A 230,686-nucleotide genomic window follows, 5' to 3' on the forward strand; every position below is an offset into this window, starting at 1 on the left:
CTCGCTCCACCGGAAGATGCCAAACCGGCAGCTTACGTCCTCGATCCGACACCGGAACAGCTCGCGGCCCTGCTTACCTCCGCGAAGAAAGGCTTTGCTTTGGCAGTCTTCGAGAATGCTGCCGCCATTGCTTCGGAAGTCAGTGTTCCCGAGGAGGACGAAGCTGAACCGCCGCCGCCGGAGACTGGCAGCCTCTTCGCTGTACCACCTCCAATAGTCCCGGCTGCACCGGTTCCTCCTCCCTCACAATCATTACGCCTTGGGCTGGCAGTGGAAGGTCACGACGTGACCCTTGTCGACATGGCGCGACCGGAAGCACAACCGCTCAAGGCCTTACTGGAAGACGAGAGCATCCCTAAGTCTGTGCATGATCTCAAGTCATCCATACGGGCAATCGAGTCTTGCGGCTTCACATTGCGTGGCGTCGTGGACGATGTGATGCTCTACAGCTATCTCATCAATCCAACTCACGGCTCGCATACGCTGGCCGACATTGCCGCGCGCTTCTCCAGCCGCGCCCTCGGTAAAGATCCAAATACGTTATTGGTCGAGTCTGCCGATGCCGTTCTCCGGCTCGCAAAACCGATGAAGGATGATGTTGCGCGAGCCGAAACGATGAAGGTTTATGACGAGATCGATAAGCCGCTCGTCCCCGTCCTCCTCAAGATGGAGCGCGCAGGCGTACGCATCGATCGCGAGGTTCTAGGCGATATGTCTTCCCGTCTTGCAGTCGAGATCGACTCGCTGAGCGAGCGCATCTACGAGACCAGCGGCCACCGTTTCAATATCAATTCACCTAAGCAGCTCGGCGATGTGCTCTTCAACAAGATGGCGCTGCCCAAACCATTGAAGTATGGCAAGGGAAAGGTCATCTCCACGGCGCAAGACGTTCTGGAAGAGCTTGCAGGGCGCCATGAAGTCCCCCGCCTCGTCCTCGAGTATCGCCAGCTCGCGAAGCTTAAGTCCACTTACCTTGATCAGTTACCGCAGCTCGCCGACAACGAAGGCCGTATCCATACGACCTTCAATCAGGTAGGCACGGCGACTGGTCGCCTCTCCTCCATCAACCCGAACCTGCAGAACATTCCTATTCGTACCGCGCTCGGGCGGGAGATCCGTGCCGCATTCATCGCGGCGCCCGGCAATGTACTGCTCTCAGCCGACTATTCGCAGATCGAGCTCCGGTTGATGGCGCACTTCTCGGACGATCCTCTGCTGGTCGACGCTTACCGCACAGGCAAAGACATCCACACGCTGACCGCCAGCGAGGTCTTTGGAGTCGATCCTGAGACGATGGACAAGGAGACGCGTAACCGCGCCAAGGCCGTCAACTTCGGCATCGTCTACGGCATCTCTCCCTTCGGCCTGGCGGCACAGCTCGGGATTGAACAGAAGGAAGCGAAGCTCTACATCGAGCGTTACTTTGAGCGCTATAAGGGAGTCCGCGCCTTTATCGACGGCGTGCTGGCGAGCGTGCGCGAAGAGCAGAAGGTCAAAACGCTCTTTGGCCGCGTGCGTCCTATCCCGGATATCCAGTCACGCAACGCCAATATGCGCGGCTTCGCCGAACGCACCGCAGTCAACACGCCGCTGCAGGGTACAGCCGCTGATCTGATCAAGGTCGCGATGCTGCGCATCGATGCGGAGCTATCCCGTCGTCAACTGAAGACGAAGATGACCCTGCAGGTACACGATGAACTCCTCTTCGATGTCTCTCCAGACGAAGCCGAAGAGGTGGAAGCCATGGTTAAGCACGAAATGGAATGCGTCATCGAACTCAAGGTCCCACTCGTCGCCGACACCGGCGTGGGCAGCAACTGGAGAGATATCAAATAATTGAATAAGGGAATAATTGAATAACAACAGCAAAGGCCCCGCTCCAGGAGGCCTTTGCTTATTCAATCATTCAATTTTTCAATCATTCAATTACTAGCTGTACTTCAACCACTTCAGAATCTCGGGCAGCGTCGGCCGTTTACCGTACATCAGAATGCCCACGCGATAGATGCGGGCGGTGAGCCACAGCACGCCGTAGATGGTTGCCAGCAGAATCACCACCGAGGCTGCAATGTCATACCACGGCGGGTTGGAGATCGCGATGCGCAGATACATGATCAGCGGCGTACACGTAGGAACCAGCGAGATGATGCGCGAAAAGGGCGAGTTCGGGTCCGAGATCACCGGCACCAGCACAAACATGCAGGCCGCCATTGGAAGCGCAATCACCATGTTGAACTGTTGCAGCTCCTGCTCGGAGTTCACCATCGCCCCGATCGCGGCAGCCATGCCGGAATACAGCAGAAAGCCCATCACGAAGTAGCCGATGAACGCGATAATCTGCCCTGCCGAGAAGCTGATGTGGATTGCGCCTGCGCCTGCCGCCGAGGCCATTGGCGCCGCTGACAGACCGAGCGCCGCCAACACCCAGATCCCGATCTGCGTCAGGCCGACCGCCCCTACACCGAGCAGCTTGCCGGTCATCATCTCCTGAGGCCGCACGGTCGCCAACATGACTTCAAAGACACGCGAAGTCTTCTCTTCAATGATTGAGCGAGCCACGTTCATGCCGTGTAACATCACCGCCATATACATCAGGAAGAAGAGGACATACGCTCCGAAGAAAGCGGTCATCGTATCTGACTTCGAGATCTCGCCATTCTTGATGGTTTCGGTCTCGAGCTCAACGGGCGCCATCATCAGCTTGATCTCTCCGGCATCGACACCTTTGCGCTTCATGCCTTCGCGCACAATGGCGCGGCGCAAGGACGATTCAATCGCCTGCGTTGTCGAGATGTCGGCGCTGCTGATGGAGGTATAGGTCGCCTTCGGCTTGCCCTTATCCATATCGATCCACAGGAAGCCATCAATCTGCTTCTCCGCTGTCTCGTCCACGACCGCCTGACGGGTATTGCCTGTCGGCGGCGAGATGACATCCACCTGCATGGCGGAATCTTTGCCGTGCTCCAACTCGTCCTGCAGCGCCAAGGCGAGATCGGTATCGGCCGCAACCACCGCGATGTGCGAAGCAGCTTTTGAATGCCTGGACTTGACTACGGAGAACAGAATCCCGCCACCCATCAGCAGCGGAATCAGCATCGTCGTGACCAGAAAGGACTTGGTGCGCACGCGTTCCAGATACTCGCGCTTGGCGATCAACAGTGTATTGCTAGGCATCGACATTGCCTCCTGCTCCAACTTCCTGGATGAAGATCTCTTCCAGCGTCGGTTCCATCACTTCAAAACGGGTAATGCGGGTTCCGCCATTCACCGCCTGTGCAAGAACCTGCTGCGCTGCCGCCTCATCCTTCAGCCTGATCTCAGCGGAGCCGTTATAGAGCCTCGCCTCTTCAACTGCCGGATCACGCAGGAAACCTGCATCTCCCTCAAAGGTCATCTGCACCCGGTTGCGGGGATAGCGCGATTTCACCTCACGCATGGTTCCGCTCAGCACTGGTCTGCCTCGTGAGATGAGACAGATGGCATCGCACATCTTTTCGACCTGATCCATGCGATGTGTCGAGAACAGGATGGCGCGGCCCTCATTGCGGAGCTCCAGCATCGTATCGATCAGCAGCGTTGCATTCACAGGGTCCAGGCCGCTGAACGGTTCGTCCATGATGATCAGCTCCGGCTCGTGCAGCAGCGTTGAGATGAACTGGATCTTCTGCTGCATACCTTTGGAAAGCTCTTCCGTCTTCTTAGGAATCGCCTCGGTAATCTGCAGTCGTTCGCACCACTCATGGCTGCGCTTCAGCGCCGTGGCTTCGTCCAACCCGCGCAACTGTCCAAGAAAGACAAGCTGGTCAATGACCTTCATCTTCTTGTACAGTCCGCGCTCCTCGGGCAGATAGGCGACACGCTTCAAAGCATCGCGCTTGAACGGCTCGCCGAAAAGCCGGACAACGCCAGAGTCCGGCATCGTAATCCCCACCATCATACGGATCGAGCTGGTCTTTCCCGAGCCGTTTGGTCCTAACAGGCCAAACATGGTTCCGGGTTCGATGGAGAAGGAGAGGTCTTCGACTGCAACTTTTTTGTCATAAACCTTACGAACGTGTTCGAGTTGAACAATAGACATTGATGTTCCTGAGGGAAGTTTACTAGTTGGCCGATTTCGGGGCCGGATGCCGGATCATTTGCACTTTCCTCAGGACCAGCGGCGCGCACGCAGGATAAACGGCGGCCGGCACCCTACAATGCGATAAGACCCGATGTACCCGGTGATGAAGACCCAGCCTCCCAGCCCACGAACCAGTCAACTCCCGCGTGAAGCTCAGACATTCGCCACGGACGTCAAGTTCGTTAAAGGCGTCGGTGAGCGCATCGCGACAGCTCTGAAAGAGCGTGGGGTGGAGACGGTCGAGGACCTGCTCTACCATCTCCCCTTCCGCTATGAAGACCGCCTGCATCCGCGTCATCTTCGTGAGCTCAAACCGGGTGAGATGGCCTCGGTCATCGGTGAAGTTCGCGGTTCTGCGCTCCTTCGCACCAAAAAGATGCCCATCTTCGAAGTCACGGTCGGCCAGGGCCTCGATACCGTCAAATGCCTGTGGTTTCGCGGCACGTACCTGCAGGGGAAGTTCAAGGCCGGCCAGATGGTCGCACTCTACGGCAAGGTCGAGGCCTCCAGCAGCCGCCCGGGCGCCTTCAAGATGATTCAGCCGCAGTTCGAGTTCCTGCCGGATGCCTCTGCCACCGGCGAAGATGCCGAGTTCGCCGGTCTCGAGGTCGGCCGCATTGTCCCCGTCTATGAATCGCTCGGCGGCACCACGGCGTGGGGCGCCAAACTGGGCAGCAAATGGCTTCGCCGGGTGCTGTGGGATCTGCTCGCCGAGGTCAAAGATGCGCCGGAAACTCTTCCGCTCGCGCTGCGCAAACGGCTTAATCTTCCGGGACGTATGGCAGCTCTGCGAGAGGTTCACTTCCCAAGCGAAGGCACTCGACTGGAGGACCTCACCTACGCCCGCACCCCTGCGCTGCGCCGTCTTGTCTTTGAAGAGCTCTTTTATCTGGAACTCGGCCTCGAGCTCAAACGCCGCCGCATGCGCGAGCGTGAAGGAATCGCCTTCCAGACCGGCACCGACGTTCGCGAAGCGTTGAAGCAGATTCTTCCCTTCCACCCAACGGCGGCACAGAAAAGGGTGCTGGGAGAAATTGTCGCCGATATGCAGCACCCGCAACCGATGCGCCGTCTGCTGCAGGGTGACGTCGGCAGCGGCAAAACCATCGTCGCCCTGGAGGCGGCTATTGTCGCCATGGAAAATGGCTATCAGGCCGCCCTGATGGCTCCAACAGAGATTCTGGCCACACAACATTACCTCTCCGCGCGCAAGGTCCTCCAGAAGGCCACCAAAGAAGACGGAAATCGCCGCTACCGTATCACGCTGCTCACCGGTTCGCTTGAGCCGGCGGAGAAGAAAGCAGCACGCGGCAAAATCTATCGCGGTGAAACCGACCTGGTGATCGGCACCCACGCGCTGCTCGAAGAGAAGGTGGACTTCGATCGGCTTGGCCTCATCATTGTCGACGAGCAGCATCGCTTCGGCGTCCAGCAGCGCTTCCGCCTGATGAAGAAGCCTGGCGCGGCTGAACCCGATGTCCTGGTGATGACCGCGACTCCGATTCCACGCACGCTCGCTCTCACCATGTATGGTGACCTCGATGTCTCCATCCTCGATGAGCTGCCTCCGGGCCGGACGCCCATCGTCACCCGCCGCGTGGAAGAACAGCGTTCCGCCGAGGTGTGGGATTTCGTCCGGAAACAGGTCCAGGCCGGACGCCAGGCGTATGTCGTTTATCCATTGATTGAAGGAACAAACGATGATCAGCCGGAGTTGGATTTCGCGCACGATCAGCCTCCGGCAGAAGAGACTGCTCCGAAGAAAGGCTCGCGAAAAAAAACCGGCGAACTCTTCAAGGCCAAGCTCAAGTCAGCCACGCAAATGTATGAGGAGCTCAGTGCCGGCCCACTTCGCGGTCTGCGGCTTGGACTACTGCATGGCCGGCTCGATGCTGCTGAGAAGGAGGTCGTCATGGCTCGCTTCCAGCGCGGCGAGATCGACGTTCTTCTCTCCACTACGGTGATCGAAGTTGGCGTCGATGTGCCCAATGCCAGCGTCATGGTGATCGAACATGCAGAGCGTTTCGGACTCGCCCAGATGCATCAACTGCGAGGCCGTGTCGGCCGTGGCTCCGCGAAGAGCTATTGCATCCTGCTGACCGGACCGACTGTCTCACCCGAAGCCGATCAGCGGCTCGATGCCATGGTGCGTTCGCAAAACGGATTTGAGCTCGCCGAGATCGACCTGGAGCAACGCGGCCCTGGCGAGTTCTTCGGCACCCGCCAGTCCGGCCTGCCCGAGTTCCGCGTCGCGAGTCTGCTACGCGATCGCGAGACCCTGGAGCTAGCCAAGCGCGAAGCGGCAAACTTCGCGATCAATGCTGAAGCAACGGAAGAAGAGAAAGAAACCGTTCGCACTCAGTTGAAACAACACTGGCAACGGCACTATGGATTGGTGGAAGCGTGAAAGCAGTTGCTGGTTGCTGGTTCCTGGTTGCTAGTTGGGCCCGTGCCGTATGGCTTGGTGACACACTCAGATCGTTTTTCCTAGGGCGTATCGACAACTTCAGTTGATCTGACAGAGGATGACCTGAAACTGGTGGGAGCAGCGGGGTCCCCATCCAGCCTTGCTGGATGGGGTGTTCAGCGGGCTTCAGCCCGCTGATACAGGCGTAAAAAATAGAGGGGCTTTCAGCCCTGGGCCGCCTCTGTACGCGAGGAAAAAGCCCAGGGCTAAAGCCCATTTGATGTTGAGCCGATACACCGTGGGCTGAAAGCCCACGGCTCCCACCGAATCGAGCTTCGCTCGAACATCCCGACCAACGCGATGCGATGGATGGGCACCAGAGTATCGGTTATCGGTTATCTGGAATTTGTCGATACACCCTAGCAACTAGGAACCAGCAACCAGCAACTGGTCTTTAGGCTGTCGCCGGATACGCCTCAGTCCGCTGCTGTGCGAGCGGCGTCATCTGTACGACATGTTTCTTCGGTCCGCGCTTGCGGGCGACCAAAATGCGCACCCGGTCCAGCAGCTCCGATGCCGAGTTCGCGCCCTTGGGAAGAAACGCATCGGCGGCTTCGTTGCGATCGGCGCTGGTGATTGTTCCTGACACCATCAGCGAAGGTAGCGCGGGATGAATCTCCTTGGCGCGACGGATGAGTGCGTTCCCATCCATCTGCGGCATGGTTAGATCTGTCAGCAGCAGATCGACCGAACCCGGGAGTGCCTGATTCAGCATCTCCAGTGCCTGATGGGGAGATTGTGTATCGATCACGCGATATCCGCGCGTTTCCAGAAGGAACTTCCGCACGGATAGAGACTGTTCATTGTCGTCGACGCAAAGGATGGTCTTTTTGGGGCGCATGTGTTGCCTGTTCCTTGGTGTTGCTCTGCGAACGAGCTGCTCTGGCGCAAGGGCAGCGCCTGTTGGTGCGGTGATTCCGCGGCGGGTATGCACTTCGACTCAGGGAAAGACAAGGCTCTCCCGCTGCTTTCGCACAGGCGAAAAGCAGTGACGTACCGTGGGCATACCGGGCCGCGGAGAGAGGGGGATGCAGGCGAAATGCAGGTTGCCCTTCACCGTCGTCCTTCAGGGAGAAAACGCTTGTGCCGCCGTCGCAGCCGCGTACCACGCGGCTGCATGTGCTGGTGTGCGTTCGGGCCCCAGGGATCGGCGCTGCGGCCTGCGCAGTGCCCCTCTCAGCTTCAGTTGTGTGTCAGATCAGAAACCCTGCGTCGTGGTGTTCCGTACCTCGAACGCTTGGCAAGAGTACGAAGCTCTGAGGTGCGGCGCAATAGCGAAAGTAGAGCGAACATTCGCGGGCTTTCCACTTGCGGTTCCACCGCAATCGGTGGAACCGTCGTAGTTATTGGTGATTTATACGATGTTGCATGTTGAAATGTGGCTTAAATTGACAGGAAAAACTGTCCTTTTGCAACAGGAATGGTGCGGCCTGCAACATGAATTTCACACACCTTTCCGTCACGGAGCTCTCCACGAAGAAGCAGTCGGCTCGGCCGCTGCATCTCCAGCCCCTGTTCCATGACAATCCTTCTGCCGGAATCGACCGCTCCGTGGCGCAACAGGTAACTGATAGCGCACCCGGCCGCGGAGCCGGTAGCCGGATCTTCGCCGTTATAAAACTGCATGCGGGCATGCCAGTGTGCATCTCCGTTTTCGACCGGAGCAATGCAATAGAAGAACTTCGCGTCTGACGACGCCAGATATTGCTGCGCCACCCGCTGATTCACGGCGAGCCTTCCTGCTGCCTCTACTGACCGTAGAGGGACGATGCAGAAGGCCATCCCGGTGCTTGATGTCTGGGGGGCCAGCTCCGGGTGCAGATCGTCCACAGTGAGCCCCAGGGCGGACGCAATGGCCTCCCGTGCGTGCATCTGACCGAACTCAGGGTCGCGCTGCCGCATCTCCCCAAAAACACCCTGCTCGCCCTCCACAGGCGCCGTGAAACGTACCGGAATCGGTCCGACGGGCAGATCCAACGTAATGACCTCCTGCCCACGCAGGGCGGGATGGTTCAGATAGATCCAACTCGCCGTGCCGAGCGTCGGATGTCCTGCAAAACGCAGCTCTTCCTCGGTCGTAAAGATGCGTACTAGTACACCCCGCTCGCGCTCGGTCGCTTCATCCCGTGGCACGATGAATGTCGTCTCGGAGAGATTGGTCTCCCGCGCCAGCCGCTGCATCTGCTCCGTCGTCAGACTGCGGGCATCGGTGAAGATCGCCAGTTGATTCCCCTCCAACGCCGCCTCCGCAAAGACGTCAACCTGCTCCCACTCGAGTGCACGCATACCGTCACCCCTCTCGCTCATAAGCTCATTGTTGCAAAACCCGTATCTTCTTCTCAGACAGGCGCATCTCCCTAAAAGAGATGTCGACCGTTGGCGAAGTAGATTCGTTTCAGGGTCAAAACGAACCTGGGCAGATACAGGAGCCTAATTTTTCACCTGTTTACGGCTTTTACCCCTTGCTATCAAAGTCACTGGTCGTTACTTTGTGGTCAATGGCTGACATGCAAACAATCCTTCCATCTCTACCCTCCGACCCGGAGCCTGCTTCTATGAACATTGGAGCTACGATCCGCGGGTTCCGCCTGCAGAAGGGCATGTCCCAGGGCGATATCGAGAAGCGTACCGGGTTGCTCCGCTGCTATCTTTCGCGCGTGGAGAACGGGCACACGGTTCCGTCCCTGGAAACACTGCAAAAGATTGCTCAGGCGCTCGACCTGCCCCTCAGCCAGTTCTTCGCCGAAGACAGCGTCGGCCGCGAGATGAGCACACTGAATCTCTCCGAAGACGAGATTCGCTTCCTCACTCAGATCCAACGCTACTCAGCCAATCTGTCCGACTCAGACCGCAAGCTGCTGCTTGCCATGGTCCGCAAGTTCGCCCAGACCGCACTCAGTTAGTCCGCAGTATCCGTCAGCCAAAGGTTTTCCACAATCACCCCCGGCACCCTCGGGGGTGTTTTTTTGGCCGCTCCTTTCAGGACCCTGTGATTTGCGGCGATTCATTCGGAATCGCGGTTGCGCCTCCTATCATAGGAAGATGAAGACGCGATCCCCTCTCTATGTCACCTCGCTCATCGCGGGAGCTTTCTTCATGGAGAATCTCGATGGAACCATCATCGCCACAGCGCTTCCTCAGATGGCGAAGAGCTTCCACACCAGCGCTGTCAGCCTGAACATCGGTATGACGGTCTACATGCTGACACTGGCCGTACTGATCCCGATCAGTGGATGGGTAGCCGACCACTTTGGCGCCCGCACCGTCTTTGCGACCGCAGTATCGCTCTTCACCCTGGCCTCCGTGCTCTGTGCCGGAGCCCATTCCCTGACGCAGTTCACGCTGATGCGTATCCTGCAGGGAATCGGCGGAGCCATGATGGTGCCGGTCGGCCGTCTGATCGTTCTCCGCGAAACACCCAAAGATCGCCTGGCGCAGGCCATCGCCTACATCAGTTGGCCGGGACTGACCGCCCTTGTCCTCGGCCCTCCGCTGGGTGGCTTCATCACGACTTACTTCAGCTGGCACTGGATCTTTCTGATCAACGTACCCTTCGGGATCGCGGCTCTGATTCTGGCAATGCTGTGGATTGAAAACACCCATGTTCACGAGCGGCATCCGTTCGACTGGGGTACCTTCATCCTCGCCGGTATCGCCTCTGCCGGTTCTGTCTATGCCATGGAGAAATTCGGCGAAGGCGAATCCGGCTGGGTCACGCCGGCGATGACCTTGACATTCAGCCTGATCTGCGGTGTCTTTGCGATTCTCTATGCCCGCCGGCGGCCAAAGACCTCGCTCATCGACTTCGACTCCATGCGGAACAAGACCTACTCGCTCTCCATCTACGGAGCGAGTGCCTTTCGCGTGGGAGTCATGGCCCTGCCATTTCTGCTTCCGCTCATGTTTCAGATTGCGTTCCGGCTGAGCGCCTTCCGCAGCGGCCTGTATCTGCTTGCACTCTTTGGCGGTGACCTCAGCATGAAATCGATCGTGCTGCCGTTACTCCGAGCCTTCGGCTTTCGCCGTCTGCTGATCGTCAACGGCCTCATCACCGTGAGCACCATCTGCCTCTGCGCGCTGCTGACACCGGGTACGCCTACCGCCCTACTGCTCTTCATCCTATTTATCCACGGGGCCTGCCGGTCGCTCGAGTTCACCTGCCTTACAACTCTGGCCTACGCGGAGATTCCAGCGGAACGAATGAGCCGGGCAAATGGATTCCTCAGCGCCATCATGCAGTTGAGCGCAGGCATGGGCGTTGCAGTGGGCGCCATTACGCTCCGCATCGTCGCGATGGCCAAGGGTCACTCGGCAGCCCACCCGGATCTCAGCGACTTCCGCTGGGCCATCGTCCTCATGGCCATCTTTGCCTTGGGTCCGGTCATCGACAGCCTGGCGTTGCACCCACACGCCGGGGCCAGCACCAGCGGGCATAAGTACATCCCGGAATCGGAGTCGGCGCTGGTTTAGCGTGGTGTCTCAGAAGTTCTTGCATAAATGTTGTCATCCTGAACGTAGTGAAGGACCTGCTTTCAACGCGCCGGTGGCAAAAACTCTTCATGATTTAGGTCATGAACTTTAGATTCAGGAGCTAAACCCCTGTCGACAAAAGTCGTTGTGTTTTTGTCGGGAATTTAGGGCATCCCGAACCCACCCTAGCGTTGCGAGGGTGGGGCACCCGGTCGTATAAGCATCAAAGGCCGACGTGCCTTACCGCCTCTACAACTTGCTATGCTGGCCGGTATTGAGGTGATTGGATGGCCTTCGCTGAGAACAAGGAAAAGTTTCTCTTTCTACTGACGTTCATCATGAACGTCGTGAACGACCTGGTAGAGAACCACATCAGACAGGATGTAGAGCTTTTTCAATCCGTCTGGGCTTCAGAGGTGAGACCGCAACTGGAAGAGCTCTTTCGCACCTTTGAAGCCATCGAGAGCGAGGATTCCCCGCTGTGGCGAGAGATTCAGAACCGCGGCTTCACTCCAACCCAGATCAAACTGATCCAGACACGGCTCACCGAGGCTACACTCGCCGGCCCCGACACAGCCAGGGTTCATATGCTCACCAGCGCGGTTCTGAGTGAAATTCCGGGAGCCGGCTTTCTCACCTGGTTCAAGATATTCGTTCAGGATGCCGTCACCGATCGGATGGCGCCTATCATTCCCAACTAAGAACCATCTCACGCGGGGCGCTGCAAATCCCAAAAGGTGGACCTCCCGCATATTGCATAATGCGCAACATATATTGCGTAATGTACTATTCTCTCCTGCAATTCCACGCGCTCTCAGACGGAGGGAAAAGTGTACGGCCCGCAAACATCACGGAGGGCAAGCTCCGGACAAAATTACGCTTCGCATTTAGTCTCAGGTCACGTACTCAGCACCACAGCGTTCCTGCTCGCGTGTGCCTGTAGCGCCGCACCCGCGCAACAGGCTCCCATTGGCTGGAAGGACTACCTCGGTGGACCGGAGAGCGCGCACTACTCACCTCTGAAGCAGATCCATACCGGCAACGTGAATAAGCTCGATGTCGCCTGGAGCTATCTCACCGGCGACGACATCACTTACACCTTCAGCCCGCTGGTCATCGACAACATTGCCTATGTAGCCGCGAAGCAGGGATCGCTGGTAGCGCTTGATGCGACCACCGGCAAGGAACTGTGGAGCCACGCCTTCACCCTTCCCGGCAGTGCACCCTCGCGTTTCGCCGGTATCGCAGGCATGCGCGGCGCCAACTACTGGGAAAGCAAAGATCGCAAAGACCGTCGCGTGCTCGTCTCTGCCAATGGCTATCTGCAGGCCCTTGATGCACGCACCGGACAGCTTGTCGACTCCTTCGCCGATCATGGAAAGCTCGACCTCAAGATCGGCCTCGAACGCGCGACCCGCCCTCTCTCTTCCCGTACTCCTGGCCGCATCTTTGAGAACATCATCATCCTCGGCAGCGCCACCGGCGAAGGATACCTCGCTCCTCCGGGCGACATCCGAGCCTTCGACGTAGTGACCGGCAAGCTTCTCTGGGTCTTCCATACCATTCCGCGTCCGGGAGAGTTCGGATACGACACCTGGCCCAAGGACGCCTACAAGTACATGGGCGGCGTGGATGTCTGGGGTGAGATTACGGTGGATCCCAAGCGCGGCATCGCCTACTTCCCCGTAGCCTCAGCCAAGTACGAGCTCTATGGCGGCGACCGGAAGGGTAACAATCTCTACGCCGATTGCCTGCTGGCCCTCGATGCACGCACCGGAAAGTATCTCTGGCACTACCAGACGGTGCACCATGATGTCTGGGACTACGACCCTGATTCCGCACCGCAGCTCGTCACGGTGAAGCACAATGGCAAGACAGTCGATGCCGTCGCGCTGGCGTCAAAGAACGGCTTTCTGTATGTCTTCGACAGACTCACCGGCAAACCATTATGGCCAATCGAAGAACGTCCCGTCCCTGCCAGCGATGTTCCGGGCGAGGTCACTTCAAAAACGCAGCCCTTTCCGACCGTTGTACCTCCGTTCGCCCGGCAAGGCATGACTGTGAAAGATATGTACGAAGGCTTTATGAAACCGGAAGAGGTGCCTTGGTGGCGCGAGCGTCTTTCTAAGGCGAGAACCGGTTTCTATACGCCTCCGTCGACAACGGCGGACACAATTAACCTTCCCAGCGTGAACGGCGGAGCTCTGTTCTTCAGCACCGGAGCGAACGCGGTGGATGGCACCGTCTATGTCCTTTCCAAGGACATGCCCTCGATTATCAAGCTGGTGCCTGCAGGAGAGTCGACGACGGCCAATGCAGGTGGCCTGATCCCGAGCCGTCCGCACAACGTGCGTCCTAGAACGGGCATTCCTACGCAGGAACAGCTGGGCCGCGCCGTCTATGAGCAGAATTGTCAGTTCTGTCATGGCCCGGAGTTGAAGGGCGATCGCGGACCTGCACTCGATACCGTCGTCAGCCGGCTTGGTGTGGAGGCAACACGCAACACCATCACCAACGGCAGAGCGACCATGCCGTCCTTTTCTACATTGCCGGCAACAGCCCTGAATGACCTGATGGCCTTTCTCAAGCAGCCCGATCTCGCTCCCCTGGGTTCGGCTCCTTCGGCCGCGACCCAGGCCTTTATGCGTACACTGACAAGCGAGCCGCCCTATCCGAATGATGTCGAAGGTCCTCCGTCCCGTTACAAGACTGGGTATGGCAACGAACCCTACATCATTACCCCGCCCTGGAGCACCATCACCGCCTACGACCTGAATACCGGCAAGATCAAATGGCAGACGCCGTACGGCGATGTCCCCCAGGCAGGTCCAAGCGACAAGCTGCGGGGAAACATCTATCCCAAGAGCGGCTTCGTAACCACCGCAGGAGGCCTGGTCCTGTTTGCCGGCAATGACCCAAAGCTTTACGTTCTGGACAGCGCAACCGGCAAGGTAATCTTCACCAAAGATCTGCCCAATGGATCGCAGGGCGTCCCTGCTGTCTATGAAGCTGACGGACGCGAGTATGTTCTGTTCACTGTGAGTGGTGGAGGCACACCTTATCCAGACAGCGCCTACATCCCGCCTGGAGGCGTCTCCAATCCGACGACATCGAAGGGATATATCGCATTCGCACTTCCGGCCGGCGGAAACAAGCACTGAGTCGAGTGCGAATCGGTCCTATGCAGGCCATTCATTCAGAACGAATCGCCTGCATGGGATCGATCCACGATGCGCGCAGTGCAGGAAGAATCGATGCCGCACTCGCGACGCCTACTAACGTCAAGGTTGCTGCCATCAGGATCCACGGATCTCGTGTCGAAGTTTCATAAAGAAAGCTCGTCAACATGGTGGAGAGAGCGACTGCGACAGCCAATCCCGACCCGGTGCCAATCGCAACGACGACAGCATTTTCTCTGAAGACCATCATCGTCACACGGAGACGCTGCGCGCCGAGAGCGATGCGAATTCCAATCTCGTTCGCCCTTCGGGCCGTGGTGTAGGAGAGCGTACCGTAGAGCCCAATCGCTGTCACCAACAGCGAACATCCTGCAAAGAACAACCCAAGCAGAGCCATCATCCGTTCCGTGCTGATCGAGGTATCGACGACATCGTCCATAGGGCGGATCACAGGTGCTGGAATGGACGGCGCCAGCCGCGCTGCCAGTTCCCGCGAAAACGGAACCAGTGGAGCCCAAGGCCCATCGACACGCACCACCGCATTGAATGAAGGCTTCTTTTGCGGATCCTGCTGGATTGGGACATAGCCTGCTGGAGTTGCAGGCCCACGTACATCACGATACTTGACGTCTCCTACCACGGCTACGACCTCATAGACTGTCTTGTCGCGGTCGAGAATCTGCCGGCCGACAACATCGCCCGTCGGGAAGAACCGTTTGGCGGCGGATCGGTTCAGAATGATCTTCATGCCCGATGTTTTCGTGTCGTTCCACGTAAACGTGCGTCCTTGCTCCACCGGGATTCGCATCGTGTGGAAGTACTCCGGCCCGACACTATTCAGCCAGATGAGCTGACGTGTTCCTCCTGGTGTGGTGTAGGTGCCATTCCAATTGCGATGGGAGAGAGGAACGATGGATTGAAAGCTCACCTCTTTGACCCCGGGCGCAGTCTTCAGCCCTTCCTCGATCTGTCGATAAATTTCGATTAACGGATCGCCATCCAGTTGCTGCTTGTCCATGCTGAAGGCAATATTGACCACGCCGTGCGGATCAAAGCCAAGCCCCGTGCGATACAGCCGCACCAGGCTGGTCGCCAGCAGCGCCGCACCGGAGACCAGAATCAGCGCCAGGGCTACCTGGGAGATCATAAGCAGGCGAGGTATCAGTTTTGCCCGAGCATGTTTCTGCTGCGCATGTTGCCCATTCTTAATCTGTTCATTCAGATCTCCATCGGTTGCTCGTAGAGCAGGCACGAGTCCGATCAGTACAGAGGCGATCAAGGCAACGGATGCGGCAAAACTATAGAGGCGCCAGTCCGCCGACGCATCCAGAACCATGCTGTCGGGACCGTTTCCTCCTGAGAGCAGGGCGGAAAGTGCATGACTCACCATTGGAGCGAATGCCACGCCAAGCCCTGTACCGAGCCCCGCCAGCAAGAGACTCTCGATCATAAGCTGCCGGACCAAACGCGCCCGTGTCGCGCCTAAGGCTCGCCGCGTTGCCAGTTCCCGCTCTCGCACAGCTCCACGCGCCAGCAGCAGACTTGCCAGATTCAGGCATGCGAGCAGCAACAATCCGCCACACATCGCAAACATCGTCAGCAAAGGTTTGCGGAATACTGAACGAACATATGCAAATCCATTTGATCCCGATTCTGCCCCGAACCGGAAGTGATGCATCTCTTCATCCTTAATCCACTCGGGTTCCCCTCCCGATTCGTGCAACACGGAAGCCGAAACCGATTGCAAGGCAGCATTCGCTTTATCGAGTTCTATACCGGGTTTCAGGCGGGCCATCGCGGTAAGCCACCAGGCGTGTGTTCCGCCATGGAGGTGATCCCGGGGAGCATCGATGATTGGGTCCGCCGATATTGGCGCATAGATCTGCGGTTGCTGCGTCGGATCCGCTCCCATAAAGCTCTTAGGTATTACGCCGACCACGGTGAAGGGGACATTCGCGATCGTCAACTTGCGGCCAACAACATCCGGCGCTCCATCAAACCAGTTCTTCCAGAACTGCTCACTGATCACGATGGCAAACCCGGAAGGACTTCCACCCTCCTTGTCGTCGGCAGGTGTGAGGTAACGTCCTAACAGCGGCTTCACTTGCATCGCCGCAAAGTACTGTCCACTCACCATCACTCCATGGACGTTGACATTGCCTGAGTCTGCCCGCACCTGGAGCGTGTCATTGACGAATGCAAACACGTTCTGAAAGACGTCACTCTGACCTTCCAGACTGCGGAAGAATGGCGTGCAAAACGAAGTAGGGGACCGTGAACCGTCCTCCAGCATAGTAAGCACCACCATCTCGTGGGCCGCCGGTATCGGCAAAGGACGCAACAAGAGGCTGTCGATCAGTGCAAACACCGCCGTGTTTGCACTCACCCCAAGCGCCAACGTTGCCATCGCCACCGCGGTGAATCCGGGGGATTTCCAGAGCAGACGCAAGGAGAACCTGACGTCACGCATAAGCTCTTCCAGGAGGCGGAAGCTCCATATTTCACGCAGCCGCTCCCGCCAACGCTGCGCATCGCCGAACCGTACGCGGGCAGCACGTTCTGCTTCGGACGCCGACATGCCTTCCTGAAGATACTTCTCGCGCAACCGGTCCCGATGGAACGCGAGTTCCTCGGACATCTCACTCTCCATGCGGCGTTTGCGGAATAGCGAACTGAAACGCCCCAGAAATGCACTGATTGCAGGAAGCATCGTAATTCCTCCTCAGGAAGACTGCATAACGAACGCGACTGCCGCCGAGAGCCGGGCCCAGCGCTGCGACTCCGAATCGAGCCGCTTCGTGCCCTCAGCCGTCAGCCGGTAGAACTTGGCGCGGCGATTGTTTTCCGAGACTCCCCACTCCGCCTTGAGAAAACCGCGAAGCTCCAGTCGATGGAGCGCGGGATAGAGAGCTCCTTCCTCGACCTTCAGCAATTGGTGCGAGACCTGATGGATCCACTCCGCAACCGCATAGCCATGCTGCGGTCCCCGCGCGAGGGCCTTCAGAACGAGCATCTCCAGAGTTCCCTGGAGCAGCGAGCCGGAATCCGTATTTTCTTCCCTAATCATCTTAGGGGAAGAGAATAGGCCACCCGGCATTCTTCCGTCAACTCCTCACCGATGCGGGCCGGAGGCCTCCGGGGCAAGTGCATAGAGATACGCTTCAAGAACTCCTTCATCCGTGTTCACGGGCGCCACGACACGCACATAACCTGGACCTTCAAACTCATCAAGGCGCTCCCAATGCGCGGGCAGATCAGAAGACTCGAAGAGATGCACCGCAACCTCAGGTCCGTTCTCATCGAGAATGAGTCCGGGATAGCCCAGCGCCGCACCCCAACCACTCTCATAGAGATGTCCACGAACAACACCCTTCAACCAGCGTCCCTGGAGCGGAGACAGTTGATGGTGATTGGGTTTACCCGGCGCCAGGGTTCCGTAGCTCGCCAGCCGCATCTCTGCTTCCATTGAGGCCATCGCATTCACTCCCGGGATTGGGTATATCAGGAATCCTCTCGCTATAAATTCTGTAAAGACAAAGGCCCGCCGGATGGCGAGCCTTGTTTGCCTTTACAGAATTGCTAGACGTGCATCTTCAGCCACACCAGCAATGCAGCCCCCACGATGATGCGGTAGATGGCGAACGGAGTAAATCCACGGTTCCGCACCCAGGCGAGGAACCATGCCACCACGCCGTATGCAACGATAAACGAGACCACGAAGCCAATTGCCAGCACTACCCAGTCGTGTCCGGTCATCACCAGCGGAGTCAGGTTCTCCCCGGCCTCAGGCTTGGGATGCAGCGCCTTCAGCAGCGAATCGCCGGTCGCGGCGATCATCGTCGGGATCGAGATCAGGAAGCTGAACTCCAAAGCTGTCTCACGATTCATTCCCGCAAGCTGCCCGCCTGCAATGGTCGACATCGAACGCGAGGTTCCCGGGACAGCGGCACTGAGGATCTGGCATAGACCGACCCAGATGGCCTGTCCCAGGGACATGTTGTCCACGTGATGGGTAGGCGAAGTCTGCTTCGCGGCCCATGTATCGATGACCCACATCACGACGCCGCCAATCACCAGCGCCCAGGCGATTACCGCCAGATTCTCAAGATTCTTTCCGATCACTTTTTCCAGAATCTTCATCTTCACCGGAATCGCTGTGCAGACGAAGGCGATCAGCGTGAGCGAGACCGGATGAGTCAGCACCGTCTTATCGCCGCGCTTACCTTTGGGGAAGGTACGCAGGTAACCGATAATGCGATGCCGGAAAAGCAGCAGAAGCGCCAGAATGGCGCCGAGCTGAATCACGATGGTGTACATCTTCCAGTAGGCGTCGTCGAGCGAAAGATGCAGCAACGCCTCTGTAATACGCAAGTGAGCGGTGGAGCTCACCGGCAAAAACTCAGTCAATCCTTCGACGATGCCAAGGATGACACTCAACAGATAATCGTTCAAATAGCCCCTCCGGGTGCCAGAGTACGTGAAGCTTCCTTACTCCAGCCTACCTGAAGAGGCATTAACCGCTGCTTAAAGCATTTTTTCCTGTTGCTGGTATCCCGGTAGACGAGTGGATCGGCGTTTTCATTGCGGAAAACGCCCATAGATGCGCAAACCCTACGCGAGACCTACAGAAAAAATGCTTAATCTCGGTCGTTTCCGTAGACAGGAATCCCCTGCTGCAACCGGTAGACCAGCGCCGAGCCGCGCGCAGCCCAATCCGTCGAACCAAAACGAGACTGTAACTGGTCGTTCAATGAGTTGGCATGAGAGGCCGCGTTATCGGCCTTCTTCTTGTTCTCCTCAGCCAGATACATGCTGCTCACAACCCCCTGACGGTAGACCGCCTGCCAGAGAGCCTCAGCCGTTTTCGGACCGTCCGGATACTCCTTGGCATATTTCTCGTAGTACTCGGTCTCTTTGTCCGGACACTTCGGCAGTCCCTGCCAATCGCCACATAGTTTCTGATCGATCAACTCATATGCTGCCATCGCGGCATACTTTGTTCCCGGGAAATACTTGATGACCTTCTTCAGCTCATCCTCATACAGGCGCGGACGCAGATTCGGATCCTGTTCCTTAGCCGACGGCAGCGTGGCGAAATCCGCCTTCTGCAACTGCCAGCGGATATCCGCCGATCTCCACGCTGCTTCTCCCGCGAGAGGAGACTGCGGGAAGTACTCGAACATGCGCTTGTACAGAAAATGGGCCATTGCAGCCGCGTCCTTCGGGGCATGCGGTGCATACGCCTGCGATTCGGCAATGACTGCCGCGCCGAAGATCAGCCTGTCTCCACGCGGAGTGTCAGGACCGACGACTCCCTTGTCCTTGATCCATCCACTCACCGGCGACGATTGGCTCTCGTCCTGAATCTCTGGAGCGTCGTAGTCATTCTGCTCCGGCTCATCGGTATTGGCGAAGACACGCACCCATCCCGGGGAACGGTCCATGATGGTGACTTCGTGCCCGGGGGTCACAACGCTTACCCGCTGCGACCCATCTTCCGCCGCCACATACACATTCGCCGTATGCAGCACTGTGGCCCGCGCCGCGCCCTGATACTGCGGCGGCAGTTTCGACTTCTTCTGCGCGCCGCATACAGCGGCGGCACAGATCATCATCCCAATCACAAGCCGCTTCATCTTCATATCCCTATAGACGGTCCACACGTCTTCCCGACGCAAAAGAGGAGTAGCTGCTTTAGCGTCCCAGCAACTGCGCCTTCAAGGCCGGATCGATATTACCGCCGCTCAGCACCACGACGAGCTTCTTTGTCCCGGCAGGCAGCTTTTCGGGATGGAAGAGCGCGCCTGCCAGCGTCACCGCGCCACTCGGCTCCGGCACCAGGTTGGTTTCGTTCAGATAGACCTTCAGCGCCGCCAGGATCTCTTCTTCACTCACGGTAAAGATGTTGTCGGTGTACTCCAGCACATGCGCGAAGTTCAGCACACCCAGGCTCTGGGTCCGCAGGCCGTCCGCAATGGTGCGAACCGTCTTTTCCGCCGGCCACTCCACCAGTTCCTTCTTTGCAAAGCTTTCGGTAGCATCTCCGGCCACCTCCGGCTCGACGCCGAAGACCTTCGCCGACGGCTTCTTCAACTTTACCGCTGTGGAGATACCGCTCAGCAGACCGCCACCACTCACCGGGCTGAGCACCACATCGACGTCCGGAGCCTGCTCCACAATCTCCGCACCGCAAGTCGCCTGGCCGGCGACGATATACGGATCGTCGTAGGGAGGCACCATCGTGTATCCGTGCTCGGCCTCAAGCTGCTCGGCCTTCTCCTTGCGTTCCTTGCTGGCGGGACCTACCAGCACCACCTCTGCTCCCAGGGCGAGCGTTGCCTCGCGCTTTACGATGGGAGCGTTCTCCGGCATAACGATGACCGCCTTCGATCCCAGTTCTCGCCCGGCATAGGCCACGCCCTGGGCGTGATTGCCGCTGGAGTAGGTGATGACACCGCGGCTCAGAGCATCCTTATCCAGCGATGCCACCTTGTTGAAGGCGCCGCGCAGTTTAAAGCTGCCGATCGGCTGTTCACTTTCGGCCTTGATCCAGACCTCGTAGGGTAGCTTCGATGCGGCTTCGCCCTCGAGCCTGTACAACCCGGTCCGTACCGCCACCCCGGCGATGCGCTTCTGCGCCGCCTTAATCTCCGTAAGCCCGATCAACTCCGTCGCAATCATCGTTCTCGTTCCCTCTCTTCAGAGTCTACTGCTCCGCCTGGCGCATCATCCTGGCGATGAAGTCCACCAGCCGCCACTCATCTCCTGCGCCTGGCGATTTCCCCATCTCGACATGCGAGATCAACGGACTCACCAGAGCGCCCTCCAACACCTGAGGACGCAGTCCCTGCGCCAGCCACAGCGTCTCCGCCGACGGAATCACATTGTCAGCCTCGCCATGCAACAGAAAGACGGGCACGCGTACGGCCTGCAGATTGCGATCCGGCGAGACCGCGTCCATCTCCCGAGCATGTTTCGTCTCGTTTGCCGCAAGCAGGGTGACTGTCCGCGCATCAGCCGTCTTCAGCAGTTGTGTTGCGATCCTGCGTTGCGCGGGTGTCAGCGTCTGCAGCGCCTTCTGCTCCCCTGCACTGTCTTCATACAGGTGTTCTTTCAGAACCGAACTCAACGCAAGCCGGTCTGCCGTTGGGACGAAGTCCTCCATATGCTCGTACTCCATCACCAGCGGCCCATATTCGTGCGCGGCCAGGATCTGGACCGATCCGTCAGGGCGAAGATCCTGCCCTGTACGGTAGTACCGCGCCACCCGCTGCATATTGGCCTGCGATCCCACGGCGAAGACCATCTTCATCTCTGCCGCATACGCAGGCTGCTCCGCCGCCAGCAACGCAAGTCCACCCGAGAAGCTCAGTCCCAGCACACTGACCTTGTCCCCGGTCTGTTGCGCAAACCACCGCGCACTCTCACCGATCGCGGAAACACTCTCCGGCCCGATGCGATAGTCCGCAATCGCCGGAAGCTCCGGAGTCAGCACCTGCAGCCCACAGCTCGCCATCGCCGAAGCGAAGAGCTCCAGCCGGGGCTCATTCATGCCAAGATGGTGGACGCCGTGCACAATCACCATGCCGGGCGCGTGGCTTACCCCTGCAGGCGAATACAGCCGCCCACGCAACGCGCCACTCGCCGTAGGAATAGCGACATCCTGCGTGAGAACGTTCGAAGCAGTCACCGCGCGTACCGGAAGTGGAATCGGCTCATGGCTGAGCGTCTTCAACACCGCCACCGCCTGCAAATGAGCTCTCACCCAGTGCCAGCTCGCAAGCAGCACCACAACCACAAGAGCCAGCGCTCCAAGGGAGTACCGCGACGATTTCGTCATGCAACCATTCAACTATTCAACGATTCAACCATTCAACTACGAAGTGACTTCCTTCACATAGAGCTGGTGCTCTACGTGCGGCGGAGCTTCGCCTTTGTGCAGCTCCCACAGGCGATCGCGGACCATTGCATCCGCTGCGGTCATCCTCTCTCGCGCCCGCAGGTGATCGAGCCAGCTCTCCATGACAAAGGTCTCTTCCATGCGCTCAGGATTCGCAGCATCGCGGAAGACGCCCCAGCGGATCGCGCCGGTTCGCAGCCGGACATTTTCCATCTTGTGGATCAACCGGGTGAACTCGGCATAGTCTTCCGGAGCGACAAAGTACTCGATCACGATGCGCACCGGCCCATCCTCGAGCTCCGGCTGGATGACAAGTTCCCGGGCTGGCCGGCGCCAGACGTACGGCCCCAGATCGGGCAGCTTGCCCTGCAGAATATGGAACCGCAGCGCAAACGGCAGCGTCACAGCCAGGCCAATCGCACTGGCTGTCATTGCGACGGGGACCGAGCTGTGCTCCGCCACATATCCCCACACGGCGCTTCCCAGCGCCAGTCCGCCCTGAAAAACCGTCAGATACGCGCCCAGCGCACGCGCCTGCACCCAGGCAGGAGAGACCAGTTGCACGCTGGTATTCAGGGTGCTCATCGTCGAGGTCCAGCAGAAACCTGCGATCAGCAACACCGCAATCGCCACCACCGGAATCGGCACCCAGGCCAGCACCAGCAGAATGGCGATGTAGACCACGGAAGTCACGCGCAGGATGGAATCCGCATCGAAACGCGCGCGGATGCGTGGCAGGAGCAACGCCCCGACCACCGCCCCTGCACCCATGGCCCCATTCAGCAGGCCATATCCCATCGCTCCCTGCTTCAGCTCACGGGCGGCAATTGCTGCCAGCAGCGCCCAGACAGCACTGACAAAGAAGGTAAAAAGGAAGGCGCGGATCAGGCTTGCCTGCAGCTCCGGAGCGAAGCGCAGATAGCGCAACCCGCTACGGATGGAGCCGGCCATGCGCTCAGCCGGCAGAGCGCTCTTGAACAGCGGCTTTCGCTTCCACCGCCAAAGCACCCAGATCACCGCGGCAAACGATGCTGAATTCAGGGCAAAGACCCATCCCGCGCCGGTCGAGGCCTTCACAAAAGCCGCCACCATCAGACCACCCAGCGCAGGTCCCAGGGCACGCGCCAGGTTATTGCTGGCCGAGTTCAGGCTTACGGCATCGGGAATCTGTTCGCGCGGCACCAGTTCCGGCACAATCGCCTGCCATGCCGGATTATTCATCGCCGCACCGATATTCATCAGAAAGGTGAGCGCCAGCAGTTGATAAGGCCCCACCACGCCGGCAAAGGTCAGCACCGTCACCAGTCCGACCGTCACCAGCATCCAGCTCTGCCAGAAGATCAGCAGTCTGCGCCGCTCAAAGATGTCGGCCGTGGCTCCCGCCAGCAGACCCAGCAGCAAAACCGGCAGGCTGGCAGCGGTCTGCATCAGGGCGATAAGCAGCGGCGAACCGGCTGAGAGCACCGTCATCAGCCAGGTGCCCGCCGTGTCCTGCATCCATGTCCCCAGATTGCTGACCGTGGAGGCGATCCAGCGGTCGCGAAACAACGGAATCTGTAACGGCCCGAAGCCGTGCAGCGGCCTCTTCGGGCTCTCCGCAATAATCTCCTGTGTCTCCAAATGAATCCCCTCTCTCTTTGATGCTCCTCACTGCCGAAAGCACGCAAGTGCCTTCCAGTGCAACAGTTGCCTCTCAGAAAGCTGGCGTGACCGATGGTTACGGGCGTACCCTGTTCGCAATGGCTTTTCTGCGTTATCTCATTGCTTTGCTGGCAGTAGGTGGCATGGTGGTCTCTGGATTGGCGCTTCGCGTCCATCTGCAGGACCCCAACGCCGCTCCACCCTGTGCCGTAACAGAAAAGTGGGACTGCGGAGCCGTCAATCACTCCCGCTTTGCCGTTTTTCCTGCCGCATCCTTCGGAGAGGACCCGCGTCACGGGAAACACATTCCAGTCGCGGTTTTCGGCCTCGGCGGCTACCTCCTCATCGCCATTCTCACGCTCACCAAGCTCGATTTCTTTGCCTTTGAAGCCGCACAGGTCGGCCTCTTCTTCGCGGGTATCCTTAGCTATCTCGAAGCCTTTGTGCTCGAAAAATGGTGCATCTACTGCGTCTGGTCCCAGACCATCATCGCCGTTATTACCGTGGTAGCCGCCATCAACTATCTGGTCGTCCGCAACCGCCGCAAACTGATCTACTAGTACGTACCTGCTGCAAATAGAAAAGCCCGGATCGCTCCGGGCTTTTCCCATATCTCAGAAATTACTCCTTCGCGAGCGCACCGATCCCGTCCAGCTCCTGCAACTCTTTCTCCGGCAGCACGAGTTCCGCCGCCGCCAGATTTTCCCGCAGATGCTCTACCGACGAGGTTCCCGGAATGAGCAGAATGTTCGGCGAGCGGTGCAGCAGCCATGCCAGGGCCACCTGCATCGGTGTCGCGTTCAACCTTGCCGCGACCTCAGACAACGTCGAGGATTGCAGCGGCGTAAACCCACCCAGCGGGAAGAACGGCACATAGGCGATCCCCTTCGCGGCCAGAGTGTCGATCAACGCATCGTCCTCACGCGAGGCGAGGTTGTACTGGTTCTGCACCCCAACCACCGGAGCAATCGTCAAGGCTTCCTCGACCTGCTTCGCGGTCACATTGCTCAATCCAAGATGCCGGATCAGGCCTCGCTGTTGCAGCTTCGCCAGAGCCTCAAACCGCTCCGCAATGGAGCCTTCGGTCGGCGAACTTACTCCACCCCACACACGCAGGTTTACGACATCCAGCACATCGACACCGAGATTGCGCAGGTTGTCATGCACGCCCTTTTCCAGTTCCGTCGGCTCCTGTGCCGGCAGCCACTCGCCCGCCGGTCCACGCACACCGCCAACCTTCGTCACAATCGTCAGGCCGTTATAGGGATGCAGGGCTTCGCGCAGGATCTGATTGGTGACATGGGGACCGTAGAAATCCGCCGTATCGATGTGGTTTACACCCCACTCCACTGCATCGCGCAGCACGGTCACTGCCATGGCACGGTCCTTCGGCGGACCGAAGACGTGAGGCCCGGCAAGCTGCATCGCACCATAACCCATGCGGTTCAGGGTGACGCTGGTCCCAGGAAGTGTGAATGTTGTCTGCTGTCTCCCGCTCATGCTTTCCCTCCAAATTACTGCGACTGTGTTTAGATGAAGGAACCTTCAGCTTTGGAGTTCGCATTTGGCCACGACCTCTCTACGTACGCTGCAGCCGCGAAAAACGCCAGTTCAGGAGCGTTCCGCGGCCACAGTCGACGCTATTTTGCAGGCAGCCATTCAGGTTTTGGTCTCTGTCGGCAAGGAACGGCTGACCACGACGCTGGTCGCCATGCGCGCGGGTGTTTCCGTGGGAACGCTTTACCAGTACTTCCCAAACAAAAGTGCGCTGCTGCAAGCCAGCCTGAAACGGCATATGCACGGTGTCGCTACATCGGTCGACCATATCTGCAAGGAATACCGTTCCACCAGTCTGCTCACGATGGGTTCGGTGCTTATCGACGCTTATCTCAGCGCGAAGATGCGCAACGTCAAGGAGAGCGCGGCCCTCTACGCTGTCAGCTCCGACCTGGACGGTCTCGCGATCGCAAAGGCTGCCCACGCACGCGGATGCCGCGTTGTCGCCGAACTCTTCGCAACCGCAAGCGAAGGTCTCACCAAAGATCCCGAGATTGTCGCCACCATGGTGATGGCCGCGCTCAACGGAGTCTCACGGAGGCTGCTGGAAGCGAAGTCACCGGAACGCGAACACGCGCCCTTGCGTGAAGAGCTTCTTGTGCTGGTGCGTGGATATCTGCTGACGTGTATTCAGACGAAACCGGCTATATAGAACTTACCGATATATTGGGTGCTCCATCCATCGCATCACGACGGGTGGGATTTTTGGCTCTAACAAATGCATGGGCAGAGAAGCAGATTTCTTTGCTCCCTCCGGTCGCTACGAAATGACAAACAAAAAGGCGGTCGTGCACAGCGCGATACCCCACTCTTCGCGATAAACCGCGAAGAGTGGGGTATCGGGAGTGTTCACCCACTGGATTTGTCGATCTGCCCTATTTCTTTTTCGCGGCTTTTGTTGGAGCTTTCGCTACAGCCTTCTTCGCGCTCTTCGATGCAGCTTTTGCAGGCGCCGGCTTAGTTACTGCTTTCTTCACAGGAGCTTTCGCAACGACCTTCGCGGGCGTTTTCGCAGCAGGCTTTGTCGGCACTGTCTTCACCGCACTCTTCTTGACCGCCATCGGAGCCTTCTTCTCAGGAGCCTTTTCTTTGACCGGCGCAGCTGTCGCCACGGGTTTCTTGATGACGGGAGCCGTCACCGAAGCTTTGACCGGCGGCGCCTTCGCCGGTTCCGGCTTATGTTCCGGCTTATGCTCCGCTTTCACCACTGCAGGCTTCGGCGCTTCCACATGTTTCGCCTCGTCCTTCGTAACAGCCGACGCCTGAGCCTCTGCTTGCAGCTGCTTCAGGGCATGCACCACAACACGCAACATCTCTTCCTCCGGAGCCGGCTTGCCTGTCCAGATCTCGAACTGCCGTGCGCCCTGGTGAACGAACATCTCCACACCCGTGATGACCGGAATACCTTTCTCCCGCGCCATACGCAGGAAAGGTGTCTCGACCGGGTTGTAGACCAGGTCAAAGACCAGATCCGCATGCATCTCGTTGGGCTCGAGGATATGGGTCAGCTTGTTGCCCTTCATCCCCGCGGGAGTGGAATTGATGATCAGATCGAAGTGCGTCTTACCGATCAGCTCGCGTTTGATGGTCTTCGCTCCGGCCTGCTTGGCCAGCTTCTGGGCTGTCTCCACCGTGCGGTTGTAGATGGTGACATCCGCACCCTTCTCCTTCAGGCCGAAGACTGCGGCACGTGAAGCCCCACCGGCGCCCAGCACCAGCACTTTGAGCCCGCGGATGGACCGGCGACGCTCAATAGGGCCGACGATACCGCCGACATCCGTATTGAAGCCATAGAGCTTTCCATCCTGGGCACGCACGATGGTATTCACCGCACCAATCTTGGCCGAGAGCGGATCGGTCCGCTCCAGGTGTTCCAGGATCTCCTGCTTCAACGGCATCGTTACTGAGAGCCCGTGAATCGGGACCGCCTGCACGACCTTCAACAGATCGGTGAGCTTGGACGTCTGCAGCGCCAGGTAGACCGCGTTGACCGTTTCTCGGCGGAAGGCGGTATTCAGCATCAGCGGCGAGAGTGATGACCGCACCGGATTTCCGGCGACACCGTAGATCTTGGTTCCTGCGGCAATGTGGTCGATCCGGTAATTCTCCACCAGGGCGCGCGCAGGAATCTGACCGGGAGCAGTCGCGTCTTCTACACTCGAGGCGGCGAAGGTAAACGCTGATCCGGCACGTACACCGAGCACGCGGGAGATGACACCGTACTCTCCCATCGAGATGCCGATGACATTTCCTGCCTCACCGTACTTCTCGAGAAAGGCAAAGAGCGTCAGGTTATCCGCGAGCGAACGTGCCGTCGGCACAACCTTGATAAAATCCGGCTGGAACTTCTGGATCCGTTCATAGACAGCATCCAGGTCACGGGTCGCTTCAAAGTCGTGATAGCTGATGATGATCGCCGCACCCGCGGCCCGCAGCTTGTCCAGGTCGGCATGCTTCATCGCCTCAGCCGACTCGATCTCAAGATCGATTAACTGGCTTCCGGCGGCCGCTGCCTTCGCCAGGATCTCCGCCTCGTCCGAGAGACTTCCTGTAAATCCGCCGCCATTCGGTTTCCGGCGGCAGGTGGTAATCGCCGTCACCAGCGGATTTGCTTCCAGAAATTCCTTCAGGCGCGGCAGTGCAGCCGCCGGATTCGGCAGTGAATCCAGCCGGAACTCCAGAAACATATGCTCCGGAGCCGCAGCTTCAGCCTTTTGAAAAAGCTCGGCCGGGCTTGCACCCTGCAGGGCAACGCAGACACGGCCAAGACGCGAACGCAGCGACTGCAGGGCGAGGTTCGGTGAGGAAGAAGTCATTTTTCTAATCGCGCGTATAGTATCGTCGCTGGGCTTTGGATGCAAGCCACTGATGCACAGACTCTTATTCCGCCCTTCCACAAACTCCAACCGCTCCGGATTTCCGCATAAAATGCGCTTAGAGCATTTTCCCTGTTGCTTGGTATTCCGGAAGGGCTTTGAAGCGGCGTTTTCGTTGCGGAAAACGCCCATAGATGCGAAAGCCCTACTCTCCACCTACAGGGAAATACTCCAGCACTCCGTTCGTCATGAGCCAGACATTGCCAATTCGCGTGGCCGCCATCCTGGCGTCTCAGGCCGCGTCAGCCGCGATACAGCACGCTCTGCTGCCTCCTGAGTTCACACTTGCGCTTATCGACTCCGAACATTGGCGCGGCATACAGACAAATGCTGTTCTGGTCGAGGTTGAAGACGATCTCTCCCTGCTCCGCAACATCTGCGACGAGGTAACAGGAACACCCATCATCGTCCTGCTGCGTTCCGCACGCGCCGACCTCGCCTTTGCCGCATCCAAGGCAGGCGCGCGGGAACTCATCACCCTTCCCGCCGGCCCGGACGAGATACGCCAAAGTCTCCGCAATCTTCTGACCACCCAACCCAGGACCCCGGAACCTCAAGGCCTGCCAGTACTCTTCGGCAATCACCCCCGCATGTCGGAGATTCGCGACACCATCTCGAAGGTAGCCACGACCAGCGCCACTGTACTTATTCGGGGCGAGAGCGGTGTAGGAAAAGATGTCGTCGCACGCATGATCTACGAACAGTCGCGCCGCTCTGGCAAACCCTTCGTCAAGGTTAACTGCGCCGCGATTCCTGACGACCTGCTCGAGAGCGAGCTCTTCGGCTATGAGGCAGGCGCCTTCACCGGAGCCACACGCAGCAAACCAGGCCGCTTCGAGATGGCGCACACCGGCACGCTGTTCCTGGACGAGATCGGTGAGATGCAGCCGGCTCTGCAGGCCAAGCTGCTACATGTCCTGCAGGATGGAGCCTTCTCACGCCTCGGAGCCAAGCAGGACGTCGCGGTAGATGTCCGGGTCCTCTGCGCCACCAATAAGCTGCTGGAGCAGAGGGTTACGGAAGGACTCTTCCGCGAAGACCTCTTCTATCGCATCAACGTCGTCACCGTACACATTCCGCCACTGCGCGAACGCCGCGACGAAATCGGGCCGCTCATCCGCCACTTTCTCGATAAATACGCCGCCATTTATGGCCGCGAGCAGGCCTTCTTCTCCCAGGAAGCCATGACCGCCCTGCTGACCTACTCCTGGCCCGGCAATATTCGCGAGCTCGAAAACCTGTGCAAACGATTCGTGATCGTCGGCGGCGAAACCCAGATCCTGCGCGAACTCACCTCCCGTAACCAACACGCGACCACTGCGGCGCCGGCAACAACTCCTGCGCCACCTGTACACACTCCGGAACAGGCCAATGTCCGCCAGCCGGCCAGTACCAACTTGCTTGAGGTCGGAAAACGAGCAGCTTGGCAGGCAGAGCGCCGGTTGATTCTGGAGACCCTTGAAGCTGTCCGCTGGAACCGAAAGCTGGCCGCACAACAGTTGGGGATCAGTTACCGGTCATTGCGAAGCAAGATTGAACAGATCGATCGTGACGAGACAACAAAGCGGCATCTCATAGCCTAAATGTGGCAAATCTTTGCCATCAAATAATGCCCACCTTGGGCTAAGATTGAAATAACAGCACTTATCCTGTGGAAAATAGTGGCATGCTTATTGCTGCTACAAAGGTTAAGTTCAGAGGCAAATTCAAAGTAGTCCCACCTGATGCAGTGAAATCCTAGCTTTTTGTCCCTTGCGGACACACATCTTCTACTCACTTCCTATACCCCTCCCTCACTGCCTCTCAAGACCCTCCGGAAGGAGGGTCTTCCACTTTAAGATCAATTCCATGGGTATCCTGCGGGCGTGGGACTTCGATTGGTTATGGCATGGATTCAGCACCCGGCTGGGAGGCGTCTCCAACGTTTACGGGCGCTCTGGAGATCTGAATCTCGGTTGGACGAAGGAAGATGCTGATGTCTCCGTCTCCGAAAACCGGCGTCGCTTTGCCTTTACAGTCACGCAGGAGCCCGGGGTAGCTCCGATCCTGACGCGCCAGACGCATGGCGTCGTCATCAATCGGGTGCACTCCGGCTTGCTGCCTCTGGAGACAGCGGAAGGCAGAGCCGTTCTGGAAGGCGATGGCTTAATTACCAACGAGCCAGGCATGCTGATCGGCGTACAGACAGCGGATTGCATTCCAGTCATCCTGGCGGATCCGGTCAACCGGGCCGTAGGTGTCTTTCATGCCGGATGGCGAGGCACGGTTGCCGGCATCGTCGAGGCCGGGGTTCAGCGCATGCACACTGAGTTCGGCTCGCAACCGGCGGAGATGCTGGCCGCTATCGGACCTGGAATCGGCCCCTGCTGCTTCGAAGTCGGTAACGAGGTCCGCGATACCTTCCGCGATAGCTGGCCATACGCCGAGGTGCTCTTCCATGGCCGCAATGTCGATCTTTGGCAGGCAAATCAACGCCAGCTCATTGACTCCGGCCTCCACGCTGAGAACATCACCGTCCTCAGAGAATGCACTGCTCACCAGACAGACCGCTTCTTCTCATACCGTGCCGAAAAGGGTGTGACCGGACGCATGATCTCGGCTGCAGGTATCAGGCCCCGCTAAGAGACGCTTCCCTACAGGTCAGCTTTCACTGAAGCCGAAGCGTGCTCGATCTCCCTGGTAGCTTCGCGGACTCGGGTAAGGGCTTTTGTAGCCGCATATATTTTCCGGTTGACATGGGAAACGCGTAACCGTAGAGTTACGCATCAATGGGAAACCGATCGGTTACATATTCTCCTGCAGCCTCATTTCAGGCCATTGCTGATCCGACCCGGCGAGCCGTGCTCGATCTCTTGCGAGAGGGCAGAAAGCCGGCCGGAGCCATCGCCGATGCCTTCCCCGTCTCCCGCCCCGCCATCTCCAAGCATCTTCGTCTGCTTCGGCATGCGCACCTGGTGCGGGAGACGCGGGAAGGCCGTAATCGGATCTATGAACTCAACCCTGAACCTCTACGCGCGGTCGAAAGCTGGCTTGAGAAATATCGCGTCTTCTGGACGCAGAGTCTCGGCAACCTGAAGACGATGATCGAGACGGAGTTCGCGGTACCTAATACCGCCGAAACGGGGCATCGCAGTACACGTCCCAGAACAGAAAGTCCCAGAACCAGAAATAAGAAGGGAGAGTAAGCAGATGACAGAAACAGCAATCAGCGATTCCATCGAACTCGAGATCTTTATCGCAGCTCCGGCCGACAGAATCTTTCAAGCCCTAACCGATCCGGCCAAAGTGCCTCTGTGGTGGGGGGCTCCGGCTCAATACCGCGTCACATCGTGGACCGGAGAGATTCGTCCCGGCGGCCAATGGCGCAGCGAAGGAGCAGGAGCCGACGGTACGGCATTCCATGTCGGTGGAGAATACCTGGAGGTCGCCCCTCCCCATCTCCTGATACACACCTGGAAGCCGAGTTGGGACGGGGAACGGCCGACACTCGTACGCTTCGACCTGCTCTCACAGAACGGCGGAACGCTGGTTAAAGTCTGTCACTCTGCATTCGCTGACGCCAATGCAGCCCGTGAGTCGCATGCCCAGGGATGGTTGCGGGTACTCGGCTGGATGCAGGCCTTCGTAGAAAGAAACGAGACCATCGATAACCGAGAGAAGGCCCAATGAAAGCGATATGGTGGTACCGCATCTCTTCCCTGTTGCTCATCCTCTTCGCCACCGGCCATACCCTGGGTTTCCGGAGGACAGACGCGTGGCCGGACGCAGTGAAACCGGTCGTGGCCGGGATGCGGACCGTGTACTTCCCGGCGAACGGCTTTCTTCGAAGCTATTGGGACTTCTACGTTGGCTTTGGCCTGTTCGTCACCGTAATGATGCTGTTCGCTGCCCTGGTGGCATGGCAGATGGCAGGTCTGCCCCAGGAGATGCTCTCCCGATTCGGACTGGTTCGCTGGGGCTTGGCAATCGCGTTTGCCATCATTACCGCAATGACCTGGCGCTACTTCTTTCTGACGCCGCTGATCTTTTCCATTGCGACGACGGCGACCCTTACCGTGGCTGCGATGCTGCGAAGGTAACCATCAGGTGGGCGGGCTTTCTTGTCGAACTCCAGAACAGAGGCAGGACCAGATGCCATTCCGCCCTCTGTACGACAGGACGCGGAGCGGCTCAGGTCGGGAAGCGAGGACTTCCGGGGGTTAAAGAAAAGGTTAACGGCGAAGGGCGGCCCCATCCCCTGTTAAGGCCTTCAGGCCCTAGGTCCATGATTTTTATGAGGAAACGGGGGGCGGGGCAGACTAATTTCTGTTAGCAAAGGTGTTGCGCTTGACATTGATTCTTGTGGTACGCTACAGGCAATCGTTTGAAACAGATTGGTCTGAAGCAAAGGTATCCCTCTGCCGAACCCCATTTGGATTCAGCGTCAAAACTCTATCCGCACAAGGAATTTGCAACATGGAACAGGGAACAGTGAAGTGGTTTAACGACGCCAAGGGGTTTGGCTTCATCAGCCGCGAGAATGGTGAGGATGTGTTCGTACACTACTCCGCCATCAATACGACCGGCTTCAAGAGCCTGCAGGAAGGCCAGGCGGTTCAGTTCAACGTCGTCAAGGGACCGAAGGGCTGGCAGGCGAGCGACGTGCAGCCCCTGTAAGCACGATCTGCAACACCTTTCGAGGACAGGATGTAAAGCAAAACGGCAGCCTATGGCTGCCGTTTTGCTTTAATCACGTGCGCCGGCAATATGCGCACTGAGATCGTCCTCGTCTTTCAGACCGCGGTACCCTTTGTAGCTCGCTGTTGCGCTTCCGTTAAAGTTTAGAAACAACAGCGCTCGCAGACTTCCGGTAGCGTCCATATGCGCCGGAAGCCACAGCAAAGGCTGCACCCGTTCCTGCTCGACGGTAAACCGCGTCCCTTTGCGGATGTCGACCAGCAGCCCTCCTGCAATTTTGAAGTCGCGGATAAAGCTGGCGTCGACCCGCATTACCGAACGGTCTGCCTCGTCCACAACGATTGTCGCGGTCAGGCAACGGGTTACCTCTTCGAAACGGTTGCGGGTGGGAATACTGGAGTCGCCCTGGTAGTCGAGCAACAGGACAGAACGTCCATCGACAACTTCATGGCGTGGGTTGGAGAGGCGGCCGAGCTCCAGCAGACGTGAGACCGCGATCTCAGAGTTGGGCGGATGTGCCTTCCGCTCCCGTGCCTTGGCAAGCTGCTTGTGGATGTTTTCGTCGTCTTTGCGCTGCTCGTCGTCAGTCAGCGCGTGGCCGTTATGACGCAGCGTACGGATGACCTGGAAGCCGTCTTCCGTCACCGCCTCAATATCTCGCTCTTCCTGCTTTTTGAGTTTTCCGTTGTGGTCGAACTCCAGGCGCGACTCATGGCCCAGATAAAAGGTCTGCTTCCGGAATGTTTCGGCTGCGTGCTGATGGGCAATGACTTCAGGAACAAGGGTTGTCAGGTCAACCTGCTGTGCGGAGGCGCAGCTCGGAAGCACCGAGAGGAAAACAGCAATTCGAAGAAGCGTCTTGGCGGTGGATCGTTCGAAACCAGAGCTTCTCCTAACGGCGGAGCACTGAGTTGGGAAGATCATGCACCAAGAATGGAGCACCCGGTTTACGCTCTGATGACGGCGATGCGACGGTTTCGCGAAAGTTCGCGGGTATCTCGCTCGCTACTCCGGCTTCGCCTCCTCCTCGGAGACTTTGGTCACGTCAGGAAGAATCGTTACCGTCGCATCCAGCTTGCGGTAGTCGTAGAAGCGCTGCTTGCCGGCGCCCTGGAATCCTTTGAAGAGCAGCACCCGGCCATCGACGTTGACATCCAGCGTCTCCGGCAGCCAGATCTCTCCACGTACCGGCGCCTGTGTCCAGGTAAAGCGAGACCCTTTATGAACGTTCGCCAACATGCCTCCGCCGATCTTGAAGTCGGAGCCGAGGTGGGCCTCCAGACGCGATACCACCTGGTCCTGCTCATCGATCGCCACTGTGCCGTCGAGCCGGCGCATGATCTCATCGGAGAGTCCGTTGGTGTCTGCCTTAGGATTGCCGGTGAAGTCGTAGAAGATCTGGTCACGGCCGTTCACGCGGATCCTGCGGCCGTTGGAGAATGTTGCCAGCTTCAGCAGGCGCGAGACGGAGAGGTTCACATCTCCGCCATGCTTCGGTCTCTTGCCTGCTTTCAGATCGGCTACCTCTTTGTCGACGTGCTCCTGTTCCTTCTTTGCCTCGGACGGGGAAAGCTCCTTGCCGTTGTGGCGGAGATGGCGCCGCACCTCGATTCCGTTCAGGAAGAAGACCTCATACTCCTCGGTTGTCTGCTTCTTGCTTCCGCCGTCCTTATCCAGCTCATCCGCTGTCTGCTGCATGGTGCAGATGTACTTGCGGCGTAGCGACTCCAGTTCATCCTGGTGCGCCCGCACCCCGGCAAAAAGAGTCGCGAAATCTGGTAATGGAGCGGCTGCGTCCGAGACAGCAGGCTTCTGTGCCATAACTGACACGGTCAGCAGGAGAGCGAGCAACAAAGGTCGCAGATGCATGACAGTGATACGCAGCGGGAGAGGATTCGTTCCTACAGGAGATTCATTTCCGGGGTATGCTGGCAACCATGATACGACTGCTCATCGAGTGGCTGCTGAATGCTCTGGCGTTGGTTATCACCGCTTACGTGGTCCCGGACTTTGAAGTGGATGGCTTCGGACCTGCTGTTATTGGGGCCCTGGTCGTAGGTCTGTTAAATGTCACGCTAGGATGGCTGCTCAGCATCTTCACCTTCCCGCTTGTCTGGCTGCTGCCGCGCCTGATGATGGTGTTGATCGATGCGGTTGTACTTTATGTCGCCGCCAAACTGGTTCCCGGCTTCAGAATCAAAAGTTTCCTGGCGGCATTTATCGGCGCGATTGTTCTGGTGCTGATCCACATCGTCTTCTCGTATGCCTGAGAATGAAATCTCCATACGTGCCTGGGCTGATTGTTTGTGAAACGCCTGCCCACCCTAGCGTTGCGAGCGTTCACCCCAACGAACAAAGTTCGTTGGGGACCCCGAGGGTGGGGCACCCGGGCGGGAAGGAAAGCCAAGCGCGGTTTCGATGCGGTGCTTCCACTCGGGTCCGTTATCGCGATCATGCTGTCCCAGTTCGATGACGCGCTGGTTCGCAGCGCGATCGAGAGCCGTGCGGGCATAGGTCACCTCCACCGCCGTCTGGCGTTCCTGCAATGCCGAGACATGCACATCCACGGTCGTAGCGAACTGGTTGCCCACCACGGCGACATATTGCATGCGACCACCGGCGACATCGAAAAGCGTATTCACCCAGACACTGTCCACGTTTCCATGCTTGATCGTCCACACCGCACCCTGCACGTCCCTTCCCGGCTGTGGGTATGCAAAGACCGGATTCCAGTCTTCGCCGGCCCATCTGCGCTCAGCCTCCGGCGCGAACAGAGGACCGACCTGCGCCATGGGAGCGGCAATCTCAAAGCGGAAGGTATTCACCACATGGGCGTTCTTTTCCTGAACTGCGTCCGTCGATGTTTGAGCTTTCGCATGCTGCATCATCGTTACTCCCGCTAACGTGAAACACATTCCCGCAATCCGCAGATTTCTGAAGATCATCGCCGCTCCTTGAGCTGATGGCTGTCTTTGGCCCGCAGCGTTAAGCCGTACAGCTCACGAAGCTGATCGATCTGCCCAAGAGTGGCCTGCGAGAATGGCGCTTTGCCTTCGAAGGAATGCAAGACAATTCCCTCCAGAAGGTCGCCGAGACTCATGTCCTTAAGCTCTGCAAGACCTTTCAGCACCTTGAGCAGTCTCTTTTCAATCCTGACGCCCGTCTGCACGCGCTCAACTTCGATCTGGTGGGAGGTATCACTCATACATACCAATGTACCATGGTACATAAATTGTTTTCCCCGGAACCGCCCCTCCCATCTCTGCGTACGTGAGAGAATAAGCACCCTGAAAGAACGAGGACCTTCCTTGTGAACCTGATACGGAGCACTGCCCTGCTTATGAGTCTCGCTGTTCCCGCCGTTGCCCAAACGCCCGCGCCGAAGCCTCCCGCCGACGCTCTTCACGCCTGGGTCGGCATGACCTCGCCTGCCGATCTCGAGAACTGGGTGAACTATCACATCGCCGAAGAGAAGAAGGCTGTCGCGGAAATTCTTGCCGTCAAGGGAACCCGCACCGTCGAGAACACGCTGAAGCCTTTTGACCGCGCCCAGTTCCACCTGAACATCGCCGGCAACCAGGACTACCTGATGTTCGGCCTGCACGACAACAAAGATGTGCGCGACAAGGCGCAGGCGCTGCTGCAGAACATCTCGGCCGAAGGCACCGCTCTGCAATTGAACCAGGATGTCTACCATGCACTGGCAGCCATCGATAAGACAAAGGCGGATGCCGCGACCAAGTATTATCTGGATCGCACGCTGCTCGAATATCGTCTGGCCGGTGTGGATAAGGACGCCGAGACTCGCGAGAAGGTCCGCAAGCTTTCCGACCAGATCACCGAGCAGTCGCTGCACTTCTCTCGTACCGTGCAGGACGATGTCCGCAAGGTCGTCGTGAAAGACCCCGTCGAGCTTTATGGGCTCCCCGCGGACTACATCGAAAAGCACAAGCCCGCCGCCGACGGGACCATCACACTCACCACTGACCAGCCTGATATGCTGCCGGTCGTTACCTACGCAAAGAGCCCACGCCTGCGGCGCGATATGTACCTGGCGTACAACAACCGCGCCTTTCCGGGAAACAAGACTGTCCTGCTCGACCTTCTCAAGACCCGACAGGAGATGGCAACGACTCTCGGCTATAAGACCTGGGCCGATCTCGCTACTGCTGACATGATGATCGGCTCCGCCGACAAACTGCGTTCTTTCCTGAAGGAAGTCGACGAGGCCTCCCGCCCCTCCGCGGCCAAGGAGTTTGCCCTGCTGGAGGCCTTCGTCAAGGAAAAGGACCCTTCTGCCCTACCGCTCACTGCAAGCGACTCCAGCTACTGGAGCGAACAGTACCGCCGCGCGAAGTATGACTTTGACTCACAGTCGGTACGCCCCTACTTCCCTTACCCCGAGGTGGAAAAAGGCGTGCTGGCCACCGCAGGCAAACTATTCCATATCGAGTTCCGCCCCAGCAAAGCTCCCATCTGGAACCCGACCGTCACCGCATATGACATCTACGACCAGGGCAAGCTGGCCGGCCGTATCTACCTGGACATGCATCCGCGCGCGGGCAAGGACAAGTGGTTCTCGGAGTCCGGCGTAATTCCGGGCTCCGGCTCGCAGATTCCTGAAGCAGCCCTGCTATGCAACTTCCCTGGGCCGGAGAACGGTGATCCTGGCCTGTTGCAGTACTCGGACGTCGTCACCTTCTTCCACGAGTTCGGGCACATGATGCACGAGGTGCTTGGTGGCCACGGCCAGTGGGCCGGCACCGCCGGCGTCAGCACCGAGCGTGACTTCGTCGAAGCACCCTCGCAGATGCTGGAAGAGTTTTTCGAAGACACCGGGATCCTGCAGTCGTTCGCAAAACACTACAAGACCGGCGAGGTGCTTCCCTCTACGACCATCGATAAGATGGTGCGCGCAGGACGCTTTGCTCGCGGCTCGTGGGTGCAGGGACAGCTCCGCTACTCTGAGCTCTCCCTGTCGATTCATGATCGCGCTCCTGAGCAGGTCGATCTCGATGCCATCAACAAGAAGACCTTTGTCGATCACATGCCATATGTCTTCCTCGATGACAGCCACATGTATGCCAGCTTCACGCACCTGACCGGCTACTCGTCGAACTACTACACGTATGTCCTCGATAAAGTGATCGCCGTCGATCTCTTCTCGGCCTTCGATCCCAAGAACCTGCTGGGCGGCCCCGCGGCGATGAAGTACCGCAAGACGGTGCTGGAGCCGGGCGGAAACAAATCGGCCAACGACCTGATCAAAGACTTCCTGGGACGTCCCCAGTCCATGGACGCCCTGAAGCACTGGATCGCTCTGGGTCTGCCGGCAGAGTAAGAAAACTACAAAACCCACGCCGGACGAAAGGCGTGGGTTTTCTGTTTCACCTCCATGTCGTAGCATTTCCTCTAGAGCATTTCTCCTGTTGCTGGGTATCCCGGGAGAAGCGTGCAGCGGCGTTTTCATTGCGGAAACGCCCATAGATGCACAAGCCCCGCACTACACCTACAGGAGAAATGCTTTACCGGCATGAACCAACGCACACAGGCTCTGCAACAACTCCAGTCCGACACATTTGATGTACTCATCCTTGGAGGCGGAGCAACCGGCCTCGGTATCGCCGTCGACGCGGTCACCCGCGGCTATCGCACCGCGCTGGTCGATGCCGGCGACTTTGCGCAGGCTACCAGTTCGCGCGCGACCAAGCTGGTGCATGGCGGCGTACGCTATCTTGCCTCGGGTCAAATCTCTCTGGTCTATGAAGCTCTGCACGAACGGGCAGCCATGCTGCGCAATGCCCCACATCTGGTGCAGCCTCTTCCCTTCGTCACGCCCGCATATCGCTGGTTCGATCTGCCGTACTACGGCACGGGGCTGAAGCTCTACGACGTTCTCAGCGGCAAGGCGACCATGGGACCGACCTCCATCTTCGGTCATGACAAAACCCTGGCGCTGCTTCCGAATATTGCACGGAAGAACCTGAAGGGATCGATCGTCTACTACGACGGCCAGTTCGACGACGCGCGTTTCTCCCTGGCCCTGGCGCGCACTGCTGTTGACCACGGCGCAACGGTCGCGAATTACGTTCGCTGCGTCTCCTTCGAAAAGGCGTCCGGCAAGATCACCGGAGCAGTGTTGCGTGATGAAGAGACTGGCAACACCTTCCGAGTAAACGCCAAGGTCATCGTGAACGCCACCGGCATTTTCACCGATGAAGTACGCCATCTCGACAATCCTTCTGACGCTCCGTTGCTGAACGTCTCGCGCGGTACACACATTGTCGTGCCGCCCACAGTACTTGGCCGCGACTACGCCATCATGGTGCCGAAGACGGAAGATGGCCGTGTGATCTTCGCGATCCCGTGGCTGGGCAAGGTGGTGATCGGAACCACGGATCTCGCTGCCCCCAAGCCTGAGATCGAACCCGGCCATCAGGATGACGAGATCGACTACATCCTGCACCACATCAATCCCTATCTGCAGCACACCATCACCCGTGCCGATATCCTGTCGGTCTTCTCCGGCCTGCGTCCGCTCATTACCGGACCTGGAGCGTCGACTGCAAGGCTTTCACGGGAACACCATATTGAGCGTTCCCCGTCAGGCTTGCTGACCATCGCCGGCGGCAAGTGGACCACCTATCGCCGCATGGCGCAGGACCTGGTGGACTTTGCCATCAAACATGAGATGCTGCCCGCCGCAGCGTGCAGGACGGAAAAGCTGCCCTTGCGCGGAGCTCCGCTGAAAGCAGGCGATCCCCATGATCCGCTTTCGCGGTATGGGACGGATCGTGCCGCCGTCGAAGCACTCGTCACTGCGGATGCATCGCTAGGCGCAAAGCTGGATGAGGCGCTTCCCTTCATTCAGGCTGAGGCCGTCTATGCTGCTCGCGAAGAGATGGCGAGAACCGTCGAAGACGTTCTCTCACGGCGAATGCGTGCACTGCTGCTGGATGCGAAGGCTGCGGTGCGGTCGGCGCCGAAGGTCGCGGAGTTACTCGCGCGTGAGCTTGGACACGATGCCGAGTGGCAGATGGAACAGGTTTCTGCGTTTAGGGAATTGGCGGCTCGGTACTATTTGCCTTCGTAGCATTTGTCTTTGTAAGCGCTGAAGGCGCGTTCTATACCAGCCTGGGGCAACGCCCCAGGATCTTCGCTTAAAGGGCTGAAGGCCCGCTCTCTAAGCGGATCGGTTATCGATTCTCCAAACCTATGGAGCGGGCCTTCAGCCCTTATCTTTCTCTTTGGCTCCGTAACCTGGGGCGTTGCCCCAGGCTGGTATAGAACGCACCTTTGGTGCTCTTTTGCCGTTTGCTATGTGGAGTGCCTCACCGTGGATAAGAAGCAGAACCAAGTTCGCCGGGGGCTCGACTATCCCACTCACGCTTCGCGTGAATGGGGCACCCAGTGTATGAGTTGCCGTACATTTCGGACCTCTAGCAACTAGCAACTAGAAACCAGCAACTGTTTACTAGATCCCCAGCCAGCGGAAAGCGAACCCCATGACAACTGCGCCGAGAATCGGTCCGGCGATCGGCACCCACGCATAAGACCAGTCAGAACCGCCCTTGCCTGCGACGGGCAAAAGCTGATGCATCAGCCGCGGACCGAAGTCGCGAGCAGGGTTGATGGCATACCCTGTTACTCCGCCGAGCGAGAGTCCAATCGCCCAAACCAGAATCGCTACCAGATATGGCGCCAGGCCGGGAGCGGGACCGGAGACAGCCAGGAGCTTCGATCCAATGCACTCGATCACCAACAGCAGCATGCTGGTCGCGATCATCTCCTGCATCATGTTCAGCCATGGCTTGCGTACCGAAGGAGAGGTGCAGAAGACCGCCCGCTTCAATCCCTGGTCCTCCGTCATTGCCCAGTGCGGCAGCCAGAAGAACCAGTTCAGCGCGGCACCTGTCATGGCGCCCAGCATCTGCGCCAGCACAAACGCCGGCACCGTGCTCCATTGACCGGTGTGCACAGCGACGGCGACGGTCACTGCTGGGTTCAGATGCGCTCCGGGAGAGCCGCACGCAATTGCTGTAATCACACCACAGAAGACCGCGAAACCCCATGCCGCGGTAATGGAGATCCAGCCCGCGTTCTCGCTCTTTGTACCCTTCAGCACGACTCCGGCGACAACGCCTTCGCCCATCAAGATCAAAACTGCTGTACCGATAAACTCACCAAAAAACGGAGAAAGCATCAACCCTCCACCCATGCGAAGGTCCGTGTCACAGCCTTCTTCCAGGTCTTATAGAGATGCTCGCGTTCGGCTGCATCCATCTGCGGTTTCCAGGTACGGTCTGCCTCCCAGTTCTGGATCAACTCGTCCGTGCCGCTGAAGTAGCCGGATGCGAGTCCGCCGGCGTAGGCTGCGCCCAGTGCCGTCGTCTCGCGCATTGCCGGACGAATCACGGCCTTATCGAGAATGTCGGCCTGGAACTGCATCAGCAGTTCGTTGGCCACCATACCGCCGTCGGTACGAAGCTGCGTGAGCTGAATCCCCGAGTCCTGCTCCATTGCTTCAACAACCTCGCGCGTCTGAAAGGCCGTAGCCTCCAGCACAGCGCGGGCGAGATGTCCTTTATTCGCAAAGCGAGTAAGGCCGGCGATCACGCCGCGGGCATCGTCCTTCCAGTAAGGCGCATACAGGCCGCTAAAGGCCGGCACAAAGTAGACGCCGCCGTTATCATTCACCGTCTGCGCCAGTGGTTCGATCTGGTCACTGCTGGAGATGATACCGAGATTGTCGCGCAGCCACTGCACCAGCGCTCCGGCAATCGCAATGGAACCTTCCAACGCATACACCGGCGGCTTGTCACCGAACTTATATGCCAGTGTCGTCAGCAGACCGTGGGTCGAGGGTTTACGCTCTTCGCCGGTATTCATCAGCAGAAAGCAGCCGGTGCCATAGGTGTTCTTCACTTCACCCGGAGAGAAGCAGGTCTGGCCCACCAGGGCCGCGTGCTGATCACCGAGAATGCCACAGATGCCCACGCCTTCCAAATTGGTGCGATGCAGATTGCCGAAGTGTTCACTCGACGACTTGATCTTCGGAAGCATCTGCTTCGGAATATCGAGGGCCGCAAGAATACCCTCGTCCCAATTCAGCGTGGCAAGATTCATCAACTGCGTCCGGCTGGCATTGGTGACATCGGTCGCGTGAACCCCGCCATGAATGCCGCCCGTCAGGTTCCAGAGCATATAGCTGTCGATGGTACCGAAGAGCAGATTGCCTGCTTCGGCCTCCTCACGCGCGCCCTTTACATTGTCGAGAATCCACTTCAGCTTGAGGCCGGAGAAGTAGGTCGTCAACGGCAGACCAGTCTGCTCGCGGAAGCGGTCCTTACCCCCGTCGTCCGAAAGACGCGTGACCATGTCGGCAACGCGGGTGTCCTGCCAGACGATGGCGTTGTAGACCGGCAGACCAGTATTGCGGTTCCAGACGACGGTCGTCTCACGCTGGTTGGTGATGCCGATGCAGGAGAAGTCCTTCGGTCGCAGGCCACGGGCATCAACTGCCTCATCGACAACTTCAAGAGTGCGGCGCCAGATCTCGAGCGGATCGTGTTCGACCCATCCTGGCCGCGGATAGATCTGTTCGTGTTCCTTCTGCGCCACGGAGACGATGCGTCCCCGGCGGTCAAAGACCATGAATCGTGTGCTGGTGGTGCCCTGATCCAGGGCACCGATATATCCGGCAGGCTGCAAAACTGTTCTCCCCAAGAGCCGTCTCTTTGTATCGTGTTCTGCCGTGAGGAAGCAACATGTGATTACTGTGGGAGACGTTGGGCGAAGTTTTGTTTGTCATTTCGTAGCAAAGCGGAGAAATCTGCTTGTTAAGCAAGATTCGGAGCCATGGGTAGAGAAGCAGATTTCTCCGCTCCCTCCGGTCGCTACGAAATGACAAAGGGAAAAGATTTTGCTTGAACTACAAACCCTAGTGCGCCACCAGCCGGCTGTGCGCAATTGCATCCAGGAAGGGACGCGCCTGCTTGATCGCGGCCTCTACGGTGATGCCATACTTCTCGCGCAAGGCTTCCACCTTGCCATGCTCGATGAACTCATCGGGCCAACCGATACGGACGACCGGAACCTGCAGCTCCAGTGAGTTCAGAGCCTCCAACACCGCCGATCCAAAGCCGCCTGCGAGGACGTGATCTTCGAAGGTGACGATCAGGCCGCACTGGCGGGCAAATGACGCGATGCACTCACGATCGACCGGCTTGGCAAAGCGCGGATTGATCACTGCAGCGGAGAGTCCCTCGGCGGCCAGGTGATCGCTCATCGTCACGGCCAGAGGTAGCAATGCACCCAGGCCAAAGATGGCCACGTCATGACCATCGCGAATCACCTCTGCCTTGCCGATCTCAAGCGCGACCGGCTTTTCCTTTACCGCAACGCCCGGTCCGACGCCACGCGGATATCGAATGGCAGACGGTGCATCATAAAGCATTGCCGTGTACATCATGTCCGCCAGCTCATCTTCATCCTTCGGCACCATGTGCACAATATTTGGAACACCGCGCAGATAGCTGATGTCGAACAGACCATGATGTGTCGGGCCGTCATCGCCTGAGAGTCCACCACGATCCATGCAGAAGACCACCGGCAGGTTCTGCAGGCAGACATCGTGCACGATGGGATCGAAGGCACGCTGCAGGAAGGTGGAGTAGATGGCGCAGAAGGGCTTATAGCCTTTGGTGGCCATGCCGGCGGCGAAGATTACCGCATGTTCTTCCGCGATACCGACATCGAAGTAACGCTTCGGATGATGCGGCCGGAAGAGATCCAGCGCCGTTCCATTGGGCATCGCCGCGGTAATGGCAACGACCTTGTCGTTGCTGTTGGCGAGCTTCGTCAGCGACTCGGCAAAGATCTCTGAATATGTCTTTTGTCCCGTTGGCTTGGTCTCGCCGGTCTCAGGATCATACGGCCCCAGGCCGTGGAACTTCTTTTGCTTCTCAAGTGCCGGCTGGAACCCCCGTCCCTTCTGCGTAATGGCATGCAGCAGCACCGGCTTGTTCTGCTGTTTGAGGAACTTGAAGGTCTCGATCAATAGTGGAAGGTCGTGGCCATCGATCGGTCCAAAGTAATTGAGGCCGAACTCTTCAAAGAGCATGCCTGGGCCGATAAGACCTTTCGCTGCACCTTCAGCCTTCTGCGCCACATGCTTGGCTGCCTTACCACCGATACGTTCAATCAGATCGACGGCGCGGTCGTGCCAGGTAACGAAAGTCGGATTGGTGACAATCTTATGGAAATAGGAGGCGATCGCGCCCACATTGCGATCAATCGACCAGGCGTTATCGTTCAGAACCACGATCAGGCGTTTGGTCGATGAGGCGATATTGTTCAGCGCCTCCATGGTGATGCCATTGGTGAACGCGGCATCCCCGGCCAGAGCGACGATGTGCTCGTCGCCGCCATTCATATCGCGGGCCACAGCCATGCCCAGCGCAGCCGAGAGCGCCGTGCCCGCATGCCCTGCGCCGAAGCTGTCATGCTCACTCTCCGTCCGCAGCATGAAGCCGTTCAGACCATCTGGCTGACGGATGGTCTCGAAGCGATCGGCGCGGCCGGTCAACAACTTATGGACATAGGCCTGGTGCGATACATCGAAGACAAAGCTATCGCGCGGCGTATCGAAGACATAGTGCATGGCGATGGTGAGCTCCACCACGCCGAGGTTCGGACCGATATGACCACCGGTTCTGGAGACACCAACAATAAGCCTTTCGCGGATCTCTTCTGCCAGTTGAGAGAGTTCGGGGATGGAGAGTTTTTTGACGTCCGCAGGCGAATGTATCTGTTGAAGCAGGTTCATTATTATGGTTCGACGGCAATAGGCCGCCGGGGTTACTCTTCAGTATACGCCGGTAGCTCCCCTTCCCAGCGTGCAATTACGGCACACGCCAGGCAGTTCCCTACAACGTTCAGGGCAGTACGGCCCATATCCATTACCGCATCCACACCAAGCAGCACCAGCATCGGCTCCAGGGGTAGATTGAACGTCGTCGCGGTCGCCATCAAAACCACCAGCACAGCGCGCGGCACACCAGCTATACCTTTGCTGGTGAGAACCAGCATGGCCAGCATCATCGCCTGCTCCCCCCAACCCATGTGAATATTCGCCGACTGCGCTACAAACAGCGAAGCCATCGCCAGGTAGAGAGCAGAACCATCCAGGTTGAAGCTGTATCCTGCTGGAATCACAAAGGCAACGACGCGGCGAGGGATACCGAACCGCTCCATGTTTTCCATGGCCGTCGGCAATGCCGCCTCCGATGTTGCGGTCGCAAAAGCAATGGTTGCAGGTTCGGCAACAAACTCCACAAACCGGCGCAACGGAATCTTTGCCCACAAGGCAATCGGCACCAGGATGAGCAGAATAAACGCTACTAATGAGATGTAGAGCGTGAGCAACAGCTTGCCCAAAGGCAACAAAACGCTGGCGCCCATGTGCCCAACGGTATATGCCATCGCCGCGCCAACAGCCACGGGGGCCAGATACATCACGATGTCGGTAAAACGAAACATCACCTCCGCGAACGACTCCATAATGCGGACCAGCGGCGTACGTTTTTCCTCAGGTAACAGTGCCAGCGCAATCCCGAAGATGGTGGCAAAGACTGCAACCTGCAGTATCTGCCCCTCGGCAATCGACTTGGCGATATTTTCCGGAAAGATGTGGAGCACGAAGTCTTGCCAGTGCATCGGAGCTGCCGGCGGCAACGTTCCGCTGGCGGCAGGCAGCGTCAATCCAACGCCCGCCTTACTGATATTGATCGCGGCCATGCCGATGGCGAGTGCAAAGGTCGTCACCACCTCAAAGTAGATCAACGCTTTCACGCCCATGCGGCCGACCTGTTTCAACTCACCATGACCGGCGATGCCGTTGATGAGCGAGGCAAGAATCAGGGGCGCAACGATCGTCTTGATGAGACGTAAAAAAATATCTGAAAGAAACTTCAGGTTCGACGAAAAGACAGGCGCGTCATGGCCCAGCTCGCCACCAGCGAGCATTGCGAAAAAAATCCACGGCGTTATTGAACGGCTTTTCCAGGCGAAGACGGCGAGAAGTCCAAGTCCGAGCAGACGACACGCCTCTTCCAGCGTTAAAAGAGAAGGAGAGACCGTTGCAAGGCTGGCCGCCGCCGCGGCAGTAAAAAGAGTTACACCGCCCACGGCGAGTGCTCGCTGCATTTTTTGTAGAGCCATCGTGCGGAGCATATCATCTGTCTCGAAGAGAGGTTTCCGGAGATGCGTCGATCATTCCTTCTGCTTTGGGTGGCCGTGAGCGCCGTGGCTACCCACACTGCCGCCGCGCAGCTAGGCTTCGGGCAGAGCAATCAGCCGAACCAGCAGGCGCAAAGCCCCTTGACGGTGCCGACCCTGTCGCCAGGAGTGGTCTTCCTGATGGAGCTGGAAGGCCGCTTCAATCAGGCCGTCGAGAAGGGCGGCGGCAAAGCCTTTGCGAGCTGGTTCGCCGATGACGCTGTGGTGTTGAACAACGGACGTGCCGCGACCTTTGGCAAGCTTGCCATCGGCGAGCAAGCAAAATGGGACCCCAAGGACTATCAACTAACCTGGCAGCCGCAGGGCGCACAAATGGGTCCGAGCGGGGATATGGGTTTTACCTGGGGACATTATGAAGGGCACTCCAAAGATAAGAACGGTCAGCCCATCGTTGTAGAAGGCCGCTACATCACCATCTGGAAGAAGATCAACGGCGAATGGAAGGTTGCGATGGATGCGAGCGCAAACGATGCGCCTATCGCCGGCGAGTGCTGCACATTGCCCAAGCCTGGTAATGCAAAGTAAGCATTTGGGAACCCCGGACGTCCCACCCATTGCGTTGCAATGGATAGGGCACCCAGTGCAGGGGCGTAGATCGCTCCGTTAGCGCGGCGAAATTTATATGTCGGTAAGCGTGCTAGCGCAGATTGCTGCTGGGGCGGCTGGGCAGTGTGAAATAGAACGTCGATCCCCGGCCAAGCTCGCTCTCCACCCAGATCTCACCGCCATGCTGTTGCACGATAGACTTGCAGATGGCCAACCCCAGACCGGTTCCTCCTTTGGCGCGGGAGTCTGAAGCATCCACCTGCTGAAACCGCTCGAAGATCAGGTCCAGCTTATCCGCGGGAATGCCGCGCCCTTGATCATGGACTGCAACACAGACCTCGCCATCCGCTTCATACCTTGCCGCGAGAAAGATCTCACTTCCCGCAGGCGAGAACTTGATGGCGTTGGAGATCAGGTTCGTCAGCATCTGCAGAATGCGGTCCGAATCAGCCCACGCAAAGACGTTCTCTGCCTGAAAGCGGAATCCAATCCCTGCCTTTGCAGCCGATGTCTGCTGCAGCTCTGCAGCACGGTGACATAACTGGTCGACCGATACGTTGGACTGATGCAGCTCCGCCTTGCCGCTGCCAATACGTTCAAGTTCCAGAATGTCGTTGACGAGATTGATCAGCCGATCTGTGTTGCCGACGGCAATATCCAGCATCTGCTGCGCTTTTTCCGGTCGGGACTGCAGCACTCCACTGGCAACCATTCCCAGTGCCGCGCGCAGTGACGTGAGCGGCGTACGCAACTCGTGCGAGACCGTCGAGACAAACTCATCCTTCATCTGGTCAAGCTCGCGCCGCGCCGTAGTATCAGTGAAGGCGACCACGACACCGACGGCCTCGCCTTCATCCAGCAGCGGCGTTGCAACATAGTCCACCGGGACGTGGGTGCCATCTTTCTGCCAGAAGATCTCATCACTGACACGGACGGGCTCAGAGAGATGGACCGCCTCCTGGATCTTCGATCCCTCGGCCGGCTCCGGCGACCCATCTGCACGCGTATGGTGGATGGTCTCGTGCAGGTTTCGTCCAAGCAGCTCCTGCGGCTTGTAGCCGAGAATCTGAGCTCCGGCCGGATTCACCACCGTGATTGTGCCTGCCAGATCGATACCGAGAATGCCATCACCGACGCTGGCCAGGATCGAATCACTCTGACGCCGCAGTGCACGGAGACGCTCTTCTGCTCGTACCTTCTCGGTAATATCCACGCCGAATCCGAGCACATAGAACGGCCGACCTTCGGTCTCAATGAGACGGTTCCTGTAGGTGAGAACCCGCACTTCCTCATTGCGGTGACACAAGCGCAGCTCTCCCTGGGCCTCTCCGCTGGTGCAGACCGCCTGCAGGTAGGCCTCCACAGCGTCCACCTCATCAGCCGGAACAAAGTCCGCCAGCGGCTTGCCGACCATCTCATCAATGCTGTACCCGAGGCTCTCCGCGCCGTAACGGTTCAGGCTGATCAGCGTTCCATCCTCGGCATGGGTAAACACCATACCGAGCGAGCCCTCAATCAACTGACGATATCTTGCTTCGCTCTCACGCAGAGTGGCCTCGGCTTCGCGCTGCAAGGTGACATCGATACCGGTAGCGATGACAAAGGCCACTTCGTTCTGCTCATCGAGCAGGGCTGTCGCGCTCCATGCGATACGCCGCAAGCTTCCATCCCGTGTCTGCCAGAAGTTTTCGAAGGTCGCGGGAAAGTTGCCGCGAGCAATGCTTTCGAAGGTCGCAATCGAGTCCTCGATATCTTCTTCCGGAATCAGCTTCTCCCAGAGATGTTGGCCGATCAGGTCCGATACCTGGTATCCGGAGATAACCTCGCAGGCCCGATTGAAGCGGACGACGCGGCCGGCCGTATCCAGCACCGCAACCAGGGCTCCCACGGTATCCAGCACGGCAGAGACGAAGTTGCGCTCCACGGTAAGAGCCGTCTCCACACGCTGCCGCGTACGCGCTGCACGATCCATCGATCGCATCCGGGTGCTCAGTTCCAACCGGGTAACGATCTGGCGCGCAAGGACCTCCAATGCCTCAACCTGCTGGTCGTTCAGCGTGCGCGGCGCCGTATCCAACACACACAGCAGACCGATACGCGCACCATCCGGAGCCGTTAGAGGAGCGCCCGCATAGAAGCGGTAGGTCACATCTCCCAGGGCAATGCCGTTCGCTCCAAAGCGCTTGTTCCGCGACAGATCGGGTATCTCGTAGACGTTCGCATCCTGCAGCGTTTCATCGCCGGGAAAGGCACTGCGGGCAAGTTCCGGAGTTTCCCAGTTGGGATGAGACTTGAACCAGATCCGATTCGTGTCCAGAACACCGATCGCGGCAGCCGGAGTGTTGCAGATCTGCGCTGCCAGACGCGAAATATCGTCCAACGCAGAGTCTGCGGGAGTATCGAGGATCTCGTATTGTTCGAGCGCACGAAGCCTTGACTGCTCGTCCCGGATCAGGCTGGTCTTCATTGTCTTCTAACGTAAAGCATCCTAGAGCATTTCCCTGTTGCTGGGTATCCCGGAATTGGCGTGCAGCGGCGTTTTCATTGCGGAAAACGCCCATCGAGCAATTCTCCTGATGGTGTAGAGCGAAGTTTCGGTAGTTTGCCCCGTTTTCCCTCGAAGAAAACGGCATTCACAGATTTATCCAACACCACAGTTTTAGGAGAATTGCTCTCGATGCGGAAAGCCCTACACGCACCTACAGGGAAATGCTCTACGCAAACCAAAGAGCAATGAAGACTATTAGGTTTGGTGCACTTAGAACGTTTTCTGGGGCTGCTGCTTTTTCCCTTATTCCACCAGCGTAAAAACTATGGGGTAGAGAAGCAGATTTCTCCGCTCCCTTCGGTCGCTGCGAAATGACAAAAAGGGCGCCTTAGGGATTACACCTATAGGGAAAATACTCTAGCGCGCCAGATCGAATCGGAAGACCGTAACCGGCTTCATGGAGAAGGTTGACCCAAAGCTTTTGCTCTCTCCGCGTTCCACGGAGATGCGCCCAAATCGCGTGCTCAGGCCTATCGCCGCAACCACACCGTTGGCGCGGTCCAGAACGCTCATCCCTATAGAAAGAAGTGTTCGCGTGCTGAAACCCACATTGAAATCGCGAATCCGCATGGAAGAATTCTCCGGGGCCTGCGGAAAACGCCGTAGCATTCCGTCAGCATAAAGCGGCAACGCTCCTATCTGCGCAAAACCCGGATGGGCTGCGGAGAGTGAGGTCGGAGGCGAAAGGGGAAAATAAGCCCGGCTTCCGAATCGGCGCGCCAAGGCAGACCAACGGCTTTCTGCTGCTGCGTTCGCTTTGCCGTTATACGAGAAATCTTCCCGCACGTACGGCAAAACCAAAGAATGGGTGATGTGAAGCGAGGGTTGCATCTGCTGCAGGGCAGGCTCGATGGAAAGATCGAACCCATTTCCAGTTTCGGTACCCGCCGCTGCGGCATGCGCCATAGGAGCGGCGCAGAGCAGGGCAAAACACACAGAGCGGATTGCGGCCAGTTTGATCACCAGGGGAGGTCTCTCCTTGACTATCGGCGCTCTCAAGAAAAACTTGAGCGCCGATATCTGGCGTACGTCCCCTGTGATGCCGGCGGGCAGAAGAAGTCTGCCCGCCGGCCTGGAAGATTACTCGTCCTGTTCGCGCAATTTTGCGATGACAGTAAAATCCTCGAGCGTCGTGGTGTCGCCCTTCACTTCTCCGGTCGTCGCCAGTTCACGCAGCAAGCGGCGCATGATCTTACCCGAGCGGGTCTTCGGCAGAGTCTGCGTAAAACGCAGATCGTCCGGACGGGCCAGAGCGCCGATCTCTTTGGCAACCCATTTACGCAGCTCCTGCTTCAGGTCTTCCGTCGCCGTAACGTGTTCTTCCAGCGTGACGAACGCGGCGATCGCCTGGCCTTTGAGGTCGTCCGGACGGCCGACGACAGCGGCCTCCGCAACAGCAGGATGTGCAACCAGCGCCGACTCGATCTCCGCCGTTCCCAGGCGATGTCCGCTGACATTGATGACGTCGTCCACACGGCCCATGAGCCAGAAATAGCCATCCGCGTCCCGCCGTGCGCCGTCGCCGGTGAAGTACGCTCCCGGAATCTCCGACCAGTAGGCGGCAACATAGCGCTCCGGGTTGCCGTAGATGGTACGCGCCATCGAGGGCCATGGCTTGCGAATGATCAACAGACCACCGTGGCCGTCCGGCACCGGCTCGCCTTCTTTGGTAACAACGGCGGCATCAACGCCAAAGAATGGCACTGTGGCCGATCCGGGTTTCGCGGCAATAGCGCCTGGAATCGGCGTAATCATATGCACGCCGGTCTCGGTCTGCCACCAGGTGTCGGCGATGGGGCAGCGCTCATGTCCGATCTCGCGATGGAACCACATCCATGCCTCGGGATTGATGGGCTCACCTACTGTACCCAGCAGGCGCAACGAAGCCAGTGAATGCTTGCGGACCCACTCGTCGCCCCACTTAATAAACGCGCGGATCGCCGTAGGAGCGGTATAGAAGATCGTCGCCTTGTGACTGTCGATAATCTTCCAGAAACGATCCGGCTCAGGCCAATTCGGCGCACCTTCATACATCAAAACGGTGACGCCATTCTGAAGCGGTCCGTAGACCACATAGCTGTGTCCCGTAATCCAGCCGATATCGGCGGTGCAGAAGTACACATCGTCCTCCTGCAGATCGAAGACATATTTGCTGGTCAGATACGTGCCTACCGCATAGCCGCCAGTGGTATGCACCAGGCCCTTCGGCTTACCGGTTGTTCCGGAGGTATAGAGGATGAACAGAGGATCCTCGGCATCCATGGGCTCGGCGGGGCAGTTCGGCGAAGCTTTCGCGGTCAGCTCGTGCCACCAGAAGTCGCGGCCAGGAGTCATGGCTACATCGGATCCCGTACGACGATGGACGATCACCGTCTGGATCGTCGGACAGCTCTTCAGTGCCTCATCGACGATCGGCTTCAGCTTCACTTCCCCGCCGCGACGGTATCCGCCATCCTGGGTCAACACGGCGATACAGCCGGAATCATTGATCCGGTCGACTAGAGCGTGTGCCGCAAATCCACCGAAGATCACATTGTGCACTGCACCGATGCGGGCACAGGCCAGCAGAGCAATCGCCAATTCGGGACACATGCCCATGTAGATCGCGACGCGATCTCCCTTTTTGACGCCGGCTTCTTTCAACATGCTGGCCGCAAGCTGCACCTCGGTGAGCAGCTCGGCATAGGTCAAGGTGCGGACCTCGCCCGGCTCGCCCTCCCAGATGATCGCCGGCTTCTGCGCACGGTTGCCCAGCGCATGGCGATCGACGCAGTTATGACTGAGGTTCAGCTTGCCGCCGACAAACCACTTCGCCCAGGGCTGCTCCCACTCCAGAACCTTTGTCCATGGCTCGAACCAGTCAAGCTCGCGCGCCGCTTCGGCCCAGAACTCCTCCGGCTGCTCGATAGAGCGGCAATACATGGCGTCATACTGCTCTCGCGTTTTTATATGGGCTCGCGCAGCGAACTCAGCACGGGGCGGAAAGACCCGGTTTTCTCGTAAAAGCGAATCAAAACTTGTTTCAGACACAGTCGACATGCAGCTCCTAATGAGACCACGATTGTACTTTGTCAAAATAGCGACCGGCCACCGTTACACTCAGCACATGGAATTCCACTGGGGCGCCATCTTTGGCTTCATGTTCGGCTTTATGTTCGGTGTGGGCTGTGCACTGGCGGTCATGTATTCCATCTATATGGGCGGCTATCGCGCTGCGCTTCGTGACGCCCGGCTTCCCCTACCGCCCGAACGCTACCGCAAAGCCGTTGCCAAACTTGACAGTACTCAGGGCTAAGCTCTTTGCTCTACGACGATTGTCCTAACTGCGCTCGTAGCACTGCGATCTCCTGCCGTAAGGCTTCCAGCCCCTCCTTCATTTCTCGGGCGCTTTCTTCCATCGGCGAAGGCTTCTTCCCCTCTACGTAAAATGCCCCGTTTGGCTGCAGGCTGCATATCTCTACTGCCTCGAAGGACCGAAAGCCCTCTTTATGCAGGACCGTTAGCAGGTCATGCTCAGTCAGGTGCTCGCGCTCCATTGCCGCCTTATCCACTCGCCCGTGGCGTACAAGTATCGTCTCGTTCCCCTGTAACGCGGAATCCAGCTTCGGCGCCCGGAAGAGCGCAACGCTGGTGAGCCAGTTGATGGCGAGCAGGGAAAATGCCCCGATGACACCTCCGGATACGGAGTTATCGTCACCGATGATAGCGTTCTGCACCGTATTCGATAGCGAAAGCAGAACTACCAGGTCGAACGGATTCAATTGCGCCAGCTCCCGCTTGCCGAAAAGCCGCAGAAAACCGATCAGGCAGAGGTAGACAACGACGGGACGCAGGATCTTTTCCAACAGCGTGACCGTCGAGGGCAGGTGGAACATATGTTCGAGCATGAGGCGGTTCTCCGAGGGTGTGCCATCCAAATTGGGTTGGAATTTCTGCCGCAGAATACCTCACGGCAGGGGATGAACAATCGTCCAACCGGGGACGGCATCCGGACAGGTACAATGTTTGCAGTGGAGTGCTCCTGTCTTTTGCCGGCCAGATTCTGGCGGAGGAGTTCCGCGCGATTTTGAAGGGATTGACCGAAGCATGATGAAACGGATGTTGTTGGGTGCGCTGCTGCTGAGTGCCGGCAGCGCGATGATGGCGCAGGAGAGCCGGCAAGACATTAGCGTGAGCGCTATCGGAGTATGGCAGCCGCAGGTCAATGGAAATGGCTCTCAATTAAATGCCAGCATGACCATGGGCGGTCTGGTCAGTTACCGCTACCTGGTAACTCCGCGCAGCGGCCTTGAGCTGAACTACTCCTTCTCGCAGTACACGGACTACTTCCGCACCAGCTTTACGCGGCCCGCGGTTCACGTCCGCCAGCAGGAGATCACCGGCGCGTACGTTTACTCCCGCAACTACGGCAACTACAACCCGTTTGTTGAGGTGGGTGTCGGCGGCTACATTTTGAGCCCGATCCGCGACTTCGGCACCAGCAGCCTGGATACGAAGCAGAACACGAATATCGGTGCCCTCTTCGGCGGCGGTCTTGCTTATGAGCTCAGCCCAAGCTGGGATCTGCGGCTTGAGTACCGCGCTTTTGTTTTGAAGGCGCCGAACTTCGGTCTGGACGCCGTAGCGACCCGCCGCTATACCGTCATCTCGACCCCGGCGGTCGGCTTCGCCTACCACTTCTAAACTGCTAGAACAGAGTAAAAGCCCCGGTCTGGACAGTCCAGACCGGGGCTTTTCATTTCTTCCGTCAGCATCGAGCACTAGGCGAGATCGAGATGTAGCTAGAAGGGAGAGGCGAGGCAAATCTATTCAGGCCTACTTTTTTTGTCATTTCGGAACGTAGCGGAGAAATCTGCTTCTCTACCGACACTCTTCCGGTTAGTGAAAAAGATGGGTCGCGCGTAGCGCGACACTCCATTCTTCGCGATAAAACTGCAAAGAATGGCAAAAAGGAGATTTCTTCGCTATCGCTGCGAAATGACAAAAACCTATATGTCGATACACTCTAGCGTTTCGTCGGATAGCGGCTGTCGGAGCCAAAGTGGTAAGCGACACCAAACGAGACGACCTGTGGCGTAATGCCGTGAGGCGGATATCCAAACCAGTTCTGATATTCGTAATCGAACACGCGAACATTGATCCGGCGATTCGCGCGGATATCCAGACCACCGCCGGCAGCCATGATGTTGTAGGCCAGATTCGCAATAGCAACATTCGTTCCCGGGTCCTGAAAATTGTAGACCCCGCGGCCATACATGCCTTTGATATAAGGACGGAACAGACCGTCTTTGTATGTCCGGTAGTATCGAGGCCCTATCTCATACGTCTTCTCGTATTCCTTGCCTGGGTCATCCTGATTGACCTTGCGAAACTCACCTTCAATTCCCAGGTGATGCTTGAAATCGAGATCGAAATAGAGATAGAACCCTTTGAATTTATTCGGCATCGTGTCGGGTTTGGCGATCGAGTAACCGCCGCCGGCCTGAAGATCGGCCTTTCGGCTCGCCGTGTAAACCGATTGAGCATGTACCGCAGGCAATGCCACAGCAAGCGAGAGCAGCGCGAGCGACTTTCTGATGATCTTTATCTGCAAGAATCCAACCTTCCCTGACCCGAACTGCAACTATGAGGGCCAATTGACACAACCTTGGTCTCTATCAACATAAGACGGGGGCACAAAGGCCCCCGTCTTACGAGGAAATTACTGGTTCTGGGGAGGAGTGGAGGTACCAGTAGCCGGTGCTCCATTTGCCGGTGCTGGAGCGGTTTGCGGAGCGTTTCCGGCATTGCCATCCACCGGAGCCGGTGTTGCCTGCTGCTGAACCGGTGCCGCCGTACCTGCGGCTGGCGCTGCAGCACCCGCTGCAGGAGCAGCAGCACCTGCGGCCGGAGCAGCAGCGGGAGCTGCCGGAGGCGTGTAGTAGCTGAGCCGCAGATAAATCGGCGTCACTTCGAACGGCATCTTGTCACGCGGATTCAGAATCGGCTCCTGAGCTGCATGCAGCGTGATGACCTGGTCGGTCCAGGGGTCAAACTTCAGGAAACTGCTCAGAGGCATGGCTGCCATCTGCTTCAGATCCTTCATGTCCAGCTTTTGCCCCTTTGCCTGAAGAGCAGACAGCCAGAAGGTCGGAACCTTGTCCTTGTCGTTCTTGATCAGCGAGTCGCCGATCATCGCCTTATTCAGGTCAGGAAGAGCCGTCACACGCGCAGACAGCTGCTGCAGATACAGCCCGAAGTAGGTCGGGGCATCCTGCAGTTCCTTGGCATTCAACAGCTCGACAGTCTTCTTGGCGGCCTCTTCGTTGTCCTTATCCGTGTGGTGCATCGGGATATGGGTAAACGCCGAAGTATCCGGGAAGAGCAGGCGATCGCTGAAGGCGTACTTCGTGTCCAGGCGATGTCCGAGGATCACATGCGCGACCTCGAAGGCCAGGATGGCGTTCAGATTGCCGGCCTGCTGCGCACCGTCAGCCGTAATGACAGCGGTGGTATCGATCAGGCTCTTGCTCAGCAGTACGGTGTTTCCAACAGCCAGAGACTCCAGCGGCTCCGTCAGCAGCGTGCGCACGCGGATGGGGCGAGACAGCGGAATCTGGTTATAGGCCAGAATGTTGTTGGCCAGGGCTGCGAGCGTCTTATCAAACTCGCTGGGCGCGGCCAGCAGACCTGCCTTGGTCAGACGGTCGATGACATTGTCTTCTGCCTGCTGTACCCACTCACGCTGCGCGCCGAGCGGGCTGACGTCCTGAGCCTCGTTGGAAACATCGGTAGCACCCTGCACCTCAACCGAGGTGTTCTCGACTTCCTTCTCAGGAACCTTGAGCGCATAGCCCCAGATATGCCCAACGGCCTTGAACTTGACGATGTTGCCGGGAACCTTTGGATTGCTCTCCTCTACATAGAACGAGTTCGGCAACCAGATATCCGGCTGCACATTGGTGCGCCAGCTATCGAAGTGATAGTACTCGCTATGAGTCGCCTGGCTACCGTTGAAGCTGCCGTTGAAGCGAACGATGTTACCGCCGCGGCGCTCAATCCAGATACGGCCGAAGAAACGGCCATAGCTCCCTTTCGCAGGCTGCACGTCAAACACCGTGGTCGCGACCGAACCCAGGAAGTCATTGCGGACGAAGTAGAAGTTATAGTGCTGACGATCGAAGTCTTTGGAGTCAATCAGCAGCATCTGCATGAAACCTGCTTCGTTGAACTCCAGGTTCAGCGCCTTGCCCAAGCCGGTGATGAAGCTCAACGAGTTCTTGAAAAATCCGAGTTTGCCGCCCGAGCTGGTTTTCGAGGTCTCGTAGGTTCTGTCGCCGATGACCTTACTGAACTCGACACGGCCCAGGAAGTGCTGGTCGGATTCGGGAACCTGCAGCAGTTCCGGATCGGGCTTCATGGTCTGGATATAGACCTCTGTCAGCGGAGCCCGCTCTTTAAGAACCTTAATCACCTCGGCCTCGCGTGCAATGGCGCGGTCAATCAACTGGTTCTGTGCCGGCGTTGGCTTGGTGTACCCGGTATCGTCTGGCTGCTTTTTCTTGCCCGGAAGGATCTTAATAGCGTGTGCAGGTGCCGCCAGCACCACGATCGAGGCCAGGGCGAGGCCCATGCAAGCTTTACGAAAAATCATATCTTTCTGACTCCTAGGCGGGGGAAAAGCCGCTTTCTTTCAATAATGACTTCAACACAACCATTCAAAAAATGAACAACAAAAACTGAAAGTCCTACAACATCTGAAAGCCTACGTTCACAACGCCTGACCAGTCCACCGGCTGTCCGTTCTGCATTGCCGGCGAGAACTTCATCGCCTGAACGACACGGAGCGCTGCCTCATCCAAACCATGTCCCAGGCCACTGCTGATCCCCAGCACCTGCACCGCTCCAGAGGCAGTCACACGGACTTTTACGTAGACGGTTCCTTCCAGATGCAGCTTACGCGCCTCGTCCGTATACTCCGGCTTCGGCTTGTACAGCACCTTCGGCGGCGTGGTACCGGATACGGACGTCGGCGCTACCGGTTTCGGCATCGGCGGAGGCGCCGCCTGACCCAGATTTACAGGTCCGGCGACCCGTCCGGTGGAGTTCAACGGACCCGTTCCACCGGGAACTCCCAGCTTTACCCCCTGCACCGGCTGCGCCGCATTGTCTCTACCTCCGAGCGTTCCGTTGGGAGAACCGGAACCAAGATTCACCTTGGTCGACGGTGGTCCCATGCCGCTTCCCGGAGGCATACCGGCCATACCGCGCTGGCCAAGATTCACCGGGCTGGTCGCGGGTCCTGTCATGGGAGCGATCGGATTATTTGTCTGTCCCAGAGCGACGGCTGACGGATGGGTCGAATTATTCACAACACTGGCAGCCTGGGCCTGACCGAGGTTCACTTTCACCGGCGCCGGAGGCGGCTGCACCAGCTTGGGAGGAGCCGGCTGCAGCACCACGGGCTTCGGCGTCTCCATCTTGATCTCAGGCGGCTTGGGTACATCGGGCAGCTTGGTCTCAGGAATCCTGATCTTCGGTGGCGTCGGGGGGATGACGGGCGGCTTCGGAAGAGGTTTGGGCCTGGGAAGTTCTGGCTTTGGCTCGGGCTTGGGCGGCGGCGTCGAAGGAGCCGTCAACATCGTGAGCTTATGAGCCTCTGAAACCTTCTTTGCGGCTGCAGTGAGAATGAGGGCGATCACCAACAAGGTCACATTCGTAACAACTGCGACAAACAGGGAGCCGCGGCCCTGCTTCCCTGTATTCATGACTCCGAAGTGCGAAAAGGCAATGTCGTTTTGTTGCGCGGAGATCACGCGCTGGCCGGTGTATCCGGTTTGGGTCTGTCTCGCCATTGTTATTCCATCCTCAAAAATGCGCCTTCCTCGTCCTCACACTGACGCATTCTTGCGGCACGGTCGCAGGAGCAGCAGGAACCGATTTACCAAGGGCAGGCTCAAAGCAAGAATGCAGCAGCAAAGGCTCTAACATACAGATCGGCTCGGCATGCAACAGCGAAGAACAAACTCGGGGTTATCGCCTCGAGCCGGGGGGTTAACTCTATCTTCCTGAATCGCATCGGCGAAAGCAATGAAAAAGTCGTGAATCAATTCACCCCGTGATGCAACCCCCAGCCAAGATGTTGCCCCGCAACGGGGCTTCTCCATCCGGCCTGTCCTAATTCTGAGTGGGAGTCACTGATACATTGGTTGCAGGAAGTGGGAATTTGGTTTCGATGAATTTTCTGGTCACCGGCGGAGCCGGGTATATCGGTGGGACTGTCTCCCGTATCTTGTTGCAACGAGGAGCAAAAGTCGCAATTTACGACAATCTCTGTCATGCAAAAGCAAGTGCTCTTCCTGCCCAAGCCACCTTTATTCAGGGGGATCTGCTTGATCGCCAACTGCTCGAGACTACGCTGCAGGAAGGCAAGTTTGATGCCATTCTTCACTTCGCCGCTCTCATCGAAGCCGGCGAGAGCATGCAGAAGCCGGAACTTTATTTCCGCAACAATACCGGCGGCACCCTCAGCCTGCTGGAGTCTATGTTAGCCACCGGACATAATAAGCTCGTCTTCAGCTCCACCGCTGCCTGTTATGGAGAACCGGTCTCGACACCTATCTTCGAGACAGCCAGGCTGCAACCGACCAATGCTTACGGCGAGTCCAAGTTACTCTCAGAGACCATGATGCGGTGGATGAGTGAGATCCATGGTCTGCGCTATGCCGCGTTGCGCTACTTCAACGTTGCTGGGGCAATCGAAGGTTATGGCGAAGCCCACGAGCCGGAGTCGCATCTGATCCCCTTGATCCTTGACGTTGCCCTTGGCCGCCGCCAGTCGATCAAGATCTATGGACAGGACTATGCCACCGTGGACGGCACCTGTGTCCGCGACTATATCCATGTCCAGGATCTTGCCGAAGCGCACATCCTGGCGCTCAAGGCACTCGAACACCCCGGCCACCACATCTTCAACCTCGGAAGCGGGCAGGGATTTACCGTACGCCAAGTGATTGAATCGGCACGCCGTATCACAGGTCATCCGATTCCGGTGGTCGAAGAACCTCGCCGTCCAGGAGATCCTGCCGTTCTTGTCGCCAGTTCGGACAAGATTAAGCGCGAGCTCGGTTGGAAGCCAAATTTCCCCGAGCTGGACCAGATCATCGCTTCCGCCTGGGAATGGCACCAGAAGCGATACGCATAGATCTCAACGGTCAAAAGACCTCAAGGGCCAGGAAGCGTTTGCTGCCCGGCCCTCTTAATATGAGGAAGGTTTTATTGCTGAGGCGGTGGGCCGGGACGTCCGCCGCCACGCATCTGCGACTGCATCTCTTCGTAGGTCTTCTTCTGGTCGTCGGTCAGAATGCCTTTGACCTTGTCGGAGTAATCCTTCTGGATCTCCATCATCTTCGGGCGCATGGTCTCCATGTCGCCGCCGCTCGAACGCAGATCCGCCATCTTCTTGTCGCGTTCGGCCATAAAGTCCTTGACCTTAGCTGTTTGGTCTTCGGACAGGTTCAACCGGGTTTTCATCATATCGAGCTGCCGGGCGCTACGCTGCTCGGGAGTCATCTGGCCCATACCGCCCCCCATTCCCTGCGCGTGTGCGCTGAGCGTGGCTGGACCCACAGTACAGGCAGCCAGAATCGCCGCCCGCATCACAATTTGTTTCAGGTTCATGGACGTTACCCCTTTGACCTGCATCGGCGCGTCCCCGTCAGAGAACGCGCCCACAGTGGAAACGTTTGAGCCCTGCGAATTGTCTCCGCCTTGAACGATTAATTTCCAGCCCGGGAGACACGCTCGGCCTGGAAGTAATACGGATCACCCTGCTGTACCGCATACTCTTCCGCGATCTTCAAAAACGCACGTGCGGTATGGGACAGAGCGGTTTGTTTGCGATACACCACGCGGAGCTTGCGCTCGAAGTTCAGCTCGCGAGCCTTTACCTCTATCAGGGCCCCCGTTCTCAACTCGGAAGCGACGGTTAGCTTGGGAGATAACGCCACCCCATTGCCCATCGCCACAAATCGCTTGATCGCATCCAATGATGGAAGCTCGACCCAAATGGGAAGCTTCGTCCGGTGCTGGGCAAACGCCTGAAAGACACGCTGCCGCTGTGGCGAAGCAATATTGTGCGCAACAAAACGCTCGCGGCCGAGCTCCTTCACGCTCGCCGTTCCGGTTCGCGCGAGCGGATGATTCGGGCTGACCACGCAGACCAGCTCATCCCGGAAGATCACTACGGACCGGAGTTGGGGGTCGGAGGGCTGAAAACTCAGAACCCCAAGTTCGACCGAGTTGGCCAGCACATCGTCTCCGATACGGCTGGCCAGCGAGCGTTGAACCTCAACCTTTACATTTGGATGGCGCCGGGTGTACTCGTGGATGAGCGGAAGCAGGCAGAGACAGGTGTACTCATTCGCCGCCAGCAGCAAACGGCCGCGATGCAGCGAACGAAGCTCCTTCAATGCCGAACCCGCCTCGTCGCGGAGATTGACGAGCTTGACGGCGTATTCGCGCAGCACCTCGCCGGCGTCGGTCAGTGAACCGGTCTGGCGCTCAAAGAGCGACTCGCCCAACTCCGCCTCCAGCTTGCCGATCACCTGGCTTACCGCCGGCTGGGTGCGGTGAAGGCGAAGTGCGGCACGAGAGAAGCTTTTCTCCTCGGCAACGGCGAGGAAGGTTTCCATCTGAAAGAGGTCCACGGCGGCTCGCTTATTGGGGTATTAGAAGTACTAATCGACCAAACTCGCTCGATAAGTGGGGTTTATCATAACCGGAAGCAGAGGTGTAAGGCCAAGTATGTCGACCAACGATCGTGTTCTCTTTTTCGATACCACGCTGCGTGACGGCGAACAGTCGCCGGGATGCACGATGCACCATGATGAGAAGCTTCGGTTCGCACATCAGCTAGCTCTGCTGGGCGTGGACATCATTGAAGCCGGTTTCCCCATCGCCTCCGACGGTGACTTCGAGTCCGTGCACTCGATTGCGCGCGAGGTTGGCCGCGACGGTAAAAGCCCTCGTATCGCTGGTCTGGCCCGCTGCAAACGCGAAGATATTGAGGCGGTTGCCCGTGCCGTTGCCCCCGCGGCGCGGAACAGAATTCATACGTTTCTTGCTTCTTCCGATCTTCATCTGGAAGTGAAGCTCCGCATCAGCCGCCAGCAGGCTCTGGACCAGACAGGTGAGATGGTGGCTCTGGCCAAGTCGCACTGCGAGGACGTTGAGTTCTCCGCCGAAGATGCGACGCGTTCCGACATAGACTTCCTGTGCGAGATGGTGGAGATTGCCATCCAGGCGGGCGCCACGACCATTAATCTTCCGGACACGGTAGGCTACTCGACACCGTCCGAGTATCAGACGATGTTTGAGACGGTTCGCGCCCGCGTGCCCAATAGCGGGCAGGTGATCTTCTCCACGCATTGCCACGACGATCTGGGTCTGGCGACCATCAACACCCTGAGCGGCATCCTGGGCGGTGCACGCCAGGTAGAGGTCTCGATGCATGGCATTGGCGAACGTGCCGGCAACGCCTCTCTGGAAGAGGTGGCCGCTATTCTCTCCGTGCGTAAGGACCAGTACCCGTTCACCTCCGGTATCGACCTGAAGCAGATCGGCGCCACCAGCAAGGCGCTGGACCAGATCATCAGCTTCGCGCCCTCGCCCAACAAGGCGATCGTGGGCAAGAATGCCTTCGCCCATGCCAGCGGCATTCACCAGCATGGCGTCCTGGCTAATCCGCTGACGTACGAGATCATGACACCGGCTTCCTTCGGAGTTGTGGCGAACACCATTGTGCTGGGCAAGCACAGCGGCCGCCGCGGCCTGGAGCAGAAGCTGAAAGAGCTGGGCTATAACTTCAACCGCGAGCAGATCGACGAGATCTATCACCGGTTCACGGCGCTGGCGGACCGCAAGAAATCGATCTACGACCAGGACATCGTGGCGCTGCTCGAAGCGGAGTCCGCGCCGGCGGTATAACCCTGTCATTCCGTAACGGAGCGGCAAGAGCCGCTTCATGAATCTTGAACCGCCGGGCGCCTCACCCTCGCAACGTAAGGGTGGGTCCGGAGACTACGAAAGTGTCAAAGGAACGAATGAACCTCAAGATTGCAGTCCTGGCCGGCGACGGCATCGGCCCTGAAGTTACGAACGAAGCCCTAAACGTACTGAACGCTGTGGCGAAACATGGCGGCCACACCTTCACCTATCAGGATTTGCGTATCGGCGGCGTGGCCATCGATGCCGACGGTTTGCCTCTGCCGGAAGCGACGCTCGCGGCAACACTTAAGTGCGATGCAGCTCTGCTGGGCGCCGTAGGGCACAACAAATTCAATAGCTATCCGCCGAGCCAGCGCCCTGAAGCTGGTCTGCTGAAGATTCGCGCGGAGCTGGGCGGCTACGCCAACCTTCGTCCCTCTGTTGCTTACAAGCCGCTGGCAGACAACTCTCCGTTGCGTGCCGAGGTGACGGAAGGCACGGACATCCTCTTCGTTCGCGAACTACTGGGCGGTCTCTACTTCGGTGAGCCGCGTTGGTGGGATAAGGAAAAGAAGCTGGCGCACAACACCATGGTCTACAGCGAGGCCGAAGTAATCCGCGTCGCGAAGATCGCATTTGAGTTGGCGCAGAAGCGCCGCAAGAAGGTCACCTCCGTCGATAAGGCCAACGTTCTTGAAGTCTCACAGCTTTGGCGTGCCGTTGTTACCGAGGTTGCAAAGGACTATCCGGATGTCACCCTGGAGCATCAGCTTGTCGATTCGATGGCGATGCATCTGATGAACACACCGCGCAGCTTCGACGTCGTGCTCACCGAGAATCTCTTCGGCGACATTCTCTCCGATGAGTGCGGTGTCATCACCGGTTCGCTGGGTATGCTGCCCTCTGCGACGCTTGGCGGCAAGGTCAATCTGTACGAACCGGTCCATGGATCGGCTCCGGATATCGCGGGTAAGGGTATCGCCAATCCGCTGGGCGCGATTCTGACCGCAGCGATGGTGCTGCGTCATTCGGCCAAGCTGGAACAGGAAGCTGCTGCGGTGGAAGCTGCGGTGCAGGAAGTTCTTACAGCCGGTTACCGCACTGCCGATATCGCGCGTGGCGATCATGCCGGACAGAAGAAGGTATCGACCGGAGAGATGGGTAAGGCCGTACTCGACGCCATCAAACTTTAGTTTCATCCCACAGGGGATCTGTTTTTACGAGGAACTCGCAATGCCGCAAACGATGTTTGAGAAAGTCTGGAACAACCACCTCGTCGCCTCACCGGAAGGTGAGCCACCGCTGATCTATATCGATCTGCAGCTCGTGCACGAGGTTACCTCACCGCAGGCGTTTGACGGTTTGCGTATGACCGGCCGCAAGCTGCGCCGTCCTGACCGTCACATCGCCACGGTTGATCACAATGTACCGACCACCTCAGCGGAGGATCGGTTGCACATCATCGACCAGACCTCGGCCGCGCAGGTGAATGCGCTGCGCAAGAACTGCAAGGAGTTCGGCATCGAGTTCTTCGACGTGCAGGACGCCTCGCAAGGGATTGTGCACATGATCGGGCCGGAGCTGGGCGCGACCAAGCCGGGCATGACCATCGTCTGCGGCGACTCGCACACCTCGACCCACGGCGCCTTTGGCGCGCTGGCATTCGGTATCGGAACCTCCGAGGTAGAACACGTGATGGCCACCCAGACGCTGCCACAGTCGAAGCCGAAGACCTTCCGCATTACCGTCGATGGCACGCTTCCCTACGGCGTGACGGCAAAGGACATCATTCTTCACATCATCGGCATCATCGGCACAGACGGTGCAACCGGTTATGCGGTCGAATATGCGGGCTCTGCCATTCGGGCACTCTCGATGGAAGGCCGCATGACCGTCTGCAACATGAGCATCGAGGCCGGTGCACGCGCCGGCATGATCGCTCCTGACGAGACCACCTTTGCTTATCTGATGGGCCGCCGTTTCTCGCCGAAAGGCAAGGCGTGGGATGAAGCTGTGGCTCACTGGAAGTCGTTGCCGTCGGACGAAGGCGCTGTTTTCGATCGCGAGCTGCACATCAACGCCGCTGAGATTACACCGACGGTAAGCTGGGGCACCTCGCCGGGCATGGTGACCAGCATTGAGGGCAAGGTTCCTTCTCCGGACGATGCAACCAACGAGATCGACCGCAAGGGCTACGAACGGGCGCTGGAGTACATGGGCCTGAAGGCCGGCACACCGATCGAGCAGATCGCCATTGACCGCGTCTTCCTGGGATCCTGCACCAACGGCCGTATTGAAGACCTGCGTGCCGCCGCCGAGATCGTAAAGGGCCGTCATGTTGCCGCGACTGTCTCCGCGATGGTGGTTCCCGGCTCGCAGGCCGTAAAGAAGCAGGCTGAGGGAGAGGGTCTGGACAAGATCTTCAAGGATGCAGGCTTTGAGTGGCGCGAACCAGGCTGCTCCATGTGCCTGGGCATGAACCCTGACATTCTGTCGCCGGGCGAGCGCTGCGCTTCGACCTCGAACCGCAACTTCGAAGGCCGCCAGGGCCGTGGCGGACGCACGCACCTGGTCTCGCCACAGATGGCGGCAGCAGCGGCGATTGCCGGTCACTTCACGGATGTGCGCAACTGGCCGAACAACGGAGGCAAGAACTAATGCAGCCCTTTACCAAGCTCACTTCCATCGCCGTACCTTTGGACCGCGCGAACGTCGATACCGACCAGATCATTCCCAAGCAGTTCCTGAAGCGCATTGAGCGTACGGGATACGGCGAGTTCCTGTTCTTCGACTGGCGCTACAAGCTCGACGTCCCCGACTCGGTCACTCCGAATCCTGAGTTCGTAATGAATGCACCACAGTACAAGGGCGCGGAGATTCTGCTCGCCGACAAGAACTTTGGCTGTGGCAGCTCACGCGAGCACGCCGCCTGGGCACTAAGCGACTATGGCTTCCGCGCCGTGATTGCGCCGACCTTCGCTGACATCTTCTTCTCGAATGCAGGCAAGAACGGCATTGTGCTGGCGCGCCTTACGGACGATGAGGTCAGCACGCTGATGCAGCGCGCACAGACGCCCGGCTATGAGATCACGGTCGATCTCGAAGCGCAGACGGTCACCGATGCGCAGGGATTCAAGGCGAGCTTCGAGATCGATCCCTTCCGCAAAGAATGTCTCTTGAACGGACTGGACGACATCGGCCTGACGCTGCGTCACTCTGCCGCGCTGGACAAGTTCGAAGCGAAACACGACAACGAATTCTGGTCTGCACCCAAGACCGCAACCGCGTAAAGAAGGAAGATTGTGAGCGAGAAACTCAGCCCCGCAAAGAAGAATTCCGTCGTTCTGACCGAAGGTCCCAGCCGTGCCGCAGCTCGTTCGTATCTGCGCGGCGTGGGCTTCAGCAAAGAGGACCTGCATAAGCCCATCATCGGTATCGCCAATACCTGGACTGAGATCGGGCCCTGCAACTTCCACCTCCGCCAGGTAGCCGAGGCCGTGAAGCAGGGCATCCGCGAGGCCGGCGGCACGCCGATGGAGTTCAACACCGTCACCATCTCCGACGGAATCACCATGGGCACAGAAGGCATGAAGGCCTCGCTCATCTCGCGCGAGGTCATTGCCGACTCCATCGAGCTGGTAGCGCGTGGTAACAGCTTTGACGGCCTGGTCTGTATCGCAGGCTGCGACAAGAACATGCCTGCCGCCATCATGGCGCTGGCGCGTCTCGATATCCCCGGCATGATGCTCTACGGCGGATCAATCATGCCAGGCAAGCTGCCACAGGCCGACGGTTCCACGAAAGAGATCACCATCCTCAGCGTCTTTGAGGCGATCGGCTCGCACGCTGCCGGCAAGATCAATGACGACCAGCTCGAAGCAGTAGAAGCCGCAGCCTGTCCCGGCCCCGGCGCCTGCGGTGGACAGTTCACGGCTAACACCATGGCGATGGCCGGTGAGTTCCTCGGCATCTCGCCGATTCAGTTGACCGGAGTGCCAGCTATGTCGGCGGAGAAGGCTCACGCCTCCCGCGAGGCAGGCAAGCTGATGATGAAGCTGGCCGAAGCTGGTATCAAGCCCTCGCAGATCCTTACTAAGCAGTCCATCGAGGACGCCATAGCCGCAGTCGCCGCTTCCGGTGGATCGACGAATGCGGTACTTCACCTGATCGCTATCGCGCACGAGCTGAAGATTCCCATCTCGATGGAGGACTTCGACCGCATCAGCGAGCGCACACCGCATATCTGCGATATGTCGCCGGGCGGTAAGTACGCTGCAAAGGACTACCAGGATGCGGGCGGATCTCGTGTGCTGGCCAAGCGTCTGCTCGACGCCGGCCTGATCAAGGGCGACACCATCACGGTCACCGGCAAGACCCTCGCGGAAGAATCAAAGGATGCTGTTGAGACTCCGGGCCAGCCTGTGATCTATCCGGTTGACAAGCCGCTGAAGAAGACTGGTGGTCTCGTGATCCTGAAGGGCAACCTTGCACCCGAAGGCTGCGTCATCAAGGTCGCCGGCCATGAACGTATCTATCACCAGGGTCCGGCGCGCGTCTTCAACTCGGAAGACCTGTGCTTCGCCGCGGTTGAGGCCGGAGAGATCAAGCCAAACGATGTCTGCGTCATTCGCTACGAAGGACCGAAGGGTGGTCCGGGCATGCGGGAGATGCTGGCCGTCACCGCCGCCATCAAAGGCATTCCGGAGCTTTCGGAGACAGTTGCCCTGCTCACCGATGGACGTTTCTCCGGCGCAACTCGCGGTCTGATGGCCGGCCACGTTGCCCCTGAGGCGCAACTCGGTGGACCGATCGCGGCAGTTCGTGAGGGCGATCTGATCACCTTCGATATCCCGAACCGCAAGCTCACGCTTGAGATCAGTGACGAAGAGCTGGCGGCTCGGTTGAAGGAGTTCAAGGCGCCTGAGCCGCGGTACAAGCGCGGCGTCTTTGCGAAGTACGCCAATTCAGTCTCCAGCGCGAGCGTTGGAGCGGTAACCAGCTAAGCGTTTCTTCTCGGCTGTCTCTGTCTGGGGCAGCCGAGCCTACCCGTAACTGTTGTTTCAACCGTTGAATGCACTATCGCTGTAAGGAGGAATATATGACCGACACCATCGATGCCATCCGTAACACCACGCTCACCGGCTCCGAAATTCTATGGGCCACCCTGGTAGGCGAGGGTGTATCCACGGTATTCGGCTATCCTGGCGGCGCTATCCTCCCCATCTACGACGCTCTGCGCAAGTTCCCTATTCATCACGTTCTGGTCCGCCACGAACAGGGCGCCTCGCATATGGCTGATGGCTATGCCCGTGCCTCCGGCAAGGTTGGTGTCTGTATGGCTACGTCTGGCCCCGGCGCCACCAACCTTGTTACTGGTCTCGCGACCGCGATGCTCGACTCCATTCCGATGGTCGCCATCACTGGCCAGGTCTCCTCGAAGGTATTGGGATCAGATGCCTTCCAGGAAGTCGACATCACCGGCATCACGCTGCCGATCACCAAGCACAACTTCCTGGTGACGCGCGCTGAAGATATCGCCCCCACGGTTCGCCTTGCCTTCCAGATCGCACAGGATGGACGCCCCGGACCGGTTCTGGTTGATATCACCAAAGATGCACAGCAGGCCTCCTGCATCTTCAACTTCGAAGACGCGGCGCCTCCACCGGCACGTCCGCACCCGATGCTTCGCGCCGAGTCCGGCGCCATTCTGCAGGCAATTGAACTTATCAAGAATGCGAAGAAGCCCATTATCCTCGCCGGCCATGGCATCAATCAGTCCGGAGCGGAAGCAGAAGTGATCGCCTTCGCGGAGCGCATGCACATCCCTGTAGCCAGCACGCTGCTGGGCTTGGGCAGTTTCCCTGCTTCGCATCCGCTATCGCTGGGCATGATGGGCATGCACGGTGAGTCCTGGGTGAACAACGCTATTCAGGAAGCCGACCTTCTTCTCGCCTTCGGTATGCGTTTCGATGACCGCGTTACCGGCAACCTGGCCAGCTACGCGCAGAACGCGAAGAAGATCCATATCGAGATCGATCCGTCGGAGATCAACAAGAACGTCAAGGTCGACGTTGCCCTGATCGGCGATCTGCGCGAGGTATTGCAGACGCTGCTGCCCATGCTGCCTGCCTCCAACGATGCGGCATGGCTGAAGCAGATCAATGCCAGCAAGGGCCAGGCCGCAGTACGCGATATCGTCAACCTGCCCGACAACGGCCACCTCTACGCCGCGCACGTTATCCACGACATCTGGCGCGAAGCCGTAGCCGCGGGCCGCGAGACCGAGACCATCATCGTTACGGATGTAGGTCAGCATCAGATGTGGGAGGCGCAGTACTTCCGCCACAACGCTCCTCGCACCCTGGTCACCAGCGGCGGCCTTGGCACAATGGGCTTCGCGTTGCCTGCAGCCATCGGCGCCAAAATGGCTGCCCCTGAGAAGGATGTATGGGTGATCGCCGGTGATGGTGGCTTCCAGATGACGGCGGCTGAGCTTTCGACCATCGTGCAGGAGAAGCTGCACATCAACATTGCCGTTATCAACAACGGATTCCTTGGCATGGTGCGCCAGTGGCAGGAGGCCTTCTACGACAAGAACTACTCCTGCTCGCCAATCCTGTCACCGGACTTCGTCAAGCTGGCCGATGCGCACGGCATTCCCGCCGCGCATATTACGCAGCGCAAGGAAGTCACGCCGATCGTCACCAAGGCCCGCACCGGCTCTACTCCGTTCCTGATCAACTTCGCGGTTGAGAAGGAAGATGGCGTGTACCCGATGATTGCCCCCGGAAGCGCTCTGCACGAGATGGTGCGCCGCCCGAACCCGCTGATCGAAACGGCGGAGGACTAATGGCGAGGATCCGGAAACGTCTAACAACATTTCTCACGCAGGCGTGGAATGCTCAGGTGAGTTTTGACAACTTGACGCGGCAAGAACAAGCGCCAAAGGCGCGCCCCATACCAGCCTGGGGCGCAGCCCCAGGTTATGTGCCGAAGAACTCCCAAGGGCTGAAGGCCCGATCCATAAAGCCTTCAATCCCACATATACCGCTCATCGAAAGCAATTCCATACTTCGACAGGAAAGTACGGAATTCCTCCTGAAACGAAACCTTCTTATGATGTTCCGGCTGAGCATCGATGTATTCCAGCAGAGCATCACGATCCGACAAACCCACGGAAAACGCTCCGTAGCCGCATTGCCAGGAAAACTTTGTAATCGACTGGGCTTTCAGCCATTTCGAGGAAGAGCTCTTCAGCGTTTCCACCAAGCCGGCGACATCGCTCGTTCGCGAGAGAGAAATTGCCAAGTGGACATGATCGGCGACGCCTCCAACCCGGTAGCACTCGCAACCGGCGTTGCGGACAACCGTTGCAAGGTAAGCATGAAGCCGGCCCCGAATCGTTTCATTCAGAAATGGGTATCGATCTTTCGTGCTAAACACCACATGAACCAACAGAAACGAGAGGGATTGGGGCATGGCGGCGATTATAGATCGGGCCTTCAGCCCTCAAACGCAATGGGCCTTATACCTGGGGCTACGCCCCAGGCTGGTATGGAACGCGCCTTTGGCGCTATATCGTTTGCAGGAATGGCATCATCACTGATCATGGGAGGCATCGCATGAACAGAAGTCTCGTTCATTTTCTGCCTTCGATTGTTCTGTTCGCCGTTGGATTGGCGGGATGTAATTCGGCACCAAAAACCGCGCCGGCTCCGAAGGAGCCGGCCAAACCTGCCGTCACTTACCCGGCCCGGCCCTCGGTTCCTGCACCGTCGTTCACTCTGTTTCACTTCGATAACGACACAGCCACGCTCGTCGTGAAGGAAGATGCCACAGATGACGAGATCGAATCTCTGGTCTGGCAAATCCGTGACGCCGCGCGTTCAAATACGCTGCCATCGCTGAAGATCAAGGCTCCGAAGGGCAATGACTTCCGTGCGCATATCTATCGTGGCAAGAAGTGTGCCGCCGAAAAATATGCTCCAGGAGAACCTCCTTGTGGTGGCAGTTATCACGCAGCTGGTGACTACACGCTCTCCGAGCTACCATCCAAGCTCTGGGACCGTGGAGTTCTGCATGCCTCCGGCGACAAAGAGATCGAACTCTGGGACACCGACGCGCCCTACACCGCAACGAAATAGCCAGGAAAGAAGATCAGATGCTGCATACCTTTATTGCACTTGTTGACGACAAGCCCGGCGTGCTGACACGCGTGGCCTCCCTCTTTCGCCGCCTTTCGGTGAATATCGTCTCGCTCACCGTAGGTGAGAGCGAGCGCGACGGTGTCTCGCGCATGACCATTGTGTGCGAAGGCGCCGAGAACGCAGCTCACCGCATCAGGGCTTCCCTCTATAAGCTCGAGGTCACGCGCGAGGTCGATGAGGTCTCACGCGCCGAAGCCGTGATTCGCGAGCTCTGCCTTATCAAGGTAGGCGCAGGACCTAACTCGCCGCATGGCGTTCACTCGCGTACCCAGATCTTCGAGCTGGCGCAAGTCTTTCGCGCCCGCGTCGTCGATCTGGCGCCCGAGTCCATCATGCTGGAGATGACCGGCTCTGCTTCGAAGATCGAGGGCCTGCTGCAGGTATTGCGTGAGTCAAGCTATGAGGTGCTGGAAGTCTCACGCACCGGGCGCATGGCCATGCGCCGCGGACACCACACCAGCAAGGTACTGAAGGCGCTGGGTACCAAAACGGCTGCGGAGACACCGGTCGCTTATCCGGTCCGACCCGAAGAAGACGACCTCCCCAACCAGTTTGAGGAAGAAGAAGCTTAACCGCCCAAAAGACTACCCGGGGCCGGTTCCACTAGAATTTCTACGTAACCACGAAAAGGAAGAAGAATGGCAAAGGCATACCACGACCACGACGCAGACCTCTCTCTTATCCAGGCGAAGAAAGTCGCCATCATCGGCTACGGCTCGCAGGGCCACGCCCATGCGCTGAACCTGAAGGACTCCGGTGTGGACGTGAAGGTTGGCCTTCGTCCCGGTTCCCCGAACGAGGCCAAGGCGAAGAACGCCGGCCTGGAAGTGCTCCCGGTAGCCGAAGCTGCCAAGTGGGCTGATGTGATCATGCTGCTGGTTCCGGACCAGACGGCTGCCAAGGTCTACAAGGAGGTTGAGCCGGGCCTCACCGCCGGCAAGACCCTGATGTTCGCACACGGCTTCAACATCCGCTTCCGCACCATCAATCCTCCCGCCGACGTGGACGTCTCGCTGGTTGCCCCTAAAGGCCCCGGCCACCGCGTCCGCGAGGTCTTCACCGAGGGCGGTGGTGTTCCCGGCTTGGTGGCCGTGGAGCAGGATGCCACCGGCAACGCCCTGAAGCTGGCCCTGAGCTATGCCAAGGGCATCGGCTGCACCCGTGGCGGCGTGCTTGAGACCACCTTCACCGAAGAGACCGAAACCGACCTCTTCGGCGAGCAGGCCGTTCTCTGCGGCGGTACTGCTGCCCTGGTCAAGGCGGGCTTTGAGGTTCTGACCGAGGCTGGCTACCAGCCCGAGCTGGCCTACTTCGAGGTGCTGCACGAGCTCAAGCTGATCGTCGACCTGATGTACCGTGGCGGCCTTGAGTACATGCGCTACTCCATCTCTGATACCGCTGAGTGGGGCGACTACGTTGCCGGACCGCGCATCGTGACCCCGGCCGTGAAGGATGCCATGAAGGGACTGCTGAAAGACATCCAGGATGGAACCTTCGCCAAGAAGTTCATCGAAGAGAACGAGACCGGTCGCAAGGGCTTCGAGCGTATCCGCAAGGAAGAGGCAGCTCATCCGGTCGAGAAGGTTGGCAAGGAACTGCGCAAGTCCATGCCGTTCCTCGACCCAGTCGAGCTCAAGGACGGAAACGTCGTCAAGGCGTAATCAGCCACAAGGCCCCGGTCCAAGACCGGGGCCTTCGTGTTTGTATAGGATGTCTCTCGAGGAGAGATTTCCATTCATGAAGAGGCGGCAGTTCATCCGCTCTATGGCAGCAGGCGCGGCCACAGCGATCACCCTAAAATCCAGCGAGGCAGAGATGCAGGAGAAGCCGTCCGCACAGCCGCAGGAGTTCTATGAACTCCGTAAGTACACGCTCCGCAACGGCGGAGGACCGAAGCTGACGGAAAACTTCTTCGCACAGGCGATGATTCCCGCACTCAATCGCCTGGGAGTTTCGCCCGTCGGCGCCTTCAAGGTCGATATCGGACCGGAAACACCCACGTACTACCTGCTGTTGCCTTCTACCTCAGCCGAGACACTGCTCACCGTCGACCAGCGGCTCGCGAAGGATGCCGAGTTCCTCAAGGCTGCCGCAGGGTTCTGGGATGCACCTGCCGCAACGCCCGCCTTTATCCGTGTAGAAAGCTCCATCTTCTCCGCCTTTACCGGCTGGCCGAAGCTGACGGCACCGAAGCCAGGCAAACGCATCTTCCAGCTCCGTACTTATGAGAGCCCCGGTTATGCGGCCCATCTGAAGAAGATTGAGATGTTCAACAACGGAGAGATCGAGATCTTCGTCCGGTCCGGCCTGGCTCCGGTCTTCTTCGGCAGTGCTCTCACCGGGCCGTTGTTGCCCAACCTCACTTACATGCTTACCTTCCCCGATCTACCGACGCTTTCCGCCAACTGGTCGAAGTTCGGTTCTGATCCGGCATGGAAAGAGCTGTCACACCGTCCCGGGAATACGGATCCGGAAATCGTGAGCAACATTACCAACCTTTATCTAAGTCCGTTGGCTTGCTCGCAGATTTAGAGAATGTTCTTGCGCGCCCGGGCGCCCCATCCTCGCGGGCTAGGATGGGTGAGGATAATCCGAACTATCGTGGCTCCCTTGCCCACCCTAGCGTTGCGAGGGTGGGGCACCCGGCGAGGGAAACGAAGAAAAAGCAGGGCAGATTTCTCCGCTGCACTGCGAAATGACAAAAAGCAAAACCCCGGCTTGGATGCCGGGGGTTTCTTGTGTCTCTTCTGACTTTCACTAGGGCCGCTTCACTGTAGTCTTGCTTGTCGTCTTGATCTCGAAGGCCTTGGTATCGACTTTTCCGTTGATCTTGATATTCGTGTAGAAGTTGATGCGCTGGTCGCCCGAAGGCGTAAAGAACTGCTGCTTGAGGGAAACGCCGCGAGCCGGATCAACCCAGATGACGGCGTGCGTAAAGGTGTTCTTTACGCTCTCCTGCTTCGGGACCAGATCCAGCTTTGCTGTCTGGACACCTTCGATCGTCTCCGTGCCCTGTGACGTAATGGTCCACTGCTTCTCCAGCGCTGTTCCTGAGCCACCGAAGCCCAGCGTCAAGAAGCTTTCCACCTGCGACTGGTTCTTACTGGTATCGATCAACGTGAGTTGATCGATGTTGGGCTCATACAGTTTGAGTTGTCCGCCGGTATACGCAACCACCTTCTTCGCAGGCTTCTGGATCACTGCGCCCATCTCGGTCGCGTTGCCCTTTTTCTGAAAGTAGATGATGCCGGTCTGCGTCGTCGTCTCACGCACCACGCGCTCGTAGTTATCCCAGCGGAGATCGGCTGTCGCGGACTGGAACTTCGCAGCGGCGGCGTCCATCTGCTGCACGATCTTTTGTACGTCGGTGTTCTGGGCTGATGCCGGTCTTGCAGAGAACGCGGCCAATGTCAGCGCGGCCGTGGCAGTGAACTTAACGAATGCAAAGCGCATAGGCTTTCAACAAATCCTCAGAGTGATTGGATGCAAACAGCGGGGAAAGGTCATCGACGCTAGGGCCGATGGACCCAGACCTTGTACCGGCTTACCTTGCCATGAGCGTCTTTCACGACCTCATACCTGTCCATGGTTACAGGACCGGCGTATTGGACGACTGCGTACAGCAGATCGCCGTCCAGATCGCCCGTGTCATGATGGATATCCTGAGGGCGAAGCGTATAAACATACCCCGCGCCGTCCTGCTGCACCAGTGTCTGCGTCGGCTCCAGCGGGCTATCCTGCGGACGGTCTTTGAAGTCGATGTAGTGCGGCGAAATAAATAGGAACGCCAGAATGAGCGTGACCATGATGTCGTAGTGCAGGCTTCCCCGCTCATAAGTCCAGAAGATGTAGTTACGAAGGAGCCGCATCAGCGTACCTGCTTTCCGATGACGGTTTCGCCATTCATGTAAGGCACCAGAGCCGGAGGCACACGCACGGTGCCGTCGGCCTGCTGGTAGTTTTCGAGGATCGCCAGGTACGTCCGGCCCACAGCCAGGCCGCTGCCGTTCAACGTGTGCAGCAGCTCGCCCTTCTTAGCACCCGCGGGACGATATCGTATCCCCGCACGGCGTGCCTGGAAGTCTCCGCAGTTGGAGCAGGAGCTGATCTCGCGGTAGGTCTGCTGTCCCGGCAGCCAGACCTCAAGATCGTAAGTCTTCGAGGAGCTGAAGCCCATATCGCCGGTACACAGCAGCATCCGCCGATACGGCAGGCCAAGCCTCTCCAGCACGGTCTCGGCGTTGCGGGTCAGCTTCTCATGCTCTTCGGGCGAGGTCTCCGGTGTGGTGAACTTGATCAACTCCACCTTCTGAAACTGGTGCTGGCGGATCATGCCGCGCACGTCGCGGCCGTGCGATCCGGCCTCGGCGCGGAAGCATGGTGTATAGGCCGTATAGCTGATCGGCAACTGCCCGGCATCCAGTGTTTCACCGGCATATAGATTCGTAATCGGAACCTCCGAGGTCGGGATCAACCAGTGATCGCCATCCTTCAGGTCGCCTTCATAAGGACCGCTGTCGTCGCAGTGGAAGAGATCTTCGGCAAACTTCGGCAACTGTCCGGTGCCGAAGAGGGTGCGCGAGTTCACCATGAACGGAGGCAGCACCTCCATATAGCCATGCTCGCGGGTGTGCAGGTCCAGCATGAAAGCGGCAAGTGCACGCTCCAGGCGAGCTCCCTGGCCGAAGTGCACGACCATGCGCGCACCGGAGATCTTGGCCGCACGCTCGAAGTCCACGATGCCCAAAGCCTCGGCGATCTCCCAATGCGGCTTCGGCTCAAAGTCGAAGCTGGCTTTCTCGCCCCAGGTCTTGATCAGGAGGTTGCCATGCTCGTCGGCGCCCTCGGGCACATCATCCTGTGGCAGGTTGGGAATTGCCTGCAGAGTCTTCAGCAAGGCCGCATCCAGTTCGGCGGCGCGGCCTTCCAGACCCTCAATCTTTTCTTTTAAGGACTTTGTCTGTTCCATCACCGCCGCGGCGTCGCCGCCGGCACGCTTGATGATGGCGACTTCGGCCGAGAGCCGATTACGCTCCGCCTTCAGGTTTTCCACCTCGGTAATGGCTGCGCGACGCTCCGCGTCCAACGTGGCGAAATCGCCCAGCGCCACTTCAGGGTCCATGCCGCGCAGGCGCAGTTTTGCCTTAACCACGTCCAGGTTCGCCCGGACAAATCCCAGATCCAACATAATTGTCTCTATTCTATCGGTTCGGCCTGGCCGATTGCGTTATGCTGGCCGCGGAGGTGCAGTTCCCGATGCTCCGCTCCTCATTGCTGGCAACCGCCGCCCTTCTCACCACTGCCGTTTCGGCCCAGCAGCCCATGCCGCCGGATTATCGCGGACCACAGACCCTGATCCCCGGGATCTATGTCACCCCCATCCCGAATGTACCCTTCTCGGCCAATGTAGAGATCGTCTCCCACGTCAAACTCGACAACGGTACGGAGACGATTCGCACCACCACTGCCAAGGTGGCCCGGCTCTCCTCGGGCAAGATCCGCAACGAACAGCGCCAGATGCTGCCGGCCACCGTCAAAGTTGAGCCGGCCTTGCTCTCTGCCCATATCTACGATCCGCAGACGCGGAAGAGCACCTTCCTCAATCCCGCCACCCATATCGCGCGCGAGATCATCCTTTCCCAGCCACCCAGGCCCGCTCCTAATTCCGTTCCTCAGTCAGCCCCTTCGAACAACCCCAATTACCGCGAAGAAAATCTTGGCACGCAAGAGATGGACGGGCTCCAATTGACGGGCATCCGCAAGGTTCGCACGATTCCAGCGCAGCTCAGCACCACCGGCAAAGAAGTCGCCATCACGGACGAATACTGGTACTCACCCGTGCTGCAAATTTACATGCTGATCAGCCACAAGGACCCACGCTCCGGCGAACAGATCGTCGCCGTCCGCAATGTCGACCGTCATGAACCGCTACAGGACCTCTTTGAGGTGCCTACCGGATACAAAGAAGTCGACGAAACTCCAGTTGCGGTCGCGCGCTGATTTACTTCGCCGTCTTTGTCTTCAGGGCCTGATCCAGGGGAATCTCTTTCCGCGGCCTTTTCTTTATGAAATTTGCACCCAGACCGTGAAACGGCCGCGGGCGATAACATAGAAGAAGAGTGATCAAGTCACCCGACATGCGCGTCAATATCGCCGGCGTGGAGCTTCGTTCTCCGGTTATCGCCGCCAGCGGAACCTTTGGGTACGGTGTCGAATTTGAAGACATCCTCTCGCTCGACAAGATTGGCGCCTTTGTCACCAAAGGTCTCTCGGCCGAGCCCATGGCGGGCAATCCTTCGCCGCGCATCATCGAAACCGCCAGCGGCATGATGAATGCCATCGGTCTGCAGAATGTCGGCGTCCGCGCCTTTATCGAGGAAAAGCTTCCGAAGATCCGGCAGATTCGCGGAGCCGTCTGCATCGCCAACGTCTTCGGCTATACCGTCGAAGATTGCATTGAGGTCGTCCGCGCTCTCGACCAGACCAACGGTATTGCCATGTATGAGCTAAATGCCTCTTGCCCGAACACCTCGCACGGCGGCATGGTCTTCGGCACCGACGGCATGATGCTGTACGACCTGGTGGCGCGCATCCGCAGAGAGACGCAGCGGCCCATCATGGTGAAGCTCTCGCCCAATGTCACGAACATCGGCCAGATGGCCCGCGTTGCCCAGGACGCCGGCGCCGATGCCGTCTCGCTGGTCAATACCTTCCTCGCGCTTTCCATCGATATCGAAACCCGCAAGCCTCGCATCGCCAATACCACCGGCGGCCTCTCCGGCCCGGCCATCAAACCTATCGCGGTCCGTATGGTGCGTGAGACATCGCGCGCGGTAGCTATCCCGGTTGTTGGCCTGGGTGGCATTGTCTGTGCGGAGGACGCCGTGGAATTCATGCTGGCGGGTGCAGCAGCGATACAAGTGGGCACCGCCAGCTACGCCGATCCACGCGCGGTGGAGAACATCGCCACCGGTTTAAGGTCCTGGTGCCGCTCGCACGATGTGGAGCGGGTACGTGATCTTACCGGCGCCATGCTTCCCGCCTGAGGCCCCTCTGACGTATGCTGGCACGGCATGCGCCGCTTACTGCTTACCGTCGCCCTAAGTTTCGCCGCAACTGCCGTCTTCGCTCAGGAGACGGCCAAGCCTAAGCCGGAAGACACCGAGATCTGGTCTCCGGTACCGCCGGTCGTCACTCCTGCCGGCGCCGTTACGACGCCGCCTCCATCGGATGCGATCGTGCTCTTCGATGGCAAAAACCTCGATCAATGGGTCCAGGTCAGTGACAAGTCTCCCGCGAAGTGGAGTGTCAACAATGGCATCCTCACAGTGAACAAGGAGAAAGGCGTCGGCAACATCGAGACGAAGAAGGCCTTCCGCAACTATCAGCTCCATATTGAGTGGCGCGTTCCAGCCACCATCACCGGGGAAGGCCAGGGCCGCGGCAACAGCGGTGTCTTCCTCGCCTCTACCGGTCCCGGCGATGCAGGCTACGAGCTGCAGGTGCTGGACTCCTACCAGAACAAGACCTATGTCAATGGCATGGCCGGCAGCCTCTATAAGCAGGCCATCCCGCTTGCCAACCCAGGCCTGAAACCCGGCGAGTGGCAGAGCTATGACGTCATCTGGACAGCACCGACCTTCAATGCCGATGGCTCGGTAAAGACCCCGGCCCACGCCACCGTACTCTTCAACGGTGTGCTGGTGGAGAACCACTTCCAGCTCAAGGGAGAAACCCTGTACATCGGCCAGCCGGTCTACAAGGCTTATGACCGCGCGCCAATCAAGCTGCAGGCCCATGGCGACAAGAGCGAGCCGCTCAGCTTCCGCAATATCTGGGTCCGCGAGCTGCCGTAGGGTGAGATCCAACAGCAGGTCCTTCGCTTCGGCTCCGTCTACACTCAGGATGAGAAATCGTGGATGGGGTTCATCCCTGAGCGGAGCGAAGGACCGCTTCACCTTTGCAGGAAGTCAGCCCCATCCTGTAACGCCCCACTCCCCTAAAATAGAAGGCGGAATGACTGACCTGAAGCCTGTACGCCGCGCCCTCCTCTCCGTCACTGATAAATCCGGACTCACCGACTTTGCCCGCGCCCTTGCCGCGCAGGGTGTTGAACTCGTTTCGACGGGCGGTACCGCCAAGACGCTACGCGACGCAGGTCTCAACGTTCGCGATATCTCCGACCTCACCGGCTTCCCTGAGATGTTGGATGGCCGCGTCAAGACGCTGCACCCGAAGGTCCATGGGGGAATCCTGCATCGCCGCAGCCTTCCGGAGCATGTCGCCGCTGTTCGCGAGCACGGTATCGAGGACATCGACATGGTGGTCGTGAATCTGTATGCCTTTGAGGCCACGGCTGCCAAGCCGGGTGTTACCTTCGGCGAATTGGTTGAAAACATTGACATTGGCGGCCCCTCGATGGTGCGGTCCGCTGCCAAGAACTTCGAGGATGTCGCCATCGTCACCCGCGTGGCCGACTACTCCGCCATCTCCGCGGAACTCCAGAGCAACAGCGGCAAGCTCTCCGGCGAGACCCGCTGGCGTCTTGCCCAGACGGCCTTTGCCACCACCGCCGCTTACGACTCCGCCATTGCCGCGACCGTGGCAAAGCTTCCCTACGCCGAGCCGGAAACGGTCCTTACCCAGCCGGAGGCCAAAGCCGGAGAGTACCCACAGCATCTCGAGCTCGGCTTCCAGCTGGCGCAGACCCTGCGCTACGGTGAGAATCCGCACCAGTCGGCAGCGCTCTATCTGGACGCCTCCGGCAAAGGGATCGCTGCCGGGAAGCAATTGCAGGGTAAGGAGTTATCGTTCAACAACCTGGTGGACCTGGATGCCTGCTGGGAGCTCGCCAGCGAGTTTGCCGAGCCTGCGGTCGCGATCATCAAACACACCAACCCCTGCGGCGCGGCCACCGGAACCTCGGTTGCCGACGCCTATGTCCGCGCCCTGGCCGCCGATCCCATCTCCGCTTTTGGCGGTGTCATTGGCATCAACCGAGTGGTTGACGAAGCCGCAGCCGCTGAAATGGTGAAGCTCTTTGTCGAGGCGATTGCTGCGCCCGGTTTTACCCCTGAGGCTCAGGCCATCTTTGCCGCGAAAAAGAATCTGCGGCTCGTCGAGGTGAAGGCTCACCCAGCGCAGCAGGTTATCAAGCAGATCTCCGGCGGTCTGCTGTTGCAGGACGCCGACCGTAAGCGTATTGAAGCCGGTGACCTGAAGATCGTCACCCAGCGCGAGCCGACGCCGGAAGAGCTGACAGCGCTGCTCTTCTCCTGGCGCGTCTGTAAGCACGTGAAATCAAATGCGATTGTCTACGCCCGCGCCGAAGCGCACGGCCATGAGGTCTTCGGCCAAACAGTTGGTATTGGCGCTGGACAGATGTCGCGTGTGGATGCGGCCAAATTCGGAGCGCTGAAGGCGGTTCTGCCTCTGGCCGGCACCGTTGCCGCCTCTGACGCCTTTTTCCCCTTCCCCGACGGCCTGGAAACCGTAGCAGCGGCAGGAGCGACGGCGGTCATCCAGCCGGGTGGGTCGGTCAAGGATCCTGACGTCATAGCCGCCGCCAACCGGCTCAACTTGGCGATGGTATTCACTGGAATTCGTCACTTCCGTCACGGATAGAGCATTTTTCCCCTGTGTAGCGTAGGGCTTCGGCATCTATGGGCGTTTTCCGCAATGAAAACGCCGCTGCACGCCACTTCCGGGATACCCGGCAACAGGGAAAATGCTCTAATAGGAATGCTGACGCTTGTCAGCATCCCACCTGTGGGTACAATCGTCTAACCCCAAGTGACGCGGCTACCAGCCGCCCCTAGGACCTGATGACATTCTTCCGGCGTATCTTTTCGGCTCGTCCAGTCTTTCTCACGGCGGCTGCGCTGCTGGCCACCCTGCCCGCTGCTGCACAACAAAAGAACGCTCCTGAGCCGCCGAAGGGTCCCGATCGTTCCGCCGCCTACTACCACTACAGCCTCGCCCACATGTATGAAGAGCTGGCCATCAATCAGGGCCGCACCGATTACGCCACGCAGGCTATCGAAGAGTACAAGCTGGCGTTGAATGCCGATCCCGACTCTGCGCAGTTGCAGAATGGCCTTGCCGACCTTTATCTGAAGCTTGGCCGCGTCCGCGAAGCCGTTTCGGTCGCGCAGGAACAGGTCAAGAAGAATCCCGATGATGTGGACGCCCACAACATCCTGGGTAAGATCTATCTTCGTTCGCTCGGAGACGGAACCCCTAATAATCAGTCGCAGCAAATGCTGCAGTTGGCCCTTACCGAGTACAAGGCCATCGTCCGCCTGAAGCCTGACAGCGTAGAAGATCATCTACTGCTGGGTCAGCTCTATGCCCTGAACCACGAAAATGATAAGGCTGAGGCAGAGCTGAAGACCGCGCAAAAGCTTGATGGAACCTCGGAAGAGGTCATCCTCGCGATGGTGCGCCTCTATGGGGAACAGAACCAGTACGACCGCATCGCGCAGCTCATCAATGCTCTGCCTATCACGGACCGTACGGCGCGGATGGAGTACTCACTGGGTCTGACCTATGACCAGCTGAAGAAGCCCAAGGAAGCCGCGGCGGCCTATCAGCGCTCGCTTGATATCGACAACGACAACCTCGACGCGCAGCGCGGTCTCGCCAGTGCTCTGCTGCTGGACGGCCAGTTCGATGCGGCTCTGAAGCAGTACAAGGACATCGTCACCGCCGAGCCACAGGATGCACAGTCGTACATCCGCATCTCCGAGATCCAGCGTCGTCAGGGACATTACGACGAAGCGCTCGCTACGCTCAAGAAGGCCAAGACCCTTGTCACGGATTCGCTTGAGCTCAGCTACAACGAAGCTCTGCTCTACGATTCCCTTGGCCGCTTCGATGATGCTGTCGCAACGCTGACCAAGCTGCTTGCCGACACCGCACACGCTGATGGCAACTATACCGACGGCGAAAAGAACAATCGCGGACTCTTCCTCGATCGCCTTGGCATTGTGCTCAAGGAACAAGGTAAGACTCTCCAGGCCGTCGACACTTATAAGCAAATCGTCGCCCTTGGCGGCGATAATGTCGCGCGCGGTTATATGGGTGAAGTCGATGCCTATCGCGACAACCATGACTGGGCAAAGATGACTGCCGCTGCCGCCGAGGCTGCCAAGGCGCTGCCCAAGGACAAGTCGGTCCAGATGGTCTATGCCGGCACACTCGCCGATACCGGCAAGGTCGATGAGGCCATCGCAATTGCCAAAGCTCAACTTGGCGGTGATGACGATCGCGATACCCGTATGCAGCTCGCGCAGATGTACATCCGGCTGAAGCGCTGGAAAGATGCGGACGAGCAACTCTCGCATGTGGAGGGCATCACTTCCCGCAATGAAGACAAGATCTACCTCTACTTCTCGCGCGGCACGCTGGCAGAACGGCAGAAGCTGTACGATCAGGCCGAGATTGAGTTCCGTAAAGTCCTGACGATTGACCCCAACAATGCCGCAACCCTCAACTATCTGGGTTATATGCTGGCCGACCGCGGTCAGAAGCTGAATGAAGCCCTCGACATGGTTCGCAAGGCCGTCGAGCTCGATCCGCAGAACGGCGCTTACCTCGATTCTCTCGGCTGGGCTTACTTCAAGAGCGGGCAGTTCACGCTTGCCGAAGAGTACCTGCTGAAGGCAAAGGATCGCATCTCGACCGACCCGACGGTCTACGACCATCTGGGTGAGCTCTACCTCCAGACCGGCAAGCTGAAGCAAGCCGTCACCTGGTGGGAGCGCTCGATGAAGGAGTACAAGATGGCTCTGGCACCGGATGCCGATCCGGCCGACCAGGCCAAGGTGCAGAAGAAGCTCGATAGCGCCCGCGTCAAGCTTGCTCGCGCTACTCCTTCACGCACCTCCGCCCTGCAGGACAAGTAACCAAACGGTTTCTCAAGTACAGAGGAGGCCAGCTTCGGCTGGCCTTTTTCGTTTTCCTTAACCCGCCGGCTGATAGAGCATTTTCCCTGTAGGTGTAGATAGGGCTCCGCATCTATGGGCGTTTTCCGCAATGAAAACGCCGCTGCACTCCTCTCCCGGGATACCCAGAAACAGGGAAAATGCTCTAGCCTGCTCTTAGGAGCTTTTTCGTACGATCGCATGTCGACCTTGCGCAAACCCTATGCCGTTCGCGGTGATGCGGATGATCCGCTGATCCAGCGCAAATGGCCGTATCCGGAGCGGATGTCACGTTCGCCGTTTGAACGCGACCGCGACCGCGTCGTGGGGTCACGCGCCTTTCGCCGCCTGGCCGGCAAGACACAAGTCTTCTCCACCCGTACCTCAGACCACTTTCGTTCGCGTCTGACCCACTCGATTGAGGTCGCCCAGATCGCGCGGGAAGTCGCCTCCGCTCTTGGCCTGAACGGCGAACTCGCGGAGACGCTTGCCCTGGTTCACGACATCGGACATCCACCCTATGGTCACACCGGCGAGCGAGCGCTCGATGAGTGCCTGCAGCCATTCGGTCTACGGTTCGATCACAATCTCCAGGCTCTGCGTACAGTCGAACGCTTCGAACAGCGTTACGCCGCGCATCGCGGCCTGAACCTGACCCTTGGTGTGCGGGAAGGCATCATCAAACACTCGCGTGACTACCCGGCTGATAAATATCCGAAGCTTGCCGAATATTTCCTCGGCCGGCGGCCACCGCTCGAAGCCCAGATTATCGATCTGGTCGATGAGGTTGCCTACCTGACCGCCGACCTTGATGATGGTGTCGAATCAAAGATTCTGGAAGTAGGCGAGCTCTGTGAACACCTCACCATCTTCCGCGAGCTCTATGAGTTCGTGCATCGCCGGCATCCTGGTGTGGAACAGAAGTATCTCTTCCACGAGACGCTGCAGTGGATGCAGCATCGCCTGACCGACGATGTCATCAACAATGTCACCCGGCAGATCGAAGAACTGGGAATTGAAACACTGGAGCAGATCCGCGAATACCCCTATCGCATCGCCGTCTTTTCGCCGGAGATCGAGGCCATGCGCCTGGAAGAGAAGCGCTACCTGTACGAGGCGCTCTATACCTGCGGCCCGCTGGATGTGGAGCGCAAGCACGGTGTTGTCGTCATTAAGTCCCTCTTCAACTACTGGGTGAAGAATCCCAGCCAGCTTCCCAGCAATTACTACGGCGATCTGGAGACCGAGGGCGTGCCCCGCACCGTTGCCGACTATATCGCCGGCATGACCGATAGCTACATTCTCGATCAGTACGGAGCACTGGTCACCAAACTCTGATCTGGTCACCAGCCCTAATCAGCAAAGTGAAAGGGATTGAAGCTGGTATGCCGGTCAAAGGCATCTACTCCCTCGGACCGCTTCAGCCAGCCCACCACGGCATAGGTGACCGGCGTGGCCAGCACTTCATAGACGACCTTCAACAGGTAGCCGGTCACGATCAGCCGTCCGATATCGGCCCATGGAAGCGTGAAACCGAAGGTAAGCGTCATCACCACGGCGGTATCGACAGCCTGTCCGACGATGGTGGAACCCACTGTGCGCGTCCATAGCATCTCGCCGTTGGTGATCAGCTTCAGCCGTGCCAGGGTGTAGCTGTTGGCGAACTCTCCCAGGAAATACGCAATGATGCTGGCGAACAGGATGCGGGGAATGAACCCGAAGACAGTTTCGAAGGCCGCCTGGTTATGCCATCCGCTGGCCGCAGGCAATGAGATGGTAATGGTCGCCATCGTATACAGCAGGGCCGTTCCGAAGAAGCCGAGCCAGATGGCCCGGCGCGATGCTCCGTAGCCGTAGACCTCGGTAAAGACATCTCCAAAGATGTAGGTGATGGGAAACAGGATCACGGCGCCGCTGACCTCCAGCGGTCCAATACGGCAGATCTTCTGTGCCACCAGGTTGCTGACCAGCAGAATAACGACAAATGCGGTGATCAGGGCATCAAGGTACTTGTATCCGTGCGGCTGTGTCTTTGACATGAGCTTCCAGTATTGATAGCGTAATAGAGGCCTGCAATTCTGCGCCAAGGCACTTCAGCCTAAGCGTCCCCGTCGTCTAGCCCGGCCTAGGACACCGCCCTTTCACGGCGATAACACGGGTTCGAATCCCGTCGGGGACGCCAAAATATTCCAAATAACTTAGCTATCAACACGCTGCTCTAGCTAAAGCTCGCGGTAACGCTACGGCAACGTTCTGTACCGATTTGAGGCGGTAACCAAAGAGCTTTGCCCTGTGGATGTGATTCTCCTTTTGTTCGCCTATACTCTCCTCATGCGGACAGGCGGATACAAGCGGGAAATAAACCTGGAGAGGCTAGATCCCTCTCTGCTCATTGCCGCTAGTCTGGTGCTCCCCGTCCGGACAGCAAAAAGACCAGCTCCCGATGCTCAATGCTCGAGCGCCGACTGGGACAGTTCCGTCCGAATCGCCCACATGGTCCTCACCCAGGCTATTCAGAAGTACCCTGGGTTGTTTCAGCACAAAAATGTGCCTTGGTACGTACCGACCGACGAGGATGTTCCGGAATGACTCAGGTCGAGTTCAACGAACAGTGGAGCGTCGACGAACTGCCGGCCTGCGACACCGGTATGGAGTTGCTGAAGCATTTCGCGGACATGCACCCAGAGTTTACGGCATCTTATATCCGCCGCCTGGCGTGGGCCGATGAGGTGGACACATTCACCGCGGCGGATCCTCTTTGGACTGCATATGTCCGTCATGTGAGCGACTGCCCTCACTGCAACGACCTGTAGAAGTATTTCCCGAGCGATTATTAAGGTTGGTGTTCGCTCAATCGCCGGCAGTGCTTCTATGAGCCTCGCAGGAAGCGACGGCGGGTTGTCTTAAGAGCATCTTACGGTGGGAACGATGGCACGCCCCTCTACGTCACCCCTGAAGATCGCGCTGGTAACGACGTTTCCGCCGAGCTCCGGAGACCTGAACGAGTATGGCTTCCACCTGGCGAGCGCGCTACGCTCGAATGCCTCGGTTGAGGCTGTGATCTATGCGGACCAAACTGCGGCCGGACCCGAGCTCGAGGGCTTTGACGTGCGCCGATGCTGGAGGTTCAACTCCTTTCTCACGGCGTTCCACATTCTGCGGCGTGTATGGAAAGACAAGCCTGACTGCGTCTGGTTCAACATGGGCTTCTCGACCTTTGCTAATACTCCAGTGGCGGCGTTTCTGTCTGTATTCACGCCCTTTCTAGTGAAGTTCAGTGGTTACTATACGCACATCACGCTCCACACTGTCTTCGAGCGCATCAATCTGGAGGATGCACAGGTTCGTTTTGCCGGCGTGTATCGTATGGCCGGGCGCGCGGCGACTCGGGCGCTGCTCTGGTCCGGAGACATCACGGTGCTGCTGCCGACCTTTCGTCAGTTGTTACTGGATGCATATCGTGTTCCAGCGGATCAGGTTCAGTACCGCCCTCATGGGACCTTTGTGGACGGTCCCATAGACGCCGTCGTGCTGCCGGATCGCAAACAGCCTGTAGTCCTGGCATTCGGCTACTGGGGAACCTACAAGAGGGTAGAGATCCTGATCGCAGCGATGAAAGAGGTCCTGCGAGAGATTCCCGACGCCGTTTTACACGTGGCCGGTAAAGATCATCCCAGTACGCCCGGCTACCTGGAAGGATTGCGCAATCAACATCGGGAGAACCGGGCTATCCAGTTCCTGGGATATGTTCCGGAGGAAGAGGTTCCCGCCGTCTTTGGACGCGCGCGCTTGGTGGTGTTGCCGTACACCTCGGCGGCCGGCACCAGCGGCGTGGTGCATCAGGCCTGCCAGCACGCTCTGCCAATCGTCGCCTCGGACATTGAAGAGTTCACAGAGATGGCGCGAGAAGAGGGCGTGGCAATGGCAATCTATCCTCGCGATGATAGCCACGCTCTAGCCGCCAAAATGCTTCGTTTATTGCAGTCCGATGAAACCTGCCTCCAGATGTCGCTGCAGAACCTGCGTGCGGCATCGGGTACTCCTATGCCAGGCGTCGTCGACTCCTACCTGGAACTCTTCCGGTCCCGCACCGGAGGGCAGAGCTAGAGCATTTTCACTGTAGGTGTACTGCAGGGCTTCCATATCTATGGGCGTTTTCCGCAATGAAAACGCCGCTGCACGCCTTTTCCGGGATACCCAGCAACAGTGAAAATGCTCTAGACCGCGCAGATTAAATCAACTCACGCCAATCGGTTTTGAATCTGCCACGCAGGTTCCACATGGAAAGTGCCTGCGAAGCAAATGAGGTCACCCACGGATTCATGTAGGGAGCGATCTCGCCGTTGCGCCTTCCAAACCAGAAGCCGCCGGACAGGCGACCGTCTTCCTCCTCAGATTGGAAACTCACCAGCGCTTCGGCTTCCTGCTCTGCGGCAGCGCGGTCGAGCGGCAACACGCTGTAGTCGTCGGCGAAGATGCGGATGCGGAGCAGCTGCGCAATGACATCTGCGCGAAGGAACTGCGGTGCGATGCTCTGCATGTACTGAGCCACTTTGGGAATGCCGTGGCGCATCGCATCCGCGCACTCCGCCTCATGCACGACCGGCAGCAAGCCTTCGAGGAAGTAGAGATAAGAGTGCAGCCGGTCCATAACCTTTTGCTGGTCGGTCACGCCAAGTAAAAATGCCTCGTGCGTTGCTAAGGCTGAGGCCAGCACGCTGCGATAAAGCTTGAGGTGATGCTCATTCTTCCCGATCTCCCATAGCTCATACCAGCCCAGGGCTGACTTCAACTGATAGCAGCCCGGAGCTTGCGACCATCGCGCTGACACGTAAGGAGCGAGTGTCTTTTCAGGCAATGAGAGAACTGGCCCGAAGTGTTCGCCGTCGAAAAAGTCCCGAGCCATGCTGGCGCCGCACTGCATGGCTGTTGCAAGAAACTCAGACGTACGGGTGAGCCGCCATACCGACAGCAGTCCGCGGATGATAATGCCGTCGTCGAAGAAATAGGAGTCGTACTTCGCCCCGGGGCCGCACTCGAACGGCATGGTTTCCGTATCGGCGTCCCAGGCCTGCACGAGATAATTTGCGGTTGTCATTGCAGCGTCGAGGTAACGGCTTTCGCCGCTTTGCTTATAGAGCGAGATGAGAGCTGAGGCGCCGTATCCGGTAATCTCGGTCGAGATAGGAGCGTTCTGTCCAAGATCGGTGCGGTAGAAGCGAGCCACACCGCCCTCAGCGTCTCGAATGCCTGAGGTTAGAAACCACTCGCCCGCGTCGTTTGATACATCTCTCCCTGCTGCCGCTGTTGCAATCATCGTCGTTACGGGCGATGTCGTCCCTGCTACCGCTGTTGCAACCATCATCGTCACGGGCGATCTCCCTTCAAGCGCATTTTTCAAGTACATGGGCGATCTGATCCGAAAGCACGTAAGCGATATGGTCCGCAGCTCTACCGTCACCATAGATATCGCGAACCTGCGCCATGCTTTCGTACAGATGCTCGTTCTCCATCAGCTCGGTGAAGGCATCGAGAATGGACTCCGAGGAGAAGCCCACGAGCTTGGCGGAACCTGCAGCCACGGCCTCTGGGCGATCGGTCACATTTCTCAAAACGAGCGCAGGCTTCCCGAGGCTTGGAAGCTCCTCCTGCAATCCGCCTGAGTCGATCATGGCGAAGTAGCAGGCCTGCGCTGCGGCGATCATCTCCCTGTAGGACAGAGGGGCGGTGAGTGTGATGTTGTCCTCGTTGCTGAGGAACTTGCGCACGGTGCTGGAGACCGCCGGGTTCGGATGCACAGGTAGCACAAAGTGTGCGGTGCGCGCATAGCGCCTGGCCAGCGTGCAAAGAGTCTTGCATACCCGGCCCAGGGGCTCACCCTGGCTCTCACGGCGATGCAGTGTAATCAGAATCAGCTTCCGCTGGCCCATAGGCAACGCTTTGAGAAGTGAGTTGGCGTGGTTGAACGGAAGTGAGGCTGCATAACGCATGGCGTCGATGCCGGTATTGCCGGTAAGGTGGATCTGGCGCGCGCTACGGCCTTCTTTCAACAGAGTCCAGCGGTTCTCCGCAGTCGCCGCGAAGTGCAGGTCTGCCATCGCATCGATCATTCTGCGGTGAGCTTCTTCGGGAAAGGGCTCGTGATTCGATCCCGATCGAATGCCTGCCTCAATGTGGGCCAAAGGCACCTTAGCGTAACAGGCAGCAAGCGCTCCAGCCATGGCAGAGGTGGTATCGCCTTGCACCAGCACGTGTGAGGGCTGTTCTTTTTTTAGGATCTCGTCCAGTTGCGGCAGCAGTCTCGCCAAGAGCCCATTGGGTTGGCCATCCTGCGGCGTGGGCGCGAGGCGATATTCAGGATCAATCTCAAACAGCTTCAGGATGGGAGGCACAAGATGCTCATGCTGCCCGGTGACGCAGACCACGGAGCGATCGCCTTGCCTGGCCAGGGCCCGGATCACAGGAGCCATCTTGATCGCCTCCGGCCGCGTGCCGACGATGGATAGATACGTCTTAGGCATCGCAGCCTCCGCGTTCATTGACCATCGGCGCGGTGTAGGTTCCAGCGGCAATCTGGAGTTGTTTCGGGTAGGTCCCGTTCCAGCTATTCCTGCGGACCTTCAGCAGCTCCAGGAACATGTTGATCCCGTCCAGGTAGGGGCGGATCTTCGACCCCTCGGGATAGTAGATGTAGTTCACTGGGATCTCCACCACATTGAAGCCGTATCGCTGAGCGAGGAAGACCACCTCTGCGTCAAAGCCCCATCCGCCAATCTTCTGCAGCGGGAAGATCGCCTTTGCGGCGCGAGCACTGTACGCCTTGAATCCGTTCTGCGTGTCTTTGAAGTTCAAGCCGAGCACGGTGCGCACCAGCAGGCTGTAAAAGCGTCCGTTGAGCAGGCGATACCACGGCTGCGGCTGTAGCTGGTAAGCGGGGTCGACCCAGCGAGACCCCATAGCCACGTCCGCGCCGGCTCTCAAGGCATCGAAGAGTTTCGGCGCATCCTCGATGGGGGTGGAGTCATCGGCGTCCGCAAAGAGAATCAGCTCTCCGCGGGACTCCTCAATGCCCACTCGGATCGCGTTTCCTTTGCCCTGATTCCTGTGAAGCGTGATGAGGCGCACCACGGGGAAGCGTTCGGCGAGTTGCTGCACTACGGTCGAGGTGCCATCGACCGAGCCGTCATCCACAACCAGCACTTCAGCACTCCACGACTTTGCCTCGATGAAGGCGGCGATGTGTTCAATCGTGACCGTGATGCGACGTGCTTCGTTGTACGCGGGAATGACGATGCTGTACTCGTACGTAGTCATAGGGCCTCAGGGACAAGCGCAGTAGAGGGTGAAAGGTCAGCAATCTCTCCTTCGCGTTGCCGGAAGAAGAGAAACAGGGAGATGGTGATCAGGCTCGCCCCAAAGGGGAAGATGCCCCACATGATTCCTTGCCAACGCGGCGGACGCAGCGGTGACGCGATTGGAGTCGCGGGCGGGATCCCTATAGTCCCCCAGACGACGGTATTGGTGTCCAGGTTCTGTAGGGGACGCCAGCCCGCAAAGGCGAGTAGCGGGTCATAGGAGTGATCATGCACAAAGATGTAACGCAGGCCGTAACGCGGCGCATGCTGCAGCATCTCCCGCAGAGCAGCGATACCATCGGCACCATAAAAGCGTGCCGTGGTGAGCTGCGCTACAGCGTGGCTCGTTAGCTCGGGTAGCGTTCGCCCGGAGTTGTATTCGCCGTCCACGCTGGAGGCGTTCGTGTAGGGCAAGATGGCGGAGAGGCTGTAGGGATAGCCCAGCGTCAGGTAACGGTAACGGGCATGATCCTTCTCATTGAGGAATTGGATGATCGGTTGCACATCCGGCGGCGGAGCAAGCAGCGGGAAGTAGAGGTTCCAGGAAGCAGCGAAGGCGCCCCAGCCAATGATCGCTCCCGCGATGACGTGGGCGCCGCGTGTTTGAAAGCGGTCGACGAGCTTCGAGATCGCCATCCCCATAAAGGGCATGGCAAGCAGCAGCGCATAGAAGCTGAAGCGCTCCAGCGTGAGCACATTGAAGGCACGGCCTAGAAGCAGCCTGGCTACCGGCGTGGTTCCACCAAGACCGAGCAGAAAGGCCAGATAGAAACCGAACAGGAGAGGCCGCAGACGTCGCTCTGCTCCCTTGAAGAAGATGAACGGTATGGCCAGCGCGACCGGGCCATAGGGCAGCAAGAAGTAGTGGACACCCCAAACCGGATTAAGGATGTAGTTAGCGCGACTGCTGTGTGGAATCACGACCTCATCGATCGGGTGCTTGATGAGCGCCAGGAGATACGGCGTGAGAATCAGCAGGACGCCTGCGATTACCAGCGTAAAAAAGCCCCCAATGCGTCCCAAAGCGGCGAGCCTCGATCCCGACTTGTCTTTGACGTCGATCATCGCCAGCCAGACCAGGGGCAATACAAAAAGCGGCAGGCCGAAGATGAGCGTCGCATGATGCGCGGCTGCCGCGGTACAGGCGATGGAGACACCGAAGAGCAACTCTCTCACAGTGCCGTCCACCACGTAGCGGTAGAAGTAAGGCAGGGCCAACAGATAGAGCGTGGCTGAGGAGGTCGTGCCGATCTGCCCATCCAGATAAACCAGAAGGGCAAGTGAACCGAGAAAGATCGAACAGAAGGCTCCGTAGCTGGCCGAGCGCTTATCGGTCCACAGAAGAGCGAAGCGGTATACAGCGATGGGCAGCAGCAAGATGGCGGTGCCTTGCACCATCATGAATCCGTAGGTGAGTCCCACGATGTGGGAGAGCATCGCGATCCACTGATGCGTCAAGGGCGGATAGGTCGCTTCAGAGAAGCCTGCGAAGGCCTTCGGGTTCCACGGGTCGAACCAGTGCTCGGCGTAATTGGCCGCCATCGACATGTGGAAGTTGGCATCGTAGCTCCCGGCCGGGAGGCGCATGGCCAGCATCGGGCCATGAAACGCAACCACGCACAACAGTAAAAACCAGAGGGGGATCGGATGCTTCAGGATGCCGAGATCGCGGGGAATCGCCGGGTCTTGAGGGCGTGCGAGAGAGAACCGAAGGAGATGCGGCGAGTTGGGCCGAGACAGACTTGGGATGTTGGCCATGGATCGTAAGAGACCTGCAGCTCTAAAAAACCCACAAATTCGTGCCAATGATGCAGCTTTATGAGAAAGGCGAGCCGAAGAGCAAGGCCCACCTTTCCGGGTTACATAAGATGGGTAACATCCAAGGTAAGTTGCCCGTAGCTGCAAAGTCGTATGGACTGAACCCCGCATGGCCTGAGCGAATTCCAGGCAGACGTACCCAGCACCAAGGATGACGATGTGGCCTGGAAGAGCTTGGAGCTCCAACGCTTCGATGTGAGTCAGAGGTTTGGCCTAGGCCATTCCTGGGATGCTGTAGTCAATCGCGGCATGTGAACCGGTAGCCAGTGTGCGGAACTGGTAGGTGAGGTGAGACTGTAGACGGCAGTCACGAACAGCGTGGCTGTAGGCGGAAGCCTGCCGACTGAGTATGGCAACAGTGGACGGGACCAAAGGCGTCTGGTGCATCCACTGGATCTCCGAAGACCGACGCTTAGCCAGCTTTCGACGGTGGACGCAGATCTTACCCGGCCCTGCTTCCCGACCGAACGCCTGACCCATGCGTCAATTTCGCGTTCTACCCATACAACGCTCCTGCTACTCAGAACAATCTGCTTTGGAAATCAACCTTCGTTGATTTCCATATAGAGCTTGCTACGTTTCATGCCTACGCGGTTCATCACCTCGTTGATCTTCAGCAGTCGTTCGCCCATTGGTAGCTCCTTCCGCGGATAGAAATAGGTGAAATCAATCGGGCGTTGAGCGTGGCAACTGTGCATTCAAGGCCAGATCGTGTCGAGCCATGTAGGGGATGGGTCCTTGCTTAACACGCGAACCGGCACCGGATGGTGTCATAGAGTCTTCTGACGACTCTCCCCTTGACGCTCTAGGAGAATGTGCCTATGATCTTCCTAGATTATCTAGGGAAGCCAGAGTGAAAACCGAGAAACCGAATGATGTACTGCAAGGCACGCTTGACCTGCTGATTCTGAGAGCAGTGTCGCTGGGCCCGCTGCACGGGTACGGCGTTCTGCTTCGGATCCACCAGATGTCGGGCGAAGAGCTGCTCATTCAGCAAGGCTCGCTATACCCAGCCCTGTACCGCCTGGAGCACCAGGGCGCTATTACGAGCGAATGGGGTGAGAGCGAGAACAATCGCAAGGCGAAGTACTATCGGCTCACACGATTGGGACGCGAGCGGCTCAGTGAAGAAACTGAGCGGTGGGAACGGATGTCCGGAATCATTAACCAGATTCTTCGTGTGACACCAAAAGAGATCTGACCCTGGAGGGTAGTTCGGGAGATATTCATGAACCCTGGTTCAGTGGCATTCGGTCTGGCGTCCCGTATCCGTTCGTGGATGCGCGCAACAGCGCAGAGGCGGCGCCTAGAGCGCGACATGGAATTGGAACTCGCCGATCATCTCGAGCGGCTGACTTCCGACCTGATCGCGGCCGGCCACAATCCCCATGAGGCTTCACGGCGCGCGCGGATAGCCTTAGGTCCCGCTCTCAAACACAAAGAGGACATGCGCTCCTCGCTTGGGCTTCAGTGGATGGACCAGGCGCGGGATGACCTGCGGTTTGCGGTCCGGCAGATGCGCCGTAACCCGCGGTTTGCGATCATTGGCGCACTGTCACTGGCACTTGCCATTGGAGCAAACTCCACTCTCTTCGCCGTTGTGAAGCAGTTGCTGTACACGCCGCTGGCGGTTCCGCACGCCGATCAACTACGCCTGCTGCGCTGGTGGGGCGACGGCAACGAAGCTGTGCACGGAATGTGGGGTGACTTCGATTCGGCACCCGGCCAGGGCACCAACAGTTCAGTCTTCTCCTATCCTGTGTACCAGCAGCTGCGGGCACACAACGATGTACTCCAGGATCTCATCGGTTTCAAAGACGATGGAATGAACGCCACCATTCGCGGTGAGGCGCAGCGCGTCAGCGTTGAGATGGTTTCGGGAAACTACTACGGCCAGCTCCGGGTTCGGCCGCAGGTGGGACGCGCCATCACCGAGGCAGATACTGTCGTGCCGGGAAGCGGCGCAGTGGCAGTCATCAGCGATGGACTCTGGGCGCGTTCGTTCGGACGTTCTCCTGTCGTGGTGGGACAAACCATCACGCTCAACCAAAGCGTCGTCACCATCGTGGGAGTGAATCCTCCGGGATTTACCGGACTCAAGCTCGCTCAACAGTCCCCTGATCTCTTCGTGCCGCTGAGCCTGCAGCCGGTCATCGATCCCAAGGGCAAGGCCTCCTTACTGACCGACCCCGGGTTGTGGTGGGTCAATATCATGGCGCGTTCACGGGACGGCATCACCGATCTGCAGGCTCAGTCCGCACTCAACTTCGTGCTGCAAGGCGCAGTCCGCAGCACGCTAACCGTGCGCCGCGGGGAAACCATGCCTCGTCTGGTTTTGACCGACGGCAGCCGCGGCTTGCGGGTTCCCGATCGGGTGTTCAGGATGCCGCTCCTGGTACTTTGGGCTCTGACCGGGTTCGTGCTGTTGCTGGCGTGCGCGAACGTTGCCAACCTGCTGTTGGCGCGCGCGGCGCAACGGAGGCGCGAGATGAGCGTGCGTCTCGCGCTCGGCGCTGCACGCGGCCGATTGCTGCGACAGTTGCTCACGGAAAGTGTTCTGCTAGCGTTTTTGGGTGGAGTAGGTGGGCTCGTCTTGACTTACTTCGGGCGCAACCTGTTGCCCCGGCTATTAACGGAACCGTGGCAGCGTGCCGAATTCAATACAGCGTTCGATGCCAAAGTCTTCGCGTTCACGACGATCATCACACTTATCACTTCAGTGCTCTTCGGCTTGGCTCCGGCGTGGCTGTCTTCGCGTCTTCCCATTGGGGGCGCTCTCAAAGAGACGGCGCTCCAGACTACGAGGCGTAGGAAAGGTCTGAGCGGGAAAGCTCTGGTTAGTTTTCAGGTTGCATTGTCCACAATCCTGGTGCTGGGCGCGGGCGTGTTTCTCCGCACCATCTGGAGTCTCGGTTCTGTCGATGTTGGCTTTAATCCAGACAACCTGTTGTTGCTCGAAATCGAGCCGCCGGTCAGCCGGTATCCTGCCGGCAAAGACGTCAATCTGCACATGCAACTGGAACAACGCTTCACCGCTGTCCCGGGTGTGGAGTCGGTAGCGGCTGGATATGTTCCTTACATCTCTGACAATATGTCGAACGAGACTTTCCTGCCGGAAGGCGAGATCAGCGATCCTCACCGCCGGCAAGCCGAGGCTGTGAACTGGGTGGGCACGGACTTCTTCAAAACATTGGAAATTCCGATTCTCGCGGGCAGGGCCTTCGGAATCCAGGACACCGCGACCTCGCCGAAGGTCGGCATCATCAACGAAAGTCTGGCACGCAAACGGTTTGGATCGACGGATGTGGTTGGAAAGCGCTTCAAAGCGGATCAAGAGAAGAGCGATTGGATCCAGATCGTGGGCGTCTGCCGAGATACCCGGTATGTGAATTTGCGTACCCAGCCTCCGGCGCAGTTCTTCCTGCCGTTTGTACAGCAGAAGCAAGTGGGCCGCATGGTGTACCAGGTGCGAACACATGTCCCGGCATCAACACTGGCTCCATTGCTGCGCAAGATCGTGCAGCAGGTTGACCCCGATCTTCCCGTCACAGACATCCGTACCCAGCGCGATCAGATTAACGCGGCAATGCAATTGGAGCGGGCGGTGGCCGTCCTCACCGTGGGATTCGGCCTGCTGGCCATGAGTTTGTCCGCAGTTGGCATCTACGGTGTGATGGCTTACTCGGTTGCGCAGCGCACCAATGAAATCGGCATCCGCCTCGCAGTAGGAGCGCGTCCGGTGCAGGTCCGCGGAATGATTCTGCAGGAGTCCTCGCGCGTCACCGGCATCGGGCTCGTGTGCGGAATCGCCGTGGCCCTCGGCCTCACCCACTTGGTAAGGAGCATGTTGTTTGGAATTGAAACATATGACCCACCCACAATTTTGGTAACGGTGGGAGTTTTGGTCCTTGTTGCGTTGGGCGCGACATGGATACCGGCACGAAGGGCGGCGGCGCTCCAGCCGATGGACGCCTTGCGGAACGAGTAGGTAGATTCAGCAGTATTCGCACCTCTCGAAACGTGGCCAACAGGGCAAATCACAAGTAGCGATGTTATTGGGCATCGCTGCTTCCCCCCAAAAAAATGCCTGATTTCACCGGGGGAGCCAATTCTCCGCTCTGCAAGCTATACTTTTGGCGAACGAGGCTTCCACGCGACTAGCGAAGAGGGAGTTCCGCACAGACAAGGGGCACTTGAAGCAGGCATGACGAGAGCACGGGCGATTCTGCTATCAGTAACTGGTCTGCTCTGTTTCTCCGCGCTGCCCGAAGCGCTCCATCTTCAGCCTGTCCTCGTCGCCGCTCAGGAGCCGGAGTACCATCCCCAGCAGTCGGCCCAGCAACCGCCCTCCCCAGGGCGTCGGCCCCGCCGCCGTATGGACTCGCACACCGCGCTCGGCCTCGGTCGTCTGCCCGATGCTGAAGCTGCCAAGCGCGGCGAGCCACTCTACAACCAGAACTGCAGCGCCTGCCATGGCGAAGGCGCGCGCGGCGGCATCGGCCCTAACCTCGTCCGCTCCGTGCTGGTGCTGCACGATGATGACGACTCGGAGATCGCCAAAGTCATTCGCGGTGGCCGCCCTCAGGCAGGCATGCCGGGTTTCGCTCAGCTCACCGAAGCCCAGCAGCACGACATCGCCGAGTACCTGCACCAGCTCGTTGAGTTAGCTGCCAACCGCGGTCTCTATAAGGGCGCCGAGACCATGACCTCCGGCAACGTCGACAAGGGTAAGGCTTTCTTCGCCGCCAACTGCGCCTCCTGCCATTCCGTCGCTGGTGATCTCGCCGGGATCGGGACGAAATACTCGCAGCCCTCGGCTCTTATCATGCGCATCGCGTGGCCAGCCGATCACGGCCCAGTCACCGCAACCGTGACCACTCCTGAGGGACAAAAGCTCACCGGCACTCTCGAGCATTACGACGACTTCGAGACCACGCTTAAGACCGGTGACGGCAAGACCTCAACGTGGAACACCGACGCCGTTCAAGTGGAGATCCCAGACAAACTCGCCGGTCACCGTGCTCTGCTGCCCAAATACTCTGACGACGACCTCCACAACCTGACTCGCTATCTACTGACGATCAAATGACACCGAAGTCCCTGTTCACATCCCGACGCTTACGCAAGGCACTCTTCGGGGCACTCGCTGCCGCGTCTCTCAGTATCGCTGCGTTCGCGCAGGAGACCGCCACACCCACTCTCGACCCCAAGGCGCTCACGCTCTTCTCCAAACCAGCGGACGTATGGCCTACCTATAACGGCGACTACTCAGGGCGCCGCTACATTTCACTCGATCAGGTCAATCAGAAGAACATTGCCGATCTCAAGGTGAAGTGGAAATACAAGATCGAGGGCGTGACCATTCGCGGCAGCGGGAATCCCACCATTAAGTCCACTCCTTTAATGGTGGGCGGCGTCCTTTACTTCACGGTTCCCGATCATGTCTTCGCGGTCGATGCCCGCACAGGCAAGGAGCGGTGGCACTACGACTTTGAAGATCACGGCGGTCACGTCCTCGGGCAACGCGGCGTGGGAATGTACGGCAAGTGGATCTATTTCCTAACTCCCGATGGCTGGTTCATCTCGCTCGATTCGGGAACAGGAAAAGAACGTTGGCGCAAGAAAGTGGCTGACGAGAAGCTGCAGTACTTCACCACGATGGCGGCCGTCATCGTGAAGAATCACATCATCATCGGCGTCGGCGGTGATGCCATGGATGTGCGCGGTTATCTTGAGTCGCGTGACCCCGAGACCGGCGAACTGCAATGGCGGTGGTGGTCCGAACCGCTAAAGATGGGAGACCTCGGCTCCGAGACCTGGCCGACGCAGGCGGCCATGGACCACGGTGGTGGCATGACCTGGATGCCGGGCACCTACGATCCCGAACTGAACCTGATCTACTGGGGCACCGGTAACACCAACCCGGTCTATGCCGGACAGAGCCGCAAGGGCGCCAACCTCTACACAGACTCGATCGTCGCGCTTGATCCCGACAGCGGCAAGATGAAGTGGTATTTTCAGGGCTCGCCGCACGATACCCACGACTGGGACAACGTCGAGACCCCCATCCTCTTCGACACCACGATCGACGGAAAGCCGCGCAAGCTGCTCGCTCAGGCGGCCCGCTGCGGCTACTTCTTCGTACTCGACCGTGAGACCGGCAAGAACCTCGTTTCGAAGCCTTTCACCCTCACGGCCAACTGGTCCATGGGACTTGATAAGCGCGGCCAGCCGATCCCCAATCCCGATAAGGACCCCAAGGTCGACGGCTCGATGGTCGATGTACCTGCAAACGGAGCCACCAACTGGCCCGCGCCAAGCTACAGCCCGCAGACCGGGCTCTTCTACGTGAACGCCAGCGAAGGCTACAGTATCGCCTGGCTGTATGACACCTCGAAGGATCCCCAGGGGTATGCCGGCGGAGCGAGCGGCCGCATCGACTCCAAGTCCTCCCTGATCGCTCTGGATCCAAAGACCGGCGATGTCCGCTGGAAACACGTCGCGAAGTCCGGCGGAGAGGAGGGGGGAGGCATGACCGGGGGTATCCTCACCACTTCCGGTAACCTGCTCTTTACCGGGGACTCAAACCACCTCGCCGCCTTCGATCCTGCAAACGGAAAGATTCTCTGGTCTTCGAAGCTGGAATCTGCCGTAAGTAACGGCCCATCGACCTGGGAGCTCGACGGGACTCAGAACGTCATCGTCGGGGCGGGCGACACGCTCTACAGCTTTACGCTGGACGGAAAGTAGATTCACCTTTCCCCACACGGTGCCAAAGTTTTCCCACAGCGTGATGTCGCCCTTCAGTTTTCGCCCGGCCGCTCACAGCGGTCTACAACTGTAACTTGCAGGGGCACCTTCTTTGTCTCGACTTTGAATCCGAAATCAACTACCGCCTCACGAACCAGGTCGCCCCACGTCTGACCGCGCACGGGCTCAATAGCCGATGGTGCAAGGGAGAAGTCCAACGTACCTGTCAGCCCGGTCTGATCAACGACCGGCAAGTGCCACATCTGGGCAAGATAATTGGTCACTGCTGACATCTGCACTGCGGCAAAGACAGGATCGCCGTGTGCGTCGACGCGCATGGAGGAAGTTTCGCCGCCGGCAGCCCGCTTGAGTCCCGCAGGCCGCTTGGGAGCCATTAGTACCGCCGCGGGAATGTCGCGGGTCTCATGGTGTGCCACGAGCTGGAAACGTTCGGCGAGAAGTGCCATTACGGCGCTCTTTCGTTCTTCCGAAGAGATTGGGGCGCCGGCTTTGGCGTGGATGTCGTAGCGGTCGGTCCTCATCCAGGCAGGGCCGCCCAGAACGCGTCCGAGTTGCCAGCCGTTGAGCATGTCGAGGATGTCGCTAACGGTAACGGCTTCGGCGTCGAAGCGATCCGTCACACCAAAAAGTGTAGAGAAGTGGGCCTGCTGGACAGTGGCTCCAGGTGGGCTGGGACGGATAGACGCAACTTCGAAGTGAGGTGCTGTGCCTTCGGAAGCAGCAAAGGCTTTCAGGTTGAGTGCAGAGGCGGCGATGCCTAGGGTGGCGTCGGCGACGAAGACGCGGCGGGTGATTGCGGACATACATTTGTCCTCAGATTGGTAGACCGCAGTGTACGCCCATCGTAAAACAACGGAGTTCAAAACTTTTGCCGGAGTTACATCTAACGTTGTTCAGCGCTCGCAGCCCTTTCCCGGGAATGAATAAAACACGTCTACTTGTTGTCCCAGATAAACAAGAAATGGTCCTCCGCCTTTGCTCGAGTAATGGTCGATGTCACGGACATTGTCTCTCGTCGGTCTTGATAGTAGGCACGTTGGTTCTGCGACACAAAAAGGATCATCGCTGCCCGCGCGAGGTCAACTTTGACGAAGAAGACGATTGTTTACTGGGTGTCAACCGTGCTGGTCTCCCTAGTATTGGGTGTCTCTGGTGGGATGGCCGTTACTCATGCTCTGCCGATGATGCGTGGCCTGGCCCATCTCGGATATCCTCCCTATTTCTCGAATATCCTTGGTGTCGGCAAGATCATAGGTTTGGGCATATTCCTTTTTCCTGGTCTACCGAAGCTGAAAGAATGGGCCTATGCGGGGTTTACTATCACAATAGTGAGCGCTTGCTATTCGCATTTCTCATCGGGCGACGGGCTTCTTGCGCTTGAGCCCCTTGCTACGTTTGGTGCACTGATGGTTTCATATGCGAGCCGTCCCGCAAGCCGCAAAATCGCGCAGAAGCCAAACATCCAAACAGCAACTTGACCAAGCCACAGAACCTGCTTGAGCGCATATCAGTCGGTGATTGGAAACTGGCCGGGACCACGTGGGAATTGTGGCAGAGCACTCGAAGTCACGTCCTTAAGAATTCGATGTAAGTCCCGAATTCCGTCTGTTAAGGATGCCGGTCCCGGCTGGAGGATATGTGAGGAAGGCACCTCATATACGTGGCCGTTCCGTACAGCCGCAATCGCGTCCCAACCAGGGCGGGAACAGATCTTATGGATGTCGACCTTCATCCCACACCAGGACGCGATGATTACGTCTGGATTGCGTCGAATAACTTGTTCCGGCTGAACAGCCCGATCTTTTGCTTTTCGCTGTCTGCGAAGCTCCGGGAAGATCGGTTCCCCGCCGGCGATCTCAATCAGCTCCTCTACCCATTCAATTCCGCTAATGAGCGGATCATTCCATTCTTCGAAGAACACACGCGGTCGCCAGTTGAAAGCTGCAGCGGCATTCGCAATCTTCTCCAACTCTGACTGGTACGCAGCGACGAGTTGCTTTCCCTTCTCTGGCTGGTTTACGAGCCGCGCGATCAGTTCAATGAACTCGAAAATTTCCGACACGTTGCGCTGATTGAAATTGAGCACCGGAAGGCCGCGATGGATGGCCTCTTTTGTAATCTCAGCCTGCACATCGGAATAGGTGATGACGAGGTCAGGATCAAGCTTTTCGATGGCTTCAAAGTTAGCATCCTGAAAGGTCGAAACGCGAGGCTTCTTCCTCACTTCTGGAGGCCTCCGGGAAAATCCCGACACACCGACGATCCGATCCTGCTCGCCGAGCAGATACAACAACTCGCTCGCCTCATCAGAAAGGCAAACTATGCGCGAAGGAAATGTTTGAGACTTTGCTGCAAATGTCAGAAGCAATAGAGCTGTCTCCCGATTTATTCGAAATGATTCGGTACAGTATTCAGGCGCTTCATGAGGAGTTGCCTTCTCTGCCGGACACGCCACCACCCAAATATATCCAGTCTAGCTCTTCGAGAGTGGCGCCCTTTCATGGACAAAAGATGAAGGCGCAGGACCCAATGGCTGGCAATCCTGCGCCTTGTTCTGGAGCGGCTATATCAGACGAAGCAGTTGTAGCTACTTGCCGTTATTGACCTTGTCTCCTGGAATGGCGCCGGGCTGGAACAGATCAGAGAGATCGGGTGCATTCGCGGCGTCACCGACCAGCGGCGTGAGGTGGAATATCTCTTCCATGGTCCTCAGGTCGGAGGAGTGCGTCAGATTAACCGTGCTGGCGTAAGGAACGCCATGGTCGTTCTGCCGTGCGTGCTTGGAGATGATGATCTCGGGGATAGTATGGCTGAAGTCATCCTGCTTGTCCCCGGCCATGCCGTCCTCTTCGGACTCATCCCACCAAAGGATGATGACGCCATTCTCCTGGTAGGCTTTGGACGCCATGATGGCCGGCACAACCTGAGCAAGAAAATCATCACCCTGGCGGATCTTGGCCGCGTCACCAGTAAGCCCCTTGTAGCCGGCGCTGAGCGCAGTGTGCATGTCGTTGTACTGGTTCGGCGTAATCCAGTTGTACTCGGCTACAGTATTATTCGCGAGATCGGTGAAAAGCTGCTGCAGAGGGGCATACTGCGGCGCGAGGGGGTTCGAGGCGGTTGGATTATTGCCGCCGTTTGTATCAGTGAAGAACACCATCGGATTGTGCTTGGCAGCGTAGTTGTATTGGTTGGAGCCATTGAACTGATTGACGCCGCTTGAGAATCTGCCGGAGAAACTGCTGAGTGGAACGGTGTACTGGTCAGCGGATAGAGGAACGTTCGTCAGCTTGCCATTCGCATCTTTTGCGAGATCGGTGTCTTCCTGGTAGGACCTCCAGGTATGACCAGACTTTGCGAGCAGCGTCACGAGATGCTGAGTGGTGTTTTGGACAGTAGGGCCACTGGCCGCGTAGGGATCGTTATCATTGAGCACGCCCAGGTTGCTACCGGCTTCCGCCCAGATGTAGTTAGGCTCCGAGGGATGGATCTCCGGATTGTCTCCGCTGGGTGTAGCGAGTACGTTGTGATAGGCGTTAGCGTAGGCAACCTGCTCGCTGATGTGCTTGGTGACACCGTTAACCTCCGCCCAGGCGGTTCCATCGACCAGACTGTTAATAAACGGAGCGTTGGGATTCATATAGACCTGTTGTATGCCGCCGGAGAACTTGTTCGCGGGCTGCGTCCAGTTGTGATTCTCCATAGCGATGACGAAGACGGTCTTGATCTGCTGTGCGTTCGCGCTAAGAGCGCATCCAGCTGCAAGCGCGCAGACGCCCAAAAGGTTTGAGTACCGAATCTGATGCATTGCCTATCTCCAAAAGTGATTTGTGGTCCTATGCATGGGTCCTATCCGAGCGGCGGCAGTATCGCTCCTGTATAGGCGCCTGGGTTATCGAACAAATCAAGGTGAGATGGACCATCTGTCCAGTTGCTCCTAAGGCTACCGGGAGGATGCCACAGCACGGCTCTCTTGGCCGCTAACCTGCGAGATCATCGCGGCGATGGTCATCATTCACCTTCGGCGCATTTCTAACCGGCTCATCAACAGCAGTTCTGCAAGACTCAGCGGTCACCCAAACATCTTGCCTTGCGTTCGCGACAGCAAAAAGCTGGGTCACCCGCAACCCGTCCTAATGAGAAGAACGATATTAGGAATCGTTGAACGGAATTTAACGACCCGGTGAAAGCTCGCGTAATCCAGCCTGAAGCAACATCGGCATTGCCAGTATGATCTCTCACGGCCCAATCTTCGCGGTTTATCGCAAAGGCCGGGTTCCCAAGCAAACCTGTTCGCTGGGGTGTAGCGTGGGTATCGCGCTTCGGGGGCCGCATTTTCTATACCTAACTCGCTCCGGAGGTTCCAGCCATAGCGCCAACAGTAGTCACCTCGGTTGAGGGTCACCTTCCTGACGTGGCTGCTTCGCATTGCCAGGTCCGCCCACTGCCTGTAATGCGGGGATTCGTTCACTCATCTCAGGCAGCGCAGGAAACGGCATGTGAGGCTCAGCCTGATACCAGTACGCAACGGAGTAGAAGTTGTCGGAACGGGCATTGGCATGACCGTGTTCAATGCTCGCCTTCATCGACTTGGTAAATGGGATAGGAGAATCGAGATGGAAACGATAGACGCTCGATCGCGATCCGGCGACCTCGTGGCCAACGACGGGAGAGCCGTGTAACAAAAAGCTCTGAGGCGAACCAAAATCCCATGCGCCTAAGAAATAGTCCTCCGATCCCGTTCCGACGATCGTAGAAACGGCGCCATCGTCGACCTCGAACCGGTCGTTCCCTTCCCCCCACCATCCATCCTGGTTTTGCAACACGGACATCGTTACTCCAATGAACTGCCCATGCCCCTTGGCTTCGAACCATACGTAGTTATCTTTGCCATCGAGGTTGCGACGGTAGTTTACCCGTGGGTCGCCGTTGTCGTACCAGTCAGAGACCCAGCCATGATTTGGCTGTGCCTGCCTGTATTGCGCATGGAAATACAACGTCCCGGCAGGTGGAGGCTTTAGTTCCTGCCGATAGTCAATATTCCAGTAAAAGCTGCTGACCGACTGCTTGCCTTCATTGGTCACCGTAACGCGAGCATGTTTTGCGTATGGCATTTGGAAGTAGCTGTTAAGAGAGCGATCAGCTCCGACAGACAAAACTGGCGACGACCAGTAATAGTACTGTCCCGTGCCCAAACCGAAAAAGTCTCCGATTGGCGTCTCTACACTCGGCGTACTCTCTCCATCCCAGTACATGCGCAAGACAACGCGTTTCAGGTGATAGCTTTCCGGAGCATTCAGGGTGAACCAGATGTGTGAAATTCTGCCAGGGCCGTCGACATCAAGAATGGTCAACGTCTCCCCGGGCGTAATTGTCCGGTAATCCGCATTCGCTCCGGTAGCTTCACGGCTCGACGACCGATGCATCGTGTAAGTCTGCTGCACGGTGGGATCGGGAAATCCCTCCATACCTTGGCCAGAGGCAAAACAGGATGACATAACCAGGGACAGGACAAACACGATTATGGACTTCATGACCCAGAGAACCCTCCGGCACATCACATTTGCAAGATTTGTAACGCCGTGGAGGATATCACTTCTCCTCAATATGCTGTTCGGAATCCAATGGTGGTAGTACAGGTTTGAATCCCGCCGGGGCGCCGGCCCGGCTTCAGCACTGCTCCGAAGTGGCCCCGAAGAATGATTTTGTCAGAAATTGCTGCACTTCTGTCATGGCAGCGCTCCCGCGAGGTTCCTAGAATGGGGTTGGAAGGTGCACCAAATGTCAAATCTGTCCTCCAGTCTTGTCATTCCCGATTCCTCACTCGCAAAAGAAGCTACACATCTGCTGCGTGAGCATTCCACGGATCTTCTCTTCAATCATTCGATTCGCGTTTATTTGTTCGCAGCCGAGCTGGGCCGCCAACGAAAGCTTCACTTTGATCCTGAACTCCTTTATGTCGCGGCTGCATTTCACGACTTCGGTCTCATTCAGAGATACTCAAGCCCAGACGAACGCTTTGAAGTGGATGGCGCAAATGCGGCCCGTCAATTTCTCACTGCGCATAAGGTTCCTGAAGATCAGATCCAACTGGCATGGGAAGCCATTGCGCTGCACACCACCCCCGGTATTACCCAGTACATGCGCCCTGAAGTAGCCCTCCTTTATTCAGGAGTCGGTCTTGATGTGCTTGGAAGAGGCTTCGACCAGTTTCCATCGGAGTTGCGCGATGAGATCGTCAGCCGATATCCCCGAAAGCACTTCAAAGAACGCTTCATCCAGGAGTACTTCGCTGGTTTTGCGCACAAGCCGGCTACGACTTACGGCACCGTGAATGCCAGCATCTGCGAACGTCTCATCCCCGGATATAACGCTCCGAATGCCTGCGACGTAATAGCTGCATCTCCTTTCCCCGACTCCGAATAGAAGCGGTGAATCTATGGAAAATGAGTGTTGATAGCTCGTAACCTCATATCTGAGCGCTGCCCCCGAGATGAAGGACATGCAAGTTGAACGATCGAAGATCCTGGCGCGAACGACACCGGCTTTGCGGGATATTCTCGCGCCAGGTCTGCGGGTTGTGTTCTGTGGCATCAATCCGGGGCTGAGCTCCGCAATGCTCGGTCATCATTTTTCGAATCGCACTAATCGCTTTTGGAGGGCAATCCATCTTGCCGGATTCTCTGCCGAGGAGATCACTCCCAAAGATGATGAATCAATTCTCTCTTACGGCTGTGGCCTCACAACGGTAGCTGAGAGAGCGACAACCTGTGCGGCAGATCTCTCCCGAGATGAATTTGAGAAATCGGCTTCAAGTTTCTTCGCAAAAATCGCGCATTACTCCCCCATGTATGTCGCCTTCCTGGGGAAGCCCGCGTTCTCTGCTCTCTTCAACAGAAATAAAGTCACGTGGGGAAAACAGGATCTCCTGCTGACAGGATCGAGGACGTGGGTTTTACCTAATCCCAGCGGGCTCAACCGGTCATTTTCATTACGCCAACTGGTAGCCGCATACAGCGAACTTCGCATCGCGGTGGAGGAACTCGTTCTGGAGCAGCATGGCGCTAAAGCCCTCCGGGCCAGGCGCGATGATATTTTCGGAAATGCGGGCCGAATGGCGTAAAGAGCTAGTGCACTGAGTCATTCATTCGGGCAACGATTTTTCCGCAATGAAAACGCCGCTGCATGCCCCTTCCGGGATACCCAGCAACAGGGAAAATGCTCTAGATCACATACATATCAACGTAGGTATGAACAGACATTGTTTCCAGCAGCGACTGGTCCATTGATGCCGCCATAATTCGCTCTTGCTGCTTTGGTGGGAAACGGCGTGCCAGGTTTCTGCGGAACTTTGCTTCGAGCAGCGGAACACCTTCTTCGCGGCGAAGTCGATGTCCGATTGGAAACTCTACCGTCTCCTGGAGGATGGTTCCATCCATTAGCTCGACCGTCAGCGCATTTGCAATCGAGCGCTTCTCGGGGGCATGATAGTCGGCGGTAAACCGGGGCTCTTCCACCATCTCAATCTTCTCGCGCAAGACGTCAATGCGTGGATCGTTGGCAATCTCATCTTCGTAGTCCGAAGCGAGCAGGCGTCCGAAGATGAGCGGCACCGCCACCATGTATTGAATACAGTGATCGCGATCCGCGGGATTCGCCAATGGCCCCTTCTTATCGATGATGCGAAGGCACGCTTCGTGCGTGCGGATAGTAATCTTTCGAATCGCTGAAGCGCCTTTGCCGATCTCGTTGAGTTTCCCATGCAACGTCATTGCTGCTTCTACGGCAGTCTGCGAATGGAACTCCGCCGGGAAGCTGATCTTGAAGAGGACGTTCTCCATGACGTACGAGCCATACGGGCGCTGAAAACGGAACGGTTGCCCCTTGAACGAGACATCGTAAAAGCCCCAGATCTTCGCCGTTAATGCGGTTGGATATCCCATCTCGCCAGTAGAGGCCATCAAGGCCACCCGTACGGCCCGGCTGGTTGCATCACCGGCTGCCCAGCTTTTTCGCGATCCTGTATTCGGAAAGTGCCTGTATGTGCGAAGACTCTGTCCATCGACCCAGGCGAGCGAAACAGCAGCGAGGGCTTCGTCTCGCGTCAACCCCAACATGTGGCTTACCACGGCGGTCGAGGCGACTTTTACAAGAATCACGTGATCAAGACCAACCCGATTAAATGAGTTCTCCAGAGCAAGACATCCCTGGATCTCGTGCGCTTTGATCATTGCCGTCAAGACATCTCTCATCGATAGAGGAGGCTTGCCCTGAGCGATTGCCGTACGGGAGAGCCAATCGGCAACGGCGAGGATGGCGCCGAGGTTATCCGAAGGATGTCCCCACTCAGCGGCCAGCCACGTGTCATTAAAGTCCAACCATCGGATCATGGCTCCGATATTGAAAGCTGCTTGTACGGGGTCCAACTGAAACTGTGTTCCCGGAACCCTCGCGCCGTGTGGAACCACCGTCCCCGGAACAATCGGACCCAGAAGCTTGGTGCAAGCGGGATATTCGAGTGCTTCGAGGCCGCACCCGAGCGTATCCATAAGACACCACCGGGCGGTCGCGTATGCGAGATCACTCTCGATCACGTAGCTGTATACGTAATCGACGATATCCACGATTACCTGGTCATACTCTTGCTTTGTGTTTACGAAACCTGCAGACATGTCTCTCTCAATCTTTAACCAGCGGTTGTGCGTTGCCTCTATTTTCTATCCGCAAGAGGAATAAATGGACGTGGTTCAGGGCCGGTGTAATTGGCAGAGGGGCGGATGATCTTCCCATCGATGCGCTGTTCGATGACATGGGCGCTCCAGCCCGAGGTGCGGGCGATCACGAACAGAGGCGTGAACATTGCCGTAGGAATCTGCATCATGTGGTAACTCACAGCACTGAACCAATCCAGATTCGGAAACATCTTCTTGGTCTCCCACATCACGCTTTCCAGACGCTCCGCGACCTCAAACGTCTTCATATCTCCGGCGTCCGCGGAGAGCCGGCGCGCAACCTCTTTAATCACCTTGTTACGCGGGTCAGACACGGTATAAACGGGATGGCCAAATCCGATGATGACCTCTTTAGCCTCGAGTCGCCGCCGGATATCTGCCTCCGCCTCGTCCGCCGATGAGTAGCGCTTCTCGATGTCCAGTGCAACCTCGTTCGCTCCGCCGTGTTTCGGGCCACGGAGCGCCCCGATCGCGCCGGTGATGCACGAAAAAATATCGGAACCGGTTCCCGCGATCACGCGCGCTGTAAAGGTGGACGCATTGAACTCATGCTCAGCGTAAAGAATCAGGCTGGTATCCATGGCGCGGATCCACTCTGGAGACGCCGTCTTCCCGTGCAGCAGGTGAAGAAAATGCGCCGCGATCGACTCGTCGTCTGTCTCGACTTCGATCCTTCTTCCATGGATGCGGAAGTGATACCAGTACAGGAGCATCGATCCAAGCGATGCCATCAAGCGATCGGCGATCTCTCGCGCTCCGGCGAGACTATGATCGTCCTTTTCCGGCAACGCGCACCCAAGGACGGATACACCGCTCCTGAGGACATCCATCGGGTGTGCCGCCGCCGGCAATAACTCCAGCGCGGCCTTGACCTCTGCAGGTAACCCGCGCAGTGCCTGAAGCTTTCGTTTGTAGGCGCTCAGTTCTGCAGCGTTCGGAAGAACCCCATGCACCAGGAGATAAGCGATCTCTTCGAATTCGGCTGTATCGGCAAATTCCAGGATGTCGTAACCGCGGTAGTGCAGATCATTGCCGGAGCGGCCAACCGTACATAATTCAGTATTTCCGGCGGGGGTGCCGGAGAGCGCAACCGATTTCTTGGGTTTGAAAGCCGAACTTGAGCCAGGTACCGTTGCTTCGGACATACGTTGCTCCCTCCGTTTTTGAAAATGAGACTACCGCTTGGAAGACGAATCCGTCTTCGTCCCGGAAAACAACTCGTCCAATTTTTCTTCGTAGGCGTGGTAATCGAGATATTGGTACAGATCCGCGCGGCTCTGCATCAGCGGAACGACACTTTGTTGCGTCCCTTCTTTGCGGATGGTCTGATACACCTTCAGTGCCGCGGCATTCATGGCACGATAGGCAGCACAGCAATAGAGCACCATGTCGACTTTCGCCTCACCGAGCTGTTCCAGAGTAAAGAGCGGGGTCTGCCCAAACTCGGTGATGTTCGCCAGAATCGGAACCCCTAGCTCCGCAAACTTCGGATACGTCTCCAAATCAGTTACGGCCTCGGCAAAGATCATGTCGGCACCCGCCGCGATATAAGCCGCACAACGATCGAGAGCCGCTGTGAGCCCTTCGCTCGCCAGTGCGTCGGTTCTCGCCATCAACACGAAGTTCTCGTCTGTGCGGGCGTCGCACGCCGCTTTGATCCGATCAACCATCTCGTCCTGGCTGACTAGTTCTTTGCCCGGCCGGTGTCCACATCGCTTCGCACCGACCTGATCTTCCATGTGCACCGCTGCGACTCCCGCCTTAATCATCGAGCGAATGGTACGCGCGATATTGAAGGCGCCACCCCAACCCGTGTCGATATCAACCAGCAGCGGAAGTGTGGAAGCATCCGTAATCCGGCGAGCATCGATCAGGACATCTTCCATCGTGCTGATCCCTAGATCCGGAAGGCCGAGCGAGTTTGCTGCAACCCCTCCACCAGAGAGATACAACGCACGGAACCCGGCTGCCTCCGCCAGGCGTGCGGCATAGGCCGTGATCGCCCCTGCAATTTGCAGAGGCTTCTCTTCCCTTAACGCAGTTCTAAACTTTAGCCCTGGTGATTCCATGGTCTGATTCGCCACACTTTTCTCCGTCTAAAACGCTAAGTTGATCGTCGTAGAGCGTCAATGCATTTCTCCAGGATTCGGCCATAGGCTTAGAGCATTTTCCCTGTTGCCGTGTCTCCCGGAAGGGGAGTGCAGCGGCGTCTTCATTGCGGAAAACGCCCATAGATGCGGAAGCCCCACGCTACACCTACCGGAAATGCTCCTAGCGATTCAAAAAGTTGGGAGTCCGTTTTTCGACGAAGGCATTCATACCTTCAACTTTGTCCTGCGTGGCAAAGATGGAATGAAATGCGCGGCGCTCAAAACGCACCCCCTCGGCCAGACCCACCTCGAAGGACCGGTTGACTGCTTCTTTGACCATCATGGTCGCGGGCAGCGACATCGCTGCGATCGTATCCGCGGTCTTTAATGCTTCTTCCAGGAGCCGATCGGCCGGAAAGACCCTCGCAACCAGGCCACTTCTTTCGGCTTCGACTGCGTCCATCACGCGGCCGGTGAGGAACATCTCCATCGCTTTGGCTTTGCCAATAGCAAGCGTCAGCCGTTGAGTAGCCCCCATGCCCGGAATGACGCCGAGCTTTATCTCCGGTTGCCCGAACTTCGCAGTCTCCGAAGCATAGATCATGTCGCACATCATCGCCAATTCACATCCGCCTCCCAGGGCATACCCGGAGACTGCGGCGAGAATGGGTTTACGGGTGCGCGTCAATTCCTCCCAGCCGGAAAACCAATCAGCGAGATAAACATCAATGAAGCTCTGGGATTGCATTTCCTTGATATCGGCTCCGGCTGCGAAGGCTTTTTCAGAACCAGTGATAACGATGCAGCCGATATTTGGGTCGTGATCAAAGCGCCGCGTTGTCTCAGCCAGCTCCTGCATCGCTTGCCGATTAAGAGCATTCAGCGCGCCGGGCCGATTCAGTGTGATAAGACCGACGCGGCCACGAGTCTCGACCAGCAATGTTTCGGTTTGACTTGATTGTTGTTCCGCCATAGTTTCCTTCTACTCGAATTCCTACGGTTGCCGCCCGGATGCCTCTCGTTGTGAGGCCATATGACTCAGATTTAGGGGCGGGAATTCAATATCTTGAAAAAACTGATCCACTTGTTCTGCGGTAACGAGAGCAGGATCGTCAGGGCGCCAGCGAGGCCGTTGATCCTTATCAATGAGCGCAGCACGCACCCCCTCCGAGAAGTCTGGGTATTGCAGACATGCCATGGCAAGGTTGTACTCCTGCTGCAGAGAATAGCCAAGTTCAGCCTTGCTACGCGCGTTCCGCAGAGCACGAAGGGTGACCTTGAGCGCTGTCGGCGAGTTTTTCCGGATCTCCGCGGCAGCACTGTGGGCCAAATCGTTCGCCTCTTCGTCCAGACAGTTGAGGATCTCCTCGACCGCCTGCATCGAGAAACAGCGGGCAATCCAGCTGCGCCGCGATTCCAAAGAACCCGGCGGCGGAATTGCGCTCTTGTCGCGGAGCAATTCATGGACATCCTGTGCAGTCTTGCAGAGCCTCGATTCCGCTATTACCGATGGAATTTCGCTGGAAGGCAGGAACAGGTCGCCTAGCCCGAGGAGAAGCGCATCTGCGGCCCCTAAACGGCTGGCAGTCAGTGCTGCATAGGTTCCCAGTTCATCTGGAGCCATGGCTAATAGATATGTCCCGCCAACGTCGGGGATAAATCCGATTCTCGTTTCAGGCATTGCGAGGATGGAGCGTTCCGTCAACACGCGAAGGGAGCCATGGGCCGAGATGCCGATGCCGCCACCCATAACAACACCATCCATTAATGCGATGTAGGGCTTGGGGTAACTGGCGATCATACTATTTAGTTCATATTCTTCGCGAAAGAACGTTGCTGCTTCCTCGATATGCCCCGATCGGACTGCTTCGTATAAGGCCCGGACATCACCACCCGCGCATAGCCCGCGCTCGCCGGCACCATCGAGCAGGATGAACGCAACTGCGGGATCCTCCATCCATTGCCCTAGAGCGGCTTTGAGCGCGCGCACCATTGCGAGCGTGAGCGAATTGAGTGCTGATGGACGATTCAAGGTTAAACGCCCGCAAGCGCCTTCGACCCGGACTTCGACCTCGGTCACTTGAGACCCTCGATAAGACTACGAGACACGATCAGCCGCATGATTTCGTTCGTTCCCTCAAGAATCTGATGGACGCGCAGATCACGCACAATCTTTTCGATCCCGTACTCCAGCAGATAGCCATAACCGCCGTGAAGCTGAAGTGCGTCATTGGCCACGTGGAAGCCTACATCAGTTACGAAACGCTTCGCCATTGCGCACAGGACCGTCGCATCACTACTCCGTTCGCTGAGTGATGCCGCGGCCCGCCAGAGGAACGTTCGTGCGATTTCGAGTTCGGTTGCCATATCGGCAAGTCTGAATTGAAGTGCCTGAAAGTCCGCCAGACGCTTTCCGAATGCATGCCGATCTGTAACGTAGCGAAGCGTCTTTTCCAAAGCGGCAGAAGCTCCGCCCAGCGAACACGCCGCAATGTTCAATCGGCCACCATCCAGCGCCCCCATGGCAATCTTGAAGCCTTGCCCTTCTTCTCCGATTAGATTCTGCATAGGGATGCGTACATCTTCGAGAATCAACTGACGGGTTGGCTGAGCATGCCAGCCCATCTTCTTCTCCGGCGCTCCAAAAGAAAGGCCAGCCGCCCCGTCCTCAACCAGAAACGCGGATATGCCCCGGCTGCCTGTATCCGCGGTACGAGCCATTACGATATAGGTCGTCCCTGGTACACCAGCCCCGCTGATGAACTGTTTAACTCCGCTTAGAACGTATGTGTCCCCGTCGCGAACGGCCTTTGTAGAGAGAGCGCCGGCATCGGATCCAGACCCAGGCTCGGTCAGCGCATAGGCTCCCATCGATTCCATCGAGCATAGTCTGGGTAAATAGGCCTTTCGTTGAGATTCGTTGCCGAAGGTGTCGATGATCCAGGCCACCATGTTGTGAACAGAGAGATACGCGGAGATCACGGGACATCCTGTCGCCAGGCCTTCGAAGATCAGCACCCCACCGAGCCGATCGAGCTCACTGCCCCCGAGATCCTCTCGTACGTAGATCCCACCCATGCCGAGACGTGCGGTGGAACGGATTACGTTTAACGGGAGATGCCGTGCCTGGTCCCATTCAAGGGCGTGAGGAGCAATCTCTGTTGCAGCAAATTTCTTCGCCACATTGCTGATTTCCTGCTGTTCGTCTGTAAGAGAGAAGAGATGTGCCATCGCCTTCCTGACCAGTGAGAGGTCCTAATCCGCCAGTCACGATCACCATTGCTCCATTGCTTGAATACAAGGTTGACAGCGGATTTTGGATTCACTAAGTTGGGTCTCGCCATTCCGCGCGAAGTGGTTTGCAGTTTATAGCGTCTGCTGTAAGGATGTCATCAAACAGGAAACGTCGAGGGAACGAGCGTGGAGATTGCGGGAAGAACATTTCTTGTCACCGGTTCTGCTTCGGGCCTTGGAGCTGCGACGGCGCGCGAGCTGGTGAGCCGCGGAGGATCTGTAGTGCTCGCGGATGTGAGTCCCGCAGGCGAGGTTCTGGCTCAGGAACTGGGAAAGGCTGCCGTCTACGTACCTACCGATGTGACCAGCGAAGACGATGGACTGAACGCCGTTCAGGAGGCTCAACGAAGGTTTGGCGCATTACACGGGCTGGTGAATTGTGCAGGGATTGCACCGGGTGAGCGTGTGGTCGGAAAGAACGGCCCTCATTCGCTTCCTAACTTCAGCAAGGTCATTACAGTCAATCTGATTGGCACATTCAATATGCTGCGCCTGGCGGCGGCCGCGATGTCTCAAAATGCTCCCACTGCCGATGGAGAACGGGGCGTCATTGTGAATACCGCCTCGGTCGCTGCGTTCGAGGGGCAGATCGGACAGACAGCATATGCAGCATCGAAGGCTGGGGTTGTGGGGCTGACATTGCCGGCAGCACGGGAACTTGCACGCAGCGGAATCAGGGTAGTGGCCATCGCTCCCGGGCTTTTCCTTACGCCGATGATGAGGGGCTTTTCCCAGGAAGTACAGGACTCCTTGGCACAGACGGTTCCCTTTCCTCCTCGGCTGGGAAGGCCGGAAGAGTTTGCACAACTCGTTTGCTCCGTTTTTGAGCAGATCATGATCAACGGAGAAACCATCCGGTTGGACGGCGCCTTGCGCATGCAAGCGAAATAATAACGGCTACTGCTTGGTAAATATCGCGCGAAGCGCGATACGCCCACGCTACACCCTACCTTTCTCGATGAAATCGCGAAGGGTAGGGCAACCGAATGTCTACCAATCCGAATTTATTGATACTCCCTAGATTGGCCCCTGGAAGCGGCGGATCCGGATGCAGAGGAAGACGAAGATCACAAACGCTACAAGCCCCGTCCAGAGTCCCGCGGACGCCAGATAGAAGCCCGGCGTGGCATCTTTCAGGCCTACCGTACCATGCTGCTGCTGCGTGACGTAGTAGAAAGCTGCCTGCAAGCCTCCAACGAGACGGTGCAGCAACCAAAAGGCGACATATTGGCTTTTGAAGGCGAAGCGCTCCAAGCCGACAGCCACCACGAAAGGAAGCACTGCCCAGACCAGCGCTGCCCGGCGGCTGATGCTTGAGACCAGCAGCAGCCAGCCATAGATGGGGGCATACCACAGCGTGCAGGTCACGATGACATAGAGCACGAAGACCTGAATCTGAAAGAACGGAAGCTGGCTCCATAAGCTGCTCAGCGGCTGTCGGAGGAATAATAAAGCGACCGAGAGAATCAGCAGCATCAGGATATGCATAAGGACAGTGACGGCAAATGCCACTGCCGGTAAGACCGCCACGGGAATAATTGCTTTCGAAAGCACCGTCGTACTGTCCGACACAGGTAGCGACTTCCAAAAGAGAGCACTGCGATCGCGACGCTCGCCTAACAGCGCGTCGAGCGAATAGAAAATGCCCGTCAGAGTAGCGGTAATGATGACAAGACCGGCGGTAACCAGGAACATGCCGATGGCAAGATCCTGAATACTTCCGCTCCCATTAGACCTCAGGTTTTCTTTCGATATGAGGCCCGCGAAATAGTTGATGCGAACAATCGCGACGGCAATGATCGCAGCCGCCACAGAGGCGGGAGCAAACAGAATCGAGCGATGCTCCCAGAGCTCGCGGCGGATAGACCAGTAGAAGGGACGCGGTGCGTTTACTGTCTTTGTTGTCTCGACAGAAGGCATAGCAAGGGTTTCGGCGCTGGTCATTGGATCCCTCCCTGGGGTGTCATCATGGCAACGAATACATCGGCAAGGCTTGGGGTGCGGACTTCACCCAGTGCTGCTGCTTTCCCCGGGTCAAGCCCGTCGAAGAGCAGAACGCTGCGGCCAAAGAGCTGCCGCTCCGAGACCGGTTTCAGTGCGCGAGCGGCACTCAGGTCCTCCGGCCGGACCATCACTTCGGCATAGCGCGTCTCGAACGCCTCCATGCTGGAGGAGAAGGTAATCTTGCCGCGCTGGATGAAGAGCACGTCGGTCAGGATGTGCTGCACCTCTTCCACCTGGTGTGTCGTCACCAGGATCGTGCGGCGATGGTCGAAGTAATCGTTCAACAGCGAATCGTAGAACTGCCTGCGGTAGAGGATGTCAAGGCCAAGCGTCGGCTCATCCAGCACCAGCAGTTTGGCATCGATGGCCATCACCAGCGCCAGGTGCAGTTGCGCTGTCATGCCCTTGGAGAGCGTCTTCACACGAGCCTTTGGCGGAATGGAGGTCTTCGCCAGAAACGCCTCTGCCTTGGCCCGGTCAAAGCGCGGATGAATGCCTTCCATATAGTCCAGCGCCTGATTCACGCGGAGCCAGCGCGGCAGTACAGCTACGTCGGCGATAAAGGCGACCTGCTGCATCAACGTCTCGCGCTGCGTCCAGGGGTTCAGCCCCAGCACCTGAAGGGAGCCTTCATAAGCGATCAGCCCCAGAATGGCGTCGAGCGTTGTACTCTTCCCGGCCCCATTGGGCCCGATCAGGCCGACGATACGGCCTTCTTCGACGTGGAGATCTACACCACTAAGAGCAGTGGTCGATCCGTAGGTTTTGCGGAGTCCTTGCGCTTCAATGCAGGCAGTCATTGCGCCTCCTTCAATGTTTTCAAAAGCTCTTCAGGACGAAGGCCCAGACGACGGATGGTCGCTACGACCTTAGGCCACTGCGTGGTCAAAAATCGCTGGCGTTCGGCTTGCAACAGCAGGTCGCGTGCTCCGGGCAACATATACATCCCCAGCCCTCGGCGCTTCTCCACCAGACCGCTGTCGACCAGCTCCTGATAGCCCTTCAGGACCGTCAGGGGATTGATTCTGTACTCTGCGGCGATGTTCCGCACCGAGGGCAGCGGGTCCCCCTCGCGCAGCGTGCCATCCAGAAACATGGCCACAATGCGGTCGCGTAGCTGGAGATAAATGGGCTGACCGTCATCCCAAACCTGATCCATGAGTCCCCTTTGTGGCACCGAAGAGCCGGTGCACTGTTTTAGTTACGTATAACACTACAACGAGGTTCCGTAACGCAAGAAATTTTTTTCAGGTGATGTCGCGCGGTCACGTGGGGATCCGGACTGCGGGACGCCAAATGCTACAGGCAGATAATAGGCAGATGGCAGCTTCGTCTCCCTGGTCTCCAGTTGAGGAATACACGAGTCGGCAGCATTTGCGTGAGCAGCAGGTCGAGAGACATGAGTCCAGGCATATTGCCCTCGGGTATCTGAAGCTACTCCTGATCGCCGCTACCGTAGTTCTCGCCTGGTTATCGCGCAACCACTTTTCTCAATCCTTCTGGCTTCCGGGCATACCGGTGCTGTTATTTATCGCGGTCGCGGTTTATCACACACGTGTCCTGCGCCGGCAGGCAGACGAACGTCGAGCGGTGGAGTTTTACAGCAACGGGCTGGCACGGATAGAAGACCGCTGGCCGCGAACCACGGAACGCCTGCTTCCGGAACAGGAGATTGCGTCCAGTCTCTACGCCAGGGACCTGGATATTGTCGGAAAAGGAAGCCTGTTCGAGCTGCTCTGCCTGGCGCGAACCCGCATGGGCGAAGAGTGCCTGCTGGATTGGCTGCTTCATGTGCCCTCACTGGAGACGGTCTATCAAAGGCAGAACGCGGTCTCCGAGCTTCGAGGTCAACTGGATTTCAGAGAACAGATGGCCATCACGGGTGAAGCTATTTCTATCGGGGTATGGCCCGAACCGCTGAAACAATGGGGAGCAGCCACCCAGGCATTCGCCAGTATCTGGCTTCGCTGGCTCGCCGCGGCGCTCACACTCCTGGCGATTGGCGCGGCGGCCTTCTGGCTCACGCATGGATTCGTTGGTCCCCTGTTCGCAGTACTGGTAGTACAGTGGTGCCTCGTACGCTATCTGAAACTTCAGATAGCACAGACGCTGGATGGCGCCGATAAGGCCTTCCAGAATTTGAAACTGGTTGCTGCGCTGTTGCACGAAATAGAGAAGCAGCCTTTTGAAGGGACTCACCTTCAGAGCATCCAAAAGCAGCTTTTCTCACAGCCGCTCGCCGCCTCTGAAGCGATTGCTCAGTTGGGAAAGATCGTCGACTATCTGGAGGCGCTGGCAAATCCATTCGTTAAGCTGTTCGACCTGCCCCTGATGTACACGGTGCAGGTTGCTTTCGCGATTCATGCCTGGCGCGAACGGAATGGGCATGAGCTTGCCTCCTGGCTGAATAGCCTCGGGGAGATGGAGGCGCTGCTCTCATTGGCGGCTTACAGCTATGAGCATCCTGAAGACCCGTTTCCCACCTTTGTCGATGGACCCGGAAGCTTCCATGCCCAAGATCTCGGCCATCCGCTCATTCCTGCGGCAAAGTGCGTCCGGAACAACGTGGAAATCGGCAACCCCGCCAGAGTACTGCTGGTCAGCGGTTCCAACATGTCTGGAAAGAGCACGTTGATGCGTACGGTAGGCATCAACACAGTGTTGGCCTTATGCGGCGCCCCGGTTCGGGCAAAGCAGATGCAATTAACCCTTCTCCGCATTGGCGCAAGTCTGCTGGTTAATGACTCTCTCGAGCGCGGCGCCTCACGGTTTTATGCCGAGATTGAAAAGCTTCAGGCGATATGCAGTGTTGCGCAGCAGCCAGGCCCACCGGTGCTTTTCCTTCTGGATGAGCTACTGCAAGGAACTAACTCGAAGGATCGCCGCATCGGTGCGGAAGGAGTGATGCGTGAACTGGTCCAGGCCGGCGCCATCGGGATTCTGACGACCCATGATCTTTCGCTCACCCATATGGATCATGAAGATGGAACGCTGCGAAACATGCATTTTCAGGATGCAATCGTGGACGGGAAGATGCAGTTCGACTTCCGCCTGCACGAAGGAGTCGTCACCAAGAGCAACGGCGTGGAGCTGATGCGCCTTATTGGTTTGAAGGTATAAAACAAACCAGGCCCTCCGCATTTCAACCAGCCTGGATGCCGACTGTTGCTAATTGAATCGCCTGATTGATTGCTTCAAGCAAACTGCGCTCATCGGCGTGGCCAGTTCCTGCGATATCGAACGCCGTCCCATGATCGACGGACGTACGAATCACCGGAAGCCCGAGAGTGATGTTTACCCCGGATTCGAGCCCCAGGACTTTTACCGGCCCATGCCCCTGATCGTGATACATCGCGACCACCATATCGAAGTCGCCGCGCTGAGCCAGAAAGAACAGGGTGTCTGCCGGAAGCGGCCCCTTTACATCCCATCCTTTGCGCCTGCACGCCTCCACAGCAGGAACGATCTTTTCGCCTTCTTCTCCACGCCCGAAGAGTCCGTTCTCGCCGGCGTGAGGATTGATGCCGCACACGCCGATGCGGGGATTTTTGATCCCGGCGCGCTCAAGTGCCGCATGGGCGCGGATGATCGTTCGCTCAACCAAAGCGGCATCGATCTTCTCGATGGCGTCGATAAGACCGATGTGAGTTGTGACGTGCACGACCCGCAGCTTCGGAGTCGAGAGCATCATCGAGACTTCCCCCGCACCGGTCAGCGATGCGAGCAGCTCGGTATGTCCGGGAAAGAAATGGCCGCCTGCATGAAGGGCTTCCTTATTAAGGGGAGCAGTGCAGATGGCCTGGATGCTGCCGTTCATCGCAAGTCTGGCGGCAACTTTGAGATAACGGTAAGCCGCATCTCCGGCGATCGGAGATATCTTGCCCCATGGAAGATCCTCAGGAATCAGGGCAAGGTCAATGCAGTTGATGACCCCAGGAGTAAACCTGGCATCTGAGAGGCGCTCTCCGCTCAATGGATGAATGGTGAGCTTTGCCTGGACGATCTCAGCGGCTTGGCCAATTCGGCGGGCATCCCCAATGACGAGCGGCCGGCAGCGCTCGTAGACCTCTCTGTGCATGAGGGCCTTGACGATAACCTCGGGTCCGACACCCGCTGCGTCTCCCATGGTGATGGCAATGATTGGGGTCATGAGTTCTTCCTTACTGCGGCATGGCCGCCGCTCCCGATGAACGGCTGCTGCACCTATAAGATCATCGGTTGGAATCAGACGTTTCCGCAACTATCGGATCTTCCTCCGATAACAGAGGCTTCTCCTCGGGACGAGCCATGTGTGTCTTCCACAAAGCCGTGAGTGGAGGAACCAATAGGCTGCTTACGATCACGCAGCAGGCGACGAGCACGGTGGCGGATGCCGCTGCGGGCGCATACCTGGGGTTAGCAACCGCAACCAGCATCGGCACCGCCGCGGCATTCCCTGCCGTAGTTGCTGCCGCAATTCCTGCGGTGCCGTCGCCGCCGATGAGGCGATCCGCGCCTATAAGGCAGACGGCGCTGACAAATACTAAAGCTACACCAAGAGCGAGACCGAGCAAGCCGGCAGTCGCGACGCGGTGCAGATCAAGCGTGCATCCGATAGCAAATGCGAAGAATGGGATAAGAACCGAGACGCCCTGTGAGAGGAACTGCCGCATCTCGTGATCGAGGTTTCCAAGAAGCATCCCTACCGCCAGAGGCAGAATCGCTCCTACCATCGTCTGCCAGGGGAAGGCTGCCAGGCCGGCCACACCAAGCGAGACCATCGTAAGGAACGGGCCGGACTCAAGCGTCATCACGGTATATGCTGCCGTGTCGGCCGGCTGACCGTACTGCTCCATCAGCGCCATGTAAAGGCCGCCATTGGTATCGTTGATGGCAGCGACGACGGCAAGCGTGGATAGCCCTGCAAACCATCCGGTGCGAACGGGGTCAATGCCAATAAGATGCCCAAGGACAAAGCTGGCAATAAACCCGAGCGCCACCTTTGTGGCCATCAACGCCCCGCCCTTCTTCAGCAACTGCGGCAGGGCGCCGACCGAGATGCGCGCTCCCATACAGACATAGAAGACGGCGAGGATCGGCAGAGCTCCGGTATACAGAGCATTGGTGAAAGATCCAAAGAACGGGGCTGCATGCGGAGCGAACGTAGCGAGAGTCGCACCGCACAGGAGCGGGACAACCATCATGCCACCGGGCACTCTTTCGATTGCTCGTTTGATCTGCATCCTTGATGCCTCTGGTTCTTTGATATTTCGATCTTCCTAGAGCATTCTTCGTGGCATAAGGTTCGTAAGGCGCAAAGAGAACGTCGGGAAAAAATCAGATCAATCCTACTATTTTCGGAGCTCCTGAGAGGTGCTACTGAACCTCGCACACTCCCGTTTATGATCCGAAAAGAAAATGGCTGGATGCCATAAGGCATCCAGCCATTCTTGTCGGCGGCAGTATGCGTGCCCGCTTATGAATGGAAGGCAGCGTCAATCACTGCCCACGTCTTCTGAATAGGAGCGCTCTTTAGCCATTTTTCTCTCCGAGCGACTCGATCGTGCGCTGATGGTGGTGCTTCGGATGTTCGGGCAGAATGAGGAAGTTCTGCATCATACCGGTGTCTTCGTGCGGAAGAATGTGGCAGTGGAAGACGGATTTTCCTATCCACTCCTGGAAGCGCATCCGGATGACGGTCGCTGTATCCTGTGCTACCCAGATGGTGTCCTGAACGAGGCGATGCGGAGGCTCTATGCCCGCTTGGGAGACAACCTCGAAGTTGTTCACATGGATATGGAAGGGATGACCTTCCGTGCCTCCGCGCGCCGAGTCCGGAACTTCGATCGTCCACTCTTCACAGGTACCGCGATATACGGTCGTAGGCACCGCAAACTCGTCATAGAGCTGGTTATTGATCATGAAGTCGATACCGACCACTGGATTCTTTTCGCCAGGAAAGCGTCCGCTGAAGATGAACCTGCGCTTACGCACAATCTCATCCGGGCGAATGGGCTTATCGCGAGTGAGCGGCGGAAGATCACGAGGAATCTTCATGTCCATCGGTTCACCTTCTACTTCAATCACGGCGATGGTCTTCTGCACAGCTTCCAGGAACTGCGCACTCTGGGCGAGTTGGAGGATCTTGTACTTGCCGGGCGTGTCGCACGCCTTGATCAGGAACTCCGCACGGTTGGCGGGTGCAAGAACAACCTGCGAAGCATTGTTGACGTACTCTTTTGGCCAGGGGTGATCGAAGTTGTTGCCATCGATGGCCAGCAGGTACATTGTGTGCTCTTCCACTTGAACCGGCATCATCAGGTCAGAACAGCCATTCAACATGCGGAAACGCGCCACTTCGCCGGGGCGCATTTTAAAGACCGGCGCCTCCAACTGCTTATGTTTTGGAGACGTCGGCTTCTCAAAGTTGTGCTCTTCCCTGAAGAACGGTGCTCCATTCACCATGTAAAAGCGCAGATGGTAGTCGCCGGTGGTGAAGCCACAGCTCTGTGGAGGATTGGTTGGCTTTCCATCGATCGTCACCGACTCGGACTTGTCTTTGGCAAAGGTCTGCCAGATGGCATTCTGCTTCGGCTCAAAGCTCTCGCTGTAGTCGGCGTGCGGCTCATCGGTCTTGAAAAGACCGATGTCCTGCACCACAAGGAGGTGGTCCGCTGCCGCCTTGATCTCAGGCACTTCATCGATCGCACCGGGAACAACAATGCCGCCGGCCATGCCGGAGACAGCCTGCACCGCGGTGGAACCGTGAGCGTGCGGGTGGTACCAGTTCAGGCCCGGTGACTGGTCGTGGGGAATGACAAAAGGATAGTCCTTGTACTCTCCCGGACCGATCGAAATCATCGGAGCGGTCACATCACTGGTGCCTAAAGGCTCAAAGATATGCGGCGCAATGTCCAATCCATGCAGATGCAGGTTGGTATGGTCCAGCATGTGGGGTACGTTCATGTCGCCGCCCCAGTCCTTCGAGTCATAGGGCGTCAGTCTGTTCTTAACACGGACTTTCAATGTAGTGCCTGGTTTGGCAATAATCGGCGGTCCGGGGATCGTGTCATTGTAGGCGCGGACCTTCACCCGATGACCATCAATGGTCATCAGCTTCCACTTCACTTCGAGCGTGTAATCGGGCACGAAGTGCTCTTCGTTTGCCTGCAGCGGCAGTGGAGCCGCTTCCTCCATAGGCATGGACATGTGGTGTTCTGCCGGATGTTGCTGCGCGTTTCCCTTCGGGGCAGCAGCACTGGCTGCAGCTCCTGCTGCCAGTGCCATAAAGTTACGCCGGGATACATTCTTCATTTCGTCACCACCTTCTTCCGCATCTTCAGGAGCGTCTCCACCTTCTGCTGCGCAGGCTTCATCTGGTTGGGATCGGTGCAGGCTAACGGCGCATGGTCCGTGTTGAAGTAGCCATACTGCGTAAAGGCCACCGCGAGTTGCAGCGAGGTATCCAGAGAGAATGCATCGCTGTACTGTCCCCCCGGAAAGCGCTGCGGGAAGGTCTGGTTCTGGAAGTACGCGGCATTCTCCAGCGAGTAGGATTGGCACATACCATCGAAGCCAAAGCTCGGCGGTGCATTTGCTCCCATGACACTGGGCGCTCCCTTGGGTGCGGCATATGCGCTGGCATGGCATGAGGTGCATGACGATTGCGGATTATCGACTGGTCCCGCAAGACGGTCCTTGCAGCCCAGATGCTGGAAGGTACTGATGTCTGTATTGATCACGCTCTGCTGCAGCGGCAGGCTGGCAGACTCCGGAACTGCCGGGAAGGTCCATGGATCAGACCCCCACTGGAGACCAACAGGAACAAGGTGGTCCCAGAAGGTGCTGCCGGGCGTATCACCGTCGTAGGCAAAGGTGCCATAGACCCAGCGCGACGGCGAGCGAGGATCGACCACTGCCACATCTACCTGAACAACATGGTCAGGTTGTACTTCGCGGTCACACTCATAGCCTTTGGCCTTCGTGTACTTGTGGCGGTCCACCATCCACTCCGGCGAGCCATGCAGGAAAGGCACGCAATCTACCGGCACATTCGACGTAAGCACCTTCACGACCACCGTTCCTTTCGGGAATGGCAGCCCCGCCGGTATCGCGCTGCCAAGGTACTCTCCCACCTGCGGCACACCGCTGGGTGGCACGGTGCGGCCAAGCGCATAGCCGCCGTACTCGTTGTAATAACCTACTGACCATGACTCAAAGCCCCACGGATATTCGGTTTTGCAGGCGTCTGTCATGCCGGCCATGAAGAACTGGACATGGGGTCCGCCGCCTGGAGCCTTCATGAACTCGCCCAGTGTTGCTGTGCGCTCGTTGGTGGTGCCATGCACATACTCGCGGCCGGCGGTCGGGTCATAGGCCATCCACGGTACGTTGAACCAGCGAGTCTTTCCGTTGACGTTCGTGTTCCAGCCCACTTCGTTCGACAACTGGGGGTCCTGTCCCTGCTTTACATAATCGAGAATGGCCTGAATGTACTCATCCCAGTGCTGGCCATGCCACTGCGGCGACTCCACCTTCTGCGGAGGGAATTTCGTGCCAAAGTTCACGTTGATGTTCAGCCACGCACACTCCGGGCAGGTATCGGGCACGCTGCGAGGATAGTCATGGCTGAGCTTGAAGACGGGTGTGGTTGGCTTTTTCGGTGCGGGCACAACCGCATCCCGAAATGCAGCCGCCGCCGCGGAGTCCGGTTTTACCGGGGCCTGCCCCCAAAGCGGCGCCATGACCGCGAGGGTCATCAAGGCCGAAAGAATAGTTCGTATCGATTTCATCATTGCTCCTGTAGTGCGCAAGTTCGCCCATAAATGGACACGGGGGTGCGTTCCACCTGCGGCAGTTCTGGTCTTTGATCTAATTGCCGTCGGTGGCTAACAGTTCTAAAACGTACTGGTAGAAGCCTTGAATGTTCGAGAAGCTGAAGAAGACGTCCTGGGTTTTCTCCGTCCCGGGGCTGAGCGGTTTATGAATCCAGCCCTGTTCAAAACCCCATTGCTGAATCGTTAAGGACATCGGTGTCGCGGGAGTGTAGAGGTCGGGGCGCGTCAACCAGCAGGTTGCGGTTACATCCCACAACCGGTAAAACTGCTCTTGTTTGACCAGGTTGTATGCCTCGTACGCAAGCTGTGAGTATCGATACCTTTTTCCCTGCTCTTGGAGTGCGTTCCGAAAATCATCGCTCACCGGAGCTGAATTACTGATATCCAGCGGAAACATCTGGATGCTGCCAAAGGAATTGAATACATCGTGAACAGCATATGGGTCCCAGAAGGCATTCCATTCAGCATGCTTGTTCGCGACTACCTTGCCTATCGTCTTGGGATCGAGATTGCCTTCAACATCAATTGCTCCGCCCATCCAGATCATCCGGTCGATGCCGGCGGCCAGCAGTGGGTTCTTCCCCAGAACATCCACCAGTGGTGTCATGGGTCCGGTCATCAGCAGAGTCAGCGGAGCATGCTGTTCAACGGCTTCATGCAGCAGCTTCGCCAACAATGCCTCTCCATCAGGAGGTGGTGTCGGAACATGCGGCTTGTATGGCTCCAGGCTGGGGAGCTCGTTGAAGGAAACGCAGTCTCTGCGATAGGACCACGGAAAGGCATTCCATCCGCGCGCGCGGCTCAACGCCACCGGAATACCGGTGCGATTCATAAACTGCATTAATCGGGACGATGCATGCATCGCCGGGTCGGCAATGCAGTCTGCATTGATCACGATAATGCCAAGCAGATCGATGCCCGGCATCACAGTCAGCAACATCGACGAAATAAATTCATCAATGGCCGCATCATGAAGAAAAACGACCGGAGTGCGCTTCTCCGAAGTAATAGCGCCTTTCAAAATTCTCATCTTCCTAGTTCCTTTGAAATTACTCAGCTCGGAACACAGGACAGGGGATAAGACAGAAAATTAAGAATTTCTACAACGTGAACGTCTGTTTCTTGATGAACATGGATGACTATTACCTTTGCAAAAAATCTTGTCAAGTGTAAATCGGGACACCCCATCTTACTGACTGCGGGGGTTGACCTTGGAGCGGCGCCGATGTTGCGCTCGACTTCAAGCACTTGACTGAAGGCCAACGTTGCTGCGCTGCCAATATGTGCTGAAACTCCTACTCTCTTCGAATGACCATCGGCCCACACCGGCTTCGTCGAGTGGAGCCGACTGATATGGGATACATAAAACATAGGAGGCGGACGACGCATGTTGCTCGTACCCATACGTCGCCTGCCCTCCTGCTACTTAACAATCAGTGTGGCCTTCATGTTGGGGTGCAACGTACACACGTACTGATAAGTTCCCGCCGCAGTTGTCTTGAGGTTCCACGAACTTCCCGGAGCGATCGAGCCTGAATCGAACGCTCCCCTGCTATCCGTCACCGTATGGGGAACAATATCCCTGTTCTCCCAAATGACCGTGTCGCCGGTATGAACGGTAAGCGAGATGGGCTGGAATTGGAAGTTCGCAATCGTAATGTGAGACGGCAATGCCGATCCCGCCGCGGATTTCAGACCTCCACCTTTCGCTCCGAAGGTGCCGCTCCACAAACCCGCCGGGAGCAGCAGAGATAGTATGAAACGGCTTAATACTAAGCGGGTCATCATCGCCCCTTCTCAGTGAAGCGAAGACTGGATCGTTTTTGCATGTTGTAAGTGACCAACAAAGGCTGGAGCCGCTCCATTCAATGCATCTTTCAGTTCCGCATTCTTTGCATTCGGGATCAGAACCTTGGTCACAGCGTCGATCACCGCCTGATGATAGGCCACCTCGTTGTCGATATAGGCCTTGTCATAAGCCGCTCCGCTCAGGCTGCGAAGATGCGTAGCGGTCTTGGCCGCATCGCTCTTCAAGGAATCCGCCGTCGCACTCGCCGCGGGCGTTACGTGCAGCTTCGCACCGAGCTCCATCACCGAATGCTGCAAGGCGGAGTGATCGGTAATCATCTGTTGTGCAAAGGCTTTGACCTGAGGATCATGCGCCTTCGCGACGGCAGCCTTCCCGGCATCGATATCGATCTGATTCGCCGCCAGGACAATGCCGACGATCTGCGGATCGGTAGGAGCCGGTGCTTGCCCAATGGCCGCAGGGTGCAGGGCAATTACGGCCGTAGCTAGTACCAAAACAATCAAACCGCGTACTCTCATTGTGAATCTCTCCTCATTCCAGTAGTGCTTCTAAACGAATGAGTCACGACCCGTGGATTGGTTACAGCGGCGGTCCCAAATTAATCTTCAGCAGAAGGTGTAACCTTTCAGCTTCTGGTCCATCATTTGTGTGAAGAGGTGTGTGCATGGGGCGTTCCGCCGCGGCGCCGTTATTTTCAGAGCCCATCAGTGACGAAGAGATTGTTGCCCGCGTACTTGCCGGAGAAAAGGCGCTGTTCGAGGTCATCATGCGCCGCTACAACCAGCGGCTTTACCGGGCGGCAAGAGCCATCACACGGAACGACGCCGTGGCCGAAGATATTCTGCAGGCCGCATATGTCCACGCTTATGAGCATCTGCGGCAATATAGCGGACGCGCAGCCTTCGGAGCCTGGCTGACCCGGATTGCTGTCAATGAAGCTCTCGGACGCCTGCGTAGCGCTCGCCGCTTCGATGATCTCGATGACGACGGAGACAATATGGACCAATTAACCGCACCCGGTCTCACCCCTGAAGAAGCCGCCGCACATGCAGAGACAGCACGCCTGCTGGAATCTCTCGTAGAAAAGTTACCTCAGAGCAGCCGCGCCGTCTTGATGCTGCGCGATGTCGAAGGAATGAGTACTTTAGAAACAGCCGAGGCACTGGGCATCAGCGAGGAGAACGTAAAGGTTCGCCTGCACCGCGCGCGCACCCTGCTACGTGAATGGCTCTCTACACACGTCCTGCATGAGACTCGCCACGCCTTCCTGTTCCACGCCCCACGTTGCAATCGCGTTGTCGCCGGCGTCTTCGAGCGCATCGGCATTCCATTGTCCGACCCACCCATGCCAGAGCAGACCGGAAAGATCATGTCCTTATGGCAAAGGATCTCCCGCAAACGAGCATAGATCTCAGCCCTGGAGACGACTACTGGATACGACTACTAGATAAGCCCAGTACCCTTTCGCGGCAGCATCTCCTTTTCTGCGTTCCTCACGGCAAATCCCGTTGCACTCAAATCAACGGCGAGTTGACACTTTCACCGACAATGATACATCCTAACTAATCGATGATATGTTCATATCATCGATTTAGCAAAGCGCCGCGGAAATGCGCGAGAAAAACGCGGTTGCGCTGAATGAGTGAATGTGGGATCAAGATGGCCAGGAAACAATTGCCAAAAGAAGGAAGCTGGCTGCTGCTGATCTTCTACCTGCCTGGGAAGAAGGCGAGCGAGCGCGTCGGGGTTTGGCGAAAACTCCAAGCGACAGGAGCGGTATCTATGCGCAACTCAGGATATCTGTTGCCCGACACACCCGAGAATCAGGAGCGATTCGCCTGGCTGGCAACCAGCATCCGTGCAATCGAAGGCGAGGTTTCGGTGCTTCAGGTCAGTGCGATTGATGACCCAAGCCAGGAAGAGCTGGTGCAAAGCTTCCGGGACGATCGCAACAAAGACTATGAAGCATTACTTGGGGATATCAAAGAAGCCGGAGGCAAAGGCCAGGTCTCCGCGGCGCAGCTCGCTCGTCTGAAGCGGCGCTTCGAAGAGATTCGAGAGATTGATTTCTTCCAGTCTTCGCTGCAGGGAGATACAGAGAAAGCGATCGATCTATTGGAGCGGCCGCAAACGAAGCGCTTCAGTTCCGGAAAACTTTCCGTGACAGATTTTCAGTCTAAGACATGGATGACCAGGCCACGTCCAGGCATCGACCGTGTCTCCTCAGCGTGGCTTATCAAGCGATTCATCGATCCAAAGGCTCGTTTTATCTTTGGCCCTGATCCGGCGGCGCACCCGAAAGCAATTCCGTTCGACATGTTTCAGGGACATGGATTCGCTCATGAAGGCGAGCTCTGCACATTTGAAGTTCTCTGCATGCGCTTTGGGATTCGCGACAAAGCCGTATTGCGGATCGGGCAGGCCATTCATGATGCGGACTTCGAAGAGCCTAAATTTGGCCGGCAAGAAGGCATCGCCATCAACCAGGTCCTCAAAGGCTGGGCGAAGCAAGGGCTTTCCGATGAAGAGCTTCTCAGGCGCGGCGCAGACCTGATCGAGGCCATGTACCACGTCACATAACTCTTCAAGGGAGTTACTGACGTACAACTCGTTTTTCTGCTCAAGGCGCGCATGAAAGATTCGCGCGAGACATAGTCGCAAACCGGAAAGAAGGAGCCATGAAGAAAACCACTCGCAACGTCGTCTTCTCTATCGCATGTCTTTGTACCCCGCTCCTGGCGCAACCGCCGGCCGACCACTGGAAAGCCGTAGATGCAGCACTGGGAGGACGTACGGGGCAAATGCAACCGGGTGATGTCTACAAATACTCAATGCCCCGGCGCGATTTGAAAGTGACAAAGGATGGCACAACAGTCGCCCCGGGACTCGCATTGGGATCGTGGGCAGCTTTCAAGATGATGGGAAGTGAAGCAATGGTGATGGGAGATCTCGTGCTTACGGAAGATGAGATTGAACCCGTCATGCTCAAGCTACAACAGGACGGAATCGAGCAGACCTCAATCCATAATCATCTTCTGGGCGAGACTCCCCATATCGTCTACATGCACATTTCCGGACACGGCGATCCGGTCAAACTTGCCACCGCGCTGAATGCCGCGCTCGCTCTGACAAAGACCCCGGCAGCTGCACCGGCGAGTCCCGCATCCGCCTCTGCTCCCTCCATCGAGCTTGATACGAAAACGATCGAGCAATCCATTGGCGTGGCAGGCAAAGTCAACGGTGGCATACTCCAATTCAACATTCCAAGGGCCGAGAAGATCTCAGATAACGGTATGGATATCCCTCCGGCAATGGGGACCGCGACTGCCATCAACTTTCAACCGACGGGCGGAGGCAAAGCCGCGATCTCGGGAGATTTTGTCCTTCTGAAAGAAGAAGTGAACCCTGTGATAAGGGCTCTGCGAACTCACGGGATCGAAGTGACCGCGATGCACAATCACATGCTGTTCGATGAGCCCCACCTTTACTTCATGCATTTCTGGGCCAATGCTGATGCGACTACGCTCGCGCAGGGCCTTAAGGCTGCACTCGATGTAACAAATTCCCAACGCACCAGGAGATGAACCTTATGGTCCCGAGCACGCAAGCAGAAAGTACAGAAGAACAAAGTACTGACGTTCAATCGCTTTCAAAGTTCGTTTTGTACTTCCTGCGGCTCGGGACCGCAGGTTTTGGTGGACCGATCGCTCTTGCAGGCCGCATGGAGCGCGACCTGGTCGGCGAACGTTACGGCATCCAACAACAGGACTATTTGGAAGGCCTGGCATTATCCCAGCTTTTACCTGGACCACTGGCTGCACAACTGGCCATGTACCTGGGATATGTACGAGCCGGATTTCTGGGAGCGAGCCTTGTCGGAGCAGCGTTTATCACGCCTTCCTTCCTGATGGTGCTCGGAATCTCGCTGCTCTACATCCGGTTCGATGGCCTGCCCTGGATGCAGGCCGCCTTTCATGGGGTCGGCGCCGCTGTGGTCGCAATCATCGTGCGTTCTGTGACGAAGCTGGCGAAGACGACGCTCAAGAAAGAGCGACTGCTTTGGGTCATCGCCGCGACTCTTGCCGTCACCACGGCTTTCACAGGACGTGAGATAGTATGGCTGGTCCTCGTCGCCGGGGTCGTTTCGGTTGCAGTTCACAACTGGCCACGTCGCTCCCAGAGCTTGGCGGTTATTCCTCTCATCGGAGGCCTGGTCTCTATTCCCGCCGGTAGACATTGGGAGGTTCTCGGTTACTTCGTCAAATCAAGCCTCTTTGTCTTCGGCAGTGGTCTCGCGATTATCCCGTTCCTGCATGGAGGTGTCGTGGAAGTCCATCACTGGCTGACCGAGCAACAATTTCTGGATGCAATTGCGGTCGCCATGATCACACCTGGTCCGGTTGTCATTACGGTAGCCTTTATCGGTTATCTCGCAGACGGCCTGGCGGGTGCGGTTCTCGCCGCACTTGGAGTATTTCTTCCGGTATATCTGGCTGTGATCCTGTTTGCGCCCATCTACCGCAGGCTATCGGCGAATACGGTCCTGCGTTCTTTTGTGAGAGGCGTTACAGCGGCCGCCACTGGCGCTATCGCCGGTGCAATCGTCGTCATTGCGCGGCAGTCGGTGACGAGCTATCTCGGGATTGTAATTGCCTGTGCAACCTACGGCATTCTGTGGAAGTGGAAGCTTCCAGAACCCTTGGTGGTGATCACTGCAGGGCTTATTGGAATATTGATCTTTCGCTAGCCGAATGCATCGGGCAACCGACGGAGGTTGTGTCATGAACGCTAACAAGAGAAAAGCAACGGTGGCACGGATTGCCGGCGGCCTGTCTGTGCTCCTGCTTTCGACCTTCCAGACCTCTGCCGCGCAGACAAATGCGAGCGAGCTCCTGCGGCTCGAGTCCACGATTCCAATTGCGGATGTCCAGGGACGCATCGATCATCTTGCTATCGATCTCCAGGGCCACCGTCTGTTTGTCGCGGCTTTGGGAAATAACTCTCTGGAGGTCATCGATCTCCGAGAGAAGAAGAGGCTTCATACGATCACTGGATTAGCCGAGCCTCAGGGTGTCACCTTCGTTCCTGCAACGAACAGGGTCTTCGTCGCTAACGGCAAAGATGGATCGGTACGGGCATTCGATGGGGCATCCTGGAAGCCGCTCAGTTCGATCTCCTACGGAGACGATGCTGACAATCTTCGCTATGACTTAGAGAGTGGGCATATCTGGGTCGGTTACGGCTCCGGAGCACTGGGCGAATTCGACCAGAATGGCTCCAAACTCGCAGATATTCCGCTTGGTGCTCATCCGGAATCGTTCCAGCTTGAGAAAGGTGGGTCACGGATCTTCGTCAACCTTCCGCGTTCCCGAAAGATCGCCGTCGTCGATCGCAAATCGAGGTCAGTACTGGGTTCCTGGGGAACAGGAGGTCCGCTCGCCAACTATCCCATGGCTCTGGATGAAGCGAACCACCGGCTCTTCGTAGTGACGCGATTTCCGGCACGCTTGATCGTCCTTGACAGCGACCATGGCGAAAGGATTGCAAGCCTCTCGGTTGTCGGGGACTGCGACGACGTTTTCCTGGACCAGCGCCGTCACCGGATCTACGTAATTGGAGGGGATGGCGAAATTTCAGTATTCCATCAGAAAGATCCGGATCATTACGAAGAACTGGGCCGCGTGAAAACCGTGAGTGGCGCACGGACCGGACTCTATTCCCCAGAATTGGACCGGCTCTATCTCGCAGTCCGCAAGCAAGGATCGCAAACCGCCGAGATCCGGGTGTATGCCCCTGTCCCATAGGAGCATGCAAAGAGCACCTACCCGTATCATCTCTTGCCGGAGATCGCAGCATCGGTACGCTGCCTGGCCTTGTCTGTCGGAGCCGGGTTCACGCAGCAGCCTGCTTCGCATAGGTTCCCATGAGAGCGGCTTTAGCCAGAATATGTCCTTCCATTGCGGACTCTACGTCCTGACGGAGAGCACCGGAGTTCAGGGTGAGTATCGTGTCCAGAGCATACAGTCTCGCTATATAGCGATGACGCCCCGAAGGAGGACACGGTCCCATATAGCCAATTTTGCCGCCATCATTCTTCCCCTGAATTCCTAGTCCCGCCATATCTCTATCATTTGCAATATCTTCGTCGATCTCGCGGCAGGTTGGGTCGATGTTAAAGAGAACCCAGTGCGTGAACCCATCCTGGCGGGGAGCATCGGGATCGTGAAGAATCAGGGCCATCGATTTGGTCCCCGCGGGCACGCCAGTCCAGGAGAACGGTGGAGAAATGTTCTGTCCCTCGCAGGTGTGCCGGCTTGGTATCGGTCCACCTGCCCGAAACGCCATACTCTTCATTTCCATCGGTATTGCCTCCGGGATATCAGTCTTGTCTTTACTTTGAACGCAGCAGTCTTTTGTTCGTTGCTCACGGCTATTGGAGATGTTGCAAACTGGCATGGACCCGCCCGCAACAACTTCCGCGGCGAGCATCGAGAATTGCTTAGACGGCATCCATAAGCTCAAGGATGATCCGTGATGTTTCAGGATCGCAGACACGATGGCCAGTTCCTCGCCCAGGAGGTTTCCAGACTGGAGGGCCTGGAAAATGCCGTCATGTTTTCCCGACGACACGGCGTCGTCGCTTATGAGGTAGCCCATCCCCTCAACCTTCTACTCAACGTCTTCGTTGTTCCCAAGTTAAACCCAATGGCAGGAGAAGCTCGCCATGAGAGCGATTGCGAGCGGCGGAACAGTCGCAACCAACCAGGTCATTTGGCTTCCACAGATCTGCTCAGAGAGCATCGAAGCTGTCATTCAACGAGAGAGCCTGAATTGGAATATTCCCTCACGATTGTTCGATGTGCGCAATCTACGCGAGCTGCAGGCGGCATTCCAACAGGAGGCAAATGTCAGGAGCTATGAGTTCTATTAATCGAGCGGCAATTCCCCTCCTATTTGAGGACAACGATTACGATCCTCTTCTGCAATGGATCGGCGATCGCAAGCTGGTTCTGATCGGAGAGGCCTCGCACGGGACACACGACTTCTATCGCGAACGCGCCCTCATCACCAGAAGATTGATTGAAGAAAAGGGCTTCAGCGCCGTTGCGATTGAGGGCGACTGGCCGGACACGTCCCGCGTGCATAGCTTTCTCCAGGGAGGAAGCTGTGACAAAGATGCGCGAGCTGCTCTCAATGATTTCCGCCGCTTTCCCGCCTGGATGTGGCGCAATATCGATGTCCTGGCGTTTATCGACTGGCTCTCTGAATTCAATCGCGGCAAAACAGACCGGAATCGCGTTGGGTTTTACGGCCTGGACCTCTATAGCATGCACACTGCGATGCAGAAGGTCCTTGAATATCTCGACAGCGCAGATCCTGAAGCCGCAAAGCGTGCGCGAAGCCGGTATGCGTGCTTCGACCATTTCGGAGAAGATACGCAGGCATATGGTTACGCTGCGGCCTTTGGATTGACGGAGGATTGTGAGCAGGAAGTTGTGGCGCAACTGATCGAGATGCGTCGCTGGACCCTGGATCGTACTTCGCGCCACGGCAGTGTTGCACCAGACGACTATCTCTTTGCCGAACAGAATGCCAGGCTCGTGCAGAATGCCGAGCGCTATTACCGGTCGATGTTCGCTGGACGAGCTGAGTCCTGGAACGTGCGCGATGAGCATATGGCAGAGACGCTTCTCTGGCTAAGCCAGTATGTTCCAGGCGGAAAAGTAGTCGTATGGGCTCACAATTCCCATCTGGGAGATGCCCGCGCAACCGAGATGGCGCTTCATGGGGAACACAATCTGGGCCAGCTCATGCGTGAGCATGATGCCGATGACGTATTTCTCATTGGCTTTACGACCTACTCCGGTGAAGTGACGGCCGCTTCCCAATGGGACGGGCCGGCAGAGCGGAAGATTGTTCGTCCGGCTCTGAAGGGAAGTTTCGAAGCTCTCTTTCATGAGACCGGGATCTCTGGATTTCTTCTCTCACTCCACGATGAGCATGTCTCACGACTCCTGGATGAACCGCATCTCGAACGAGCCATAGGAGTCATCTACCGGCCGGAGACAGAACGCGTCAGTCATTATTTCCATAGCCGGCTGTCTCGACAGTTCGATGCAGTCATTCATATGGATCGCACGATGGCTCTAATCCCATTCGAACTCGCAAGTAGATCAGAGACAGGCGAGGTTCCAGAGACGTATCCCTTTGCACTCTGAGCAGGTAGCTAACAGCGAGGTGTATCGAAGTTCAGAGCATTTTTTTCCTGTTGCTGGGTAGCCCGAAAGAGGAGTGCAGTGGCGTTTTCATTGCGGAAAACTCCCATAAATGCGAAAGCCCTACTCTACACCTACAGGAAAAATGCTCTAGCGACAAACGTAAAGAGGAGGTTCCCGTGTCAATTGCGCGTATCGTCGAAATCAGCTCAACCTCGGGCTCAAGCTTCGAAGACGCCATTAAAAATGGTGTCGCCCGGGCATCAAAAACGCTTCGCAACGTGAAGAGCGCATGGGTGAAAGAACAAGAAGTGGAGGTTGAAGGGGAAAAGATCACCAGCTACAAAGTGATTCTCAAAGTCACGTTCATCTTGGATGATGCGGCGTAATCTCCGTGCCAGTACTGAGAGCGTAGTCAGACTTCTAGAGCGTTTTCCATCTGAAGTTCACCAGCTGGATCTTTGGTTCTGAAAAGTACTTTCATAAAGATGAGGAAATTTTCAGGAATCAAAAGAAGGAGGGAAGATGAGTGACCCGCGCGATGAAAGACAGGACAACGGCCTGCCAGGCGGAGGCGTAGGCCGCAAAGATGACGTAAGCGGTTCCGGAGTTTACCCAGCCTCCGGTCCGCTTCCCTCAGGCAATGCGGAGCTGAAGGAACAGGCTGCATGGGGCCAGGGAAAACATCGTGCTGCGACGTACGAAGATCACGGCACCTCAGAATCGAGTCACAACCGAAGAAGTGTTGAGGAAGCGTACGGTCAGGGCAAGCAGAGCCGACAGATGCTAAACGTGCGGATTCCTGTAGCTGGTGTCGCGCTGGAAGGAGAGTTGGCGATCCCTGCAGATCTGAACGGCATTGTCCTGTTCGCTCACGGCAGCGGAAGCAGTCGCCATAGTCCGCGTAACCGGTTTGTCGCCGAGGTGCTGCAGCGTGCAGGCATCGCAACTTTTCTGTTTGATCTGCTGACGGAGGAAGAAGAATCTTCTGACCGGGAAACAGGACATCTGCGGTTCAATATTGACCTTCTGGCGAAGCGCCTCGTTCAGGCAACATCCTGGATATCTCAAGCGCCACGCATCAAGGAGGTAAAGCTCGGATATTTCGGAGCCAGTACTGGAGCCGCTGCCGCTCTGGCGGCGGCGTCGGAAGCTCCAGGTGAAGTAGCGGCTGTTGTCTCTCGCGGCGGTAGACCTGACCTTGCCGGGCCGGCACTGAGCAAAGTCTATACACCGACTCTTTTGCTGGTCGGAGGAGAAGATACGACCGTACTGAAACTAAATCACAAAGTGCTGGAACAGCTTCGCGGAGAAAAGCGGCTTCAGGTTATTCCAGGCGCAACACATCTCTTCGAAGAACCTGGAACATTGGAAGAAGCCGCGCTGGTATCCAAACAGTGGTTTGAATGGTATCTTGGCCGTCGCACGAACAAAATTCGAGCCGCATAAGTGGTTAAAGAGAACGGGTGGGAGCCGTGGGCTTCACATCCCACGGTTTACAGCCTTTAAAAATGAGCGGGCGTTGGGCCTGGGCCTTTCGCTTTGCCCGTAGCCCCGTAGAGAAGCCCCACGGCTTAAAGCCCGACATTTATGCGGCCCAAATCAGCGGTCTGAAGCCCGCTGCTCCACCCATCGTTGCCGAGGGAAGACCGTGCTACTCCTTTGAGAATCTTGCATCCTCTCGGATAGAGCATTTTCCCTGTTGCTGGTATCCGAAGAGACGTGCAGCGGCGTTTTCATTGCGGAAGTACCCGTAAATGCGGAAGCCCTACTCCACACCTACAGGAAAGTGCCCTAGCGCCTGGGAAGTTTCGCGATCAATTCCCGGACGTGTTTCCTGAGAGATTCTCGCGCTGCCTCAAAATCCATACTGGCTGGCGGAACATCGTTCCACTGCTCAATCCGGGCTTTCGAACTCGCCCGCAGACCAGCGGGTAACGATGTTCCGATCAGGATGATATGGACCGGGGAGGCAATGTCAGACGCACTGACCTTCATGGGCTGGAAAGTGCTCACATCGATGCCATCGTGCTCCAGTCCCTGCACGATGACGGCGGGCACAGTCGTCGAATCGGGAGCACTCCCACGCGCCACAGCGCGGTATGGAAGATTGAACTCGCGGATACTTTGGTTGAAGTACGAGGCCGCCATAAGGCTCTTCACATTCCCGTGTTCGCAGACGAACATAATTTGACGTTCGGCGGTTCGTTGGGCGAAGCCTGAGGCAGTAACACAACCGAAAGCAAGTACAAAAACAGCAATCACAGCCGTCCTCATCCAGGCACGACGCATATGCATGCAACCTCCCTGCTTGATCGTTGCCAATGAGTGTACAACCTTCAACCAGGTGGAAGACCACGCATAGTAACGCTGACAGCTCACGAGGAGGCTGGATGCAGCCTGGCTTCCGACCGAGATCATTCATTGCTCTAACATTGCCGCGAGACGGCAGGCAGCACTTTTCCGGATGACTGCATCGCACGTAGGGCGATGCGCGATTCGATCAGTCGATCTACGAAGCCTCCTTTGGGAGCAACAGTTAACCCTGCAGGCGTTCAATTTCATCTCTGGACGCCTCATACCAAGCAGGTCGAATTGTTATTGGAAGACGGAAGGCGCCATCCCTTGCGGGATCAAGAGGAGGAGACGGGGCATTTTTTGTTGGAAGTGCCGGGGCTGAAGGCGGGATGCCGCTACCGTTATGTTGTGGATGGTCGTGGACCTTTCCCAGATCCGGCATCGCGATTTCAACCGGAAGGACCACATGGCTGGAGCGAGGTGATCGATCCCTCCTCTTATCCCTGGACCACCCGCGAATGGCCCCGTAATGATTTCCAACTCGCCGGACAGGTGTTGTACGAACTTCATCTCGGTACGTTCACGCAGGAGGGCACGTATCGGGCTGCTGAGCGCGAATTCAAACGCCTTCGCGATCTTGGTGTGACCGTTTTAGAGATTATGCCGGTCCATGAGTTCTCTGGAGAGTTCGGCTGGGGCTATGACGGTGTCGCTTTTTTCGCGCCATATCATCGATACGGCCGCCCGGACGACCTCCGTCATATGGTTGATGCGGCTCATACGGAGGGTCTGGCTGTTCTTCTCGATGTCGTATATAACCACTTCGGTCCCGATGGGAACTACTTCGGAGAATATTCCCGCCAGTACTTCTCAAAGCAGGCAAGCGACTGGGGAAGTGCTCCGAACTTCGACAACGATTCCGTACGCGATTACTTCCTGGAAAATGTTGCCGCATGGATTCGCGAGTACCGGCTCGATGGCTTACGTTTCGATGCAACACAGGCAATCGTAGATTCCGGGCATTGTGAGGAGCATATCCTCGCCGCTATGAGCCAGCGTGCGCGAGAAGCCGCCGGCAATCGAAAGATCATTCTGATCAGCGAATGCGAGCGTCAATGGGCCCATCAACTTAAGCCGGTTGACGAAGGCGGACATGGACTCGACGGCATGTGGAATGACGATCTCCATCATTCCATGATCGTTCGGCTTACCGGCAGACGAGAAGCTTATTACAGCGACCACGCTGGGAAACCTCAGGAGTTTATCTCGGCTGCGAAGTATGGCGTTCTCTTCCAGGGGCAATATTATTGCTGGCAAAAAGCAGCGCGCGGGACTGATTGCCGGCGCGTTAAACCGTGGCAATGGATTACGTTTCTGGAAAACCACGACCAGGTAGCCAATACACTCCTTGGAACCCGGCCCAAGACCCAGAGCAACCCTGGAATGTATCGTGCGATGGCGGCTTACTGGCTGCTTACGCCGGGAACTCCCATGTTCTTTATGGGACAGGAATACGGCACGGAGCGTCCCTTCCTCTATTTCTCTGACCAGAAGGCTGAGATACTCGACAAAGTCCGATGCGGACGGCTGACATTCTTGAAACAGTTCCCTTCCATTCGAGATACCGAGAATGTTGCGCAGCTTGTTCCGGATCCGGGAAGCCCGGAAACATTCCAGAAATGCAAGCTTGCACACGAAGACCGAACGACGGAGGAGGCGACGCGGTATTGCACATTCTTTCGCGATCTGCTGCAGCTAAGGCGTGAAGATCCATCCATCGCCCGGCAATACCAGAGCACGCTCGACGGAGCCGTACTGTCCGACGACTGTTTTGTGCTGCGCTACTTCGGAGAGAACGAGCAACAGAGGCTGGACCGCCTTCTCCTTATCAATCTCGGGCCAACGCTCAAGCTGGAATATCTTCCTGAGCCTTTGCTAGCACCTCCTGAGCACACAGAGTGGACGATGATCTGGAACAGTGAACGGCCAGAGTACGGCGGATCTTCTGTCGTTTTTCCAATTACCGAAAGCGGTTGGGAGATTAGCGGTCCTGCAGCAATTCTGCTGGCGGCGGCATAACTGCTTGGGCGATATAGTCTCTGCAGCATTGGAACAGCACATTCCGCCATCACACCAGTTCGCGAGACAATAGAGCGATTCTCCTAAAGGTGTAGAGGAGTATTTGGGTAAGTTTTGGCTGTTTTGGGGCCGTTTTCCAGCTAAGGAAATGGCATTCGCAAAGTTATCCAAAGCTACAGTATTAGGAGAATTGCTCTAAATCGAACCGATGATCATTTTTCTTGCCGCTGTCTGCTGTACCGCATGGCTGTACCTGATTGCATTCCATGGCCGTTTCTGGAGCTCCGGTCCTGTCTTGCGAGAGGACAAGACATTTTTCATCAATGCGAAGGTTGCGGTCGTTGTGCCGGCTCGCGACGAAGCTGAAAATATCGGACGCAGCCTCAGCTCTCTTCTCGCGCAAGAGTATCGAGGACAGCTTTCCATCATCCTCGTCGATGACAACAGTACTGACAGCACAGCGAAGATCGCCGCCTCCCTGCCGAATCAGGGACGGCTGACAATCGTCTCAGGACAGGCTCTTCCGGCTGGATGGAGTGGCAAGCTATGGGCTGTCCACCAGGGCCTGATGCAGCCGGAGGCCCAAAACTCCGACTACATCCTGCTGACCGATGCGGACATCGAGCATGCATCTACCCATGTAGCAACGTTGGTCTACGAGGCCGAAATAAACGGCCAGGATCTCGTCTCGGAGATGGTGCGGCTGCATTGCAGCACGCCGGCGGAACGGGCTCTGATTCCCGCCTTCATCTTTTTCTTCCAGATGCTCTATCCCTTTGCATGGGTGGCGGACCCGGGTCGTGCCGTGGCCGGTGCAGCAGGCGGCACAATGCTTATCCGCCGCACAGCTCTTGAGCGGATCGACGGCGTGCACCGCATTCGACACCATCTGATCGACGATTGTGCTCTGGCTCTCCAGATCAAGTCCTCAGGAGGGAAGACCTGGCTGGGACACGCCGAACTGGCCCGATCATTGCGGGTCTACGCGGACTGGCGCGAGGTATGGAACATGATTGCGCGTACTGCTTATGTGCAGCTAGGCCATTCTCCGTTCATGCTACTGGGCTGCGTTGCGGGGATGGGATTACTGTACATGGCGCCTGTGCCGTTGACTCTGTTCGGGCACGGTCTAACAAGAGCGCTTGCTGCAGCGGCGTGGCTGATGATGGCAATCGCCTTTCAGCCGACGCTGCGGCGCTACGGCAGGTCTCCTCTATGGGGAGCCTTGCTGCCAGGAATCGCAATGTTCTATCTGGGCGCCACTGTTGCCTCTGCATTTCATCACCACATGGGCCGCGGCGGTGGCTGGAAGAACCGTACTTACCCGGAAGCGCCTTCGAAGTAACCTAGAGTATTTTCCCTTTTGCCGGGTATCCCGGAAGAGGAGGCAGCGGCGTTTTCATTGCGGAAAACACCCATAGATGCGGAAAACGCTACTCTACGCCTATAGGGAAATACTCTATCGAGATCCGTTCATGGGGTTTTGACAGTGACGTGCCGCTCCCAGGGCGCTACGCTCTCTTCATACTCCATGGGATCGCCAAAACCTTCAGTCTGAACTCCGAGTTGGCGCAGAGCATCCAGAGCCACCAATCGGCGATGCGCGTTGAAGGTCATAATGTGAGCGAAGACACCACCAAAGGTAAAGGTCTCTGCCGGCTCACACAGAGCATCGACAAACGTATCGTCCCAGGCCGAGCGATTGCGGACGTCGCACAAAATGCGATGCAGTTCTACATCGGTCTTTTCGAGGCGTTGTAACATCGCCTGCGGAGAGCGCTGCTCTTGGGGAGGACCGTTCACGTCCATCTCGGCGCCGGAAAGAGCCGCGGTCCAAACCTCCTTCGTAAAGATGATGTTCTCCAGCAGCTGCCTCAACGTCTTATTCGACTCCCGCCATGGCAGCAGCTCGACCACGGTGGGCAACGGCCGGTCCAATTGTTCCTCTGTCAACGTGCTCGCATACTCCAGCAAACGCCGGGTATGCCAGGAATCGTTACCTGCAAAGCGATCGAATAGATCCATATCTCCTCCTCTTTTTGTTGGGGACCCGGGCGCAAGAAAGTGAACTTTGTTGGATGACGGCAGGTGGAAGTGCGGATCGCGCATGCGGCGGTAAAGACTGGGAGAGGTCCGAAAAGCCCTTCGGAAAGCTCGCGAGAATGCCTCCAGCGAACCGAAGTTGGCATCCAAGGCGACATCCGTGACCGACATGCCGGTATGCGCCAACTGGTAGGCTGACCTTTCCAGCCGAAGCCTTCGCCGCATGGCTCCCGGAGTCTCTTCCGCTACTGCCCGGAACAGCCTGTGGAACTGCGTGCGGCTTTGGTAAGCCAAACGCGCCAGATCCTCCGTCTTCGCCTGTGTGTCCAGGGAGTTCGTCACAATTGCGGAAAGACGATCTACAGTGCCGTGACCATCCTCGTTGTGCATGGCGCCAGGTTCCTCACCTCGCACGAATCATAAAGAAAAGACGGAGCTCCCGCCTGATCGTATGTACCAATTTTCCTGGTTACCCTTACCGGGAAGGTCTGGTCTTTGAAAATCGCCTTCGAAGTGCGGCATAGAGCGAGCTGAGGATTCCCAGATGTTTCACTACAGCGAGGACGATCAAGCATGAAGCGATTGTGGACGACAGCGCAATATGCCGCAGGAAATAGAAATCGAGTCCATGTGCTGTGAGAAGCAGGATGGCCGCTACAGCCCAACCCCAGGGGCGCAAGGAAAGCCGGTTCGGAGATCTTGCTGCCAGCATCAGTATGCTCCCTGGTCCGCAGATGCATCGGAAGATGGCGAAATCGCAAGCAGATATTCAGAGATCTCCGGTTTGTAATCAAAACACTTGGGCTCAACCGGTACAGAGAATGGTTCGGCACGGCGCCGCCGGTAAGGTAGAGGTCTGGATTCCTTACCCCACTGTTAACTTTGTGCAACAGGCTGCAGCACCACCGTGTCCCCCGACGACCCATTCGCGGTATGCGATTACGGTATTTCCCTGTAGGAATGGGCCTTTTCCGCAATGAAAACGCCGCTGCACTCCTCTTCCCGGATACCCAACAACAGGGAATGCTCTAGTGATCCTGTTCATTTCGAACAAGGACGACGGAGATGTCATCGGAATAGGCGGTTTTCCACTGCATGAGAGAAAGTACCGGCACCATCGCTGAGTGTCGCTGCAGGAGGCAGAAGTTGATTCGATACTTTGCCAGAAGCTTGTTCGGATCGGCCTGCAGCGTAGACCAATCGGCAAATTCAGCAAGAACGCCCGTGGCCTCGAAGACATCGGAACGGCCATCTACAAATACGGGGTTCTCGGGCGACGCCCAGATGAGGTAACCACCATATACGTACTCATTCAGCATCGGGCCCGGAAGATGATGGCTCCTGATGAACTGTACGGCCTTGACCGGACTTCTGGCTTCCACCTGATTCTCCAGGTGTCGTTGCGACGGAAACATCCGGAAGACGATAAGCAGGGAGACCGCCATCAGGATTGCATTGGCTCCTGGGAAGTCCTGTGCTGCATCATAGTTGTCCCAGGCGGTAGCTAACAGGCGCGACAGGATGGGTGCCGCCAGAATACCGAAGACAAAGAGCATGCGATGATGGCTGGCGGCCAGCCAAGCTCCCAAAGCCAGCAAAAGCAACTCCTGACACCACAGCTCTGTCCGGCGGATAGCCGGCAGCAACAAGATCAGAGCGATGATTCCCAGGAATGCAAAGTCGCGCCCCCCGGAAAACTGCGTCGCCTGCCACTCCTCAACCTGGCTGAGACCGATCGGTTGATGAAGCAACGTATCGACGGGATACAGGATCTGGCTCAGACCAATCGGATTCAGGAAGAGCGCAGCGATAGAAAACGCGATCGCGAATGCGAGTGCTTTCCGCCTGCTCGCTTCCCAACGCCGGCAGGTCAGCAGCCCTGCCCGGAAATCGAGAAACGAACTGGCGAGTACCAGGACCGCGACGAAAAGGCCCAGGAAGAAAGAACCGTGAGCATTCACCCAAATGGCAAAGAGCACAGGCAGGGCAAAAAACCATCGCGGATTACGGGCTCTGCCAGCATGAAGAAGCAATAGCTCAAAAACCAGGAGTAAGTAGCCAACCATCTGAGGCCGAATCGCAAGACCTACCGTGGAGAACAGCCAGATCGTCAGCGATCCCAGAAATGCTATTTTGGCGTTCTTCGAGTAAAACCAGCACAAACAGTAGCCGGAGACAAGTAACACCGAGGTAAGGAAGCACAGCCAGAGCATCAGGCCTGGGTAGCCTCTCCAGTGGTATGCGCCGTAAATCAAGAGTTCCGAAAGCCATTCGTGAGGGATATAAGCATGGTGGCCAGTCGTGTAGGAGAAGAGATCCGTGTGTGGGATGCTATGGGTCTCCCAAATAACTTTCCCCATTTTTAGATGCCACCACATGTCAGGGTCGTTGAAACGTTCCCCTACGGTCAGGACAGCCAGAACAACAAGAAGACCAGACAGCATGACAGGAAAGGAGAGCACCCGCTGCAGATAGGAGACCTTCGCGGTCTTGACCTGCGTGATGACGGCCGTCCCTTCGCTCATGCCATGCCTGCTTCAGGTGACTCCGTTTCAGCGGAAATCCCTGAATCGATAAGGTCATCCGCTTCTCCGATCCGAAGCAGCCGATGGAGATAGGCTCTGGAGATATTCAGGCTGCGCGCTGCCAGCGTTTTATTACCGTTGCTTTCACGAAGTGCAGTTGTCGCCAGCTTAACCTTATAGTCTCTGAGCTGCCGTTCAAAGGATCCCCCCGGATGATAGTCATCGTCCATATGGACAAGAGTTTCCTCCAGGATGTTGGAAGCCAGATCTTCCAGATGAATACTCTCCCCATTCGCGACAATAATCGCCTGCTGGATTACGTTTTCCAACTCACGAACGTTCCCAGGCCAGGAATAGGCCTGGAGCATCGACATCGCATCCTCCTCGATTCTGGTAACCGGGCTGCGGAAGCTCTTCGAATACTTCCTTAAGAGGTGTTCTGTGATCGCGGGAATATCGTCCGGATGCTCGCGTAGCGGCGGAGCATCTATCCGAATAACATTCATGCGGTAATAGAGGTCCTGGCGAAATGTGCCCCGAGCCACCATGTCGCTAAGATTCTGATGAGTTGCAAACACGAGACGGGCCTTCAGGGGAATAGGTTCTGTACTGCCCTGGCGACTGAACTCACGTTGCTGAAGAACACGCAGAAGCTTTATCTGGGTAGCAGGACTCAGTTCCCCGATCTCATCCAGAAAGAGAGTCCCTTCGCCTGCCAGTTCCAGATAGCCGACCGATGATTCCGTCGTCCCCGTAAAGGAGTCGTTTTCGTAACCGAAGAGTTCCGTATCGATAAGATTCTCCGGAATAGCGCCACAAGCGACCGCAATGAATGGCTGATCTGCCCTGGACCCGAAGTTATGGATGCCGCTTGCGATCAGCTCTTTCCCCGTACCGCTTTCGCCGGTAATAAGGACGGACGCATGAATGTTGCATACCCGTCGTATCAATTCATGGACACGCTGTATCTGCGGACTGGCGCCGAGAATCGGGCTCCGGCTCTCCATCTCTTCGCTATGCTGCCTATCTGACAACTCTTGCCGCAGCGCAGAACCCTCGTGGGCGCGAACGAGCATCGTCTTCAGTTCGCGAATCGATGGCGGTCTGCGGCAATAGCCATAAGCTCCCTGCCGGACAAGATCGGTGGCAGTGGAGCGCAGGCCATCGCTCGAGAGAATCAGGACCGGTATCTTCGACGCGAACACCTTCTGGAAGAAGGTCAGCGAGTCCGGCACCGAGTCCAGATCCAGAAGAATCACCTCATAACGAGGTTTTCCCGGATATCTCGGATTCTCGTCATTGACGGAGACCTGGATAACATCGAATTCCTTACCAAGAGCAGATGAGAGAAGTGAAGGCAGCGTCTGGTCATTTGAAAAGAGTCCAATTCGAATCATGTTTGCTGGTGCCCCATCTTCGTGCGAGCGATTCTCAATTCGGGCAATGTGGGCCTACGCTTCCAGTGCACAAATGTTGGCTTGTATTCTGAGCCACATTTTCCGGATTCGTCGAGATAAATCTACTGCAACTTAAGTAAGTTACCGACGTACCCTTTCCAGATCGGGATTCAGATGCAACTTTGCGCGAGAACGAGAGCGAAGAAGGATTGATTCGGTCCGTATTCATCCTTCTTCTTCTACGCCCGCCTTGGTGTATTGTCCCGGCCCCACTTTGAGACACAACTGTATACAGCCGTAAACACTTTGGGGCGAAACGATCCGATTTTTTGGATCGGCAATTGCTACTGGCCTGAGTGACTTTTATTGATCTCCCTTGGGAGTTAGCTCACATGCATTCCGCCGCCTGGTGGCCAACATTGTTCGTAGTTGTGATAGCAACAGTCACCGACCTTCGCAGCCGGCGTATTCCGAACTGGCTGGTGCTTCCATTCCTCGTCGCCGGGTTTGTTGTATCCGGTCTGCAGCATGGCCTCAGCGGTCTTCTGCACAGCACTGCCGGCCTGGTCGTAGGCGCCGCGCTGTTTGGCGTTCTTTGCCTGATGGGCGGGATGGGGATGGGTGACGTCAAGCTCTGCGGCGCAATCGGCAGCTGGGTCGGGCCATCGCAGATGCTGGTCGCTCTTGTAATGACCGGAATCGCAGGCGGAATCATTGCTGTGGGTCTGGCCGTCGTTGGAGGATTTGCAGCCGAGATGCTCCAGGGGACAGGAGATCTCATCTTCGGCTTGAGAAAGCGTGGACTTACTCCACATCCAGAGCTTGTGCTCAACAATCCCCTGACCCGAAAGATGCCTTACGCTCCGGCGATTGCCATCGGAACTCTTATCTCGTTTTTTGCCAGATAACGCTACTCATTCTTAAGGCCATGAATATGCAAACTTCATCTCAATCGTTCGGAACATTGCCAGCCGCGAGAAATGGTCAGCGAGCAATGCCAGATTCAGCTAAGGCTTCCAGCACGCTAGGAGGGAATGTGACATCTGTTGCGCTCATTTTTCCCCAAATGTTGCAACGTCAGCTCGTCGCGGATGCACTGACCGGGCTCTGGGGATATACGACACATGAATTTGGCTTCTATCCTGACCTTGGCGATAAGTCGTCCCCGTTAGACGGCCATTATGGCGTTGTCATTGTTGAACTAGACAGTGACCCCGAGTATGCGCTGGAGCTCGTAGAGGCAATCTGCGCGAATAGCACGTCAACGGTCATGGTCTACTCTTCCCAGGTTCAGCCGGAGATGCTGGTTCGCTGCATGCGAGCCGGAGCTCGCGAGTTCTTGACACCGCCTATTACCTCGAATGTGATTGCCGAGGCTTTGGTCCGTGCTACAGCACGAAACTCCGCTTCTCGATCCGTAAGCAAGGCCGCCGGTAAGTCAATCATCTTTATTGGGGCGAAGGGCGGATCGGGTGTGACCACCGTCGCCAGTAACTTTGCGGTAGCTCTGGCGCAGGATTGTGCGGAGAGCAACCAGAGTGTCTTACTGATCGATCTGACTCTCCCTCTCGGCGACGTTGCGCTTGAGCTCGGAATTACGCCCCAGTATTCAACGGCAGACGCGCTGGAAGAACCTCATCGGCTGGACTGTAATTTCCTCTCCAGACTCTTGAGTAAACATAAATCAGGCCTGTCGGTTCTGGCTGCTCCAGACAAGTACGTCGAGATCGCCCCCTCGAATAAGGCCATCGAGCAATTGTTGTCGGTTGCGCGGCAGAACTTTGACTACGTTGTGGTTGATGCAGGTTCCCACCTGGGAACTACCGGTCAGGCTCTCTTTGACGACGGAGCGACTGTGTACCTGGTTACGCAGGTGGGTATTCCCGACCTGCGTAATTCCAACCGCATTGTCTCAGAGCTTCAATCGAAGTCCGGAACCAAGGTCCAGGTGGTGCTGAACCGTTATACACCGCGTTCCCTCGTGATTGACGAAGAAAACATCACCAAGGCGCTCACGATGCCTGCCCGCTGGAAGATTCCGAATGATGAGTCATCTGCCAGGAATGCCCAAAACACCGCGGTCCCGCTGGTGCTCAAAGACTCGCCGGCTTCGAGGGTCATCTGGGACATGGTGCGAGAGAGCCATGGCACGGCAGAGAAGACCGAAAAGAAGAAGCGGTTCAGCTTGTTCGGATAGCAGACATAGGAACTTCAAGAGGATGAGGACGGTATGGATCGAGTAAATTTGGACAATTTCAAAGCCGAGATACACCGGACGCTGATTTCCAAGCTTGACCTGGAGAAGCTGTCACGCGTCAATACCAGCCAGGCGAGGCAGGCTGTAGCGGGAATGGTGAATGAGATCATCTCGCGGCAATCCGTACCGCTAAGTCTCGCGGAAGAGGCAAAGATTGAAGCGGAGCTGCTGGATGAAGTCTTCGGTCTTGGTCCATTGGAGCCGCTGCTTGCGGACACAAGCATCTCCGACATTCTTGTCAACGACAAGAACCACGTCTTTATCGAGCGGGGAGGAATGTTGCAGCGGGTCGAGACGGCGTTTCGGGATGACCGTCACCTGCTGCAGATTATCGACCGGATCGTCTCCAGGGTCGGACGCAGAGTGGATGAATCTTCCCCGATGGTCGATGCTCGTCTGCCTGACGGCTCCCGTGTGAATGCCATCATTCCTCCGCTGGCACTTGATGGTCCGGCCTTGTCCATCCGCCGCTTCGGCACAGGACCCCTGGCTGCCAATCAACTGGTGGAACTGAAGAGCATCTCGCCGGAGATGATGGAGCTTCTCACCGCCGCGGTGCGGGCGCGTATAAGCATCCTTATCTCGGGCGGCACGGGCGCCGGCAAGACGACCTTTCTGAATATTCTGTCGCAGTATGTTCCGAAGACCGAACGCATCGTAACGATTGAGGACGCCGCTGAATTGCGCCTCGGCCTTGAGAATATCGTGCGCATGGAGACACGGCCGCCGAACGTGGAAGGCAATGGCGCCGTACGTCAGCGCCAGCTGCTGATTAACAGCCTGCGTATGCGTCCCGATCGCATCATCATTGGCGAGGTCCGCGGCGAAGAGGCCTTTGACATGCTCCAGGCGATGAATACCGGTCATGAGGGGTCGATGACCACAATTCACGCGAACACTCCGAGAGATGCTCTCACCAGACTTGAGTCCATGGTTGCGATGAGCAACCTTAATCTCCCGGAAAAGAGTGTCCGCCAGCAGATGGTGTCGGCTCTTGCGATTGTCGTACAGGTCTCTCGTATGAGTGACGGCAGCCGCAAGGTCGTCAGCATCTCCGAGATCACAGGCATGGAAGAGAACACGATCAGTATGCAGGACATCTTCACCTTCAAGAGAAAGGGTGTTGGCCCGGACGGCAAGGTGATTGGAGTCTTTGAGCCGAGCGGAATCCGTCCCAAGTTTGTTGAGCGGCTGCGCATTTCAGGCATTTTCCTGTCGCCCGCGCTATTCGAACAGAAGATGGAAGTCAACTGAGGAGGCGAATATGGCGCTGATTCTGATACTGGTATTCTTCGGTGTATTCGTCACGTGCGCGCTGCTGTTGTCAGCCGGTTCTGCCGGTGCGTCGCACCAGGCAGAGCGCGCACGAGCGAATCTGTATGCTGCCCTGGCCAGTGGACAGACGGAGACCGACCCGATTGTCGATCTCCGCAAGAAAGAACTTTTCAGCGCTATTCCCTGGATTAATCGCTGGCTGCTGCAGCTTGAATTGGCCCCGAAGCTCCGTACGTTGCTCTATCAGTCCGGATTGCAGTGGACCGTAGGCGCTCTGCTACTGATGTCTATCGCCTGTTTTGTCATCCCGGCATATCTGCTGTACTGGCGGACAGAGGTCCTTATCTTTTCTCTTTTGCTTGGGTTTCTGGTTGCTCTGGCGCCACTTGCCTTCGTCCTCTATAAGCGCGCCAGCCGCTTCGATCAGATTGAGCAGGAACTGCCGGAAGCGTTGGACCTGATGGTAAGTGGCCTTCGTGCTGGACACAGCCTGGTAACCACATTGCGGCTTGTGGCGCATGAGTCTCCAGAACCGATCAGCAGCGAGTTCAAGATCTGCTTCGACGAGCAAAACTACGGGCTTGAGCTGAGAACAGCGATGGACAATCTGGTAAAGCGCGTGCCGCTGCAGGATCTTCGCATTGTCGTCACCGCAATTCTGATCCAGAAGGAAAGTGGCGGAAATCTGGCCGAGGTTCTCGAAAAAGCAGCTCACGTGATCCGGGAGAGATTCCGCCTGAAGCGGCAGATTCGCGTGTATACAGCCCAGGGACGGCTGACGGGATGGATTCTTTCTTTCCTGCCAATCGTATTGGGTATTGCACTCTATCTCGTAAATCCGAAGACCATGAGCGTGCTGTGGACGAATCCAGTAGGCATCAAGCTTCTGTATCTATCTTCGGCCATGACCATTAGTGGCGCTTTGATCATTCGCAAGATTGTCAACATGAAGGTTTGAAGGTGAGTTATGGGATTTGCTGCGGTTACATTTTTTATCATCTTTGTCTTGATTGTCAGCGGAGGGCTTCTGCTGTTCTATCGCGAAGCCATGCTCCAGCGAATTGGGGAGGTCGTAATGCCCCAGACGACGAAGGAGCGAGCTCTGCGGCGCACCATTCAACTAACCGGTTCTTCAATCAGTGGAATGGTGGGGCATCTCGAGCGCGTCCTTCCGAAAAGTCAGGCAGAGGTCTCTGTCATCCAGCAGCGTCTCATGCGCGCAGGCTTTCGCGAAGATTCAGCAGTCAGCTTATTCTATGGTGCAAAGGTACTGGTTCCTCTCACACTGTGCTCTGTGGCGTTTGCCAGCGGACTAGCGCATGGCAATGAGTTCTTTGTTTATGCGATCGCATTGGGACTGGGATTTTTGCTGCCGGATTTCTGGCTCGGACGCAAGGTCACGAATCGCCAGGCGCAGATCAGGCAGGGATTGCCGGATGTGCTCGACCTGCTGACCATCTGCATTGAAGCAGGATTGAGCATGGATCAGGCAACGGCCCGCTCGGCCGAAGAACTGCACCTCGCTCACCCGGCCATCTGCGACGAGTTGGGTATTGTCGTTCTGGAGCAGCGCGCCGGCAGAGCTCGCTCCGACGCCTGGAAACAACTTGCAGAACGCACAGGGGTCGACAGCGTTCGGAACCTCGTTTCGGTACTTATACAGTCCGAACAGTTGGGTACGAGTGTCGCCAAGACGCTGCGCGTGCATTCTGACGCGCTGAGAACCCAGCGTCGCCAAAGAGTAGAGGAGCAGGCAGCCAAGACCACGGTGAAGCTCGTCTTTCCGCTCGTCTTGTTTATCTTCCCCTCACTGTTTCTCGTCACCCTGGGACCTGCCGCCATCATCATGGCAGAGTCCTTCGACAAATACTTCAAAAACTGAAAGGACAAGGAGGCTTCCTATGGACAACATAACGCTGATTCGAGTCGTATCTGGTGTACTTTTCGTCGTGGTGCTGATGTTTCTCATCTATCGCCGCCGCACCCGGGTTCACTAGAAACTCGCTCCAGCAGAAGGCCGTCGCTCTCTTCTTGGAGTTCATGCACGCAAGGACGTTAGCCTGCAACATCTCGTCGCCGTATCGAGTTGCCCTTGCATGTATGCCCTGGGGAAAAGAAAGCTGTTCGGCCCGCTGCTTGAGTTGGAAAACATGAACCTTCAATTCGCAAACCGAAAGATTGGAGACTCGTGTGCGGAAGCTACATATAGCTCTTCGCCTGCGAGACGTTGAAGCGAGATGGAAAAGACGTATTGCGTTTATAACCTGACGCGGGAATGTTTCCTCAGCCTGAACGTGAAGGCGGCGGACACCATCCTGATGCGCCTGAAGGGATTGATCGGGAGGCTGAGACTCCGCTCGGATGAAGGGATATGGGTGGTGCCTTCGCAAGGTGTTCATACCCTGGGACTCTTCTTCCCTCTCGATCTGATCTATCTGGATGAGCAGAACCGGGTCATTCACCTTGTTGAATCCATCCCTTCCTTTCGTATTGGACCAATTAAGACTCAGGCCGGAAGCGTTCTTGAACTGCCGACTCACACGATCTATTCCTCGAATACTCAGATTGGAGATCAGATGTTGATCTGTGTTGCCGAGGAGATGAGAGAACATCTGGCCCCGGTGAAAGAAGCGCATCACAGCGCTCGCAGGGAGTGAGCCAAGAAAAACATCCCTGAGAACGGACGAAGTATATGAGAGCGATTTTGGAGTGGCTGATATGGCCGACATTTGAAGAAACACGGAGGACAGAGCTACGGGACGATGTGCCGCTGGTAGCTCACTACTGGGATGGAGGTGCCCCCATGGCGCATAAGGTACGGGAGATCAGTTCTGACAAGCTCTATCTGGTGACCGACCAACGTTGGTACCCCGGCACCCTCGTCATGTTGACGTTGCAAAGAGAGGATGTTCCGGCAACAGATCCGGACCGCGCGATTACGGTCAAGGGGCAGGTAGTGGGTTCAGATGAGAATGGCGTCTCATTCCTGCTTGTGCCACCGGAAAAGCAAGGGCGCGACCTTACCAGAGAGGTCCTTCCCGGAGGTGCGGACAGGCAAACCTTCCACCGCTTCCTGAAGCGTCTCCAGGAGAACCGCGGACAAGCATTGATCGAGTATGCCCTGATCCTGCCTCTGGTCTTCCTGCTCATCGTCAATCTGGTCAATTTCGGCGGTTTCTTCTTCGCATGGATTACGGTCGCGAATGCCGCTCGTGCCGGAGCCGACTATGCCATCCTCGGTGGAGCTTCAGTGGGAGCTCCTGGCGTACCGTCGACAACTCAGATCACCACACTGATTCAGCAGGATGCTTCTTCGCTTCCTAATGCGGCGAGCCTGAGCGTAAGCGTCTGCACCAATAAAAACGGAACCCTTACCGGCTCCTGCACATCACCTCCTTCCGATCCGGAGGCGGCGAAATATGTACTGACCAGTATTGACGTGACCTATACCTACGTCCCGTTTATCCCAGCCTTCCAATTCCCTTCTCTCAACATCTACGCGACGATGCCTCCGACGACGATCCATCGCCGGGCTGTCATGAGGATAATCCAATGAGAATTTCAGCTATCCGACGCTTGCAAGCAGATGATGGCAGCGCCCTCATCGAGTTCATCTTTATTGCCTTCATGTTCATCATCGTGCTGGCAGGTGTCGTGGAGTTGGGAAGAATGGTTCTCGTATACACCACCGTGGCGAATGCGGCTCGCGCCGGCGCACGCTATGCGATCGTGCACGGCGGAGATCGGACAGGATCTGGCGTCGATGGGCCAAGTGGGCCGGGGAGTCCATGCACATGCACCCAGATCACAACGGTGGTCAAGAATTTTGCCAGCGCCGGCTTGGTCAATACCGCCAATCTGACGGTCACGGTCAACTATCCCAATGGGAGCAATGCAGCAGGTAAGGCGGTCACGGTTACGGTGAGTTATCCGTACGATCCACTCATCCCGTACTTCAGCACAATCCTGAACAGAACAATGGGAAGCACCAGCGAGGGAATCATCACCTTCTGAGGAGTCACGTTATGCGCTTTTTAAAAGACGAAGAGGGCCAGTCGATAATCATGGTCGCGGTTGCGATGAGCATCTTTTTGATCGGCGCCATCGGACTGGGCTTGGATGGATCTCATCTTTATTCGCAACGGCAGATGGCCCAGACGGCAGCAGATGCTGCTGCTACGGCGGGCATGATGAGTGTCTTCAACAGCACTAACACATCAGGTGCAGCCGCATTTTCGACGGCAGGCTCATTCACCTGCGGCACCAGCGACCCGAAAACTCCCTGCGTCTATGCACTCAATAACGGCTTTGGCGGAACCGCCGGCGATACGGTGACGATCGACTTTCCGGGCAGCAGCGGCGCCCCGGGGGTAAACCTGGCAACAGGCTATCCCGTGAACGTTATTCGTGCCACGGTTAGTCGAAACGTGAACACATTTCTCATGAGCCTGATCGGCCCGACGGCAACGACGGTGCAGGCTACCGCCACGGCAGCCATTGTCAGCGTTGTCTCCCCGGTACCCATACTTGTCACGCATCCAACGATGACGACATCGCTGTCACTTCAAGGTACTCCTGCGGTGAAGATCTGCGGCGGGCCTAACCGTAGCATTCAGGTTAATTCCACCGCCGCAGTAGCCGTCTCCACCGGCGGAAATGCCAGCATTGACCTCTCCCATGCCGGCCCGAACGATACGGGTGGAAACTGCACTACGGGAACAGGCGCGGACCTTGGAGTGACAGGGGGACCGACCACATCTCCCAGCGTAAGTTATGGAACCACCGGACACTATGTGGAACCAGATTCCTGGATGGAAGATCCTCTGGCTGGTGTCAACCCACCCACTCTGGCGACTCTTCCCACCGCACCGGCTGCGACGCTGCTTGCGAATGGCACCAGCGGATGCCCGGTTTCTCCCGGTAAGGCATGTTACCTCTTCTCGCCTGGAGTCTACCCAAGCGGAATTGATGGAAAGAATAAGACTCCCGTAATGAAGCCCGGAATCTACTACATTCAGAGCGGTGGGATGGACTGCTCGGCGAATTGCGACATGTACATGGCTAGCGGTTTTACGGACGGCTCTACCGGCACCAATACAGGTTGGGACGGAACGTCTACCGGAGGCGGCATCATGGTCTATAACACGGGAGGCGGTACTTTCAACCTTGGAGCCAATGGCACCATCAACCTGATCGGCTCACCGTCGGGCTCGGCCTATAAAGGCATTCTGTTTTTCCAGGACCGCGCCGCCGCAGCAGCCACTCATAACCTGGGTGGCGGCGGAGCTATGACATTGACTGGAACCATCTACCTGACCAATACCCGCACGGCGATGCTGGCTAACGCAGCTCAATTCCAGCAGCTCAATCTACAGGGCGGCTCCGGAAGCGGCACTACGGTTCAAGGGGAGATCATCGTTGGCGCCCTGCAACTGGGTGGCAATGGTTCCATCACGATGAACCTCAGATCCAACGCTGTCTATAACGTCAATGAGGTTGCGCTGGTGCAATAGCTATTGACAGATACCTAGGCGAGACAGAGATGCCCCTTAATGCGGCACGTTTTAGAAACGGCGCATGATGTCTAAGACGTGCCCCCTGACAAAGCTCGAGATAGCTCTCTTTAAGAGACCGATTCTAACTCATCCTTCGCTTGCCGCTTGGCTCGTTTGAGTTCTCCACTAGCGTCAACACCCGGCTTCAAAGATTGGATAGCCTTACCCAATGATTCCGATCCGCTCCCTGTCCTTTACTCTTCAGGTCAGCAAAAGGGATATCGAGGTTGTGTGCGACGTGGATTGCTGCAACGCAATCTCCAAGATTTTTGAACCCGCCTGTTGTGCCGTCGTGCCCTGCGGCAACAACCTATCAAGGTTGCTCGAAAGTTTCGTATTCTGCGTTAGCAACTCAGAAGGACTTTTGCGCTCGGATGCTGTTCCCATTTGCCCTGTGGAACCCCGATTACCCACATCTGCCGCACCTGGGCTCCCATGTCCACCTCCCATGCCACCCGCCCCGCCCCCATGTGGTGATCCGTGTTGGGCGAACGCAAACTCCCGCTCAACAGAGAGATCACAGCTATCTTTGATTTCATGCCTCCCCTCCCTGACTTTGGAGAGACTCAACGTTATCTCTTCCAAAGCCTCATAGCTGAAGCATTTTGGTGCCGTCACACGTTATTTGGCAATAAAAAGCATACCCCTCCGTGCCCTATTCCCAATTGTGGCCTAAAAAAAGTGTCGTCTCGGTTTCAGGTGAGGTAAGTTGCCAACGCCAATGTGCGGCTCCCTATTCTCATACGAAGAGTCAACTACTCTGCTTCTTCGGGAATGATCAACAGGACTTCCACCATCGAAACATGTCCATCCTGCAGCGCCGGCCGGAACTGCCACTGTTGCAGTGCATCCAGCAGGAACTTCGCCTGCTGGAATCCCGCGGGGAAAACGAGAGCCAGCTTTTCGAAGCGGCCGGCCATATTAATGAATCCGTGAATGAGGATGGCGTCTGCGTCATAGTCAGCGGAAGGGAGGTGCGGCCGCAACATGTCGTAAGGCCAGGGTGCGTCCGGCCGCGAGGTGCTGGCGTTGGCTGAAGCGTCTCCTGCCTGGGGAAGAGAGTATTGCAGGATCCAGCTCTTGCTCGCGCCAACACGAAGATACGCTGTGTACACCACACGGTCGTGCCAAACACCTTCGATCTCCGGATAACGCTCTGCCAAAGGCGATCCAACAACAATGACACCGAATTTGCCATCTTTCGGCTGCGTGAGGTGAGTCACAGCCGGCTTGTTCTCCACTCCCAAACCAGCCGCCGCCCCGTTCTGATCCTGGGTGCCAGTTGGAGCGCCAGACTGCGCAATCGCCGGCGCGCCTTCCGCTCCCGCCCCCTTACCATTTTGATGTCCGGTGACATCGCCACTCCCGCTGACCATGGCCTTGTCAGGACGGCCAGTTGTGAATCCATCGGAAGAGTTCGCCGCCACGGCCTGGTTCGCCAGAGGAATAGCCACTGGTCCATCACTCTGCAGTGCCGACAATGAAAGCACCTGTGCAGGAGTTGGCTGCTCCATCTTCGTAGAGGCCGTCATAGAAATCTGCTGTGGCGCCGGTTCAGAGCTACGCACAATGATCGGGGATGTTGTACCTGTAGGAAAGATCGGGGACTGAACAGGAAACGGTGTCATCGTCATATTGACGTCGGCCAGATTCGGCTCTCGATTAGGCCTGATCAACGCGGGCCGCGTCGTCACCACAGTAATTTCCTGTGGAGGTGGAGCAATAAGGATTCGGTTCGGCATCTCCTCGGCAGACCACAACCGGACGAGTGGAATAGGCATAGGCTCTTTCACGACCAGACGGGGCGGCGCATCCGGTTGTAACAGCATTTGAGACTGCGATGGTTGCGCCAACTGAACCGGAGCCGACATTACCGGCGCCGTACCGCCGGCGGCGATGTCATGATCCTCGCCGTGTGTAGCCGTTTGCATCTCGCTGCCGTTGATTGTCAGCCTCCGCAACTGGTCGACCCGGGCATTTTTCAGGAGCCGGACCGTGTAACGTTCTGCAACAACGGACGAGTAGGGAAGCCTGAGCATGTGCCGCGAAGCCGTGAAAAGAACGGCAAATCCAATCCCGTGCAGCAGAAGCGAGATTACCGCTGCGGAGGGAGGAGTGCTGGACGAAGGCGGTTCAGAAAAAAGCGTCGTAAGCGTACTCGACCTCATGATGGTTGGCTCCGCAATTTGGAGAACTGCAATGTGTCAAACAAATGCAATTCCCAGACCAACCCAGTCCTCGTCGAAATCGCGTAAAACGAACGCCCTGTATCGGTACGGCGACACCCGATTCGCGATTGGTATACAGATGGTCACACTTTCGGCGGCTTTCGAGCAGCCAGCTATGACTTTTTTGGCACAGCAATTGCGACGTTGGTGCCGAAGGCAAGCGACTCACTATCTGCCTTCGGATAGGTTCAGCCCATGAATAAAAGAGTGGTGGTCATTCTCTTCAGCGCATTCATCGTCGCGGCTATCTGCAGCTTTCTCGTATCTCGCCTGGTTGGGAAACGCGTTTTGGCGTCGCACTCGAATATGACGCGCGTCGTTGTCGCAACCACAGATATCAAGTTGGGCAGCGTGCTTCGCGACGTCGACGTAACTCTCTCTGAAGTTGCCTCTCCCGCACCCAAGGGGGCAATTCTCAATCTCAAGGACGCAATCGGCAGAGGAGTGATCTCCAACCTCTACCAGAACGAGCCTGTCCTCGATAGCCGCCTGGCCGCAGCGGGCTCCGGCGGTGGACTGGCTGCGATCATCAGCCCCGGTATGCGGGCATGCGCCGTCAAGGTGGACGACGTCGTCGGCGTGGCCGGCTTTGTAACGCCTGGAATGCGCGTCGATGTTCTGATCTCAGGCAACCCGCCGGGGACACCAAATCCGGTCGATGGGCCGAAGGTAAAGACACTGCTGCAGAACATTGAGGTTCTATCCGCAGGTACGGATATCCAGAAAGATCAGGAAGGAAAGCCGAAGCCGGTGCAGGTCGTCAACCTGCTGGTGACTCCGGAGCAGGCAGAGGACCTCAGTCTGGCAAGTAACCAGACCCACATCCAGTTAGTTCTGAGAAATCCTCTCGACACCCAGATCGCTCAGCCTCCGGGCACTGTCATGGCGAACCTCTACGCCGATAAAAACAGTCCCGCGCCGAAGCCGCGAACAGTATCAACGCCTCGCGTGGTTCGTGCGCCGGCTCCGCAGGTCGTTCTCGTTCAGGTCTTCAATGGATCGAAACGTACGGAAGAAAAATTTGTCTCAGGTGAGGTCCAAAAGTGAGAGACACATTCATTATCGCTTGCTTGTCTTTTCTGTCTTGTGTCGTTTGTGCCGGAAAGCCCGTGTATGCACAGCCGAGTGGAACCCCCGCGGCCCCTACCGGAGCTTCAACGCAGGATTCTGCAAATGATCTGGTAGTCGCCGTCGGCAAATCCGTACTGGTTGACAGTCTTCGTTCGGTGACGCGGGTCGCAGTCGGCTCCCCCGACATCGCAGAGGCTACCGCAGTAAGCCCTTCCGAGGTCATGATCAACGGCAAGGCTCCTGGAGAGACTTCGCTCATTGTCTGGCAAGCTGGAGGAGCCCGGCAGTTCTTTAATGTGAAGGTTTACAGCAGCCATTCCGATGCCGGCGACAAGCTGGAAGCCTTGCGTCGTGAACTCAGAGCCGAGTTTCCCGGCCAGGCGCTGCGCGTCAGCTCCGAAGGAGGATCCATCTTCCTTCGTGGCACGGTGAAGGATCTCGACAGCTCCAAACGTGCTGTTCAGATCGCATCCACAGCCGGCAAGGTGGTCAACCTGCTGTATGTCAACGTCCCTGCGGGCGAACCGCAGATCCTGTTGAAGGTGCGTTTTGCCAGCGTCGACAGAAGCCGCGGCCAGCAGCTTGGCCTGAACGTCTTCAGCACCGGCGCCACGAACAGTTTTGGCACCGTTACAACGCAACAGTTCTCCCCACCGACGCTCGTCACCGACCAAAACGGCAGAACGAACATAGCTCTATCGGACCTGATGAACATCTTCATCTTCCGGCCGGATTTGCAACTGGGCGCAACTCTGGAGGCACTGCAGACGACTGGAGTATTACAGGTCCTGGCGGAACCAAACGTCATGACGACCAATGGAAAACAGGGAAGCTTTCTGGCCGGTGGTCAGTTCCCGTTCCCCGTTGTTCAGGGCGTCACCGGAACCGGAACAGGAGCAGTGACAATCACGTTCAAGGAGTTTGGCGTCCGCCTGGACTTCATCCCGACAATTACACCTCGGGGCACAATCCGGCTTCAGGTTGCGCCTGAGGTCAGCACTCTCGACTTCGCAAACGGAGTCAAGTTATCCGGCTTCACCGTTCCGGCAATCAATACGCGCAAGGTTAAAACCGAAGTCGAGCTCGGCCAGGGTCAGAGCTTTGCAATTGGTGGACTGCTCGACAATCGCGCAACCAAGAACCTGTCGAAGATTCCTTTCATCGGCGATGTGCCGATCCTTGGCAAGCTCTTCCAGTCAATGTCAGTTACTAAGTCAAATACGGAGTTAATCGTTATTATAACTCCGGAAATCGTAAACCCGATCCCAGCCGGAGCACCTAAACCGGAGATCAAGTTCCCTGATAAATTCCTGCCGTCACTCTCGGGTATACCGATGGAAAACCCGAGCGCTCCCGCAGGAACAACACCTCCGCCGGCAACCATTTCTGTCGAGAAATTGGTTGAGAGCATGAAGCCAGGGCGTACATTGCAAACGGAAAGCATGTCTCCCGTAGCCGTTTACAACTTCTCGAACAACGGCAACGGAGAAACAGACAACCAACAGCAATCAGCCAGTCCACAGCAATAAAGATGGAACATAGCGCCATGGCTCTCCTCAAATGGATTTCGGGCATTCTCGCTTCGCATGCAGAGAAGCCCGAAATCCATTTGATCGTCAGAAACATAACACGCAATACTGAGTTAGCCCAGTGTATTGAGGTGGCAGACACGGGCAAAACCCGCAGAAAAGGCCTGCTTGGCCGAAAGCAGCTATCCGCCGGAGAAGGCCTATGGATCATTCCCTGTGCGGCGATTCATACCTTCAGGATGCAATTCTCGATTGACCTTGTCTATCTAAGCCGCGACAAACGAGTAAGAAAGATAAGACATGAAGTGCCTCCCTGGAGGATCTCGTTCTGCCTTCTTGCACATTCGGTACTGGAACTAGAGACTGGCTCCGTACGCAAAAGCGGGACATGCCGCGGCGATCGGCTTGAATTAGCCCGGGCGCATCACAAAAACAGCTAACTCGCATTCCATTATGACTTGCGGCGCCATCACGACAAACAACAGCGCAGATGATGCATTGTTGTTTTTATTTAAGACGCCAGCTAACGGATTTTCATTACATCAATCGGTAGCGCGTCGAGCAGTTTCACGTTTTCGACAATAATAACTTCACTTACAACAGTTCCCACAGTAGATATCAGCAGAGAAATGACAACTATTTGCATACTTAGAAGCCCTCAGCAGCGTCCTTATGCTTCAATATCACGCCTGATTTCCCTGCTGGTGGCCGCATCACGCAACCAGTGCGGGTATTTATCGCCCTATTGGGCCAACGAGAATGGCATCTTACTTGCTAGATGTCAAGGTATAAAGCCAACCAGTCATTGACTGGTACTAAATAAAGGGAGTGGAGGATTCACCATGAAGAACAAACTTTGGATGATGTATCTGAGGACCAAGGATATCCTGAGCGGCGAGGACGGCCAGGATCTTATCGAGTATGCGCTGGTGGTTGCACTGATCGCCTTCGCCGCTACGGCTGGAATGAGCACCTTGGCGAACAATATCAATAACGCGTTTCTGCAAATCGGCACGAAGCTTACTACCGCCGTCGGCTGATATATAGCGCGTGTCTTGCTGGGCTAGCTGTACTTTATTTTTACTGCGGGATTCTGAGGGGGAGGCGCTTAAGGTGGCCCTTCCGTGCTCTCCCTACTCAATTTCCAGAACGGTCAAATCCCGAAGGTTTGAAACCTGAAACATTCAGAGGAGAACATCACAATGAAATTCGAATTCAGAAGACTTGCTGTTGCGGTTCGGGTCTTCCTCCTGAAGGAAGAAGGACAGGATCTCATCGAATACGCGCTGGTGGTTGCGCTGATCGCCTTCGCCGCTACGGCTGGAATGAGCACCTTGGCGAACAATATCAATAACGCGTTCCAAAACATCGGTACGACGCTTACCACTGCCATTGGCTGATCGCTTGACTGGTTCTTTGGCCATGCATCATCTCTCCTTGCAGTACTGTCTGTTTGCTCTATCTTTCTGCCTCAGGTCAAAGGGCTCGTGCAGGAAACTTAGGTGAAATGCCATGCTTTTTTCGGTTGTGGTTCCAGTACTCAATGAAGCGGAAACAATACCGTTGTTTCTCCCGCGACTTCGCGCCGCACTGCACGGCCGGCTCTGGGAGGTTATCTTCGTGGACGATGGAAGCACCGATGCGACATCGGAGATTCTTGGAGAACTCGCCTCGAACGACCCGTGTGTAAAGGTGCTCCGTTTTACTCGTAACTTCGGCCATCAGGCAGCGGTGACGGCGGGGCTCGACTTCGCCGATGGTGATGCCGTGGTGGTCATGGATGTAGATCTGCAGGATCCGCCGGAGCTGCTACCTCAGATGCTCGCTTTGTACGAGCAGGGCTACGATGTTGTGTCGCCACAGAGGATCTCCCGTGAATCGGAGACCACGTTTAAGCGCTGGACAGCGGCTCTGTTTTATCGAACTCTCTCGCGGATCTCCAATCATCAGCTCACTCAGGATGTTGGAGATTTCCGGCTCTTCAGCCATCGAGCGGTAAATGCCATCCGCTCTCTTCGGGAAGAACACCGGTACATGCGCGGCATGATTGCATGGCTGGGAATGAAAGAAGCCATCCTCCCCTTTCGGCGCTGTGCCCGCTCGGCAGGCGAGACCAAATATCCACTCACCAAGATGCTTCGTTTTGCGTGGACAGGCATTTCCTCGTTCTCTGCATTTCCGCTGCGGATAAGCATTGCGGCCGGCAGCCTCCTTGGAGGAGCCGGTTTCCTGTACCTGGTATGGGTGCTGTACTTGGCGCTTTGCACGAAGACGCTTATCCCTGGATGGGCCTCGGTAGTCGCTATGCAGTGCACATTCTCCGGCATGCTTCTATTGGCCCTGGGCGCCGTGGGAGACTATGTCGCCCGCACCTATGAAGAAACCAAAGGCCGGCCTCTCTACGTCGTGAACGAAACATGCAACGTCTCGCCGCCGCAGCATGGGCTTACGCGTGCAGTGCTTTTGGAAAAACCTCAGCCGCGAAAGATCGTAGTGATTGGCGCCGACGAGGCTCCCGATCAGAGTATCGAGGCAGAGACATCGTTAAACTCACTCACCAGCCTGCGAGCATAACAATGCCTGTCGACACTTCCAGAGACATCGTTGATTGCAGCATGGATATCGAGCTGGCGTCTGTGCCGGCAGTAAAGGAGACCCACGCGCCCTCAAGTGGACAGTTTAAGGGCATGCTCTTGTTTGCTTTCTGGGCTTCTCTCTACATCTTGCCATTCATGCGCCTCTACCTTGTCGGCACCGATGAAGGAACACTGGATTATGGGGCGATCAGAGTCGCGCACGGCCAGGTCTTTGCGCGCGATTTCTTCGAAGTGATCGGGCCGGGGACGTTCTACTGGCTTGCAGGCTTCTTCAAGGTATTCGGAGAGACCTTTCTTGCAAGCCGCATATGTCTATTCATTACGTCGATAGGGACGGCGCTCGCCATGTATTTCCTATCCCGCCGCGTATGCAGAACGTCCCCTATTACTCCCAGCATCATTCTGGCGGCAACCTACTTCGGAGGCCTGTGGCCGGCTATCAGCCATCATGTAGACAGCAACTTCTTTGCATTGACCGCGGTTGTCTGCATCGTTCTCTGGCAGGAAAGGGGTAACAGAGCTCTGTTATTCGCAGCCGGTGCTCTCGCCGGCGCCACGACCTGTTTCCTTCAGCCAAAGGGACTTCTCTTATTCTGCGCATTTCTGGTCTGGCTTTTTGTGCTGAAGCTCCGCCGCGCCGCTTCCCTGTCTGCCATGGCATTACTCACCGGGAGCTACCTTACCGTGCTTGCAGCCGTTGCACTTTATTTCTGGCACAAGGGAGCCTTGTCGGCCCTGATCTATATCAACTTCATCTGGCCCTCCCAGCATTACTCGGCGGTCAACTCCGTGCCCTACGCTCACGACATCTTGTCAAATTTCTGGGATCACTGGGTTGTCAAAGTAAAGGGCTTTGGATGGACAGTCCCAATGGCGGCTGTTCTGATTGTGCCCTTGTTATTTGTCATAGCTCTGCCTGGCCTGTTGGCGGCGTTGGGTGCGCGGTTTCGATGGAACCTGACCAGGAACGAGATCCTGCTCTACTGGCTTGCCGGAGCGGCACTATGGCTGAGTGAAATTCATCGTAAGGATGTCACTCATCTGGTCTTCGGATCACCGCTATTGATGATTTTGGGAGTTCATTTTCTAGGCGAGTACCGCGCATCACTGGCAATCGTGGCGCGGCGTCTCCTCTTGGTCTGTTCGGCAAGTCTGGGCATTTTCAACCTTCTTTGCCTGCTTTTGGCCTCGCACTCCATTACGACCCGCGCCGGGACCATCCGGACGTTCAAAACCATGGACATTTTCGCCGCCCTGGAAAAGTATGCTGCTCCCGGGGAAGAGATCTTCGTTTACCCGTATGCCCCTAGGTATTACTTCCTGGACGCTACAACCAACCCTACTCCCTATAGCATCCTCGTCTACAACTACAACACGCCGTCTCAGTTTCAGGAGACGGTACGAATTCTGGAGGAGCGCAAGGTTCGGTACGTCGTCTGGGACAAGAACATCGAGCAGGTAGCCTCGGTGGTCTTTCCTTCGTCCACCCAGGTGGCTCCAAACGATCTCATTGTGGAGCCATATCTTCAATCGCATTATCGGCTTGTACAGGTAGTTGATGGCTTCCGGATTATGGAACGGATAGCAGACTGAAAAGGAGATAACATGCCGGCGAACGAGAAACTATCTCCAGAATTCGATCTCTATGCAGCTTCGTACGACGCATTGCTGGAGGACCCCCTCAGAAACCGGTTCGCGCATGGGACACACTACTTTCACCAGCGAAAGTGGGTCCTGATTCAGGATCTGCTGCATCGCGCCGGGTTGAATACAAGCTCGTTGCGATGGCTCGATGTAGGATGCGGCAAAGGAGAGCTGCTGGAGTTGGCCGGAAGCCATTTTGCATGGGCAGGCGGCTGTGATCCATCTGCCGCGATGCTTGATTCCTGTACCCGCTTCGAGGTGCGGCAACAGCAATCGCAGATCGAGCTTCCGTTTGATGACAGCTCAGCAGACTTCGTGACGGCGGTATGTGTGTACCATCATGTTCCGCAGGCAGCGAGAAAGCTGTTACTGGATGAGATCAAACGAGTCCTGTCGCCAGGGGGACTGGCCTGCATGATCGAGCACAATCCCTGGAATCCAATCACACGAGCCATTGTCAGCCGATGCCCGGTAGATGTCGATGCCGAGCTTCTCACCGAGAGAAGCGCAAAGGCGCTGATGCGAGACTGTGGCTTCACACCACTTTTTTCTGATTATTTTCTGTATCTTCCGGAACAGCTCTATTCTCGTATGGCCTTTCTCGAGAGCTTGCTTGCAAAGGTTCCGCTGGGCGGTCAATATGCTCTGCTGGCAAGATCGTCTTATCAGGCTTCACTTGAGTGAGAACGCATCGTTTCTGCCAGTCTCCTCAAGAGGTCTTGTAAGGAGTATCGTCATTCACCGGAGCGAGCCTCGATCGCTCTGGCACGTGTAAGACAACATCATTCGCTCGAAAGGAGAACAGCCGGCATGCAGGCAGTATGTATCCATAGGTACGGCGGCCCCGAAGAATTTGTTCTGGAGGAAGTTCCAGATCCGGTACCCGGAGAAGGTGAGATTCTGGTCCGCCTGCTCGCGACCAGCGTCAATCCGATCGATTACAAGATGCGAAGCGGTGCTGCAAAAGAGCGCTTTCCGGTGCAGTTTCCTGCCATTCTGGGACGAGATCTCAGTGGAATCGTTGAGTCAATAGGACCCGGAGTGACACAGTTCAAACCGGGTGAGAAGGTACTGGCGCTGGCCTGGCATACCTATGCGGAATTGGTGACCGTGAAGGCGGATGATGTGACTCACCTGCCCGATGGAGTCGACCCGGTTGCGGCGGCGGCTTTGCCACTAGTCTCACTTACAGGAGACCAGTTGGTCCGGCGCGCGGCAAAGGTCCATGCCGGAAAGACAGTGCTTGTCACCGGCGCCCTGGGCAGCGTTGGCCGAGCCGCGATTCACTCCGCCCGCAAAGCAGGAGCAACCGTTCTCGCCGGAGTACGCAAGACCCAGATCGAACAAGCCCTGGGCTTGAATGCAAACGACGTTGTCGCGCTTGATGATGAAAACGCTCTCAAAAAATTACCGCCGCTGGATGCAGTCGCTGACACGATTGGTGGAGAGATCGCCACTAAATTGATTGCGAAAGTCAAAAATAGCGGGATGTACGGGAGTGTTGTTGGTCCACCGAAAAATGCGCAGCAGTTTCCGGCTGTTACCGTCGCGGCCATGATGGCCGTTCCCGATCCGTCGAAGGTGCGAGAGTTTGCCGACGACGTTCGAGATGGAAAGTTCCGGCTGCCTATCCGCACTGAACTGCCCCTCACCGAGACAGCCGAAGCCCATCGCATGGCCGAGCATGGTGGAGGATCGCAAGGAAAGATTCTGCTCTTCTAACCGAAAAAGAAAGGGACGGCTTATGCCGTCCCCAAGCCAAGAGGATTTTTAGAACGACTGAAAGTCTACGGCAACCTTCAGTTCGGCAATTGTTGGAAGCCCGTACCTGGTTGCCGGTTGAAACCTGTATCTGCGGACGGCTTCGAGGGCCTTCTCGTCAAAGCCATGCCCGGCGGGGCTGAGTACCGCTACATCCTGTGGATTGCCCTTCTCATCGACGGTGAGACTTACGATCACTTGCCCCGTGGTCTTCGCCTCGCGTGCCCCGGAAGGGTACTCCGGCGCCGGCCCTGAAAGTAGCACAGGCATTGTGCATCCAGAGTCCTTACTCGTGCAGGGAGCAACGGCTGAGGGGCCATCGCCCTCGATTGTGTAATTGACGTTGATGGTCGTGGAGACTTCGGTTGGCTCGCCATTGAGCAGATAGGGCTTGTACTTCCACTGCTGTACTGCGTCCACGGCGCTGTTCCTCAGTTCCGCAGGGCCACTGACCACCGCCAGAGATATGACATCACCGGTCTTTCCGATGGTCGCACTCAACACAACTGTGCCCTGGATCCGTGCCTTCCTGGCCTCCTCGGGATAAATGGGGTTGACCTTCGAAACGATCTGACCGGCCATAACTCCCGGAGAGACCCTGACTGGTTTCTTCTTTTCCTGTTCCTGTTGGCCAGCGGCAGCGAGCATAGACAGGTCGGCAGTAGGCAGCAGCGGCTGTGCAGGCGGCGCCACCTTCGCAACCATGAGATCACTACTCTTCTCTTCAGGGGTCGTGTCGATAGCAGAATGCACTCCCGTGATGGCATGAATCATGTTCAGGCGGTCGACTGCCGTAGGTGAGTGCTGAGCCTGCGCTGTCCTGAAGCAGACACCGGCTACAACGAACGCGAGTGCAAGCACCGAGAGCGCGGCAAAGGGTTGAACAGCAGGCGGATTGTTCTGGTTGAGCAGACGGCGGATACGCATCGAGAGAGAGCCTCCGTTGACACTAAGTGTGATTGCAGGTGAATTGGAGCGCCGCGCCGCAAGCTGATAGAGGGCGCGGGCGTAGAGAACCGGGCCGCCGGTCCAGGAGACCGCAAGGTCGTCACAGCAGAGCTCACGCTCTTTGCGGATATGGTGCGAGATCCACCAGACGGCGGGATGATAAAAAAGCAGCGATTCAGCAATGGATTGCAGGATGCCGACCAGGTAGTCGTGACGGCGAATATGTGCCAGCTCATGTGCAAAGATGGCCTCAACCTGCACTGGAGAAAGACCGGCAAGCGCGCCTACCGGGATGAGAACAACGGGCCGCAGCCATCCCACGACGGCCGGCGCCTGCACTGCCGCCGAGCGCAGTAATCTGACGGAGCGGTCGATACCGATACGCTTACAGAGAGCAGCGAAAAGATGTGTCTCCTCGGTTGATGCCGGCATCGTACCGATCAGCCTCAGACGTCTCGCCGCCGCAAGTCCCAGGCTCAGACGAGCCAGGCAGAGCGCAAAGCCGAGGCTCCAAACCGTGACAACGACCGGCAATGAATGGTCTAGCGCCTGTTCGAGTTCATCCAGACGTGATGGGCTCACCTGAACAAGCTCTTCCGATACCCCTCCGAACAGTCCATTTGCATTGATGACGGCGTGCCGCAGACGACCCGCGTCATTCACGGCTACACGTTCGAACGTAACCGCAATTGTGACAAGGTTCAGTGCCAGCGCCGCGCAGCATACGCAGTAACGAAGCTGCGGAGAGTGCTTCGAGAGCAACGCGAGGACACAGGCCAACAGAAGCGCAATCAGCGCTCCCTGCCAGCAGAAATGAAGCAGCGTCCATCCGAAGACATGAGCTAGATACTGACCGGTGGTCATTTCGATCCCCTTTCAAAGTCGTCGAGGATGCGCCGGATCTCAGCGAGTTCCTTCGCGGAGACCGGCTTGGAAGAGAGCGCGCCCAACACCAGGTGCGAAGCCGAACCTTCAAAGGCCCGGTTCAGCAGATTGCCGGCGAGCCGCTGTTGCGTCTCCTGTTTAGGCAAGCGCGCCTCATATACGTGAGAGCGAAAACGTTCGCTGCGGGTGAGCAGTCCCTTTGCGGCCATCACCTGCATCTGTTTCAGCACAGTGGTGTAACCCGTATCGCGCCCAAGTGCTGCATGGACTTCACGAACCGTAGAAGGCCCCGCACTCCAGAGAACATTCAAGATCTCGAGTTCGGCTTCTGTTGGCAGCGGTGGTGGAGCGTTCTTCTTCATAGCCAGGAGACTAGTACGATCATTGTCGTATGTCAACGATATTTATCGTATTTAGAAAAATTTACTTTCATGGCGCAGGAATTTGCGGATGGCGCGGTCACAGTGCAATCCGCAAAGAGATTCGCGCTATGCCGAATGCGGCAGCTCTGTGGAAGAAGAGTGAGGAGAGGGCGGAGAGACGGGAGAGACTACGCATAGACCATTTTCCGTGTAGGTGTAGAGGAGAGTGCTTCCTGATCTGTCGGCGTTTTCCGCAATGAACGCCGCTGCACTCCTCTTCCGGGATACCCAGCAACAGGGAAAATGCTATAGACCTCTTACAATCACAAAGCGGAGCCTGATGGCTCCGCTTTTGCGTTTCTACCTCTGCTTAACCAAGTCGCTGCCAGTGGTGAACACGGTAGTCTGTCTCGCCGGTAACTGTACCCGACCCTCCGGACCATCGCAGCTCCGCGCCGGCATCGCCCTCCAGCTTGAAGCTCAATGAGCCGTTACCGTACACACGTGCCGATAGACGCCTGGACTCCGGCGCGGCTGTATGAGCTCCCACATCGGCCCAGGGAACAATGCTGCCGGCTTTCACATACACGGGAATCTTCTCCACAGTTCGATCGACTGTAACGGTCGTGCCGCCCTTGATCAGCTCTCCTGTCCAGAAGTCATGCCAGTCGTTCCCACTTGGGAAAACGAGTTCCCTCTTTGCCTCTCCGGCAAACAACGGAGCGATCATCATGCGGTCGCCGATGATGTATTGATCGTCCACTTTTGCCAGTCGGGCGTCATTCGGCCAGTCCATCACGAGCGCACGGAAAGGAGGAGTTCCGTCAGCGGCATAGCGATGAAATGCGCTCTTCAGATAGGGGACCAGGCTCATGCGCCAACCGATAATCTCTCGGCAGCGAGACTCAGTTACCTCCCAGTTGGTCATATCCTGCCCGGCGTTATTCAGCTTTCGATTCAATTGCCGCCATGGAGGACTCTTGATGTACCAACCGTTCACGAGTGCTAACGGCGAGAAGATAACACTTTGCAGACGCCGTATCAGATCTTCTTCACTGACGGCATCGCGTACCTCCGGACACCACAGCAGACCGTTGAAGCCGGAGTTGACCAAACCGCGAATGAAGTCGCGATGGTTATACAGATCGCTATAGAGGACAAAGGGATAAGGCGCAGCCAGCGCACCGCTGGAACGAACCAGACCATAGGTCTTCAGATTCCGCTTACGATATTCGTCCCAGATCGTGTACTGGTAACGGAGCCCAAACACGCTGTGCATCTGTTCTCCATCAATGCCTGAGGGAAAACGGCTTAGCTCAGGAAACGACCAGCCTCCGGTGTAGTCGGAGTTGTCGCATTCGTCGAGCTTGAAGCCGCTGACACCTGCATCGACAAAGGTCTTGCCATGATATTCGCCAAAGACATGTCTTGCTGCAGGATCAGCAAAGTCCGGCGTCAAACCTCCCCAGACGCCGTAGTCTCCTGACAGTGACCGCATCGCAGGAAACACGGGTGAAGCTGGATGGACGAAGGCGTGCTCCCAAAGATTGACGTGGCAGTTCAACGCCTTCATCTCTGACAGAAATGCTGTCGGCTCAGGAAACCGCTGTCCTTCCCATGCAAAAGTGCAGGAGTATGAGTGGCTCTGCCAGCCCGGCTCCAGCCCGAAGACGTCGCAGGGAATCTTGCGATCACGAAACTCTTTCAGGAGTGACACGACTCGTTGCGACGTTGACCGTGAGTCGGCACGATACCAGAACCCAAGTCCCCACTCCGGCGGCACAAAGCCTCCGCCTGAAAAGACGTTATAGCGGCGAACGGCATCCAGCATGTTCGGCCCCGCGAAGAGGTAGACATCGACACCGGAAGCATTCGGGATTTCGACCGTCACCTGCCCCTGGTCAGCCGTATTAATGTTGTGCGTGTAATTCGGATCAGGATTAACGTTGCTGACACTGCTAGCCGGCTCCTCAGGCTTCGGGCGCGCGTTCCCGACAAAGAAGGTTGCATAACGAGCGGTGTCGACCAGGATGCCCACGCCTTTAGTCGTGACGTAAAACGGCACCGGAGCGTGAGAGTCTCCCGAATCAAACCTGGGATCGGCATTCACGCGCATGGTCTTCTTCTTTCCACGCTGATCGAAAGAAAGAAGCTGCAAGCCTAAGCCGAAGACAAGCTCATTGGGACGGAGCGGCAACTGAACGACTGTTCCCCGGACGGAGGTAGCACCTGAGATAGAAGGAAGTGGCGATTCGGCCACATGAGGCAGGCGATCAAAACCGTCGGTCTGAGGCCCCACCAGCCGGCCTGAGACCGGAGTGTAGGACTCCGGAGTTCCAATGCGTGCTCTCCATACACCTGGGTGAACCTCGGCCCAATCTGCTTGCCGTAATGACTGTTCTTTCTCCTGAGCGAACAATACCCCCGGCGTTGAGGCTACAGCGCTCGTCACCAGGAGACGTTTCGCCAGGCTTCTTCTCGTAATCCGATTCGATGACATCGACCTTCCTTCGTAGGTTGTGATGCAGGCAACTTCTCTGTTATGGAAGAACCGCTGCTACGCCGCTCTTAACATCCAGAGTCCATGGCTTGGGTTCAGGCAGTCTCATATTTCCTGAGCCAATCTCAAGCGGCATCCAGATATAGCGGCTGTCAGTAAGCGCAGACGGCTTCCAGCGGTCTCCGATATAGATCACGGTTGTATCTTTCTTCCCGGTAACTTTGACCAGCATGCTCGACTGCGAGTTATAGGTATTCACTTCCGGCGGAGCGACATCCTTGAACTCACTCCATGGTCCCGCCAGTGACTTGGACGTGGCATAGACGTTGGGATTTGGCTTCCAGCCGGTGAGATGCGAACCAAGAACGTAGTACAGCCCCTTGTAATGCACAATCGCCCCGCCTTCGAGCGGAGCCCGGATGAAGCTGACCTGCTTTTCGACCGAGAGATAATCACTTGAGAGTTTGGCGATAAAAAAACCGTGCGTCGGACGTGATTCGAAGATCAGATAGGCAGCGCCGTCATCATCGATAAACTGACCGATGTCGCGGCTCTCCTGATCGAGAGGACGGAAGCTCTTCACATACTTATAGTCACCATCTATGGTGTCACTCACCGCGACGGCGACACGCGCAAGCTTGTAGCCAAATGCATCCAGGTGGGCATACATAACAAACTTCTTTGTTTGGTCGTTGTAGAAGACCTTCGGCCGCTCCAGAATCCAGTTGTTCAGATTCTCAGGGTTACTCAGCTTCAGCACCTGGTTGCGAAACTTCCAATGCACCAGATCTGTGGAGGAATAGCAGGAGACATAACGCTTGTCGGGATCATTCGATGGAGTGCGGTCTTCTCCAAACCAGAAATAGGTATCTTTCACCTTCAGGATTCCACCACCGTGCGCTTCGATAGGCCGCCCACGGTCGTCGAGCCACACCTCTCCGGGCCGAATCACCTTCTCCTGTGCACTGGCTTGCTGCAGCATGACACCCGCACAAATACTGGAAACCAACGTGAACAGCCACCTGGACCTCTTCATCTCCTCAAATTCCTTTCCGCAAACCATGAATGTATAGGAACTGCCGATCGCGATCAGCCGAGCAGCCGTAGCCATTCTGATGGCGGCAGGATTCATGCGTCAAAAGAGCGCGTCCCTCTCCGAACGGGCCGTCCTAACCTTTACCGGCTTGGCGGTCCCGGACAACTGAACCCGGCATGGCAGCCTGTTCCCTGAACGTCGCTGAGTCTCTTTTCCTGAAATCGGGGTGTCAACGTTTGGAACAGTTCAGTCCCGCAGAAATGACCCGATCATGAAGTCCCTCAATGACTTGCATGCTTTCACAAAGAACGTTACGAGCACGTTACGAGGCGTGATATGCTTGGGTTCCTTACGAGTAGACAATGACCTCCTCTTTAGCGCAATCGTCAGCGCACATGTCGCCGCCTTCCCGGGAGCAGGTAGATGCGGCTCTGGATGAGCTGGCGAGAATTCTGACCAGTGACAGTTTTTCGAGCAGTAAACGGTGCAGAGATTTCCTAGAGTTTGTCGTCAAACGTGCCCTCGCAGGAGATGCCGAGAACCTGACCGAGCGCTTCCTGGGTGTAGAGCTCTTTGGCAGGGCAGTCGACTATGAGACCGCAACCGATTCCATCGTCCGGGTAAGGGCGAATGATGTCCGCCGACGGCTAGCTCAGTACTACTCCAGCCAGCGATCTGTCACGCCGGTACGGATCGACCTGATGGCCGGCGGATACATTCCGGAGTTTCACTGGAAGCTTCAGGAGGCGCCGAGCCAGCCTGCGACTCAGGAACTACCCAGCCCCGTTGATCATCCTCCGGTCTCCACCGTCCAGGAAGATCAATCGCCTCTTGCACCAAAAGAGTTGGCCGGTCAGCACACGAAGGCACCAGGACGCGCGAGACTCTTCTGGTGGAGCGGCGCCGCTGCCTTTATCGCCGTAGCCGTATGGACGGCGCTTGCACTTCGCCCTCATACGACGAATTTCGATCGCTTCTGGCAGCCTATCCTTGACGCCCCGGCGTCACCGGTTGTCAGCCTCCCGACGAGCGATACAATTCAGCTCCAATCCAACGCTATGCAGCAGTTCTCCCGATTGAAACCGGGCGAATCATTAAGTCTAGGACTGGCAGACGTTCAGGCCTTTCATAACTGGCACATCTCACTGCCGGTCCTTCAGGCAACACTGTCGGTTACGCTCGCGTTAGAACGGAAAGGTAAAACACCCTTGGTTCGCCAGGGTACCGATCTGAAGATGGATGAGCTTCGCGGACACCCGATCATCGCGATTGGGTCATTCTCGAATCCCTGGACCCAACAGAATGTTGCCGGGCTGCGCTTTACCTTCGACCGAGGTGACTCTGATAGCGGGCCGCCGCGCATCCGCGACGCATTCAATCCGCAAAGGTTGTGGTCTCTGCTCCGCACCTATCCGGAGCCGCAGGCAAAAGACTATGCCATCGTGACCCGAACCTTCGACCCGGTAACACATGAACCGTTCCTGTCCCTTGCCGGCTTACATAGCTTCGGCAATCAGATCGCAGGAGAATTCGTCTCGCAGGAATCATCATGGAACGAAGTGGCCGCGCGAGCGCCCGCCGGCTGGGAGAAGAAGAATCTGCAAGTAGTGCTGGAGACCAATCTGGTGGGAACAACGACCAGTTCTCCGAAGATCGTGGACGTTTATTTCTGGTAGGGCGATGGACAGTATCTCTTTCTTTAGAACAATGAAAAGCCCCTCATCGCGAGGGGCTTTTTCTCAACCATTGCTCGGCTTCGTCGGGGGCTCGCCACCGTCTGAACCATCATCGGCGCTCAGCGCGGTTTCAGTTACGTTAAGCGCCGCCTCGGTCGGCTCCTGCGTATACTCCGTCTCTTTCGTTTCCTTCAACTCTTCCGGCATGCACTTTCTCCTTGGGATAGAGCCATAAGATAGCAATCCCCGAGCCGATTATGACAGCAAAGTTCGTCCATTGCTGCAATTGATATAAGAAACTTTTCTCGATCTCCTGCGGGATATCACTGACGATAGAGGGCAGATACTTGATCAGCGCATATCCGCCATTCATGTAAGCCAGCAGCTTCTTCAACCGGGACGGACGTTGAATCTCTTCGTTCAGTAGATATACGCAAAGCACGATCTCACTCGCCTGGGTAAAATGCTGCTTCCACCAGAACAACTCTTCGTAGCTGGTTTGCGACACCCGGGGAGAGTAGTAGGCCCAGATAAACACCAGCGCCAGCAGCGCGAACAGGGCCTGCATTCCGGAGTAAAAACGCAGCTCCTTATATACCTTAGTAACAAGGCAAACGGCACACAGCGCAATCAGGCTGGCGGTCGTACAGAACCACAATGGATTCATATCTGAAGTGTCAAGCCACTGCGCTGTAAATGGCAAGCGGATTGCGAAAAATTGGCGAAGACGTCATCATCGCAATCAAGCAACTGCTGACGCCATCCAGCAGGCCTGATCGGGCCCCGCATCCTATGCGTGTACAGTTCACCGCATCCATGCGGCAGAAATCGATGTGGCATTCATTTTGCTAACGTCATTCGTTCCTGTTGCGTCTACCGATTACATCGCAAATACGCCGTGCCCGTGTCGCTCGTGCGATATCGTTTTCATCTTGCTTGTAAGCCTGCATCGCATCATTCTTTCTCCCACAATAAATTGATTTTTCCTGGAAGTTTTGTCGCTTCCGCACAAATACCCGTGGGGGTGTTTCGCTGTGCCGCTGAACCGAACTTGGACTCTTCCCTTTCTGGCCATGATCTTGCTGTGGCTATTGCCCATATCAGGATGGGCGGAACCTTCGGCTCGGTCTCTCTACAGACAGGGACAGGCTGCAGAGGCGCGTCAGCAGTATGAAGAGGCTTTCCTTGCATATCGCTCGGCCATGCAGAAGTCGCCCGCCGATCTGCGTTACCGCACTGCCTGCGAGCGCGTTCGCTTGTTATCGTCAGCCTTGCATTTGAAGCGGGGCAATGAATACAGGCAGGCGGGTGATACCACCGATGCCCTGGCGGAGTACCTTCGCGCCTCCTCCGTTGATCCGTCCAATGCCGCCGTTCAGCAGGCAATCGCCGGACTTGCCGGTATCATCCCTTCTCAACCCGAAAAGAGCGACCTGCCGCAATCTCCTGAGACCAACCGCAAGGTTGCAGCTATGGCAAAACCGGTTGAGTTGAAAGCGCTCTCAGACGATGCCATCACGCTGCATATGATCGAAGACACCAGGGTGATTTATCAGGCCATCGGCAAAACCGCGGGAGTCAACGTGCTGTTCGACCCTGACCTCATCACCAAACGGGTCGCCGTTGACATTACAAAGATCCCGCTCGCGGATGCACTGCAGGTTATCGGCACGCTCACTGGAACGTTCTGGAGGGCGATTACCCCGAATACCATCTTTGTGGCGGCCGATACCCGGGCGAAGCGAACGAGCCTGGAGACGCAGGCGCTGCAGACCTTCTATCTCGCGAATACCGCGCAACAGAGCGACGCCAACGAACTCATCACCGCCCTGCGGAATGTGATGGACCAGAGTGTTCGAACCTTCCTTGTTCCCAGCCAGAACGCCATCGTCATGCGGGGCACGCCTGACCAGCTTCTCCTGGCCCAGAAGGTGATCGACGATCTGGACCGGGCACATGCCGAGGTTGTTATCGATGTTGCCGTAATGACCGTCAGCAAAGACAAGGTGCGCAACCTTGGCCTGCAGTTCCCACAGAGCATCTCGGGCACATTGCAAAGCACCAGCAGCGACTCCAACGCCAAATTCAACCTGAATGACATGGCGCACCTGAATGCGAAGAACATTCAGCTTACGGTCGGTTCGGCCGCGGCTCAGGTGCTGTTAACCGACAGCGAGACCCGTATTCTGCAGAACCCAAGACTGCGCGCCACAGACGGCCAGAAGTCCACGCTCAAGATCGGTTCCAGGATTCCCGTTGCGACCGGTTCTTACAGCACTCCTACGGCAGCCAGCTCCGCTGCCGTGCAGACACAATTCACCTACATCGACGTGGGCGTCACCATGGAGATGCAGCCGGTGATTCACTACAACGGTGATGTAACGCTGAAGGTAAAGGTAGAGATCAGCGCGAAGACCGGAGAGACCACCATCAGCGGCGTCACCGAGCCGATCATCAGTCAGCAGGCTGTCGATGAGGTGATCCGGCTGAAAGAGGGAGAGAGCAACCTTATCGGAGGTCTTCTGGAAGACCAGAACAACAAGGATGTCAGCGGAACACCCGGCCTGGGAGAGGTGCCTCTCATCAAATATCTCTTCAGCACCCAGAAACAGACGCTGGAACACGACGAGATCGTCTTTCTCATCACGCCGCACCTCGTCCGCACCGTGCAGGTCGATCCTGCAAGTCTTAGACAAGTGGATATCGGAACGGGCGAGTCGATCCAGCTACGAAAATCGCACACGGAATAATGATGTGGCTCTGCAAACATTACCAGATTAAACAAGCGGGGATCCTCTCGGCTTTCACCGCAAGCTGTCTCCTGGCCTGCTGTGCACAGACACCCGCGCCATCGCACGAGCTGAAACCTTCTGTTGCGCTAAAGCCTTCGGAGAAACGCTGTTCGTTTCATACGCGGACCGATACGTACGCGCTCATTCGTCAGGTGCTCAATGCATATGATCTGGAAGCTTCGATCGACATCACCGTCCCACAGCGGCAGGTATCGCTGCAGATCGACGATGCCTCACTGCAGCAGGCACTCGAAGCCCTCGAGCTTGTCACCGGAACCTTCGCCGTGCCCTGGGAGGAGACACAGGCTCACTTCTATGAAGACACGGTAGAAAACCGCAAACGGTATGAGTATCTGCAGATGGGAACGATCCGCCTGCTTGGCATGTCTGCTGCCGAGATGAATGACATCGCGGGCCTAATGCGATCTATCCTGGAGACCGGCACCTATGCGCTGGAGACGAACGCTAATGGCATTACTATCCGCGCCCCACAGCGGGAATTGCTTCCACTGGATGCGCTTCTTCATGAGTTGCTGAATGGACGCAGCGTGATTCTGCTGAACGTTGAGCTCTATGAGCTCGACAAGAACAAAACCCATAATATCGGTCTGACTCTGCCGGGATCGACCAATCTCTTCCATGTCGCTACGGAGATCAGCCAGATCCTGTCTGCGAATGCCGATGCGGTCAAACAGATTGTTGCCAGCGGCCTCGCGGATGCAACCGACTACGAAAAGATCGTTGCAATTCTCATCGCCTCTGGACTCGTAAAAGACAGTGTCTTCAACAGCCCGTTTGTGGTCTTTGGAGGCGGTCTGACGGCGTTTGGCCTCAATATCGGCGATGTCGCCGCGGATCTGGCGCTCAACTCTTCGGAAGCCCGCTCTCTTAAACAGATGCAGCTTCGCCTCCTGGATCAGGAGCAAGGAACCATCCGCATTGGATCGCGATATCCCATCCTCATTTCAAAGACGTCTAACATCGGCTCCTCCTCTTCAGGATCGACCGTTCCGCAGTTTCAATACCAGGATCTCGGTGTCACCCTTAAGGTCACGCCTCGCATCCACGAATCGGAACAGATCGCCCTGAATCTGGATCTCACCGTCGCGGCTCTTACAGGAACAGGTATCGGAGATCTGCCGATACTCTCGAACCGGCAGTACACCGGCGAAGCTGTGCTGCGTTCCGGGCAGAGTGCCCTGCTGGTTAGCCTGCTTGAAAAGCAGGTATCCGCCGCGTTGACAGGTCTGCCACTCAATGCCGAGCCCCATCGGAATGCCGAGCATGACGCCATGGAGATCATCCTGATGGTGACACCGCACATCGTGCGCATGGCGCACGACAAATCTGCGGGTGCGATCTTTCCTCTCCCAACCCACTGATTCCCCAGCCGGTTCAACGCCTCCGGGAAAAATATCTGGTTTCTCTGGAAGCTTGTACGCCATCCGTCCAATACGTTACGAGGGACAAAGCAAGTGCGCTGGTTTGAACTTCCAGCTAGAGGGACGCCATCAGTCCGTGAAGACGGACCTGATAAAGACCTTGCGCTCCGCCTGAAGCGGAGAGACAAGGACTCGTTTCTTGCGCTGTACGACCGTTACGGCAGAACCGTATACCGCTATCTGATGCATATGACTGGTTCCATCTCGGCGGCGGAAGAACTTACGCAGGAGGTCTTCATCGTGATTCTGGATGCGATGGCGACTCCCGAACCGATGCGTTCCTTCGATCCTGCCAAAGGAACCCTGGAGGGCTACCTGCTCGGTATCGCGCGTAATCTTGCCAGGCAGGAGCATCGCAGGAGCCTGCGGCTGCTGTCTCTGGACGAGATGCAGGGAAGGATGGACTGGACCGGCCTGTTCAACAATATCCAAAAGACCTCAGGATCATGGGAGTATCTCGCAGCACTGACAACACAAACTGAGATCAAGCTGCTCCATCGCTTTATTCTTGAGCTGCCGGAACACTACCGCACCGTTGTTGTTCTCTGCGCGCTGCAGGAGAAAAGCTACCGCGATGTCGCGGCCATGTTGCAGTGCTCGGAAGGCACCGTAGCTTCCCGGCTGAACCGCGCCAAGGTTCTGCTCACGGCAAAGCTTACCGCCGGCGATCGAAGCAGGAAGCATCATCGCAAACTCGTGGAAGGGGGTCTCCATGCCAAAGCATCCGTTGCAAAAGGCTGACAAACATCTCTCTCATACCGACGAGTTGCTGCGCCTGTTGCGAGAGGCCTCACCGCAAGAGCCCTCTCCATATATCCGGGAACAACTGGAGGCGATGGCATCCCTGCAATTCAGCACCACGCCGTTTCTTCGCTGGCGGCAAGCCCTCCAGCATCACTGGCTTTGGGCGCTTCCTGTTGCCTCGCTTGCGGTTGTGGTGGTCGTCGTCATGTTCTTACCGCTCCGTCCTCAAGTTGCAGCTTTGGATGTGCAGGTAACGCCGCCGGAAGCACCGCCGTCGCTCGGATCACCCCTGGATTCCTCCACACCTTTGGTCCCTGAAGTCCCTGCTCCGGTATCCGGCACAAGGAAGAGCACGCGGACGCCAGGTGCGGTCCCCAAAACAAAGCAGGTGGACAGGCTTACTGTCCCTCTGCCTTACTCCAACCCGGATATCTCGACAGGCACCTCCACCGTCGTCCGCGTAGCCATGCCGCAAATGCAGTTGGCTGCCTTGGGCCTGCCCTTGCCCGCTGTAACCGCAGACTCCAGGATCATCGCTGATGTCACCCTCGGCGACGATGGACTGCCGAAATCAATCAGCTTGCCGCTCCCACTTCAGGTTGTAAAGGAGAACTGACATGAAACGCACCTCCATCCTCCGTTCTGCCATCGCACTCCCTTTCGCCCTGTCTGTCTGTGCGTTCGCACAGATGCAGGTCTCCCGCTCGGTCCATTGCACGGATGATTCCAGCGGACCATGCACGGTGACAACAACGGGCGTGCCCGCCGAGGTCGGCATCGTCTCTGTCGGTGGACCAATGAGCATACAGGGGCATGCTGAGGTAGTGACCGGCCGCCCCTATACGGCGCAGGCAGTCACCGAGCTCAAGCAGACCCTTAGCAATGGCGCTCACATCACGCAGAAGAGCGAGGCGTCCGTTGGCCGCGACAGCAAGGGGCGCACCTTCCGTGTCCAGACGATGAATTCCATCGGCCCATGGACCTCCACCGGTGAGCCAACTTCAGGAGGAACACAGAATGAGACGGCGCCGACACTGACGACAATCTTTGATCCCGTAAGCAAAACTCATATCGACTACACCGACAATCCAAAGCGCGCTCACGTCATTCCTCTTGGAGACTTCGGCGGCCCGGTCCTTACAGCATCCGTCGCGGGAGGCTCCCCCAACGTCGCCTTCGTTGCCGGAGAACCGGCAGGCGGCGCCGTGGGCTTCGCAACGCAGACCCGGGTGCTTGCCGCGCCTGGAACTCCTGCAAAGGAACCTGAGGCAGAGCAACTTGGAGAGCGTCAGATCGAAGGCTTCAAAGCCGTCGGCAAAAGAACTCGCGTCGTCATCCCGGCCAACTCTATCGGCAACGATTCCCCCATCGAGATTACACACGAGACCTGGTACTCACCGGAGCTCAAGCTGATTCTCGAAAGCACCCAGAACGATCCGCGGTTTGGCGAAACAAAATATGCTCTGGTGAAGATCTCAGCCAAAGAACCCAGCGAAAAACTCTTTCAGGTTCCGGCTGGCTACACCGTCGAAGAGGTCCCTGAGCCGCCGCCGTTGCGATAGGAGTGTCATTTCACAATGTCAGGAGCGATTTGATAGGTTGTTGGCCGGAACCGCTCCTATGACGACTCCACCACCGCAGCCAGCAGTGCAGGACACAGCCACACCGTGCACCTCTTCCGAACATGATTTCGACTTCCTGATCGGAAGCTGGAACGTGCAACACCGCAAGCTGGTACACCGGCTCGCCAAAGATGACACCTGGCAGGTCTTCTCCGGAACCTGCGTGATGCAGCCTCTTCTCTCCGGGTACGCCAACGTCGATGAAAACGTGATGGGCGTGCCCGGAGATCCTTACAAGGCTGTAGCATTACGATCCTTCGATCCTAAACGGAAGACATGGAGCATATGGTGGCTAGACGGCCGTAATCCAGGACATCTGGATGTGCCCGTCGTTGGCAGCTTTCACAACGGTGTCGGAACATTTTTTGCGAACGACACCTTCGAGGGCCGGCCGATCATCATCCGCTTCCGCTGGTTTGATATCTCCGAGAACTCCGCAAAATGGCAACAGGCTTTCTCCGAGGATGGCGGCAAGACTTGGGAGACAAACTGGTTCATGGAGTTTCAGCGGGTTCAACAGTGACGGCGGGTTCAGCAGTGACCTTAAGGAGGCTATTTTTGTTTGTCATTTCAGAGCGTCCGGCGGGAAGATATCGGTAGAGAAGCAGATTTCTCCTCTACGCTCCGAAATGACAAAAAATCGCCAGAGCTCCATAAAGCAATCGTCTGAAAGAAGTTCGTTATTCCTCGATTCCGGAGAATAGAGGAGACTCTATCTCTTCCTGTTCGTCCTGGAAGTTGCTGAGGCCTACTCCAACCAGGCGATAGAGCTGTTGTGGAGGAAGCGCAACGCGCTCGCATAACCGCAGTGCGATGCTCGTCACCTCTTCGCACGACGCTGGAGGCATCTGTGACGTAAAGCTCCGGGTCAGCGTGTTGAACTCTTTGGTCTTCAACTTCAGCACAACGGTCTTTGCTCCTCGCACATTCTCCCGCGATGCAATCCACACCTTCTCTGCCAGCCTACGGATGTGCGATTCGCACTCCGCCAGAGGAACGTCTTCCGGAAAGGTATCTTCGGCGGAGATCTGCTTGCGGACCCGGTTTGGCGTGACCGGGTTGTGATCGATACCGCGAGCCAACTGATACAGGCGCGCGCCCCACCGGCCGAAGTACGCCTCCAGCGTTGCCATCTCCATCGCATGAATATCGCCGACGGTCTTGACGCCAAGCTCCGTCATCCGCGCCTCTGTTACCTTGCCCACGCCGGGAATGCGCCCGATCGGCAGCGGCAACAGAAATGCCTGCACCTCATGCGGCTGAATCACGAAGAGTCCATCAGGCTTCTTCCAATCGGAGGCAATCTTCGCCAGGAATTTATTCGGAGCCACACCGGCAGAGGCCGTCAGGTTCAGTTCTTCGCGAATCTGCTGGCGGATGGTCTTCGCCACCAGCGTCGCTGTCGCCAACTGCGTCTTGTTCATCGTCACATCGAGATAAGCCTCATCCAGCGACAACGGTTCAATCAGGTCGGTGTGACGCTGAAAGATCTCGCGCACCGCTGTCGAGACGGCCTTATAGCGCGGGAAGTCCGGCGGAATGAAGACCGCCTCCGGGCACAGGCGCTCCGCGTGGACAGCAGCCATCGCCGACCGCACACCGAATCGTCGAGCTTCATATGAAGCCGCACAAACCACGGACCGCTTGCCCTTCCATGCCACGACCACCGGCCGTCCACGTAATGAAGGATCGTCCCTCTGCTCCACCGAGGCATAAAAGGCATCCATATCGACGTGCACGATCTTGCGCGTGCCCAAGGCCTCGATCGCGGATGAGTTCTCCGGCATCACCGCTATTGTGACATCTTCGCCTTCCATTCGCTACTGACATTCCGCCCGGAAGATATCGATCGAAAGCTCGACAGATTCCAAGCCAGCCTGAAATCTTGCCAGGATCATTCTCTGTACGTGTCAGCACATCGCCAACCCATCCCGGCCAACCCGCATATGCGTCACACACGTCTTTGCTTAGTAGCTTTGGGTGGGGCAGTGCATGTCCGCAGATCAGACAGTTCAAAAGGCAAACGCTGCCGTTCGTGTATCGACAAATGTTAAACCTCAGGCGACCGCCGATACCTTCGGGCACTTTTCGGCGCAGGCATCTGCATGGGTCGGATCGAAGTGGGCGTTCCTGGCAGCGGTACTGGTGATTGGCGGGTGGGCGGCTACCGGTCCACTGTTCCATTACTCCGACACCTGGCAGCTGGTCATCAATACCGGTACAACCATCGTCACCTTCATCATGGTCTTCCTGATTCAGAACACACAGAATCGTGACGCCAGAGCCATCAACCTCAAGCTCGATGAGCTGATCCACTCCATCGACAAAGCGGAAAACGAGATGATGGATATCGAATCGCTCAGCGATCAGGAACTGGCCGACCTGCATAAGCGCTACGAGACCATTCGCGCGGAATGCATGGCCCGCGCTCAACGGACAAAGTCCTGAAATACGTGCAACGGGCCGCCCATGGAAGGCGGCCCGCTGTATTGAGGTATGGAGAATCTAGAAGGTTAACCGGCCGGAGAACTGGAAGGCGCGGGAGTCCGCGCTGGCAAAGTTCAACGTACCGAAGGTCGAGCTGTTGACGTTGACGCCAATCTGGCTATTCGCAGCATTATTGCCGAAGGTCGTGTGATTGGTGACATTCTGGCAATCGACACCAAAGATAAATTTCACTCGATCGTTGAAGTCAAACGAACGACGAACATTTGAAGTGAGACGGTAGATACTGGGGCCGCGGAGTCCATAAGCGCCAACACGGGTCAGGTTTCCGATCTTCGCGTTTCCAGCATTGCAGAACGGCCCGGTCGACGAGGCGCATGCGACGCTACCGGCGCCCACGCCTGAGTTCGTTGTAGAAATATAGCCGTTCAGGTAGGACTTGGTTCCCAGTGTCGCCGCCGTCACGCCCTTCCCCCAACCGTCACTGGTACGCACGGATCCGGTAAACGCCGGGTTGTAGTCGGGCATACAGGTGCCCTGGCCAATATTCTGTTGCGTATTGCAGGAACCAACGATCGGCAGTGCGATACCAGACGAGTACTGGAAGATATCTCCCGTCTGCCATCCACCAAGGAGTGCCCGAACCAAGAAGTTATTCCCTCCTATCTTGCCTCTACCGAATGGCAATTCATAAACGCCGAAGACACTCAGATTCTGCGGCTGTGAATTGATCGAAAGCGAGCGATCGATCGCGTTCTGTTTCCATGCTTTGCCCGTCGATGTTACTGCCGCGGGAAGATCCCAGCCCGAACGGGCGGTGCCGGCGTCGTCGATATTCTTCGAGTAGGTGTAGTTCACGTTCAACGTCAGACCATGTGCCGCACGGTGGCTTACGCTGAGCTGGAAAGCGTGGTAGTTGGCGTTCGCCACGTTACCCCAGGGATCCGAAGTACCGGAATACTGCGGCATCCAAGTGAGCATGTGGGCAATGGTTGCGTTGGAGTTGACGGCGGCTGCGGCGGTATATCCGGAGTACGGCGCTGCCAGGGCTACACCGCTGCGGGCCTGTGCCAATGCAAGATTCGCTGTCGTGGCAGGCAGATTGAGGCAGGAATTGAAAGCGGTTGTACCAGGCGTTTGGCTGCAATCTGCTGCGCCGACCGAGGCGAGATACGATGCCGGCACCTGGCCCGACTGCAGACCGCGAATATTGCCGGCGCCCGCAAGGAAGTGGCTCTGGCTGCCGACATAGTTCGCAGTAACGGTGATGCTCGAGGTGATCTCCCGCTGCAGGCCAAAGTTCCAGAAGTTGAAGACAGGTGCGCGCCCTCCCAGGTACTTGTCCGGGTAGGAAAGGCCGCTGCCATTACCCGCGGAAGTCCCCGAAGCCCCATTGCAAGGCGTGAAGTTCTGACCCGAGCAAACATAGTAGCCCGTGCCCAGGGTCTGGCTCGTTGCCGTAATGGTTGCGGGTGCGGGAAGGACATATCCTGGTCCGCCCCAGTTTGAGTTAGCGCGGTTGAGATAGAAGGCCGGCCCGGCAGTGCTATCCGCGAGCGAAACCGCTGAGGTGAAACCGAACTGCCCGGTCCCGGTGCCCGCGCCTCCCGCGCCGCCGGTACCGCCTGCGTGGGAGTACAGCAAACCGAAGCCTCCACGCACGACGGTCTTGTCGTTGATCGTCCATGCCAGACCGAAGCGTGGTCCGAAGTTGGTTTTATGTGTATCTACTGGAGTGCTGCAGTTGCAGCTCACGGGCAATCCACCTGCGCGGTTTCCCGCAAACTGTAGCGCTCCCATGTTGCCTGTAACGGGGTTCTGAATATTCGGATTCAGAAACGACCAACGATCCTGCACCTCGCGGTAGGTGGGGAGGTAGTCATACCGCAGACCGATATTGAGTGTAAGATCCTTGCGAATTTTCCAGTCATCCTGTCCATATACCGCCCAGGGATGGAAGCGACCGCCCAGAACGCTGAAGGCCTGCTGCGTGATTGAGGAGCTTCCCACCGCACCGATCATGAAGCTGGAGTAGGAGTATCCCGTGTTCGTTGCATAGCTGGTGCCGGACAGGTTCGCTGTCTCATTCGTGCTCCAGGTCAATGTCATCGGTTGAGAAGCTCCATCCGCGACACTGGAGTTGTTCTCGAGCCACTGATACTGGAAACCGAAGTTGAAGGAGTGTGCGCTGTGCAACCAGGACAGGTTGTCCTTGAGCGTGTAGGTCTCAGAGACATTCGTCGTGGTCGGTGTATTGCCTACCCATGCCGCCGGCGCATTGCTTCCGGAGAAGCTCGTGTTCGGGAAGTTTTCTGAGGCCTGGCCCGCAGGCAGACCGGTTATGCCTGCCGCAGTCGCAGAATAGAGCGGGTTCCCCTGCGTGATATTGCGTACCGGCGGGCCACCGAAGTTCATGAAGCCGTACTTGAACTGATTCACCAGGTTGCCGCTGATCACATAGTTGTCCTCGAGCGAGGCCCAGTGACCCGCCACAGTGGACATCGTGGTAGCCAAATAAGGAACTGGAAGATTCGTTGTGGTTGAGGTGTATGGAACCGCGTGCCGGTTACCGCCCGTAACCACCATGATCAGCGTCTGTTTCGGAGAAACAATGTAATCAATTCTCCCTGAGTACATCCAGTTGTCATATCCCTGAGGGACACCGCCGAGATAGTTGTTGGTAATAGTACCCGTCGAGTCAATCGTGGGAGCCGGTAGATACTTCTGCATGAACTGCGTGATCGGCGAAAGCTGACTCGCCGGAATAATATTCGCCCCACCGGGCGTAACAAGCACCGGATTTCCCGCAGCTCCATTCCCGGTTCCTGGGCCATAACCATACTGATACCGGCAAGGGCCAGTGGTGCTATGCGCGGTGCAGCTCGCCTGGGTCGACGGATCGTAAACGGGATAATTGACTCCGGCGGTATTCCCCTTGCCACCGGTGGTTGCGTTGGCCGTTAGCAGCTCCTGAAAGTTGCCCTGACGCATCAGCATGGTTGGAATGGTGCTCGCGCTGGGATTCACTCCCTGGCTGGAATGAAACTTATCGTAGGTGGCAAAGAAGAACAGCTTGTCATGGCCGTCGATCAAATGCGGAATCTTGATTGGGCCACCTACTGCAAAGCCGGTCTCGACCTGATGCTCCGGCGTCTTCGGTCCGTCCACCTTCGTGGCCACTCCATTGACGACAACCGTCTTCTGATTACCGGGTGCTCCTGGTTTGGTGCTGAAGGTCCAGGCATCGAAGATGGTGTTGCGGAAGTAGCCGAAGATCGATCCGTGATACTTGTTGCCGCCACTCTTGGTGTTGTAGTTCTCAAGACCGGCGCCCTGGTACTCCGCGGAGAATCCGGAGGTCACAACTTTCACCTGGTCGATCGCTTCCAACGGCACGATATTGAAGACCGGCCGGTTGTCGCCCTGCTGCGACAACGTCGTAATCGGCAGACCATCGACATACAGTTCGCCAAGCCGCTGGCCAGTGCCTCCAATAATCGAGGAGCGGCCTCCCGGAGGAACCTGTGCCCCCGGCAGCAGATTTGAGAATTGGGTAATGTCACGCTGCTGCAAACCTGTAATCATGATCGGCAACGCGGTGTAGAGCTTATTGTCGATCGTTCCGCCGAGCGTAGCATTCGTAGTCTCAATCACCGGCGGTGCATCGGTGATCGTCACCGTCTCACTCTGGTTGCCAACCTTGAGCGCAACGTTCAGGCCGACATTGGCCAGCGCATTGACCTGGATATTCTCCTGGCGAAAGCCGCTGAAACCGGTTGCGGTAACCGTCAGCGTGTAGGTGCCCGGCACAAGCGGAGCAACGTTATAGACACCGTCGCCGGTAGTGGTTCGCGTTGAGTCCACACCGGTAGCGATGTTATGGGCCACAACCTTCGCGCCCGGAACGATGGCTCCGGTCGGATCCGTCACCGTTCCGGAGATGGCACCCTCACCACCTTGGGCAAAGGCGGCGCCCAGGGAACCACTGAACAGCACAAACAACGCCAGAAAACGCACAAAAATACGAAGCATCGGACTGAAACCCTCTCTGGGGAGATTGAAAAGACCAGCAGGCCCGTTTCGATAGAAAAATAGTTTCGAGATGAACGAGACGGTATTTGAACCGAATGCCGACCGTCAAGAAAAATCGTTTCGATTTATGCGCGTTAAATCGCCTGAATAAATTGAGACGTCTCGTATTTACAGGGGATTCTGGCAGAGCGATCTCATCGAAGCGCTATGACGGAAGGGCGTGCTCGATCTTCTCCATGCGGCAGGCCACGATCGCGATATGGGAGCTCTGACTGAAAAAGTTGGCAGAATCCGACCCTTTGGACTGGCTAACGCCCGCTATCTTCGCAGAGCTTTCGTCGACGTCTCCGCAATCTCTTTCATCAGAAACACCGTCGCCTGTGGGTTGTCGTTGTAACGTTCACAGGCCACAAAGCCTCTTCGCTGATAGAGACCGATGGCAACGCGCAGATCATCTTTGCTGTCGAGATAGATCCGCTTAAATCCCCGGCTCCTCGCAAAGGCCTCCTGCGCATCGAGAAGAGCATGCGCCACACCTTTGCCGCGAGCGCTCGGTTTGACGTAGAGCCGCTTACACTCCGTGGCGCCCGGCATGGATGGCAGGCTATGAAGATAGGCGCATCCCACAATCTTTCCGTTCAGCGTGGCGATCCACACGCCGGCATCAGGATCGTTCACGATCTCGCCCACGGACTCAGGCGTGTCCCGCACCATCACACCCACTGCCTCGTAGTACTCCTGCAACAGATCAAGCACTTCTTCGGTGACCTCGCTCAGGCGCTCGACCTGCACCTCGGAGCTCTTCTGCGCGGTCAGCAGAGAACGCACGACGCCGAGTGAGGTGACCAGCCTCTCCCGCTCCTCTCGGCTCAGGCCCTGCAGCATCTCCTCGATCTGCTTCTCCGATTGCCGGTTAAGCGCGGCCATCTTCTTCTCTCCGGCTGGGGTCAGCGAGAGCAGACGCTCCCTGCTGTCGGCCTTCGACACCGCCTGCCGCACAAGCTTCCGCTTCGTCAACGAAGCCAGCAACCGGCTGATATAGCCCCTATCCAGACCCAGAATTCCCCGAAGATTCGATGCCGTCAGCCGCGGATTCGCCCAGATCTCGTACAGCATGCGCGCTTCCGTGAGCGAAAACTCGCCATCCAGATGCCGCTGCCGCAACAGACCCAGCCGGGCTGTATAGAAACGATTGAAATCGCGGATGGCAAAGATCTGGGTTGCATCGCTCATGCATCTGACCCTAAACGAAAATAGTTGCTTTAAGCAACTAAGATGCCTTCCCGAACTGATCCCGTCAAAAGATATTCCGATCACACCCAAACGCCGATTTTGCCGGCGGCCGGTAGCCCGCTCGGGCGGAATGGAATACTCTTCTGTGGCAGGCTCCGCGACACCCTTGCTGCGCGGCAAACACTGTCCTTACTGCTCGCGACCGAAACGACGCCGGAGCTTAGCCTGGAGGTGGGTCGATGCTGACGATCACTGTCAATGGAAAGAAGCGCGAGGTGCACTCCGCGGAAGATACACCGCTTCTCTACGTTCTTCGCGACGAGTTGGATGTCACCAGTCCTCAGTTCGGCTGTGGTCTGGCACAGTGCGGAGCCTGTTCCGTACTGCTCGACGGCAAAGAAGTTCGCTCCTGTATTACGCCTGCCGTAGTTGCTGCCGGAAAGGAAGTCACAACTCTTGAAGGTCTGCCTGACCGCTGGGCAAAGCAACAACACCTCTCCCCCGCACAAGCTGCAAAGACACTGCACCCGGTGCAAGAGGCCTGGATCGAACAGCAGGTTCACCTCTGCGGCTTCTGCCAGAACGGCATGATGATCAAAGCCACCGAACTGCTGGAAAGCAAACAGAATCCCTCCGTCGAGGAGATCAAAGACACCTTCACCAATTCAGGGCCGTCGCCACACCTATGCCGCTGCGGCAGCTATGTTGCCATCATTGAAGCCGTCCGCTTTGCTTCGACTCTCATGGCGAAAGGAGGCGCGCAATGATCGGATTTACAGAACAGACCACCGATGTCTATGGAGCACAGCTCAGCCGCCGTGGATTTATGAAAGCCGGCGGAGCGCTGATGGTCGGCTTCGGCCTGCTACGTTCCGGCGCCGCCGAAGCAGCCGCAGCCAACACCAGCCTTCGTGCCTTTGACGCTTCCCTTCCAGGCTCGTGGATCGAGATCCGTCCTGACAATACCGTCCTCTTCCGTACCGGCAAAAGCGACTTCGGCCAGGGCACCATCTACACCGCATACCGTCAGATCGTGGCCGAAGAACTGGACCTTCCCTTTGAGGCCATCACCACCGTTGTCTCCGGCGATACCGATGTCACTGCTGACGGAGGCGGGACCTTCGATCTTCTCGGTCACGGCTCGCCTAATATCCGCAAAGCCGCGGCTTACACCCGCCAGGCGATCCTGCAGCTCGCCTCGGAGCATCTTGCAGTCCCAGCTGATCAGCTCTCGACGCATGACGGCATGGTCTCCGGAGGCGGAAAACAGGTCCGCTACGGCGATCTGGTAAAGGGTAAGGATCTGAAGCTCACCATCCCTGTCAGCGGCGACCTCACCAGCATCATTGGACTCGCGGTCGGCGGAAACCCACCGATGAAACCGGTCAGCAGCTATAAAGTCATCGGCAAGTCATACAAAAACAGCATCATCGCCGAGAAGGTGAAACACCAGGAGCCGTGGGTCACGAACGTCAAGCTTCCGGGCATGCTGCATGCACGCACCATTCATCCACCCACGCTGGGATCACGCCTGGTCTCCGCCGGGAAAGTCGACAAACAGAAATATCCCAATGCACAGGTCATCGTGAAAGGCGATCTGGTGGCGGTTGTTGCGCCGACCGAGTGGGAGGCGATCCAGGCATCGGGACAGGTCGCGGGCGCCACAAAGTGGACCGAGTGGAAGGGGCTTCCCGGCAAGGAGAAGCTATACCAGTATCTGCGCAACGAAGCAGACTGGAATGCCACCCCAGTTCAGAAGAGCCGCAAGAGCGCAGGCGATGTTGCCTCCGGCATGAAGTCCGCGGCTAAGGTACTGAAGGCCACCTACGAACTGCCCTACATGAAGCATGCGCCAATCGGTCCCACGGTCGCTGTCGCAGACTATCGTCCTGACGGCGTCGTTACCGTGCATACGCATACTCAGAATGCGCAGGCACTGCGCGGTGAGCTTGCTATGATGCTGGGCGTCAACACCGGCAAGGTCATCGTCAAGACCTACGCCGGCGCCGGACATTATGGCCGCTCGAACGGAGGCAACGCCGGAGCCGAGGATGAAGCCGTCCTTCTCTCCAAAGAGTTGGGTAAGCCCGTACGTGTTCAGTGGATGCGCAACGACGATATCCAGTGGTCCACGCAATCTCCGGCTGCCTTTACCGATATCAGGATCGGCCTTGACGGCAATGGCCGCATCGTCGCGTACGAAGCCGACCACCACCAGCCCGCCGGGCAGGACGATCGCCCGATCGGAGCCGTACTTGCAGGCCTACCCACCATGCCGGCCCCCTCGGAAAAGGGCGGCATGCTCACCAGCATCGCCAACGGCAGCGCGGATCCCTGGCAGTACGACGCCGTACCGAATCTCGAAGAGCGTTACCACGGCACCTTCCAGATCGGCCAGAAAGCGTCTCCGCTCGCCATCGGCCTGCGTGACCACAGCATGCGCACCCCGACGCAGTACCAGCAGAACTTTCCGCGGGAGCTCGCTATCAGCGACGCGGCGGCATTAGCCGGCGCCGATCCCCTTCAATTCCGTATCGACCATGCGAAAGAAGAGCGCCTGATTCACGTGCTGCAGCGGCTGCGCGAAGAGTCCGCATGGCAGACACGTCCGTCTCCGCAACCGGCCGCCGCTTCCACCGGCTCTACTCCTGTACGCGGACAAGGCGTCTCCGTCATGTTCCGCGGTGGAGTCTACTGGGCCTGCGCCTGCCAGATCGCCGTCATTCCGGCAACGGGAGACGTCAAGGTCGAGAAGTACACCATCGTCGTGGATCCCGGCATCGTGGTAAACCCAGAGCAGCTCAAGCGGCAGATCGAAGGCGGAGCCGTGATGGGCATCAGCCAGGCACTCTACGAAGAGGTCGCATTCAATGAAAGCGCCGTCACCGCAGCCGACTGGATCTCATATCCCATCCTGAAGATGAATGAGATTTCGGAGATCAAGGTTGTGCTTCTCAATAATCCATCTGTGGGCAGCTATGGACAGGGCTCGGAAGCGGCCAACGCGCTCGCATCTCCAGCAATTGCAGCGGCTGTCTTCGACGCAACCGGGAAATCGATCCGCCGCCTTCCGCTACGCTCTGTTTACGTCAAAGAGCTGTTGAAGGCGTAGTTAGGAAACGCGTAAGGGTGGAAGCCGTGGTTTTTAAGCCACGGCTTCCACCCTAAATGAATGGGATTTTAAGCCCGGCATTTTGGGTGCGTGGCAATCAGCGGGCGGAAACCCGCCGCTTCTACCCCCTGCTTGCACCGGGAACTCTGAATCCCATCCCACCCATCGCGATGCGATGGATGGGGCACCAATTCTGAGGTAAGGAGAATTTGGGTGCCCCATTCATGCGAAGCATGAGTGGGATATTCGAGCGGAGCTCGAACCAGGCAGCATTGGCTGAGCGAAGAACGTGCGGTAGCCTAGCCTGAAAGACAGAGAAAGCCTATTTAATTTTTTTTAAGCTTCAATCAGCCGACTGAAGAGGCGGCTCTCACCCAATCACCACGGGCGGCCTCGTCAACGCCACCCCCGTCAGCACAATCCACAAGGGAACGAACTCGACCGTATAACGCGGCTCGGAGTTATCGACGGTTAACAACAAGGCACACCGCAGAACGCCATACGCCAGCATGGCCAAGAGGATTGGGCGTAGCTCGGGCCGCGTCTTCAGCCTCCATGCCCCAACGGCCGCAAACACGATCAAAACCAGATTCAACGTGCCTAAAAATAGAGCCCGTCCAAATTGCAGTGGGGACGACTCACTCCATCGCCACCACCGTAGCGGGCCGGGGAGCCAATCCACGCGCGGACGCAGCAGCATATTCCCTAGGCGCGCGATGGGCAACAGCAGGTAGTAACGCACCGGGTGCGCTCGTACACGCTCCTCCGCCAGAGCGGCGAACCGGGCATCCACCTCGGGCGAATTCCGCTTGGTCTGGTTGTAGAGAGCGAAGACCGCCGCCGTCTCGCGATACTGTTTCGGCGAATCGAAGGCGCGAGTCGGCAACGTCGCAAAGTCCAGGGCATCGCCGTCGTAGTCCCAATAGATATCTTCCGTCGACGCGTAATCGATCGCCCACGTCCGATACCATCGCTGGAAACCATATGGGTTAGGCTCTCCCGGATCGTTCGCGTAACGCGGCGCCAGCGGTTGCAGCACATGGAAGACACGGTAGTTCCGGATCGTCCATGGAACCAAGGGAAGCACCACCAGCAAGGCACATGCAGCTGTCGGAACAATGGTCCCTTTCACCTGGGGCAGCCGGAATCCGCGGCCCACCAGCATCGCCGGTAAGACCGCTGCCGCCAACAGCCCTTGATCGGGCCTTAACAGAATGGCGTAAGCCAGCGCCGCACCCAGCACGACGACCCAGCGCCACTGTGGAGTATCGAGCCAACGCTGCAACACCCAGAAGGCCAGAACTGTACAGAAGAGTGTTAACGTCTCCGTTAATCCGGCAGCCGTAAACTCTGCCATGAAGGGACACAGCGCAGCCAGCCATAATGCCGTTATCGCCGCCCTCTCGCCGGCAAAACGCCGCGCGAGCAGAGCCAGTAAACCGCAGGTCATCAGATCAAACGCCACCTGCACCCACAGCGCCGCACGCAGGTTATCCATGCCGAAGAGCCAGAAGCAGATCCCTAGGAAGATGGGATATCCAGGCAGCCGGATCAGAGTTGGCCGAACCCCAAATTCCTGGGTAAACCCATAAACGCCGCGCGTCATCCAGTTACGGATCACCTCCGCATAGAGCTGGGGATCACCCTGCAACTGTGGGTAATGTCGGATACAGTACGCCCGCAACAGAGCGCCGGCAAAAAGGGCGACGATGGACCAAAACAGAACTCGGCCCCTTGGGTTTGTCATCAAACGCATCATACTGTGCCAGGTTCGCAATTCAGTTCTAAGATGAGGCATAGAACGTACTTACGATGACGAAACCTGTCTTTTACGATCCGCAACGACGGCGCTGGAAACGGCTGCGTCGCATTCTCGACGTCTGCGCGGTCGTCGGCAGCATTCTCATCGTGTTTTTCATCATCGGCCTGGTGCGCATCCGTCCGCTGCCGCAACTGCTCATCGAGTCTCCCAAGCGGAACTATAAGTCGCTGTCTAACCCTCCGGTCCCTGAGCTGACGCCCAGAGAGCGTGCACAGCTCAATGCCCATCGCCGCACCACGCGCAAACCTTCAGATATCGCCTTCAACTCTGGCGAAGGTCTCCGCGCGGCCTACTATGTCGACGACGATCCGGCCAGCTATTCCTCACTGAAGCAGCACATCCACCAGATCGATCTGCTCTTTCCCGAGTGGCTGCATGCCATCACACCCGACGGCGCACTCACCGCCTATACCATCGATAACCGTCCGTTCTCTGTCGTAGATAAGGCCGGAGCGGTACATGCTGTTGATCACGAAAACAAGATCGTCCGCACCATCACCCAGGCGCGGGAAGACACTGAAATCTTTCCGCTGCTGAATAACTACGACACCAAACGCGGCGGCTTCATTCCCGAGATTGGCCAGCTCCTCAATAGCCCTGAAGCCACGGCCAATCTCGTGCAGCAGATTCACACCTTTCTTGCGGCCAATCCGCGTTACCGTGGTATCTCGCTCGACTTCGAAGAGATTCCCAGTGACGCCCAACCCGGGTTCCGGGCTCTGGTAGCGGCCCTTTACGCAGACTTCCATCCACACAGCCTGCGGCTCTATATCAATGTGCCGGTCGGTGACGACGACTTCGACATGGCCTATCTGGCCGCGCACTCAGACGGTCTGCTGCTGATGAATTATGACGAGCACCAGACCGAGAGCAAGCCCGGTCCCATCGCTTCGCAGGAATGGTTCGTGCAAAATCTGCAGGACATCCTGAAGAAGGTTCCCAAGGAAAAGCTCATCTGCGCCCTCGGTTCCTATGGTTATGACTGGTCCACGACCATGCCCGAACCGGTGGACAAGAAGCACCCGCATCGCAAGCCACCGCCCCAGAAGGTCGTGAACACGATCAATCTTGCAACGCAGGAAGCCTGGCAGGAAGCGGTCGACTCCGAGGCAGAGGTCGTTCTTGATCCAGACACGCTGAACCCGCACTTCGCCTACGACGATGTCGATGCGAAGATCCGACACGAGGTCTGGTTCCTCGATGCTGTCACAGTAGTCAATGAGATGCGGGCCGCCCGCGAGCTCGGTCTGCAGACTTATGCTCTCTGGCGCCTGGGAACGGAAGATCCATCGATGTGGAAGATCTGGGACCAGCCCAATCGTTCTAATCCGGTTAAGGAGCTGGCGGACGTACCTCCCGGCAACGGTGTCGATACCGAAGGAGACGGCGATGTCCTCAAGGTCACCCGCACCATGCAGAACGGCCTGCGCACGGTGAAGATGGACGACGACAACAAGTTCATCGCCCAAGAGACCTTCCAGAGGTATCCACTTTCCTACACTGTTCAGCAGTACGGCTACCACCCGAAGCGGGTCGCTATTACCTTTGACGATGGACCCGACCCTGACTGGACGCCGAAGATCCTCGACATCCTCAAGCGGTACAAGGTACCTGCCACCTTTTTCCTGATCGGAGAAGAGGCACAGGAAAATGTCGGCCTGGTCAAACGGATCTACCGTGAAGGCCACGAGATCGGCAATCACACCTTCACACATCCTGATATCAGCGAAATCTCGAAGAGCCAGCTTGACCTGGAGCTCACGCTCACGACTCGTCTCTTCGCCAGTAAAGTCGGCGTGCAGCCCCTCTACTTCCGTCCGCCCTATTCCATCGATCAGGAGCCGGATACCAACGATCAGGCAGCTCCTGTGGAAGATGTGCAGAAGCTCGGTTATGTGATCGTCGGCAACAAGATCGACACTAACGACTGGGATGAGCATCCGCGCAAGACCCCGGCGGAGATCACACAGAGCGTCTGGGACCAGATCGAAATGATGGAGCAGAAGCCGTGGATGCGTGGCTCCATCATCCTGATGCATGACGGCGGCGGGAACCGCCAGCCGACCATCGACGCTCTTCCCGTTCTCATCACGGCGCTTCGCCAGCGCGGTTATGAGATCGTCCCGGTCTCTCAATTGCTGGGCAAGAGCCGCAGCCAAGTGATGCCACCCATCACAGGGTTCCGCCAGCGCTGGCAGGCATTCGTCGATTCGGTGATGTTCTCACTCTTCGGCTTCTTCAATCACTTTGTCGTCGCGGTCTTCTTTGTCGGCGACATCCTGATGACCGCACGGCTCATCATCATCGGTCTTTTCGCCCTGATTGACCGCTTGCGCAAACGCAAGTTGATGGCCGGCGAGGAATACACCCCGCGCGTCGCGGTTCTGATTCCCGCCTACAACGAAGAGAAGGTCATCGCCCGCACCATCCGTTCGGTGATGATGTCGAACTACAAGAACCTTTGTATCGTGGTCATCGATGACGGTTCAAAGGACCGCACCTCCGCCGTTGTCCGCGAGACCTATCCGAAAGAGATCGAAAGCGGCCGTCTCACGCTGCTAACCAAACCGAATGCCGGCAAGGCCGAGGCTCTCAACTACGCGCTGCAACAGATCGACGAAGAGATCTATATCGGTATCGACGCCGACGGCGTCATCGCCCACGATGCCATCTCACGCCTGGTGCCACACTTTGCCAATCCGAAGATCGGCGCCGTGGCCGGCAATGCCAAGGTCGGCAATCGCGTGAACCTGTGGACACGCTGGCAGGCGCTTGAGTACATCACCAGCCAGAACTTCGAGCGCCGCGCGCTGGACCTCTTCGATGTCGTCATGGTGGTTCCCGGAGCCATCGGTGCATGGCGCACCCGTGCCGTGCAGGATCTCGGTGGCTACCACGCCAACACCGTCGCCGAAGATGCCGACCTCACCATGAACCTGCTCGAGCAGGGCTACTCGGTGATCTATGAAGATCGGGCGCTTGCCTTTACTGAGGCTCCTGAGAATATGCGCGGCTTGATGCGCCAGCGATTCCGCTGGTCCTTTGGCATCCTGCAGGCCGTCTTCAAGCACATCGGAGCCGTCAGACATCACCGTGCTATGGGTCTTTTCGCCCTGCCCAACATCATCATCTTCCAGATCATCCTGCCCCTGCTCTCGCCACTGATCGATCTGATGTTCATCGCCAGCATCGTGCATTATCTGCTGGACAAGCACTTCCATCCGGAAGCAGCCTCCAATGCCAGCTTCCTTAAGCTGCTGGCATTCTTCGTCACCTTCATGGTGGTGGACTTCGCCGCGTCAGCGCTTGCTTTCGCGCTTGAACGTAAGCATCCCGCCAGCAAGGGCGACGGCTGGCTGCTGGCGCACATCTGGATCCAACGCTTCAGCTACCGCCAGGTCTTCTCGATTGTGTTGCTCAAGACCATCAAGCGCGCCATCGACGGCAAACCCTTTAACTGGGACAAGCTGGAACGCACCGCTCAGATGTCGGTCGAAACGGAACAGCTGACCAAAACATAACCGAAGGAACGATTCAACCATTCAACGATTCAACCATCGGGGCCATCTGGCCCTGCCCAACTTCAAGCGATAAACTTAATCTGTTATGTCGATCCTTGATCTGCCCCCGTTTAAGAACGAGCCTTTTGTTAATTTCAACGATCCGGCCGCAGCGCAACACATGCGCGAAGGCCTCGAAACGGTAGCAGGACTCCTCGGCAAAGAGTACGACCTCATCATTGGCGGCAGACACGTCACAGCCTCCGAAAAGATCGTCTCCGTCAATCCCGCGCGCACCGGGCAGGTTGTCGGCATTCATCAGCGCGCCACCGAGCAGCACGCCGAGCAGGCGATGCAGGCAGCGCAGGCGGCATTCCAAACCTGGTCCCGTCTTCCCATGGAAGATCGTGTCAAAGTCCTGCTCCGCACTGCACAACTTGTACGAGCACGCAAGTTCGAGTTCTGCGCCTGGCTGACGTACGAGGTCGGCAAAAACTGGACGGAAGCCGATGCAGACGTGGGCGAGACGATTGACTTCCTCGAGTTCTACGCCCGTGAAGCGCTGAAGCTCGACCAGTCCACAACCCCGATCCAATATCCCGGTGAGCGCAACCGGCTCCGCTACATGCCTCTCGGGGTCGGCGCCGTGATTCCGCCGTGGAACTTTCCCCTCGCCATCATGGCGGGCATGACCGTTGCCGCGATCGTCTGCGGCAACACCGTCGTTCTTAAGCCCTCGGCGGATGCTCCTACCATCGCCGCACGCTTCGTTGCCGTGTTGGAAGAAGCAGGCCTGCCCGACGGAGTTGTAAACCTGCTGCAGGGCGAGGGACCCGAGGTCGGCCGTGCTCTCGTCGACCATCCCCAGACCCGCTTTATCGCCTTCACCGGCTCGAAGGCCGTGGGTCTCGAGATTCACGAGCGCGCCGCCAAAACCCAGCCCGGACAGAAGTTCATCAAGCGCACCATCCTCGAGCTGGGCGGCAAAGACTCTATCATCGTCGAAGCCGACTGCGATCTCGATGCGGCGGTTGATGGCGTCATCGCATCAGCCTTCGGATTCAATGGTCAGAAGTGCTCTGCCTGTTCGCGCGTCATCGTCAACCAGGCTATTTATGACACCTTCACTGACAGGCTCCGCGAAAAGGTCGCTACCCTCAAGACGGGCGATCCCGTGGAGAACGTCTATACCGGTCCGGTCAGCAGCCAGCGCGCCTTCGACCGCGTAATGAGTTATCTCGCTATCGGGAAAACGGAAGGCAAACTGCTTCTGGGCGGGAATGCTATCCCCACCAAAGAAAACGGCTATTACGTTGAGCCCACGATATTTACTGATGTTGCACCAACCGCGCGCATTGCACAGGAAGAGATCTTTGGCCCAGTGCTTGCCGTGATCAAGTCGCAGGACTTCGACGATGCGCTCTCCATCGCCAATAACACCGAGTACGGTCTGACCGGAGCCCTTTACTCCAACTCTGCCGCCAAACTCGACCGTGCCCGCGTGGAGTTCCACGTCGGCAACCTGTACTTCAACCGCAAGTGCACCGGCGCGATGGTCGGAGCGCATCCTTTCGGCGGTTTCAATATGAGCGGTACAGACTCCAAGGCGGGCGGAGCAGACTATCTGCTACTCTTCACGCAGGCAAAGTCGATTGCTGAAAAAGTGCAATAGAGCATTGATAGTCACCGCAGTCTAGAGCAGTTCTCCTGATACTTCGCTCTACATTCTTAGGAGAAATGCTCTGGTACATTTCCCAGTTGCTGGGTATCCCGGAAGAGGAGTGCAGCGGTGTTTTCATTGCGGAAAACGCCCATGGATGCGGAATCCCTGCACTACACTTACAGGGAAATGCTGTGACGGAAATTCCCCCGAGCGAGGAGGGACAGGAGCCGTGGCCCGCGTTCTCTGCGTAGATGATGAGTCGGAAGCTCTGCTTCTGAAATGCGCCATCCTGGATCGGGCCGGTCACACGGCTATCCCGGCGCCCTCAGTCACACAGGCGCTGGCTCATCTGCGAGCCACGCCCTTCGATGCCATTGTGATGGACTGGCAGCTTGGTACAGAAGACGGTCACCTTCTGCTGCAGCAGATCAAACAGCTCTCTGCAGCTCCAGTGATTGTCGTCTCCGGATATGTCTCCCGGGCCTTCCAGTCCTCGGAACCAACTGCCGACATCTATCTTGAAAAACCGGTCGACCCTTCAGAGCTGGTCACCATCCTGGAAACGCTACTCCGCCCTTCAGCGGAAGGAGCCACGCTTGCAAGCTAAGAGACGGCCACGCCCTCGACCACATGATGGTGGATGGCGAACAGCGCCAGTTCCAGGCGGTCCGAAACGCCGACCTTACCGTAAACACTGCGCAGGTAGTTCTTGACGACCTGCTCCTTGGTGCCTAGCTGGTTGGCAATGTCCTTGTTACGGCATCCCTGAACGATAAGACCAACGACCTGCATCTCGCGCGGCGTGAGCTTCTCGCGGACGAGGTGGCCCATATGGTCCTTCTGCACTCCGGTCTGTTTCGTCTCCGGAAATACCCGCTGACCGCGGGTCACCCGGCGTACACACTCCACCAACGCCTGGCCATCCACGTCGCGGTGCACCACACCAAAAACCCTGGCACGCATCTCCGGTGTCGGCTCCTCGCCCTTTTCCAGGACCAGAATCAGTCGGCTACCCGACTCAATGACTGCGGCGAACAGTGCCGGGAGGTCACTGCACATAGACCGGCCCACCAGAACGATTGATGCGCGGAACGTGCGCACGGACTCCATCAACCGTTGTTCATCGCCACACTGCGCCACGATGCGAGTCTCGTCATCACGGACTAAAACCCTCGCCATTCCCGCGCGGAAAATTGCCTCGTTGTCTCCCAGAATCAGCCGGACCATCAGTCAATACCTCTCGATAACTCTCTCGTCACGGCTTATCGGCACGCTCGCCGCCCTCGCAAGCGGTGTCTGGAAACGGAACACATCTTGCATTGCGCACATCTTGAGTTGCAACCTAAATTTTGCGTCCCGGCGGCTGTGGAACGAATCTAAATGCCGTCGCGAAGCTAGACTCAACGGTATGCCCAAACCAATCATCCTCGCAGTCGACGACGATACCAGCGTTCTGGAAGCGGTAGTCCAGGATCTTCGCCGCCATTACGGGCAGCAATACCGTATCCTGCGAGCCGCCTCAGGCAAAGCAGCGCTTGATACGGCCGAACAGCTCAAGGAACGCGGTGAGCAGGTCGCACTCTTCCTCTCCGACCAGCGCATGCCCGGCATGACCGGCGTCGAACTGCTGGAAAACGTTATCCCCCTCTATCCAGACGCCAAGCGCGCCCTTCTGACCGCCTACGCCGATACAGAAGCCGCCATCCGGGCGATCAACTCCGCCAAGATCCACTACTACCTGAATAAGCCTTGGGATCCGCCGGAAGAGAAGCTTTATCCCGTGCTGGACGATCTTCTGGAAGCCTGGCAGCAGGGCTATAAGCCTGCATTCGAGGGACTTCGGGTCATCGGCACCCGCTGGTCACCTCAGGACCACGCCACCCGGGACTTTCTCGGTCGCAACCATGTGCAGTATCAATGGCTGAATCTGGAACAACACCCGGAGGCCACCAAGCTCCTGGAAGAACACAAGCTCGACGCCAAAAACCTGCCGGTGGTCTGCTTCGGTAACGGGGACTTTCTGGTACAGCCGTCGCAACTCGAACTCGCCCAGAAGATCGGCCTCCGTACCCAGGCTGAGCAGCAGTTCTACGATCTGGTCGTCATTGGCGCCGGTCCTGCCGGTCTGGCGGCTGGCGTCTATGGAGCCTCAGAGGGGCTTCGCACCCTGATCGTCGAGCCTGAAGCCCCCGGTGGACAGGCGGGTTCCTCCTCGCGCATCGAGAACTACCTGGGCTTCCCCCAGGGCCTCTCCGGCGAAGAGCTGGCCAAGCGGGCCACCCTGCAGGCCAACCGTCTTGGAGCCGAGTTCCTCACGCAGCGTGCTACCTGTGTTCGCAGCGAGAACAACTACCACATCATCACCATGGCCGATGGCAACGAGGTCACCTGCCACGTCTGCCTGGTGGCCACGGGCGTCTCCTACTGCAAGCTCGACGTCCCTGGAGCTGATCTCTTCACCGGAGCAGGGGTGTACTATGGCGCTTCCATGAGTGAGGCCATCTCCTGCGCCAATGAAGAGGTTTACATCGTAGGCGGAGCGAATTCTGCCGGTCAGGCTGCCATGCACTTCTCCAACTACGCCGCTTCCGTACGGATGCTGGTTCGTGGCGGGGGCCTGGAGAAGTCGATGTCCAAGTACCTGATCGACCAGATTGCCTCTCGTCCGAATATCACGGTTGAAACCCAGACCGAGATCGTCGGCTTCGATGGCGACGGGCATCTTGAGTGCATCACCGTAAAAACTCCGAAGGGCGAAGAGAGGCGTTCTACCTCTTCTGTCTTTATCTTCATCGGCGCCGCACCCAAGACCGATTGGCTACCCTCCACCGTTCTGACCGACGATCGCGGCTTCATTCTGGCCGGTCCGGATCTTCCCTCCGACCTGAGGGCAAAGCTCAAGATCGACCGCGATCCGTACCTGCTGGAGAGCAGTGTCCCCGGCATCTTTGTCGCCGGGGATGTTCGCCATGGCTCCGTCAAGCGCTGTGCCTCCGCCGTTGGCGAAGGCTCTATCGCCGTCCAATTCGTTCACCAATATCTCGCAAACCTTTCTCGATGATGATTGATCTAACCCAGACCGTGTCGCTCTCACCCGCCGAAGTTGCTGAAAGACTTCGCGCGCTGCCTGTCTTCTCCACCCTCTCCGAAGAGGAGCTGACCTGTATCTCGGCGGCTCCTGTCGTGCATGTCCCTGCGGGGCAGATTCTTGCCCAGCAGGGAGAGAAGCTGACGCTGTTCGGCATACTGTTACAGGGTTCGGTCCGTGGTTACTATCACTATGGCACCAAACAGGCACAGACGATCTCGACCCTCGAGCCCGGTGCGGTTATGGGCGAATACGCACTCATTACCCAGCAGGCCATCCCGGTCACGGCCGAGGCTGTGGAAGACTGCCTGATCCTTTCCTACAGCGAGGAGGAATTCTGGGGCCTTATGGCTCGCTGCCCCGCCATGCGCAGCTTTATCCTGAGCCAGTTGAATGAGCGGGTACGGGGCGCACAGCACCGCTCCATTCAGGAGGAGAAGCTCGCCGCTCTGGGTACACTCACCGCCGGTCTGATGCACGAGCTGAACAATCCCGGCGCCGCCGCCAGCCGCGCAGCCAGCCAGCTACGAAGCAACCTTCGCCTGATGCATGAGCTAGGCAAGGCATTCTCCCGGGAGCACGATAAACGGGAATTTGAATGCGTCTGGGCTCTGCAGGAACGTGCCTTCTCCTCTGAGCGGCCGCAGTGCATGAGCTCGCTGGAAGAGGCGGACGCAGAAGAGGCGCTGGCCGAATGGCTGGAATCGAACAACGTTCCCAACTCCTGGGGTCTGGCTCCGATTCTTACCTCCATCGGCATCACCACCCACGACCTGGATTGCCTGAAAGCCGAAGCGCTGGAAGATGGTAAACACTCGATCGAAAACATCATTGCCTGGCTCGCCTCCATGGTCAGCTCCATGCAACTGGTAGGCACTATCGAAGAGAGCATCACCCGCATCACCGGCCTCGTCAAAGCAGTAAAGACCTACACCTACGAAGGCAAGAGCGGACAATCCATAGACCTGAACGAGAGCGTGCATGCCACGCTCATTCTTTTGAAGCACAAGATCTACGAAAAACAACTCAGCATCAAAAAGAGCTTTGCCGGCGGCCTTCCTCCTCTCTCTGTCCACGCCGCGGGTCTGAACCAGATCTGGACCAATCTCCTCGACAATGCCATCGATGCCGCTCCCAGCAAGGGCGGTGAGATTACCGTCAAGACCGGAGCCAACGACGGCCGCATCTTTGTCACCATCGGAGACAACGGAGCCGGCATCGCGCCGGAGGACCAGGGCAAGATCTTCGAGACCTTCTTCACCACCAAGCCCATGGGGGTTGGCACCGGACTCGGGCTCGGTATCGCACAACGAATCGCCGAACAGGCGGGCGGCACCATCAGCTTTACCTCGGAGCCGGGCAAGACGGAGTTTACCGTCAGCTTTCCCATCAAGCAGGAGTCGAAGTAGAGCCTTTCCTGAGACGTCCGGACGACGCCTGTAACCTGCTAACCGATTCCGCGTCCAATGCGAGGAGGTCAACTGCCATGCGCAAACTTTCACGAGTTCTGGCGGGTATGCTTGGCGTACTCACGCTTACCGCAGGAGCCGCTACCAAGCAGCCCATTCCCGCGCCGACTCACGATGTCGCCCTCGCTACCACCCATGGCCGCCAGACCGCCGTTTTTGCCGGCGGATGCTTCTGGGGCACACAGGCTGTCTTCCAGCGCCTGAAGGGCGTACTGCACACCACCGCCGGATACTCCGGCGGCACCAAAGAGACCGCAAACTACGGCCAGGTTGTCACTGAGACCACCGATCACGCCGAGTCGGTTGAGGTCGTCTACGATCCCGCGCGCATCACCTACGGCACCTTGCTGCGCATCTTCTTCTCCGTAGCGCACGATCCCACACAGCTCAATCGCCAGGACAACGACATCGGCTACTCCTACCGTTCGGCCATCTTTTATGCCAATGAGGAGCAGCGCAAGCTGGCCGCCGACTACATCGCCCAACTGGATGCGGCGCATGTCTTCCACGGGAAGATCGTTACCAAGCTCTCTCCCCTGCAGGCGTTTTATCCCGGAGAGGACTATCACCAGGACTATGCCCTCAAAAACCCCGGCAATCCCTACATCCAGGTATGTGATCTGCCGAAGATTGCAGCTCTGAAGAAGCAGTTCCCGGACCTATTCGTCGAGTACAACGGCCACTACCAGCAGTAAGAGCACGCAGGAGAATGGATTTCCAACCGTTTTCCTGCGGCTTTTTTTTCGTCTGTCCCGTCATACCTCCACCACGCAATAACATCTGTTTTTCTTCTGTGGAGGTTGTATGTTTCGCAAGCCCACTCTGCTTCTGGCAGGTCTGCTGACTTTCGCCAGCGCCGCTATCCACGCTCAAATGCCTGGTCCTGGAGGCCCCGGCGGACCGCAGCAGCCACCACCGCCTCCGACTCCCGGCGCCAAACTGGATGTCATTACCGAGGGCTCATCCGCCAGCTATCGCGTGACCGAACAGTTTGTCGGTGTGGCCTTTACCAATGAAGCCATCGGCACCACAAACCTGGTCTCCGGGACGCTGATCATCAAGGCTGACGGAACAGTCGATCCCAGTTCCAAGATCACCGTCGACCTGCGCGGCCTGAAGAGCGATCAGGACCAGCGCGACGGCTTTGTCCAGAACCGCACCCTGGAGACCGCAAAATACCCCACCGCGGAATTCGTTCCCACCAAGGTGACCGGCCTCGATAAGCTGATTCCCTCCGCCGGGCAGGCGGGCATTGCCCTCACCGGCAACCTGACCATTCACGGCGTGACGAAAGAGGTGACCTTCCAGGGCATCGCCACCTTCAATCCGCGCGACAATATGGTCGCCGGCCGAGCCAAGACAATTCTGACCTTCGACCAGTTCGGCCTCAACCCGCCGAAGATCGGCCGTCTGGCCAGCGTCGAAAACAAGATCGACCTGGAACTCGCCTACCGCTTCAAACGCAGCCTGCCGTAAGGGAAGAACGAGATAAACGAAGGTCTGGGTCTCCCGGACCTTCGCCGTTTCCTATTTTCCCCAACCCGGGTGCCCCACCCTCACAACGTTAAGGTGGGCAAGGAAGCCACAAAATTTTAGTAAGCCCGTGTTACCGGTTCCACGTTTGTCGGAATTTATGGGTAACCCCGCCCACCCTAACTCCGTGAGGGTGGGGCACCCGGTAGGGATGAATCCCCTACAAAATCCCCATCCTCTTCGCTGTTCCGGTCAGGATCTCCAGCGCCCGATCCAACTGAGCCTTTGTATGTTCACTGGAAACAATCGTCCTCACCCGCGCCTTTCCTTCCGGAACCGTCGGAAATGCAATCCCTGTCGCCAGCACCCCAGCCTCGAATAATGCCTTGCTGAACTCCATCGTCAGCTTGCCCTCACCGATGATGATGGGCGTAATCGGAGTCTCGCTGGCGGGTGTAGTCTTTCCACCTACATCGAAGCCCGCACTCGTAAGCTGCTGCTTAAAGTAGTGTGTGTTCTCCCACAGCCGTTCGATCCGTTCCGGCTCACTCTCCAGCAGATCGAAGGCCGCAATACACGTCGCCGCGACTGACGGTGGATGCGATGTCGAAAACAGAAAGGGCCGCGCACGGTGGTAGAGATACTCAATCAGATCGCGCGATCCGCAGACATATCCGCCGAGAGCGCCGATCGCCTTCGACAGCGTGCCTACCTGCACATCCACCCGCCCATGACAGTGGAAGTGATCGATAGAGCCACGCCCATTGCGGCCCAGCACGCCGGATGCATGCGCATCGTCCACCATCATGATGGCGCCATACTTCTCCGCCAGATCAGCCAGCTTATCGACAGGCCCAATATCGCCATCCATCGAAAAGACACCGTCGGTGATCACCAGCTTGCGGCCGGGTTCGTTTTGCACTTCCTGCAGTAGCTCTTCACAGTGAGCGACATCCTTATGGCGAAAGACCTTGATCTTTGCCCGCGAGAGCCGTGCTCCGTCAATGATGGAGGCGTGGTTCAGCTCGTCTGAAAGGATGAAATCTTCTTTGCCCAGAATCGAGGAAACAGTTCCGGCATTTGCCGTGAAGCCCGACTGAAAGACAACGCACGCCTCCACATTCTTGAAGGCAGCGATCTTCTCTTCAAGCTCAAGATGGATCTTCATCGTGCCGGCAATCGTGCGCACCGCACCCGAACCAACACCATACTTCTCGGTCGCTTTCAGTGCAGCTTCCTTCAGCTTCGGATGATCGCAAAGACCGAGATAGTTATTGGAGGCCAGGTTGATGACCTCGCGGCCGTCGTAGACACTGACCGGCCCCTGCTCTCCATCGAGTACACGCAGCTTGAAGTAGGTTCCGCGCTCTTTCAGCTCATTCAGCGCGGCGGTCAGATGTGCAAGTTGAGGACGTGTCTGGCTCATGCGTTATACCGTGCTCCAATCCAGGATGACCTTACCTGAGCTTCCTGCGCGCATGGCGTCGAAGCCCTTTTCAAACTCGTTCCACTGGTAGCAATGCGTAATCACCTTACTGATATCAAGGCCCGACTGCAGCATCACCGTCATCTTGTACCAGGTCTCATACATCTCGCGGCCATAGATACCGCGGATGGTCAGCTGATCGAAGATCACCTGGTTCCAATCAATCGCCATCTCCGAGGGCGACGGGATCCCCAGCATCGCGATCTTTCCACCATGTGACATGGTTGCGATCATGTCGCGGAAGGCATGCGGATTGCCGCTCATCTCCAGCCCGACATCGAAGCCTTCGTGCATATCGAGCTGCTGCATTACATCTTTGAGGCTCGTCTCTTTCGGATTCACCGCCAGCGAAACACCCGCGGCCTTACGCGCCAGCTCCAGCCGCACCGGATTCAGATCCGTGATCACGACATGCCGCGCTCCGGCATGTTTCGCCACGGCGGCGGCCATAATGCCGATTGGGCCTGCGCCCGTCACCAGCACATCCTCTCCCAGCACTGGGAAGGCCAGTGCCGTGTGCACGGCGTTGCCGAAGGGATCGAAGATAGCCGCGACATCCGTCGGGATATTGTCGGCATGCCGCCAGATATTGGTCATGGGCAGCACCACATATTCGGCAAAGGCGCCGGGCCGGTTCACACCGACACCCAGCGTATGGGCACAGAGATGGCGCCGTCCTGCCAGGCAGTTGCGACAGCGGCCGCAGACCACGTGTCCTTCACCGCTCACCCGGTCTCCCGGATGAAAGTCAGTAACGTTGGAACCTACCTCAACGATCTCACCAACAAACTCATGGCCGATGGTCATCGGGACCGGGATGGTCTTTTGGGCCCACTCATCCCACTGATAGATATGGAGATCTGTACCGCAGATACCTGTTGCCAGAACCTTGATCTTGACGTCGTTGATGCCAATCTCCGGCTCGGGAACATCTTCCAGCCACAGCCCTCTTTCGGCTCGGCTCTTGACGAGAGCTTTCATGCGCAACCCTGCAGCTTTCCGGGCGTCCTTTGGGGGGTCGAACGCCGCCCCCATTTTAGTGCCCGCCGCCCTTGACGTGAGGCCTGGGAACATCTAACCTCTCAGTAATGGTTATGAACCGCATCGCCGCTTGTACCTGTTGCGTTTGTTGCAACAGCGTATGCTGCTGCGCGGTTTCTGACCTGGCCTAGCCAAAGCGTAAAAAGACGCTCCCAAGATTCAGAGACCCACGCATCAGCCAAAGCGCGATGCGTGGGTTTTCTCTTTCCGGCGCATCGCGAACAACGAACCACCCCGGTAAGGAGTTTCGCAACGATGTCACCGAATCAAACCAAGGCAGCCATCAAGCACAACACAGCCGTCATCGATATGCTGGCCATCGGCATTGCACTGACACTGGCCGTACTGGTACGCCTCAACGTCGTTCCGCATATCAGCTTCTAGCACTTTGCAGTCTCGCTGAACCGTGTCTACCGTACTTGCATCCCCGGATACGTCCGCGCGGAGTTCCGCGTCTGCCTATAGGGCATTTTTGCGTCTGCTACCGGGCATGGCGCTGCTCTTCGGTATCGGGTTCCTCGGCAAGTTCATCGAGCATGAATTCACGCATCTCCGCACCGAGTACCACCTGCGTCTACCGCAGATCGAGTACGTGCTCTGGGCCATCATCCTGGGCCTCATCATCTCCAATTTCATCGGCATCAAACCCATCTTCCGCCCTGGTATCGCTACCTATGAGCTCTGGCTGAAGCTCGGTATCGTTCTGGTTGGCGCACGCTTTGTCTTCTCCGATGTGTTGCGCATCGGCACTGTCTCGCTGGTGCTGGTCTTTATCGAGCTGGCGCTGTCCCTCACTGTCATGACGCTGCTCGGCCGCATCTTCGGGCTGCGTCCAAAGTTGACCTCGCTGCTCGCCATCGGCTCTTCCATCTGCGGCGTCACGGCCATCATGGCTGCGCGCGGAGCCATCGAACCTGAAGAAGAAGACGTCTCGACCGCCATCGCCGCGATTCTCACACTTGGCGCAATCGCGTTGTTCACCTTCCCGGCGATCGGCCATATGCTCGGCCTCAGCCAGGAAAGCTATGGCATCTGGACCGGTCTGGCCGTAGATAACACTGCCGAGGCCACCGTGACCGGCGCCCTCTACGGCGATGTCGCTGGACGCTTCGCCATCCTTGCCAAGACCGCTCGCTCCGCCTTCATCGGCTTTGTCGTTCTTGGCTATGCCGTCTACTGGGCCTCCAAGGGCCAGGCGCCCGATGTACCCAACAAAGCGCTCTTCCTCTGGCAGAAGTTTCCCAAGTTCATCCTCGGCTTTCTAATCATCTCGGTGCTGGCGTCTTCGAGCTTCTTCAATACCTCGCAGCTCTCCAGCCTGAGCAATCTTTCGCGCTGGGCGTTTCTTCCGGCATTTGCCGGAGTTGGCCTGCGCACTGACCTGCGCGACCTGACCGGGCAGGGATGGCGGCCCATCGTGGTCGGCATCCTTGGCGAGATCTTCATCGCCCTGGTCACGCTTGGCCTGGTCTATTGGACCTTCATTCGCGGAGGAATCCAATGATCTCTCGCCGCGGCTCCGCAGAATCCTGTTGTTGTTGTCGCTAGCCCTCCCGGGCCGCGCACCTATCCTGCATCTTCTGGCAGTTCTCACTTCACATTCCAAGCCGCGCTGCACCTGAGCAGACGCGCACCAAAGAACCACAAGGAGATTGACTCCATGCGCCGTATCGCATACTTCGCTGCATTCCTGCTCTTATTCGCCAGCTTCGCTCTTCTCCGAGCCCATGCCCAGATGGTGGGCGGCTCCATCTCCGGCACAGTCACTGACGCCAGCGGCGCCGCCGTCTCCGGCGCAACCGTTACCGTCCGCAACGAAGAGACGGGCACAGAACGCCATCTGACCACCGACGCCCAGGGCCGCTACTCGGCTCCCTCCGTCACCATTGGCCGCTGGTCCGTCAGCGCGGAGAAGGACGGCTTCGCCCGCCAGACCCTCACCGCTGTGCCCGTTGTGGTCGGCCAGGCAGTCACCGCTGATATCCGCCTTACGGTCGGTGAGGTCTCGCAGGCGGTCTCGGTCGTAGACACTCCGCCGGTCGTAAATCTGTCGACGCAGCAGACCGCCGGGCTCGTCGATGAGCGTGCCGTCAAGGAGCTCCCCCTCAACGGCCGCTCCTACGATCAGTTGCTGACGCTCAATCCCGGCGTCGTGAACTACACCGGCCAGCGCTCCGGTTCCGTCGGCACTTCGAACTCTTCCGTTGGCGCCATGTTCTCCGTTGCGGGCCGCCGACCGCAGGACAATATCTTCCTTCTGAACGGCATTGAGTACACCGGCGCCTCGTTGATCAATGTCACCCCCGGCGGCGCGAGCGGACAGCTCCTCGGCGTCGATGCCGTGCGTGAGTTCAACGTCATCACCGACACTTATGGAGCCAACTACGGCAAGCGTCAGGGTGCGCAGATCTCCATTGTTACCGCCAGCGGCACCAACCAGTACCACGGCAATGTCTACGAGTTCCTGCGCAACTCCTCTCTCGATGCTCGTAACTATTTCGACCAGCCAGGAGCCAACGGTAAGCGCCTGCCGCAGTTCCAGCGCAATAACTTTGGCGGCTCCGTCGGCGGACCTATCCGCAAGGACAAGCTGCTGCTCTTTGCCAACTACGAGGGATATCGCCAGAACCTCGGCCTCTCTAACAAAGCCATCGTTCCCAACGATCGCGCGCGCCAGGGATATGTTCCTAACAGCAGCGGAACCGGAGAGACTTACGTCGGCGTGGCGCCCGGCGCAGCGAATCTTCTGAATCTGTGGCCGCGGGCCAACGGGCCCGATCTCGGTTCAGGCCTGGCCTATGCGTACTCCAATCCGGTGCAGCGCATCCGCGAAGACTTCGGCACCACGCGTTTCGACTGGAACCTCGGCAGCAAAGACCAGTTCTTCTCCGTCTACACGGTCGATGACTCCACCGCCCACACACCAACCGTGAATCCGCTGACATGGATCAATGAAGACGTACGCGAGCAAGTCACCAGCCTGCAGGAGCAGCATGTCTTCTCTCCGCGTCTGCTGAACACGGCGCGCTTCGGATACTCGCGCGCTGCTTTCTTCTTCACCGGCGAAGTTCCCGTGGATGGAGTTACGCCATTTGTGGTTGGCAGGCCGGTCGGAGCCATCGTCATCGCCGGTTCCACTGCGTCGAACGGAGTCTCCCAGGTCTCCACCGCAGGAGCCAATGTAGGCTCCAACAATCGCGCCGTACGCAACCTCTTCACCTTCGACGACCACATCTTCTACACCGTAGGCCGCCATCAGATCGAAGCCGGTGTATGGCTGCAGCGGCTGCAGGCCAATGATCTGCTGGCGCAGAACCAGTATGGCCAGGCCTCGTTCTCCACACTCACAACCTTCCTGCAGGGCACAGCCGCCACCTTCAGCGTCGTTCCGGCTCCGACAGCGCTTGGCTTCCGCGCTCTCTTCGGTGCGGGTTTTGTAGAAGATACTTTCCGCATCACTCCACGTCTCGAAATCCGCGCCGGTTTCCGCTTCGAGTCAGCCAGCAACTGGAGCGAGGCGCAGAACCGCGCGGCTAACTACAAACTCAACAACTGGGTCATCGACACCAACCCGACTGTCGGCAAGTATGCCCTTTACGACAACAAGGCCAAGTTCCTCCCGGAGCCTCGCCTGGGCCTCTCCTGGTCGCCCTTCGCCAGCGGTAAGACCGCGATCCGCCTCGGCGTAGGTATCCATCGCGCCCTGCTGGATAATCTGGACTACCGTCTGACCCAGGTGGCCCCCTTCAATACAACCCTGGCCTTCAAGAACATTCCCGTCTCTAGCCTGGCCATCACGCCATCGACTACGGCTGCAGCCGGTTCGCTGATCTCGCCCTCGAACGTACAGCCCGACATCCGCACTCCAACGGTCATCGCCTGGTCGTTGCGCGTCGAACAGCAGATCGCTAACAACACCTCGCTTACCGTCGGTTATGCAGGATCACGCGGATACCACCAGATCGTCTCCGGCGACCTCAACGAACCGCCCGCGGTGGTTTGCCCGAATCCATCCTGCCCTGCATCGCTGGCAGCTGGAACCGTCTACTATCCAACGACCACGAAACTGAACCCCAACGTCGCCAACACCACCTCCTGGTGGTCTGCTGCGAACAGCTTCTACAGCGCGCTCCAGGTGGATGTCCGCCGGCAGTTCTCGCACGGTCTGCAGATTCGCGGCAACTACACCTTTGCCCGCAACCTCGACAATGGCTCGGCATGGAATACCAGCGTCAGCGCCAACACGCCAGCCTTCGTCAGCGTTCCTTACTTCCCCAAGCTTGACTGGGGCCGGGCCGCCACGGATATCAAGCACAACGCGGCAATCAACGGCACCTGGGAGATTCCCTTCGCGCACCGCCTCAGCTCCGGCGTTGCACGTCAGACTCTGGATGGCTGGACGGTCAGCAGCATTGCAAATCTGCAATCAGGCTTCCCCTTTACGCCGCAGCTTGGCTATAACCCCACTGGCAGCGGAGACACCCGCAATCCGGTGCGCCCAGACGTCAATCCGAACTTCAATGGCGACCTTTATCCGCATACCGTCAACCAGTGGTTCAATCCCGCCGCCTTCAGCGCTCCCCACTACGGCGCGGTCGGTAACCTGGGACGCGACACCCTCACCGGGCCGCATCTCCTGAACGTTGACCTGTCTCTGCTCAAGCGCTTCAAGGTGGGTGAGCGGGTGAACGCCCAATTCCGGGCCGAGGCCTTCAACTTCCTGAACCACACCAACTTCGCCCTCCCCAACCCTACGGTCTTCAGCTCAGGCCCGACACAAGGCACAGCCGCCAACCAGACCACCGCCGCGGTGGCTTCGTCCACGGCGGGGGCTATCACGGCAACCTCGACCACCTCCCGCCAGTTACAGTTCGGATTGAAGCTGGCCTTCTAAGTAGCCGATAACTCAAACAAATGGCGCGGCTTCTGCCGCGCCATTTTTGGGCCTCGTCCGATTAGCGCACAGAATATGCGAAAATCGATACACGACGCCCTGAAACCCCTGCCGAAAGTACTTGCGCAGGCTTAGCATAGGTGTGGCGGATTTTCGAGGAAAAATTCGCCTTTTGGAGAAGATGGTGCAATGGCGACAAAGGCTCCTGTCGAACGGAAGAAAACCACAACCCCACAAACGAATGAAACGGCACCCGCAATGACGCGCGATGTTGTATTCGATGTCTTTCGTCGCTGGGGTTATCTGCAGGCACAGCTTGATCCGCTGGGCCAGCATCTTCCGCCGGAGCCCTTTCCGGTCGATGTGCCTGAAGATGAGCTCTCCAGCGAGATTGCACAGGAGGCTCGCAGCTACTACTGCGGCACCATCGCCGCCGAGTTCATGCATATTCCATCGCCTGAGCGACGCCAGTGGCTGCAGAATCGCATGGAGCGCCCGGCGCCAAAGTACGATCAGAAGCACATCCTCTCCCAGCTCATCCGAGCCGACATCTTCGAACAGGTCATCCAGGCCCGCTATCTCGGAACGAAGCGTTTCTCTCTCGAAGGCCTCTGCTCCCTGATTCCCTTCCTCGATCAGCTTTTTGCCACCAGCGCCGCACAGGGTGTTGAGATCTGTGTCTTTGGCATGGCTCACCGCGGACGCCTGAACGTGATGACCAACACCGTTGGCCGCGCCGCGGTAGAGCTCTTCACCAAGTTTGAAGACGTCGATCCTCGCTCCACACTGGGCGGTGGCGACGTGAAGTATCACCTCGGAGCCACCGGCACCTACACCTCTCCTGATGGCAAGAAGATGGCCCTGCACCTGGCCTCCAACCCGTCGCACCTCGAAGTGGTGAATCCGGTGGTCGTCGGCCGCGTACGCGCCAAACAGACCCGCATTGGAGCCGACGGACAGAAGAAGGTCCTTTCCATGGTCCTCCACGGCGATGCCGCCTTCGCCGGACAGGGCATGACCGCCGAGACGCTGAACCTTGCCACGATCAACGGCTACAACGTTGGCGGCACCATCCAGGTACTCACAAACAACCTGCTCGGCTTCACCGCCATGCCGCAGGAATCCAACTCGTCGCGCTACTCCACGGACCTGGCCAAGCGTTTGCCGATTCCCATCTTCCATGTCAACGCGGAAGATGTCGACGCGGTTGTGCGTGTCGCGGAGATCGCTGCCGACTACCGTGCCACCTTCGGCTCCGATGTAGTCGTCGATCTGGTTGGCTATCGCAAGCACGGTCACTCCGAGGTGGACGATCCGACGGTCACTCAGCCGCGCCGTTATGCCCTGATCAAGGACCGTCCCGCGATCTATCAGGCCTATGCGCAGAAGATCGGCGTCGATCCGACGGCAGAGGCTAAGGCTGTTCAGGAAGAACTGCTCAACGCGCAGAAGCAGGCGACGCAGGCCACCGAGATCCCGCACATGACCGATGCGCCCGCGTACTGGGATAACTACAAGGGCGGCTATCTTCCGGTCAACGACGACACGGTCACGGGTCTTCCCACCGAACGCATCGCGGAGCTGGTCAACAAACTCACCACCTATCCGGCCGACTTCAACATCCATCCCAAGGTGAAGGCCCTTCTCGCCCAGCGCAAGGAGATGGGAGAGGGCAAGCGTCCGTTCGACTACGGTATGGCTGAGCTGGTCGCCTATGCCTCTTTGCTTGAGTCCGGTGTACCCGTCCGCCTCTCCGGACAGGACTCTCAGCGCGGCACCTTCAATCAGCGTCACAGTTTCTACACCGATACCGAAACCGAGTTCCGCTGGTCGCCGCTGCAGCATCTGAGCGAGAAGCAGGCCAACTTTGAAGCCTACAACTCCATGCTCTCCGAAGCTGCTGTGCTTGGCTTCGAATACGGCTTCTCGCGCGACTTCCCTGAGGCCCTCGTTCTGTGGGAGGCGCAGTTTGGCGACTTCTCCAACGGCGCGCAGATGGTCATCGACCAGTTCATCTCCGCGGCAGAGGCCAAGTGGCACCTGCTCTCCGGCATCGTCATGCTGCTGCCGCACGGCTACGAAGGCCAGGGTCCGGAACACTCCTCGGCCCGTATGGAGCGTTATCTGCAGCTCTGCGCGCAAGACAATATGATCGTGGCGCAACCTTCCAACGCTGCGCAGTACTTCCATCTGCTGCGCCGCCAGGCGCTGTCACCCTATCGCAAGCCGCTGGTTGTCTTCACGCCCAAGAGCATGCTGCGTCATCCGGACGCGATCTCTCCGATTGCCGACTTCAGCCATCAGCACTTCCAGACCGTTCTGCCGGAAGGCGAGATTAAGAACGCCAGACGCCTGCTCATTTGCAGCGGTAAGATCGGCCACAACCTCCGCGTCGAGCGCGCCAAGCGCAAGGACACCGAGACCGGCATTGTCTTCATCGAACAGCTCTTCCCCTGGCCGGAAGCTGCGTTGCAGGCCGCCATCGCGCAGCATCCGAACGTCGAAGAGCTTATCTGGGTACAGGAAGAGCCGGCCAACATGGGCCCGCTCACCTACATCAATCCGAAGCTGCGCTACGCCGCAGGCGACATCCCCGTACGCACCGTCAACCGTGCCGCAGCCGCCAGCCCAGCCACCGGCTCCGCCAAGGCGCACGAGATCGAAGAGAAGCTGCTGATGGAGATCGCCTTCGGCCGCGTATAGATCTAAGCCATCCCCAAATAAAAATGCCCGGCTCGCCCCGGGCATTTTATTTGGGAAGCTTCATCGCCGAGCGTAGCGCCACCAGGCCCAGCGTCCCTACGACACCAATCAGCGCCAGCCACAGCAATTGCGGATAGCGGTCGGTCAGCGGGCGCTTTGCCTGTGTCTGGTGAAAGAGCACATTATTCTCCTCCGCCCCTATCGTTGCTTCGGCCTGTCGCCCGCTTACCGGAAAGATCCGGGCATAGTCGTAGACCGGAGCCGGCAGTGTCTTGTCGCCGTAGTACAGGACCGGCGAACTGGCTACACTTGTCTGCCAGCATAGCTTCCGTTGGCGCATCTCCAGGTTAACTGCGGCAATCGGCAACGGCTGGTCGTCGCCGTTCTCAACGGCAATCTCCACGGTTGCCGGCGACTGCAGATTCGCTCCAATCGTGAATGGAATCGTCAGATCTTCGTCTTCGATCTCGCGCCCGCCTCGCGTGATCTTCACGCGCAGAATCTCTCCCGTTGCGGACTCGCTACGGCTGCCTTCTTCGGAGGCTCGCGCGGTCACCCTCACCGTGCGTGCAAAGTTCACGGCCTTTCCCGTTTGCATCTGGAACCGGACACGCTCCACCGGCACCTGTGGCGGCAACGGGATCGTTGTCACCGTCCGCCTTCCCTGCTGGGTGAAGTTCGTGCTGCGAGCCACCACGGTGTAAAGTGTCTGTTCCTCGCGGCTTGGCGGAATCGTCGCTCCTCGTACACTCCCCATCGTGAGAGCGTGCGGGTTCCCCTGCGGGGTGATCGGCGTGAGTTCGACGTGGAGGATGGAAAACGTGCTCTCCTGCAGATGCAGCGTCGTATTGCGGCCGAGATGCTGGCTGGAGAGATCGAAGATCGTATAGCTGCCAAGCACCTCACCGCCGGCCGAAACCTTCGCTGCTGCCAGAAAGTCCTTTGCATCGAGATTCAGCTCGATCTCGGTATAAGGATGTCCCGGCATCACCAGATCGAAAACGACAGAATGCCCCTGGGCTGCAAGATTCAGCACGCGTGCGGGCTCGGCCTCCGGCGTGGCCGGTTCAGATACCGTGGTGGCATACGGCACCTCTTGCCTGCCGGAGAAGAGTCGCAGATCGCGCAACGCCGGTGCAGCATGGGCAAAAACATCAGAATCCAGCACGGCGCATGCCTGGTCCGCGCCGGCGACAGAAGGCGCGGTGAGCCGGCGCTGGTAGCGGAAATCCGAGGGTTGGGGGGAGGGCGCCGACGATGCCACCAGCAACGCCAGCCCTGCGGCAAACCACTTCACGACAAACTACTCCTCTGAACGGGACACGGCTTTCAGGCCGAGCCAGTCTTTCTGATAGACGAAGCTTACGGCCATCAACAGCGCTCCCAGACCGATAAAGCTGAGAACCCGATATCCCTGTGACAGGCTACGCATGTCGTACAGGAAGACCTTTCCTATGGTAGCGACCAGCAGCACCAGCCCTTGCCAGCGCACGAAAGCCGTGCGCTTCCAGAAGCCGATCGCCAACAGTGCCGCACCGTGGAGCATCATGAAAGCGGAGAAAGTGAACTCCAGCGCAATCGAATCATCCAATGTTCCTCGAACCGGTAAAAACGCAAAGATCTCGCGGCGTACGGTCACGAGTATAAGCAGGTTCAACGCGACCGAGGAGATCGCAGGAATCTGCATCTGACCACGTTTGAGATCGATCCAAATCACGACGGCTAATGCGGCAATCGCGCAGATCTCGGCGACAAAAGCTGCATTCGCAAATGGAACCGGGCTGCTGCTCGTCCACCAGGGCAATGTGATGGCTCCAACATAGCCCAATGCAAGCGCTCCCAGCGAAAGCCAGCGCACGCTGGACTGCAGTCCTGCGGCCTGCCGCTTCATCTTCTCAGCCGCGATCCAGTACAACGAGACCCCCTCTGCCAGCCAGCCGATCGTAATCCAGCGTCCCGAAGCCTTCAACGGAATGGCAATGGTCAGGAAGACGATCGCCAGCGACAGATGAATTGCCTCACTGACCGCATTTGGGCGTAACCGGATCTGCAACCGCATCAACAGAAGGTACAGGGCGGCAAGCGCAACCGCTCCCCAACTCAACCATCCATGGCGGCCGCTATCCTGCAGCAGCGAATAGAACGTCAACGAGCCATAAGCGCTCGCTGCCAGCGGCAACCAGACCGACAGCACCCCGTTCTCTTCCAACGACTGCACAAGTGGCAACATCGCAAACAAAAGAAACAGCACCAACGTAAAGAAGCTGGCCACGCCGAACTGATCTGGCGTAAAAAAGCGTGTGTACCAGGCGATGGTGTAGATCGAAGACATCGCCAAAGCTCCCAGCAGCAGGCGAGGCCACACTTTGAAGGCCAGCAGTACGACGACAGAACCACTTAGCACAATCAAGTAGCTAAAAAGGAACACCACATGGTTCTGCCCGGTCGACAGGAGTCCGGGAGTGGCAAATCCCCCGGCGAGAGCATACGCCGCCAGGAGCTCAGCATCCTGAGCCCAGGCCATCCAGGCATTCCACGCAGTTACCGCCAACATTGCCGCGAAGACCACGCCTTCCGGCAGCAAGTGATAGAGCTGAAAGGAAGCCCAGAGCGACAGATACAAAACACCGGTGCCTACCGCTTTCAGCGAATAGGAAAAGACTCGGAAACCTTTGCTGCGGAAACGCTCCGACCACACCACAATCCCGGCGCCCGCGATCAGGCCTGCGAGAATGCGCCCAGCAGGGCCGATCCATTGGTTATCGATCGCCAGTTTCAGCGCCCATGCCGCCCCAATCAGCAATGCCAGCACGCCGACACGATTGAAGATCTGCGATCCCAGCCGCGATTCAAGGTTCTGCCGCTCTTTCAGAACTGAGCTCGATACGCCAGAACGAGCGGGCCGGGCCGGAGGCGGCACAGCCTGGGTTCTGGGCATACCTGGCTGGACAGCACGTTGGCCGCGGAGCGTAGCAATCTCGTCCTCCAACGCTTCAACGCGTTTTCGTAAGAGCAATAACTGCTCCGCAAGATTTTCCGGGCTGTCTTCCATATGCAGGCTGTTATACCCTGTCAGCGTCATGGCTACCAACCAGATTCTCGTTGTCGAAGACGACCCCATGAGCCTGGAGCTGCTGGATGTCTTGCTCACCCAGGAGGGTTTCATCGTCACTGGCTGCGGTTCCGGCGACGATGCGGTAGCTGCTATCACGAAGAACCATGAGATCGGTCTGGTGCTGACGGATCTGCAGATGCCCGGCCTGCGGGGCCCTGCTCTGGCAGCTGCCATGCGAAAGGCCACCCCCACCCAGCTGCGCATTTTCGCTATGAGCGCCACGGCTCCGGAACACCGCTTGCCGGGCTTCGATGCCTTCCTCCTCAAGCCGCTCTCGATGGAGCGTTTTCTCTCCCTCACGCATGGTTCCGGCTTGCATCCTGGCGCCTCTCCCGAGGAGGCTCATCTGTTGGACGAAGGCATCTATCGCCGCATGGCGGCCGCCATGCCGGCCACCCAGTTAAAAGCGACTTATACCTTCGCTCTGGATGATGCCCTCACACGGATTAGAGCCATGCGCACGGCCTTCCATGAAAATGACAACTCCTCGTTCCGCCGCCAGGCCCATGCCATCAAGGGAGGCTGCGCCATGGTCGGCGCGGTTGAACTCGCTTCCCTGGCCTCTCTTTTTGAACGCAACGGCATCTCGGGGAAGCAAGTTGGTACCGAGTTGGATGAATTCGAGCTCGCAGTAGACCGTCTGCGTCGTATGCTGGAAGCGCGGTTTTGATGGGCCAATAAAGCAGTTCTCCTAAAGGTGTAGTGCGGAGTTATAGCTGTGTGCGCCGTTTTCCTGCGAAGAAAATGGAATTCGCAGATTTATCCAGAGCTACAGTATTAGGAGAATTGCTCTAGCCGTATCAACCCTCTCCAGACCGGAGGAATACAGATGAAAGCAGCTACCTCGAAGTCTGGGGCGCACAGTATCGGGCACTCCGGACTTCCGGTTCGTATCGTAATCGCCGACGATCATCCAGTCGTGCGCTTCGGCGTGCGCAACATGCTCGCACCCGAACACGGATTTGACGTTGTAGGCGAGGCGGAAGATGGTGATGTCGCCATCACCCAGACGCTGGAACACGAGCCTGACATCCTCCTGCTTGACCTGCAGATGCCGCGGCTTCCCGGCCTGGAGACCATGCGGGCGATCATGAGCCGTTCACCCGGAGTCAAGATCGTCCTCCTGACCAGCGCCATCACGACGCAGCAGCTCATTGAAGCGCTGCAGATCGGGGCACGCGGTATCGTCCTCAAAGATTCCGTCGCCGGAGATCTGTCACAGGCTGTCCGCGCGGTCGCCGGCGGCGATTACTGGATCGGCGGCGAACGTGTTGTCAACCTCGTCAAGGCACTGCATGACCTGATGCAGAGAGCCGCCGCGCAGCCGGAACGCAAGACCTATGGTCTGACTCCGCGTGAACTGGAAGTCGTCTCCTGCATTGTCGAAGGTTGCAGCAACAAGGACATTGCAAAGCAATTCTCCATCAGCGAGGAGACAGTAAAGCGCCATCTGTCGAACGTCTTCGACAAGACCGGCGTCTCCACTCGTCTGGAACTCGCACTCTTCGCGATCTCGCATAAGCTGGTTCAGGCCGATAACTAGAAACGTAGACAGATACTTTCTCATTCCAGCGTCGCGGAGGAATCTGCTTTTCTAAACTGGTGGGAACAGCGGACTTCAGGCCGCTGATAAAGGCGTAAAAGTAGATTGGCTTTTAGCCCTGAGCCCATTTCTATCTAGCGCCGATAGACCGTGGCCTGAAGGCCACGGCTCCCACCGGTTCGAGCTTCGCTCGAATATTCCCCAAGCGACCCAAGTCCCCGGTGTCCCGAATATCCCACTCATTGGTACCCAACGGATGGGCAATCTGAGTATGGGATTCCGAATGTATCGATTCGCCTAAAAGGAATACTCGGCCGCTTCGAACCCCAACGCAGATTGCGGTTGCTGCGAAATGACAAAGCAAACTTCGCTTCCCGCCGGCAAAACCCCTCTCAGGTTGCCTCCATTCGACAAAAAATAAGGTTCCATTCCCAGCCTCGGAGATGGACACCCTTTCGCAATTTCCCCCGCATCCCACCAATGCACACCGGAGTTTCATAGCCCGCCGGTGTTCTGAGGCCCCTCGTCAAAACCGCATTAAGGAAGGGGCACAGAGAGCGATGAAGGAGCGAGACCATGTACGTCATTTCCAGGTACACGTTCTATGCAACCCTGCTCGCTGCGGCCAGTCTGCCTCTTGCCGCCGCAGCGCAGGAGCCTAATCCGACGAATACGCCTGCGGCACAGTCACGAACAGGCGGAGCACACCTCGAAGGCGAATATAACGGTGTTCCCCTCTATCGCGTCACCGTCGTCCAGCGCGACCTTGATGCCGTCAACTACTTACATCGCAGTGGGTCAACAACCCTTGACCTAGTGGGGACACCGCTTCTTGCCAATGCCAAAGGCAAGGCTGTGGTGAAGAGCGACAAGGGCCGCATGCTCATCGACGCGAAAGTCGATCACCTTCCTCCAGCCAACGGCTTCGGTCCGGAATACCTGACCTACGTGCTGTGGGCCATTACACCCGACGGCCACCCGCAGAATCTTGGCGAACTTCTGCCTTCGGGCAATGATGTCAACATCTCCGTCACCACCGGCCTGCAGAGCTTCGGCCTAATGGTCACCGCCGAACCTTACTTTGCGGTCAGAGTACCCTCTGACGTGGTTGTTCTTGAGAATCACATCATCGAGAACAAGACCAATGGCGTTACGGAAAAGGTGAATGCGCACTATACGCTGCTGCCGCGCGGCCAGTACGTCTCTCAAACCAACGGATCGAAGACGGTGATGAACCCGATCACACGCGATGAGAAGAGTCCGTTGGAGCTGTACGAAGCGCACAACGCCTATCGCATCGCCGTCAACGCCGGCGCTGAGAAGTACGAACCTCAGATCATGGCGCAGGTGAAGCAGAGTCTCGACAACGCCGACTCGCTCGATCAAAACAAACACGGCGACCGCAAACAGGAAGTGACCTTCGCCCGTGAAGCGGTTCAGCGCTCGGAAGATGCTCGCATCAGTACGCTACGAAAGATCGCGGCCGAACAACAGCAAGCTGAGATCGATGCGCGCAAAGCGGCCGAACTGCAGGCAGCAAACTCTCAGGCAGCCGCTGAAGCGGAAGCAGCCCAGCGTGCCCGTGCTGAAGCCGAAGCCGCCAAGGCTCGCGCCCGCGCGGCTGAGGCCGCCCAGGCAGCCGCAAGCGCACAGGAGTCTGCTACCGAAGCTCGCGAAAAATTGCGTCAGCAGTTGAACTCGGTCCTCGCGACCCAGGAGACCGCTCGTGGCCTGATCGTCAATATGTCCGATGTCCTCTTCGATACCGGCAAGTACACTTTGAAGCCTGATACCAAAGTGGCTCTCGCAAAAGTCTCCGGCATCCTGATGGCCTATCCTTCGCTGAAAGTTCAGGTGGAGGGTCACACCGATTCCGTGGGCGGCGATGACTACAACCAGAAGCTCAGCGAAGATCGCGCTAATACGGTCGCCAGCTTCCTGACCACGGAAGGCGTTCCCCAGGATAATGTCACCGCCAAAGGCTTTGGCAAGACCCGTCCTGTAGCGGACAACACGACCGCCCAGGGCCGCCAACAGAACCGCCGCGTGGAACTTGTCGTCTCCGGCGCGGCCATCGGCGTGAAGGACTCCGAGAACTCCGGTGTAGCCACCAGCACCGGTACGTCCGCCCCCACGCAAACTACCGGAACCTCCACCCCTCCGGCCAACCAGCCGCAGTAACTTTAACTCGAACAACCACACCAGCATGGGCCGCCCTCGGGTGGCCTATGCTGTCTCCGGACGTGCTAGCGTGAAGGTATGCAGCCCGTTCGCGGAAACATTGTCTTCATCACCGGCGCCAGCTCCGGCATCGGCGCAGCCACCGCCCTTACCTTCGCCCAGCAGGGAGCGCGCCTGCTGCTTTGCGCGCGTCGCATCCAACGCCTCGAAGCCATGCGCGAAGAGCTGCTCGCCGCCGGAGCCGAAGCGGTTCATCTCTTCCAGCTCGACGTCCGCGATCGTCACGCCGTCAATCAGGCAATCGCTGATCTGCCTGACGAGTGGACTGCCATCGACATCCTGGTCAACAACGCCGGCCTCGCCCGCGGCATGGGCAAGATGCACGAGAATAACCCCGACGATTGGGACGAGATGATCGATACCAACGTGAAGGGACTTCTCTACGTCACCAAAGCGGTGGTGCCCGGCATGGTGGCGCGGAAGCGCGGCCACGTCGTCAATATGGGCTCGACCGCCTCATACGCCACCTATGCCAACGGCGGCGTGTACTGCGCCAGTAAGGCGGCCGAAAAGTCGATCTCAGAGGGGTTGAAGATCGATCTGCTCGGAACCCCGATCCGCGTTACTTCCATCGATCCAGGCATGGTGGAAACCGAGTTCAGCAAAGTACGTTTCCATGGGGATGAGGCAACGGCTGCCAAGGTCTATCAGAACATTACGCCGCTCACCGGCGAAGATATCGCCGATGCCATTTTGTGGGCGGTCACACGGCCGGCACACGTCAACATTCATACCATCGTGCTGACGACCATCGACCAGGGCAACGCCTACTACTTCCACCGCCACACCGGTGCCACTACCCGGTAGACCGGCACCGTCATTAGAGGTGAATGGCCCAGCCAAGTGCGGCCAGCTTCTCTTCAATATCGGCCAGAGCCGTCTCTAAAGCGGTTCTGCGATGGGGATTGGAGGTGCGCTGCGACAGAATATGTTCGCGTTGCAGCTCCAGTTCCTTCCGCCGGCGGGCCTTCTCAGCCTCCGCCGCCTTTTCGATCTTCTGGTCCTGCGGTTTAGGTGCTTCAGTCTGTGCCTGCTGTTCTTCCACGGATTTACTCTCCCACCCTCGCGCCATACTCTCATTCTAGCCCCGTACGCTGTAACTCGAATTATTTATGGCATTTGTCTTATATCGGATGATCGCTCCGGATATCCGATATTTAGGCCTCGGAGCTGCGACCCCACGCCCCTCCAAAACGTCTAGACATCATTCAGAAATTCGACCGTGCGCGCTCTACAATGGGCATGTCCCGGAAAATACATCGAATCGCTCGTTGAAGGCTGAAGAGTTCCCATGTGGATTGTCCGTCTAGCCCTGCGTCGTCCCTACACCTTCGTGGTGATGTCTGTCTTGATCTTCGTACTGGGCATCGTCAGCATCGCGACCATGAGCATCGATATCTTTCCCACGATCGATATCCCGGTCGTGACGGTCATCTGGCAGTACAACGGCACCAGTCCCGACGAGATGGAGAAACGGTTTACCACCGTCTCCGAGCGCAGTATGACCACCACGGTCAACGACATCGAACATATTGAGTCGCAGTCGGTAAACGGCATCTCCATCATCAAGATCTTCTTCCAACCGGGAGCGAAGATTGAGTCCGCCGTAGCTCAGATCGCTGCAGGTAGCCAGTCCATCCTTCGTATCATGCCGCCGGGAACCCAGGCTCCGTTCATCCTGCGCTACTCGGCTTCAAACGTTCCCATTCTTCAGCTCGGCCTCTCCTCGGATCGCCTCACCGAAGCCGACCTGAACGACATCGGCCTCAACTTCCTGCGTACGCAACTTGCCACGGTGCAGGGTGCCCAGGTACCCGCGCCCTACGGCGGAAAAGCCCGCAGCATCATGGTCGACCTGGATCTGCAGGCTCTCTTCTCCAAGGGCCTCTCGCCGACCGATGTCGTCAATTCGCTGACCGCGCAAAATCTGATTCTGCCCGCCGGCGACGTCAAGGTGGGCACCACCGATTACATCGTGCGCACCAACGCCAGTCCTCTGGTTCTGGACCAGTTGAATGACATCCCCATCCGTCAGGTCAACGGAGCCACGGTTCACATGCGGGATGTGGCCTTTGTTCACAATGGGTCGCCCATCCAACAGAACATTGTCCGGCTTAACGGTAAGCGTGCTGCGCTGATCACCGTCCTGAAGTCCACCAACGCGTCCACGCTCGACATCATCAAGCGCGTGAAGGAGACGCTGCCGCGCATCATCGCCAACCTTCCACCACCACCGCCTGACGTTATCCCGCTGCTCGATCAGTCCCTCTTTGTGCGGGCCGCTCTGCAGGGCGTCGTCAAGGAAGCCGCTATCGCCGCCAGCCTGACAGCGCTGATGATTCTGCTCTTTCTTGGAAGCTGGCGCTCAACGATCATCGTCGCTATCTCGATTCCTCTCTCGATCCTGGTCTCCATCATCATCCTCAATATGTTTGGCGAGACCCTGAATACCATGACCCTCGGCGGCCTCGGCCTAGCCGTCGGGATTCTGGTTGACGATGCCACCGTTGAGATCGAGAACATCCATCGCAACCTCGGCCTCGGCAAGGAGATCGAACCGGCCATCCTGGATGGCGCCGCCCAGATCGCTGTTCCCGCCTTCGTCTCCACCCTGGCGATCTGCATCGTCTTCGTCCCGGTAGCCTTCCTCTCCGGGGCCGCCAAGTCCCTGTTCACGCCGTTGGGCATGGCCGTGGTCTTTGCCATGATGGCCTCCTATCTGCTTTCGCGTACGCTGGTTCCCACCATGGTGAAGTTCCTCCTCGCGTCCGAGGTGGATATGTACCAGCAGTTGGAAGAAGGAGGCCACCACAATGTCACAAACGCGAGTCTGATCTGGCGAATCCATTTCCGTTTCAATGACCTCTTCGAGCGGCTCCGCTCCCGCTACCACGCACTGTTGGATTGGACTCTGGCGCATCCGAAGTTCACGTTGGGATCGTTCGCGCTTTTCATCGCCGGAACTCTCTGCCTTATTCCCTTCATCGGCGAACACTTCTTCCCACAGGTGGATGCCGGCACCTTCCGCCTGCACGTCCGCGCCGCTCCCGGAACCCGCATTGAAGAGGTAGAGCAGGTCTTTGCCAAGGTAGAAAATACGATTCGCGAGGTCATCCCTCCGGACGAGCTGAATACAGTTCTTGATGACATCGGCATCCCCAGCGGCGGTTTCAATCTTGCCTTCGGCGACAGCTCGCTGACCGATGTGCAGGACGGCGAGGTCATCGTCTCCATGAAGGAAGGCCACCGCCCCACCGCCGAGTACCGGCAGAAGCTTCGCAAGGTGTTGCGCGAGCGTTTTCCCGACGCGGTCTTCTACTTCCAGGCCTCCGACATCGTCAACCAGATCCTGAACTTCGGCCTTCCCGCTCCTATCGACGTCCAGATCAGCGGCCGCCAAACGCTGCCCAACTATGAGATTGCGCAGAAGATGCGCGCCGAAATCGCGAAGATCCCCGGTGCTGTGGACGTTCACGTTCATCAGGTTCTCTACTCTCCGCAGTTGGTCGTCAACGTCGACCGCACGCGCGCACAGAACCTGGGCATGACCGAAGCAAACGTCGCCAGCAGTATGCTCTTCGCTCTCTCCGGCTCCGGAACGGCACAGCCGAACTTCTGGCTGAACCCGCAGAACGGCGTGAACTATATCGTCCAGGTACAGGTCCCACAGCACCAGCTCGACTCGATCGATTCGCTCCAGCGTATGCCCATCACTTCCGGTACGGGCGCCGCTGCTCCGCAGCTACTTTCCAACCTGGCGACCTTCCAACACGGTTCCAGCCCGGCCATCACCAACCACTACAACGTGCAGCCGGTCTTTGACGTATTCGCCACCACAGAGGGCCGCGATCTCGGCGGTGTCGAAAAAGAGATCGACAAAATTATCGAGAAGTACCAGAAGCTGGCGCCGCCGGGAGCCTCCATCACCGTCCGAGGACAGGTTAAGAGCATGCGCGACTCTTTCGTCGGTCTGGGCCTGGGCATGTTCTTCGCCGTGCTCCTGGTCTATCTGCTGATGGTCGTCAACTTCCAGAGCTGGCTTGATCCCTTCATCATCCTGATGGCGCTGCCTGGCGCCGCTTGCGGCATCCTCTGGATGCTCTTTGTCACCGGCACCACCTTCAGCGTCCCATCGCTGATGGGCGCCATCATGTGCGTCGGTGTTGCAACCGCCAACTCTATCCTGATGGTGACCTTTGCCAACGACCAGCGACGTGCCGGCATGAACGCCCTCCAGGCAGCTAGCTCCGCAGGTTTCACCCGTCTTCGTCCTGTCATGATGACGGCTCTGGCCATGATCATCGGCATGCTACCCATGTCGCTGGGCATGGGCGAGGGCGGCGAGCAGAATGCGCCGCTCGGCCGCGCCGTTATCGGGGGTCTGCTGGTTGCGACCTTCACCACCTTGCTGATTGTTCCCATCTTCTATAGCCTGCTGCGCAAGCAGGAGATCAAAGAGCTGCACGCCGACGAGATTCCCGAGTAAGGAAGACAACAAAACAGATGAACCCTAATTCCCAGACCGAACGCTCCTCTCGCGGCCCTTATATCGCCGTCACGGGATTGTTCCTGCTGCTTGGCGTCGTTGCCGTCGTTGTCTTCCTTCCCCGGCTGCGTCATAACCAGGCTCTGAAAGTTGAAGCCGACGCTGTCACCGGCCCTCCTGTAGTGGTTGTCACCAAAGTCAAGACGGGCACGAAAGACACGAAGCTGGAACTTCCCGGCACGGTACAGGCCTTTGAGCAGGCCGCGATCTTCGCCCGCACCAACGGCTATGTCAAAGCCCGCTACGTTGACATCGGTGACCGCGTCCGTCAGGGTCAGTTGCTTGCTCTGATCGAAGATCCCACCACCGAGCAGTCATTACGCCAGGCACAGGCCAACGTCGCCCAGCTCAAGGCTCAACTCGCCCTCGCCCAGGCGAACGCCAGACTAGCCGACGCCAATGATGCCCGCTGGCGCGACCTCTACGCCCAGGGCGTCGTCAGCAAACTCGATGCCGACACCCGCGGAGCCACCGCCTCCACCAACCAGGCTACAGTGGAGGCCGCCAAAGCCAGTATTGCCGCAGCGGAAGCGACCGTGACGAGCCTGGAACAGCAGCTCAGCTTCTCACGTGTTACGGCTCCGTTCGATGGCGTCATCCTCTCGCGCAACATCGACAATGGATCGCTGATCACCTCCGGCTCCTCCACCAACACGACGCAGATGTTCACGGTCGGCCGTTCCGACACGGTGCGGGTCTTCAGCTCTGTACCGCAGGCTGAAGCCGTCTCCGTCATGAACTCTAAGGCGGCGAAGGTCAACTTCCGTGAGTTGCCGAACCATCCTTACCCCGGCTCCATCTCCCGTACTAGTGCCAGCATCGACCCGACCTCGCGCACCATCCTGGTCGAGATCGATTTGAAGAACGATGGCAAGATTCTGCCAGGAATGTACGCCACTATTCAGTTCGACGCACCGCGAGCCGAGCCGCCCACCGTGCTACCGACCAACGCTCTCTTTGTACGCACCGCCGGTCCGCAGACCTTCGTTGTCGGAGACGATAACATCGCTCGCCTGCGCAACCTCGTCCTGGGACGCGACATGGGGAACGCAGTCGAGATCGTCTCCGGACTGAAGCCCGGCGAAAACGTCGTCATTAACCCGACTGACATGGTCGCGGACGGCGTTCTCGTGAGCCCAAAGGCCCTGCAATAGACTTGTAGTGGTGATCGTAGAGATTCAATCGCTGCGCAAGGTATATGACGGCAAGCAGACTGTCACGGCCGTCGATGGGATAGACCTTTCCGTCCGCCCTGGAGAGATTTACGGTCTGCTCGGCCCCAATGGAGCCGGCAAAACCACAACCATCTCCATCTGCACCACGCGTGCCCTGCCGACCGCAGGCAGCGTGCATATCGCAGGAATCGATGTCGTGGCCAATCCAGCTGAAGCCCGCCGTTACATCGGTGTGGTGCCGCAGTACAACACGCTGGACCGCGCCTGCACCGTCTTCGAGAACATCTACTTTCACTGCCGCTACTTCGGCGCTTCTTCGTCAGAAGCCAAGGCACGTACGTCCCAGCTGCTGGAACAGTTCCACCTGAGCGAACGCACCAAAGCCTATCCCCAGCAGCTCTCTGGCGGACTTGCGCAGCGCCTGCAGATCGCCCGCGCCATTGCACATCACCCCAAAGTACTTTTCCTCGATGAGCCCTCCGCCGGCCTCGACCCGCAATCGCGTATTGCCATGTGGGATATCGTCCGCCGCCTGCACACCGAAGGCATCACCGTCGTGCTCACCACGCACTACATGGAAGAGGCCGACGCGCTTTGCGGACGCGTCGCTATTATCGACCACGGCAAGATCCTGGTACAGAACACGCCTGCCGCGCTGAAAAGTTCCATCGGCGCGGAGACCATCTATCAGCTTGATCTGCGCCAGATCGAAGAGGCGCCCTTACTCGCCACGCAACTGCGCTCGCTGAACGGCGTGGCCAGCGTCGAGACCACAGCGAACGGCGTACGCGTACTTGCCAAAGCCTCCGATGGTCTTTTGCCGGAGATCGTCACCGCCGCCAATCCCTTCGGCCTGCGCGATCTCTCCATTACCGAGCCGACACTCGAAACCGTCTTTATCCGCCTGACCGGGCGCGATTTGAGAGATTAGCTATGCCGAGCAACTCGATCCGATATGTTCATGCTTTTCGCGGACTCTTTCTCCGCGACCTGCACGTGCTGCGGCGTGAGAAGTTTCCCTTTCTCATCCGCATCTGCATGAACCCGATCCTCTTCCTGTTCGTATTCACCTACATCATGCCGCACATGGCTGGCGGTTCCTCCATGAACCCAACCGCCGGTATGGCTGAGGGAACAGGCGTCAGCTTCTCTACTGTGCTGCTTCCAGGCCTGATGGCCGTGGCCATCATGTTCTCCGGAATTGCTGCCGTAGCTCTTCCCCTGGCGCAGGAGTTCGGCGTCACCCGCGAGATCGATGATCGCGTCATGTGTCCGCTGCCCGTTGGCGCGGTTGCTCTGGAAAAGATTGTCTTCTCGGCCATGCAGAGCATCATCGCCGCCTGCATCGTCTTCCCGCTGGCATACTATATCCCCAGCACACCGGTCTCGGCGCACGTTACCAGTTGGCCGCTGCTGATCGTGGTGCTCATCCTCGCCTCACTCACCGCCGGCGCTTTGGGCCTCACCATCGGCACTACCGTGAAGCCGCAGCAGATCGGCCTGATCTTCGGCGTAGTGGTCATGCCCATCACCTTCCTGGGCTGTGTCTACTATCCCTGGGCAAAGCTGGATCACATTCGGTGGTTACAGTACGGCGTGCTCTTTAACCCGATCGTCTACATGAGCGAAGGTCTGCGCGCATCGCTTACGCCCGCACTGCCGCACATGCATCCGGCTGCCATTCTGGGCATGCTGTGCTTTTTCCTGGTTCTGCTGACCTGGCTAGGCATTCGCGGCTTCCTTCGCCGCGTCATTGGATAGTATTGGCCGAACGCTATTAAGCCCGTCTTTCGGAAAGAAGATCGCGAAGGTCGTCCCTGATTGTTCTCCCTGCCGGCTCTTCACACGCACGGTGCCGGAGTGCTTGCGGATAATCTCATCGCTTACCCACAGGCCGAGTCCGGTGCCGGTAGCGTCCTTCGTGGTGTAGAACGGCTCAAAGAGACGGCGCCGCGTCTCCTCGCTCATTCCCGTTCCGGTATCGCTCACCGTTACGCGCACACCCTCACACCAGCCGCCACGGAGAGAACGGCCCGTGCCATAGCGGGCACGCACAATCAGCCTGCCGCCGCCTACCATCGCATCAATCGCATTCCCGATCAGGTTGGCGAACAACTGACGCAGCTCTCCGCTGAAACCAAAGAGCGCCACCGCAGGACCATACTCACGTTCCACGGTAATCCGCGCGCTGCCAAGCCTCAACTGATGCAGCGCGAGCACCGAGTCCAGCACCTCACCCACCTGCGTCTGCACCGGGAAGGTCGACTGACGGTAGAAGCGTAGCGTCTGTTGCGTGATCTCTGAGACGCGCGCCAGTTCGGCCTGTGCGGTGGACACGTACTCACGTGCCGCGGAATCAAGCTCCGGGTGAGTCTGCAGCAGGTACAGGAGATTCGTCACAGCTTCGAGAGGATTATTGATCTCATGCGCAATGCTTGCGGCAAGCCGTCCTGCCGCGGCCAGCTTCTCCGTCTTACGCAGCGCCTCCTCCGCCTGCAGGCGTTGCGTGATCTCCATTACGACCACACCAACCCACCGCACAACACCCTGCTGCGTGCGTACGGGATACCAGTTACAGATCCAGGAACGCGGCACACCCGGAAGGCTGGGCAGCTCACCTTTCATCTCGATATCCCGCACCGGCTCCCCTGAATCGAAGACGGTGGAGAGAAGCATCTCCACCCGCTCAGCGAGCGGCCCGGGAAAGACCTCTGTCATCCTGCGGCCAAGGTGCCGATTGATCGGCAGTCCATTGATATCCGCAAGAAACTGGTTTAACCGTACGTACCGCAGCTTCTGATCAAAGAACGCAAAACCGATGGGCGCATTTCCCAGCATGGAGTCCAACAGCGCCAGAGTTTCATATAAACCAGCTCGCTGGTCTTCCAGCTCCCTCACCATCGTGTTGAAGCTGCGTGTCAACTCGCCTACTTCGTTGGAGGCGGTCACCACCAACGGAAAGCCTGCATTCGATTCCGGATCGCGGATAATCTGCTGCGTTGCCTCACGCAGTTTCCGCAGCGGCCGGCTTACGCCGCGCACAATCAGCAGAATCGGCAACAGGTTTGAGAGCAGCGCCAGACCGCCGTACCAGAGCGCCCCAGTTACGATGATGCCGATATTACTCGCAAGCGCAGAAGAACTCGGTTCCAGCCAGATCAGACCCGCAGGCTTCCCGCTGACAAAGATCGGAGCAACGCCCTCCGTTCGCCCCTGAGCCGTGGCAAACAGCCGCGCCTTCACCGGTCCCATCAGCTCACGCCGTTCTTCGGCGCTCAATGGCTCATCAGCGTTCGATTCGGATACTGCCAGAGTCCTGCCACTCAGATCCGTGACACGCGCCCCGTCAATGGTCGGTGTAATCCGCGCCGTCTCAAGGATCTCCTTCAACGCGTCCATGTGATTCTGGCTCAGCGGAACACTGCACGCTCCTGCCAGACGCTCCACCTGCTGCAGCAATCTCTGACGAGCCCGCTCTCGCGTCTGGGAGCGCTGCGCGGAGATCGTGTAGGTCAGAAAGATGACAAGCAACACCGTCTGCACCACGATGGTGCCAAAGATCAGTTGCCCCTGGATCGTTCTTGGCAGAATACGGCGCATGAGATGGTTCCAAGGCTAAACCCGTCCGGGTTCCGTGGAAAGCTTTTCCCTTACGAGAGCTTGCTCGTTAAATCGCGGGCAATCTGCGCGCCATGGAAACGCCCGTTTTCAATAAATACTTCGTTGGTGCGCTCACCAGCGATAATGACTCCGGCCAGATAGACCCCCGGGACATTCGACTCCAACGACTGCGGGTCGCACACCGGGCACCGGCTGTTGTTCTCATCCAGCTTGACGCCCAATGCCTCCAGAAACTCGAAGTCAGGCCTGTATCCCGTCAGAGCGAAGACAAAGTGATTCGGAATCGTCGTCTCTCCCTCAGGGGTCATCAACGTCACCGTATCTTCTGAGATCTGCTTCACCACGCTTGAAAAGTATGCCTTGATCTCGCCGTTCTTGATGCGATTGTTGATGTCAGGCAAAATCCAGTACTTCACGTGGCTATGCATCGCAGGTCCACGATGCACCAGCGTCACACGCGCTCCATGACGCCAGAGATCCAGCGCCGCAATCGCCGCGGAGTTCTTTCCCCCGATCACCAGCACATCAAGACCGAAGTACGGATGCGGTTCGTTGTAATAGTGCATGGTCTTGGGAAGGTCTTCGCCCGGTAGGCCGAGATAATTCGGCAGATCGTAGTACCCGGTGGCCACCACAATCTTCCTCGCCTGATGCTGCAGCACACGGCCAAAGCGATCTTCGGTATGAACAACAAACTGCCCATCGCTTCCAGTGACCTTATCAACACGTTCGTACTGCCGCACATCCAGCCGATAGTTCTCAGCGACCTTGCGATAATACTCCAGGGCCTCGCTTCGTGTCGGCTTCTGGTTCGGACTCGAGAAGGGTATATTGCCAATCTCAAGCAGCTCCGGCGTTGTAAAGAATGTCATGTGCGCCGGATAGTGAAAGAGCGAGTTACACAGGCAGCCCTTGTCCACCAGCACCGCCTTCAGGCCGGCGCGCTGCGCTTCAATCGCGCATGCCATACCCGTCGGACCTGCTCCGATCACCAGTACATCGAAAATCCCGCTCGAGGCCATATCTTTAATCTTATCGGAGATGCTGCGACGTCGAAGTAGCCGCCGCATCCAACCAAAGGCACCACTATCTCGAAGGAGCATCTGCACATGCCCGACCTCGAACACATCAAGCACGGTCCCTCGGAGACTGGCGTTCTCGATCTGATCCTCAAGCGCTGGAGCCCACGCGCTTTCTCCGACAAACCCGTTGCTGCCGAAGACTTGAAGAAGATCTTTACCGCCGCCGGATGGGCTGCCAGCTCCTACGGAGAAGAGCCCTGGCGCTTCATCGTCGGCATCAAGGGCGACAGCACCTACGACAAGATCTATTCCACGCTGGTCGAGTTCAACCAGGCTTGGGCAAAATCTGCTCCTGTACTCTACCTCACCGCCGCCAAGAAGACGTTCACCGCCAGCGGTCACCCCGACTACCACAACCTGCACGACACCGGCGCCGCCTCAGCTACGGCAGCTCTGCAGGCCATTGCTCTCGGCATCCACACCCATGGCATGGGCGGCTTCGACCACAAAAAGGCCCGCGAAGTCTTCCAGATCCCTGAGGACTTCGACGTAGGCGCCGTATGGGCCATGGGATATCTCGGCGATCCGAATACGCTGCAAGGTGGTATGAAAGACCAGGAACTCTCTCCCCGCAAACGTAAACCGTTCGATAGCTACGTCTTCTCCGAGTGGGACAAGCCGGCAAAATTCTAAACAATAAAGGCCCGCCAGCAGCGGGCCTTTTCTAACGAGTTCGGTACAAACCTTGTCATCCTGAGCGAAGCGAAGAATTCGCTTCTAGACTGCATAGACAATTCCGTGAGCCGATACTCTGGTGCCCCATGTCCCCAGGGGACATGGGCATTCGCGCGGCGCGCGAATGCTTTTCTAAACGGAAATCATTCCAAAATCGGATGACTACCCTCTTCAAACGTCACAATTCGACCATGCAAAACCATCGAGGATATCTGCCTCGCCACTTGCAGTGATATCCCATTTTTTTGCTGAAGAAACAAAGGATGGCTCGGGTCATCAACAAAAAACACCGGGCGCTGCCCCACCCTCTGTAGGCGAACCGTGACCGGGAGGTTGAAAGGATCGGGCACCATACCCATCTTGTTCGCTATTCTTCCTTTGAACGGTCCATGATGGTCCTCGCGACCCGCTTCCTCCCAACAGTCCGAAATCTCATCGAAATCTCTCTCCCAGAGAGTCACCCAAACTCCCCACAAAAAGGGTTCATCCTGTCCGAGAATTGGAATCTCGATGAGTCCTCGAAGGAAGAAATTCTTACCATCTAAAATGCATTGATCGGAACCAGCAACCACACGGTTCTCGAACTCTTCACGCGAGAAAGATGCAACAGGATCAGGGAAATCGGCCGCAAAACTGAACGGGATTTCCTGGTGGGTCTCCCCACACGTCGAACAGACCCACGCCTCGCTCATTCCTAGCCACTCCTACTGAAAGATCGCCACTCCCTCAAACTCCCCGGCAATCCTCGCCTTCCACTCCGCCGGCCCGGTCTCATGCACACTGACACCCTTGGAATCCACCGCCACCGTCACCGGCATATCCTTCACCGTGAACTCGTAGATCGCTTCCATGCCCAGGTCTTCAAAAGCCAGCACACGCGATGCCTTGATCGCTTTCGAGACCAGATAAGCGGCTCCACCCACAGCCATCAGGTAAACAGCCTTGTTATCGCGAATCGCCTCGATCGCGGCGGGCCCACGCTCGCTCTTACCCACCATGCCCAGCAGACCTGTCTGCTCCAGCATCTGGCGCGTGAACTTGTCCATGCGCGTCGCCGTCGTGGGACCCGCCGGGCCAACGACCTCTTCACGCACGGGATCGACTGGGCCAACGTAGTAGATAAAGCGACCGGTAAAGTCGACCGGCAGCTTCTCGCCCTTATTGAGCATATCGATCAT

Annotated in this window: 195 protein-coding genes, 1 tRNA gene and 1 pseudogene (2 of these 197 only partly in view); 108 read left to right on the top strand and 89 right to left on the bottom strand. The window is 57.5% G+C overall.

Features of this window, described 5'->3' with window-relative positions; translation table 11 throughout:
* On the top strand, window positions 1–1,836 hold the 3' portion of the coding sequence (gene polA, locus OHL21_RS21480; protein ID WP_263419355.1) for a DNA polymerase I. 927 nt of this gene lie to the left of the window's left edge; 1,836 of the gene's 2,763 nt are visible here — the last part of the coding sequence; the start codon falls outside the window, past its left edge; it ends in the stop codon at window positions 1,834–1,836.
* Between the two features lie 93 nt (window positions 1,837–1,929).
* Here polA and OHL21_RS21485 read toward each other — a convergent pair whose 3' ends face one another.
* A complete protein-coding gene (locus OHL21_RS21485; RefSeq protein ID WP_263419356.1) occupies window positions 1,930–3,174 on the bottom strand; it encodes an ABC transporter permease in 1,245 nt (414 codons plus the stop codon).
* A complete protein-coding gene (locus OHL21_RS21490) occupies window positions 3,167–4,078 on the bottom strand; it encodes an ABC transporter ATP-binding protein (RefSeq protein WP_263419357.1) in 912 nt (303 codons plus the stop codon). Before OHL21_RS21490 ends, OHL21_RS21485 begins: the two co-directional genes overlap by 8 nt.
* Window positions 4,079–4,223: 145 nt before the next feature.
* Between OHL21_RS21490 and recG the strand changes: the two genes are divergently transcribed.
* Window positions 4,224–6,527, top strand: a complete 2,304-nt coding sequence (recG, locus tag OHL21_RS21495) for an ATP-dependent DNA helicase RecG (RefSeq protein ID WP_263419358.1) — start codon at window positions 4,224–4,226, stop codon at window positions 6,525–6,527.
* Between the two features lie 454 nt (window positions 6,528–6,981).
* On the opposite strand, the gene OHL21_RS21500 is transcribed toward recG, so the two are convergent.
* Together OHL21_RS21500 and OHL21_RS21505 are read right to left on the bottom strand one after the other, a co-directional pair.
* A complete protein-coding gene (locus tag OHL21_RS21500) occupies window positions 6,982–7,428 on the bottom strand; it encodes a response regulator (protein ID WP_263419359.1) in 447 nt (148 codons plus the stop codon).
* 542 nt (window positions 7,429–7,970) lie between these two features.
* Window positions 7,971–8,873: a PhzF family phenazine biosynthesis protein gene (locus OHL21_RS21505; protein WP_263419360.1), complete on the bottom strand. Its 903-nt coding sequence runs from the start codon at window positions 8,871–8,873 to the stop codon at window positions 7,971–7,973.
* A gap of 269 nt (window positions 8,874–9,142) precedes the next feature.
* Between OHL21_RS21505 and OHL21_RS21510 the strand changes: the two genes are divergently transcribed.
* The 4 genes from OHL21_RS21510 to OHL21_RS21525 all read left to right on the top strand — a co-directional run bounded on the left by OHL21_RS21510 (window position 9,143) and on the right by OHL21_RS21525 (window position 14,218).
* Window positions 9,143–9,490, top strand: a complete 348-nt coding sequence (locus OHL21_RS21510; protein WP_246153652.1) for a helix-turn-helix domain-containing protein — start codon at window positions 9,143–9,145, stop codon at window positions 9,488–9,490.
* 139 nt (window positions 9,491–9,629) lie between these two features.
* Window positions 9,630–11,057 (top strand): MFS transporter, encoded by a 1,428-nt coding sequence (locus OHL21_RS21515; RefSeq protein ID WP_263419361.1) that lies wholly within the window; start codon window positions 9,630–9,632, stop codon window positions 11,055–11,057.
* A gap of 287 nt (window positions 11,058–11,344) precedes the next feature.
* Window positions 11,345–11,758 (top strand): hypothetical protein, encoded by a 414-nt coding sequence (locus tag OHL21_RS21520; RefSeq protein ID WP_263419362.1) that lies wholly within the window; start codon window positions 11,345–11,347, stop codon window positions 11,756–11,758.
* Window positions 11,759–11,887: 129 nt separating this feature from the next.
* Window positions 11,888–14,218: an outer membrane protein assembly factor BamB family protein gene (locus OHL21_RS21525; protein ID WP_263419363.1), complete on the top strand. Its 2,331-nt coding sequence runs from the start codon at window positions 11,888–11,890 to the stop codon at window positions 14,216–14,218.
* Between the two features lie 31 nt (window positions 14,219–14,249).
* Here the strand turns inward: OHL21_RS21525 and OHL21_RS21530 are convergent, their stop codons facing one another.
* The 8 genes from OHL21_RS21530 to OHL21_RS21565 form a co-directional block, all read right to left on the bottom strand.
* Window positions 14,250–16,946 (bottom strand): ABC transporter permease, encoded by a 2,697-nt coding sequence (locus OHL21_RS21530; RefSeq protein WP_263419364.1) that lies wholly within the window; start codon window positions 16,944–16,946, stop codon window positions 14,250–14,252.
* A 12-nt stretch (window positions 16,947–16,958) separates the two neighbouring features.
* Window positions 16,959–17,303, bottom strand: coding sequence for a PadR family transcriptional regulator (locus tag OHL21_RS21535; protein ID WP_263419916.1), 345 nt, complete (start codon window positions 17,301–17,303; stop codon window positions 16,959–16,961).
* 45 nt (window positions 17,304–17,348) lie between these two features.
* Window positions 17,349–17,711 (bottom strand): gamma-glutamylcyclotransferase family protein, encoded by a 363-nt coding sequence (locus tag OHL21_RS21540; protein WP_263419365.1) that lies wholly within the window; start codon window positions 17,709–17,711, stop codon window positions 17,349–17,351.
* Window positions 17,712–17,815: 104 nt separating this feature from the next.
* On the bottom strand, window positions 17,816–18,688 hold the full coding sequence (locus OHL21_RS21545; protein WP_263419366.1) for an undecaprenyl-diphosphate phosphatase: 873 nt from the start codon (window positions 18,686–18,688) through the stop codon (window positions 17,816–17,818).
* Window positions 18,689–18,873: 185 nt separating this feature from the next.
* Complete coding sequence (locus OHL21_RS21550; protein WP_263419367.1) at window positions 18,874–19,872, bottom strand: SH3 domain-containing protein; 999 nt, start codon at window positions 19,870–19,872, stop codon at window positions 18,874–18,876.
* A gap of 58 nt (window positions 19,873–19,930) precedes the next feature.
* A complete protein-coding gene (locus OHL21_RS21555) occupies window positions 19,931–20,917 on the bottom strand; it encodes a threonine ammonia-lyase (protein ID WP_263419368.1) in 987 nt (328 codons plus the stop codon).
* Between the two features lie 25 nt (window positions 20,918–20,942).
* Window positions 20,943–22,076: a CocE/NonD family hydrolase gene (locus OHL21_RS21560; RefSeq protein ID WP_263419369.1), complete on the bottom strand. Its 1,134-nt coding sequence runs from the start codon at window positions 22,074–22,076 to the stop codon at window positions 20,943–20,945.
* Between the two features lie 36 nt (window positions 22,077–22,112).
* Entirely contained in the window at window positions 22,113–23,756 is a 1,644-nt protein-coding gene (locus tag OHL21_RS21565) for an MFS transporter (RefSeq protein WP_263419370.1), read from the bottom strand.
* 86 nt (window positions 23,757–23,842) lie between these two features.
* Between OHL21_RS21565 and OHL21_RS21570 the strand changes: the two genes are divergently transcribed.
* Entirely contained in the window at window positions 23,843–24,337 is a 495-nt protein-coding gene (locus OHL21_RS21570) for a vitamin K epoxide reductase family protein (protein WP_263419371.1), read from the top strand.
* Between the two features lie 61 nt (window positions 24,338–24,398).
* Here the strand turns inward: OHL21_RS21570 and OHL21_RS21575 are convergent, their stop codons facing one another.
* Complete coding sequence (locus tag OHL21_RS21575; protein WP_263419372.1) at window positions 24,399–25,277, bottom strand: aldo/keto reductase family oxidoreductase; 879 nt, start codon at window positions 25,275–25,277, stop codon at window positions 24,399–24,401.
* A gap of 64 nt (window positions 25,278–25,341) precedes the next feature.
* On the opposite strand from OHL21_RS21575, the gene OHL21_RS21580 reads away from it, so the two are divergent.
* Window positions 25,342–25,986 (top strand): TetR/AcrR family transcriptional regulator, encoded by a 645-nt coding sequence (locus OHL21_RS21580; RefSeq protein ID WP_263419373.1) that lies wholly within the window; start codon window positions 25,342–25,344, stop codon window positions 25,984–25,986.
* Window positions 25,987–26,209: 223 nt separating this feature from the next.
* Here the strand turns inward: OHL21_RS21580 and aroE are convergent, their stop codons facing one another.
* Entirely contained in the window at window positions 26,210–28,150 is a 1,941-nt protein-coding gene (aroE, locus tag OHL21_RS21585) for a shikimate dehydrogenase (protein ID WP_263419374.1), read from the bottom strand.
* Between the two features lie 194 nt (window positions 28,151–28,344).
* Between aroE and OHL21_RS21590 the strand changes: the two genes are divergently transcribed.
* The 6 genes from OHL21_RS21590 to OHL21_RS21615 all read left to right on the top strand — a co-directional run bounded on the left by OHL21_RS21590 (window position 28,345) and on the right by OHL21_RS21615 (window position 32,866).
* Window positions 28,345–29,793, top strand: coding sequence for a sigma-54 interaction domain-containing protein (locus OHL21_RS21590; RefSeq protein ID WP_263419375.1), 1,449 nt, complete (start codon window positions 28,345–28,347; stop codon window positions 29,791–29,793).
* Between the two features lie 265 nt (window positions 29,794–30,058).
* Window positions 30,059–30,832 carry a peptidoglycan editing factor PgeF gene (gene pgeF, locus OHL21_RS21595; RefSeq protein ID WP_263419376.1) on the top strand — a complete coding sequence of 258 codons (774 nt, stop codon included), beginning with the start codon at window positions 30,059–30,061 and terminating at the stop codon, window positions 30,830–30,832.
* 146 nt (window positions 30,833–30,978) lie between these two features.
* Entirely contained in the window at window positions 30,979–31,395 is a 417-nt protein-coding gene (locus tag OHL21_RS21600; RefSeq protein ID WP_263419377.1) for an ArsR/SmtB family transcription factor, read from the top strand.
* Window positions 31,396–31,399: 4 nt separating this feature from the next.
* Window positions 31,400–31,879, top strand: a complete 480-nt coding sequence (locus OHL21_RS21605; protein ID WP_263419378.1) for an SRPBCC family protein — start codon at window positions 31,400–31,402, stop codon at window positions 31,877–31,879.
* Window positions 31,876–32,289, top strand: coding sequence for an LIC_13387 family protein (locus tag OHL21_RS21610; RefSeq protein ID WP_263419379.1), 414 nt, complete (start codon window positions 31,876–31,878; stop codon window positions 32,287–32,289). The genes OHL21_RS21605 and OHL21_RS21610 overlap by 4 nt, the downstream gene beginning before the upstream one ends.
* Window positions 32,290–32,665: 376 nt before the next feature.
* Window positions 32,666–32,866 carry a cold-shock protein gene (locus OHL21_RS21615; protein ID WP_147647236.1) on the top strand — a complete coding sequence of 67 codons (201 nt, stop codon included), beginning with the start codon at window positions 32,666–32,668 and terminating at the stop codon, window positions 32,864–32,866.
* A gap of 69 nt (window positions 32,867–32,935) precedes the next feature.
* Here the strand turns inward: OHL21_RS21615 and OHL21_RS21620 are convergent, their stop codons facing one another.
* Both OHL21_RS21620 and OHL21_RS21625 read right to left on the bottom strand, forming a co-directional pair.
* On the bottom strand, window positions 32,936–33,715 hold the full coding sequence (locus OHL21_RS21620; RefSeq protein WP_263419380.1) for a hypothetical protein: 780 nt from the start codon (window positions 33,713–33,715) through the stop codon (window positions 32,936–32,938).
* A gap of 177 nt (window positions 33,716–33,892) precedes the next feature.
* The gene (locus tag OHL21_RS21625; protein ID WP_263419381.1) at window positions 33,893–34,756 is read right to left on the bottom strand and encodes a hypothetical protein; all 864 of its coding nucleotides are present in this window, start codon (window positions 34,754–34,756) and stop codon (window positions 33,893–33,895) included.
* A 56-nt stretch (window positions 34,757–34,812) separates the two neighbouring features.
* On the opposite strand from OHL21_RS21625, the gene OHL21_RS21630 reads away from it, so the two are divergent.
* Complete coding sequence (locus tag OHL21_RS21630) at window positions 34,813–35,157, top strand: phage holin family protein (protein ID WP_263419382.1); 345 nt, start codon at window positions 34,813–34,815, stop codon at window positions 35,155–35,157.
* 54 nt (window positions 35,158–35,211) lie between these two features.
* Here OHL21_RS21630 and OHL21_RS21635 read toward each other — a convergent pair whose 3' ends face one another.
* Complete coding sequence (locus OHL21_RS21635; protein WP_263419383.1) at window positions 35,212–35,832, bottom strand: hypothetical protein; 621 nt, start codon at window positions 35,830–35,832, stop codon at window positions 35,212–35,214.
* Window positions 35,829–36,092: a hypothetical protein gene (locus tag OHL21_RS21640; RefSeq protein WP_263419384.1), complete on the bottom strand. Its 264-nt coding sequence runs from the start codon at window positions 36,090–36,092 to the stop codon at window positions 35,829–35,831. The genes OHL21_RS21635 and OHL21_RS21640 overlap by 4 nt, the downstream gene beginning before the upstream one ends.
* 135 nt (window positions 36,093–36,227) lie before the next feature.
* Here OHL21_RS21640 and OHL21_RS21645 point away from each other — a divergent pair, with 135 nt between their 5' ends.
* Both OHL21_RS21645 and OHL21_RS21650 read left to right on the top strand, forming a co-directional pair.
* A complete protein-coding gene (locus tag OHL21_RS21645; RefSeq protein ID WP_263419385.1) occupies window positions 36,228–38,228 on the top strand; it encodes a M3 family metallopeptidase in 2,001 nt (666 codons plus the stop codon).
* Between the two features lie 192 nt (window positions 38,229–38,420).
* On the top strand, window positions 38,421–39,980 hold the full coding sequence (locus OHL21_RS21650; RefSeq protein WP_263419386.1) for a glycerol-3-phosphate dehydrogenase/oxidase: 1,560 nt from the start codon (window positions 38,421–38,423) through the stop codon (window positions 39,978–39,980).
* Between the two features lie 381 nt (window positions 39,981–40,361).
* On the opposite strand, the gene OHL21_RS21655 is transcribed toward OHL21_RS21650, so the two are convergent.
* The 4 genes from OHL21_RS21655 to OHL21_RS21670 all read right to left on the bottom strand — a co-directional run bounded on the left by OHL21_RS21655 (window position 40,362) and on the right by OHL21_RS21670 (window position 46,108).
* Window positions 40,362–41,090 (bottom strand): MIP/aquaporin family protein, encoded by a 729-nt coding sequence (locus OHL21_RS21655; RefSeq protein WP_263419387.1) that lies wholly within the window; start codon window positions 41,088–41,090, stop codon window positions 40,362–40,364.
* On the bottom strand, window positions 41,090–42,598 hold the full coding sequence (gene glpK / locus OHL21_RS21660; protein ID WP_263419388.1) for a glycerol kinase GlpK: 1,509 nt from the start codon (window positions 42,596–42,598) through the stop codon (window positions 41,090–41,092). Before glpK ends, OHL21_RS21655 begins: the two co-directional genes overlap by 1 nt.
* 229 nt (window positions 42,599–42,827) lie before the next feature.
* Window positions 42,828–44,714 (bottom strand): 1-deoxy-D-xylulose-5-phosphate synthase, encoded by a 1,887-nt coding sequence (gene dxs / locus OHL21_RS21665; protein WP_263419389.1) that lies wholly within the window; start codon window positions 44,712–44,714, stop codon window positions 42,828–42,830.
* A gap of 32 nt (window positions 44,715–44,746) precedes the next feature.
* Window positions 44,747–46,108 carry a dicarboxylate/amino acid:cation symporter gene (locus OHL21_RS21670; protein ID WP_263419390.1) on the bottom strand — a complete coding sequence of 454 codons (1,362 nt, stop codon included), beginning with the start codon at window positions 46,106–46,108 and terminating at the stop codon, window positions 44,747–44,749.
* Between the two features lie 42 nt (window positions 46,109–46,150).
* Here OHL21_RS21670 and OHL21_RS21675 point away from each other — a divergent pair, with 42 nt between their 5' ends.
* Window positions 46,151–46,711 (top strand): YybH family protein, encoded by a 561-nt coding sequence (locus OHL21_RS21675; RefSeq protein ID WP_263419391.1) that lies wholly within the window; start codon window positions 46,151–46,153, stop codon window positions 46,709–46,711.
* Between the two features lie 112 nt (window positions 46,712–46,823).
* On the opposite strand, the gene OHL21_RS21680 is transcribed toward OHL21_RS21675, so the two are convergent.
* From OHL21_RS21680 to acs, 3 genes are all read right to left on the bottom strand, one after another.
* A complete protein-coding gene (locus tag OHL21_RS21680; RefSeq protein WP_263419392.1) occupies window positions 46,824–49,199 on the bottom strand; it encodes a PAS domain S-box protein in 2,376 nt (791 codons plus the stop codon).
* A gap of 438 nt (window positions 49,200–49,637) precedes the next feature.
* Window positions 49,638–50,243 carry a hypothetical protein gene (locus OHL21_RS21685; protein WP_263419393.1) on the bottom strand — a complete coding sequence of 202 codons (606 nt, stop codon included), beginning with the start codon at window positions 50,241–50,243 and terminating at the stop codon, window positions 49,638–49,640.
* A gap of 117 nt (window positions 50,244–50,360) precedes the next feature.
* On the bottom strand, window positions 50,361–52,319 hold the full coding sequence (acs, locus tag OHL21_RS21690; RefSeq protein WP_263419394.1) for an acetate--CoA ligase: 1,959 nt from the start codon (window positions 52,317–52,319) through the stop codon (window positions 50,361–50,363).
* 10 nt (window positions 52,320–52,329) lie between these two features.
* Between acs and OHL21_RS21695 the strand changes: the two genes are divergently transcribed.
* Window positions 52,330–52,575 (top strand): hypothetical protein, encoded by a 246-nt coding sequence (locus OHL21_RS21695; RefSeq protein ID WP_263419395.1) that lies wholly within the window; start codon window positions 52,330–52,332, stop codon window positions 52,573–52,575.
* Between the two features lie 10 nt (window positions 52,576–52,585).
* On the opposite strand, the gene OHL21_RS21700 is transcribed toward OHL21_RS21695, so the two are convergent.
* Window positions 52,586–53,167 carry a DUF421 domain-containing protein gene (locus OHL21_RS21700; protein WP_263419396.1) on the bottom strand — a complete coding sequence of 194 codons (582 nt, stop codon included), beginning with the start codon at window positions 53,165–53,167 and terminating at the stop codon, window positions 52,586–52,588.
* A 199-nt stretch (window positions 53,168–53,366) separates the two neighbouring features.
* Here OHL21_RS21700 and OHL21_RS21705 point away from each other — a divergent pair, with 199 nt between their 5' ends.
* Window positions 53,367–53,963, top strand: coding sequence for an outer membrane protein (locus OHL21_RS21705; protein WP_263419397.1), 597 nt, complete (start codon window positions 53,367–53,369; stop codon window positions 53,961–53,963).
* A 322-nt stretch (window positions 53,964–54,285) separates the two neighbouring features.
* On the opposite strand, the gene OHL21_RS21710 is transcribed toward OHL21_RS21705, so the two are convergent.
* The 3 genes from OHL21_RS21710 to OHL21_RS21720 all read right to left on the bottom strand — a co-directional run bounded on the left by OHL21_RS21710 (window position 54,286) and on the right by OHL21_RS21720 (window position 58,114).
* Complete coding sequence (locus OHL21_RS21710) at window positions 54,286–54,873, bottom strand: porin family protein (RefSeq protein WP_263419398.1); 588 nt, start codon at window positions 54,871–54,873, stop codon at window positions 54,286–54,288.
* Between the two features lie 108 nt (window positions 54,874–54,981).
* A complete protein-coding gene (locus tag OHL21_RS21715; protein ID WP_263419399.1) occupies window positions 54,982–56,913 on the bottom strand; it encodes a hypothetical protein in 1,932 nt (643 codons plus the stop codon).
* 94 nt (window positions 56,914–57,007) lie between these two features.
* Window positions 57,008–58,114 carry an energy transducer TonB gene (locus OHL21_RS21720; protein ID WP_263419400.1) on the bottom strand — a complete coding sequence of 369 codons (1,107 nt, stop codon included), beginning with the start codon at window positions 58,112–58,114 and terminating at the stop codon, window positions 57,008–57,010.
* Window positions 58,115–58,494: 380 nt separating this feature from the next.
* On the opposite strand from OHL21_RS21720, the gene galE reads away from it, so the two are divergent.
* Window positions 58,495–59,463: a UDP-glucose 4-epimerase GalE gene (galE, locus tag OHL21_RS21725; protein ID WP_263419401.1), complete on the top strand. Its 969-nt coding sequence runs from the start codon at window positions 58,495–58,497 to the stop codon at window positions 59,461–59,463.
* Window positions 59,464–59,534: 71 nt separating this feature from the next.
* Here the strand turns inward: galE and OHL21_RS21730 are convergent, their stop codons facing one another.
* Together OHL21_RS21730 and OHL21_RS21735 are read right to left on the bottom strand one after the other, a co-directional pair.
* Window positions 59,535–59,939: a hypothetical protein gene (locus tag OHL21_RS21730; RefSeq protein WP_263419402.1), complete on the bottom strand. Its 405-nt coding sequence runs from the start codon at window positions 59,937–59,939 to the stop codon at window positions 59,535–59,537.
* 98 nt (window positions 59,940–60,037) lie between these two features.
* Complete coding sequence (locus OHL21_RS21735) at window positions 60,038–60,952, bottom strand: LysR family transcriptional regulator (protein WP_263419403.1); 915 nt, start codon at window positions 60,950–60,952, stop codon at window positions 60,038–60,040.
* Window positions 60,953–61,064: 112 nt separating this feature from the next.
* On the opposite strand from OHL21_RS21735, the gene OHL21_RS21740 reads away from it, so the two are divergent.
* From OHL21_RS21740 to ilvB, 6 genes are all read left to right on the top strand, one after another.
* The gene (locus OHL21_RS21740; protein WP_263419404.1) at window positions 61,065–62,246 is read left to right on the top strand and encodes a 2-isopropylmalate synthase; all 1,182 of its coding nucleotides are present in this window, start codon (window positions 61,065–61,067) and stop codon (window positions 62,244–62,246) included.
* A 116-nt stretch (window positions 62,247–62,362) separates the two neighbouring features.
* The gene (gene leuB / locus OHL21_RS21745) at window positions 62,363–63,439 is read left to right on the top strand and encodes a 3-isopropylmalate dehydrogenase (RefSeq protein ID WP_263419405.1); all 1,077 of its coding nucleotides are present in this window, start codon (window positions 62,363–62,365) and stop codon (window positions 63,437–63,439) included.
* A 40-nt stretch (window positions 63,440–63,479) separates the two neighbouring features.
* Window positions 63,480–64,904 carry a 3-isopropylmalate dehydratase large subunit gene (gene leuC / locus OHL21_RS21750; protein ID WP_263419406.1) on the top strand — a complete coding sequence of 475 codons (1,425 nt, stop codon included), beginning with the start codon at window positions 63,480–63,482 and terminating at the stop codon, window positions 64,902–64,904.
* A complete protein-coding gene (gene leuD, locus OHL21_RS21755; protein ID WP_263419407.1) occupies window positions 64,904–65,536 on the top strand; it encodes a 3-isopropylmalate dehydratase small subunit in 633 nt (210 codons plus the stop codon). The genes leuC and leuD overlap by 1 nt, the downstream gene beginning before the upstream one ends.
* Before the next feature lie 12 nt (window positions 65,537–65,548).
* Window positions 65,549–67,249: a dihydroxy-acid dehydratase gene (gene ilvD / locus OHL21_RS21760; protein WP_263419408.1), complete on the top strand. Its 1,701-nt coding sequence runs from the start codon at window positions 65,549–65,551 to the stop codon at window positions 67,247–67,249.
* A 95-nt stretch (window positions 67,250–67,344) separates the two neighbouring features.
* Complete coding sequence (ilvB, locus tag OHL21_RS21765; RefSeq protein ID WP_263419409.1) at window positions 67,345–69,096, top strand: biosynthetic-type acetolactate synthase large subunit; 1,752 nt, start codon at window positions 67,345–67,347, stop codon at window positions 69,094–69,096.
* A 182-nt stretch (window positions 69,097–69,278) separates the two neighbouring features.
* Here the strand turns inward: ilvB and tnpA are convergent, their stop codons facing one another.
* Complete coding sequence (gene tnpA / locus OHL21_RS21770; protein WP_263419410.1) at window positions 69,279–69,725, bottom strand: IS200/IS605 family transposase; 447 nt, start codon at window positions 69,723–69,725, stop codon at window positions 69,279–69,281.
* Between the two features lie 143 nt (window positions 69,726–69,868).
* On the opposite strand from tnpA, the gene OHL21_RS21775 reads away from it, so the two are divergent.
* The 4 genes from OHL21_RS21775 to OHL21_RS21790 all read left to right on the top strand — a co-directional run bounded on the left by OHL21_RS21775 (window position 69,869) and on the right by OHL21_RS21790 (window position 72,985).
* Window positions 69,869–70,390, top strand: a complete 522-nt coding sequence (locus OHL21_RS21775) for a hypothetical protein (protein ID WP_263419411.1) — start codon at window positions 69,869–69,871, stop codon at window positions 70,388–70,390.
* Between the two features lie 17 nt (window positions 70,391–70,407).
* The gene (ilvN, locus tag OHL21_RS21780) at window positions 70,408–71,025 is read left to right on the top strand and encodes an acetolactate synthase small subunit (RefSeq protein WP_263419412.1); all 618 of its coding nucleotides are present in this window, start codon (window positions 70,408–70,410) and stop codon (window positions 71,023–71,025) included.
* A gap of 66 nt (window positions 71,026–71,091) precedes the next feature.
* Window positions 71,092–72,114, top strand: coding sequence for a ketol-acid reductoisomerase (gene ilvC, locus OHL21_RS21785; protein ID WP_263419413.1), 1,023 nt, complete (start codon window positions 71,092–71,094; stop codon window positions 72,112–72,114).
* 76 nt (window positions 72,115–72,190) lie between these two features.
* Window positions 72,191–72,985 carry an NIPSNAP family protein gene (locus OHL21_RS21790; protein ID WP_263419414.1) on the top strand — a complete coding sequence of 265 codons (795 nt, stop codon included), beginning with the start codon at window positions 72,191–72,193 and terminating at the stop codon, window positions 72,983–72,985.
* A 225-nt stretch (window positions 72,986–73,210) separates the two neighbouring features.
* Here OHL21_RS21790 and OHL21_RS21795 read toward each other — a convergent pair whose 3' ends face one another.
* From OHL21_RS21795 to serS, 3 genes are read right to left on the bottom strand one after another with little or no spacing between them, the layout of a single operon-like run.
* Window positions 73,211–73,906, bottom strand: a complete 696-nt coding sequence (locus OHL21_RS21795) for a LolA family protein (protein ID WP_263419415.1) — start codon at window positions 73,904–73,906, stop codon at window positions 73,211–73,213.
* A 59-nt stretch (window positions 73,907–73,965) separates the two neighbouring features.
* Complete coding sequence (locus tag OHL21_RS21800) at window positions 73,966–74,322, bottom strand: hypothetical protein (protein WP_263419416.1); 357 nt, start codon at window positions 74,320–74,322, stop codon at window positions 73,966–73,968.
* Complete coding sequence (gene serS / locus OHL21_RS21805; RefSeq protein WP_263419417.1) at window positions 74,322–75,641, bottom strand: serine--tRNA ligase; 1,320 nt, start codon at window positions 75,639–75,641, stop codon at window positions 74,322–74,324. Before serS ends, OHL21_RS21800 begins: the two co-directional genes overlap by 1 nt.
* Before the next feature lie 68 nt (window positions 75,642–75,709).
* Between serS and OHL21_RS21810 the strand changes: the two genes are divergently transcribed.
* The 6 genes from OHL21_RS21810 to dgt all read left to right on the top strand — a co-directional run bounded on the left by OHL21_RS21810 (window position 75,710) and on the right by dgt (window position 83,715).
* Window positions 75,710–76,453, top strand: a complete 744-nt coding sequence (locus OHL21_RS21810) for a hypothetical protein (protein WP_263419418.1) — start codon at window positions 75,710–75,712, stop codon at window positions 76,451–76,453.
* Between the two features lie 137 nt (window positions 76,454–76,590).
* Entirely contained in the window at window positions 76,591–77,499 is a 909-nt protein-coding gene (locus tag OHL21_RS21815; protein ID WP_263419917.1) for a dihydroorotate dehydrogenase, read from the top strand.
* 27 nt (window positions 77,500–77,526) lie between these two features.
* Window positions 77,527–78,309: a 3-keto-disaccharide hydrolase gene (locus tag OHL21_RS21820; protein WP_263419419.1), complete on the top strand. Its 783-nt coding sequence runs from the start codon at window positions 77,527–77,529 to the stop codon at window positions 78,307–78,309.
* A 160-nt stretch (window positions 78,310–78,469) separates the two neighbouring features.
* The gene (gene purH / locus OHL21_RS21825) at window positions 78,470–80,077 is read left to right on the top strand and encodes a bifunctional phosphoribosylaminoimidazolecarboxamide formyltransferase/IMP cyclohydrolase (RefSeq protein ID WP_263419420.1); all 1,608 of its coding nucleotides are present in this window, start codon (window positions 78,470–78,472) and stop codon (window positions 80,075–80,077) included.
* Window positions 80,078–80,277: 200 nt separating this feature from the next.
* On the top strand, window positions 80,278–82,359 hold the full coding sequence (locus tag OHL21_RS21830) for a tetratricopeptide repeat protein (protein ID WP_263419421.1): 2,082 nt from the start codon (window positions 80,278–80,280) through the stop codon (window positions 82,357–82,359).
* Window positions 82,360–82,578: 219 nt separating this feature from the next.
* Window positions 82,579–83,715, top strand: coding sequence for a dGTP triphosphohydrolase (gene dgt, locus OHL21_RS21835; RefSeq protein WP_263419422.1), 1,137 nt, complete (start codon window positions 82,579–82,581; stop codon window positions 83,713–83,715).
* A 14-nt stretch (window positions 83,716–83,729) separates the two neighbouring features.
* On the opposite strand, the gene OHL21_RS21840 is transcribed toward dgt, so the two are convergent.
* A complete protein-coding gene (locus tag OHL21_RS21840) occupies window positions 83,730–84,416 on the bottom strand; it encodes a queuosine precursor transporter (RefSeq protein ID WP_263419423.1) in 687 nt (228 codons plus the stop codon).
* A gap of 65 nt (window positions 84,417–84,481) precedes the next feature.
* Here OHL21_RS21840 and OHL21_RS21845 point away from each other — a divergent pair.
* The 3 genes from OHL21_RS21845 to OHL21_RS21855 all read left to right on the top strand — a co-directional run bounded on the left by OHL21_RS21845 (window position 84,482) and on the right by OHL21_RS21855 (window position 86,484).
* Window positions 84,482–84,559 (top strand) — tRNA-Glu (locus OHL21_RS21845).
* A 403-nt stretch (window positions 84,560–84,962) separates the two neighbouring features.
* Entirely contained in the window at window positions 84,963–85,190 is a 228-nt protein-coding gene (locus OHL21_RS21850) for a hypothetical protein (RefSeq protein WP_263419424.1), read from the top strand.
* 115 nt (window positions 85,191–85,305) lie between these two features.
* Complete coding sequence (locus tag OHL21_RS21855; protein WP_263419425.1) at window positions 85,306–86,484, top strand: glycosyltransferase; 1,179 nt, start codon at window positions 85,306–85,308, stop codon at window positions 86,482–86,484.
* Between the two features lie 124 nt (window positions 86,485–86,608).
* Here OHL21_RS21855 and OHL21_RS21860 read toward each other — a convergent pair whose 3' ends face one another.
* The 7 genes and pseudogenes from OHL21_RS21860 to OHL21_RS24620 form a co-directional block, all read right to left on the bottom strand.
* Entirely contained in the window at window positions 86,609–87,748 is a 1,140-nt protein-coding gene (locus OHL21_RS21860) for a hypothetical protein (protein WP_263419426.1), read from the bottom strand.
* Between the two features lie 13 nt (window positions 87,749–87,761).
* Window positions 87,762–88,898 carry a non-hydrolyzing UDP-N-acetylglucosamine 2-epimerase gene (gene wecB, locus OHL21_RS21865; RefSeq protein WP_263419427.1) on the bottom strand — a complete coding sequence of 379 codons (1,137 nt, stop codon included), beginning with the start codon at window positions 88,896–88,898 and terminating at the stop codon, window positions 87,762–87,764.
* On the bottom strand, window positions 88,891–89,691 hold the full coding sequence (locus tag OHL21_RS21870; RefSeq protein ID WP_263419428.1) for a dolichyl-phosphate beta-glucosyltransferase: 801 nt from the start codon (window positions 89,689–89,691) through the stop codon (window positions 88,891–88,893). The genes wecB and OHL21_RS21870 overlap by 8 nt, the downstream gene beginning before the upstream one ends.
* Complete coding sequence (locus tag OHL21_RS21875) at window positions 89,688–91,490, bottom strand: hypothetical protein (protein ID WP_263419429.1); 1,803 nt, start codon at window positions 91,488–91,490, stop codon at window positions 89,688–89,690. The genes OHL21_RS21870 and OHL21_RS21875 overlap by 4 nt, the downstream gene beginning before the upstream one ends.
* Before the next feature lie 273 nt (window positions 91,491–91,763).
* Window positions 91,764–91,937, bottom strand: coding sequence for a hypothetical protein (locus OHL21_RS21880; protein WP_263419934.1), 174 nt, complete (start codon window positions 91,935–91,937; stop codon window positions 91,764–91,766).
* A gap of 92 nt (window positions 91,938–92,029) precedes the next feature.
* Window positions 92,030–92,086: pseudogene (locus tag OHL21_RS24615) on the bottom strand (AlpA family phage regulatory protein); the annotation flags it as partial.
* A 6-nt stretch (window positions 92,087–92,092) separates the two neighbouring features.
* Window positions 92,093–92,182 carry an AlpA family phage regulatory protein gene (locus OHL21_RS24620; protein WP_399259116.1) on the bottom strand — a complete coding sequence of 30 codons (90 nt, stop codon included), beginning with the start codon at window positions 92,180–92,182 and terminating at the stop codon, window positions 92,093–92,095.
* A gap of 221 nt (window positions 92,183–92,403) precedes the next feature.
* Between OHL21_RS24620 and OHL21_RS21890 the strand changes: the two genes are divergently transcribed.
* The 4 genes from OHL21_RS21890 to OHL21_RS21905 all read left to right on the top strand — a co-directional run bounded on the left by OHL21_RS21890 (window position 92,404) and on the right by OHL21_RS21905 (window position 98,300).
* The gene (locus OHL21_RS21890; protein ID WP_263419430.1) at window positions 92,404–92,751 is read left to right on the top strand and encodes a PadR family transcriptional regulator; all 348 of its coding nucleotides are present in this window, start codon (window positions 92,404–92,406) and stop codon (window positions 92,749–92,751) included.
* A gap of 27 nt (window positions 92,752–92,778) precedes the next feature.
* Window positions 92,779–95,538: an ABC transporter permease gene (locus OHL21_RS21895; protein ID WP_263419431.1), complete on the top strand. Its 2,760-nt coding sequence runs from the start codon at window positions 92,779–92,781 to the stop codon at window positions 95,536–95,538.
* Between the two features lie 216 nt (window positions 95,539–95,754).
* On the top strand, window positions 95,755–96,639 hold the full coding sequence (locus OHL21_RS21900) for a c-type cytochrome (RefSeq protein WP_263419432.1): 885 nt from the start codon (window positions 95,755–95,757) through the stop codon (window positions 96,637–96,639).
* On the top strand, window positions 96,636–98,300 hold the full coding sequence (locus OHL21_RS21905) for an acido-empty-quinoprotein group A (RefSeq protein WP_263419433.1): 1,665 nt from the start codon (window positions 96,636–96,638) through the stop codon (window positions 98,298–98,300). Before OHL21_RS21900 ends, OHL21_RS21905 begins: the two co-directional genes overlap by 4 nt.
* Before the next feature lie 53 nt (window positions 98,301–98,353).
* Here OHL21_RS21905 and OHL21_RS21910 read toward each other — a convergent pair whose 3' ends face one another.
* A complete protein-coding gene (locus OHL21_RS21910) occupies window positions 98,354–99,124 on the bottom strand; it encodes a TIGR03435 family protein (RefSeq protein ID WP_263419434.1) in 771 nt (256 codons plus the stop codon).
* Window positions 99,125–99,406: 282 nt separating this feature from the next.
* On the opposite strand from OHL21_RS21910, the gene OHL21_RS21915 reads away from it, so the two are divergent.
* Window positions 99,407–99,799, top strand: a complete 393-nt coding sequence (locus tag OHL21_RS21915; protein WP_263419435.1) for a DoxX family protein — start codon at window positions 99,407–99,409, stop codon at window positions 99,797–99,799.
* A gap of 29 nt (window positions 99,800–99,828) precedes the next feature.
* Here OHL21_RS21915 and OHL21_RS21920 read toward each other — a convergent pair whose 3' ends face one another.
* The 3 genes from OHL21_RS21920 to OHL21_RS21930 form a co-directional block, all read right to left on the bottom strand.
* Window positions 99,829–100,779: a cobalamin-binding protein gene (locus OHL21_RS21920; RefSeq protein WP_263419436.1), complete on the bottom strand. Its 951-nt coding sequence runs from the start codon at window positions 100,777–100,779 to the stop codon at window positions 99,829–99,831.
* A gap of 129 nt (window positions 100,780–100,908) precedes the next feature.
* Window positions 100,909–102,129, bottom strand: coding sequence for an alkaline phosphatase family protein (locus OHL21_RS21925; RefSeq protein WP_263419437.1), 1,221 nt, complete (start codon window positions 102,127–102,129; stop codon window positions 100,909–100,911).
* A gap of 577 nt (window positions 102,130–102,706) precedes the next feature.
* Window positions 102,707–103,855 (bottom strand): glycoside hydrolase family 172 protein, encoded by a 1,149-nt coding sequence (locus OHL21_RS21930; RefSeq protein ID WP_263419438.1) that lies wholly within the window; start codon window positions 103,853–103,855, stop codon window positions 102,707–102,709.
* Window positions 103,856–104,102: 247 nt separating this feature from the next.
* Between OHL21_RS21930 and OHL21_RS21935 the strand changes: the two genes are divergently transcribed.
* Window positions 104,103–104,747, top strand: a complete 645-nt coding sequence (locus OHL21_RS21935) for an HD domain-containing protein (protein ID WP_263419439.1) — start codon at window positions 104,103–104,105, stop codon at window positions 104,745–104,747.
* Window positions 104,748–104,814: 67 nt separating this feature from the next.
* Window positions 104,815–105,444: a G/U mismatch-specific DNA glycosylase gene (gene mug, locus OHL21_RS21940; protein WP_263419440.1), complete on the top strand. Its 630-nt coding sequence runs from the start codon at window positions 104,815–104,817 to the stop codon at window positions 105,442–105,444.
* A gap of 100 nt (window positions 105,445–105,544) precedes the next feature.
* Here mug and OHL21_RS21945 read toward each other — a convergent pair whose 3' ends face one another.
* From OHL21_RS21945 to OHL21_RS21970, 6 genes are all read right to left on the bottom strand, one after another.
* Complete coding sequence (locus tag OHL21_RS21945; RefSeq protein WP_263419441.1) at window positions 105,545–106,993, bottom strand: bifunctional 2-methylcitrate dehydratase/aconitate hydratase; 1,449 nt, start codon at window positions 106,991–106,993, stop codon at window positions 105,545–105,547.
* 38 nt (window positions 106,994–107,031) lie between these two features.
* Window positions 107,032–108,198 carry a bifunctional 2-methylcitrate synthase/citrate synthase gene (gene prpC / locus OHL21_RS21950; protein WP_263419442.1) on the bottom strand — a complete coding sequence of 389 codons (1,167 nt, stop codon included), beginning with the start codon at window positions 108,196–108,198 and terminating at the stop codon, window positions 107,032–107,034.
* 30 nt (window positions 108,199–108,228) lie between these two features.
* A complete protein-coding gene (prpB, locus tag OHL21_RS21955; protein WP_263419443.1) occupies window positions 108,229–109,137 on the bottom strand; it encodes a methylisocitrate lyase in 909 nt (302 codons plus the stop codon).
* Window positions 109,138–109,324: 187 nt separating this feature from the next.
* Window positions 109,325–110,116: an enoyl-CoA hydratase gene (locus tag OHL21_RS21960; protein ID WP_263419444.1), complete on the bottom strand. Its 792-nt coding sequence runs from the start codon at window positions 110,114–110,116 to the stop codon at window positions 109,325–109,327.
* A gap of 21 nt (window positions 110,117–110,137) precedes the next feature.
* A complete protein-coding gene (locus tag OHL21_RS21965) occupies window positions 110,138–111,223 on the bottom strand; it encodes a 3-hydroxyisobutyryl-CoA hydrolase (protein WP_263419445.1) in 1,086 nt (361 codons plus the stop codon).
* The gene (locus OHL21_RS21970) at window positions 111,220–112,374 is read right to left on the bottom strand and encodes an acyl-CoA dehydrogenase family protein (RefSeq protein ID WP_263419446.1); all 1,155 of its coding nucleotides are present in this window, start codon (window positions 112,372–112,374) and stop codon (window positions 111,220–111,222) included. Before OHL21_RS21970 ends, OHL21_RS21965 begins: the two co-directional genes overlap by 4 nt.
* A gap of 189 nt (window positions 112,375–112,563) precedes the next feature.
* On the opposite strand from OHL21_RS21970, the gene OHL21_RS21975 reads away from it, so the two are divergent.
* Window positions 112,564–113,328 (top strand): 3-hydroxyacyl-CoA dehydrogenase, encoded by a 765-nt coding sequence (locus OHL21_RS21975; protein WP_263419447.1) that lies wholly within the window; start codon window positions 112,564–112,566, stop codon window positions 113,326–113,328.
* Window positions 113,329–113,454: 126 nt separating this feature from the next.
* Here OHL21_RS21975 and OHL21_RS21980 read toward each other — a convergent pair whose 3' ends face one another.
* Genes OHL21_RS21980 through OHL21_RS21990 form a run of 3 tightly spaced genes read right to left on the bottom strand, consistent with a single transcriptional unit; the run spans window position 113,455 to window position 115,600 of the window.
* On the bottom strand, window positions 113,455–114,381 hold the full coding sequence (locus tag OHL21_RS21980) for an ABC transporter permease (protein WP_263419448.1): 927 nt from the start codon (window positions 114,379–114,381) through the stop codon (window positions 113,455–113,457).
* The gene (locus OHL21_RS21985; RefSeq protein WP_263419449.1) at window positions 114,378–115,241 is read right to left on the bottom strand and encodes an ABC transporter ATP-binding protein; all 864 of its coding nucleotides are present in this window, start codon (window positions 115,239–115,241) and stop codon (window positions 114,378–114,380) included. The genes OHL21_RS21980 and OHL21_RS21985 overlap by 4 nt, the downstream gene beginning before the upstream one ends.
* Window positions 115,238–115,600 (bottom strand): GntR family transcriptional regulator, encoded by a 363-nt coding sequence (locus OHL21_RS21990; protein ID WP_263419450.1) that lies wholly within the window; start codon window positions 115,598–115,600, stop codon window positions 115,238–115,240. Before OHL21_RS21990 ends, OHL21_RS21985 begins: the two co-directional genes overlap by 4 nt.
* A gap of 161 nt (window positions 115,601–115,761) precedes the next feature.
* Between OHL21_RS21990 and OHL21_RS21995 the strand changes: the two genes are divergently transcribed.
* Complete coding sequence (locus OHL21_RS21995; RefSeq protein ID WP_263419451.1) at window positions 115,762–117,561, top strand: MutS-related protein; 1,800 nt, start codon at window positions 115,762–115,764, stop codon at window positions 117,559–117,561.
* A gap of 22 nt (window positions 117,562–117,583) precedes the next feature.
* Here OHL21_RS21995 and pdxA read toward each other — a convergent pair whose 3' ends face one another.
* The 7 genes from pdxA to OHL21_RS22030 all read right to left on the bottom strand — a co-directional run bounded on the left by pdxA (window position 117,584) and on the right by OHL21_RS22030 (window position 125,585).
* Window positions 117,584–118,591: a 4-hydroxythreonine-4-phosphate dehydrogenase PdxA gene (gene pdxA / locus OHL21_RS22000; protein WP_263419452.1), complete on the bottom strand. Its 1,008-nt coding sequence runs from the start codon at window positions 118,589–118,591 to the stop codon at window positions 117,584–117,586.
* Window positions 118,592–118,652: 61 nt separating this feature from the next.
* Window positions 118,653–119,663, bottom strand: coding sequence for a 2-keto-3-deoxygluconate permease (locus OHL21_RS22005; protein WP_263419453.1), 1,011 nt, complete (start codon window positions 119,661–119,663; stop codon window positions 118,653–118,655).
* A 289-nt stretch (window positions 119,664–119,952) separates the two neighbouring features.
* Window positions 119,953–121,734 carry a multicopper oxidase family protein gene (locus OHL21_RS22010; protein ID WP_263419454.1) on the bottom strand — a complete coding sequence of 594 codons (1,782 nt, stop codon included), beginning with the start codon at window positions 121,732–121,734 and terminating at the stop codon, window positions 119,953–119,955.
* A complete protein-coding gene (locus tag OHL21_RS22015; RefSeq protein WP_263419455.1) occupies window positions 121,731–123,215 on the bottom strand; it encodes a hypothetical protein in 1,485 nt (494 codons plus the stop codon). The genes OHL21_RS22010 and OHL21_RS22015 overlap by 4 nt, the downstream gene beginning before the upstream one ends.
* A gap of 76 nt (window positions 123,216–123,291) precedes the next feature.
* On the bottom strand, window positions 123,292–124,287 hold the full coding sequence (locus OHL21_RS22020; RefSeq protein ID WP_263419456.1) for a nucleoside hydrolase: 996 nt from the start codon (window positions 124,285–124,287) through the stop codon (window positions 123,292–123,294).
* A gap of 392 nt (window positions 124,288–124,679) precedes the next feature.
* Entirely contained in the window at window positions 124,680–125,045 is a 366-nt protein-coding gene (locus tag OHL21_RS22025) for a cupredoxin domain-containing protein (RefSeq protein WP_263419457.1), read from the bottom strand.
* Between the two features lie 9 nt (window positions 125,046–125,054).
* A complete protein-coding gene (locus OHL21_RS22030) occupies window positions 125,055–125,585 on the bottom strand; it encodes a DUF4142 domain-containing protein (protein WP_263419458.1) in 531 nt (176 codons plus the stop codon).
* 146 nt (window positions 125,586–125,731) lie between these two features.
* Here OHL21_RS22030 and OHL21_RS22035 point away from each other — a divergent pair, with 146 nt between their 5' ends.
* The 5 genes from OHL21_RS22035 to OHL21_RS22055 all read left to right on the top strand — a co-directional run bounded on the left by OHL21_RS22035 (window position 125,732) and on the right by OHL21_RS22055 (window position 130,871).
* Window positions 125,732–126,475, top strand: coding sequence for an RNA polymerase sigma factor (locus tag OHL21_RS22035; protein WP_263419459.1), 744 nt, complete (start codon window positions 125,732–125,734; stop codon window positions 126,473–126,475).
* 251 nt (window positions 126,476–126,726) lie between these two features.
* Entirely contained in the window at window positions 126,727–127,647 is a 921-nt protein-coding gene (locus OHL21_RS22040; RefSeq protein ID WP_317890000.1) for a chromate resistance protein ChrB domain-containing protein, read from the top strand.
* 98 nt (window positions 127,648–127,745) lie between these two features.
* Complete coding sequence (locus OHL21_RS22045) at window positions 127,746–128,651, top strand: DUF1259 domain-containing protein (protein ID WP_263419461.1); 906 nt, start codon at window positions 127,746–127,748, stop codon at window positions 128,649–128,651.
* A gap of 5 nt (window positions 128,652–128,656) precedes the next feature.
* Window positions 128,657–129,814 (top strand): chromate efflux transporter, encoded by a 1,158-nt coding sequence (chrA, locus tag OHL21_RS22050; protein WP_263419462.1) that lies wholly within the window; start codon window positions 128,657–128,659, stop codon window positions 129,812–129,814.
* 34 nt (window positions 129,815–129,848) lie between these two features.
* Entirely contained in the window at window positions 129,849–130,871 is a 1,023-nt protein-coding gene (locus OHL21_RS22055; protein ID WP_263419463.1) for a YncE family protein, read from the top strand.
* 88 nt (window positions 130,872–130,959) lie between these two features.
* Here OHL21_RS22055 and OHL21_RS22060 read toward each other — a convergent pair whose 3' ends face one another.
* Window positions 130,960–131,724, bottom strand: coding sequence for a YbhB/YbcL family Raf kinase inhibitor-like protein (locus OHL21_RS22060; protein ID WP_263419464.1), 765 nt, complete (start codon window positions 131,722–131,724; stop codon window positions 130,960–130,962).
* Between the two features lie 67 nt (window positions 131,725–131,791).
* Between OHL21_RS22060 and OHL21_RS22065 the strand changes: the two genes are divergently transcribed.
* From OHL21_RS22065 to OHL21_RS22080, 4 genes are all read left to right on the top strand, one after another.
* Complete coding sequence (locus tag OHL21_RS22065) at window positions 131,792–131,998, top strand: hypothetical protein (protein WP_263419465.1); 207 nt, start codon at window positions 131,792–131,794, stop codon at window positions 131,996–131,998.
* Window positions 131,985–133,286, top strand: a complete 1,302-nt coding sequence (locus OHL21_RS22070; protein WP_263419466.1) for an erythromycin esterase family protein — start codon at window positions 131,985–131,987, stop codon at window positions 133,284–133,286. The genes OHL21_RS22065 and OHL21_RS22070 overlap by 14 nt, the downstream gene beginning before the upstream one ends.
* 176 nt (window positions 133,287–133,462) lie before the next feature.
* Window positions 133,463–133,672 carry a dodecin family protein gene (locus OHL21_RS22075; protein WP_263419467.1) on the top strand — a complete coding sequence of 70 codons (210 nt, stop codon included), beginning with the start codon at window positions 133,463–133,465 and terminating at the stop codon, window positions 133,670–133,672.
* 136 nt (window positions 133,673–133,808) lie between these two features.
* Window positions 133,809–134,732, top strand: coding sequence for a dienelactone hydrolase family protein (locus tag OHL21_RS22080; protein WP_263419468.1), 924 nt, complete (start codon window positions 133,809–133,811; stop codon window positions 134,730–134,732).
* 345 nt (window positions 134,733–135,077) lie between these two features.
* Here OHL21_RS22080 and OHL21_RS22085 read toward each other — a convergent pair whose 3' ends face one another.
* Entirely contained in the window at window positions 135,078–135,581 is a 504-nt protein-coding gene (locus tag OHL21_RS22085; RefSeq protein ID WP_263419469.1) for a hypothetical protein, read from the bottom strand.
* Between the two features lie 192 nt (window positions 135,582–135,773).
* Between OHL21_RS22085 and treZ the strand changes: the two genes are divergently transcribed.
* Window positions 135,774–137,660 (top strand): malto-oligosyltrehalose trehalohydrolase, encoded by a 1,887-nt coding sequence (gene treZ, locus OHL21_RS22090; protein WP_263419470.1) that lies wholly within the window; start codon window positions 135,774–135,776, stop codon window positions 137,658–137,660.
* Between the two features lie 208 nt (window positions 137,661–137,868).
* Complete coding sequence (locus OHL21_RS22095) at window positions 137,869–139,005, top strand: glycosyltransferase (RefSeq protein ID WP_263419471.1); 1,137 nt, start codon at window positions 137,869–137,871, stop codon at window positions 139,003–139,005.
* Between the two features lie 128 nt (window positions 139,006–139,133).
* On the opposite strand, the gene OHL21_RS22100 is transcribed toward OHL21_RS22095, so the two are convergent.
* The 3 genes from OHL21_RS22100 to OHL21_RS22110 all read right to left on the bottom strand — a co-directional run bounded on the left by OHL21_RS22100 (window position 139,134) and on the right by OHL21_RS22110 (window position 143,625).
* Window positions 139,134–140,093, bottom strand: a complete 960-nt coding sequence (locus tag OHL21_RS22100; RefSeq protein ID WP_263419472.1) for a helix-turn-helix domain-containing protein — start codon at window positions 140,091–140,093, stop codon at window positions 139,134–139,136.
* Between the two features lie 638 nt (window positions 140,094–140,731).
* On the bottom strand, window positions 140,732–142,228 hold the full coding sequence (locus OHL21_RS22105; RefSeq protein WP_263419473.1) for a hypothetical protein: 1,497 nt from the start codon (window positions 142,226–142,228) through the stop codon (window positions 140,732–140,734).
* A complete protein-coding gene (locus OHL21_RS22110; RefSeq protein WP_263419474.1) occupies window positions 142,225–143,625 on the bottom strand; it encodes a sigma-54 interaction domain-containing protein in 1,401 nt (466 codons plus the stop codon). The genes OHL21_RS22105 and OHL21_RS22110 overlap by 4 nt, the downstream gene beginning before the upstream one ends.
* Before the next feature lie 392 nt (window positions 143,626–144,017).
* Between OHL21_RS22110 and OHL21_RS22115 the strand changes: the two genes are divergently transcribed.
* From OHL21_RS22115 to OHL21_RS22155, 9 genes are all read left to right on the top strand, one after another.
* Window positions 144,018–144,533: an A24 family peptidase gene (locus tag OHL21_RS22115; protein ID WP_263419475.1), complete on the top strand. Its 516-nt coding sequence runs from the start codon at window positions 144,018–144,020 to the stop codon at window positions 144,531–144,533.
* A 128-nt stretch (window positions 144,534–144,661) separates the two neighbouring features.
* Complete coding sequence (locus OHL21_RS22120; RefSeq protein ID WP_263419476.1) at window positions 144,662–145,822, top strand: AAA family ATPase; 1,161 nt, start codon at window positions 144,662–144,664, stop codon at window positions 145,820–145,822.
* A gap of 33 nt (window positions 145,823–145,855) precedes the next feature.
* Window positions 145,856–147,136 carry a CpaF family protein gene (locus OHL21_RS22125; protein ID WP_263419477.1) on the top strand — a complete coding sequence of 427 codons (1,281 nt, stop codon included), beginning with the start codon at window positions 145,856–145,858 and terminating at the stop codon, window positions 147,134–147,136.
* Between the two features lie 10 nt (window positions 147,137–147,146).
* Window positions 147,147–148,115, top strand: a complete 969-nt coding sequence (locus tag OHL21_RS22130) for a type II secretion system F family protein (protein ID WP_263419478.1) — start codon at window positions 147,147–147,149, stop codon at window positions 148,113–148,115.
* Window positions 148,116–148,124: 9 nt separating this feature from the next.
* A complete protein-coding gene (locus tag OHL21_RS22135; RefSeq protein ID WP_263419479.1) occupies window positions 148,125–149,039 on the top strand; it encodes a type II secretion system F family protein in 915 nt (304 codons plus the stop codon).
* Window positions 149,040–149,394: 355 nt separating this feature from the next.
* Window positions 149,395–149,814: a DUF192 domain-containing protein gene (locus OHL21_RS22140; protein WP_263419480.1), complete on the top strand. Its 420-nt coding sequence runs from the start codon at window positions 149,395–149,397 to the stop codon at window positions 149,812–149,814.
* Between the two features lie 146 nt (window positions 149,815–149,960).
* Window positions 149,961–150,713, top strand: a complete 753-nt coding sequence (locus OHL21_RS22145) for a TadE/TadG family type IV pilus assembly protein (RefSeq protein ID WP_263419481.1) — start codon at window positions 149,961–149,963, stop codon at window positions 150,711–150,713.
* Window positions 150,710–151,171, top strand: a complete 462-nt coding sequence (locus OHL21_RS22150) for a TadE family protein (RefSeq protein WP_263419482.1) — start codon at window positions 150,710–150,712, stop codon at window positions 151,169–151,171. The genes OHL21_RS22145 and OHL21_RS22150 overlap by 4 nt, the downstream gene beginning before the upstream one ends.
* Before the next feature lie 11 nt (window positions 151,172–151,182).
* Window positions 151,183–152,670 (top strand): pilus assembly protein TadG-related protein, encoded by a 1,488-nt coding sequence (locus tag OHL21_RS22155; protein WP_263419483.1) that lies wholly within the window; start codon window positions 151,183–151,185, stop codon window positions 152,668–152,670.
* A 386-nt stretch (window positions 152,671–153,056) separates the two neighbouring features.
* Here the strand turns inward: OHL21_RS22155 and OHL21_RS22160 are convergent, their stop codons facing one another.
* Window positions 153,057–153,251, bottom strand: a complete 195-nt coding sequence (locus OHL21_RS22160; protein WP_263419484.1) for a hypothetical protein — start codon at window positions 153,249–153,251, stop codon at window positions 153,057–153,059.
* Window positions 153,252–153,467: 216 nt separating this feature from the next.
* Window positions 153,468–154,880 carry a hypothetical protein gene (locus tag OHL21_RS22165; protein ID WP_263419485.1) on the bottom strand — a complete coding sequence of 471 codons (1,413 nt, stop codon included), beginning with the start codon at window positions 154,878–154,880 and terminating at the stop codon, window positions 153,468–153,470.
* Window positions 154,881–155,135: 255 nt separating this feature from the next.
* Between OHL21_RS22165 and cpaB the strand changes: the two genes are divergently transcribed.
* The 9 genes from cpaB to OHL21_RS22205 all read left to right on the top strand — a co-directional run bounded on the left by cpaB (window position 155,136) and on the right by OHL21_RS22205 (window position 163,503).
* The gene (gene cpaB, locus OHL21_RS22170; protein WP_263419486.1) at window positions 155,136–155,987 is read left to right on the top strand and encodes a Flp pilus assembly protein CpaB; all 852 of its coding nucleotides are present in this window, start codon (window positions 155,136–155,138) and stop codon (window positions 155,985–155,987) included.
* Window positions 155,988–156,049: 62 nt separating this feature from the next.
* The gene (locus OHL21_RS22175) at window positions 156,050–157,540 is read left to right on the top strand and encodes a type II and III secretion system protein family protein (protein ID WP_263419487.1); all 1,491 of its coding nucleotides are present in this window, start codon (window positions 156,050–156,052) and stop codon (window positions 157,538–157,540) included.
* Window positions 157,541–157,557: 17 nt separating this feature from the next.
* Window positions 157,558–157,980 carry a DUF192 domain-containing protein gene (locus OHL21_RS24625; protein WP_399259135.1) on the top strand — a complete coding sequence of 141 codons (423 nt, stop codon included), beginning with the start codon at window positions 157,558–157,560 and terminating at the stop codon, window positions 157,978–157,980.
* A 402-nt stretch (window positions 157,981–158,382) separates the two neighbouring features.
* Window positions 158,383–158,580, top strand: coding sequence for a Flp family type IVb pilin (locus OHL21_RS22180; RefSeq protein WP_263419488.1), 198 nt, complete (start codon window positions 158,383–158,385; stop codon window positions 158,578–158,580).
* 162 nt (window positions 158,581–158,742) lie between these two features.
* On the top strand, window positions 158,743–158,940 hold the full coding sequence (locus OHL21_RS22185; RefSeq protein WP_263419489.1) for a Flp family type IVb pilin: 198 nt from the start codon (window positions 158,743–158,745) through the stop codon (window positions 158,938–158,940).
* A gap of 112 nt (window positions 158,941–159,052) precedes the next feature.
* Window positions 159,053–160,114 (top strand): glycosyltransferase family 2 protein, encoded by a 1,062-nt coding sequence (locus OHL21_RS22190; RefSeq protein ID WP_263419490.1) that lies wholly within the window; start codon window positions 159,053–159,055, stop codon window positions 160,112–160,114.
* Window positions 160,115–160,116: 2 nt separating this feature from the next.
* Complete coding sequence (locus tag OHL21_RS22195) at window positions 160,117–161,730, top strand: hypothetical protein (RefSeq protein ID WP_263419491.1); 1,614 nt, start codon at window positions 160,117–160,119, stop codon at window positions 161,728–161,730.
* A 12-nt stretch (window positions 161,731–161,742) separates the two neighbouring features.
* Window positions 161,743–162,465: a class I SAM-dependent methyltransferase gene (locus OHL21_RS22200; protein ID WP_263419492.1), complete on the top strand. Its 723-nt coding sequence runs from the start codon at window positions 161,743–161,745 to the stop codon at window positions 162,463–162,465.
* 126 nt (window positions 162,466–162,591) lie between these two features.
* Window positions 162,592–163,503 (top strand): NADP-dependent oxidoreductase, encoded by a 912-nt coding sequence (locus OHL21_RS22205; protein ID WP_263419493.1) that lies wholly within the window; start codon window positions 162,592–162,594, stop codon window positions 163,501–163,503.
* Window positions 163,504–163,551: 48 nt separating this feature from the next.
* Here OHL21_RS22205 and OHL21_RS22210 read toward each other — a convergent pair whose 3' ends face one another.
* The 4 genes from OHL21_RS22210 to OHL21_RS22225 form a co-directional block, all read right to left on the bottom strand.
* On the bottom strand, window positions 163,552–165,354 hold the full coding sequence (locus OHL21_RS22210; RefSeq protein WP_263419494.1) for a M56 family metallopeptidase: 1,803 nt from the start codon (window positions 165,352–165,354) through the stop codon (window positions 163,552–163,554).
* On the bottom strand, window positions 165,351–165,737 hold the full coding sequence (locus OHL21_RS22215; protein ID WP_263419495.1) for a BlaI/MecI/CopY family transcriptional regulator: 387 nt from the start codon (window positions 165,735–165,737) through the stop codon (window positions 165,351–165,353). Before OHL21_RS22215 ends, OHL21_RS22210 begins: the two co-directional genes overlap by 4 nt.
* 370 nt (window positions 165,738–166,107) lie before the next feature.
* The gene (locus OHL21_RS22220) at window positions 166,108–168,237 is read right to left on the bottom strand and encodes a glycoside hydrolase family 31 protein (RefSeq protein WP_263419496.1); all 2,130 of its coding nucleotides are present in this window, start codon (window positions 168,235–168,237) and stop codon (window positions 166,108–166,110) included.
* Window positions 168,238–168,277: 40 nt separating this feature from the next.
* Window positions 168,278–169,273, bottom strand: coding sequence for a family 43 glycosylhydrolase (locus tag OHL21_RS22225; protein WP_263419497.1), 996 nt, complete (start codon window positions 169,271–169,273; stop codon window positions 168,278–168,280).
* 362 nt (window positions 169,274–169,635) lie between these two features.
* Here OHL21_RS22225 and OHL21_RS22230 point away from each other — a divergent pair, with 362 nt between their 5' ends.
* Window positions 169,636–170,949 (top strand): hypothetical protein, encoded by a 1,314-nt coding sequence (locus OHL21_RS22230; protein ID WP_263419498.1) that lies wholly within the window; start codon window positions 169,636–169,638, stop codon window positions 170,947–170,949.
* A 139-nt stretch (window positions 170,950–171,088) separates the two neighbouring features.
* Here OHL21_RS22230 and OHL21_RS22235 read toward each other — a convergent pair whose 3' ends face one another.
* Window positions 171,089–171,616, bottom strand: coding sequence for a hypothetical protein (locus tag OHL21_RS22235; RefSeq protein WP_263419499.1), 528 nt, complete (start codon window positions 171,614–171,616; stop codon window positions 171,089–171,091).
* Window positions 171,617–171,983: 367 nt separating this feature from the next.
* On the opposite strand from OHL21_RS22235, the gene OHL21_RS22240 reads away from it, so the two are divergent.
* From OHL21_RS22240 to OHL21_RS22265, 6 genes are all read left to right on the top strand, one after another.
* Complete coding sequence (locus tag OHL21_RS22240) at window positions 171,984–173,699, top strand: type II and III secretion system protein (protein WP_263419500.1); 1,716 nt, start codon at window positions 171,984–171,986, stop codon at window positions 173,697–173,699.
* Window positions 173,700–173,893: 194 nt separating this feature from the next.
* Window positions 173,894–175,123, top strand: a complete 1,230-nt coding sequence (locus OHL21_RS22245) for a type II secretion system protein GspD (protein WP_263419501.1) — start codon at window positions 173,894–173,896, stop codon at window positions 175,121–175,123.
* Between the two features lie 93 nt (window positions 175,124–175,216).
* Window positions 175,217–175,924 (top strand): RNA polymerase sigma factor, encoded by a 708-nt coding sequence (locus OHL21_RS22250; protein ID WP_263419502.1) that lies wholly within the window; start codon window positions 175,217–175,219, stop codon window positions 175,922–175,924.
* Window positions 175,896–176,543 (top strand): hypothetical protein, encoded by a 648-nt coding sequence (locus tag OHL21_RS22255; RefSeq protein ID WP_263419503.1) that lies wholly within the window; start codon window positions 175,896–175,898, stop codon window positions 176,541–176,543. The genes OHL21_RS22250 and OHL21_RS22255 overlap by 29 nt, the downstream gene beginning before the upstream one ends.
* A 1-nt stretch (window position 176,544) precedes the next feature.
* Window positions 176,545–177,489: a hypothetical protein gene (locus OHL21_RS22260; RefSeq protein ID WP_263419504.1), complete on the top strand. Its 945-nt coding sequence runs from the start codon at window positions 176,545–176,547 to the stop codon at window positions 177,487–177,489.
* A gap of 58 nt (window positions 177,490–177,547) precedes the next feature.
* Window positions 177,548–178,072, top strand: a complete 525-nt coding sequence (locus tag OHL21_RS22265; RefSeq protein WP_263419505.1) for a hypothetical protein — start codon at window positions 177,548–177,550, stop codon at window positions 178,070–178,072.
* Window positions 178,073–178,229: 157 nt separating this feature from the next.
* On the opposite strand, the gene dinB is transcribed toward OHL21_RS22265, so the two are convergent.
* Complete coding sequence (gene dinB, locus OHL21_RS22270) at window positions 178,230–179,366, bottom strand: DNA polymerase IV (protein ID WP_317890001.1); 1,137 nt, start codon at window positions 179,364–179,366, stop codon at window positions 178,230–178,232.
* A 175-nt stretch (window positions 179,367–179,541) separates the two neighbouring features.
* On the opposite strand from dinB, the gene OHL21_RS22275 reads away from it, so the two are divergent.
* Window positions 179,542–179,997 (top strand): low affinity iron permease family protein, encoded by a 456-nt coding sequence (locus OHL21_RS22275; protein WP_263419506.1) that lies wholly within the window; start codon window positions 179,542–179,544, stop codon window positions 179,995–179,997.
* A 57-nt stretch (window positions 179,998–180,054) separates the two neighbouring features.
* Here the strand turns inward: OHL21_RS22275 and OHL21_RS22280 are convergent, their stop codons facing one another.
* Together OHL21_RS22280 and OHL21_RS22285 are read right to left on the bottom strand one after the other, a co-directional pair.
* A complete protein-coding gene (locus OHL21_RS22280) occupies window positions 180,055–184,026 on the bottom strand; it encodes a TonB-dependent receptor (RefSeq protein ID WP_263419507.1) in 3,972 nt (1,323 codons plus the stop codon).
* A 318-nt stretch (window positions 184,027–184,344) separates the two neighbouring features.
* Entirely contained in the window at window positions 184,345–185,259 is a 915-nt protein-coding gene (locus tag OHL21_RS22285) for a bifunctional helix-turn-helix transcriptional regulator/GNAT family N-acetyltransferase (protein WP_263419508.1), read from the bottom strand.
* Window positions 185,260–185,498: 239 nt separating this feature from the next.
* Here OHL21_RS22285 and OHL21_RS22290 point away from each other — a divergent pair, with 239 nt between their 5' ends.
* Window positions 185,499–186,026 carry a (2Fe-2S)-binding protein gene (locus tag OHL21_RS22290; RefSeq protein ID WP_263419509.1) on the top strand — a complete coding sequence of 176 codons (528 nt, stop codon included), beginning with the start codon at window positions 185,499–185,501 and terminating at the stop codon, window positions 186,024–186,026.
* Window positions 186,023–188,371 carry a xanthine dehydrogenase family protein molybdopterin-binding subunit gene (locus tag OHL21_RS22295; RefSeq protein WP_263419510.1) on the top strand — a complete coding sequence of 783 codons (2,349 nt, stop codon included), beginning with the start codon at window positions 186,023–186,025 and terminating at the stop codon, window positions 188,369–188,371. The genes OHL21_RS22290 and OHL21_RS22295 overlap by 4 nt, the downstream gene beginning before the upstream one ends.
* Window positions 188,372–188,741: 370 nt before the next feature.
* Here OHL21_RS22295 and OHL21_RS22300 read toward each other — a convergent pair whose 3' ends face one another.
* Entirely contained in the window at window positions 188,742–190,118 is a 1,377-nt protein-coding gene (locus OHL21_RS22300) for an ArnT family glycosyltransferase (protein WP_263419511.1), read from the bottom strand.
* Window positions 190,119–190,183: 65 nt separating this feature from the next.
* Between OHL21_RS22300 and OHL21_RS22305 the strand changes: the two genes are divergently transcribed.
* The 3 genes from OHL21_RS22305 to OHL21_RS22315 all read left to right on the top strand — a co-directional run bounded on the left by OHL21_RS22305 (window position 190,184) and on the right by OHL21_RS22315 (window position 195,963).
* A complete protein-coding gene (locus tag OHL21_RS22305; RefSeq protein ID WP_263419512.1) occupies window positions 190,184–193,714 on the top strand; it encodes a polysaccharide deacetylase family protein in 3,531 nt (1,176 codons plus the stop codon).
* Window positions 193,715–193,799: 85 nt separating this feature from the next.
* Entirely contained in the window at window positions 193,800–195,365 is a 1,566-nt protein-coding gene (pruA, locus tag OHL21_RS22310; protein ID WP_263419513.1) for an L-glutamate gamma-semialdehyde dehydrogenase, read from the top strand.
* A 220-nt stretch (window positions 195,366–195,585) separates the two neighbouring features.
* Complete coding sequence (locus OHL21_RS22315) at window positions 195,586–195,963, top strand: response regulator (protein ID WP_263419514.1); 378 nt, start codon at window positions 195,586–195,588, stop codon at window positions 195,961–195,963.
* Here OHL21_RS22315 and OHL21_RS22320 read toward each other — a convergent pair.
* Window positions 195,960–196,535 carry a helix-turn-helix transcriptional regulator gene (locus tag OHL21_RS22320; RefSeq protein ID WP_263419515.1) on the bottom strand — a complete coding sequence of 192 codons (576 nt, stop codon included), beginning with the start codon at window positions 196,533–196,535 and terminating at the stop codon, window positions 195,960–195,962. The two genes, OHL21_RS22315 and OHL21_RS22320, sit on opposite strands and share 4 nt — an antisense overlap.
* Before the next feature lie 229 nt (window positions 196,536–196,764).
* Between OHL21_RS22320 and OHL21_RS22325 the strand changes: the two genes are divergently transcribed.
* From OHL21_RS22325 to OHL21_RS22340, 4 genes are all read left to right on the top strand, one after another.
* A complete protein-coding gene (locus OHL21_RS22325) occupies window positions 196,765–198,417 on the top strand; it encodes a response regulator (RefSeq protein ID WP_263419516.1) in 1,653 nt (550 codons plus the stop codon).
* Complete coding sequence (locus tag OHL21_RS22330) at window positions 198,414–199,853, top strand: ATP-binding protein (protein ID WP_263419517.1); 1,440 nt, start codon at window positions 198,414–198,416, stop codon at window positions 199,851–199,853. The genes OHL21_RS22325 and OHL21_RS22330 overlap by 4 nt, the downstream gene beginning before the upstream one ends.
* A 77-nt stretch (window positions 199,854–199,930) precedes the next feature.
* Entirely contained in the window at window positions 199,931–200,608 is a 678-nt protein-coding gene (msrA, locus tag OHL21_RS22335; RefSeq protein WP_263419518.1) for a peptide-methionine (S)-S-oxide reductase MsrA, read from the top strand.
* Between the two features lie 109 nt (window positions 200,609–200,717).
* A complete protein-coding gene (locus OHL21_RS22340) occupies window positions 200,718–201,389 on the top strand; it encodes a YceI family protein (RefSeq protein WP_263419519.1) in 672 nt (223 codons plus the stop codon).
* Window positions 201,390–201,606: 217 nt separating this feature from the next.
* Here OHL21_RS22340 and OHL21_RS22345 read toward each other — a convergent pair whose 3' ends face one another.
* Together OHL21_RS22345 and tdh are read right to left on the bottom strand one after the other, a co-directional pair.
* A complete protein-coding gene (locus tag OHL21_RS22345; protein WP_263419520.1) occupies window positions 201,607–202,812 on the bottom strand; it encodes a glycine C-acetyltransferase in 1,206 nt (401 codons plus the stop codon).
* Between the two features lie 3 nt (window positions 202,813–202,815).
* A complete protein-coding gene (gene tdh, locus OHL21_RS22350; RefSeq protein WP_263419521.1) occupies window positions 202,816–203,853 on the bottom strand; it encodes an L-threonine 3-dehydrogenase in 1,038 nt (345 codons plus the stop codon).
* A 315-nt stretch (window positions 203,854–204,168) separates the two neighbouring features.
* On the opposite strand from tdh, the gene OHL21_RS22355 reads away from it, so the two are divergent.
* The 4 genes from OHL21_RS22355 (at window position 204,169) to OHL21_RS22370 (ending at window position 211,510) form a co-directional block, all read left to right on the top strand.
* Window positions 204,169–204,297: a hypothetical protein gene (locus OHL21_RS22355; RefSeq protein WP_263419522.1), complete on the top strand. Its 129-nt coding sequence runs from the start codon at window positions 204,169–204,171 to the stop codon at window positions 204,295–204,297.
* A gap of 22 nt (window positions 204,298–204,319) precedes the next feature.
* Window positions 204,320–205,417, top strand: a complete 1,098-nt coding sequence (locus OHL21_RS22360) for a YeiH family protein (RefSeq protein WP_263419523.1) — start codon at window positions 204,320–204,322, stop codon at window positions 205,415–205,417.
* A gap of 156 nt (window positions 205,418–205,573) precedes the next feature.
* Window positions 205,574–208,807 carry a TonB-dependent receptor gene (locus OHL21_RS22365; RefSeq protein WP_263419524.1) on the top strand — a complete coding sequence of 1,078 codons (3,234 nt, stop codon included), beginning with the start codon at window positions 205,574–205,576 and terminating at the stop codon, window positions 208,805–208,807.
* 189 nt (window positions 208,808–208,996) lie between these two features.
* Window positions 208,997–211,510: a 2-oxoglutarate dehydrogenase E1 component gene (locus OHL21_RS22370; RefSeq protein ID WP_263419525.1), complete on the top strand. Its 2,514-nt coding sequence runs from the start codon at window positions 208,997–208,999 to the stop codon at window positions 211,508–211,510.
* A 46-nt stretch (window positions 211,511–211,556) separates the two neighbouring features.
* Here the strand turns inward: OHL21_RS22370 and OHL21_RS22375 are convergent, their stop codons facing one another.
* A complete protein-coding gene (locus OHL21_RS22375; protein WP_263419526.1) occupies window positions 211,557–212,807 on the bottom strand; it encodes a hypothetical protein in 1,251 nt (416 codons plus the stop codon).
* A gap of 6 nt (window positions 212,808–212,813) precedes the next feature.
* Window positions 212,814–214,592 (bottom strand): DUF2339 domain-containing protein, encoded by a 1,779-nt coding sequence (locus OHL21_RS22380; protein ID WP_263419527.1) that lies wholly within the window; start codon window positions 214,590–214,592, stop codon window positions 212,814–212,816.
* Here OHL21_RS22380 and OHL21_RS22385 point away from each other — a divergent pair.
* From OHL21_RS22385 to OHL21_RS22400, 4 genes are all read left to right on the top strand, one after another.
* Window positions 214,591–215,295: a response regulator gene (locus tag OHL21_RS22385; RefSeq protein ID WP_263419528.1), complete on the top strand. Its 705-nt coding sequence runs from the start codon at window positions 214,591–214,593 to the stop codon at window positions 215,293–215,295. The two genes, OHL21_RS22380 and OHL21_RS22385, sit on opposite strands and share 2 nt — an antisense overlap.
* Before the next feature lie 159 nt (window positions 215,296–215,454).
* Window positions 215,455–216,168 (top strand): response regulator, encoded by a 714-nt coding sequence (locus OHL21_RS22390; RefSeq protein WP_263419529.1) that lies wholly within the window; start codon window positions 215,455–215,457, stop codon window positions 216,166–216,168.
* Between the two features lie 576 nt (window positions 216,169–216,744).
* Window positions 216,745–218,349 carry an OmpA family protein gene (locus OHL21_RS22395; RefSeq protein ID WP_263419530.1) on the top strand — a complete coding sequence of 535 codons (1,605 nt, stop codon included), beginning with the start codon at window positions 216,745–216,747 and terminating at the stop codon, window positions 218,347–218,349.
* 78 nt (window positions 218,350–218,427) lie between these two features.
* Window positions 218,428–219,216: an SDR family NAD(P)-dependent oxidoreductase gene (locus OHL21_RS22400; protein WP_263419531.1), complete on the top strand. Its 789-nt coding sequence runs from the start codon at window positions 218,428–218,430 to the stop codon at window positions 219,214–219,216.
* 13 nt (window positions 219,217–219,229) lie between these two features.
* On the opposite strand, the gene OHL21_RS22405 is transcribed toward OHL21_RS22400, so the two are convergent.
* The gene (locus OHL21_RS22405; RefSeq protein WP_263419532.1) at window positions 219,230–219,481 is read right to left on the bottom strand and encodes a hypothetical protein; all 252 of its coding nucleotides are present in this window, start codon (window positions 219,479–219,481) and stop codon (window positions 219,230–219,232) included.
* 219 nt (window positions 219,482–219,700) lie between these two features.
* Here OHL21_RS22405 and OHL21_RS22410 point away from each other — a divergent pair, with 219 nt between their 5' ends.
* The 4 genes from OHL21_RS22410 to OHL21_RS22425 are packed head-to-tail and all read left to right on the top strand — an operon-like array spanning window position 219,701 to window position 225,891.
* Entirely contained in the window at window positions 219,701–222,895 is a 3,195-nt protein-coding gene (locus OHL21_RS22410) for an efflux RND transporter permease subunit (protein WP_263419533.1), read from the top strand.
* Window positions 222,896–222,912: 17 nt separating this feature from the next.
* Entirely contained in the window at window positions 222,913–224,109 is a 1,197-nt protein-coding gene (locus tag OHL21_RS22415) for an efflux RND transporter periplasmic adaptor subunit (RefSeq protein WP_263419534.1), read from the top strand.
* Between the two features lie 10 nt (window positions 224,110–224,119).
* Window positions 224,120–225,061 (top strand): ATP-binding cassette domain-containing protein, encoded by a 942-nt coding sequence (locus tag OHL21_RS22420; protein ID WP_263419919.1) that lies wholly within the window; start codon window positions 224,120–224,122, stop codon window positions 225,059–225,061.
* Between the two features lie 2 nt (window positions 225,062–225,063).
* Window positions 225,064–225,891 (top strand): ABC transporter permease, encoded by an 828-nt coding sequence (locus OHL21_RS22425; RefSeq protein ID WP_263419535.1) that lies wholly within the window; start codon window positions 225,064–225,066, stop codon window positions 225,889–225,891.
* Here OHL21_RS22425 and OHL21_RS22430 read toward each other — a convergent pair.
* Together OHL21_RS22430 and OHL21_RS22435 are read right to left on the bottom strand one after the other, a co-directional pair.
* Complete coding sequence (locus OHL21_RS22430; protein WP_263419536.1) at window positions 225,853–227,730, bottom strand: sensor histidine kinase; 1,878 nt, start codon at window positions 227,728–227,730, stop codon at window positions 225,853–225,855. The genes OHL21_RS22425 and OHL21_RS22430 overlap by 39 nt on opposite strands.
* A gap of 50 nt (window positions 227,731–227,780) precedes the next feature.
* Window positions 227,781–228,773 carry a YpdA family putative bacillithiol disulfide reductase gene (locus tag OHL21_RS22435; protein WP_263419537.1) on the bottom strand — a complete coding sequence of 331 codons (993 nt, stop codon included), beginning with the start codon at window positions 228,771–228,773 and terminating at the stop codon, window positions 227,781–227,783.
* A gap of 87 nt (window positions 228,774–228,860) precedes the next feature.
* On the opposite strand from OHL21_RS22435, the gene OHL21_RS22440 reads away from it, so the two are divergent.
* The gene (locus OHL21_RS22440; RefSeq protein WP_263419538.1) at window positions 228,861–229,466 is read left to right on the top strand and encodes a nitroreductase family protein; all 606 of its coding nucleotides are present in this window, start codon (window positions 228,861–228,863) and stop codon (window positions 229,464–229,466) included.
* 185 nt (window positions 229,467–229,651) lie between these two features.
* On the opposite strand, the gene OHL21_RS22445 is transcribed toward OHL21_RS22440, so the two are convergent.
* Entirely contained in the window at window positions 229,652–230,200 is a 549-nt protein-coding gene (locus OHL21_RS22445) for a DUF2199 domain-containing protein (protein WP_263419539.1), read from the bottom strand.
* A gap of 12 nt (window positions 230,201–230,212) precedes the next feature.
* Window positions 230,213–230,686: the end of a fumarate hydratase gene (locus OHL21_RS22450; RefSeq protein WP_263419540.1), read on the bottom strand. The gene runs 1,053 nt beyond the window's last position; only the last 474 of its 1,527 coding nucleotides appear in the window; its start codon lies off the right edge, out of view; the stop codon is at window positions 230,213–230,215.

This window comes from Terriglobus albidus, assembly GCF_025685425.1.
Taxonomy (GTDB): domain Bacteria; phylum Acidobacteriota; class Terriglobia; order Terriglobales; family Acidobacteriaceae; genus Terriglobus; species Terriglobus albidus.

What these genes read in the sequence shown, in the direction of transcription:
- OHL21_RS22445 (WP_263419539.1), bottom strand. Translation starts at nt 230,200, where the DNA reads ATGAGCGAGGCGTGGGTCTGTTCGACGTGTGGGGAGACCCACCAGGAA.
- OHL21_RS21485 (WP_263419356.1), bottom strand. Translation starts at nt 3,174, where the DNA reads ATGCCTAGCAATACACTGTTGATCGCCAAGCGCGAGTATCTGGAACGC.
- OHL21_RS21610 (WP_263419379.1), top strand. Translation starts at nt 31,876, where the DNA reads ATGAAAGCGATATGGTGGTACCGCATCTCTTCCCTGTTGCTCATCCTC.
- recG (WP_263419358.1), top strand. Translation starts at nt 4,224, where the DNA reads ATGAAGACCCAGCCTCCCAGCCCACGAACCAGTCAACTCCCGCGTGAA.
- OHL21_RS22150 (WP_263419482.1), top strand. Translation starts at nt 150,710, where the DNA reads ATGAGAATTTCAGCTATCCGACGCTTGCAAGCAGATGATGGCAGCGCC.
- OHL21_RS22160 (WP_263419484.1), bottom strand. Translation starts at nt 153,251, where the DNA reads ATGAAATCAAAGATAGCTGTGATCTCTCTGTTGAGCGGGAGTTTGCGT.
- OHL21_RS21590 (WP_263419375.1), top strand. Translation starts at nt 28,345, where the DNA reads ATGCGAAAGCCCTACTCTCCACCTACAGGGAAATACTCCAGCACTCCG.
- OHL21_RS22440 (WP_263419538.1), top strand. Translation starts at nt 228,861, where the DNA reads ATGCCCGACCTCGAACACATCAAGCACGGTCCCTCGGAGACTGGCGTT.
- OHL21_RS21575 (WP_263419372.1), bottom strand. Translation starts at nt 25,277, where the DNA reads ATGAGCGGGAGACAGCAGACAACATTCACACTTCCTGGGACCAGCGTC.
- OHL21_RS22055 (WP_263419463.1), top strand. Translation starts at nt 129,849, where the DNA reads ATGAACGCTAACAAGAGAAAAGCAACGGTGGCACGGATTGCCGGCGGC.
- OHL21_RS22275 (WP_263419506.1), top strand. Translation starts at nt 179,542, where the DNA reads ATGTCCGCAGATCAGACAGTTCAAAAGGCAAACGCTGCCGTTCGTGTA.
- OHL21_RS22125 (WP_263419477.1), top strand. Translation starts at nt 145,856, where the DNA reads ATGGATCGAGTAAATTTGGACAATTTCAAAGCCGAGATACACCGGACG.
- OHL21_RS22400 (WP_263419531.1), top strand. Translation starts at nt 218,428, where the DNA reads ATGCAGCCCGTTCGCGGAAACATTGTCTTCATCACCGGCGCCAGCTCC.
- prpC (WP_263419442.1), bottom strand. Translation starts at nt 108,198, where the DNA reads ATGTCCGAAGCAACGGTACCTGGCTCAAGTTCGGCTTTCAAACCCAAG.
- OHL21_RS21830 (WP_263419421.1), top strand. Translation starts at nt 80,278, where the DNA reads ATGACATTCTTCCGGCGTATCTTTTCGGCTCGTCCAGTCTTTCTCACG.
- OHL21_RS21855 (WP_263419425.1), top strand. Translation starts at nt 85,306, where the DNA reads ATGGCACGCCCCTCTACGTCACCCCTGAAGATCGCGCTGGTAACGACG.
- OHL21_RS22370 (WP_263419525.1), top strand. Translation starts at nt 208,997, where the DNA reads ATGGCGACAAAGGCTCCTGTCGAACGGAAGAAAACCACAACCCCACAA.
- OHL21_RS21640 (WP_263419384.1), bottom strand. Translation starts at nt 36,092, where the DNA reads ATGAGTGATACCTCCCACCAGATCGAAGTTGAGCGCGTGCAGACGGGC.
- OHL21_RS21510 (WP_246153652.1), top strand. Translation starts at nt 9,143, where the DNA reads ATGAACATTGGAGCTACGATCCGCGGGTTCCGCCTGCAGAAGGGCATG.
- OHL21_RS22190 (WP_263419490.1), top strand. Translation starts at nt 159,053, where the DNA reads ATGCTTTTTTCGGTTGTGGTTCCAGTACTCAATGAAGCGGAAACAATA.
- OHL21_RS21540 (WP_263419365.1), bottom strand. Translation starts at nt 17,711, where the DNA reads ATGGCCTCAATGGAAGCAGAGATGCGGCTGGCGAGCTACGGAACCCTG.
- OHL21_RS21715 (WP_263419399.1), bottom strand. Translation starts at nt 56,913, where the DNA reads ATGATTTTTCGTAAAGCTTGCATGGGCCTCGCCCTGGCCTCGATCGTG.
- OHL21_RS22060 (WP_263419464.1), bottom strand. Translation starts at nt 131,724, where the DNA reads ATGGGCTACCTCATAAGCGACGACGCCGTGTCGTCGGGAAAACATGAC.
- cpaB (WP_263419486.1), top strand. Translation starts at nt 155,136, where the DNA reads ATGAATAAAAGAGTGGTGGTCATTCTCTTCAGCGCATTCATCGTCGCG.
- OHL21_RS21935 (WP_263419439.1), top strand. Translation starts at nt 104,103, where the DNA reads ATGTCAAATCTGTCCTCCAGTCTTGTCATTCCCGATTCCTCACTCGCA.
- OHL21_RS21605 (WP_263419378.1), top strand. Translation starts at nt 31,400, where the DNA reads ATGACAGAAACAGCAATCAGCGATTCCATCGAACTCGAGATCTTTATC.
- OHL21_RS21490 (WP_263419357.1), bottom strand. Translation starts at nt 4,078, where the DNA reads ATGTCTATTGTTCAACTCGAACACGTTCGTAAGGTTTATGACAAAAAA.
- dxs (WP_263419389.1), bottom strand. Translation starts at nt 44,714, where the DNA reads ATGAACCTGCTTCAACAGATACATTCGCCTGCGGACGTCAAAAAACTC.
- OHL21_RS22380 (WP_263419527.1), bottom strand. Translation starts at nt 214,592, where the DNA reads ATGACGCTGACAGGGTATAACAGCCTGCATATGGAAGACAGCCCGGAA.
- OHL21_RS21930 (WP_263419438.1), bottom strand. Translation starts at nt 103,855, where the DNA reads ATGAAGTCCATAATCGTGTTTGTCCTGTCCCTGGTTATGTCATCCTGT.
- aroE (WP_263419374.1), bottom strand. Translation starts at nt 28,150, where the DNA reads ATGACTTCTTCCTCACCGAACCTCGCCCTGCAGTCGCTGCGTTCGCGT.
- OHL21_RS22285 (WP_263419508.1), bottom strand. Translation starts at nt 185,259, where the DNA reads ATGAGCGATGCAACCCAGATCTTTGCCATCCGCGATTTCAATCGTTTC.
- OHL21_RS22260 (WP_263419504.1), top strand. Translation starts at nt 176,545, where the DNA reads ATGAAACGCACCTCCATCCTCCGTTCTGCCATCGCACTCCCTTTCGCC.
- OHL21_RS22290 (WP_263419509.1), top strand. Translation starts at nt 185,499, where the DNA reads ATGCTGACGATCACTGTCAATGGAAAGAAGCGCGAGGTGCACTCCGCG.
- ilvB (WP_263419409.1), top strand. Translation starts at nt 67,345, where the DNA reads ATGACCGACACCATCGATGCCATCCGTAACACCACGCTCACCGGCTCC.
- OHL21_RS22085 (WP_263419469.1), bottom strand. Translation starts at nt 135,581, where the DNA reads ATGCATATGCGTCGTGCCTGGATGAGGACGGCTGTGATTGCTGTTTTT.
- OHL21_RS21800 (WP_263419416.1), bottom strand. Translation starts at nt 74,322, where the DNA reads ATGCGGCTCCTTCGTAACTACATCTTCTGGACTTATGAGCGGGGAAGC.
- OHL21_RS22340 (WP_263419519.1), top strand. Translation starts at nt 200,718, where the DNA reads ATGTTTCGCAAGCCCACTCTGCTTCTGGCAGGTCTGCTGACTTTCGCC.
- OHL21_RS21905 (WP_263419433.1), top strand. Translation starts at nt 96,636, where the DNA reads ATGACACCGAAGTCCCTGTTCACATCCCGACGCTTACGCAAGGCACTC.
- leuD (WP_263419407.1), top strand. Translation starts at nt 64,904, where the DNA reads ATGCAGCCCTTTACCAAGCTCACTTCCATCGCCGTACCTTTGGACCGC.
- OHL21_RS22105 (WP_263419473.1), bottom strand. Translation starts at nt 142,228, where the DNA reads ATGAGCGAAGGGACGGCCGTCATCACGCAGGTCAAGACCGCGAAGGTC.
- OHL21_RS22410 (WP_263419533.1), top strand. Translation starts at nt 219,701, where the DNA reads ATGTGGATTGTCCGTCTAGCCCTGCGTCGTCCCTACACCTTCGTGGTG.
- OHL21_RS22080 (WP_263419468.1), top strand. Translation starts at nt 133,809, where the DNA reads ATGAGTGACCCGCGCGATGAAAGACAGGACAACGGCCTGCCAGGCGGA.
- OHL21_RS21840 (WP_263419423.1), bottom strand. Translation starts at nt 84,416, where the DNA reads ATGTCAAAGACACAGCCGCACGGATACAAGTACCTTGATGCCCTGATC.
- mug (WP_263419440.1), top strand. Translation starts at nt 104,815, where the DNA reads ATGAAGGACATGCAAGTTGAACGATCGAAGATCCTGGCGCGAACGACA.
- OHL21_RS21910 (WP_263419434.1), bottom strand. Translation starts at nt 99,124, where the DNA reads ATGTCCGCAATCACCCGCCGCGTCTTCGTCGCCGACGCCACCCTAGGC.
- OHL21_RS21870 (WP_263419428.1), bottom strand. Translation starts at nt 89,691, where the DNA reads ATGACTACGTACGAGTACAGCATCGTCATTCCCGCGTACAACGAAGCA.
- OHL21_RS22385 (WP_263419528.1), top strand. Translation starts at nt 214,591, where the DNA reads ATGGCTACCAACCAGATTCTCGTTGTCGAAGACGACCCCATGAGCCTG.
- OHL21_RS22355 (WP_263419522.1), top strand. Translation starts at nt 204,169, where the DNA reads ATGTCACCGAATCAAACCAAGGCAGCCATCAAGCACAACACAGCCGTC.
- OHL21_RS22205 (WP_263419493.1), top strand. Translation starts at nt 162,592, where the DNA reads ATGCAGGCAGTATGTATCCATAGGTACGGCGGCCCCGAAGAATTTGTT.
- OHL21_RS22405 (WP_263419532.1), bottom strand. Translation starts at nt 219,481, where the DNA reads ATGGCGCGAGGGTGGGAGAGTAAATCCGTGGAAGAACAGCAGGCACAG.
- OHL21_RS21695 (WP_263419395.1), top strand. Translation starts at nt 52,330, where the DNA reads ATGAGACCACGATTGTACTTTGTCAAAATAGCGACCGGCCACCGTTAC.
- OHL21_RS22210 (WP_263419494.1), bottom strand. Translation starts at nt 165,354, where the DNA reads ATGACCACCGGTCAGTATCTAGCTCATGTCTTCGGATGGACGCTGCTT.
- OHL21_RS22045 (WP_263419461.1), top strand. Translation starts at nt 127,746, where the DNA reads ATGAAGAAAACCACTCGCAACGTCGTCTTCTCTATCGCATGTCTTTGT.
- OHL21_RS22095 (WP_263419471.1), top strand. Translation starts at nt 137,869, where the DNA reads ATGATCATTTTTCTTGCCGCTGTCTGCTGTACCGCATGGCTGTACCTG.
- OHL21_RS21515 (WP_263419361.1), top strand. Translation starts at nt 9,630, where the DNA reads ATGAAGACGCGATCCCCTCTCTATGTCACCTCGCTCATCGCGGGAGCT.
- OHL21_RS22070 (WP_263419466.1), top strand. Translation starts at nt 131,985, where the DNA reads ATGAGTTCTATTAATCGAGCGGCAATTCCCCTCCTATTTGAGGACAAC.
- OHL21_RS22230 (WP_263419498.1), top strand. Translation starts at nt 169,636, where the DNA reads ATGACCTCCTCTTTAGCGCAATCGTCAGCGCACATGTCGCCGCCTTCC.
- OHL21_RS22325 (WP_263419516.1), top strand. Translation starts at nt 196,765, where the DNA reads ATGCCCAAACCAATCATCCTCGCAGTCGACGACGATACCAGCGTTCTG.
- OHL21_RS21985 (WP_263419449.1), bottom strand. Translation starts at nt 115,241, where the DNA reads ATGACTGCCTGCATTGAAGCGCAAGGACTCCGCAAAACCTACGGATCG.
- OHL21_RS21960 (WP_263419444.1), bottom strand. Translation starts at nt 110,116, where the DNA reads ATGGCGGAACAACAATCAAGTCAAACCGAAACATTGCTGGTCGAGACT.
- OHL21_RS21815 (WP_263419917.1), top strand. Translation starts at nt 76,591, where the DNA reads ATGCGCGTCAATATCGCCGGCGTGGAGCTTCGTTCTCCGGTTATCGCC.
- OHL21_RS21700 (WP_263419396.1), bottom strand. Translation starts at nt 53,167, where the DNA reads ATGCTCGAACATATGTTCCACCTGCCCTCGACGGTCACGCTGTTGGAA.
- OHL21_RS21925 (WP_263419437.1), bottom strand. Translation starts at nt 102,129, where the DNA reads ATGCATCAGATTCGGTACTCAAACCTTTTGGGCGTCTGCGCGCTTGCA.
- pruA (WP_263419513.1), top strand. Translation starts at nt 193,800, where the DNA reads ATGTCGATCCTTGATCTGCCCCCGTTTAAGAACGAGCCTTTTGTTAAT.
- OHL21_RS22215 (WP_263419495.1), bottom strand. Translation starts at nt 165,737, where the DNA reads ATGAAGAAGAACGCTCCACCACCGCTGCCAACAGAAGCCGAACTCGAG.
- OHL21_RS22195 (WP_263419491.1), top strand. Translation starts at nt 160,117, where the DNA reads ATGCCTGTCGACACTTCCAGAGACATCGTTGATTGCAGCATGGATATC.
- OHL21_RS22225 (WP_263419497.1), bottom strand. Translation starts at nt 169,273, where the DNA reads ATGAAGAGGTCCAGGTGGCTGTTCACGTTGGTTTCCAGTATTTGTGCG.
- OHL21_RS22020 (WP_263419456.1), bottom strand. Translation starts at nt 124,287, where the DNA reads ATGAGAATTTTGAAAGGCGCTATTACTTCGGAGAAGCGCACTCCGGTC.
- pdxA (WP_263419452.1), bottom strand. Translation starts at nt 118,591, where the DNA reads ATGACCCCAATCATTGCCATCACCATGGGAGACGCAGCGGGTGTCGGA.
- purH (WP_263419420.1), top strand. Translation starts at nt 78,470, where the DNA reads ATGACTGACCTGAAGCCTGTACGCCGCGCCCTCCTCTCCGTCACTGAT.
- OHL21_RS21555 (WP_263419368.1), bottom strand. Translation starts at nt 20,917, where the DNA reads ATGATTGCGACGGAGTTGATCGGGCTTACGGAGATTAAGGCGGCGCAG.
- OHL21_RS21645 (WP_263419385.1), top strand. Translation starts at nt 36,228, where the DNA reads ATGAGTCTCGCTGTTCCCGCCGTTGCCCAAACGCCCGCGCCGAAGCCT.
- OHL21_RS22425 (WP_263419535.1), top strand. Translation starts at nt 225,064, where the DNA reads ATGCCGAGCAACTCGATCCGATATGTTCATGCTTTTCGCGGACTCTTT.
- wecB (WP_263419427.1), bottom strand. Translation starts at nt 88,898, where the DNA reads ATGCCTAAGACGTATCTATCCATCGTCGGCACGCGGCCGGAGGCGATC.
- OHL21_RS22415 (WP_263419534.1), top strand. Translation starts at nt 222,913, where the DNA reads ATGAACCCTAATTCCCAGACCGAACGCTCCTCTCGCGGCCCTTATATC.
- msrA (WP_263419518.1), top strand. Translation starts at nt 199,931, where the DNA reads ATGCGCAAACTTTCACGAGTTCTGGCGGGTATGCTTGGCGTACTCACG.
- OHL21_RS21600 (WP_263419377.1), top strand. Translation starts at nt 30,979, where the DNA reads ATGGGAAACCGATCGGTTACATATTCTCCTGCAGCCTCATTTCAGGCC.
- OHL21_RS22365 (WP_263419524.1), top strand. Translation starts at nt 205,574, where the DNA reads ATGCGCCGTATCGCATACTTCGCTGCATTCCTGCTCTTATTCGCCAGC.
- OHL21_RS22345 (WP_263419520.1), bottom strand. Translation starts at nt 202,812, where the DNA reads ATGAGCCAGACACGTCCTCAACTTGCACATCTGACCGCCGCGCTGAAT.
- OHL21_RS22180 (WP_263419488.1), top strand. Translation starts at nt 158,383, where the DNA reads ATGAAGAACAAACTTTGGATGATGTATCTGAGGACCAAGGATATCCTG.
- OHL21_RS22015 (WP_263419455.1), bottom strand. Translation starts at nt 123,215, where the DNA reads ATGATGAAATCGATACGAACTATTCTTTCGGCCTTGATGACCCTCGCG.
- ilvC (WP_263419413.1), top strand. Translation starts at nt 71,092, where the DNA reads ATGGCAAAGGCATACCACGACCACGACGCAGACCTCTCTCTTATCCAG.
- acs (WP_263419394.1), bottom strand. Translation starts at nt 52,319, where the DNA reads ATGTCGACTGTGTCTGAAACAAGTTTTGATTCGCTTTTACGAGAAAAC.
- OHL21_RS21630 (WP_263419382.1), top strand. Translation starts at nt 34,813, where the DNA reads ATGCTGGCAACCATGATACGACTGCTCATCGAGTGGCTGCTGAATGCT.
- OHL21_RS21875 (WP_263419429.1), bottom strand. Translation starts at nt 91,490, where the DNA reads ATGGCCAACATCCCAAGTCTGTCTCGGCCCAACTCGCCGCATCTCCTT.
- OHL21_RS22305 (WP_263419512.1), top strand. Translation starts at nt 190,184, where the DNA reads ATGACGAAACCTGTCTTTTACGATCCGCAACGACGGCGCTGGAAACGG.
- OHL21_RS21790 (WP_263419414.1), top strand. Translation starts at nt 72,191, where the DNA reads ATGAAGAGGCGGCAGTTCATCCGCTCTATGGCAGCAGGCGCGGCCACA.
- OHL21_RS21635 (WP_263419383.1), bottom strand. Translation starts at nt 35,832, where the DNA reads ATGATCTTCAGAAATCTGCGGATTGCGGGAATGTGTTTCACGTTAGCG.
- OHL21_RS22025 (WP_263419457.1), bottom strand. Translation starts at nt 125,045, where the DNA reads ATGATGACCCGCTTAGTATTAAGCCGTTTCATACTATCTCTGCTGCTC.
- OHL21_RS21945 (WP_263419441.1), bottom strand. Translation starts at nt 106,993, where the DNA reads ATGTCTGCAGGTTTCGTAAACACAAAGCAAGAGTATGACCAGGTAATC.
- OHL21_RS21550 (WP_263419367.1), bottom strand. Translation starts at nt 19,872, where the DNA reads ATGAAGCGGCTTGTGATTGGGATGATGATCTGTGCCGCCGCTGTATGC.
- OHL21_RS21775 (WP_263419411.1), top strand. Translation starts at nt 69,869, where the DNA reads ATGAACAGAAGTCTCGTTCATTTTCTGCCTTCGATTGTTCTGTTCGCC.
- OHL21_RS22110 (WP_263419474.1), bottom strand. Translation starts at nt 143,625, where the DNA reads ATGATTCGAATTGGACTCTTTTCAAATGACCAGACGCTGCCTTCACTT.
- leuC (WP_263419406.1), top strand. Translation starts at nt 63,480, where the DNA reads ATGCCGCAAACGATGTTTGAGAAAGTCTGGAACAACCACCTCGTCGCC.
- OHL21_RS22265 (WP_263419505.1), top strand. Translation starts at nt 177,548, where the DNA reads ATGACGACTCCACCACCGCAGCCAGCAGTGCAGGACACAGCCACACCG.
- OHL21_RS21810 (WP_263419418.1), top strand. Translation starts at nt 75,710, where the DNA reads ATGCTCCGCTCCTCATTGCTGGCAACCGCCGCCCTTCTCACCACTGCC.
- OHL21_RS21990 (WP_263419450.1), bottom strand. Translation starts at nt 115,600, where the DNA reads ATGGATCAGGTTTGGGATGACGGTCAGCCCATTTATCTCCAGCTACGC.
- OHL21_RS22010 (WP_263419454.1), bottom strand. Translation starts at nt 121,734, where the DNA reads ATGAAGAATGTATCCCGGCGTAACTTTATGGCACTGGCAGCAGGAGCT.
- OHL21_RS21740 (WP_263419404.1), top strand. Translation starts at nt 61,065, where the DNA reads ATGTCGACCAACGATCGTGTTCTCTTTTTCGATACCACGCTGCGTGAC.
- OHL21_RS21560 (WP_263419369.1), bottom strand. Translation starts at nt 22,076, where the DNA reads ATGACGAAATCGTCGCGGTACTCCCTTGGAGCGCTGGCTCTTGTGGTT.
- OHL21_RS22005 (WP_263419453.1), bottom strand. Translation starts at nt 119,663, where the DNA reads ATGCAGATCAAACGAGCAATCGAAAGAGTGCCCGGTGGCATGATGGTT.
- OHL21_RS21820 (WP_263419419.1), top strand. Translation starts at nt 77,527, where the DNA reads ATGCGCCGCTTACTGCTTACCGTCGCCCTAAGTTTCGCCGCAACTGCC.
- pgeF (WP_263419376.1), top strand. Translation starts at nt 30,059, where the DNA reads ATGGGTATCCTGCGGGCGTGGGACTTCGATTGGTTATGGCATGGATTC.
- OHL21_RS21670 (WP_263419390.1), bottom strand. Translation starts at nt 46,108, where the DNA reads ATGGCTCTACAAAAAATGCAGCGAGCACTCGCCGTGGGCGGTGTAACT.
- OHL21_RS22165 (WP_263419485.1), bottom strand. Translation starts at nt 154,880, where the DNA reads ATGAGGTCGAGTACGCTTACGACGCTTTTTTCTGAACCGCCTTCGTCC.
- OHL21_RS21795 (WP_263419415.1), bottom strand. Translation starts at nt 73,906, where the DNA reads ATGCGCTTTGCATTCGTTAAGTTCACTGCCACGGCCGCGCTGACATTG.
- OHL21_RS22155 (WP_263419483.1), top strand. Translation starts at nt 151,183, where the DNA reads ATGCGCTTTTTAAAAGACGAAGAGGGCCAGTCGATAATCATGGTCGCG.
- OHL21_RS21970 (WP_263419446.1), bottom strand. Translation starts at nt 112,374, where the DNA reads ATGGCACATCTCTTCTCTCTTACAGACGAACAGCAGGAAATCAGCAAT.
- OHL21_RS21850 (WP_263419424.1), top strand. Translation starts at nt 84,963, where the DNA reads ATGACTCAGGTCGAGTTCAACGAACAGTGGAGCGTCGACGAACTGCCG.
- OHL21_RS22280 (WP_263419507.1), bottom strand. Translation starts at nt 184,026, where the DNA reads ATGCTTCGTATTTTTGTGCGTTTTCTGGCGTTGTTTGTGCTGTTCAGT.
- OHL21_RS22145 (WP_263419481.1), top strand. Translation starts at nt 149,961, where the DNA reads ATGGCGCATAAGGTACGGGAGATCAGTTCTGACAAGCTCTATCTGGTG.
- OHL21_RS22330 (WP_263419517.1), top strand. Translation starts at nt 198,414, where the DNA reads ATGATGATTGATCTAACCCAGACCGTGTCGCTCTCACCCGCCGAAGTT.
- OHL21_RS22390 (WP_263419529.1), top strand. Translation starts at nt 215,455, where the DNA reads ATGAAAGCAGCTACCTCGAAGTCTGGGGCGCACAGTATCGGGCACTCC.
- OHL21_RS22320 (WP_263419515.1), bottom strand. Translation starts at nt 196,535, where the DNA reads ATGGCGAGGGTTTTAGTCCGTGATGACGAGACTCGCATCGTGGCGCAG.
- OHL21_RS21625 (WP_263419381.1), bottom strand. Translation starts at nt 34,756, where the DNA reads ATGCATCTGCGACCTTTGTTGCTCGCTCTCCTGCTGACCGTGTCAGTT.
- ilvN (WP_263419412.1), top strand. Translation starts at nt 70,408, where the DNA reads ATGCTGCATACCTTTATTGCACTTGTTGACGACAAGCCCGGCGTGCTG.
- dinB (WP_317890001.1), bottom strand. Translation starts at nt 179,366, where the DNA reads ATGGAAGGCGAAGATGTCACAATAGCGGTGATGCCGGAGAACTCATCC.
- OHL21_RS22220 (WP_263419496.1), bottom strand. Translation starts at nt 168,237, where the DNA reads ATGTCATCGAATCGGATTACGAGAAGAAGCCTGGCGAAACGTCTCCTG.
- serS (WP_263419417.1), bottom strand. Translation starts at nt 75,641, where the DNA reads ATGTTGGATCTGGGATTTGTCCGGGCGAACCTGGACGTGGTTAAGGCA.
- OHL21_RS22135 (WP_263419479.1), top strand. Translation starts at nt 148,125, where the DNA reads ATGGGATTTGCTGCGGTTACATTTTTTATCATCTTTGTCTTGATTGTC.
- leuB (WP_263419405.1), top strand. Translation starts at nt 62,363, where the DNA reads ATGAACCTCAAGATTGCAGTCCTGGCCGGCGACGGCATCGGCCCTGAA.
- OHL21_RS21650 (WP_263419386.1), top strand. Translation starts at nt 38,421, where the DNA reads ATGAACCAACGCACACAGGCTCTGCAACAACTCCAGTCCGACACATTT.
- OHL21_RS21705 (WP_263419397.1), top strand. Translation starts at nt 53,367, where the DNA reads ATGATGAAACGGATGTTGTTGGGTGCGCTGCTGCTGAGTGCCGGCAGC.
- OHL21_RS21675 (WP_263419391.1), top strand. Translation starts at nt 46,151, where the DNA reads ATGCGTCGATCATTCCTTCTGCTTTGGGTGGCCGTGAGCGCCGTGGCT.
- treZ (WP_263419470.1), top strand. Translation starts at nt 135,774, where the DNA reads ATGCGCGATTCGATCAGTCGATCTACGAAGCCTCCTTTGGGAGCAACA.
- OHL21_RS22300 (WP_263419511.1), bottom strand. Translation starts at nt 190,118, where the DNA reads ATGACAAACCCAAGGGGCCGAGTTCTGTTTTGGTCCATCGTCGCCCTT.
- OHL21_RS21615 (WP_147647236.1), top strand. Translation starts at nt 32,666, where the DNA reads ATGGAACAGGGAACAGTGAAGTGGTTTAACGACGCCAAGGGGTTTGGC.
- OHL21_RS22035 (WP_263419459.1), top strand. Translation starts at nt 125,732, where the DNA reads ATGGGGCGTTCCGCCGCGGCGCCGTTATTTTCAGAGCCCATCAGTGAC.
- OHL21_RS21730 (WP_263419402.1), bottom strand. Translation starts at nt 59,939, where the DNA reads ATGAACCTGAAACAAATTGTGATGCGGGCGGCGATTCTGGCTGCCTGT.
- OHL21_RS24620 (WP_399259116.1), bottom strand. Translation starts at nt 92,182, where the DNA reads ATGGGCGAACGACTGCTGAAGATCAACGAGGTGATGAACCGCGTAGGC.
- OHL21_RS21680 (WP_263419392.1), bottom strand. Translation starts at nt 49,199, where the DNA reads ATGAAGACCAGCCTGATCCGGGACGAGCAGTCAAGGCTTCGTGCGCTC.
- OHL21_RS21655 (WP_263419387.1), bottom strand. Translation starts at nt 41,090, where the DNA reads ATGCTTTCTCCGTTTTTTGGTGAGTTTATCGGTACAGCAGTTTTGATC.
- chrA (WP_263419462.1), top strand. Translation starts at nt 128,657, where the DNA reads ATGGTCCCGAGCACGCAAGCAGAAAGTACAGAAGAACAAAGTACTGAC.
- OHL21_RS21880 (WP_263419934.1), bottom strand. Translation starts at nt 91,937, where the DNA reads ATGCACCAGACGCCTTTGGTCCCGTCCACTGTTGCCATACTCAGTCGG.
- OHL21_RS22100 (WP_263419472.1), bottom strand. Translation starts at nt 140,093, where the DNA reads ATGCACAACGAGGATGGTCACGGCACTGTAGATCGTCTTTCCGCAATT.
- OHL21_RS21520 (WP_263419362.1), top strand. Translation starts at nt 11,345, where the DNA reads ATGGCCTTCGCTGAGAACAAGGAAAAGTTTCTCTTTCTACTGACGTTC.
- OHL21_RS22140 (WP_263419480.1), top strand. Translation starts at nt 149,395, where the DNA reads ATGGAAAAGACGTATTGCGTTTATAACCTGACGCGGGAATGTTTCCTC.
- tdh (WP_263419521.1), bottom strand. Translation starts at nt 203,853, where the DNA reads ATGAAAGCTCTCGTCAAGAGCCGAGCCGAAAGAGGGCTGTGGCTGGAA.
- OHL21_RS22430 (WP_263419536.1), bottom strand. Translation starts at nt 227,730, where the DNA reads ATGCGCCGTATTCTGCCAAGAACGATCCAGGGGCAACTGATCTTTGGC.
- OHL21_RS22130 (WP_263419478.1), top strand. Translation starts at nt 147,147, where the DNA reads ATGGCGCTGATTCTGATACTGGTATTCTTCGGTGTATTCGTCACGTGC.
- OHL21_RS22030 (WP_263419458.1), bottom strand. Translation starts at nt 125,585, where the DNA reads ATGAGAGTACGCGGTTTGATTGTTTTGGTACTAGCTACGGCCGTAATT.
- OHL21_RS22200 (WP_263419492.1), top strand. Translation starts at nt 161,743, where the DNA reads ATGCCGGCGAACGAGAAACTATCTCCAGAATTCGATCTCTATGCAGCT.
- OHL21_RS22255 (WP_263419503.1), top strand. Translation starts at nt 175,896, where the DNA reads ATGCCAAAGCATCCGTTGCAAAAGGCTGACAAACATCTCTCTCATACC.
- OHL21_RS22040 (WP_317890000.1), top strand. Translation starts at nt 126,727, where the DNA reads ATGGCCAGGAAACAATTGCCAAAAGAAGGAAGCTGGCTGCTGCTGATC.
- galE (WP_263419401.1), top strand. Translation starts at nt 58,495, where the DNA reads ATGAATTTTCTGGTCACCGGCGGAGCCGGGTATATCGGTGGGACTGTC.
- OHL21_RS22065 (WP_263419465.1), top strand. Translation starts at nt 131,792, where the DNA reads ATGAGAGCGATTGCGAGCGGCGGAACAGTCGCAACCAACCAGGTCATT.
- OHL21_RS21980 (WP_263419448.1), bottom strand. Translation starts at nt 114,381, where the DNA reads ATGACCAGCGCCGAAACCCTTGCTATGCCTTCTGTCGAGACAACAAAG.
- OHL21_RS21720 (WP_263419400.1), bottom strand. Translation starts at nt 58,114, where the DNA reads ATGGCGAGACAGACCCAAACCGGATACACCGGCCAGCGCGTGATCTCC.
- OHL21_RS21895 (WP_263419431.1), top strand. Translation starts at nt 92,779, where the DNA reads ATGAACCCTGGTTCAGTGGCATTCGGTCTGGCGTCCCGTATCCGTTCG.
- OHL21_RS21900 (WP_263419432.1), top strand. Translation starts at nt 95,755, where the DNA reads ATGACGAGAGCACGGGCGATTCTGCTATCAGTAACTGGTCTGCTCTGT.
- OHL21_RS21500 (WP_263419359.1), bottom strand. Translation starts at nt 7,428, where the DNA reads ATGCGCCCCAAAAAGACCATCCTTTGCGTCGACGACAATGAACAGTCT.
- OHL21_RS21535 (WP_263419916.1), bottom strand. Translation starts at nt 17,303, where the DNA reads ATGATTAGGGAAGAAAATACGGATTCCGGCTCGCTGCTCCAGGGAACT.
- OHL21_RS21505 (WP_263419360.1), bottom strand. Translation starts at nt 8,873, where the DNA reads ATGCGTGCACTCGAGTGGGAGCAGGTTGACGTCTTTGCGGAGGCGGCG.
- OHL21_RS21530 (WP_263419364.1), bottom strand. Translation starts at nt 16,946, where the DNA reads ATGCTTCCTGCAATCAGTGCATTTCTGGGGCGTTTCAGTTCGCTATTC.
- OHL21_RS22435 (WP_263419537.1), bottom strand. Translation starts at nt 228,773, where the DNA reads ATGGCCTCGAGCGGGATTTTCGATGTACTGGTGATCGGAGCAGGTCCG.
- OHL21_RS21995 (WP_263419451.1), top strand. Translation starts at nt 115,762, where the DNA reads ATGGCAGCTTCGTCTCCCTGGTCTCCAGTTGAGGAATACACGAGTCGG.
- OHL21_RS22185 (WP_263419489.1), top strand. Translation starts at nt 158,743, where the DNA reads ATGAAATTCGAATTCAGAAGACTTGCTGTTGCGGTTCGGGTCTTCCTC.
- OHL21_RS21735 (WP_263419403.1), bottom strand. Translation starts at nt 60,952, where the DNA reads ATGGAAACCTTCCTCGCCGTTGCCGAGGAGAAAAGCTTCTCTCGTGCC.
- OHL21_RS22115 (WP_263419475.1), top strand. Translation starts at nt 144,018, where the DNA reads ATGCATTCCGCCGCCTGGTGGCCAACATTGTTCGTAGTTGTGATAGCA.
- OHL21_RS22235 (WP_263419499.1), bottom strand. Translation starts at nt 171,616, where the DNA reads ATGAATCCATTGTGGTTCTGTACGACCGCCAGCCTGATTGCGCTGTGT.
- OHL21_RS24625 (WP_399259135.1), top strand. Translation starts at nt 157,558, where the DNA reads ATGGCTCTCCTCAAATGGATTTCGGGCATTCTCGCTTCGCATGCAGAG.
- dgt (WP_263419422.1), top strand. Translation starts at nt 82,579, where the DNA reads ATGTCGACCTTGCGCAAACCCTATGCCGTTCGCGGTGATGCGGATGAT.
- tnpA (WP_263419410.1), bottom strand. Translation starts at nt 69,725, where the DNA reads ATGCCCCAATCCCTCTCGTTTCTGTTGGTTCATGTGGTGTTTAGCACG.
- OHL21_RS22395 (WP_263419530.1), top strand. Translation starts at nt 216,745, where the DNA reads ATGTACGTCATTTCCAGGTACACGTTCTATGCAACCCTGCTCGCTGCG.
- OHL21_RS22295 (WP_263419510.1), top strand. Translation starts at nt 186,023, where the DNA reads ATGATCGGATTTACAGAACAGACCACCGATGTCTATGGAGCACAGCTC.